Source organism: Actinoplanes sp. NPDC048967 (assembly GCF_040649415.1).
Taxonomy (GTDB): Bacteria; Actinomycetota; Actinomycetes; order Mycobacteriales; family Micromonosporaceae; genus Actinoplanes.
In genome coordinates this window covers 348370-563999 of the sequence record NZ_JBEZFL010000004.1, presented here as the reverse complement: position 1 = coordinate 563999, position 215630 = coordinate 348370, and the positions used below count along the sequence as shown (strand labels likewise).

General features: G+C 71.8%; 198 protein-coding genes, 3 pseudogenes and 1 riboswitch. Of the genes and pseudogenes, 133 read left to right on the top strand and 68 right to left on the bottom strand.

Going from position 1 to position 215630, the window contains the following annotated elements; translation table 11 throughout:
• Positions 1–89: 89 nt before the first annotated feature.
• Entirely contained in the window at positions 90–776 is a 687-nt protein-coding gene (locus tag AB0C12_RS20345; RefSeq protein WP_023561932.1) for an IclR family transcriptional regulator, read from the bottom strand.
• Positions 777–825: 49 nt separating this feature from the next.
• On the opposite strand from AB0C12_RS20345, the gene leuC reads away from it, so the two are divergent.
• From leuC to AB0C12_RS20325, 4 genes are all read left to right on the top strand, one after another.
• The gene (gene leuC / locus AB0C12_RS20340; protein ID WP_360550037.1) at positions 826–2280 is read left to right on the top strand and encodes a 3-isopropylmalate dehydratase large subunit; all 1455 of its coding nucleotides are present in this window, start codon (positions 826–828) and stop codon (positions 2278–2280) included.
• Positions 2281–2295: 15 nt separating this feature from the next.
• On the top strand, positions 2296–2883 hold the full coding sequence (leuD, locus tag AB0C12_RS20335; protein WP_212992132.1) for a 3-isopropylmalate dehydratase small subunit: 588 nt from the start codon (positions 2296–2298) through the stop codon (positions 2881–2883).
• A 177-nt stretch (positions 2884–3060) separates the two neighbouring features.
• The gene (locus AB0C12_RS20330; RefSeq protein WP_360550035.1) at positions 3061–3972 is read left to right on the top strand and encodes an HU family DNA-binding protein; all 912 of its coding nucleotides are present in this window, start codon (positions 3061–3063) and stop codon (positions 3970–3972) included.
• Between the two features lie 121 nt (positions 3973–4093).
• Positions 4094–4555: a hypothetical protein gene (locus AB0C12_RS20325; RefSeq protein WP_360550033.1), complete on the top strand. Its 462-nt coding sequence runs from the start codon at positions 4094–4096 to the stop codon at positions 4553–4555.
• On the opposite strand, the gene AB0C12_RS20320 is transcribed toward AB0C12_RS20325, so the two are convergent.
• From AB0C12_RS20320 to cofC, 4 genes are read right to left on the bottom strand one after another with little or no spacing between them, the layout of a single operon-like run.
• Positions 4512–5396, bottom strand: a complete 885-nt coding sequence (locus AB0C12_RS20320) for an NUDIX hydrolase (protein ID WP_360550031.1) — start codon at positions 5394–5396, stop codon at positions 4512–4514. The genes AB0C12_RS20325 and AB0C12_RS20320 overlap by 44 nt on opposite strands.
• A gap of 1 nt (position 5397) precedes the next feature.
• A complete protein-coding gene (locus AB0C12_RS20315; protein ID WP_360550029.1) occupies positions 5398–7638 on the bottom strand; it encodes an RNA degradosome polyphosphate kinase in 2241 nt (746 codons plus the stop codon).
• Between the two features lie 45 nt (positions 7639–7683).
• The gene (locus AB0C12_RS20310) at positions 7684–7881 is read right to left on the bottom strand and encodes a cold-shock protein (RefSeq protein ID WP_360550027.1); all 198 of its coding nucleotides are present in this window, start codon (positions 7879–7881) and stop codon (positions 7684–7686) included.
• A gap of 10 nt (positions 7882–7891) precedes the next feature.
• Entirely contained in the window at positions 7892–8563 is a 672-nt protein-coding gene (cofC, locus tag AB0C12_RS20305; protein ID WP_360550025.1) for a 2-phospho-L-lactate guanylyltransferase, read from the bottom strand.
• A 129-nt stretch (positions 8564–8692) separates the two neighbouring features.
• Here cofC and AB0C12_RS20300 point away from each other — a divergent pair, with 129 nt between their 5' ends.
• From AB0C12_RS20300 to AB0C12_RS20270, 7 genes are all read left to right on the top strand, one after another.
• Positions 8693–9475, top strand: coding sequence for a lysophospholipid acyltransferase family protein (locus AB0C12_RS20300; RefSeq protein WP_360550023.1), 783 nt, complete (start codon positions 8693–8695; stop codon positions 9473–9475).
• Entirely contained in the window at positions 9472–10467 is a 996-nt protein-coding gene (locus tag AB0C12_RS20295) for an NAD(P)H-dependent glycerol-3-phosphate dehydrogenase (RefSeq protein ID WP_360550021.1), read from the top strand. Before AB0C12_RS20300 ends, AB0C12_RS20295 begins: the two co-directional genes overlap by 4 nt.
• Positions 10464–11567, top strand: a complete 1104-nt coding sequence (locus AB0C12_RS20290; protein ID WP_360550019.1) for a cystathionine gamma-lyase — start codon at positions 10464–10466, stop codon at positions 11565–11567. The genes AB0C12_RS20295 and AB0C12_RS20290 overlap by 4 nt, the downstream gene beginning before the upstream one ends.
• A 5-nt stretch (positions 11568–11572) precedes the next feature.
• The gene (locus AB0C12_RS20285) at positions 11573–11932 is read left to right on the top strand and encodes a hypothetical protein (protein ID WP_360550017.1); all 360 of its coding nucleotides are present in this window, start codon (positions 11573–11575) and stop codon (positions 11930–11932) included.
• An 83-nt stretch (positions 11933–12015) separates the two neighbouring features.
• On the top strand, positions 12016–12372 hold the full coding sequence (locus AB0C12_RS20280) for a GntR family transcriptional regulator (RefSeq protein WP_360550015.1): 357 nt from the start codon (positions 12016–12018) through the stop codon (positions 12370–12372).
• Positions 12369–13262 carry an ABC transporter ATP-binding protein gene (locus tag AB0C12_RS20275; protein WP_360550013.1) on the top strand — a complete coding sequence of 298 codons (894 nt, stop codon included), beginning with the start codon at positions 12369–12371 and terminating at the stop codon, positions 13260–13262. Before AB0C12_RS20280 ends, AB0C12_RS20275 begins: the two co-directional genes overlap by 4 nt.
• Positions 13259–13951, top strand: coding sequence for a hypothetical protein (locus AB0C12_RS20270; RefSeq protein ID WP_360550011.1), 693 nt, complete (start codon positions 13259–13261; stop codon positions 13949–13951). The genes AB0C12_RS20275 and AB0C12_RS20270 overlap by 4 nt, the downstream gene beginning before the upstream one ends.
• Before the next feature lie 49 nt (positions 13952–14000).
• Here the strand turns inward: AB0C12_RS20270 and AB0C12_RS20265 are convergent, their stop codons facing one another.
• Positions 14001–14510: a hypothetical protein gene (locus AB0C12_RS20265; protein WP_360550009.1), complete on the bottom strand. Its 510-nt coding sequence runs from the start codon at positions 14508–14510 to the stop codon at positions 14001–14003.
• Between the two features lie 144 nt (positions 14511–14654).
• Here AB0C12_RS20265 and AB0C12_RS20260 point away from each other — a divergent pair, with 144 nt between their 5' ends.
• Complete coding sequence (locus AB0C12_RS20260; RefSeq protein WP_360550007.1) at positions 14655–15758, top strand: D-alanine--D-alanine ligase family protein; 1104 nt, start codon at positions 14655–14657, stop codon at positions 15756–15758.
• 157 nt (positions 15759–15915) lie between these two features.
• Here AB0C12_RS20260 and AB0C12_RS20255 read toward each other — a convergent pair whose 3' ends face one another.
• Both AB0C12_RS20255 and AB0C12_RS20250 read right to left on the bottom strand, forming a co-directional pair.
• Positions 15916–16557 carry a DUF3515 family protein gene (locus tag AB0C12_RS20255; protein ID WP_360550005.1) on the bottom strand — a complete coding sequence of 214 codons (642 nt, stop codon included), beginning with the start codon at positions 16555–16557 and terminating at the stop codon, positions 15916–15918.
• A 2-nt stretch (positions 16558–16559) separates the two neighbouring features.
• Positions 16560–16793 carry an Lrp/AsnC ligand binding domain-containing protein gene (locus AB0C12_RS20250; protein WP_125810437.1) on the bottom strand — a complete coding sequence of 78 codons (234 nt, stop codon included), beginning with the start codon at positions 16791–16793 and terminating at the stop codon, positions 16560–16562.
• Positions 16794–16903: 110 nt separating this feature from the next.
• Here AB0C12_RS20250 and AB0C12_RS20245 point away from each other — a divergent pair, with 110 nt between their 5' ends.
• Complete coding sequence (locus AB0C12_RS20245; RefSeq protein WP_360550003.1) at positions 16904–17842, top strand: thiamine-phosphate kinase; 939 nt, start codon at positions 16904–16906, stop codon at positions 17840–17842.
• 21 nt (positions 17843–17863) lie between these two features.
• A complete protein-coding gene (locus AB0C12_RS20240) occupies positions 17864–18379 on the top strand; it encodes a GNAT family N-acetyltransferase (RefSeq protein WP_360550002.1) in 516 nt (171 codons plus the stop codon).
• Between the two features lie 63 nt (positions 18380–18442).
• Here AB0C12_RS20240 and rpmB read toward each other — a convergent pair whose 3' ends face one another.
• Entirely contained in the window at positions 18443–18634 is a 192-nt protein-coding gene (rpmB, locus tag AB0C12_RS20235; RefSeq protein WP_023561910.1) for a 50S ribosomal protein L28, read from the bottom strand.
• A gap of 168 nt (positions 18635–18802) precedes the next feature.
• On the opposite strand from rpmB, the gene AB0C12_RS20230 reads away from it, so the two are divergent.
• Genes AB0C12_RS20230 through AB0C12_RS20220 form a run of 3 tightly spaced genes read left to right on the top strand, consistent with a single transcriptional unit; the run spans position 18803 to position 23240 of the window.
• Positions 18803–20701 (top strand): DAK2 domain-containing protein, encoded by a 1899-nt coding sequence (locus AB0C12_RS20230; protein ID WP_360550000.1) that lies wholly within the window; start codon positions 18803–18805, stop codon positions 20699–20701.
• Positions 20698–22899, top strand: a complete 2202-nt coding sequence (gene recG / locus AB0C12_RS20225; protein WP_360549998.1) for an ATP-dependent DNA helicase RecG — start codon at positions 20698–20700, stop codon at positions 22897–22899. The genes AB0C12_RS20230 and recG overlap by 4 nt, the downstream gene beginning before the upstream one ends.
• Positions 22896–23240, top strand: a complete 345-nt coding sequence (locus tag AB0C12_RS20220; protein WP_360549996.1) for a DUF952 domain-containing protein — start codon at positions 22896–22898, stop codon at positions 23238–23240. Before recG ends, AB0C12_RS20220 begins: the two co-directional genes overlap by 4 nt.
• A 187-nt stretch (positions 23241–23427) precedes the next feature.
• On the opposite strand, the gene AB0C12_RS20215 is transcribed toward AB0C12_RS20220, so the two are convergent.
• The 3 genes from AB0C12_RS20215 to AB0C12_RS20205 all read right to left on the bottom strand — a co-directional run bounded on the left by AB0C12_RS20215 (position 23428) and on the right by AB0C12_RS20205 (position 27720).
• A complete protein-coding gene (locus AB0C12_RS20215; RefSeq protein ID WP_360549994.1) occupies positions 23428–24876 on the bottom strand; it encodes a cell wall anchor protein in 1449 nt (482 codons plus the stop codon).
• Positions 24877–24956: 80 nt separating this feature from the next.
• Positions 24957–26468: a cell wall anchor protein gene (locus tag AB0C12_RS20210; RefSeq protein ID WP_360549992.1), complete on the bottom strand. Its 1512-nt coding sequence runs from the start codon at positions 26466–26468 to the stop codon at positions 24957–24959.
• Positions 26469–26808: 340 nt separating this feature from the next.
• Complete coding sequence (locus AB0C12_RS20205; RefSeq protein WP_360549990.1) at positions 26809–27720, bottom strand: LPXTG cell wall anchor domain-containing protein; 912 nt, start codon at positions 27718–27720, stop codon at positions 26809–26811.
• 352 nt (positions 27721–28072) lie between these two features.
• Between AB0C12_RS20205 and rsmD the strand changes: the two genes are divergently transcribed.
• From rsmD to mutM, 9 genes are all read left to right on the top strand, one after another.
• Positions 28073–28648 carry a 16S rRNA (guanine(966)-N(2))-methyltransferase RsmD gene (rsmD, locus tag AB0C12_RS20200; RefSeq protein ID WP_360549988.1) on the top strand — a complete coding sequence of 192 codons (576 nt, stop codon included), beginning with the start codon at positions 28073–28075 and terminating at the stop codon, positions 28646–28648.
• Complete coding sequence (gene coaD / locus AB0C12_RS20195) at positions 28645–29124, top strand: pantetheine-phosphate adenylyltransferase (RefSeq protein ID WP_212992112.1); 480 nt, start codon at positions 28645–28647, stop codon at positions 29122–29124. The genes rsmD and coaD overlap by 4 nt, the downstream gene beginning before the upstream one ends.
• A gap of 92 nt (positions 29125–29216) precedes the next feature.
• Entirely contained in the window at positions 29217–29714 is a 498-nt protein-coding gene (locus AB0C12_RS20190) for a hypothetical protein (RefSeq protein WP_212992111.1), read from the top strand.
• A 90-nt stretch (positions 29715–29804) separates the two neighbouring features.
• A complete protein-coding gene (locus tag AB0C12_RS20185) occupies positions 29805–30386 on the top strand; it encodes a DUF177 domain-containing protein (RefSeq protein WP_360550568.1) in 582 nt (193 codons plus the stop codon).
• A gap of 50 nt (positions 30387–30436) precedes the next feature.
• Positions 30437–30610, top strand: coding sequence for a 50S ribosomal protein L32 (rpmF, locus tag AB0C12_RS20180; protein ID WP_097318372.1), 174 nt, complete (start codon positions 30437–30439; stop codon positions 30608–30610).
• A 91-nt stretch (positions 30611–30701) separates the two neighbouring features.
• Positions 30702–31856 (top strand): phosphate acyltransferase PlsX, encoded by a 1155-nt coding sequence (locus AB0C12_RS20175; RefSeq protein WP_360550566.1) that lies wholly within the window; start codon positions 30702–30704, stop codon positions 31854–31856.
• Complete coding sequence (rnc, locus tag AB0C12_RS20170) at positions 31853–32785, top strand: ribonuclease III (RefSeq protein WP_360549985.1); 933 nt, start codon at positions 31853–31855, stop codon at positions 32783–32785. Before AB0C12_RS20175 ends, rnc begins: the two co-directional genes overlap by 4 nt.
• Positions 32786–32793: 8 nt before the next feature.
• Positions 32794–33966, top strand: coding sequence for a hypothetical protein (locus AB0C12_RS20165; RefSeq protein ID WP_360549983.1), 1173 nt, complete (start codon positions 32794–32796; stop codon positions 33964–33966).
• Positions 33967–33987: 21 nt separating this feature from the next.
• The gene (mutM, locus tag AB0C12_RS20160) at positions 33988–34842 is read left to right on the top strand and encodes a bifunctional DNA-formamidopyrimidine glycosylase/DNA-(apurinic or apyrimidinic site) lyase (protein ID WP_360549981.1); all 855 of its coding nucleotides are present in this window, start codon (positions 33988–33990) and stop codon (positions 34840–34842) included.
• Here mutM and AB0C12_RS20155 read toward each other — a convergent pair.
• The 4 genes from AB0C12_RS20155 to AB0C12_RS20140 all read right to left on the bottom strand — a co-directional run bounded on the left by AB0C12_RS20155 (position 34778) and on the right by AB0C12_RS20140 (position 38894).
• Positions 34778–35365: a Spherulin-4 gene (locus AB0C12_RS20155; RefSeq protein WP_360549979.1), complete on the bottom strand. Its 588-nt coding sequence runs from the start codon at positions 35363–35365 to the stop codon at positions 34778–34780. The genes mutM and AB0C12_RS20155 overlap by 65 nt on opposite strands.
• A complete protein-coding gene (locus tag AB0C12_RS20150; protein ID WP_360549977.1) occupies positions 35362–36543 on the bottom strand; it encodes a hypothetical protein in 1182 nt (393 codons plus the stop codon). Before AB0C12_RS20150 ends, AB0C12_RS20155 begins: the two co-directional genes overlap by 4 nt.
• The gene (locus AB0C12_RS20145) at positions 36540–38033 is read right to left on the bottom strand and encodes a DUF3492 domain-containing protein (protein ID WP_360549975.1); all 1494 of its coding nucleotides are present in this window, start codon (positions 38031–38033) and stop codon (positions 36540–36542) included. Before AB0C12_RS20145 ends, AB0C12_RS20150 begins: the two co-directional genes overlap by 4 nt.
• A gap of 132 nt (positions 38034–38165) precedes the next feature.
• Positions 38166–38894: a CAP domain-containing protein gene (locus AB0C12_RS20140; protein ID WP_360549973.1), complete on the bottom strand. Its 729-nt coding sequence runs from the start codon at positions 38892–38894 to the stop codon at positions 38166–38168.
• A gap of 431 nt (positions 38895–39325) precedes the next feature.
• On the opposite strand from AB0C12_RS20140, the gene AB0C12_RS20135 reads away from it, so the two are divergent.
• The 4 genes from AB0C12_RS20135 to AB0C12_RS20120 all read left to right on the top strand — a co-directional run bounded on the left by AB0C12_RS20135 (position 39326) and on the right by AB0C12_RS20120 (position 44672).
• On the top strand, positions 39326–39520 hold the full coding sequence (locus tag AB0C12_RS20135; protein WP_125804837.1) for a hypothetical protein: 195 nt from the start codon (positions 39326–39328) through the stop codon (positions 39518–39520).
• 257 nt (positions 39521–39777) lie between these two features.
• Entirely contained in the window at positions 39778–43359 is a 3582-nt protein-coding gene (gene smc, locus AB0C12_RS20130; protein WP_360549971.1) for a chromosome segregation protein SMC, read from the top strand.
• A gap of 6 nt (positions 43360–43365) precedes the next feature.
• The gene (locus AB0C12_RS20125; protein WP_360549969.1) at positions 43366–43989 is read left to right on the top strand and encodes an HAD-IA family hydrolase; all 624 of its coding nucleotides are present in this window, start codon (positions 43366–43368) and stop codon (positions 43987–43989) included.
• A gap of 44 nt (positions 43990–44033) precedes the next feature.
• Positions 44034–44672 (top strand): hypothetical protein, encoded by a 639-nt coding sequence (locus AB0C12_RS20120; RefSeq protein WP_360549968.1) that lies wholly within the window; start codon positions 44034–44036, stop codon positions 44670–44672.
• A gap of 6 nt (positions 44673–44678) precedes the next feature.
• On the opposite strand, the gene AB0C12_RS20115 is transcribed toward AB0C12_RS20120, so the two are convergent.
• Positions 44679–45134 carry a DinB family protein gene (locus AB0C12_RS20115; RefSeq protein WP_360550564.1) on the bottom strand — a complete coding sequence of 152 codons (456 nt, stop codon included), beginning with the start codon at positions 45132–45134 and terminating at the stop codon, positions 44679–44681.
• 70 nt (positions 45135–45204) lie between these two features.
• Complete coding sequence (locus AB0C12_RS20110) at positions 45205–46899, bottom strand: alkaline phosphatase D family protein (protein ID WP_360549966.1); 1695 nt, start codon at positions 46897–46899, stop codon at positions 45205–45207.
• Between the two features lie 152 nt (positions 46900–47051).
• On the opposite strand from AB0C12_RS20110, the gene ftsY reads away from it, so the two are divergent.
• The 7 genes from ftsY to AB0C12_RS20075 all read left to right on the top strand — a co-directional run bounded on the left by ftsY (position 47052) and on the right by AB0C12_RS20075 (position 57003).
• Positions 47052–48203: a signal recognition particle-docking protein FtsY gene (gene ftsY, locus AB0C12_RS20105; RefSeq protein ID WP_360549964.1), complete on the top strand. Its 1152-nt coding sequence runs from the start codon at positions 47052–47054 to the stop codon at positions 48201–48203.
• 51 nt (positions 48204–48254) lie between these two features.
• Positions 48255–49055 carry an aminoglycoside phosphotransferase family protein gene (locus tag AB0C12_RS20100; RefSeq protein WP_212992098.1) on the top strand — a complete coding sequence of 267 codons (801 nt, stop codon included), beginning with the start codon at positions 48255–48257 and terminating at the stop codon, positions 49053–49055.
• Between the two features lie 173 nt (positions 49056–49228).
• Positions 49229–50587, top strand: coding sequence for an ammonium transporter (locus AB0C12_RS20095; protein WP_360549962.1), 1359 nt, complete (start codon positions 49229–49231; stop codon positions 50585–50587).
• 33 nt (positions 50588–50620) lie between these two features.
• Positions 50621–50959 (top strand): P-II family nitrogen regulator, encoded by a 339-nt coding sequence (locus AB0C12_RS20090; protein ID WP_199752384.1) that lies wholly within the window; start codon positions 50621–50623, stop codon positions 50957–50959.
• 14 nt (positions 50960–50973) lie between these two features.
• Positions 50974–53238, top strand: a complete 2265-nt coding sequence (locus AB0C12_RS20085) for a [protein-PII] uridylyltransferase (protein ID WP_360549960.1) — start codon at positions 50974–50976, stop codon at positions 53236–53238.
• A gap of 147 nt (positions 53239–53385) precedes the next feature.
• Positions 53386–55887, top strand: a complete 2502-nt coding sequence (locus tag AB0C12_RS20080; protein WP_360549958.1) for a glycosyltransferase — start codon at positions 53386–53388, stop codon at positions 55885–55887.
• A 78-nt stretch (positions 55888–55965) separates the two neighbouring features.
• A complete protein-coding gene (locus tag AB0C12_RS20075; protein ID WP_360549956.1) occupies positions 55966–57003 on the top strand; it encodes a class I SAM-dependent methyltransferase in 1038 nt (345 codons plus the stop codon).
• Between the two features lie 77 nt (positions 57004–57080).
• On the opposite strand, the gene AB0C12_RS20070 is transcribed toward AB0C12_RS20075, so the two are convergent.
• The 4 genes from AB0C12_RS20070 to AB0C12_RS20055 all read right to left on the bottom strand — a co-directional run bounded on the left by AB0C12_RS20070 (position 57081) and on the right by AB0C12_RS20055 (position 62970).
• Positions 57081–57569, bottom strand: coding sequence for a CAP domain-containing protein (locus AB0C12_RS20070; protein WP_360549954.1), 489 nt, complete (start codon positions 57567–57569; stop codon positions 57081–57083).
• Between the two features lie 184 nt (positions 57570–57753).
• Entirely contained in the window at positions 57754–59826 is a 2073-nt protein-coding gene (locus AB0C12_RS20065; RefSeq protein WP_360549952.1) for an acyltransferase family protein, read from the bottom strand.
• Positions 59827–59831: 5 nt separating this feature from the next.
• On the bottom strand, positions 59832–61103 hold the full coding sequence (locus tag AB0C12_RS20060; protein ID WP_360549950.1) for a nucleotide sugar dehydrogenase: 1272 nt from the start codon (positions 61101–61103) through the stop codon (positions 59832–59834).
• Positions 61104–61122: 19 nt separating this feature from the next.
• Positions 61123–62970 (bottom strand): stealth family protein, encoded by a 1848-nt coding sequence (locus tag AB0C12_RS20055; RefSeq protein WP_360549948.1) that lies wholly within the window; start codon positions 62968–62970, stop codon positions 61123–61125.
• 279 nt (positions 62971–63249) lie between these two features.
• Between AB0C12_RS20055 and AB0C12_RS20050 the strand changes: the two genes are divergently transcribed.
• From AB0C12_RS20050 to AB0C12_RS20035, 4 genes are all read left to right on the top strand, one after another.
• Positions 63250–63489: a hypothetical protein gene (locus tag AB0C12_RS20050; protein WP_360549946.1), complete on the top strand. Its 240-nt coding sequence runs from the start codon at positions 63250–63252 to the stop codon at positions 63487–63489.
• A gap of 64 nt (positions 63490–63553) precedes the next feature.
• A complete protein-coding gene (gene ffh / locus AB0C12_RS20045; RefSeq protein ID WP_360549944.1) occupies positions 63554–65113 on the top strand; it encodes a signal recognition particle protein in 1560 nt (519 codons plus the stop codon).
• A 36-nt stretch (positions 65114–65149) separates the two neighbouring features.
• Positions 65150–65767, top strand: a complete 618-nt coding sequence (locus AB0C12_RS20040) for a Uma2 family endonuclease (RefSeq protein WP_360549942.1) — start codon at positions 65150–65152, stop codon at positions 65765–65767.
• A gap of 25 nt (positions 65768–65792) precedes the next feature.
• Positions 65793–66869: an amidohydrolase family protein gene (locus AB0C12_RS20035; RefSeq protein ID WP_360549940.1), complete on the top strand. Its 1077-nt coding sequence runs from the start codon at positions 65793–65795 to the stop codon at positions 66867–66869.
• On the opposite strand, the gene AB0C12_RS20030 is transcribed toward AB0C12_RS20035, so the two are convergent.
• Together AB0C12_RS20030 and AB0C12_RS20025 are read right to left on the bottom strand one after the other, a co-directional pair.
• Entirely contained in the window at positions 66859–68271 is a 1413-nt protein-coding gene (locus AB0C12_RS20030; RefSeq protein ID WP_360549938.1) for a PQQ-binding-like beta-propeller repeat protein, read from the bottom strand. The genes AB0C12_RS20035 and AB0C12_RS20030 overlap by 11 nt on opposite strands.
• Positions 68261–68779, bottom strand: a complete 519-nt coding sequence (locus AB0C12_RS20025) for a SigE family RNA polymerase sigma factor (protein ID WP_360549937.1) — start codon at positions 68777–68779, stop codon at positions 68261–68263. The genes AB0C12_RS20030 and AB0C12_RS20025 overlap by 11 nt, the downstream gene beginning before the upstream one ends.
• A 70-nt stretch (positions 68780–68849) precedes the next feature.
• Between AB0C12_RS20025 and proS the strand changes: the two genes are divergently transcribed.
• From proS to AB0C12_RS19960, 13 genes and pseudogenes are all read left to right on the top strand, one after another.
• Complete coding sequence (gene proS, locus AB0C12_RS20020; RefSeq protein ID WP_360549935.1) at positions 68850–70256, top strand: proline--tRNA ligase; 1407 nt, start codon at positions 68850–68852, stop codon at positions 70254–70256.
• 2 nt (positions 70257–70258) lie between these two features.
• The gene (locus AB0C12_RS20015) at positions 70259–70948 is read left to right on the top strand and encodes a DUF402 domain-containing protein (RefSeq protein WP_360549933.1); all 690 of its coding nucleotides are present in this window, start codon (positions 70259–70261) and stop codon (positions 70946–70948) included.
• 1218 nt (positions 70949–72166) lie between these two features.
• Positions 72167–72601 (top strand): annotated as a pseudogene (rpsP, locus tag AB0C12_RS20010) (30S ribosomal protein S16); the annotation flags it as partial.
• A gap of 106 nt (positions 72602–72707) precedes the next feature.
• On the top strand, positions 72708–72965 hold the full coding sequence (locus AB0C12_RS20005; protein ID WP_023561857.1) for an RNA-binding protein: 258 nt from the start codon (positions 72708–72710) through the stop codon (positions 72963–72965).
• 14 nt (positions 72966–72979) lie between these two features.
• Positions 72980–73546: a ribosome maturation factor RimM gene (rimM, locus tag AB0C12_RS20000; RefSeq protein WP_360550562.1), complete on the top strand. Its 567-nt coding sequence runs from the start codon at positions 72980–72982 to the stop codon at positions 73544–73546.
• Positions 73546–74310 carry a tRNA (guanosine(37)-N1)-methyltransferase TrmD gene (gene trmD, locus AB0C12_RS19995; RefSeq protein ID WP_360549931.1) on the top strand — a complete coding sequence of 255 codons (765 nt, stop codon included), beginning with the start codon at positions 73546–73548 and terminating at the stop codon, positions 74308–74310. The genes rimM and trmD overlap by 1 nt, the downstream gene beginning before the upstream one ends.
• Before the next feature lie 130 nt (positions 74311–74440).
• Positions 74441–74800, top strand: coding sequence for a 50S ribosomal protein L19 (gene rplS, locus AB0C12_RS19990; protein ID WP_360549929.1), 360 nt, complete (start codon positions 74441–74443; stop codon positions 74798–74800).
• A 202-nt stretch (positions 74801–75002) separates the two neighbouring features.
• Entirely contained in the window at positions 75003–75887 is an 885-nt protein-coding gene (gene lepB, locus AB0C12_RS19985) for a signal peptidase I (RefSeq protein ID WP_360549927.1), read from the top strand.
• Positions 75884–76537, top strand: a complete 654-nt coding sequence (gene lepB, locus AB0C12_RS19980) for a signal peptidase I (RefSeq protein ID WP_360549925.1) — start codon at positions 75884–75886, stop codon at positions 76535–76537. The genes lepB (AB0C12_RS19985) and lepB (AB0C12_RS19980) overlap by 4 nt, the downstream gene beginning before the upstream one ends.
• A 79-nt stretch (positions 76538–76616) precedes the next feature.
• Positions 76617–77063, top strand: a complete 447-nt coding sequence (locus tag AB0C12_RS19975) for an NUDIX domain-containing protein (protein ID WP_360549923.1) — start codon at positions 76617–76619, stop codon at positions 77061–77063.
• Positions 77063–77881, top strand: coding sequence for a ribonuclease HII (locus AB0C12_RS19970; RefSeq protein ID WP_360549921.1), 819 nt, complete (start codon positions 77063–77065; stop codon positions 77879–77881). Before AB0C12_RS19975 ends, AB0C12_RS19970 begins: the two co-directional genes overlap by 1 nt.
• Positions 77878–78204 carry a DUF2469 domain-containing protein gene (locus AB0C12_RS19965; protein WP_023561849.1) on the top strand — a complete coding sequence of 109 codons (327 nt, stop codon included), beginning with the start codon at positions 77878–77880 and terminating at the stop codon, positions 78202–78204. Before AB0C12_RS19970 ends, AB0C12_RS19965 begins: the two co-directional genes overlap by 4 nt.
• A 66-nt stretch (positions 78205–78270) precedes the next feature.
• Complete coding sequence (locus AB0C12_RS19960) at positions 78271–78798, top strand: M23 family metallopeptidase (protein WP_360549919.1); 528 nt, start codon at positions 78271–78273, stop codon at positions 78796–78798.
• Between the two features lie 2 nt (positions 78799–78800).
• Here AB0C12_RS19960 and AB0C12_RS19955 read toward each other — a convergent pair whose 3' ends face one another.
• A complete protein-coding gene (locus tag AB0C12_RS19955; protein WP_360549917.1) occupies positions 78801–79988 on the bottom strand; it encodes an aminotransferase class V-fold PLP-dependent enzyme in 1188 nt (395 codons plus the stop codon).
• Between the two features lie 409 nt (positions 79989–80397).
• A complete protein-coding gene (locus AB0C12_RS19950; protein WP_360550560.1) occupies positions 80398–81276 on the bottom strand; it encodes a tyrosine recombinase XerC in 879 nt (292 codons plus the stop codon).
• A gap of 83 nt (positions 81277–81359) precedes the next feature.
• On the opposite strand from AB0C12_RS19950, the gene AB0C12_RS19945 reads away from it, so the two are divergent.
• Entirely contained in the window at positions 81360–81890 is a 531-nt protein-coding gene (locus AB0C12_RS19945) for a DUF6636 domain-containing protein (protein WP_360549915.1), read from the top strand.
• 32 nt (positions 81891–81922) lie between these two features.
• Complete coding sequence (locus AB0C12_RS19940; RefSeq protein WP_360549913.1) at positions 81923–82384, top strand: pyridoxamine 5'-phosphate oxidase family protein; 462 nt, start codon at positions 81923–81925, stop codon at positions 82382–82384.
• A gap of 14 nt (positions 82385–82398) precedes the next feature.
• Here AB0C12_RS19940 and AB0C12_RS19935 read toward each other — a convergent pair whose 3' ends face one another.
• Entirely contained in the window at positions 82399–82803 is a 405-nt protein-coding gene (locus tag AB0C12_RS19935) for a winged helix-turn-helix domain-containing protein (protein ID WP_360549911.1), read from the bottom strand.
• 62 nt (positions 82804–82865) lie between these two features.
• Here AB0C12_RS19935 and AB0C12_RS19930 point away from each other — a divergent pair, with 62 nt between their 5' ends.
• Complete coding sequence (locus AB0C12_RS19930) at positions 82866–83333, top strand: GNAT family N-acetyltransferase (RefSeq protein ID WP_360549909.1); 468 nt, start codon at positions 82866–82868, stop codon at positions 83331–83333.
• 219 nt (positions 83334–83552) lie between these two features.
• Here the strand turns inward: AB0C12_RS19930 and AB0C12_RS19925 are convergent, their stop codons facing one another.
• The 4 genes from AB0C12_RS19925 to AB0C12_RS19910 are packed head-to-tail and all read right to left on the bottom strand — an operon-like array spanning position 83553 to position 87468.
• A complete protein-coding gene (locus AB0C12_RS19925) occupies positions 83553–84440 on the bottom strand; it encodes an SAM-dependent methyltransferase (protein WP_360549908.1) in 888 nt (295 codons plus the stop codon).
• A 51-nt stretch (positions 84441–84491) separates the two neighbouring features.
• Complete coding sequence (locus tag AB0C12_RS19920) at positions 84492–85103, bottom strand: GNAT family N-acetyltransferase (protein WP_360549906.1); 612 nt, start codon at positions 85101–85103, stop codon at positions 84492–84494.
• Between the two features lie 18 nt (positions 85104–85121).
• The gene (locus AB0C12_RS19915) at positions 85122–86609 is read right to left on the bottom strand and encodes an APC family permease (RefSeq protein ID WP_360549904.1); all 1488 of its coding nucleotides are present in this window, start codon (positions 86607–86609) and stop codon (positions 85122–85124) included.
• Positions 86610–86658: 49 nt separating this feature from the next.
• Positions 86659–87468 (bottom strand): GPP34 family phosphoprotein, encoded by an 810-nt coding sequence (locus AB0C12_RS19910; protein WP_360549903.1) that lies wholly within the window; start codon positions 87466–87468, stop codon positions 86659–86661.
• A 1190-nt stretch (positions 87469–88658) separates the two neighbouring features.
• Between AB0C12_RS19910 and AB0C12_RS19905 the strand changes: the two genes are divergently transcribed.
• Complete coding sequence (locus AB0C12_RS19905; RefSeq protein ID WP_360550559.1) at positions 88659–88844, top strand: DNA-binding protein; 186 nt, start codon at positions 88659–88661, stop codon at positions 88842–88844.
• Positions 88845–88853: 9 nt separating this feature from the next.
• Here the strand turns inward: AB0C12_RS19905 and dprA are convergent, their stop codons facing one another.
• The 3 genes from dprA to AB0C12_RS19890 all read right to left on the bottom strand — a co-directional run bounded on the left by dprA (position 88854) and on the right by AB0C12_RS19890 (position 92468).
• The gene (dprA, locus tag AB0C12_RS19900; RefSeq protein WP_360549901.1) at positions 88854–90056 is read right to left on the bottom strand and encodes a DNA-processing protein DprA; all 1203 of its coding nucleotides are present in this window, start codon (positions 90054–90056) and stop codon (positions 88854–88856) included.
• Between the two features lie 513 nt (positions 90057–90569).
• On the bottom strand, positions 90570–92108 hold the full coding sequence (locus tag AB0C12_RS19895; protein WP_360549899.1) for a YifB family Mg chelatase-like AAA ATPase: 1539 nt from the start codon (positions 92106–92108) through the stop codon (positions 90570–90572).
• Positions 92109–92468, bottom strand: a complete 360-nt coding sequence (locus tag AB0C12_RS19890) for a YraN family protein (RefSeq protein ID WP_360549897.1) — start codon at positions 92466–92468, stop codon at positions 92109–92111.
• A gap of 144 nt (positions 92469–92612) precedes the next feature.
• Here AB0C12_RS19890 and AB0C12_RS19885 point away from each other — a divergent pair, with 144 nt between their 5' ends.
• The 8 genes from AB0C12_RS19885 (at position 92613) to AB0C12_RS19850 (ending at position 100464) form a co-directional block, all read left to right on the top strand.
• Positions 92613–93389: a hypothetical protein gene (locus tag AB0C12_RS19885; RefSeq protein WP_360549895.1), complete on the top strand. Its 777-nt coding sequence runs from the start codon at positions 92613–92615 to the stop codon at positions 93387–93389.
• A 291-nt stretch (positions 93390–93680) separates the two neighbouring features.
• Positions 93681–94610, top strand: a complete 930-nt coding sequence (gene rpsB, locus AB0C12_RS19880; protein WP_360549893.1) for a 30S ribosomal protein S2 — start codon at positions 93681–93683, stop codon at positions 94608–94610.
• 79 nt (positions 94611–94689) lie between these two features.
• A complete protein-coding gene (gene tsf / locus AB0C12_RS19875) occupies positions 94690–95520 on the top strand; it encodes a translation elongation factor Ts (protein WP_360549892.1) in 831 nt (276 codons plus the stop codon).
• A 103-nt stretch (positions 95521–95623) separates the two neighbouring features.
• Positions 95624–96388, top strand: coding sequence for a UMP kinase (pyrH, locus tag AB0C12_RS19870; RefSeq protein WP_360549890.1), 765 nt, complete (start codon positions 95624–95626; stop codon positions 96386–96388).
• Positions 96389–96446: 58 nt separating this feature from the next.
• Entirely contained in the window at positions 96447–97004 is a 558-nt protein-coding gene (gene frr, locus AB0C12_RS19865; protein WP_360549888.1) for a ribosome recycling factor, read from the top strand.
• Positions 97004–98155 carry a phosphatidate cytidylyltransferase gene (locus AB0C12_RS19860; protein WP_360549886.1) on the top strand — a complete coding sequence of 384 codons (1152 nt, stop codon included), beginning with the start codon at positions 97004–97006 and terminating at the stop codon, positions 98153–98155. Before frr ends, AB0C12_RS19860 begins: the two co-directional genes overlap by 1 nt.
• 34 nt (positions 98156–98189) lie before the next feature.
• Positions 98190–99368: a 23S rRNA (adenine(2503)-C(2))-methyltransferase RlmN gene (gene rlmN, locus AB0C12_RS19855; protein ID WP_360549884.1), complete on the top strand. Its 1179-nt coding sequence runs from the start codon at positions 98190–98192 to the stop codon at positions 99366–99368.
• A 40-nt stretch (positions 99369–99408) separates the two neighbouring features.
• Entirely contained in the window at positions 99409–100464 is a 1056-nt protein-coding gene (locus tag AB0C12_RS19850; RefSeq protein ID WP_360549882.1) for a DivIVA domain-containing protein, read from the top strand.
• A gap of 58 nt (positions 100465–100522) precedes the next feature.
• Here AB0C12_RS19850 and AB0C12_RS19845 read toward each other — a convergent pair whose 3' ends face one another.
• On the bottom strand, positions 100523–100777 hold the full coding sequence (locus AB0C12_RS19845; RefSeq protein ID WP_360549880.1) for a DUF2631 domain-containing protein: 255 nt from the start codon (positions 100775–100777) through the stop codon (positions 100523–100525).
• 111 nt (positions 100778–100888) lie between these two features.
• Here AB0C12_RS19845 and AB0C12_RS19840 point away from each other — a divergent pair, with 111 nt between their 5' ends.
• Together AB0C12_RS19840 and AB0C12_RS19835 are read left to right on the top strand one after the other, a co-directional pair.
• The gene (locus AB0C12_RS19840; protein ID WP_360550558.1) at positions 100889–102451 is read left to right on the top strand and encodes a Rieske 2Fe-2S domain-containing protein; all 1563 of its coding nucleotides are present in this window, start codon (positions 100889–100891) and stop codon (positions 102449–102451) included.
• 107 nt (positions 102452–102558) lie between these two features.
• Positions 102559–102864, top strand: a complete 306-nt coding sequence (locus AB0C12_RS19835) for an STAS domain-containing protein (RefSeq protein WP_360549878.1) — start codon at positions 102559–102561, stop codon at positions 102862–102864.
• Here AB0C12_RS19835 and AB0C12_RS19830 read toward each other — a convergent pair.
• Together AB0C12_RS19830 and AB0C12_RS19825 are read right to left on the bottom strand one after the other, a co-directional pair.
• A complete protein-coding gene (locus AB0C12_RS19830; protein WP_360549876.1) occupies positions 102845–104440 on the bottom strand; it encodes an NAD(P)/FAD-dependent oxidoreductase in 1596 nt (531 codons plus the stop codon). The genes AB0C12_RS19835 and AB0C12_RS19830 overlap by 20 nt on opposite strands.
• Positions 104441–104451: 11 nt before the next feature.
• The gene (locus AB0C12_RS19825) at positions 104452–105120 is read right to left on the bottom strand and encodes a TetR/AcrR family transcriptional regulator (protein WP_360549874.1); all 669 of its coding nucleotides are present in this window, start codon (positions 105118–105120) and stop codon (positions 104452–104454) included.
• A 107-nt stretch (positions 105121–105227) separates the two neighbouring features.
• Between AB0C12_RS19825 and AB0C12_RS19820 the strand changes: the two genes are divergently transcribed.
• Positions 105228–107381 carry an MMPL family transporter gene (locus tag AB0C12_RS19820; protein ID WP_360549872.1) on the top strand — a complete coding sequence of 718 codons (2154 nt, stop codon included), beginning with the start codon at positions 105228–105230 and terminating at the stop codon, positions 107379–107381.
• Here the strand turns inward: AB0C12_RS19820 and AB0C12_RS19815 are convergent.
• Positions 107377–108192 (bottom strand): annotated as a pseudogene (locus AB0C12_RS19815) (YhjD/YihY/BrkB family envelope integrity protein); the annotation flags it as partial. The gene AB0C12_RS19820 and the pseudogene AB0C12_RS19815 sit on opposite strands and share 5 nt — an antisense overlap.
• Positions 108193–108256: 64 nt before the next feature.
• Here AB0C12_RS19815 and dxr point away from each other — a divergent pair.
• Genes dxr through ispG form a run of 3 tightly spaced genes read left to right on the top strand, consistent with a single transcriptional unit; the run spans position 108257 to position 111907 of the window.
• Positions 108257–109468, top strand: a complete 1212-nt coding sequence (dxr, locus tag AB0C12_RS19810; RefSeq protein WP_360549870.1) for a 1-deoxy-D-xylulose-5-phosphate reductoisomerase — start codon at positions 108257–108259, stop codon at positions 109466–109468.
• Positions 109468–110724, top strand: coding sequence for a site-2 protease family protein (locus AB0C12_RS19805; RefSeq protein WP_360549868.1), 1257 nt, complete (start codon positions 109468–109470; stop codon positions 110722–110724). Before dxr ends, AB0C12_RS19805 begins: the two co-directional genes overlap by 1 nt.
• A gap of 10 nt (positions 110725–110734) precedes the next feature.
• The gene (gene ispG, locus AB0C12_RS19800) at positions 110735–111907 is read left to right on the top strand and encodes a flavodoxin-dependent (E)-4-hydroxy-3-methylbut-2-enyl-diphosphate synthase (RefSeq protein ID WP_360549866.1); all 1173 of its coding nucleotides are present in this window, start codon (positions 110735–110737) and stop codon (positions 111905–111907) included.
• Between the two features lie 22 nt (positions 111908–111929).
• Here ispG and AB0C12_RS19795 read toward each other — a convergent pair whose 3' ends face one another.
• Positions 111930–112877: an AraC family transcriptional regulator gene (locus AB0C12_RS19795; protein ID WP_360550557.1), complete on the bottom strand. Its 948-nt coding sequence runs from the start codon at positions 112875–112877 to the stop codon at positions 111930–111932.
• A 90-nt stretch (positions 112878–112967) separates the two neighbouring features.
• On the opposite strand from AB0C12_RS19795, the gene AB0C12_RS19790 reads away from it, so the two are divergent.
• Positions 112968–113588 carry a methyltransferase domain-containing protein gene (locus tag AB0C12_RS19790; protein WP_360549864.1) on the top strand — a complete coding sequence of 207 codons (621 nt, stop codon included), beginning with the start codon at positions 112968–112970 and terminating at the stop codon, positions 113586–113588.
• Between the two features lie 240 nt (positions 113589–113828).
• On the opposite strand, the gene AB0C12_RS19785 is transcribed toward AB0C12_RS19790, so the two are convergent.
• Entirely contained in the window at positions 113829–114449 is a 621-nt protein-coding gene (locus tag AB0C12_RS19785; protein WP_360549862.1) for a PadR family transcriptional regulator, read from the bottom strand.
• A gap of 124 nt (positions 114450–114573) precedes the next feature.
• On the opposite strand from AB0C12_RS19785, the gene AB0C12_RS19780 reads away from it, so the two are divergent.
• Positions 114574–115413 carry a GNAT family N-acetyltransferase gene (locus tag AB0C12_RS19780; protein WP_360549860.1) on the top strand — a complete coding sequence of 280 codons (840 nt, stop codon included), beginning with the start codon at positions 114574–114576 and terminating at the stop codon, positions 115411–115413.
• Here the strand turns inward: AB0C12_RS19780 and AB0C12_RS19775 are convergent.
• Positions 115410–116393, bottom strand: a complete 984-nt coding sequence (locus AB0C12_RS19775) for an LLM class F420-dependent oxidoreductase (RefSeq protein ID WP_360549858.1) — start codon at positions 116391–116393, stop codon at positions 115410–115412. The two genes, AB0C12_RS19780 and AB0C12_RS19775, sit on opposite strands and share 4 nt — an antisense overlap.
• Positions 116394–116504: 111 nt before the next feature.
• On the opposite strand from AB0C12_RS19775, the gene AB0C12_RS19770 reads away from it, so the two are divergent.
• Genes AB0C12_RS19770 through AB0C12_RS19760 form a run of 3 tightly spaced genes read left to right on the top strand, consistent with a single transcriptional unit; the run spans position 116505 to position 120057 of the window.
• Complete coding sequence (locus AB0C12_RS19770; RefSeq protein ID WP_360549856.1) at positions 116505–117326, top strand: ATP-binding cassette domain-containing protein; 822 nt, start codon at positions 116505–116507, stop codon at positions 117324–117326.
• Positions 117323–119467: a YhgE/Pip domain-containing protein gene (locus AB0C12_RS19765; RefSeq protein WP_360549854.1), complete on the top strand. Its 2145-nt coding sequence runs from the start codon at positions 117323–117325 to the stop codon at positions 119465–119467. The genes AB0C12_RS19770 and AB0C12_RS19765 overlap by 4 nt, the downstream gene beginning before the upstream one ends.
• A gap of 2 nt (positions 119468–119469) precedes the next feature.
• A complete protein-coding gene (locus tag AB0C12_RS19760) occupies positions 119470–120057 on the top strand; it encodes a TetR family transcriptional regulator (protein ID WP_360550555.1) in 588 nt (195 codons plus the stop codon).
• 25 nt (positions 120058–120082) lie between these two features.
• Here AB0C12_RS19760 and AB0C12_RS19755 read toward each other — a convergent pair whose 3' ends face one another.
• The 5 genes from AB0C12_RS19755 to AB0C12_RS19735 form a co-directional block, all read right to left on the bottom strand.
• Entirely contained in the window at positions 120083–121150 is a 1068-nt protein-coding gene (locus tag AB0C12_RS19755) for an ABC transporter permease (protein WP_360549852.1), read from the bottom strand.
• Positions 121147–122040: an ATP-binding cassette domain-containing protein gene (locus AB0C12_RS19750; RefSeq protein WP_360549850.1), complete on the bottom strand. Its 894-nt coding sequence runs from the start codon at positions 122038–122040 to the stop codon at positions 121147–121149. The genes AB0C12_RS19755 and AB0C12_RS19750 overlap by 4 nt, the downstream gene beginning before the upstream one ends.
• Positions 122041–122107: 67 nt before the next feature.
• Positions 122108–122764, bottom strand: a complete 657-nt coding sequence (locus AB0C12_RS19745; RefSeq protein ID WP_360549848.1) for a response regulator transcription factor — start codon at positions 122762–122764, stop codon at positions 122108–122110.
• Complete coding sequence (locus tag AB0C12_RS19740) at positions 122761–124035, bottom strand: sensor histidine kinase (protein WP_360549846.1); 1275 nt, start codon at positions 124033–124035, stop codon at positions 122761–122763. The genes AB0C12_RS19745 and AB0C12_RS19740 overlap by 4 nt, the downstream gene beginning before the upstream one ends.
• Entirely contained in the window at positions 124032–124694 is a 663-nt protein-coding gene (locus AB0C12_RS19735) for a DUF998 domain-containing protein (RefSeq protein WP_360549844.1), read from the bottom strand. Before AB0C12_RS19735 ends, AB0C12_RS19740 begins: the two co-directional genes overlap by 4 nt.
• Before the next feature lie 67 nt (positions 124695–124761).
• Between AB0C12_RS19735 and AB0C12_RS19730 the strand changes: the two genes are divergently transcribed.
• Positions 124762–125592: an SDR family NAD(P)-dependent oxidoreductase gene (locus AB0C12_RS19730; RefSeq protein ID WP_360550553.1), complete on the top strand. Its 831-nt coding sequence runs from the start codon at positions 124762–124764 to the stop codon at positions 125590–125592.
• On the opposite strand, the gene AB0C12_RS19725 is transcribed toward AB0C12_RS19730, so the two are convergent.
• Positions 125550–125906: a MerR family transcriptional regulator gene (locus tag AB0C12_RS19725; RefSeq protein ID WP_360550551.1), complete on the bottom strand. Its 357-nt coding sequence runs from the start codon at positions 125904–125906 to the stop codon at positions 125550–125552. The genes AB0C12_RS19730 and AB0C12_RS19725 overlap by 43 nt on opposite strands.
• Before the next feature lie 690 nt (positions 125907–126596).
• On the opposite strand from AB0C12_RS19725, the gene AB0C12_RS19720 reads away from it, so the two are divergent.
• From AB0C12_RS19720 to AB0C12_RS19695, 6 genes are all read left to right on the top strand, one after another.
• The gene (locus AB0C12_RS19720) at positions 126597–128120 is read left to right on the top strand and encodes an amino acid permease (protein ID WP_360549842.1); all 1524 of its coding nucleotides are present in this window, start codon (positions 126597–126599) and stop codon (positions 128118–128120) included.
• A gap of 58 nt (positions 128121–128178) precedes the next feature.
• Positions 128179–129525, top strand: coding sequence for a glutamine synthetase family protein (locus tag AB0C12_RS19715; protein WP_360549840.1), 1347 nt, complete (start codon positions 128179–128181; stop codon positions 129523–129525).
• Complete coding sequence (locus AB0C12_RS19710) at positions 129522–130877, top strand: aldehyde dehydrogenase family protein (RefSeq protein WP_360549838.1); 1356 nt, start codon at positions 129522–129524, stop codon at positions 130875–130877. Before AB0C12_RS19715 ends, AB0C12_RS19710 begins: the two co-directional genes overlap by 4 nt.
• Before the next feature lie 10 nt (positions 130878–130887).
• Positions 130888–131652, top strand: coding sequence for a 3-oxoacyl-ACP reductase (locus AB0C12_RS19705; RefSeq protein WP_360549836.1), 765 nt, complete (start codon positions 130888–130890; stop codon positions 131650–131652).
• 241 nt (positions 131653–131893) lie between these two features.
• Positions 131894–132580, top strand: coding sequence for a gamma-glutamyl-gamma-aminobutyrate hydrolase family protein (locus tag AB0C12_RS19700; RefSeq protein ID WP_360549834.1), 687 nt, complete (start codon positions 131894–131896; stop codon positions 132578–132580).
• A 54-nt stretch (positions 132581–132634) separates the two neighbouring features.
• Positions 132635–133384, top strand: coding sequence for a gamma-glutamyl-gamma-aminobutyrate hydrolase family protein (locus AB0C12_RS19695; protein WP_360549832.1), 750 nt, complete (start codon positions 132635–132637; stop codon positions 133382–133384).
• A gap of 3 nt (positions 133385–133387) precedes the next feature.
• Here the strand turns inward: AB0C12_RS19695 and AB0C12_RS19690 are convergent, their stop codons facing one another.
• Entirely contained in the window at positions 133388–133960 is a 573-nt protein-coding gene (locus AB0C12_RS19690; RefSeq protein WP_360549830.1) for an HD domain-containing protein, read from the bottom strand.
• 93 nt (positions 133961–134053) lie between these two features.
• On the opposite strand from AB0C12_RS19690, the gene AB0C12_RS19685 reads away from it, so the two are divergent.
• Entirely contained in the window at positions 134054–137695 is a 3642-nt protein-coding gene (locus AB0C12_RS19685) for a SpoIIE family protein phosphatase (RefSeq protein WP_360549828.1), read from the top strand.
• A 22-nt stretch (positions 137696–137717) separates the two neighbouring features.
• Here the strand turns inward: AB0C12_RS19685 and AB0C12_RS19680 are convergent, their stop codons facing one another.
• A complete protein-coding gene (locus tag AB0C12_RS19680) occupies positions 137718–138041 on the bottom strand; it encodes an STAS domain-containing protein (RefSeq protein ID WP_360549826.1) in 324 nt (107 codons plus the stop codon).
• A gap of 121 nt (positions 138042–138162) precedes the next feature.
• Here AB0C12_RS19680 and map point away from each other — a divergent pair, with 121 nt between their 5' ends.
• Both map and AB0C12_RS19670 read left to right on the top strand, forming a co-directional pair.
• Positions 138163–139020 carry a type I methionyl aminopeptidase gene (map, locus tag AB0C12_RS19675; RefSeq protein ID WP_360549824.1) on the top strand — a complete coding sequence of 286 codons (858 nt, stop codon included), beginning with the start codon at positions 138163–138165 and terminating at the stop codon, positions 139018–139020.
• Entirely contained in the window at positions 139017–139709 is a 693-nt protein-coding gene (locus tag AB0C12_RS19670) for a VIT1/CCC1 transporter family protein (protein ID WP_360549822.1), read from the top strand. The genes map and AB0C12_RS19670 overlap by 4 nt, the downstream gene beginning before the upstream one ends.
• Before the next feature lie 6 nt (positions 139710–139715).
• On the opposite strand, the gene AB0C12_RS19665 is transcribed toward AB0C12_RS19670, so the two are convergent.
• The 4 genes from AB0C12_RS19665 to AB0C12_RS19650 are packed head-to-tail and all read right to left on the bottom strand — an operon-like array spanning position 139716 to position 141636.
• Complete coding sequence (locus tag AB0C12_RS19665; protein ID WP_360549820.1) at positions 139716–140426, bottom strand: nucleotidyltransferase domain-containing protein; 711 nt, start codon at positions 140424–140426, stop codon at positions 139716–139718.
• Positions 140427–140465: 39 nt separating this feature from the next.
• On the bottom strand, positions 140466–140888 hold the full coding sequence (locus AB0C12_RS19660; protein WP_360549818.1) for a ferritin-like domain-containing protein: 423 nt from the start codon (positions 140886–140888) through the stop codon (positions 140466–140468).
• Positions 140885–141166, bottom strand: a complete 282-nt coding sequence (locus tag AB0C12_RS19655; RefSeq protein WP_360549816.1) for a hypothetical protein — start codon at positions 141164–141166, stop codon at positions 140885–140887. The genes AB0C12_RS19660 and AB0C12_RS19655 overlap by 4 nt, the downstream gene beginning before the upstream one ends.
• Positions 141163–141636 (bottom strand): hypothetical protein, encoded by a 474-nt coding sequence (locus tag AB0C12_RS19650; RefSeq protein WP_360549814.1) that lies wholly within the window; start codon positions 141634–141636, stop codon positions 141163–141165. The genes AB0C12_RS19655 and AB0C12_RS19650 overlap by 4 nt, the downstream gene beginning before the upstream one ends.
• Positions 141637–141824: 188 nt before the next feature.
• Here AB0C12_RS19650 and rimP point away from each other — a divergent pair, with 188 nt between their 5' ends.
• From rimP to truB, 10 genes are all read left to right on the top strand, one after another.
• The gene (gene rimP / locus AB0C12_RS19645; protein WP_360549812.1) at positions 141825–142490 is read left to right on the top strand and encodes a ribosome maturation factor RimP; all 666 of its coding nucleotides are present in this window, start codon (positions 141825–141827) and stop codon (positions 142488–142490) included.
• Entirely contained in the window at positions 142487–143506 is a 1020-nt protein-coding gene (gene nusA / locus AB0C12_RS19640; RefSeq protein WP_360549810.1) for a transcription termination factor NusA, read from the top strand. Before rimP ends, nusA begins: the two co-directional genes overlap by 4 nt.
• Positions 143484–143843, top strand: coding sequence for a YlxR family protein (locus AB0C12_RS19635; RefSeq protein ID WP_360549808.1), 360 nt, complete (start codon positions 143484–143486; stop codon positions 143841–143843). Before nusA ends, AB0C12_RS19635 begins: the two co-directional genes overlap by 23 nt.
• 132 nt (positions 143844–143975) lie before the next feature.
• On the top strand, positions 143976–147047 hold the full coding sequence (gene infB, locus AB0C12_RS19630; RefSeq protein ID WP_360550549.1) for a translation initiation factor IF-2: 3072 nt from the start codon (positions 143976–143978) through the stop codon (positions 147045–147047).
• A gap of 60 nt (positions 147048–147107) precedes the next feature.
• Positions 147108–148133 carry an SAM-dependent methyltransferase gene (locus tag AB0C12_RS19625; protein WP_360549806.1) on the top strand — a complete coding sequence of 342 codons (1026 nt, stop codon included), beginning with the start codon at positions 147108–147110 and terminating at the stop codon, positions 148131–148133.
• 35 nt (positions 148134–148168) lie between these two features.
• Entirely contained in the window at positions 148169–148462 is a 294-nt protein-coding gene (locus tag AB0C12_RS19620; protein WP_360549804.1) for a DUF503 domain-containing protein, read from the top strand.
• Between the two features lie 170 nt (positions 148463–148632).
• Positions 148633–149103, top strand: coding sequence for a 30S ribosome-binding factor RbfA (rbfA, locus tag AB0C12_RS19615; protein ID WP_360549802.1), 471 nt, complete (start codon positions 148633–148635; stop codon positions 149101–149103).
• Complete coding sequence (locus AB0C12_RS19610; protein ID WP_360549800.1) at positions 149100–150134, top strand: bifunctional oligoribonuclease/PAP phosphatase NrnA; 1035 nt, start codon at positions 149100–149102, stop codon at positions 150132–150134. The genes rbfA and AB0C12_RS19610 overlap by 4 nt, the downstream gene beginning before the upstream one ends.
• A 441-nt stretch (positions 150135–150575) precedes the next feature.
• Entirely contained in the window at positions 150576–151895 is a 1320-nt protein-coding gene (locus tag AB0C12_RS19605) for an MATE family efflux transporter (RefSeq protein ID WP_360549798.1), read from the top strand.
• 61 nt (positions 151896–151956) lie between these two features.
• Positions 151957–152844, top strand: a complete 888-nt coding sequence (truB, locus tag AB0C12_RS19600; RefSeq protein ID WP_360549796.1) for a tRNA pseudouridine(55) synthase TruB — start codon at positions 151957–151959, stop codon at positions 152842–152844.
• Here the strand turns inward: truB and AB0C12_RS19595 are convergent.
• Together AB0C12_RS19595 and AB0C12_RS19590 are read right to left on the bottom strand one after the other, a co-directional pair.
• Positions 152841–153254 (bottom strand): response regulator, encoded by a 414-nt coding sequence (locus AB0C12_RS19595; protein ID WP_360549794.1) that lies wholly within the window; start codon positions 153252–153254, stop codon positions 152841–152843. The two genes, truB and AB0C12_RS19595, sit on opposite strands and share 4 nt — an antisense overlap.
• Positions 153251–156046, bottom strand: a complete 2796-nt coding sequence (locus tag AB0C12_RS19590) for a response regulator (protein WP_360549792.1) — start codon at positions 156044–156046, stop codon at positions 153251–153253. The genes AB0C12_RS19595 and AB0C12_RS19590 overlap by 4 nt, the downstream gene beginning before the upstream one ends.
• A gap of 80 nt (positions 156047–156126) precedes the next feature.
• On the opposite strand from AB0C12_RS19590, the gene AB0C12_RS19585 reads away from it, so the two are divergent.
• The 6 genes from AB0C12_RS19585 to dapB all read left to right on the top strand — a co-directional run bounded on the left by AB0C12_RS19585 (position 156127) and on the right by dapB (position 163111).
• Entirely contained in the window at positions 156127–157071 is a 945-nt protein-coding gene (locus tag AB0C12_RS19585; protein ID WP_360549790.1) for a bifunctional riboflavin kinase/FAD synthetase, read from the top strand.
• A 137-nt stretch (positions 157072–157208) separates the two neighbouring features.
• Positions 157209–157478: a 30S ribosomal protein S15 gene (rpsO, locus tag AB0C12_RS19580; protein WP_023561775.1), complete on the top strand. Its 270-nt coding sequence runs from the start codon at positions 157209–157211 to the stop codon at positions 157476–157478.
• Between the two features lie 194 nt (positions 157479–157672).
• Positions 157673–160009, top strand: a complete 2337-nt coding sequence (locus AB0C12_RS19575) for a polyribonucleotide nucleotidyltransferase (RefSeq protein WP_360549788.1) — start codon at positions 157673–157675, stop codon at positions 160007–160009.
• 7 nt (positions 160010–160016) lie between these two features.
• On the top strand, positions 160017–161354 hold the full coding sequence (locus tag AB0C12_RS19570) for a pitrilysin family protein (RefSeq protein ID WP_360549786.1): 1338 nt from the start codon (positions 160017–160019) through the stop codon (positions 161352–161354).
• A gap of 83 nt (positions 161355–161437) precedes the next feature.
• Positions 161438–162322 carry a phosphatase PAP2 family protein gene (locus AB0C12_RS19565; RefSeq protein ID WP_360550547.1) on the top strand — a complete coding sequence of 295 codons (885 nt, stop codon included), beginning with the start codon at positions 161438–161440 and terminating at the stop codon, positions 162320–162322.
• Positions 162323–162352: 30 nt separating this feature from the next.
• Complete coding sequence (dapB, locus tag AB0C12_RS19560) at positions 162353–163111, top strand: 4-hydroxy-tetrahydrodipicolinate reductase (RefSeq protein WP_360549785.1); 759 nt, start codon at positions 162353–162355, stop codon at positions 163109–163111.
• 81 nt (positions 163112–163192) lie between these two features.
• On the opposite strand, the gene AB0C12_RS19555 is transcribed toward dapB, so the two are convergent.
• On the bottom strand, positions 163193–165172 hold the full coding sequence (locus AB0C12_RS19555) for a glycogen debranching N-terminal domain-containing protein (protein WP_360549783.1): 1980 nt from the start codon (positions 165170–165172) through the stop codon (positions 163193–163195).
• Between the two features lie 10 nt (positions 165173–165182).
• Positions 165183–165761: a GNAT family N-acetyltransferase gene (locus AB0C12_RS19550; RefSeq protein ID WP_360549781.1), complete on the bottom strand. Its 579-nt coding sequence runs from the start codon at positions 165759–165761 to the stop codon at positions 165183–165185.
• 52 nt (positions 165762–165813) lie between these two features.
• Between AB0C12_RS19550 and AB0C12_RS19545 the strand changes: the two genes are divergently transcribed.
• The 6 genes from AB0C12_RS19545 (at position 165814) to AB0C12_RS19520 (ending at position 172053) form a co-directional block, all read left to right on the top strand.
• On the top strand, positions 165814–167046 hold the full coding sequence (locus tag AB0C12_RS19545) for a crosslink repair DNA glycosylase YcaQ family protein (protein ID WP_360549779.1): 1233 nt from the start codon (positions 165814–165816) through the stop codon (positions 167044–167046).
• Positions 167043–167606: a DUF2752 domain-containing protein gene (locus AB0C12_RS19540; RefSeq protein ID WP_360549778.1), complete on the top strand. Its 564-nt coding sequence runs from the start codon at positions 167043–167045 to the stop codon at positions 167604–167606. Before AB0C12_RS19545 ends, AB0C12_RS19540 begins: the two co-directional genes overlap by 4 nt.
• A gap of 61 nt (positions 167607–167667) precedes the next feature.
• Positions 167668–168573 (top strand): 4-hydroxy-tetrahydrodipicolinate synthase, encoded by a 906-nt coding sequence (dapA, locus tag AB0C12_RS19535; RefSeq protein WP_360549776.1) that lies wholly within the window; start codon positions 167668–167670, stop codon positions 168571–168573.
• 13 nt (positions 168574–168586) lie between these two features.
• Positions 168587–170275 carry a ribonuclease J gene (locus tag AB0C12_RS19530; RefSeq protein WP_360549774.1) on the top strand — a complete coding sequence of 563 codons (1689 nt, stop codon included), beginning with the start codon at positions 168587–168589 and terminating at the stop codon, positions 170273–170275.
• A 113-nt stretch (positions 170276–170388) separates the two neighbouring features.
• The gene (locus tag AB0C12_RS19525) at positions 170389–171693 is read left to right on the top strand and encodes a S1 family peptidase (RefSeq protein WP_360549772.1); all 1305 of its coding nucleotides are present in this window, start codon (positions 170389–170391) and stop codon (positions 171691–171693) included.
• A gap of 81 nt (positions 171694–171774) precedes the next feature.
• Positions 171775–172053: a DUF2784 domain-containing protein gene (locus tag AB0C12_RS19520; RefSeq protein WP_360549770.1), complete on the top strand. Its 279-nt coding sequence runs from the start codon at positions 171775–171777 to the stop codon at positions 172051–172053.
• Positions 172054–172113: 60 nt separating this feature from the next.
• Here AB0C12_RS19520 and AB0C12_RS19515 read toward each other — a convergent pair whose 3' ends face one another.
• A complete protein-coding gene (locus AB0C12_RS19515; protein WP_360549768.1) occupies positions 172114–172524 on the bottom strand; it encodes a YbjN domain-containing protein in 411 nt (136 codons plus the stop codon).
• Positions 172525–172611: 87 nt separating this feature from the next.
• On the opposite strand from AB0C12_RS19515, the gene AB0C12_RS19510 reads away from it, so the two are divergent.
• The 7 genes from AB0C12_RS19510 (at position 172612) to AB0C12_RS19480 (ending at position 180345) form a co-directional block, all read left to right on the top strand.
• Complete coding sequence (locus AB0C12_RS19510) at positions 172612–175152, top strand: DNA translocase FtsK 4TM domain-containing protein (protein ID WP_360549766.1); 2541 nt, start codon at positions 172612–172614, stop codon at positions 175150–175152.
• 43 nt (positions 175153–175195) lie between these two features.
• Positions 175196–176659 (top strand): 30S ribosomal protein S12 methylthiotransferase RimO, encoded by a 1464-nt coding sequence (gene rimO / locus AB0C12_RS19505; RefSeq protein ID WP_360549764.1) that lies wholly within the window; start codon positions 175196–175198, stop codon positions 176657–176659.
• Positions 176656–177249, top strand: coding sequence for a CDP-diacylglycerol--glycerol-3-phosphate 3-phosphatidyltransferase (gene pgsA / locus AB0C12_RS19500; protein ID WP_360549762.1), 594 nt, complete (start codon positions 176656–176658; stop codon positions 177247–177249). Before rimO ends, pgsA begins: the two co-directional genes overlap by 4 nt.
• 35 nt (positions 177250–177284) lie before the next feature.
• The gene (locus tag AB0C12_RS19495; protein ID WP_360549760.1) at positions 177285–177800 is read left to right on the top strand and encodes a CinA family protein; all 516 of its coding nucleotides are present in this window, start codon (positions 177285–177287) and stop codon (positions 177798–177800) included.
• 191 nt (positions 177801–177991) lie between these two features.
• Positions 177992–178471, top strand: a complete 480-nt coding sequence (locus AB0C12_RS19490) for a helix-turn-helix transcriptional regulator (RefSeq protein ID WP_360549758.1) — start codon at positions 177992–177994, stop codon at positions 178469–178471.
• 219 nt (positions 178472–178690) lie between these two features.
• Positions 178691–179557 carry a PspA/IM30 family protein gene (locus AB0C12_RS19485; RefSeq protein WP_360549756.1) on the top strand — a complete coding sequence of 289 codons (867 nt, stop codon included), beginning with the start codon at positions 178691–178693 and terminating at the stop codon, positions 179555–179557.
• Positions 179558–179583: 26 nt separating this feature from the next.
• Positions 179584–180345 carry a hypothetical protein gene (locus AB0C12_RS19480; protein WP_360549754.1) on the top strand — a complete coding sequence of 254 codons (762 nt, stop codon included), beginning with the start codon at positions 179584–179586 and terminating at the stop codon, positions 180343–180345.
• Here the strand turns inward: AB0C12_RS19480 and AB0C12_RS19475 are convergent.
• Together AB0C12_RS19475 and AB0C12_RS19470 are read right to left on the bottom strand one after the other, a co-directional pair.
• On the bottom strand, positions 180342–181142 hold the full coding sequence (locus AB0C12_RS19475; protein WP_360549752.1) for a DNA-formamidopyrimidine glycosylase family protein: 801 nt from the start codon (positions 181140–181142) through the stop codon (positions 180342–180344). The genes AB0C12_RS19480 and AB0C12_RS19475 overlap by 4 nt on opposite strands.
• Entirely contained in the window at positions 181129–183927 is a 2799-nt protein-coding gene (locus AB0C12_RS19470) for a BTAD domain-containing putative transcriptional regulator (RefSeq protein WP_360549750.1), read from the bottom strand. The genes AB0C12_RS19475 and AB0C12_RS19470 overlap by 14 nt, the downstream gene beginning before the upstream one ends.
• A 66-nt stretch (positions 183928–183993) precedes the next feature.
• Here AB0C12_RS19470 and AB0C12_RS19465 point away from each other — a divergent pair, with 66 nt between their 5' ends.
• Positions 183994–184692 (top strand): hemerythrin domain-containing protein, encoded by a 699-nt coding sequence (locus tag AB0C12_RS19465; RefSeq protein ID WP_360549748.1) that lies wholly within the window; start codon positions 183994–183996, stop codon positions 184690–184692.
• 143 nt (positions 184693–184835) lie between these two features.
• Here AB0C12_RS19465 and AB0C12_RS19460 read toward each other — a convergent pair whose 3' ends face one another.
• The gene (locus tag AB0C12_RS19460; RefSeq protein ID WP_360549746.1) at positions 184836–185621 is read right to left on the bottom strand and encodes an SAM-dependent chlorinase/fluorinase; all 786 of its coding nucleotides are present in this window, start codon (positions 185619–185621) and stop codon (positions 184836–184838) included.
• 82 nt (positions 185622–185703) lie between these two features.
• Between AB0C12_RS19460 and AB0C12_RS19455 the strand changes: the two genes are divergently transcribed.
• Positions 185704–186633: an LLM class F420-dependent oxidoreductase gene (locus tag AB0C12_RS19455; protein ID WP_360549744.1), complete on the top strand. Its 930-nt coding sequence runs from the start codon at positions 185704–185706 to the stop codon at positions 186631–186633.
• A gap of 398 nt (positions 186634–187031) precedes the next feature.
• Complete coding sequence (locus AB0C12_RS19450) at positions 187032–187565, top strand: GNAT family N-acetyltransferase (RefSeq protein WP_360549742.1); 534 nt, start codon at positions 187032–187034, stop codon at positions 187563–187565.
• A 108-nt stretch (positions 187566–187673) separates the two neighbouring features.
• On the opposite strand, the gene AB0C12_RS19445 is transcribed toward AB0C12_RS19450, so the two are convergent.
• A complete protein-coding gene (locus tag AB0C12_RS19445) occupies positions 187674–192206 on the bottom strand; it encodes an ATP-dependent helicase (protein ID WP_360549740.1) in 4533 nt (1510 codons plus the stop codon).
• Between the two features lie 270 nt (positions 192207–192476).
• On the opposite strand from AB0C12_RS19445, the gene AB0C12_RS19440 reads away from it, so the two are divergent.
• The 7 genes from AB0C12_RS19440 (at position 192477) to AB0C12_RS19410 (ending at position 200950) form a co-directional block, all read left to right on the top strand.
• Positions 192477–193331 carry a DUF4397 domain-containing protein gene (locus tag AB0C12_RS19440; RefSeq protein ID WP_360549738.1) on the top strand — a complete coding sequence of 285 codons (855 nt, stop codon included), beginning with the start codon at positions 192477–192479 and terminating at the stop codon, positions 193329–193331.
• Positions 193332–193342: 11 nt separating this feature from the next.
• Positions 193343–194071 (top strand): class F sortase, encoded by a 729-nt coding sequence (locus tag AB0C12_RS19435; RefSeq protein ID WP_360549736.1) that lies wholly within the window; start codon positions 193343–193345, stop codon positions 194069–194071.
• Between the two features lie 78 nt (positions 194072–194149).
• Positions 194150–195946: a protein kinase gene (locus AB0C12_RS19430; protein ID WP_360549734.1), complete on the top strand. Its 1797-nt coding sequence runs from the start codon at positions 194150–194152 to the stop codon at positions 195944–195946.
• A 126-nt stretch (positions 195947–196072) separates the two neighbouring features.
• Positions 196073–197584 carry a M28 family peptidase gene (locus tag AB0C12_RS19425; RefSeq protein WP_360550545.1) on the top strand — a complete coding sequence of 504 codons (1512 nt, stop codon included), beginning with the start codon at positions 196073–196075 and terminating at the stop codon, positions 197582–197584.
• 148 nt (positions 197585–197732) lie between these two features.
• On the top strand, positions 197733–199106 hold the full coding sequence (locus tag AB0C12_RS19420) for a hemolysin family protein (RefSeq protein WP_360549732.1): 1374 nt from the start codon (positions 197733–197735) through the stop codon (positions 199104–199106).
• A complete protein-coding gene (locus tag AB0C12_RS19415) occupies positions 199103–200161 on the top strand; it encodes a hemolysin family protein (protein ID WP_360549730.1) in 1059 nt (352 codons plus the stop codon). The genes AB0C12_RS19420 and AB0C12_RS19415 overlap by 4 nt, the downstream gene beginning before the upstream one ends.
• Before the next feature lie 12 nt (positions 200162–200173).
• On the top strand, positions 200174–200950 hold the full coding sequence (locus AB0C12_RS19410; protein ID WP_360549728.1) for a sporulation protein: 777 nt from the start codon (positions 200174–200176) through the stop codon (positions 200948–200950).
• Positions 200951–201145: 195 nt separating this feature from the next.
• Here the strand turns inward: AB0C12_RS19410 and leuE are convergent, their stop codons facing one another.
• The 3 genes from leuE to AB0C12_RS19395 are packed head-to-tail and all read right to left on the bottom strand — an operon-like array spanning position 201146 to position 203602.
• Positions 201146–201895, bottom strand: a complete 750-nt coding sequence (gene leuE / locus AB0C12_RS19405; protein WP_360550543.1) for a leucine efflux protein LeuE — start codon at positions 201893–201895, stop codon at positions 201146–201148.
• Positions 201896–201949: 54 nt separating this feature from the next.
• Complete coding sequence (locus AB0C12_RS19400) at positions 201950–202333, bottom strand: VOC family protein (RefSeq protein WP_360549726.1); 384 nt, start codon at positions 202331–202333, stop codon at positions 201950–201952.
• A 9-nt stretch (positions 202334–202342) separates the two neighbouring features.
• Entirely contained in the window at positions 202343–203602 is a 1260-nt protein-coding gene (locus AB0C12_RS19395) for a bifunctional pyridoxamine 5'-phosphate oxidase family protein/GNAT family N-acetyltransferase (protein WP_360549724.1), read from the bottom strand.
• A 47-nt stretch (positions 203603–203649) separates the two neighbouring features.
• Between AB0C12_RS19395 and AB0C12_RS19390 the strand changes: the two genes are divergently transcribed.
• Positions 203650–204996 (top strand): aminotransferase class I/II-fold pyridoxal phosphate-dependent enzyme, encoded by a 1347-nt coding sequence (locus tag AB0C12_RS19390; RefSeq protein ID WP_360549722.1) that lies wholly within the window; start codon positions 203650–203652, stop codon positions 204994–204996.
• Positions 204997–205079: 83 nt separating this feature from the next.
• Here the strand turns inward: AB0C12_RS19390 and AB0C12_RS19385 are convergent, their stop codons facing one another.
• Both AB0C12_RS19385 and AB0C12_RS19380 read right to left on the bottom strand, forming a co-directional pair.
• On the bottom strand, positions 205080–206075 hold the full coding sequence (locus AB0C12_RS19385; protein WP_360549720.1) for a ribonucleotide-diphosphate reductase subunit beta: 996 nt from the start codon (positions 206073–206075) through the stop codon (positions 205080–205082).
• Positions 206076–208466 carry a ribonucleoside-diphosphate reductase subunit alpha gene (locus AB0C12_RS19380; RefSeq protein WP_360549718.1) on the bottom strand — a complete coding sequence of 797 codons (2391 nt, stop codon included), beginning with the start codon at positions 208464–208466 and terminating at the stop codon, positions 206076–206078.
• 131 nt (positions 208467–208597) lie between these two features.
• Positions 208598–208810: riboswitch (cobalamin riboswitch) on the bottom strand.
• A 113-nt stretch (positions 208811–208923) separates the two neighbouring features.
• On the opposite strand from AB0C12_RS19380, the gene AB0C12_RS19375 reads away from it, so the two are divergent.
• Complete coding sequence (locus AB0C12_RS19375) at positions 208924–209586, top strand: UdgX family uracil-DNA binding protein (RefSeq protein WP_360549717.1); 663 nt, start codon at positions 208924–208926, stop codon at positions 209584–209586.
• On the opposite strand, the gene AB0C12_RS19370 is transcribed toward AB0C12_RS19375, so the two are convergent.
• Positions 209558–210259 (bottom strand): GNAT family N-acetyltransferase, encoded by a 702-nt coding sequence (locus AB0C12_RS19370; protein ID WP_360549715.1) that lies wholly within the window; start codon positions 210257–210259, stop codon positions 209558–209560. The two genes, AB0C12_RS19375 and AB0C12_RS19370, sit on opposite strands and share 29 nt — an antisense overlap.
• A 72-nt stretch (positions 210260–210331) precedes the next feature.
• Between AB0C12_RS19370 and AB0C12_RS19365 the strand changes: the two genes are divergently transcribed.
• The 5 genes and pseudogenes from AB0C12_RS19365 to AB0C12_RS19345 form a co-directional block, all read left to right on the top strand.
• Positions 210332–210532, top strand: coding sequence for a DUF3046 domain-containing protein (locus AB0C12_RS19365; protein ID WP_360549713.1), 201 nt, complete (start codon positions 210332–210334; stop codon positions 210530–210532).
• A gap of 197 nt (positions 210533–210729) precedes the next feature.
• The gene (gene recA, locus AB0C12_RS19360; protein ID WP_360549711.1) at positions 210730–211776 is read left to right on the top strand and encodes a recombinase RecA; all 1047 of its coding nucleotides are present in this window, start codon (positions 210730–210732) and stop codon (positions 211774–211776) included.
• Between the two features lie 444 nt (positions 211777–212220).
• Positions 212221–213045 carry a regulatory protein RecX gene (locus tag AB0C12_RS19355; RefSeq protein ID WP_360549709.1) on the top strand — a complete coding sequence of 275 codons (825 nt, stop codon included), beginning with the start codon at positions 212221–212223 and terminating at the stop codon, positions 213043–213045.
• Between the two features lie 622 nt (positions 213046–213667).
• Positions 213668–214324 carry a hypothetical protein gene (locus tag AB0C12_RS19350; RefSeq protein ID WP_360549707.1) on the top strand — a complete coding sequence of 219 codons (657 nt, stop codon included), beginning with the start codon at positions 213668–213670 and terminating at the stop codon, positions 214322–214324.
• Between the two features lie 880 nt (positions 214325–215204).
• Positions 215205–215630 (top strand): annotated as a pseudogene (locus AB0C12_RS19345) (hypothetical protein); the annotation flags it as partial.

The following is a 215630-nucleotide window of genomic DNA, read 5'->3' as shown; positions in this document are numbered from 1 at the left end:
CGCCTCGGCCGAACCGTCGTGGCCCGGGCCGTCGTGGCCGGGCCGCCGGCCGTCTTGCCGCCGGCCATCAGGCCTGGATCTGGTAGGGGTCAGAGGCCGCTGAGGCGTTGTCCCGCGCGGACGACCGCCATCGCGTGGCGTTCGCCGGGGCGGCGGCCGAGTCGTTCGATCGGACCGCTTATCGAGATGGACGCGATGACCCGGCCCGTCCGGTCCCGGATCGGCGCGGAGACGCTGGCCACACCGGGCTCGCGTTCCGCGACGCTCTGCGCCCAGCCGCGCCGGCGCACCTCGGCCAGCGTGCGGCCGGTGAACTTGCATCGCGGCAGCAGTGGCATGACCGCCTCCGGCGGCTCCCAGGCGAGCAGGATCTGGGCCGCGGATCCGGCCACCATCGGCAGCACCGATCCGACCGGCACCGTGTCGCGCAACCCGCTCGCGCGTTCGGCGGCGGCGACGCAGATCCGCTCGTCCGCCCGGCGCAAGTAGAGTTGGGCGCTCTCCCCGGTCGCGTCGCGCAACGCCGACAGCAGCGGCTCGGCCGCTGTCAGCAGCACGTCCGGGGCCGCGTTGGCCAGCTCGCCCAGGCGCGGCCCGGGCCGCCACCGGCCCTGGGTGTCCCGGACCAGCATCCGGTGGATCTCCAGGGCCTGGGCCAGCCGGTGCGCGGTCGCCCGGGGCAGCTTGGTCCGGTCGACTAGTTCAGCCAGGCTGGCGCCGTCGACACAGGCGGCAAGGATGACCACCGCCTTGTCGAGAACGCCGACACCGCTCATACTGTGTCCCACAAGCCGAAACATACCTCCCAGAATTTAGGATGTCCAGATGGTGGGAGTCACTCCCGAACAGGGGAAACCCAGGACCCTGGCCGAAAAGGTCTGGGACGACCATGTGGTGCGGTCCGCCGACGGTGAGCCTGATCTGCTCTACATCGACCTGCACCTGCTGCACGAGGTGACCAGCCCGCAGGCCTTCGACGGTCTGCGCCTGGCCGGGCGCAAGGTCCGCCGCACCGATCTCACGCTGGCGACCGAGGACCACAACACCCCGACGGGCTATGCCGATCCGGCCTTCAACACCCGTCGCGGCGACCTGATGACCATCCTCGACACCGTCTCGCGCACCCAGATCGAGACGCTGCGCAAGAACTGCGCCGAGTTCGGCGTACAGATCCGCTCGCTCGGCGACCAGGACCAGGGCATCGTGCACGTGATCGGCCCGCAGCTGGGGCTCACCCAGCCGGGCACCACGATCGTCTGCGGTGACTCGCACACCGCGACCCACGGCGCGTTCGGCGCGCTGGCCTTCGGCATCGGCACCAGCGAGGTCGAGCACGTGCTGGCCACCCAGACGCTGCCGCAGGCCAAGCCGAAGACGATGGCTGTCGTGGTCAGCGGCGAGCTGCGCCCGGGCGTCTCGGCCAAGGACCTGATCCTCGCGCTGATCACGCAGACCGGCACCGGCGGCGGCAACGGCCACATCGTGGAGTACCGCGGCGAGGCCATCCGCAAGCTCTCCATGGAGGGCCGGATGACCATCTGCAACATGAGCATCGAGTGGGGCGCCAAGGCCGGCATGATCGCGCCGGACGAGACCACGTTCGCGTACCTGAAGGGGCGCGAGCACGCGCCGCGGGGCGCCGACTGGGACGCCGCGGTCGAGTACTGGAAGACCCTGCCCAGCGACGAGGGCGCCGAGTACGACACCGAGATCCACATCGACGCCTCCACGATCAGCCCGTTCGTCACCTGGGGCACCAACCCGGGTCAGGGCGCGGCGCTCGACGGCGTCGTGCCGGATCCCGAGGAGTTCGTCGAGGAGTCCGACCGCAACGCCGCCCGTCGCGCCCTGGAATACATGGACCTGGCCGCCGGCACCCCGCTCAAGGACGTCGCGGTGGACGTGGTCTTCGTGGGTTCCTGTACCAACGGGCGCCTGGAGGACCTGCGGGCCGCCGCCGACGTGCTGCGCGGGCACCGGGTGGCCGACGGCGTACGGATGATGATCGTGCCCGGTTCCTTCCAGGTGCGCGCCGCCGCCGAGGCCGAGGGGCTGGACAAGGTCTTCACCGACGCGGGCGCCGAGTGGCGTTTCGCCGGGTGCTCGATGTGCCTGGGCATGAACCCGGACACCCTGAGCCCCGGTGAGCGTGCCGCCTCCACGTCCAACCGCAACTTCGAGGGCCGGCAGGGCCGCGGTGGGCGTACCCACCTGGTCTCGCCGCAGGTCGCCGCCGCCACCGCCGTGGTCGGCAAGCTGGCCGCCCCGGCCGACCTCTGAGGGGGAGCAGCAACCATGGACAAGTTCACCACCCACGCCGGCACCGTGATGCCGCTGCGCCGCTCCGATGTGGACACCGACCAGATCATCCCGGCCGTCTACCTCAAGCGGGTCACCCGGACCGGCTTCGAGGACGGGCTGTTCAGCGCCTGGCGCGACGACCCGGCCTTCGTGCTCAACAACCCCGCGCACGCGGGCGCGACGATCCTGGTGGCCGGCCCCAACTTCGGCACCGGCTCCTCCCGTCAGCACGCCGTCTGGGCACTGCGCGACTTCGGCTTCAAGGTCGTCATCGCGGCCCGTTTCGGCGACATCTTCCGCGGCAACGCCCTCAAGGAAGGTCTGCTGCCGGTCCAGCTCGACCAGAAAGCCGTCGAGGCGCTCTGGGACATGGCCGACAGCGAACCGGACAAGCGGATCACCGTGGACCTCGCCGAACGCCAGGTGCGCGTGGACGACGCCGTCTGGACCTTCCCGATCGACGATTTCAGCCGGTGGCGGCTCATGGAGGGCCTGGACGACATCGGACTGACGCTGCGCCACGAGCAGATGATTACCTCGTACGAGAAGGACCGCCCCGGCTTCAAGCCGGTGGTCGTCTGAGGTCGTTTTCCTTGCTCTTGCAGGCTTTTTTGCCCCCGCCGGGTTCCCGGCGGGGGCAAAATCGTTGCGACACAACGGTTTTTTTTCATGCAGATGTTTGTGTCTGCTGGTCAGAGGGCATACGGTGCGCGCAGAATGGCTCGCATTGGGCCAGTTCTCACGTTCGGGAGGAAACCAGTGAACAAGGCAGAGCTCGTCGAGGCGCTCGCCGCCCGACTGGGGGACCGGAAGACGGCGACAGCGGCGCTGGATGCGGTCATCAGCGAGGTGCAGAACGCCGTTACCAAGGGCGATCGCGTTGCCATTACCGGTTTCGGAGTCTTCGAGAAGCGGGCGCGCAATGCCCGTACCGCGCGCAATCCGCGCACCGGTGAACCGGTGAAGGTGAAGAAGACGTCCGTCCCCGCTTTCAAGCCCGGAACCGGATTCCGGGAGATGGTCGCGAGCGGCAAGGTGGCCAAGGCGACCACCGCGAAGAAGACCACGGCGGCAGTGAAGTCCACCGCCACCAAGGCCGCTCCGGCCAAGTCGACCGCCACGAAGACGGCGGCGGCAACCAAGACGGCGGCCGCCAAGAAGACGACCGCCGCCAAGGCCACCCCGGCCAAGACCGCCGCCAAGGCGGCCACGGCCACGAAGGCCACCGCCACCAAGGCGACGGCTGCGAAGTCGACCGCCAGCAAGGCGACGGCCACCAAGGCAACGGCGACCAAGTCGGCCGCCGCCAAGAGCACCCCGGCCAAGACCACGCCGGCCAAGACGGCGGCGACCAAGTCGGCGGCCAAGGCCACGCCGGCGCGCAAGACGGCCGCCACCAAGTCGGCGACCGCCACCAAGTCGGCTCCGGCCAAGTCGGCCACCAAGGCGACCGCCACCAAGTCGGCGACGGCCACGAAGTCGGCCGGCACCGCCAAGGCGGCACCGGCCAAGAAGGCGGCGACCAAGACGGCGCCGACCAAGGCCGCGGCCACCAAGTCGACGGCGGCCAAGAAGACGACCGCCGCCAAGAAGACGACGGCAGCCGTCCAGGCCACCCCGGCCAGCAAGGCCACGACCGCGCGTACCAGCACGGCTCGTAAGACCCGCTGATCCAAGGGGCCGTTCCGGCCCGCTCAGCGGCACGCTGAGGTACGAAGGGCGTCCACCCGTACGGTGGACGCCCTTCGCGTGTTCCGGCGCCACAGCGGCCCCGCGGCCTACGGTCCGCTCCATGGAGCGCAGACTCGTCAGCCCCCGTGGTCTCGTGAGCAGGTCACTGATCGCCGCGACCGTCTTCGCCGGCGCTGTCGTTCCCGGCTGGACCCTCGGCGACCTGGCCGAACACTGGACCGGGTGGGGGCTGCTGGACTGGCTCATCACCTGTGGCTGGTGCGGCCTGGCCGTCCTCGTGCTCGGCCCGTACGGCTCCTACCGCCGCCGCGACGTGCTGCTCGGGATGCTGCCGCTCTACGGCTGGTACGTGGCCAGCGTGCTGTCCTGGCGGGTCGCGTTGCTGCCGCTGCGCGACTGGGAGCCCCGCGCCGACGAGCTGTGGCGGGCCCGCTGGCTCACCGGCGACCAGGTCGGCTACTGGCGTACGGACCCGCTGCCGGAGGACATCGAGCGCCGCGCGCGCGTCACCGGGCGGCCTAGATCCGGCTCAGTCCCAGGAGCCGCTCGCCGGACCAGGTGAGGATCCAGCCGGTGCCCTTCGGCGTCTTGTAGGGCTCGCGGTCCTCGGTGCCGTCCAGCAACGCCAGGATCGACGGGATCACCTTGCCCTGGCTGCACACCGCCACCCGGGGGCCGTCGCGCAGCTCGGTCAGCCGGGCCGCGGCCACCTTGGCCCGGGCCGGCACGTCCTGCGCGTCGGCGGGCTCGGCGAACGCCGCGTCCACCACGATCGGCAGGCCGAGTCGTTCGGCCAGCGGCTCGAGAGTCTGCTTGCAGCGCAACGGGGTGGCCGCGAAGAGCCGGCGCGGGGCGACAAGCGACACCACCAGACCCAGCGTTTGCGCCTCGCCCCGGCCCTGCTCGTCGATCGGCCGCAACGCGTCGTTGCCGTCGAACTCGCTGCGCTTGCCGGCGTGCGCGTGCCGGACCAGCGCCGTCACGGCGGTGACCGGTGGCAGCGCGGCGACGTGCTCGACCAGCCGGCGGTCGTCGGGATAGGTCAGCTTCGCCAGCGCGTCGGCCGGCGCCAGCCACACCACGGTGTCCACCTCGGTGGGGTCCATCGGGTCGTCGGCGGCGCCCTCCGCGGCGCGCATCAGCCAGAACTCGACCGTCTTGGGCACGCCGTCGGGCAGCGTGTAGCTCACCTCGGGCAACCGCAGCTGCGGCTCCCCGTGCACGCCGGTCTCTTCCCGCACCTCGCGCACCGCCGCCGCCAGCGGGTGCTCGTCGCCGTCGAGCTTGCCCTTGGGCAGGCTCCAGTCGGCGCGGTACGGCCGGTGCACGACACAGATCTCGATGCCGTCCCCGGCCGGTCGCCAGAGGACGCCGCCGGCGGCCCGGACCGGTTCGGTCGTCAATTCAGCCCGCCTTGCCGATGACCCGGCGCAACAACGCCTCCTGCAGATGGATGTGGTGCTCCGACGGCGAGAACGTGCGGCGGTGCCAGGTGCCGTCACCGGCCAGGTCCCAGCCCTCGCTCTCGTCGCTCATGGACAACTCCAGCACATTGCGCAGATCCTCCTGCGCGGAGGGCAGGGTCACCCGGACCAGCGCCTCGACCCGGCGGTCCAGGTTGCGGTGCATGAGGTCGGCCGAGCCGATCCAGTACTCCGCGTCGTCGCCCACGCCGAACCGGAAGACCCGGGAGTGCTCCAGGAACCGGCCGACGATCGAGCGGACCCGGATGTTGTCCGACAGTCCCGGCACGCCCGGGCGCAGCGCGCACATGCCCCGGATGACCAGGTCGATGCGGACGCCGGCCTGCGAGGCGCGGTAGAGCGCGTCGCAGGTCTCCTCGTCGACCAGCGAGTTCACCTTGAACTGGACCAGCGCGTCGCCGCCCGCGCGGGCGATCTCGGCCTGCTGCTCGATCCGCTCGATCAGGCCGGCCCGGACCCCGTGCGGGGCCACCAGCAGCCGCCGGAACGCGGTCTGCCGGCTGTAGCCGGTGAGCACGTTGAACAGGTCCGTGACGTCCGCGCCGATCTCCGGGTCGGCGGTGAGCATGCCGAAGTCCTCGTAGAGCCGGGCCGTCTTCGGGTGGTAGTTGCCGGTGCCGATGTGGCAGTAGCGGCGGATCTGGTTGCCCTCCTGGCGTACCACCAGGGAGGTCTTGCAGTGCGTCTTGAGACCGACCAGGCCGTAGACCACGTGGCAGCCGGCCCGCTCCAGGGTGCGCGCCCAGGCGATGTTGGCCACCTCGTCGAAGCGGGCCTTCACCTCCACCAGCACCACCACCTGCTTGCCGGCGGCCGCGGCGTCGACCAGGGCGTCCACTATCGGCGAGTCACCGCTGGTGCGGTACAGCGTCTGCTTGATGGCCAGCACGTTGGGATCGGCGGCGGCCTGCTCGATGAAGCGCTGGACGCTGGTCGAGAACGAGTGGTACGGGTGGTGCACCAGGATGTCGCACTCGCGCAGCCGGTTGAAGACGCTGCGCGGCACCTCGCCGTCGGCCAGCTGCGGGTGGGTCGACGGGACGAACGGCCGGTCCTTGAGGTCGTCGCGGTCGCACTCGCCGAAGACCTGCCACAGCCCCGACAGGTCGAGCAGGCCGGGCACCCGCAGCACGTCCTGGCTGTCCATCTCCAGCTCGCGGGTGAGCAGGTCGAGCACGTGGTCGCTGATCGAGGCGGCCACCTCCAGCCGCACCGGCGGGCCGAACCGGCGCTGGGCCAGCTCGCGCTCGAGGGCCTGCAGCAGGTCCTCGTCGCGGTCCTCGTCGACCTCCAGCTCGGCGTTGCGGGTGACCCGGAACAGGTGCCACTCGAGGATCCGCATGCCGGAGAAGAGCTGGTCCAGGTGCGCGGCGATGAGCTCCTCGACGGGCAGGAAGCGCGCCCCGCGGCTGTCGTTCTGCACCGTGACGAAGCGCGGCACGTTGTTGGGCACCTTGATCCGGGCGAACAACTCGTTGCCGCCGCCGGCCGGATCGCGCAGGGCCACGGCGAGATTGAGCGATCGGCTGGAGATGTACGGGAACGGGTGCGCCGGGTCGACCGCGAGCGGGGTCAGCACCGGGAAGACCTGCTCGCGGAAGTACGTCCGCAGCCGCTCGCGTTCCGGCGCGTCCAGCTCGCTCCAGCTGACCAGCTCGATGCCCTCGGCCGACAGCTTGGGCCGGACCTCCTCGCCGAAGCAGGCGGCGTGCCGGGTGACCAGGTCGGCGGCCCGCTCGGTGATCATTTCGAGCTGGTGGCGCAGCGATGAACGGTCGCCGCCGCGCATCGGCAGCCCGGCCTTGAGCCGGCGCTTGAGCCCGGCCACCCGGACCATGTAGAACTCGTCCAGATTGCCGGCGAAGATGGCCAGGAACTTCGCGCGTTCGAGCAGCGGGGTGCTGGGATCCTCGGCCAGGGCGAGCACCCGGGCGTTGAAGTCGAGCCAGGACAGCTCCCGGTTGAGGAAGCGGTCCTCGGGCAGCTCGGGGAGGCCGGGATCGGTCTCGGTGGGGTCCGGCGCGGTGTCGGCGGTGGTCACAGCGGGCTCCGTCGGCTCGGTGTCGGTCTGCTCGGCGCGGGAGAGGAACCGCCCGTCGGAGCCGCGGCGGCGAGCCGCGGGGGGCACGGTCGTGTCGGGTGTCCGGGGCGGGGTGGTCATGACTCCATCATTGCCCGTCCAGGGTGAACGGGAAATGAACGAGGCTCACCTGATTCCGGGAAGTTCGACCTTGGTGACGGTGCCGTCCGGCCCGGCGGAGATCGTCAGGCGCTGCCCGAGGCGCAGCAGCCGCAACCCCGAGGCCTCGAACGCCGCGGTCGGGAAGGACAGCTCACTGCCGTCGTCCAGCAGCAGCGTGCCGCTGCGGCTCTGAGCGTCGAACGTCGCAACGGTCCCCTGCATGCCCCAGACGCTACCGGTGCGAGCGCCCGGCCACACCCGAGGTGCCGCACTCGGCGATGAGTCCGAGATCACGCAGCAGCGCGCAGGTGTGCTCACCCGCGCCGAGGGCCAGGACCGTCCGCAGGTCGTCGGCGGTGTCCACGTCCTGCCGTAGTCCGGGCCACGCCCCGAGCAGCGGCTGAGCCAGGGAGGCGGCGTGCGCCGCGGCCGAACCCACCCCGAAGTGCGGACCGAGCGCGGTGCCGGCCGCCGCGGCCAGCAGGACCGTGCCGGTGCCGGCGGCGTCGGCGACGAAGCTGCGGCCGGGCCCGGCGGCGGCGAGGGCCTCGCCCAGCTCGGCGGGGCGCAGCGCGGGCAGGTCGCCGGTGAGCACGGCCCGGTGGTGCCCGAGGCCGGCCACCACGTCGGCGCCGAAGCGCATGGCCGCGTTCAGGCCGGTCGCGGGCGGGTCCGGCACCGCCCGGGCGCCCAGGGCCGTCACCGCGGCGACCGCGGCCGGGTCGTCGGTGACGACCAGCACATCGCCCACCGCCGCGCACGCCCGGACCGCGGCGACCGTGTCCCGGACCATCGCGAGGGCCAGCTCCTCGTGCCGGGAATCGGCGACAGCGCCGCGCAGCCGGCTCTTGGCCGCGCTGAGGCTCTTGACGGGGATGACCACCGTCCAGTCCGCTCCTGACACGCCGCCAATCCTGCCACCGTCCCACTGCTGGCCCCCGGCCTGGCTACGACGAGCAGGAGCAGGCATGATTTCGTCCCAGGTGTGGGCGACGGCGGCGCGGGGGCCCGCCGCGGGGAGCAGGGAGGCACCGTGGCGGGGCGCAAGCTCGGATTCTGGCGACGGTTGGCGGTCCTGCTCGTGCTGCCCGCGATGAGCCTCTGGACGAAGCGCACCTGGACCGGCATGGAGAACCTGCCGCCCGGTGGCGGCTTCATCATCACGCCCAACCACATGTCGCAGTTCGACCCGCTGGTGGTCGCGCACTACATCTACGAGTCGGGACGGTGGCCCCGGTTCCTGGCCAAGGCCAGCATCTGGCGGGTCCCGTTCGTCGGCTTCATGCTCCGCAAGACCCAGCAGATCCCGGTCGAACGCGGCAGTGTGGAGGCGGTGAAATCCCTCGACTCGCTCATCGAGGCCCTGCACGAGGGCGGTGTCGTGGTGATCTATCCCGAGGGCACGACCACCCGCGAGCCGGACCTGTGGCCGATGCGGGGCAAGACCGGCGCGGCCCGGCTGGCGCTGGTCACCGGCGCCCCGGTGGTGCCGATGGCGACGTGGGGCGCCCAGGCGGTGCACGACGTGCGGTCCGGCCGGATCCGGGTGGGCCGGCGGGTGCCGGTGCAGGTGACCGTCGGCAAGCCGGTGGACCTGAGCCGCTGGCAGGGCGAGGCGCCCACCCGCGCGGTGCTGGAGCAGATGACCGAGGCGATCCAGCTGGCCACCCGGAACCTGCTGGCCGAGCTGCGCGATGAAGCACCACCCCCGCTGTACGAGGTGTCGCGGCGGGCCTGGCGGCCCGGCGCCGACGACGCCGGCGATCGGGGCAGGCAGAGCGAGGGGCAGGACGACATGCGGGGCGGTGGAGCATGAGGCGAGCGGCGGTGCTGGGCGCGGGCGCCTGGGGTACGGCGTTCGCGAAGATCCTCGCCGAGGCGGGGTCGGAGGTGACCATGTGGGCCCGCCGCGAGTCGGTGGCCGCGGCCATCCGGGCGGACCGGGTCAACGAGGCCTCCCTGCCCGGCGTCAAGCTGCCCGAGCGGGTCACCGCCACCAGCGACCTCGCCGCCGCACTCTCCGGTGCCGGCCTGGTCTTCCTGGCGGTCCCGTCCCAGACGCTGCGCGGCAACCTCGCCGACTGGGCCGGTCACCTGCCGGCCGACTCGACGCTGGTCTCGCTGATGAAGGGCATCGAGCTCGGCACGACCAAGCGGATGAGCCAGGTCATCGTCGAGACCGCCCGGGTCGACATGGACCGGGTGGTGGTGGTCTCCGGACCCAACCTGGCCCCCGAGATCGCCGCCGAGCAACCGGCCGCGACGGTGGTGGCCGGGACCGACCCCGCTCGCGCGCAGCTCGTGCAGCAGGCCATCGCGCTGCCGTACCTGCGGCCGTACACGAGTGACGACGTGATCGGGTGCGAGCTGGGCGGGGCGGTGAAGAACGTCATCGCGCTCGCGTACGGGATGGCCTCCGCCATGGGCATGGGTGACAACACCAAGGCCTCGCTGATCACCCGCGGGCTGGCCGAGACGGCCCGGCTCGGGGTGGCGCTCGGCGCCGACCCGATGACCTTCGCCGGGCTGGCCGGGCTCGGTGACCTGGTCGCCACCTGCTCGTCGCCGCTGTCGCGCAACCGCACCTTCGGCGAGCACCTGGGCCGGGGCGAGTCGCTGGAGGAGGCCCAGCGGGCCGCCCGGCAGACCGCCGAGGGGGTCAAGAGCTGCCTGGCCATCCGGGACCTGGCCCGGGCCCATCACGTCGAGATGCCGATCACCGAGCAGGTCGAGCGGGTGTGCCACGAGGGCGTGGACCCGCGGGTGGCCGTCAAGCTGCTCATGGGACGGGAGATGAAGCCGGAATGAGCTTCGAGGGAGACGGCACCCGGGTCGTGCACGCCGGGCTGCCCGAGCCGGTGCCGGGACAGCCTTTCCTGCCGGGCCCGGTGTTCGCGGCGCCGTACCACCTGGACCCGGTCGAGGGCCCCGGCGTCAACGGGTACGGGCGCCCGGACAATCCGACCCGCCGGGCGCTCGAGGGCGCGATCGGTGAGCTCGAGGGTGGCGCCGTGCTGGCCTTCGCGAGCGGGCAGGCGGCAATCACCGCGCTGCTGCTCTCGACCCTGCGCAGCGGCGACACGGTGGCGCTGCCCTCGGACGGCTACTTCACCGTGCGGGCGTTCGCCGAGGGCACCCTGCGCGATCTCGGCGTCAAGACGGTGCAGGTGCCGACCGCGGGGCCGTACCCGTCGTTCGAGGGTGTCCGGCTGGTGCTGCTGGAGACGCCGGCCAATCCCGGTCTGGACGTCTGTGACATCCGTACGGTCGCCGCCGCCGCGCACGCCGCGGGCGCGCTCGTGGCGGTCGACAACACCACGCCGACGCCGCTCGGCCAGCGCCCCCTGGAGCTCGGCGCCGACCTGGTGGTCGCGTCCGGCACGAAGGCCCTGACCGGGCACTCCGACGTGCTGCTGGGCTACCTGGCCACCAACGACGAGGAGCTGCTGGCCAAGGTGACCGTCTGGCGGGCGCAGACCGGCGCGGTGCCGGGCGCGTTCGACGCCTGGCTGGCCCACCGGTCGCTGGCCACCCTGGACCTGCGGCTGGCCCGGCAGAGCGAGAACGCCGTGGCGCTGGCCGAGTTCCTGGCCGGCCGCGACGACGTGCTCCAGGTGCGCTTCCCGGGGCTCGCCGGCGACCCGTCGTACGAGATCGCCCAGGCGCAGATGCGCCGCATCCCGGGCATCATCTCGTTCGATCTGGGCAGCGCCGAGCGGGTGGCGCGGTTCCTGGCCGCCTCGGAGCTGGTCTTCGCGGCGACATCGTTCGGTGGTCTGCACACGACCGCCGACCGGCGGGCGCAGTGGGGCGACGACACCGCGCCCGGCTTCGTCCGGCTCTCCTGCGGCATCGAGGACGCGCCGGATCTCGTCAGGGACCTGACGGCCGCGCTCGACGCCGCCTGAGTCCCATGTCGTGGAGCAGCTTCACCGGCGATCAGGTGGCGGCGCTGGCGCAGGGCGAGAGCTTGTTCGCCCAGCCGGGTGAGCGGGAATGTCCGGCCTGTGGCCGGCGCAGCGTCCGGGCATACGTGAACGCGCCCGAGAACGCCCGGCGCCCGACCCTGGTCAGCTACGTCTGGTGCACCGCCTGCCGCAAGTTCGTCGGCACCCGGGCGAAGCATCCGGAGGGGCTGGTCTTCTCCGACCCGCTGGCCACGCTCTCGCCCGCCGATCGGCGTGAGCTGGAGCGCAGCCTGGTCGGTTTCCTCGCGCACCTGGACGAGCTGTGGGACGCCGGGGCGTTGCCGCAGACCTTCACCACCGCCTGACCTCGATCCGACGTTGCGCTCCGGCCGTTCGGGCTCTATGGTTCGTTACATGAGTAATGAACCGCAGAAGTAGGGAGGCTGTCGTGTTCGACGACCGCAGCCCCATCTATCAGCAGATCGCCAACGGCATCAAGGACGACGTCCTGAGCGGGACCCTCAAGGAGGACGAACAGGTCATGTCCACCAACCAGTACGCGGCGTTCTACCAGATCAACCCGGCCACGGCGGCCAAGGGCTTCGCCCAGCTGGTCGACGAGGGCGTCCTCTACAAGAAGCGCGGCATCGGCATGTTCGTCAGCCCGGACGCCCGGGCCCGGCTCCGCGGTCAGCGCCGCGAGCGGTTCTTCACCGACGTCGTCGACCCGATGCTGGCCGAGGCCAGGATGCTCGGCGTCGACGTCGACGAGATCGTGGCCTACCTCAAGGAGGGTCCGCGATGATCTCCCTGCGCGAGCTCACCGTCCGCTACGGCGCCACCGTCGCCGTCGACGGCATCACCCTCGACCTGACCCCGGACAAGATCTACGGGCTGCTCGGGCGCAACGGTTCGGGCAAGACCAGCCTGCTCAGCGTGCTCGCGTCGTACCGGCGGGCCTCGGCCGGCACGGTCACCGTGGACGGGGTCGACCCCTTCGAGAACCCGGCCCTCATGCGCGGCACCGCGTTCATCCGCGACCAGCTGGACGTCACCACGCAGGACCGGGTCGACCGGGTCCTCGACTTCGCCGGCCGGCTGCGTCCGACCTGGGACGCCGGGTACGCCGAGCATCTGACCGACGTCTTCGAGCTCGACCGGCGCAAGCGCGTCTCGGCGCTGTCGCGGGGGCAGCGTTCGAGCCTCGGCGTCGTGCTCGGCCTGGCCGCCCGCGCCCCGCTGACCATCCTCGACGAGGTCTACCTGGGCATGGACGCCGCCGCCCGGACGGCCTTCTACCGCGAGCTGCTCGCCGACTACCTGGCCCACCCCCGCACGATCATCCTCTCCACCCACCTCATCGAGGAGGTCGCCGACCTGTTCGAGCAGGTGATCGTCATCGACCGGGGCCGGCTGCTCGTGCACGAGGACACCGACACCTTCAAGGCCCGCGGCGTCGCCGTCACCGGGCCGGCCGCGGTGGTCGACGCGTTCGTCTCCGGGCGCACGGTGCTCAGCGAGCGGAGCCTGGGCGGCGTCCGGCAGGCCACCCTCTACGGCGGGCTGGACCCCCGCGACGTCGAGCGGGCCGGCGCGGAGGGGCTGTCCCTGGCCCCGGTCGGGGTCCAGGACCTCTTCGTCCACCTCACCTCGGGCGCCGCGGACGGCACCCACCGATCGGAGGCCCTGCGATGACCACCAGCCGGCTCGTGGCCGCGACCCTGCTCCGCATCTACCGTCCCGTCGTGCTCTGGTTCTGGACCACGATGGCCGTCTGCGCGGTGGTCGGGATGACGGTGATCGCCCTGTCCGGCGAGCCGTCGTTCAGCCTCTGGCTGCTGATCGCCGGCACGGCCGCCAAATACTGGCTCGGCGTCGTCGGCGCCACCCTGGTCAGCCTCAACCTGCGGCAGTTCGTCGCCAACGGCATCACCCGGCGGGAGTTCCTGGCCGGTGCGGCGATCTTCGGGTTGTCGGCCGCGGTGGTCTTCGCCATCGCCGTGGTGGCCGGGCACGGCGTCGAGCAACTGCTGCTGGGCCTCGACGGGCCGCTGCCCGCGGGCTATCCGACGATGACGCCCGGGACGGCGGTGCGCGAGTTCGGGCAGATCCTGCCGTCCGCGCTGGCCTTCCTGGTCGCCGGAGCCGCGGTCACCGCGGGCTTCTATCGCTTCGGTGCCTGGGGCGGTCTCGCCCTGCTGCCGGCAGCGGTGCTCCCGCTGGCGGCGGCCGAGACCTTGTTCGGCCTCGACGCGAACCTCGGCTTCGCTGTGCGGTTCGTGCCGTACGCGGCGGCGGTGCTCATCACCTTGGCGGTGACGGCTCTCGGCGTCCTGCTCTACCAGCGGGTGCTGCGCGACGTCACCATCCGGCCCGCCGGCTGACCGGGCCCTCGACGAGCGGTCGGCCGGTCACGGGGGCGCGGCCGTCCGCTCAACCGCCGTGGTTCAGCGCGAACTCGTAGAGCCAGTCGCGCTGGGCCTCGGTGTCGGGCACCGGCAGACCCCGGGCCTGCGCCACCATCTCCAGCGCCCGTTCCGGGCCGACACCCAGCATCACCAGCGTCGCGCAGGCCAGCAGCGTCGAGCGGCCGATGCCGGCGAAACACTGCGTCACCACGAAACGGCCGGCCCGCACGTGCGCGGCCAGCCGGACGCCGAGGGCGACCACGTCACTGTCGGCCATGTCCCGCGCGCGAGGGATGCCCCGGTCCGCGATCGGAAAGGAGAGAAAGTCGATGCCCACCGCAGCGGCAGCCGCGGCTGCCTCGGTCAGGCCCAGCCGGCGGTCCTCCTCCCAGGTCAGTGCGGAGACGAAGACATCCACACCGGCCCGGGCCAGGCCGGCCATCTCGTCGGCCAGCCAGTCACCGCCGCGCGGATGCGCCATCGTCGCCAACCGCCCCGGACCGTGCCAGGCGATCACGTGCAGTGCTGGTCTCATCGACTCCCCGTCCCCGTCTGCCGTGCCAGCGCCCGCCGTCATCAGAAAGTGGTGTACGCAGAGTAGGGTCACCCCCGGCGTGCCCGCCGCCGCCCTCCCGCGCGCAGGCAGCCTAGCGATGTCCGGCAACGAGAGGCCATTTCCATGACGACCCCTCGCAAAACCCGCGTGGCGATCGTGTTCGGCGGGCGCAGCACCGAGCACGCCATCTCCTGCGTCAGCGCGGGCAGCATCCTCGGCGCCCTGGACCCCGACGAGTACGAGGTCGTCCCGGTCGGGATCACCCGTGCGGGCGCCTGGGTGCTCAGCAGCGGCGACCCGGCGGCGCTGGCCATCAGCGGCCAGACCCTGCCGGAGATCACCGCCGACTCGGGCCGGGCCGTGGTGCTGCCGGCCGACCCCACCTCGTCCGGCCTGATGGTGCTCGACCCGGCGGACGGCGTGGCCGTGCTCGCCAACGTCGACGTCGTCTTCCCGGCCCTGCACGGCGCGTACGGCGAGGACGGCACCATCCAGGGCATGCTCGAGATGGCCGGCATCCCGTACGTGGGCGCCAACGTCTTCGCCTCCGCGGCCGGCATGGACAAGGAGTTCACCAAGAAGCTCGCCGCTGCCGAGGGCATCCCGGTCGGGCCATACGCGGTCCTGCGCGCCGGCAGCTCCCTGTCCGAGGCCGACAAGGAGCGCCTGGGCCTGCCGGTCTTCGTCAAGCCGTCACGGGCCGGCTCGTCGCACGGCATCAGCAAGGTCACCGACTGGGCAGAGTTGGACGCGGCCGTCGCCAAGGCCCGTCAGATCGACCCCAAGGTGCTCGTCGAGGCCGGGATCGTGGGCCGCGAGATCGAGTGCGGCGTGCTCGAGGGTGAGGCCGGCGGGGTGCCCGAGGCGTCGCTGCTGGCCGAGATCCTCGTCTCCACCGAGGGCGGGGACTTCTACGACTTCGACGCCAAGTATCTGGGCGACGGCACGCCGTACCAGATCCCCGCGGGCCTGGAGCCGGAGGTCGCCCGCCGGGTCCAGGAGTACGCCTGCCGCACCTTCACCGCGCTGGACTGCGCCGGCCTGGGCCGGGTCGACTTCTTCGTGACCGCCGACAACGAGATCTTCCTCAACGAGATCAACACGATGCCGGGCTTCACCCCGACGTCGATGTTCCCGCTGATGTGGGCGGCCACCGGCCTGGAATACCCCAAGGTCGTCGACCGCCTGATCCGCACCGCGCTACGCCGTGGCACCGGCCTGCACTAGGACGCGGCTGCTTCGACCGGCTTCAGCAATGCCGATCCGTGGCGACTCGCTACGACAAGACCGGCCCGTCCTACCAGCCAACCGTCACGATCGCCGCCCTTCGGCAGAGGCTATGACCCTTGGGCGACACCGCTCAGGGCCTCTGCTGGAGCCCGCTCTAGACGCAGCCGCTGGGGACGCCGGCGGTGATCGACTTGTCGGTCTTCACCACGATGTCGGAGAACTCGTTGGCCCACTGGGCCGGCTGCGCGTACGGCTTCGGGACCGTGACCTGGACCGGCACCTCACGGTCCATGGTCGTGAAGACAGCGGCGTCGCCCTGCTGGGAGGCGTACCAGCAGACCTTGTTCATGTTGAGCAGTTCGGTGTCGAGCGGCACACAGCCCGTGCCGGTGTCGTCCAGCGACGCGCACATCTTCGGCTGGGCCACCCCGCAGGCCACCGTCAGCGGCGGCTCGCCATAGGCCGCGTTCTGCTCCGGGCCGGCGCTGACTTTGCGGGCGGCCAGGTCGCGCACCTTGACGGGCAACTGTGACGTCACCGCGAGGCAGACCTCGGCCGGGCGGGCGGCCAGCTCGGGCGCGGCCATCTGCACCGGGGTCGCCGGGATGACCGCCGGCTGGGTGGCCGACGGACTGGGCGCCGCGCTGCCGGTATCCGGGACGATCTTGGAGAAGATCAGCAGGCCGGCCAGCACCGCGACCGGTACGGCGATCACGGTCGCCCACAGGGCGGCGCTCCGCATCGTCCGGTCCGGTGCGGGAGGCTGGGATTCGGGGCGGGTGCGCACGTCGACCATGGTCAGAGATTTACCACGGAGCACGTCACGGTCCGGGTGATGCCCGGCACGTACTGGATTTTGCTCACAATCATCCGGCCGAGCTCGTCGACACTGTGCGCCTCGCCCAGTACCACGACGTCGTAGGGCCCCGTGACCGCGTCGACACGTACCACTCCATTGATTTTGTCGATCGCGGCGGCCACGTCACGGGCCTTTCCGACCTCCGTCTGGATGAGGATGTACGCCTGGACCACGATCAGACTCCTATCCGCCGCCGCCGGCGACCCGAACGTGAAACTACAGTACGAAACCGGTCGGCAGCGCACTTGCGGGGCAGACCGAACTCGAGAGGAACGGTGGGACGTTGAGCATCGCGGAGACGGGGGAGTTCGGGCTCATCACCCGGATCGTCGCGCGGCTCGAGACCGGCGCCGCGAGTCTGCTCGGTCCGGGCGATGACGCCGCGGTCGTCGCGGCCCCGGACAGGCGGGTCGTGGCCAGCACGGACGTCCTGGTCGAGGGCCGGCACTTCCGCCGCGACTGGTCCAGCGCGGCCGACGTCGGGCACCGCGCGGCCGCGGCCAACCTGGCTGACATCGCGGCCATGGGCGCGACCCCGACGGCCCTGCTGGTGGCCCTCTGCGTGCCGACGGACCTGCCGGTGGAATGGGCCGAGGAACTGGCCGGCGGCCTCTCCACCGAGGCGGGCCGGGTCGGCGCGGCGGTGGTCGGCGGGGACATGTCGTCCAGCCCCACCCTGACCGTCGCCGTCACCGCGCTGGGCGACCTGGAAGGCCGCGAGCCGGTCCTGCGAAGCGGAGCCCAGCCGGGGGACGTGGTCGCGCTCGCCGGTCGCACCGGGCACGCGGCGGCCGGCTACACGGTGCTCTCCCGTGGCTTCCGGACACCGAAACTGCTGGTCGAGGCGTACCGGCGTCCCGAGGTCGAGTACGCCGCCGGTCCGGCCGCGGCCCGGCTGGGAGCCACCTCGATGATCGACATCTCCGACGGGCTGTTGCAGGACCTCGGTCATGTGGCGGCGGCCAGCGTGGTCGGCATCGACATCGACCGGGCGGCCTTCGAAGTGCCCGACCAGATGCGCGACGCGGCCTCGGCGCTCGGCGTGGACCCGTACGTGTGGCTGCTCGCCGGCGGCGACGACCACGCCCTGGCGGCGACCTTCCCGGCCGGGACGCAGCTGCCGCCGGGCTGGCGCGCGGTCGGCAGCGTGCACGAAGGCACCGGCGTCACGGTCGACCGCCGGCCGTGGCAGGGCGGCACGGGCTGGGACCACTTCCGCTGACGGTGGTTAATGTTGGTCGGCGTGGACGAGATCAAGGTCCGCGCGGCCCGGTTCGACGAGCCCGCGGTGCAGCGACTGATAGCCGAGGCCATGGCCGAGCTGAGCCGGCGGTACGGCGGCTCCGGCGACGACACGCCCGTGGCAGCGACGGACTTCGCCCCGCCGGCCGGGGCGTTCTTCGTCGCCTGCACCGACGGTCCCGGCTCCGCTGCCGCGCCGGGCGCCGGATCGGCCGCCGGTTCGCCGGCCGCCGAAGTGCTGCTCGGGTGTGCCGGCTGGCGGGCGCACGGCGAGGACGCGGAGCTCAAGCGGATGTTCACGGTGCCGGCGGCCCGGGGGCGCGGGGTGGCCCGCCGAGTCCTGACGGCGATCGAGGAATCAGCCCGCGAACGAGGCTGCAAGCGAGTGATCCTGGAGACCGGCGACAAGCAGCCCGAAGCGATCGCGTTGTACCTGAAGTGCGGCTACGAGCGCATCGAGGACTTCGGCTACTACGCCGGCGAGGAGGGGGTGCTGTCCTTCGCCCGGGTCCTCTGACCTGTGGTCACGCGAAAAGCCCGCCGGGTCACCGGGACCTGGCGGGCTGTCGCACTGCTGAGGTCAGGCGCGGACGACCTTGCCGGCCTTGATGCACGAGGTGCAGACCTTGAGCTTCTTGGTGTTGCCACCACCGGCAGGGGTGCGCACCGACTGGATGTTCGGGTTCCAGCGGCGGTTGGTCCGCCGGTGCGAGTGGGACACGTTGTGGCCGAAGCCCGGTCCCTTGCCACAGACGTCGCACACGCTAGCCACGGGGTACTCCTGGGATTGAAAGCAACTGAGGGTGCCCCGGACAGCGGACATCCGGGCAACCTGGCCAGATTACCCGATGGTCGGCCGGGACAGCCAATCGCCCCTGGCCGTACCCGCGGTGAAGCCCGGCACCCGGCAATTGTCGGTGCTGGTTAGTACGCTTTTCGCGTGCTGGACTCCCTGGACGCCGCCGCGGTCCGCCGCTGGTGCGGTGGTGGGCTGGCCGCGCTCCGGGCGCATCAGCACGAGATCGACGAGCTGAACGTCTACCCGGTGCCGGACGGCGACACCGGCACCAACCTCGTGCTCACTCTCACCTCGGCCCAGCAGGCCCTGGACGACGCCCCCGACCAGCAGCCCACCGCGGGTTCGACCGCGCTGGGCGGCACCATGCGCCTGATGGCCCGGGGCGCGCTGCTGGGCGCCCGGGGCAACTCCGGCGTGATCGTGTCGCAGATCCTGCGGGGCATGGCCGACACCTTCGCCACGGCGGTGGCCGTGCGGGGCGGCGAGCTGACCCGGGCGCTGCGCACGGCGAGCGAGGCGGCCTACGCGGCGGTGGCCAAGCCGGTCGAGGGCACTGTGCTGTCGGTGGTGGCAGCGGCGGCTGAGGGAGCACGCAAGACCGCGTCGGACGATCTGGTGGCGGTGGCCCGGGCGGCGGCCCGCGCGGCGGCAGAAGCCCTGGCCCGCACGCCCCAGCAGCTCCCCGCCCTGGCCCGCGCCGGCGTGGTCGACGCCGGCGGCCGCGGGCTGGTCCTTCTCCTGGAAGCCCTCGTCGAAGCCCTGAGCAACGCCAGCGCCCCGCCGGATGTCTCGGCCTGCCCGGCTCAGGCCGATCCGGCCCGGCCGATCTCCGCAAGACCGTCCACAACCGGGCCGCCCTCTCCACCCGCGCCTGCGGCCCCGGCCGACCGATCTCCGAACCCGGGCTCGGTCCCCGCCTTGGCTTCGGGCTCGACAACCGGCCCCGGCCTGGTGGCCCCGGCCGGCCCCGGGGACCCCGCAAGGCCGCGCGGCGGCCAGGAGGACTTCGGATACGAGGTGCAGTATCTGCTGGACGCCACGCCCGAGCGCGTCGAGTCACTGCGCGGGACGCTGGGGGAGATGGGCGACTCGTTGGTGCTCGTCGGGACCGGCGACGGCGACCCGCCCACCTGGAACGTCCACGTCCACGTAGCGGTCGCCGACGTCGGCGCCGCGATCGAAGCCGGCGTCGTCGCGGGCCGGCCCCACCGCATCACCGTCACCCGCCTCGAAGACCACCGGCCCGAGCGCACCCAGCCCCTGGGCGACCAGCCCGAGCACCACAACCAAGGCGGCGATCAACTCGCAGCGAACCGGCCGGCCGGCAGCCTGCCCGAGACGGAACACGACGAGGTGGCATGGGCCCAGCGGCCCGACGCGCCGGATTCCGACGCCCGGGCCACAGTCGTCGTCGCAGCCGGGGACGGGCTCACCGCCATCTTCACCGCTGAGGGTGCCACCGTCGTCGGCCGCAATCCCTCCACCGCCGAGATGCTCGCCGCCATCGCTTCCACCGGTGCCGGCCACATCGTGCTCCTGCCCAACGACGCCAACACCCACGCCGTCGCCCGCTCCGCCGCGCAGGAAGCCGCCGCTGACGGCGTACGGGTGAGCGTCGTCCCCACCCGCTCGCCGGTGCAGGCCCTCGCCGCCCTCGCCGTCCGTGATCCGGGACGGCCGTTCGATGACGAGGTCATCGCGATGGCCGAGGCCGCCGGCGCCTGCCGGTACGGCGAGGTCTGCACCGCCAGCCGCGAAGCCCTCACCGTCGCCGGCCGCTGTCATCCCGGCGACCTGCTCGGGCTCGTCGACGGCGAGGTGCACGTCATCGGGGCCGACCTCGAAGAGGTCTGCCTGCGCCTGCTCGACCGGCTGCTCGGCGGCGGCGGCGAGCTCGTCACCCTGGTGCTCGGCGCGGACGCCCCGCCCGAGCTCGAGGAGCGGTTGCGGGCCCACGTCACCAGCCAGTGGCGCTTCGTCGAGCTGAACAGCTACGCGGGCGGCCAGCCCCGCTATCACCTGCTGGTAGGAGTGGAATGACCGACACCAAGACCGTCACCACCACCGACACCCCGTTGGAGAAGGTGCTGGGGGCCGCCAAGGCCAAGGCGCTCGCCACCCATCTCGACCTGCACACCGCCGGTGACCTGATCTACCACTTCCCGCGTCGTTACGACGAGCGGGGCGAGCACACCGACATGCGCAAGCTCGAGGTCGGCGAGCAGGTCACCCTGCTGGCCCAGGTCAAGAGCACGACGGTACGGCCGATGCGCCAGCGCCGCGGCAACATGCTGGAGATCACCATCGGGGACGGTTCCGGCGCCACGCTGACCTGCACGTTCTTCAACCAGGCGTGGCGGGAGCGGGAGCTGCGCACCGGCCGGTGGGGGCTGTTCGCCGGCAAGGTGACCGACTTCCGCGGCCAGCGCCAGCTCAACGGGCCGGCGTACCAGCTGCTCAAGGCGGATGCGACGCAGGACGAGGCGGCCGAGGAGATCGAGGAGTTCGCCGGGGCGCTGATCCCGGTCTATCCCGCCGCGGCCGCCGTGCCGACGTGGACCATCGCCCGGTACGTGCGGGAGGTGCTGGAGACCTTCCAGCCGCCGGATGATCCGTTGCCGGGTACGGTCCGCGCCAGCCGCAACCTGATCGGGATCGGTAAGGCCCTGCGGGAGATCCACCGGCCGAGCTCCGACAAGGATCTGCAACTGGCCCGGTACAGGTTGAAGTGGGACGAGGCTTTCGCCGTACAGCTGACGCTTGTGCAGCGCAAGGCGCGGGCGGCCGCCGCGCCCGGCAGGTCGCGGCCGCGCACCGGGGCCGGGTTGCTCGCCGCTTTCGACGCGGCGTTGCCCTATGAGCTGACCGAGGGGCAGGCCCGGGTCGGCGAGGAGATCGCGGCGGATCTGGCCCGCGCCCATCCGATGCACCGGTTGTTGCAGGGTGAGGTCGGTTCCGGCAAGACGCTGGTGGCGGTCCGGGCGATGCTGCAGGTCGTCGACGCGGGCGGGCAGGCCGCGCTGCTCGCCCCGACCGAGGTGCTCGCCACCCAGCACCACCGCAGCATCGGCGCGCAGCTGGGCGCACTCGGCCGGGCCGGGGAGCTCGACGGTGATCCGAACGGCACGCAGCTCACCCTGGTCACCGGTTCGCTCGGCGCCGCGGCCCGGCGGGCCGCGCTGGCCAAGGTCGCCGACGGGACGGCCGGCATCGTGGTGGGCACGCACGCCTTGCTGTACGAGGGGGTCGACTTCCACGATCTGGGCCTGGTGGTCGTGGACGAGCAGCACCGCTTCGGCGTGGAGCAACGCGACGCGCTGCGCGCCAAGGCCGCGCAGCCGCCGCACGTACTGGTGATGACGGCGACACCGATCCCGCGCACGGTCGCGATGACCGTGTACGGCGACCTGGAAACGTCGACTTTGTCGCAGTTGCCGCGTGGCCGTTCCCCGATCGCGTCGCACGTCGTGCCGCCGGAGCGTCCGGCTTTCCTGGACCGGGCCTGGCGACGGGTGCGCGAGGAGGTCCAGGCCGGCCACCAGGCGTACGTGGTGTGCCCGCGGATCGGCTCGTCGGAAGCCGAGGAGGACGAGGAGCCACCGGCTGAGGGCCAATCCGATCGGCGGCCGCCGCTGGCGGTGATGGAGGTCGCGCCGATCCTCGAGGAGGGTCCGCTGCACGGGCTGCGCCTCGGCATCCTGCACGGCAAACTGCCGGCGGAGGAGAAGGACGCGGTCATGCGCCGGTTCGCGGCCGGTGACCTGGACGTGCTGGTCGCCACCACGGTGATCGAGGTGGGCGTCGACGTCCCCAACTCCACCGTCATGATCATCATGGACGCCGACCGCTTCGGCGTCTCCCAGCTGCACCAGCTGCGCGGCCGGGTCGGCCGGGGTTCGGCCCCGGGCATCTGCCTGCTGGTGACCGAGGCAGCGGAGGGCACCCCGGCCCGCGAACGCCTGGACGCGGTCGCGTCCACGACGGACGGATTCCGGCTGGCCGAGCTGGACCTGGAACAACGCCGCGAAGGCGACGTGCTGGGCGCGTCGCAGTCCGGCAAGCACAGCCACCTGCGGCTGCTCTCCCTGCTGCGGGACAGCAAACTGATCACCGACGCCCGCGCGGAGGCCCAGCAACTCGTGGCCGAAGACCCCACGCTGGCCAAGCACCCGGCGCTGCTGGCCTCGGTCGCAGCCCTGGTGGACGAGGAACGCGCCGAGTATTTGGAGAAGGGATGATCCTGCACTTCTGTCCCCGCGCAGAGTGGGAAGCGGCGGTGCCGGCCGGCAGGTATGCGGCGGACACGCTGGAAAGCCAGGGCTTCATCCACTGCTCCACGCCGGAGCAGGTGGCGGTGCCGGCGACGGCGCTGGCCCGGGGGCGGCAGGACATCGTGCTGCTGGAGATCGACGAGAGCAGGCTGGGCCGGCCGGTGGTCTGGGAGCAGGGTGATCCGCCGGATCCGGGGGGCATGCTGTTTCCGCACGTGTACGAGCCGATCCCGGTTGCGGCGGTGGTCGGGGTGCATGAGTACCTGCCCGAGGCGGACGGCACCTTTCGGCGGCCCACCGGCTTTTAGCCGGCCCTGCCTTTCCTGCGGCCCGCCGGCCTCTGGGCCCGGCCTCTGTGCCCGGCCTTTGGGTCCGCCGGCCTCCGGGCCCGGCCTCTGGGCGTGGCCTTTGGGCCGGGCTGGGGCCGGCAACGACGAACATGGCAAGGGCGCGCCGACCGGGTGGTCGGCGCGCCCTTTCGCGTCGCGGCTCAGCTCACGGGGTGAAGGTGACGCGGCGACGCCGGGCCACCACGAAGAGCACTCCGCCGCCGATCAGCAGGACGGCCGCGCCGGCGGCGATCGTGCCGGCCGCCGCACCCGTTACCGGGAGGCCACCGTCGTCCTCGCCGTCGCCGCCTCCACTGCCGGATCCGTCGCCGTTACCGGATCCGCCGCCGTCGCCGTTACCGGGTCCGCCGCCGCCCGGGTTGCCGCCGTCGCCGCCACCGTCACCCGGGGGCGGGCAGTTATCCGGGCGCTGCCATTCGTAGGCGACGTCCTGCATGCCGTCCGCCGTCACCGTGATCGGGCCGCTGCCGGCCGGCACCCGTACCGTCTCGCCCTTGCCGGGGGCCACGGTCACCGTCGTGGTGAAGTCGCCGGCCCGGACCGTGAAGTCGACCGGGTACTTCGTCTGCTCGCCGGTGTTGCTCAGGTTCACGTCGACCGTGCCGTCGCACTGGGACACCGGCTGCACGGCCGGCTGGTGACAGCCCTTCGTGCCGCCGTTGTACCAGCCCTGCGGCCCCTTCGAGCGGCCGCCGAGGCCGTTGCTGCTGCCCAGCTTGAGGTTGTCGTAGCGCTTACCACCGTCGGTGATCTCACCGATGATGTCGTCCTCGCCACCGAAGAACAGGTCGGCCTGGGTGTTGCAGGCCGGCAGCTGCGCGGCCAGGGTGACCGTGCGCTGCTCGTTGCTGATCGTCGCCGTCTGGTGCGCGAAGACGTACTGCGGCACCGAGAACTGCGGCTTCGGCGCGAAGTAGGTCACCAGGGTCACCGGCTCGGCATTGCAGAGCTTGACGTCGTCGTCCAGCGTCACCGACGCCGTGGCCTGGCCGTCCTTGATGGCGAACTCGTGGTGGAAGCGCGCCTGGGCCTGCTCCACGCACGGCGGCTCGGGCTTCTCGCACGCGCCGAGCTGGACGGTGGCCTTGTTGTCGGCGTCCTTGGTCTTGGCCCAGACGGCCACGAACGAGACCGAGGCCTCCGCCGGGCTGTTCCGCAGCACCTGGGTGAAGATCGTCTTGCCGATGGTGCCGCTGTCCTGGCGGCGGTTGAGGAAACCGCCGTCGGCCAGGCCGGGGACCGGGGCCGGCGCGGTGGTCAGTTTGTCCACCTTGGCCATTTCGGTCCAGTTGTTGGTGATCGTCCAGGTGACGGTCCACTCGCCGGCGGCGGTGTCGCACTTGGCCGTTCCCGTGATGTCGGTCTGGGTCGTAGGCCCATCGGTCCGAGGCGGGACGGAAGCCCGGGCGGGCGCCACGGCCTGCACGGGAGCCGCCAGGGCGGGAGCCACGGCCTGGGTGCGGGCTACGGCCTGAGCGCGGTCCGCGGTCCGGGTCGGGGCGGCCTGGGTCGGGGTGGCGGCCATCAGGGTGGTGAGGCCGAGGAGGGTGCCGGCGGTGATCGCCCCGGCGCGGGGGAGCAGGTTCTTCAGCACGTCCGCTCACTTCGGGAGAGAGAAGCGGGGTGCGCCGACCCTTTCCGGCCGGCGCACCCCGGTGATGCCTTGCTGATGGATCAGGCGGTGAAGGTCACCTTGCGCCGCCGGGCGATGAAGAAGAACACGCCGCCCGCGACGAGCAGCAGGACCGCGACACCCGCGATGCCGCCGGCCACCGGGCCGGTGACGGGCAGGCCGGGCTCGTCGGTGTCGTCGCCGCCACCGTTGCCGCCGCCGCCGCCACCGGCGCCGCCGCCGTTGTCACAGTCGACCTCGCCGAGCGTCGCCTTGATCGGCTCCACGCCCAGGTCGGGGAACTCGACCGTGGCGTACGTGTCGTCGCCGCGCTTGAAGGTGATCTTCTCGGTCTTGCCGGCCGCCACGGTGACGTCCTTGACGTCGTCGCCGTACGTGACCCGCGCGGTCGCCGGCTGGACGCCCTCGGGGTTCTCGACGGTGATCGTGACGGTCTTGCAGTCGTTCTCGACGACGACGCTCGGCAGCTCGCAGTCGGCCGGCGGCGTCCAGTCGTAGACGACGTCCTTCATGTCCGGGGCCGAGACCGTGATCGAGCCGGAGCCGGCCGGGACCACGACGGTCTCGCCCTTGCCCTTGGTCACGGTGACCTTCTTGGTGAACTCGCCCGCCTTGACCGTGAACTCGATCGGGTACTTGTCGGTCAGGCCGTCGTTGCTCAGGTTGATCGCCACGGTGCCGTCACACTGCGACAGCGGCTCGACCGCGGGGGTCTGGCAGCCCTTGGAGCCGCCGTTGAACCAGCCCTGCGGGCCCTTCGAGCGGCCGCCGAGGCCGTTGCTGCTGCCCAGCTTGCGGTTGTCGTAGCGCTTACCACCGTCGGTGATCTCACCGATGATGTCGTCCTCGCCGCCGAAGAACAGGTCGACCTGGGTGTTGCACTTCGGCACGTCGACGTTCAGGTCGACCGAGCGCTTCTCGTTGGTGATCGTGCCCGTGTCGGAGTCGAACTTGTACTGCGGCACCGAGAACTGCGGCTTCGGCGCGAAGTAGGAGACCAGCGTGACCGGCTCGCCCTCGCAGAGCGTGATGCCGTCGTCGAGGGAGACGGTCGCGGTCGAGCCGTCCTCCTTGACGCCGAAGGTGTGGTGGAAGCTGGCCTTGTCCGCGGTGACGCAGGGGGCCTCGTCCTTCACGCACGGCTCGCTCAGCTTGACCGAGCCCTTCTTGACCTCGTTCTCGTAGCCGTCCTTGGACCAGCGCGACTTGAAGGCGACGGTGGCCTCCTTGGCCGCGTCGCCGGTCACCTGCTGGGTCACGACCAGCTCGCCGTCTTTGCCGTGGCTCTTGGCCGGGATGACCGTGCCGTTCTGGAGCCCCTCGACAGCAGTGGGCGTCGTGGCCAGCTCACTGACCGTGGCGTCGGCGGGCCAGTCGTTGGTGAGGGTCCAGGTGACGATCCGGGTGCCGGTAGCGGTGTCGCACTTCGCGACGCCTGTGATGCCGGTGTCGTGGGCGCTGGCGGGGGACGTGGCGACCGTGAGTCCGGTCAGGCCGAGGACGGCACCGGCGAGGACGGTCGCGGCGCGCCGGAGCGGGGAGTTCAACTTCACGCGTACTCCATGTGACGGCGGAACGAGGGGCACGACACAGGGAGACAGCGCGCCGCCGCCGGGGACAGCGGGGCTTGCGACAGCGCCTCCCCGCGCCGTCGAACCGACAGCGTTTCGTCGGTGATGCGGCCTGACGATAGCCACTGGACGGTTCCTGGGAAACAGCTCAGGACGGCTTAAGACTGTTGAGGCCCAGCCGAGACAAACGATCTACTCAGCGGCACTTCATCAATGCGGTAAGTGTTGATCAATGGGGACTTTCTGTCGCAAGTGGACAGCGAAAGGGCGCGCCGACCGTGACGGTCGACGCGCCCCTCGTGTGGAGCCACTGGCTGGTGGATCAGGCGGTGAACTTCACCTTGCGACGGCGGGCCATGAAGAACAGGCCGGCACCGACGGCCAGGAGGGCACCCGCGCCACCCGCGATGCTGCCCGCGGCGGCACCGGTCAGCGGCAGGCCGCCACCGCCACCGCTGTTGTCACAGTCCTCGGGCTGCTCGTACTCGACCGGGATGGTCTCCGAGAAGTCCTTGCCGTCGACCTTGGCCGAGATGGTCAGGTCGATCTTGAAGCCGTTGGTGGCGCTGAAGGTCTCGGTCTTCTTCTCACCCGGCTTGATCACCAGCGTGCGGGTCTCACCCTTGCTGGTCTTGAACTTCAGGGTGAACTCGATGCCGTCGGCCGGGTTGTCCAGGCCGATCGTCATCGTGTCGCAGTCGGCTTCGAAGATCGGCTCGGGCTCGCCCGGCAGGTCCGACGGGATGACCGGCGGGGTCGAGGGCTCCTCGGTCGGGGTCGACGGCTCCTCGGTGGGGGTCGACGGCTCCTCGGACGGGGTCTTCTCGCACTTGCCCTCGAAGGTGACCGTGCCGGTCTCCGACGCCTTGCCGGTGGTCCACTCGGCCTTGACGGTCAGCGAGGAGCTGCTCTCGCTGCCGGGCACGCGCTGCTTGCCGGTCAGCGGCTTGTTGTTGTCCAGGTCCTTGCCGTTGACCTTGAGGTCGGGGTTGTCGATCGTGGTGCCCGCGGGCGTGAGCGTGACCTCGGTCCACTTGTAGGTCGGAGCGTTACCGACGGCCTGGACCTTCCAGTCCACGACCCACTCGCCGGCGACCTTGTCGCAGCTGGACTCGCCCTTGACGATGTTGTGGTGGGCGCTGGCCGGGCCGGCGAGCGCGAACGCGCCGCTCAGGCCGATGAGCGCGCCGGCGGCCAGAACCGCGGTGCGGCGCAGGGGGGACTTCAGATTCACGCCTACTCCTGTACAGAGATCGAGGGGTACGGCGCGGGAAAGCAAGGGCGGCAATCGCCAGGCAATGGGTGCGGCGAGAGCCAGCGACGACGCCTCCCCGCATCGTCGAGCCGACAGCGTTTCGTCGGCGGCCGACCGACCATAGCCAAGTCGGCGAATCTGAGTAACACCGAAAGCGCAGCTAACCGGGTTGATATCTATTCGAGATCTTCGTTGAGCCGTCAGCTGTGGCATCGATGCGGTACGTGAGCACGGGACCGGTACCGATGGGTAAAAGTTCACTCCGGAGTGGCCGGTCACCGGTGGTGGCGTAGCGTCGGATCGTGCTATCTGCAGACCCTCGCGAGGCCGAATGACCAGGATCATCGCCGGTGCACACGGTGGCCGCCGGCTGGCCGCGCCGGTCGGCGCGCAGACCCGGCCCACCGCCGATCGGGTGCGGGAGGCCTACTTCAGCGCCCTCGGCACCATGACGGACCTGGCCGGCGCCCGGTTCGCCGACCTTTACGCCGGTTCGGGAGCGGTCGGCCTGGAGGCTCTGTCCCGGGGTGCGTCCTACGCACTGCTCGTCGAAGCCGACGCCAAGGCGTCGCGGGCCATCCGCGACAACATCGTCACGCTCCGCGTCGGCAGCGCCGCCCGGCTGATCACCGGCAAGGTCGGCCAGGTGCTCGCCGGCCCGCCCGAGGGCGGTCCGTTCGATGTCGTCTTCGCCGATCCCCCGTACGCGGTGAGCGACGACGAGGTGGCCGAGGTGCAGCAGGCGCTGGTCGAGCACGGCTGGCTCGCGGACGACGCCGTGGTGACCTTCGAGCGCTCCACCCGTACGGCGGTCCGGGGTGAGCCGTTGAGCTGGGTGGACGGCATCACCGAGGAGCGCAGCCGGCGCTACGGCGAGACCACTCTTTGGTACGGTCGCCGATCATGAGACGCGCGGTCTGTCCCGGGTCCTTCGATCCGGTCACCAACGGCCACCTCGACATCATCGGACGGGCCAGTCGGCTCTTCGACGAGGTCATCGTGGGCGTCCTGATCAACCACTCGAAGACCGGGCTGTTCGCCGTCGAGGAACGCATCGGCATGCTGCGGCAGGCCACGGCCGCGTACGACAACGTGCGGGTCGAGTCCTTCCACGGTCTGCTGGTCGACTTCTGCAAGGCCCAGGGCGCGGCGGTGGTCATCAAGGGCCTGCGCGCGGTCAGCGACTTCGACTACGAGTTGCAGATGGCGCAGATGAACATAGGTCTCTCCGGCGTGGAGACGTTGTTCATGCCGACCAATCCGCTGTACTCGTTCCTGTCCTCCAGTCTGGTCAAGGACGTGGTCAAGTGGGGTGGGGACGCCTCGTCCTACGTCCCGGACTTCGTCGGCGAGCGGCTCGTGACCAGACTGCGGCAAAACTGACGGCGTGCCCTTCGCGGATGCATCATCGGGTACGGCAGTAACGTGATCGCACCCACTCAGCGTGAGTGTGAGATGACAGGAGTGAGGCGCCGGTGGATCCGCTCGACCGCATCGACGAGATCATCTCCATGGTGGAGGCGGCACGCTCGGTGCCGATGTCCCGGACCAACTTCATGTTCGACCGCGGCGAGATGATCGCGCTGCTGGAAGAGCTGCGCGCTGAGCTGCCGAGCGACCTGCGCCGGGCGGTGGCGCTGCTCGAGGAACGCGACAAGATCATCGACGCGGGCAAGCGGGAAGCGGACCGGATCATCGGCGAGGGTGAGACCGAGCACGCCCGCCTGGTCTCGGTCAACGAGATCACCGTGTCGGCCGAGCACGAGGGTGCCCGGATCGTCGCGGAGGCCCGGTCCGAGGCGCAGCGGCTGCGCGAGGAGGTCGACGACTACGTCGACACCGCGCTGGCCAACTTCGAACAGTTCCTGACCAGGGCGTTGTCGTCGATAGAGCGGGGCCGCGACAAGATGCACGCGCTCCGCGAGATCGGCACCTTCCAGGGTGAGGAGAACGAGCGGCCGCTGCCGTTCTGAGCCGGCCCGGGCCCGCCGACCCGATTCGACGCTGGGCCCGCTGCTCAGGTAACCTTTCCTGTCGGCCTACCCACAGGCTGAGGAATCATGATGCCCAAGCACACGCAGAACCACCTCGATCCCAGGCAGCCGCTGGTCGTCGACACGACGAAGCTCCCGCGCCAGCCTGGGGCGACGCGCGCCCTGAAACGGGTGGTGCCGGCACCGCCGGACCTCGGTGTGGAACTGATCTCGGTGCCCACGGGTTCCGACCTCGAGCTCGATCTGAGCATGACGTCGGTCTCCGAGGGCGTCTACGTCAGCGGCAACGTCCGCGGCTCGCTCTCCGGCGAGTGCGGTCGCTGCCTCAACGACATCTCGGAGCCGTTCGACGTCCACATCGCGGAGCTGTACGCCTACGCGGACAGCACCACGGAGGAGACGACGGACGAGGGCGAGGTGGGCCGGATGCACGGCGACCTGCTCGACCTGGAGCCGGCGGTACGGGACGCGGTGGTGCTCACGCTGCCGACCAATCCGGTCTGCCGGCCGGACTGCCCGGGGTTGTGCCCGGAGTGCGGGGTGCATCTCGACGACGTCCCGGCTGACCACAGCCATGACGAGGTCGATCCCCGCTGGGCCGCCTTGCGCGACCTGCCGACGGTGGCGTCACCGCAAGACCCGAAGAACTGAAGATTCTGAACTGAGCAAGACCCCGAAGATCTGATCGAGGAGTAGGTACCGTGGCCGTCCCCAAGCGCAAGATGTCGCGCAGCAACACCCGGTCCCGCCGGGCGAACTGGAAAGCGACCGCGGTCCAGACCGTGGCGTGCCCCCAGTGCAAGTCGCCGCACCTGCCGCACACTGCGTGCGGGGTCTGCGGCACCTACAACGGCCGTCAGGTCCTCGAGGTCTGAGCACCACGGAGTGACCAGCCCGACTTCCGGGCGGGTCGCACCTGAGCGGCGAACGTCCGGTGCTCAGGCTCCGGGACAGTCCGGCCGGGTCATCCCGGCCACGACTGCACCGGAGCCGGGCACCGCGCGGATCGCCGTCGACCTCCTCGGCGGGGACCATGCTCCCGCCGTCGTGGTTGACGGCGCTCTGCGCGCCTGCCAGGCCGATCCGTCCCTCCAGCTGCTTCTCGTCGGCCCCCCTGAGGCTGCCGACGCTCTTCGGCGTGCCCTGGACCCGGCCGACCGCGACCGCGTGAGCAGCATCACCGCCCCGGCCGGCCCAGCCGACCACGAAACCACCGGCCGCAGTACCCGTCATCCCGCCGGGCAGGAAGCTGCCGGCGGCAGCGCCGGCCATGACCGCGAAGACCCGCCGCCGGCCGCTTCCGACCGCGTCCCCGCCCCGACCATCAGGCCGGACCGGGCGATCAGTCGTGCCGCCGCCCCCGACCAGGCACTCAGCCGGGTCGAATCCGGCGTCCGCACCGCCGTACTGGCCGTCGCCCAAGGTCACGCCGACGCGGTCGTCTCCGCCGGCAACACCGGCGCCACCGTCACCTCCGCCGCCCTCGGTCTCGGCCGCTGGCCCGGCGTGCGCCGTCCCGCCCTGGCCGCCGTGCTGCCCACGGTCGCCGGCCGATTGGTCCTGCTCGACGTGGGTTCCTCCGTCGACCCGGACGAACAAACTCTCGCCATGCACGCCCGGCTCGGCGCCGCGTACGCCGCCGTCGTACACGGCGTCGCCGCCCCCCGCGTCGGCCTGCTCACCATCGGCACCGAGCGTGGCAAGGGCGATCGTCTGCGCCGGGCCGCCCCCGCCGTGCTGGCCGGGCTCGATCTGCCCGCCGGCGGCCACTACACCGGGCTGGTCGAGGGCAACGACGTGGTGACCGGGACCGCCGCCGACGTGGTGGTGACCGACGGCTTCACCGGCAACGTGCTGCTCAAGGGTCTCGAGACGGCGTACGCGCTGATCCGGCCCCCCGGCACCGACGACGTACCGCCCCGGGCGGCCATCCTGCTCGGCGTCGGCGGCACAGTCGTCGTCTGTCACGGCGCCGCGAGCGCCGACGACATCGCCGCGGGCATCGCCCTCGCCGCCGACCTGCACCGGCGGGCCGCGGTGCCGGTCATCGCCGACCTGATCCAGTTCCCGGCGGGGCATCCGAGCCCCGCGGCGCACGAAGACTCCAGAGGTGGTTCATGAGCAGTAACGACAAGCGCCGGCGGCCCTCCACCGAGCCACTGGAGGAGGCGTTCGGCATCCCCATCGAACCGGGCCTGCTCGAACGCGCGCTGACCCACCGCTCGTACGCGTACGAGAACGGCGGTCTGCCGACCAACGAGCGCCTGGAGTTCCTCGGCGACTCGGTGCTGGGGGTGGTGATCACCTCGGCGCTCTTCCACAACCACCCGGACCTGCCCGAGGGTCAGCTGGCCAAGCTGCGCGCCAGCGTGGTCAACATGCACGCGCTGGCCGACGTGGCCCGTACCCTCGGCCCGCTGGGTCTGGGCCCGCACCTGCTGCTCGGCAAGGGTGAGGAGACCACCGGTGGCCGCGACAAGGCCAGCATCCTGGCCGACACGCTGGAGGCGCTGCTCGGCGCGATCTACCTGGAGCACGGCCTGAGCGTGGCCGGCGACGTGATCCACCGGCTGTTCGACCCGCTGATGGCCGAGTCGGCCGGGCGCGGCGCGGCGCTGGACTGGAAGACCAGCCTGCAGGAGCTGACCGCGGCGCTGGGCCTGGGCGTGCCGGACTACGTGATCGACGACGCCGGCCCGGACCACGCGAAGACGTTCACGGCCTGGGTGGTGGTGGCCGGCGAGCGTTACGGCGGCTCGGACGGGCGCAGCAAGAAGCAGGCCGAGCAGCGCGCCGCCGCGGCCGCCTGGCGCACCCTGACCGAGCGGACCGAGGCGCAGACCCCGCCACCCGCGGTGGCCGGCGGCGGCCACACCGAGCTGTCCGAGGCAGCGGAAAAGCCCGCGGTGGCCGGCGGCGGCCACACCGAGCTGTCCGAGGCAGCGGAAAAGCCCGATGCGGCGGGCAGCGGCCACACCGGGCTGTCCGAGACAGCGGAGAAGGCCGGCGCGGGGAGCAGCGGGCCCACCGAGCTGCCCGAGGCCTCCTAGCGGTGAGCGTGACGGTGCGGGAGCCCGGCCCGGAGGTGGCCGGCGTCGCGGAGCGGCTCTGGGAGAAGGCCGGCCGGTGGCATGGCGCCGGGATCGCGGTCGGCATCCTGGCCCTGACCCGGCTGGTGCAGCTGCTGTTCCTGGTCGTGCTGGATCACGCCACCGCGGAGCCGGCCGGGCTGCGCACCAACCTGCTGATCTGGGACGGCGGCTGGTTCCAGCGGGTCGCCGAGGGCTATCCGAGCGGCTACACGTACGGCGCCGACGGCGCGCTGCAGGGCAACGAGCTGGCGTTCTTCCCGCTCTACCCGATGCTGATCCGGTTGCTGTCCGGGCTCGGCCTCGACTCCGGCACCGCGGCGCTCACGGTGAGCTGGCTCGCCTCGGTCGGCGCGGCGGTCGCTCTGCACCTGCTCGGCACCTCGCTCTACGGCCGCCGGGCCGGCTGGGCCCTGGTCGCCATCTGCTGCAGCGCCCCCATGTCGGTGGTGCTGTCGATGGCGTATTCGGAGAGTTTGTTCCTGGCCCTGGTGGCCGGCATGTTCGTCGCCGCGCACCGCCGGGTCTGGTGGGCCGCCGGCCTGCTAGGCCTCGCCGCCGCCCTGACCCGGCCGACCGGCGCGGCCGCCGCGGTGGCCCTGGCCGTCGCCGCTGTCATCGCGGTGCGCCGTGATCCCGGCCGCAAGTGGCCACCGCTGGCCGCGGCCGCCGTGGCCCTCGCCGGGGTGCCCGCCTATCTCGGCTGGGTCGCGTGGCGGGTCGGTGACCTCGACGCCTGGTTCAAGATCCAGACCGCGGGCTGGGGCACGTCGTTCGACTTCGGGGCCAGCACGATCGACTTCCTGGGCAGCACGCTGACCGTCGGCGAGGGCTGGGTGCCGATGAGCGTCGCCCTGATCCTGCTCGCCGCCCTGGCCGCGGCCGGGGTCGCGCTGGCCGGCCGGCCGTGGCTGCCGCTGGCCGTCTACGGGCTCGTCGCGATGGTGCTGGCCTACGGGCAGGCGGGTTTCTACCACTCCAAGCCGCGCCTGCTGCTGCCCGTACTCTTGACGTTGCTGCCTTCGGTCGTCGCCGCCGCCCGCGCCCGCCCCCGGGTCGCGGTCCTCGCGATCGCCGCCTGGGCGGCGTTCGGCCTCTGGTACGGCGCCTACCTGGTCGCCGTCTGGCCGTACACGATCTGACCCCACCCCCGAAGGACTCCCGTGCCTGAGCTTCCCGAGGTCGAGACCGTCCGCCAGGGACTGGCCAAGTGGGTGACCGGCCGGCGCATCGACACCGTCGAGGTGCGCCATCCCCGGGCGATCCGCCGCCACGTGCCCGGCGACGTGCACTTCGCCGCCGTCCTCAAGGGGCGGACCGTCACCGACGTCGCCCGGCGCGGTAAATACCTGTGGCTCCCGCTGGACTCCGGCGACGCGATCATCGCGCACCTCGGCATGAGCGGGCAGCTGCTGATGCAGCCGGCCGGGGCGCAGGACGAGGTGCACCTGCGGGTCCGGGTCACCTTCGCCGACGACGGCCCGCAGCTGCGCTTCGTCGACCAGCGCACGTTCGGCGGCCTGTCGGTCTCCGAGGGCGGCGCCGAGCTGCCCGACGAGATCGCGCACATCGCCCGCGACCCGCTGGACCCGCTGTTCGACGACGAGCTGTTCGTGGCGCGGCTGCGCGGCAAGCACACCGAGATCAAGCGGGCCCTGCTGGACCAGACGCTGATCTCCGGCGTCGGCAACATCTACGCCGACGAGGCGCTGTGGCGGGCCCAGCTGCACGGTGCCCGCCCCACCGACGCGCTCACCCGCCCCGCCGTACGCCGGTTGCTCGCCCACGTCCGCGACGTGCTCAGCGAGGCGATCGTCGCGGGCGGCACCACCTTCGACGCGCTGTACGTCAACGTCAACGGGGAGAGCGGCTACTTCGACCGGTCGCTGAACGCGTACGGGCGGGAGGGACAGCCCTGCCACCGGTGCGGCTCGATCATGCGCCGCGAGCAGTTCATGAACCGCTCGTCCTACAGCTGTCCGCGTTGCCAGCCGCGCCCCCGCCTGCCGCTGCGCTGACGTAGGGGCTGGTGTCGGTGGCCAGCCCGAAGCCGGCGCCACGGCGGCCCATCAGCCGGCGGGCGGCGGTCAGCAGTGGCGTCGGCACCCCGTGCACCAGGTGACCGTCGCCGGGCCGCACCCCGTCGCCGGCCCACCCCTGGTAGGCCGACCAGGGCCCGTCGAAGGTGCAGATCCGGACGCCCAGGTCGCGGTAGAGCGGGTGGGTGGGCACGCCCGGGTTGAGCACGATCCGGTGCAGCCCGCGCCGGGCGGCGAGCCGTACGGTCAGCGCCACCGGCCCGACGCCGCCCGAGCCGGCCGGCGCCCGGTCCAGGAAGAGCCCTTCCGCGCCGTCCGCGCGCCACTCGTCCACGTCGGCGAGCACGTCGGCCAGCGAGCGCCCGCCCCAGTCCAGGTCGATGCGGCCGAGGATCCGGTGCGCCGAGCGGCGGGCGCCGGGCCGTTCCTGCACGACCCAGGTGTCCTGGTCGGGCGCCAGGTCGGGCGAGGGCTGGGCGTACGGGGGGAAAAGGGTCTTCACGACGTCCTCCGGGGGTCTGCGGCGGTGTGTGCGACGGTCAGCAGTCCGACGAGGTGGGTCGCCGCCAGGATGGCGACGACGGTGCGGAGCGGGTCCGGCGGCAGCGCCGGGACCAGCGGGGCCGCGACCGCCGCGAGCGGCGGCGCGACGGCGAGCAGGGCGGCGACGAAGGTCCGGCCCCTCGCGGCGAGCAGCAGGGTGATGGCCAGTACGCCGCTGAGCAGGATCCCGCCGGCCACCGCGAGCACTCCCTCCCGCGCGCCCACCACCCCGCCCGGCAACCGGTACGCGGCCAGCGCGAGAGCGAGCCCGGCGGCCAGCGGCGGCAGCAGTGCGGCGACGGTCACCACGGTCACGCCACCGACGTGCTCGCGGTGCTCCTCGTCGCTCTCGGCCACGTCGAGGCTGCTCTCGACCTGTCGCCGGTGCCAGCCGATCAGCGCCTCCAGGACGGGCCCGGCGGCCAGCAGCGGCAGCACGGCCGGCGACGTCGCCGCCGGTGGCCCGGCCCGCCAGAGCAGCACGGCCGAGGCCGCCTGACCCGCCCCGAGCACCGCCCGCCCGACCGCACCGCGCAGGTCGTCGCCCCGCAGCACGAGCGTGGCCGTACGCCGGAACGCGGGCCGGAATGCACGCAGGGCAGCGGCGGCGACGGCGATCGGCAGCAGCAGCGTGACCGGCACCCGGGCGGCCCAGGTGTCACCGATCGCCCCGGCGACGGCGACCGCGGCGAGCAGCCAGCACGGCAGGCTCCACCGCACGACCGCCGCCTCGTTGCGGCTCACCAGCGCCGCGGTGACCGAGGCCAGGCTGCCGAGCCCGCAGATGCCGACGGCGATCGCCCGGCCGGGCGCGGCGCCGGCCACGGAGGCCGGTGCGAGCAGCACGAACGCGCACCACAGCGCGGCGGCCGTCAGGAAGCCGAGCCCGACGAACCGCGCCCCGGCGCCCGGCCCACCGCGCCGGGCGACGACCGCGCCCGTGCCGGTGAGGATCTGCGTGACGCTCCAGCCGAGCACCAGCGTGCCGGCCGGCACCGGCCAGGGCAGGCTGCCGAGGAGGCCGGCCGCGGCGATCGCGACGCTGAGCGGTCCGAGGTAGAGGGCGCAGCGCAGCAGCAGCGTGACGCCCAGGGCCGGCGCCCGCCGTACGCCGGGTCCCAGCGCCAGGCCGGTCACCGGTCCTCACCGGCCTCGGCGAGCCAGCGCACGGTGGCCGGCCGGGCTTCGCGCGGGGCGGGCACGGCCAGCGCGAGTTCGTAGGAGGGGGCCGGCGGCGGTCCGGCCAGATCGGTGTAGAGGGCGCCGTAGACGCGGACCACCCGGTCGGCGGTGAAGCAGGCGAGCGCCCGGCGGCGGGCGGCGTCACCCAGCGCCCGGCGCCGGGCCGGGGCCCGCAGCAGGCTGATGCAGGCGTCGGCCAGGGCCGCCGGATCGTTCTCGGCGACGAGCGTGCCCGCGTCGCCGAGGGTCTCGGCGACCGGGCCCACGTCGATTCCGATCACGGCCCGGCCGGACATCATGGCCTCGATCAACCGGTACGGCGGGTCGGCCGGTCCCGGGACGTGGACGACGAGATGGCCGGTGGCGTACCGGTCGCGGGGGTCGGCGGGCAGCGGGTGGAGCCGGATCGCCCGCCCCAGCCCGGTGCGTTCGACCTGCTCGGCGCAGTGGTCCTCGTGCGCGGCGGTGACCCCGACGAGGTGCAGGACGGTCCCGGGCACGGCGGTCGCCACGATCGCGAACGCCTCCAGCAGTCCGTGCAGACCGCTGTCCGGGCCGCCGTTACCGGCCCAGACGATGGCCGGCTGGGTCCTCGCCTCGGGCGCGGACGGGAAGTCGACCGGGTCCACCCCGGCGGGCACCGGGACGAGCCGGCTGGGTTCGGCACCGTGCCCGAGCGCCCACGAGTGGTGGTAGGCGCTCAACGGGGCGATGAGGCCGGCTTCGGCGTACCCGGTGCGGGCGACCGACCGGCGGAACCGGCGCAGCACCGTGCGCACCGCGGGGGAGAGCCGCTCCTCGCCGGCCCGCGGCCGGGCCACCGGGGCCCGCGCCTCGGTCAAGAGCAGGGGCATCCCGGTCCGCCAGCGCCCGGCCAGGGCGGCCAGCAGCGGCGTCGTGCCGCCCACGCAGTGCACCAGGTCAACGGCGGGCACCGGTACGGACAACGCCCGCGCCGCGTGACGCAGCAGCGTGGCGGCGGTCCGGGCGTCACGCAGGGTGAGCCGCGGCAGCCGGTCCTCACTCGCCGACGTCCGCCCCGCGCGCCACGCGTCGAGCAGCACGTCGGTCAGCGGCACCGAGTTCAGCGGGTGGTCGGCCGACTCGGTCAGCACCGAGAGCCCGAGCAGCCCCTTGGCGAACAGGTCGTCGGCCGCCTTGGGCTCGGCCTCACTGAGCAGTCCCCGGCACAGCAGGACGGCCGCGGCGGTGGCGTTGTCGTCGCTGACCGCGCGCCGCCGGATCTCGCGGCTCAGCGGCACGGCCCGGGCGGACGCGACGTGGCGGGGCAGCGGGTACGCCGGCCCGCCGGGTGGTTCACGGTCGGTGACGGTCAGCAGGTCGAAGGTGTACCGGCCGAGGCCGTCGACGAGCGTGCGGCACCAGCCGCCGAGGGCGTCCCGGCGGAACGGGTAGCCGCCCCCGGTGAGCAGACAGATGCGCATGCGGTCAGCACCACGGGCGCGACGGGGGTGTTATCACGATGGCTGCAACGACGCAGCGGCGAAAAGTAACGGGAGCGTGTCACCTAGGCGACAGTCGGTCGCACTATTTGTCTGTTTTTCGGAGTTATTTGCTCAGGAACGTCCGAAAAGCTGGCCCCATACGGTTGTGCCGTCCACGCCCTTGACCGCACCCACCCCGAGCGCCTTGAAGTCGCAGTTCAGGATGTTGGCCCGGTGCCCGTCGCTGTTCATCCAGCTCGTCATGACGTCGGCGGCGTCGCGCTGGCCCCGGGCCACGTTCTCGCCGCCGGGGTCGTTGTAGCCCTGCGCCTTGGCCCGGGTGACGAAGTCCCGGCCGTCGTCGCTCACGTGGCTGATGTACAGGTCACCGTGGGTGCCGAGCTCCTGGACGTGCAACCGGATGGCCGCCCGCAGCTTGGTGTTGAGTTCTACCGAGCCGCAGCCGGCCCGGTCCCGCTCGACGTTGACCAGCCGGATGACCTCGGACTCCTGAGCGGCCAGCCCGGCACCGACCTTCGGGGCGCTGGTGGTCGGCCTGCGGGTCGGCGTCTTCTTGACCACCGGCTTCTTGGTGGCCGGCTTCTTCGTGGCCGTCCGGCTCGGCTTGGGTGCCGCGGTGGACGGGGTCGCCGCCGGCGACGACGGCGGGGCCGGCGGCCGTGCCACCCCGGTGCCGGGTGCCCCGCCACCGGCACCCGGCACCAGGGCGGCGACGGCAGCTTCGGGATGCTCGGCCGCGGTGCCCGAGCCGGTGAAGCTCGAGGGCAGCAGTGCGGCGCCGGCACCGACCACGGCGAGCAGGGCGGTCACGGAGAGGCCGAAGGTCACGGGCGACGGCATCGCCTGCCGGTCGCGGTGTCGCCCGGTCGGTCTCTGGTCGGCTGGCCCCTGCACGTCGTGCCTCCGTGGTCCTCGAGGGATCGAGAGGTTTCGACCCGGGTGACGGTAAGCAGCCCCACGCGGCCCGGGCAAACCGGCTAAGAAAGAAATAAGTCCTGGATAAGGCCCGCGGGGTGGCGTGATTCACTGGTCAGGCGGGTGCCACGCGGTTCACACGGCTTGACGGACTGTGGGTATCAGCGCACCATGGAGGTGTCGCCAGTCGCGCCCATCTGTGTCCAGTCGAGTCCTGGACATGGAAAATCTGCATCCACAGCACGTCCCCGGGTGCAGGAGTTTGTGCTCACGCGTGTCCGTGGGCATGAAGGTGTGCGGTACCACTGGGCGCGCGTTTGGCCGGCCTTTCCGGCAGCGCTTTACAAGGAGACGAAATGGCGAAGGCCCTCTACGGCCACGTAGGTGCGGCGCCCGACCGGCGCCTGCTCGACGAGGTCACCCGACTGCGTTCCAGGGTGCAGGCTCTGGAGTTCGAGATCACCCGCCTTCGGGCGGAGAACGATCGTCTCGCGGCCGCCGCCGCGGAGGCAGACGATCTTCTGCGGCTGACCGAGCCGGCGCTGACCTGAGCTTCACCGGGCGCCGTGACCCGGCGCCCATATCCCCTCGCACCACGTGACGCACCCCGCAAAGCGCGCCTCCACAGCACCAAGTGGCGGCGCGCATCTTTTTGCTCCTTCTGCGCCGCGCCCGTAGCGCCAATTCCGACAAACGTGTCGGCTCGGGTCGAGACCGGCACGATCCGGGACGCGCGGCGTGCACGGACATGGCGTGCGCCTGCGGGTAACCTGCTGACCAGCAGACCACCGCCGACCCCCGGAGATCCGTGCACCTCAAGAGCCTGACGGTGAAGGGTTTCAAGTCCTTCGCCTCCGCTACGACGCTGCGGCTGGAGCCGGGCATCACCTGTGTGGTGGGCCCCAACGGCTCCGGCAAGTCCAACGTCGTCGACGCCATCGCGTGGGTCCTGGGTGAGCAGGGCGCCAAGGCGCTGCGCGGCGGCAAGATGGAGGATGTCATCTTCGCCGGCACCGCCGGGCGGGCCCCGCTCGGCCGCGCCGAGGTGACTCTGACCATCGACAACGGCGACGGCGCCCTGCCCATCGACTACACCGAGGTCTCCATCACCCGCCGGATGTTCCGCTCCGGCGAGAGTGAGTACGAGATCAACGGCAGCTCCTGCCGCCTGCTCGACATCCAGGAGCTGCTCAGCGACTCCGGCATCGGCCGTGAGATGCACATCATCGTCGGCCAGGGCCGGCTCGACGCGATGCTGCACGCCAAGCCCGAGGACCGCCGCTCCTTCATCGAGGAGGCGGCCGGCGTCCTCAAGCATCGCAAGCGCAAAGAGAAGGCGATCCGCAAGCTCGACGCGATGCAGACCAACCTCAACCGGCTCAACGACCTCACCGCCGAGCTGCGCCGCCAGCTCAAGCCGCTGGGCAAGCAGGCCGAGGTGGCCCGCCGCGCGGCCGGCATCCAGGCCGACCTGCGTGACGCCCGGCTACGGCTGCTCGCCGACGACCTGCACACCCTGCGCACCACGCTGGACAAGGAGATCGCCGACGAGTCGGCGATGCGCGAGCGCCGCCAGCAGGTCGAGGAGGAGAACCGCGAGGTCCAGCGCTGGCTCGCCGACCTGGAGGCCGCGCACGCCGAGGACGCGCCACTGCTCGCCGCCGCCCAGGACACCTGGTACAAGCTGTCCGCCCTGCAGGAACGCTTCCGCTCCACCGAGCAGCTGGCCTCCGAGCGGCTGCGGCACCTCGCCGCGGCGCCGGACGACGAGCGTACGGGCCGCGACCCGGATCAGCTCGAGGCCGAGGCGGAACGGGTCCGCGAGCAGGAGGAGGAGCTGCGCGAGGCCCTCACCGAGGACCAGATGCGCCTGGCCGAGGCGGTCGAGCACCGCCAGGAGCTGGAACGGCAACTGCTGCAGGCCGAGGGTGCGCTGCGGGCCGCCGCGAAGGCGATCGCCGACCGCCGCGAGGGACTGGCCAAGCTCACCGGCAACGTGAACGCGGCCCGGGCCCGTACCGGAAGTGCCGCCGAGGAGATCGAGCGGCTCGCGGTCGCCCACAACGACGCGCTCACGCGGGCCGAGGCCGCCCAGGCCGAGGTCGACGCGGTGTCCGCGGAGTCCACCGAGGCCGATCGCGACAACGCCGAGCTCGACGAACGGCACGCCGAGGCCGTCGCCGCGCACGACCGCGCGGCCGCGGTCGTCAAGGAGCTCTCCGACGCCGAGCGGGCGGCCGAGAAGGACGCCGCCAGCTGGAAGGCCCGGGAGGAGGCGCTCGCCCTCGGCCTGCGCCGCAAGGACGGTGCCGGCGCGCTGCTCGGCAAGGCCGATCAGATCCCCGGCCTGCTCGGCAGCCTGGCCTCGATGCTCACCGTCCGGCCGGGTCACGAGGCCGCGCTGGCCGCGGCCCTGGGCATGCTGGCCGACGCGGTCGCGCTGACCGGCATCGACGAGGCCGTCGAGGCCATGCGCACCCTGAAGATCGCGGATGCCGGCCGGGCCGCGCTCGTGGTCGCCGCCCCGGCCGCGCCGGGCATGCAGGGCTCGCTCGACAGCCTGCGCCCGGCCCTGCCGGAGGGTGCCGTGTGGGCGCCCGACGTCATCGACTGCCCGGACACCATCCGCCCGGCGCTGAACAAGGCGCTGCGCGACGTCGTGCTGGTCCCCGATCTGGCTGCCGCGACCCGCCTGGTCGCGCAGAACGCCGAGCTGCGCGCGGTCACCCCCGACGGCGACGTGCTGGGAGCGCACGCGGCCGCCGGTGGTTCCGGCAAGGCCACCAGCTACATCGAGGTCCAGGCCGCCGTCGACGAGGCCCGGGCCAGGCGGGAGACCGCCGAGGAGTCCATCGGCGTCCTGAAGGGTCAGCTCACCGATGCCCGCGCCGAGGTCGCGGAGCTCAAGGAGGCCGTGGCCGTCGCGGCCGCCGCCAAGCGCGCCGCGGAGGGCGAACGCAACGCCGCCGCCCGCCGCCTCGCCGAGCTCGGTGCCGCCGCCCGTTCCGCCAAGGCCGAGTCGGAGCGCCTGGGCGCCTCCCGGCAGAAGGCCGAGGCCAACCGCGACCGCGACCTGGCCGGGCTGGCCGAGCTGGAGGAGCGGCTGCGGCTCGCCGAGGCCACCCCGATCGACGAGGAACCGTCCACCGAGGAACGCGACACCCTCTCGGCGCTGGTGCCGCAGGCCCGGCAGAACGAGATGGAGGTCCGGCTGGCCGTCCGGACCGCCGAGGAGCGCGTCTCCTCGATCGCCGGCCGGGCCGACTCCCTGCTGCGCCAGGCCACGCAGGAACGCCAGGCGCGCGAGCGCGCGGCCGCCCGCCGGGCCGCCCGGGCCCGCGGCGCGGAGATCGCCAAGGCCGTCGCCCTGGGCGCGGCTGCCGCGATGTCGCGGGTCGCGGTCTCGCTGGCCACCGCGGTGGAGGCGCGTGACGAGCTGGCCCGCGCGCGCACCGCCCGCGAAGCCGAGCTGCAGGAGGTACGCGCCAGCGCCAAGCGCCTGGTCGCCGAGCTGGAACGGCTCACCAACGAGGTGCACCGCGACGAGGTGGCCCGGGCCGAGCAGCGGCTGCGCATCGAACAGCTCGAAGCCAAGGCGGCCGAGGACTTCTCCCTCGACGTCGACACCCTGGTCGCCGAGTACGGCCCCGACCAGCTCGTCCCGCCCACCCAGGCCGAGGCCGCGCAGGCGGAGAAGGACGGCAAGGAGCTCCCCGAGCCGGTGCCGTTCCACCGGCCGACCCAGGAGAAGCGGGCCAACAAGGCCGAACGCGACCTGGCCCTGCTGGGCAAGGTCAACCCGCTGGCCCTGGAGGAGTTCGCCGCGCTGGAGGAACGCTTCAAGTTCCTCTCCGACCAGCTCGAAGACCTGAAGGCCACCCGCAAGGACCTGCTCACCGTGGTCAAGGACGTCGACGACCGGATCCTCGAGGTCTTCACGTCGGCGTTCGAGGACACCGCGCGCGAGTTCCAGGCCGTGTTCCAGGTGCTCTTCCCGGGCGGTGAGGGCCGGCTGGTGCTGACCGATCCCGAGGACATGCTGACGACCGGCGTCGAGGTCGAGGCCCGCCCGCCGGGCAAGAAGATCAAGCGGCTGTCGCTGCTGTCGGGCGGCGAGCGCTCGCTGACCGCGGTCGCCATGCTGTGCGCGATCTTCCGGGCCCGACCCAGCCCCTTCTACATCATGGACGAGGTCGAGGCGGCCCTCGACGACGTCAACCTGGGCCGGTTGATTACGCTCTTCCAGCAGCTGCGGGAGAAGAGCCAGCTGCTGATCATCACGCACCAGAAGCGCACGATGGAGGTCGCCGACGCCCTCTACGGCGTCACGATGCGTGCCGGCGTCACCCAGGTCATCAGCCAGCGGCTGAACCGAGAACCGGAGGATTGACCCCTTATGCTCCGCCAACCCGCCCAGGCCATGCTCATCGACCTGGACGGCGTACTGCGCCGCTGGGACCCCGCGGTGCCGGCGGCGGTGGAGGAGTCGTACGGGCTGGCGCCGGGCACCCTGATCGAGACGGCGATGAGCTGGGAACTGCTGCGTCCCGCGGTGGCCGGCGAGATCACGGACGCCGAGTGGATGCGCCTCGTGGCGATGCGCCTGCCGTTGCCGGAGGCGGACGCCAAGGCGGCGGTCGCGCGGTGGCAGGAGCACCGGGGCACGATCGACCAGGAAGTGCTCGACTTCGTCCGCTCGGTGCGCGCGGCCGGACGCCCGGTGGGACTGGCGACGAACGCCACCGACCTGCTCCGGGGTGACCTGGCCGGGCTCGGCCTGGCCGGGGAGTTCGACACGGTGGTCAGCTCGTGGGAGCTGAAGGTGCACAAGCCGGCGCCGGAGTTCTTCACCCAGGCCTGTGCGGCCCTGAACGTCGAACCGCCGTGGGTGCTGTTCGTTGACGACGACGACCGGGCGGTACGCGGCGCTCGCGCGGCCAAGATGCCTGCGCTGCGCTGGACCGGGCCGCAGGACCTCCCTTACCTGCGCAAGGCGCTCGCTCTGCCCGCGCCCGGCTGATCTTCTCGCGGCGACGTAGGCTGGCCGCGGCTGAGAGGATGTCGATGCGTAAGACGCTGCTAGGGGCGGTTCTCGTGCTCGCTCTGCCGGGCTGCTCCGCGGACGGCGGCACCCCGGCGGCGCCGGCCCCGGCCAGCACCGCTCCTTCCGCTCAGCCGAGCGCCAGCGCGCGCATCGGCAGCGCACCCCCACCGGCCGGCGCGCTGGACGGCAAGCGGCAGGTCTTCTTCCTGCCCCGGCTCGACGACAACGAACTGCCGGACTCGGTGCTGGCCGTGACCGCCGCCGGCCGGCTCCAGGTGACCGACGACTACGCCGACCGGGCGCTCTTCGTGCCGGTGCCCAAGAGCCGCGGCGCGAAGGAACGCCTGATCAAGACGGGCACCCTCCGAGCCGGGCGCGAGCCCTTCTGCCTGCAGGTGCGGGGCAGCGGGTCCGGCCCGCTCACCGTCGTCACCGCGGCGTGCGACGCCGGCGAGCCGAAGCAGCACTTCACCTTCGAGCCGGCCGGCCAGGACGACGAGGGCCGCACCACCTACGCCGTGCGCAACCGGGACGCCTTTCTGCAATGGCACCCGCTGGGCGCGGCCGGGCTGGTCGCCGAGAAGGCCGACGACAGCCAGATGCAGACGACCTTCTCCCTGCAGGACCAGGGCGCCGCCGCCCTGCCCAAGGGCGACTGAGCCGGCTCAGTCGCCGGTGACGCCGTCGATGCGTTCGCGGAGCAGGTCCGCGTGGCCGTTGTGGCGGGCGTACTCCTCGATCATGTGCAGGTAGACCCAGCGGAGGCTCACCAGCGGCCGCCACTCGGTCGAGAACTCGTGCTCCAGCGGCAGCTCGGCGACCGCCGCCTTGGCCGCCTCGATCTCGGCGAGGAACGTGGCATGGTCGGCCGCCGCGTCAGCCTCGTCCACGTCGTCGAAGTCGCCGTCCTCGTTGGTGTCCGAGCAGTAGATGTACGAGACCCGCTGGCCGGCCGCGTTGATCCGGAACCAGCCGCGTTCGACCTCGGCCAGGTGGCGGAGCAGGCCCAGCAGCGACAGCTTCGACGGCTCGACCGAGCGCAGCTTGAGCTGCTCGGCGGTCAGCCCGGCGCACTTGGTGAGCAGGGTCTGCCGGTGCAGGTCGAGCCAGCCCTCGAGCATGGCCCGCTCGTCGCCGGTGAAGGGTTCTTTGACGCGGTGCGCCGCGGGCGCGGTCCAGGAAGTCACAAGGTCATCCTGGACCGTGCAGGTGGACATCCGCCACCGTGAACAGGTCGCCGTCCCTGCTCGTCCCCTCGACCCGTACGTCGGCCCGGGCGCCGGAGTGCCGCAGTGTGCTCACCGCGTTGCCGAAGTACGGCCCGGCCAGCCGCCGCCAGCGCACCGACGGGCGGCGTACCCCGGCGCTGCGGGCCACCCCGCGGACGCCCTTCGCGGCCAGCCGTGACCAGCTGAACCGCATCAACGGCCGCATGACCGTCGGCACCTGGTTGTGGATCGGGGAGCACGTCAGCTGGTGCACAGGTGTCGCCACGGCCGGTCCGAGGTCGGCGCGGGCGACGTACGAGTGGTGCACGTCGCCGGACAGCACGCTGATCGAGGCCGGTGCCGCGTACGCGCCGCCGGCTCCGACCCGGTGGCCCGGGGCTTCCGGGCCGCCTTCGCCGAGGCGGCGGAACAGCTCGGTCAGCGCGTCGAACGAGCGGGTGAACGCCGCCCAGTGCTCCAGGTCGAAGGCCCGGCGGACGCGCTCGGCCAGGGCCGCGCGCCGCGCTCCGGACGAGTCCGCGAGCCGTTCGTTCCAGGCTTCCAGGTGGTGGATCGCCGGGGGCATCAGCCACGGCAGGGACGAGCCGACCACCAGGTGGTCGTAGTCGCCGTGGGCCTGGTCGACGAACCAGCCCCACTCGGCCGCGGGCAGCATCTCCCGCCGGCCCGGGGTGAGCACCCGGTTGCAGCGGTTGTCCAGCATGATCAGCCGGGTCCGGCCCACGTCCAGGGCGAAGCTCCACTGGTACGGCCGGTCGGTGTTCTCCGCCGAGGAGGGCTTGTCGACCGAGATGCCGAAGTCGTGCAGCAACGACGTCGCGTCCTCGACCGAGGTGATCTTGGCCAGCAGCGGGTCGGCGCGCAGCTCGTCCGGGCTCAGGTTGCCCAGGTGCTGGTAGACCCAGTACGAGGCCAGCCCGCTGGCGATCCGCTCGGACCACCACTGCTGCGACGACATGTCGGCGCGCCAGGACGCCGAGGTGTTCCAGTCGTCGATGATCTCGTGGTCGTCGAAGATCATCACGCACGGCACGGTGGCCAGCAGCCAGCGCACCTCCGGGTCACGCCAGGACTCCAGGTAGAGCTTCGTGTACTCGTCGAAGGAGACCACTTCGTCGGCCGGGCCGTGATGGCCGGCCGAGCGGCGCCGGCGCAGGAAGCGGCGCACCTTGGCCGAGGTCTTGTCGGCGTAGACCTGGTCGCCGAGCAGCACGATCAGGTCGGCGCGCAGCTCCGGCGAGCGGGGGTCGGTCATCAACCGCCGGGCGTACGCGTCCAGCGCGTCCGGCGGCAGCTTGCGCCCGGTGGCGTGCGGTGTCGCCTCGCGGCAGGAGCCGAAGATCATGCTGACCGGCTGACCCGCGTCCTCGGCCTCGCGGGTGACGATCACACTCGGCGGATACGGCGACTCCGGCTGCGGCCACACCTGCCGGTCGTCCAGCCACACCTGATATTCGCCGGCGGTGCCCGGGACCAGCCCTTCCACGATCACGATCGCGTAGTGGTGGCCGTAGCAGGAGAAGGTCGGCGCGGTGCCGGCGCCGCCGGTCGCGACCTCGACGCGCACCTCGGCCGGGGCGGTGGTCTCGACCCAGATCGTCGCCCGGTCGCCCACCACGCGGCGCAGCACGGGCCCGATCAGCAGATGGGCGGTCAACGGTTCACCGGGTGGCGCGACATGCTGCCATCCTCCCCGAGTGGTCCCGGCTTCCGCCAGCGTGCGTTCGGACAGCGGGAGGTCACAGGGCGTGGCGGGGGACACGGACGGGTGGCGCCACGGGCCCCGGGGACATCTGTCAGGATTTCGGAATGGAATACGTGGTCGCCTCCCTCATCCTGCTGGCGGTGCTGGTGGTCGGGGCCATCGGTCTGGTCGTGCCCCGGCGCCGCAGGCGCGAGTTGCCGCCGACCGGTGGCCCCGCCACCACCACGCTCGAGCGCCCTCCGACAGCGCCGGTGGAGGAGCCGACGCTCCCGCCGCTGCCGGACGAGCTGCCGCCGCTGGTGCAGGCACCGACGATCGAGAAGCCGGAGCCGACCGCCGGCCGCCTGGTGCGGCTGCGGGCCCGGCTCAGCCGGTCGCAGAACGTCTTCGGCAAGGGCCTGCTCAGCGTGCTCTCCCGCGATCACCTCGACGAGGACGCCTGGGAGGAGATCGAGGACAGCCTGATCTCCGCCGACGTCGGCGTCGAGGCCACCCAGGCGCTGGTCGAGCGGCTGCGGGAGCGGGTCCGGGTGCTGGGCACCCGGACCGTCGCCGAGGTACGCGAGCAGCTCGCCGAGGAGCTCACGGCCGCCCTGGAGCCGGGCATGGACCGCAGTCTGCGCACCGCCCCGCACGACGGCCGGCCGGCGGTCGTGCTGGTCGTCGGGGTCAACGGCGCCGGCAAGACCACCACCTGCGGCAAGGTGGCCCGGGTGCTGATCGCCGACGGCCGCACGGTGGTGCTCGGCGCGGCCGACACCTTCCGGGCCGCGGCCGCCGAGCAGCTCGCCACCTGGGGTGAGCGGGTCGGCGCCGAGACCGTCCGCGGCCCCGAGGGCGGCGACCCGGCCAGCGTGGCGTTCGACGCGGTCAAGCGCGGCATCGACACCGGTGTCGACACGGTGCTCATCGACACCGCCGGCCGCCTGCAGAACAAGGTCGGCCTGATGGACGAGCTGGGCAAGGTCAAGCGGGTCGTGGAGAAGCACGGGCCGGTCGACGAGACGCTGCTCATCCTGGACGCCACCACCGGGCAGAACGGTCTCGAGCAGGCCCGGGTCTTCACCGACGTGGTGGACGTCACGGGCGTGGTGCTCACCAAGCTGGACGGCACGGCCAAGGGCGGCATCGTCATCGCCGTGCAGAACAAGCTGGGAATTCCCGTCAAGCTGGTCGGTCTGGGCGAGGGCCCGGACGATCTGGCGCCGTTCGAGCCCGCTGCCTTCGTCGAGGCCCTGCTTGGCACCGACGCGTAGTCTCGGGGGCGGCAGGCCCGTACCGCGGGGCACTTCTAGGGGAGGTCGTGGGTGACGCAGGAACGCGACCTTCGCGAGATCCCGCTCCACGGCGGCAACGTCAGCACGGTGTCGAAGGTGGGCGACACGGTCCGCCGCAACGCCGGACCGTGGACCCCGGCTGTGCACTCGCTGCTCAACCATCTGCAGCGGGTGGGCTTCACCGGCTCGCCGCACGCCCTGGGGATGGACGACCGCGGCCGTGAGGTCCTGTCGTATCTCGACGGCGAGTGCGGCGAGTATCCGCTGGCCCCGCACTGGACGACCGAGGAAGCGCTGGTCACGGTGGCCACGATGCTGCGCATGTTCCACGACGCGCAGTACGGCTTCCAGCCCCCGCCCGGGGCGGTCTGGCGCTCGTTCGGCCCGCCGCCGCCGGACACCGAGGTGATCTGCCACCACGACGCCGCCCCGCACAACGTGGTCTGGCGCCCGGACGGCACGCTGGCCCTGATCGACTTCGATCTGGCCTCGCCCGGCGCCCGGATCTACGACGTCGCCTACGCGGCCTGGACCTGGGTGCCGCTGTTCAGCGACCGGGACTCCTACACGCTGGGCTGGAAGAGGCCGAACAGGCCGCGCCGGCTGCGGTTGTTCGCGGACGCGTACGGGTTGATCCCCCGCGACCGGCACCGGCTGGTCCGCACCATCCGCAAGCGGATCGTGGACCACGTGGAGGGCATCCGCCGGATGGCCGCCGCCGGTGATCCGGCGTTCGTCCGGATCGTGCACAAGGGCCACCTGCGCCGCCCGATGCGTGATCTCCGGCTGCTCGACTACGAGCGGCACACCCTGGAGTACGCCCTCCGCTGACCCTGGGCTGTGAGAGTTTCTTCACACGTACGAAACAAGCCGTCACTCGTCGGAAACCGCGCGTACACCGTGCGCGAAACAGCGGAGCGAAAGGCTTCCGCCCGAACCGGCCAGCAGGGCGACGCTGCTCTCTGGGCCGTGTGGGAGGACACCTTTATCCGAGAGGAGGCAGCGTGGAGATCAACACCGGCAATACCGCCTGGTTGCTCCTGTCGTCTGCGCTCGTTCTGCTTATGACTCCGGGCCTGGCGCTGTTCTACGGTGGCCTCAACCGGTCCAAGGGCGCCCTGAACATGATGATGATGAGCTTCTCGAGCATCGGGCTCATCTCCGTCCTGTGGGTCCTTTACGGCTTCACCCTCGCTTTCGGCACCAACGACAGTTCCGGCACCAACCACGTCATCGGCAGCTTCAGCCAGTACTTCGGCACCGGCACCAGCTGGATCGGCGAGGAGTGGATGGTCGCGGGGGCCGGCACCGGCATCCCGACCTACGCCTTCATGGTCTTCCAGATGATGTTCGCCGTCATCACCGTCGCCCTGATCAGCGGCGCGGTCTCGGACCGCCTCAAGTTCGGCGGCTGGGTGCTGTTCGCCCTCGGCTGGTTCACCCTGGTCTACGTCCCGGTCGCGCACTGGGTCTGGGGCGGCGGTTGGATCGGCGTCAACCTCGGCGCCCTCGACTTCGCCGGTGGCACCGCGGTGCACATCAACGCCGGCGCCGCGGCGCTCGGCCTGATCCTGGTCCTCGGCAAGCGCGTCGGCTGGCCCCGCGAGGTCATGAAGCCGCACAACGTGCCGTTCGTCGCGCTCGGCGCCGGCCTGCTCTGGTTCGGCTGGTTCGGCTTCAACGCCGGCTCGGAGCTGACCGTCGACAGCGTCACCGCGGTCGCCTTCGTCAACACCCAGGTCGCCACGGCGGCCGCCCTGCTGGGCTGGATCGTCGTGGAGTGGCTCCGCGACGGCAAGCCGACGCTGGTCGGTGCCTCCTCCGGCGCGGTGGCCGGCCTGGTCGCCATCACCCCCGCCTGTGGCTTCATCGCCCCGCTGCCCGCCGCCGTGCTCGGCATCATCGCCGGTGCCGTCTGCGCCCTGGCGGTCGGCCTGAAGTACAAGCTCGGCTACGACGACTCGCTCGACGTGGTCGGCGTGCACTTCGTCGGTGGCTGGATCGGTTCGCTGGGCATCGGCTTCTTCGCCACCAGCCAGGTCAACGCCGTGGCTGCCCGCGAGAGCCTGTTCTACGGCGGCGGCGTCGACCAGCTGTGGCGCCAGTTCGTCGGCAGCCTCGCCGTCACGGTCTACTCGCTCGTGATCGCGGTCGTGATCGCCCTGATCCTCAAGGCGGTCAAGCTGCTCCGGGTCGACAGCGACACCGAGGTCTCCGGTATCGACGTCGGCGAGCACGCGGAGAGCGCGTACGACTTCTCGCCCACCACGGGCTCGGGCGGCGCCTTCGCGATGGCCGGGATCACGCCGGCGGCGGGTAACACTGACGGGAAGCCTTCCGTCAGCGAAAAGGTTGCCGGTTAATTTCACCCCATGGCTGCGATGGAGGGACTGAGCATGAAGCTGGTGACCGCGGTCATCAAGCCGTACCAGCTCGACGCGGTGAAGGAGGCTCTGCACGCGCTCGGCGTGGCGGGTCTGACCGTGAGCGAGGTACAGGGGTACGGACGGCAGAAGGGCCACACCGAGGTGTACCGGGGTGCCGAGTACACGGTGGAGTTCCTGCCCAAGATCAAGGTTGAGGTGCTGACCGACGAGATCGACGTGGAGAAGGTCGTCGACGCGGTGGTCACCTCGGCCCGGACCGGCAAGATCGGTGACGGCAAGGTCTGGGTGACGTCCGTCGAGGACGTCGTCCGGGTCCGCACCGGCGAGCGCGGCCTCGACGCGCTCTGATCATCGACAACTCCATGTCCTCCGTGTCCAGCGAGCCGTCGGCGCCACCTCAGGTGCCGTCCGGCGGCTCGCCGGACACCCTTCGTGAACACATCGGCGCCGCCGCCCGGGCCGACCGGGCCGCGGCGCTCGATGCGTGGCTGGTCTCGATGTTCCCGGCCCACCTGCCCGGCGTCAGCCTGGTCGCCGTGGGTGGTCTGGGCCGCCGGGACTGCGCCCCGTACAGCGACCTCGACCTGGTGCTGCTGCACAACGGGACGGCCGGCATCGACCGGATCGCCTCGGCCCTCTGGTATCCGATCTGGGACGCGCGGCTGGGCCTGGACCACTCCGTGCGCACCCTGCCCGAGGCGCTCTCCGTCGCCCACGACGACGTCAAAGTCTCGCTCGGCCTGCTGGACGCCCGGCACATCGCCGGTGATGCCGCCCTCTCCGCCGAGCTGATCGCCGCCACCTCGGACCAGTGGCGGCGCACCGCCGTACGCCTGCTGCCGCAGCTCAGAGAGCTCACCGCCGGCCGCTGGGCGACCCACGGTGAGCTGGCCTTCCTGCTCGAAGGTGACCTCAAGGAAGCCGCCGGCGGCCTGCGTGACCTGACCATCCTGCGCGGCATCGGCCGGGCCGGTGTCGCCGACACCATGCGGCCCGCCGTCCGCGCCGCCAACCTGCGGCTGCTCGACACCCGCGACGCCCTGCACCTCGCCGTCGGCCGCCGGGTGGACCGGTTGGTCGCCCAGGAACGGGCCGCGGTCGCCGAACTGCTCGAGGTCGACGACGGGGACGCCCTGCTGCGCCGGGTGGCCGGCGACGCCCGGACCATCGCGCACGCCCTGGACGACGCCTGGCGCGCCGCCGATCGGCTGCGCAACGGCCGCCGCCGGGGCGCCCCGGCCGGTGCGACCGCACGCCGCCCGGTGGCTCGGGACGTGGTGGAGCAGGACGGCGAGCTCGTGCTCGCCCGTACGGCGATCGGCCCGGTGCCCGATCCCAGCCTGTCGTTGCGGGTCGCCGCCGCGGCCGCGACCGTGCGGCTGCCCATCGCCCGGGCGACCTGCGAATGGCTCGCCGCCTTCTGCCCGCCGCTGCCGACGCCGTGGCCGCCCGCGGCCCGCGCCGCGCTGGTCTCGCTGCTCGGTTCCGGCCCGGGGTTGCTGCCGACCTGGGAGGCCTGCGACCGGTACGGCCTGATCGACGCCTGGCTGCCGGAGTGGGCCCGGCTGCGCAGCCTCCCGCAGCACCACCCGATCCACCGCTTCACCCTGGACCGGCACCTGGTCCAGGCGGCGTACGAGGCCACCGCCTACACCCGCGAGGTGGACCGCCCCGACCTGCTGCTGATCGGTGCCTTCCTGCACGACGTCGGCAAGGGCCGGCCGGGCGACCACAGTGTCGTCGGGGCCCCGATCGCCGCCGAGATCGCCACCCGGATCGGGCTGCCGCCGGCGGACGTCGCCACGGTGGAGAAGCTGGTCCGGCTGCACCTGCTGCTGCCCGACGCCGCCACCCGCCGGGATCTCAGCGACCCGGTCACCATCACCACCGTCGCGGAGGCGGTCGGCGACCCGGCCACTCTGGACCTGCTGCACGCCCTGGCCCGGGCCGACTCGCACGCCACCGGACCGGCCGCCTGGTCGGACTGGAAGGGCCGGCTGATCGCCGAGCTGGTCCGCCGGGTGCACACCGCGCTGGACACGGGGGCGCTGCCCGGGCCGCCCGAGCCGGACGCGGAGCTGCTCGTGGGTGAGCTGCCCGCCGTACACCTGGACGGCGATGTGGTCGCGGTGGCCGCGGCCGACCGCCGGGGCCTGCTCGGCTCGGTGGCCGCGTGCCTGGCCATGCACCGCCTCGACGTGATCGGGGCCGACGCCAGCACGGTGGACGGCCGGGCGATCGTCGAGTTCCGCACCCAGCCGCGCTACGGCTCCCCGGCGGATCCGGTGGCGCTCGCCGCCGACCTGCGCCGGGTCGCCGCCGGGGACGTGTCGGTGACTCAGCGGCTGCGGGCCCGGGCGATGTCGGCCCGCGGTGGCGCGGCTCCCCGGGTGGTCTGGCATCGCGCGGCGGCCACCGACGCGGTCGTCCTGGAGCTGCGCGCGGCTGACTCCGCGGGCCTGCTCTTCCGAGTCGCCAGTGCGCTCGACGAGGCCGGCGCCGAGGTGCGCGCGGCCCGCATCTCCACCCTGGGCAGCGACGTGGTGGACGCGTTCTACCTGGTCGGCGCCTGGGCCGAGGCTGCTGAGCGCGAACGCGTGGAGGCCGCCGTCCTGGCGGCCGTCTGACCAAGCCGTCACCTCGATCGGCTTGCCGACGTTGCGCCTGGCATCCAGGGCGTATGTGCCGCCGCGGTCTGAGGCCGTCACCTCGATCGGCTTGCCGACGTTGCGCCTAGCGACATCCAGGGCGTACGTGAAGAGGTCTGTTGCCGCATGGGGGAGACACCCGGTCTGCTCGACGACTACCTGCGAGTCGCCCGCTACCACGTCCGGATGGCTGTCCCGCCGACCGCGGTCCGGATCCGTTCGCTCGGTGCGCGGCAGCTGCTCGCCCGCTCCGGGCTCGGTGAGTCCGACGCGTCCTACGCCGACCTGCTCGCCGCGGCCCGGGCCGGGGACGCCCGCTGGCTCAAGCAGCGCCGGCGCGTGGTCAAGCCCGCCGTCCTGGCCGGACTGGCGCAGACCCTGGCCCAGCAGGACATGCTGCCGGAGGACCGCACCGACGCCCTGGCCCTGTACGAGCTGATCCGCACCGCGCTGGGCGCCGACGCGCTGCCGGCCGCGCACCAGGGCCTGCACGTCCAGCTCGCCCTGGCCTGGCAGGGGGCGAACCGGGCCCGGCCGTTGCTCGCGGCGTACCGGCGGATCACCGACAGCGTGCGCGCGGATCTCGAACTGGACCTGGCCAATCCGTTCGCCGGCACCGGACCGGTGATCGGCTGGCTGACCGCCTTCCGCAAGCTGCTGCCGGAGCCGCCGCTGGCGTTGGAGCACAAGGCCGGGGTGCCGCCGTTCGACCGGCTGACCGTGGCCACCTCGGTCGCCGGCATCGACGAGCCGCAGCGGATCTCGGTCATCGTCACCGCGTTCCACCCCGACGAGGGCCTGATCACGGCCGTCCGCTCGATCCTGGACCAGTCCTGGCGCAACGTCGAGGTGATCATCGTCGATGACGCCTCGCCGCCGGAGTACGACGCCGTGCTGGCCCGGGCGGTCGCGCTGGGCGGGCGGATCCGGCTGGTCAAGCAGCCGGAGAACAGGGGCACCTACGCGGCCCGCAACGCCGGCCTGGACGCCGCCGAGGGCGAGTTCGTGGCGTTCCAGGACTCCGACGACTGGTCCCATCCGCGCCGGCTGGAGTTGCAGGTCAGGCCGCTGCTGGAGGACCGCCGGCTGGTCGCCACCACCTCCGACGGCCTCGGCGTCTCCGAGGAGCTGCTGGTCACCCGGCCCGGGGTACGCCGCAGCCGGTTCAACCCGTCGTCGTTGCTGTTCCGCCGCGGCCAGGTGATGGACCGGCTGGGCTACTTCGATCCGGTGCGCAAGGCCGCCGACTCCGAGTACATCGGGCGGATGGTGGCGGTCTTCGGCGCGGCCGCCGTACGGCACCTCGACTCGCGGCCACTCGCGTTGATCCGGCTGGCGCTGGGTTCGCTGTCGCGGGCGGAGATCCGGCCGTACTGGATGCACCCGGCGCGGACCGCGTACATGTCGGCGTACCAGCGCTGGCACTCGCGGATCGCGGCCCGGGCCACCGATCCGCTGCGCCCGCGCGACGGCAGCCGCCGGCCCTTCGCCGCCCCCGACCATCTGCGGCTGGCCCGCGGTGAGGCCGCCGGCCGGCCCGAGTACGACGTCGTGCTGGTCGCCGACTGGCGTTTCCTGCAGGGCGCGCAGCAGTCGGGCCTGCAGGAGATCCGGGCGCTGATCGCGCGCGGCCTGCGGGTCGCCGTGATGCAGATCGAGTCGCTGCGCCCGCCGGCCCGGCGCCGCTGGCCGCTCTGCGCGCCGCTGCAGCAACTGGTCAACGACGGCCGGGTGGACCAGCTGCTGCCCGGTGACGAGAACCGCGCCGAGCTGATCATCGTGCGGCACGCCGCGGTGCTGCAGTTCCCGCCCGACGACCCGTGCCTGCTGCGCGGCCGGCAGGTGCTGATCGTCGCCGACGAGGCACCCGGACGGCTGGCCGACGCCGACCGCCGGTACGTGCCCGCCGACTGCTCCCGGGCCGCGCTGCGGATGTTCGGCACCGAGCCGCTCTGGTGCCCGCAGGACCCGCAGGTACGGGCCGTGCTGCGCAGCGAGACCGTCGAGCTGACGCCGTACGACCTGCCGGCCGTGGTGGACGGGGAGCGGTGGTCGGCCGGGCGGGACGGGGCCGGAAAGTGGCCGGCCGTGGTCGGCACCGACCTCAGTGACGAGGGGGTCTGGCCCGGGGACGTGCGGGCGGCGCTGACCGTCTACGACGAGGTCGGCGAGTGGGACGTGCGGTTGCGGCTGCCGGACTGGCCGCGTACCGGATATCACCCCGGCGGCCCGCGGTCCCGGCTGGTCTACGACGCCGGCGACCTGGACCTGCGGACCTTCGTCCATCAGCTCGACTTCTATCTGCACTTCCCGAGCGCGGACCGGGTCGAGACGTTCTCCCGGCCGGCCCTGGAGGCGGCGGCCCTGGGCTGCGTCGTGGTGATGCCCGAACGGCACGCGGCCGTGTTCGGCGACGCCGCCGTCTACTGCGGACCGGACCAGGTCGAGGCGACGATCCAGCGGTACCGCGCCGACCGGGAGCTCTACGCCGAGCAGAGCCGCCGCGCCCGGGCCGTCGTGGCCAAGGCGCACGACCCGCAGCTCTTCGTCGACCGCATCGCGGGAATCGTCACCGCGCCGCACCCGGTTGCCCCGGCCCAACGCGGCGCGTTGATGGCCCGACCGTAACGGCGGTGTCGCCGCGGGCGTTAGGCGATCGTGTTGACCCGCGCCGGGCCCGGCGCGCATGACTCTGGAGGTCCTTCGATGAGCAGCCTGGTCCGGTTCGGCGGTCGGCTGGCGGTGCGGCTGCGCAGCCTGACACGCCCCCAGGCAGTGGTCCTCATGGTGATCCTGGCGCTCTGCGCCGGGGTCTGGTGGTCGGCCGGGTCGGGCCATCAGGGTCTCGCGCTGTCGCTGGTGGCCGGTCTGCTGCTGGCCGTCCTGCTCGGGATCCTGCACCTGTCCCGCTGGATCGGCGGGGTCTACCGGGCCAACCAGAACGCGCACCGCGAGCTGCGCACGGTCGTGGAGCAGTTGCAGCGGCGGGTCGTCGCGACGGTGGAGAAGGAACGGCTCACCGCCGGCGACCGCCACCAGGAGCTGACCCGGACCGTCACCCGCGGCCTGCGGCAGAGCGGGCACGGCACCGACCTGCTGCTGCGCGCGCAGAGCCGGGAGATCGAGGCGCTGGTCCAGCTCTTCCAGCAGTTCACCCCGCGGGCGCCGATGCCGTCCTCCGGTGACTTCGCACTCAACCCGACCGACCTGCTGGAACTGCTGCACCTGGTCCGGCTGCGCCGGCCCCGGCTGGTGGTCGAGCTGGGCAGCGGCACCTCGTCGGTGTGGCTGGCCTACGCCCTGGAACAGTACGGCGGCAAGCTCGTCTCCCTCGACCACGACCCCGACTACGCCCGGCAGACCCGCACGATGCTCGCCGCGCACAGCCTCAACGCCGTCGCCGAGGTCCGCGAGGCCCCGCTGCGGGAGCTCACGGTCAACGGCAAGACCTACCAGTGGTACGACGCGGGCAAACTGACCGACCTCACCGGCATCGACCTGTTGCTGGTCGACGGCCCGCCCGCGGCCACCGGCCCGGACGCGCGCTACCCGGCGCTGTCGGTGCTCGCCGGGCGGCTCGCGGGTACGGCCACCGTGGTGCTGGACGACGCCAACCGCGAGGACGAGCGCGACGCCGTACGGCGGTGGACCGAGGAAGTGCCGGGGCTGACCGAGGAGCGGGTGCTGCTCGGGCGGCATGCGGTGCTGGCGTACTCGCGTACCGGGGCACCCGTCACTGTCTGAAGATGGGACCGGCCGGCATGCGGGGGCATGCCGGCCGGTCTTTTCGGGGGGTGGGTGAGGCCTGGGCGGCGCCGCGGTCAGCGGCTGCCGAAGTCCTGGGTGTAGTACGGCGTGCCGTTGGCGGAGTACACGACGCCGACGGCGAACGTCTTGGCGCCACAGTCGAGCAGGTTGCGGCGGTGACCCGGGCTCTTCATCCACGCGTTGACGACCTCGGCGGCGCTGCGGTAGCCCCACGCGATGTTCTCGCTGCGGGCGGCGGTGTAGCCGGCGGCCTTGGCCCGGGCGACGAACGTGGAGCTCGCCGAGCCGGTGTGGCTGAACTTGCCGGTCGTGGCCATGTACTTGCTGTGGCCGCGGGCCGCCCACAGCAGCTCCGCGTTGACCCGCAGGCCCTTGCAGCCGGCCTTGACCCGCTCCTTGTTCGACAGGCTGACGACCTGGGTCTGCAGCGTGGTGAAGGAGACGGTGGCGGCCTCGGCCGGGGTGGCGATCGCGACCATGCCGAGCAGTGCGGCGGGGATCATCGCGAGGGTGGCGAGGCGACGGACCAGGGTCTTCTGCACGGGTCAACCTTTCGAGGAACACCGCCTGGACGTCTTGTTCGCCAGGTACGCCATTCCCTTCGGAAGTCCCGCAGGGTTGGCTGATGCCTCTTCAGGTGCCTTGGTGTGAGTGCTCAGTTGCCGCCCAGTTGCCTGCCGTACCGCGGTTGCGGGCGCGGCGCCGGCCGGTTGCGGAACGGGAGCCTTATCGCCGCAACGCCTCCGCGAGCAGCGGTACGAGCAACCGGCTGTACGCCGTGGTGATGTGGTGCTGGTCCTTGTAGACCAGCAGGTTGCCCACGATGACCGGACACGTCGTCGCGGTGCAGAACCACGGCAGCGGGTCGATGACCGTCGCGCCCTCGGCCCGGGCCACTCCGGCCACCAGCGCCCGGCGCTTGCGGAACTGGACCGCGTCGGCCCGGCTGCGGGCGCACGCCGCGGGATCGTCCAGATGCGCCGACAGGCAGTCGGGCACGTTGCGGGCCTGCCACGGGGTGTCGTTGACGTAGTACACCTCGGTACCCGGGCCCTTGACCGCGTCGAGCGAACGCCGCCACGCGGCCGACCAGGCGTCGTCCAGCGAGCCGGTCACGTCCAGCAACGGGGCGTTGGGCAGGGTCGAGGCCATGATCACCTTCGCCGGGCGCAGCGACCGGATGTGGCGCCAGGCCGCCCGGCGCCACTGCACGCATTCGGTGAAGCGTCGCTTGAGTGCGTCCTCGTAGATGACCACGTCCGCGGCTGAGCAGGCGCTCTTGGTGACCACGACGAGCTTCCAGTGCCGCTGCCGGGCGATCGCCTCCAGCGCCGGGAACCAGTGGCCGGCGTGCGAGTCGCCGAACAGCACGACCGTGGTGGGCGAGGACAGGTCACCGTAGGCGCACGGGGTCTTCACCTCGGGGTCCGCGAACGCCGGGGAGCACTTGTCCGCGTACAGGCGAGGTTTGTCCTTGGCCGCGGCGGCCAGCGCCGGGGTGAGGTTGGCCGGCACCGCCGGCATCCCGGCGGCCAGGGCCAGGTTCTGCTGGAGCTTGGCCACGCCGGTCAGGGGCGGCGCCCGGTAACCCGTACCGCCGGTGCTGCCCACCAGCACGGTGATCAGCACACACAGTCCGGCAGCGGACAGCGAGACGACCGCGCCGGCGGTCAGGCCACGCCACGGCCGGTCGCGCAGGGCGGCGAGGTGCCGCACCGGGTTCTCCACCAGCGCGTACGTCAGCGCGGCCAGCACCAGGGCGCCGAGGGCGACCAGGACGTTCTCCGCGGCGGTGAGCTGGCGGCCGAGGGCGAACGGGGCGATGAGCAGCACCGGCCAGTGCCACAGGTACCAGGAGTAGGACAGCCGGCCGATGACCTGGAGCACCGGGGCGCCGAGCGGGCCGGCCGGGCGGGCGCAACCACCGGCGATGACGGCCGCGGTGCCGAGCACGGGCAGCAGGGCGGCGTACCCGGGGAACGGCGTCGCCGCGGTGAAACTCAGTGCCGCGACCACCACGGCGCCCAGCCCGCTGCCGATCAGCAGCTTCGCGGGCAGCGGCGGAAGCCGCCGCAGCCGGTCGGCCCCGACCGCGAGCAGCGCGCCGGCGCCGAGCTCCCAGGCCCGGGTGTGCGCCCCGAAGTACGCCCACCCGGCGTTGTGCTGCGTCTGCCAGATCGACACCGCCAGCGAACCGGCGGTCAGCACGGCCAGCACCGTGGTCAGCCCGCGTCCGCCGCGGCGCACCACGAGGAGCAGCAGCAGCGGCCAGACCAGGTAGAACTGCTCCTCCACGGCGAGCGACCAGAAGTGCTGCAACGGCGACGGGGCCGACTCCGCACTCAGGTAGTCGGTGCCGATCGCGGCCAGCCGCCAGTTCATCGCATAGATCGAGGTGTGCAGCGCGTCCGAGACGATCTCCGACAACCGCAGCGGCGGCAGCCACAGCGCCGACGCGGCCACCGTCGCGACGACCACCACGGTCGAGGCCGGCAGCAGCCGCAGCGCCCGCCGGGCGTAGAACCGCGGGATCGAGATCCGGCCGGTGCGCTGCGCCTCGCGCAGCAGCAGCCCGGTGATCAGGAAGCCGGAGATGACGAAGAAGACGTCGACGCCGACGTAACCGCCGCTGATGAACGGCAGACCACAGTGGTACGCGACCACGAGCAGCACCGCGACCGCCCGCAGTCCCTCGATGTCCCGCCGGTGCCGGGCCGGTTCCGGGGCCGGCGTGACACCCGGCCCGGAGCCGGTGGGCCGGTGCCGCCGGGGCGCGGGGGTGACCGGCGCGGTGCTCATCTCGGTCACAGTCGGTGCGCCTCCGCGCCGTGGGTCACGCCCCGGGTGTCGAAGAACCGCTTGGCGATGCCGGCCAGGTGGTCGGCGTCGTACTCGCGGTGGTGCTGCACGAGGATCACCAGGTCAGCCGCCGCGGCGGCGCCCTCCAGGTCGTCCGTGCGGGGCACCTCCACGTCGCCGACGCCCCACCGCGGCACGTGCGGGTCGTGGTAGCTGAGCTTCGCGCCGAGCGCCGCGAGCTGCCGGGCCAGCGGGGTGGCGGGCGACTCGCGCTGGTCGGCGATGTTCGCCTTGTACGTGACCCCGAGCAGCAGCACCCGCGCCCCGTGCACCGCCTGCCCGTCCGCGTTGAGCAAGTTCTGCGCCCGCCGGGCCACGTACGCCGGCATCGTCGCGTTGATCTCCTGGGCCAGCTCCACGAACCGGAACGGGTAACCCAGCTTGCTGCGCACGTTGTGACTCAGGTAGTTCGGGTCGATCGGGATGCAGTGCCCGCCGACGCCCGGCCCGGGATAGAACGCCTGGAAGCCGAACGGTTTGGTCGACGCGGCGTGGATGACGTCCCACAGGTCGATGTCCAGCTCGTGGCAGAACCGCGCCATCTCGTTGACCAGCGCGATGTTGACGTGCCGGTACGTGTTCTCCAGCAGCTTGGCCGTCTCGGCCTCACGGGTGCCCCGGGTGCGCACCACCGTGTCGATGAACCGCCCGTAGAACTGCGCCACCCGCTCGGTGCAGCCGGCGGTGTAGCCACCGACCACCTTGGGGGTGTTGCGCGGGCCGAACCGCTCGTTGCCCGGGTCGATGCGCTCGGGCGAGAACGCGAGGTGGAAGTCGCGCCCGGCGACCAGGCCGGAGAGCCGTTCCAGCAGGGGCCGGACCACGTCGTCGGTGGTGCCCGGGTAGGTGGTGGACTCCAGCACCACCAGCATGCCCGGGCGCAGGTTGCGCCCGATGGCCTCGGTCGCGCCGGTGACCGCGCGCAGGTCCGGCCCGTCGCCGTCGGACAGTGGCGTCGGCACGCAGATCACGGCGACGTCCGCGGTGGCGATCAGGCTCTCGTCCACAGTGGTCCGGAAGCCGCCGGCGAGCATCTCGGCCACGTCCGCCTCGGACAGGTCGTCGACGTGCGAGCGGCCCGCGCCGAGGGCGTCGACCACCGCCGCGTTGACGTCGAAACCGAGCACGGACAGGCCGGACCGGATGGCCTGCTGCGCCAGCGGCAGGCCGACGTAACCGAGACCGAGGATGACGGCGTCGTACCTCACGGGATGCATCTCCTTGATCGAGCGCCGGTCAGGCGACGGGCGTGTTGGTGGAGCTCTGTTCTCCGGTGCCGCGGTTGCGGTCGTGCTGCGCGGGCAGCGGGCCGGGGACGGCCGTGGCGGCCCGGCCGAGCTGGCGGCCCGGCAGTGCGGGCGGGGCCGGCGGCGCGGTGGTCGCGGACCGCGGCGAGGTCAGCTCGTACGGCGAGACGAACGGCAGGTACGCGGGCAGGAAGTCGGCCAGCATCGCCTCCTGGTCGGCCGCCACGGCCGGGTCGGAGTCGATGTCGTTGAGGCAGAACGCGTCCAGGTTGCGGTGCCGCAGCAGGTCGGCCAGCTTGAACGGGGTCACCGGCGCGGCCAGGTCGGTGTAGCGGAACCGGATCGTGCCCGGCACCGCCCGCCCGGTGAGGTAGGCGTAGTACTGCTGCAGCGACGACAGCAGTGAGATGTCGTCCGGGTGCCGGAACTGGTGGTTGGCGGTGGCCTCGACGTACTCGGCGAAGCGCTCCTCGATCTCGGCGATGACGCTGCGCCGCGACGGGTGCGGGGTGTGCTTCATCTTGCGGGTCAGCACCCGGCCGAAGGCGGCGCGGATCAGCTCCCGGTTGTTCTTGCCGGCCGAGTCGGCCGGTGGATCGGTCGGGCTGCGCGGCGCCGCGTCGACCAGCGCGGTGGAGGGGAAGAAGCGGGTCAGCCCGCCGGGCGTGAAGAACAGCTCGGGCCCGACCGGCCGGCCCAGGAACACGTCGTCGTTGAGGTAGAGGAAGTGCTCGCTGAGCCCGGGGATGCGGTGCAGCCGGGACTCGATGGCCTGCGAGTTGAACGTCGGCAGGGTGCCGGTCTCGCCGAAGATCTCCTTGTGGCTGACCACGGTGATCCGCGGATGGGTGGTGTCCAGCCAGGCCGGTACCTGATCGTCGGTGACCAGGAAGACGTGCCGGATCCAGGGGGCGAAGCAGTGCAGGGCGCGCAGCGAGTAGCGCAACTCGTCGCGGGAGGCGTACCGGGAGTCGTTGTTGGCGAGCTTGCTGGCTCCCTGCAGCCAGGTGTTGGTGGCCAGCGCGGCGGCCTTGCGGGACTGCCAGGCCGGGTCGCCGCCGTCGACCCAGGTGTAGACGGCGTCGATCGGGAAGCTGATCCGGTCCAGGCTCGGCGTCGTGAAGATCTCCCGGGTCCGGTAGCGGGCGGGATCGTCGGGTGCGCTGAACGCGCCGAAGGCGGGCTCGCCGGCGCGGACCACCGGCTCGTCGGCCGGGATCACGTCGGCGATCGGATTGGCCCGCGGCCCGGACAGCACGCCGTCCTGCTGGCGCCAGAACTCGATGTCGCAGCCCACGTCGAGGCCGAGCAGCAGGCTGCCGCCCGGATCGGTGACCGGCCAGCACACCCGCAGGATCTCCGCGGTGCGCCGGGCCCGGCGGCCCTGGTGCCCGCGCGGCCGCACGACCTGCAGGATCCCGGTGCCGGCCCCGGTGAGTTCCTCCAGCGTGCGGACCACCAGGGCCCGGTGCTGCACCGGTACGGCCACAGCGGTGTGCAGCAGCGCGCGGGTGGGCACCCGGAACCAGTCGACGCCGGCCGCTTCCAGGGCGGCGATGACGCGGTCCAGGTTCTGCCGCCGTACCTCGGCCGGGCTGGCCGCCGGGTCCCGGCGTGCGGTGACCCAGCCGCGGCCGGCCCGGACCCGCATCGTCGGGGCGTCCGTCGCGGTCCGCATCAGCGGCAGCCGGGGCGGCGCGGACAGGTGCACGATCCGGCGGGCCATTCCGAGGCGCTGCTCGGGCGCGACGTGGGGCAGGACCCGGTGCTGGACCGTGCTGAGGATGCGCACCCGGACTCCCCAGGGCGCCAGTCGCAGGATCCGCCGCAGGGGCACGCCGTAGTCCTTCCGCCGGATGTTCGTCGGGGCCGATCGATCAGCCGCCCGGTTCCTCGTGCCTCAACGGCCCGATTCATCAGAAGGTTGCGGTCGATGTCGGCTTTTCGGACATCTGTGCTATGTCAGAAGTTGCGCCTGTTACCTGCGGTATACGTGATTTATGCAGGTGGCGGGGCCGAACGCCGCCCGGCCACCCCTACGGGTCCGCCCCGATGCGCCCGCTTGCGTGGGCGAGGCATGGTGGACAACGGGTGGGTATCACTTCGGGAGGCTGAGATGGGCAAAGCAATCGCGTACCTGGTGGCGACGATCGCCGGCGTCATCGTGGTGGGCTGGATCGCGATCCAGCTGCTGCAGGTGCTGGTCGGTGCGCTGGCCTACCTGATCGTCGGCGCGGTCGTGGTCGGCGGCGGGGTCTACCTGTACGGCCGGGCGAAGCGCTCGCTGGCCCCGGGCACCCGCAACCAGCGGCGGATCGAGGCGGCGGCGAAGACGTACCGGATGCGCAACCGGTGAGCGTGCGAGCGGGCGGCTAGGCTTGCGGTCATCTCCTCACCTCTGACCAACGGGAAGTTGCGCCGTGTTTGACACCTTGAGCGACCGCCTCTCCGGGATCTTCACCAAGCTCCGCGGCAAGGGCAAGCTCACCGACGCCGACATCGACGCCACCGCGCGCGAGATCCGTCTCGCGCTGCTCGAGGCGGACGTCGCGCTGCCGGTGGTCAAGTCGTTCATCGCCAATCTGAAGGAGCGGGCCCGCGGCGCCGAGGTGTCCCAGGCGCTCAACCCGGCCCAGCAGATCATCAAGATCGTCCACGAGGAGCTCATCACCGTCCTCGGCGGCGAGGGCCGGCGCCTGCAGTTCGCCAAGCAGCCGCCCACGGTGATCATGCTGGCCGGTCTGCAGGGCTCCGGTAAGACCACGCTGGCCGGCAAGCTGTCCCGCTGGCTCAAGGGGCAGAACCACCAGGTCCTGCTGGTCGCGGCCGACCTGCAGCGCCCCAACGCGGTCAACCAGCTCCAGGTCCTCGGCGGCCGGGCCGGCGTCGACGTCTACGCCCCCGAGCCCGGCAACGGCGTCGGCAACCCGGTCCAGGTGGCCAAGGACTCGATCGAGCACGCCAAGCGGACGGCGAAGGACATCGTCATCGTCGACACCGCCGGCCGCCTCGGCATCGACACCGAGATGATGCAGCAGGCCCGCGACATCCGCGACGCCGTCGACCCGGACGAGGTCATCTTCGTCATCGACGCGATGGTCGGCCAGGACGCGGTCACCACGGCCGAGGCGTTCCGCGACGGCGTGGGCATCACCGGCGTGGTCCTCTCCAAGCTCGACGGCGACGCCCGCGGTGGCGCCGCGCTGTCGGTGCGGCACGTCACCGGCGAGCCGATCCTGTTCGCGTCCACGGGCGAGAAGCTCGAGGACTTCGACGTCTTCCACCCCGACCGGATGGCCAGCCGCATCCTCGGCATGGGCGACGTGCTGACCCTCATCGAGCAGGCCGAGCAGGCCTTCGACGAGGATCAGAAGGAGAAGATGACCTCCAAGCTGCTCGGTGGCGAGCAGTTCACCCTGGAGGACTTCCTCGACCAGCTGATCGCGGTGCGCCGGATGGGCCCGATCGCCAACGTGCTGGCCATGATGCCCGGCATGGGGCAGATGAAGGACCAGATCGCCGAGCTCGACGACAGCCACTTCGACCGGGTCACGGCGATCATCCGCTCGATGACCCCGGGCGAGCGCACCAACCCGAAGATCATCAACGGCTCCCGCCGCGTCCGCATCGCCAACGGCTCCGGCGTGACCGTGATGGACGTCAATCAGCTGCTCAACCGCTTCACCGACGCGCAGAAGATGATGAAGCAGATGGGCGGCATGATGGGGCTACCGGGCGGCGGGCGCCGCAAGGCCACCAAGAGCCCGAAGAACAAGCGCAAGGGCACCAAGGGTGGCAACCGGCCGCGCGTGGGTGGCGGGATGCCGGGCGGCTTCCCGGGCGGAATGCCGCAGCTGCCGCCGGGGCTGGACCCGAACGCCCTGGGTGGTGGGCAGGGGCTGCCGCCGGGCTTCAAGCTCCCGAAGATCGACTTCAACAAGCTCAACAACCCCAAGAAGCCCGGCGACGACAAGCGCTGATATTGACCCGCGAAAACTAGGCATGGAGCTAGTAGCATGATCGGTGATCCCTTTGAGGAGGAGCCGATGACCGCTGCGCTGCACCTGCCGGAGAAGCAGGACTGGACCGTCGACGACCTGGTCAGCCTTCCCGAGGATCTCCGTTATGAGTTGATCGACGGAAGGCTGATCTTGCCGTCCCCTACCGGCGTCCATCAGATCATCGGTGTCGAGGTGGTGCTGGCGCTGCGCCCCGGCTGTCCTCGCGGATACGCCCCGGTTCCCGACCTCTCTCTCAAGATCAATAACCGCAACGAACCCCGTCCGGACGTCGTGGTCATCAGCCTCGACCACATCGGCCGCAGCCCGGCGCCGGTGGAGGGGGCCATCCTCGCCATCGAGATCATCTCGCCGGACTCGCATTTCCGCGACATGTATGCCAAGGCCAAGGTCTACGCGGCCGCCGGCGTCGAGAATTACTGGGTCCTCGACCCATTGTTCGAGGACGGGATCGTGCTTTCCCAGTTCCGGCCGGGTCCCAACGGTGAATACGAGATGGTCGGGAGCACCAGAGGCGTCTTCAGCACCGACGTGCCGTTCCCGGTGACCATCGATCTGCCGGCACTCACCGCCCAGAGTCAGGAAATGCTGGACCATGCCCGCGCGGAGCATTGAGATTCCCATCGGGTAGGACATACGCATGGCGTTGCATGTGCGTGGGGTTCTGTTGCCCGATGACGAGGTCCGCGATCTCTGGCTGGTGGGGGACCGCATCACCCTCGAGCCCGTCGCCGGCGCCGAGACCATCAGCGACGGTGGCTACGTCGTTCCCGGCCTGGTCGACGCGCACTGTCACCTCGGCATCCAGTACGGCGCCAAGCCCATCGAGAGCCTCGACCAGGCCCGCGAGCTCGCCCATACCGACCGCGACGCCGGCGTGCTCGCGTTGCGCGACGCCGGTTCGCCGTACCCGTATCCGGAGCTCGACGACGAGCCCGGCATCCCGCGGCTGGTCCGCGCCGGCCGGCACGTCGCGCCCACCCGGCGCTATCTGCGCGACATCGGCGTCGAGGTCGACGCCGCCGACGTGGTCGCGACCGTCACCGCCCAGGCCGAGGCCGGCACCGGCTGGGTCAAGCTGGTCGGCGACTGGATCGACCGGTCCGTCGGCGACCTCGCCCCGTCGTGGGACCCCGCCACCATGGCCGCCGCCGTCGAGGCCGCTCACGCCGCCGGCGTCCGGGCCGCCGTGCACACGTTCTCCGAGGAGGGCGTGGCCCAGATGGTCCGGGCCGGCGTCGACTCGGTCGAGCACGGCACCGGTCTGTCGCTGGAGCTGATCGACGAGATGGCCCGCCGTGGCACCGCCCTGGTTCCCACGATGATCAACATTCGGACCTTCGGTGGCATCGCCGACCAGGCCCGGGCCAAGTTCCCCTCCTACGCCGACCACATGCTCGCCCTGCGCGACGGCTTCCCCGAGGTGGTGGCGTCCGCGCACGAGGCCGGCGTGCCGATCTACGTGGGCACCGACGCGGGCGGCAGCATCCGGCACGGCCTCGCCGCCGAGGAGATGCTGCTGCTGCACGAGGCCGGCATCCCCGCCGCTGACGTGCTGGCCGCCGCTTCCTGGCGGGCCCGCGCCTGGCTCGGCTTCCCCGGCCTGGTCGAGGGTGGCCTGGCCGACCTGGTCGTCTACGAGGCAGACCCCCGCCGGGACCTGCGGGTGGTCCGCGCCCCGAGCCGGATCGTGCTGCGCGGCGCGGTCATCCGCTGAGGTCCCAGAGCCGCAGGCTGGTGCCGACCGGGCAGGCCAACCGGTCCGGTGTCCAGGCGCACGCGTCGGACGCCGGCGGCACCTCACCCAGCACCGTCACTTTCCCGTCCGGGAGCGTGACCTTGGCGGCAGGACCGGCCACCAAGCTCGGCAGCAACATCAGCGTGTCGGTGTCGAGCCAGGTCACCGAGCCGGCCGGGGTCGAGAAGACCCGCTTGCCGTCGCGGTCGTGGACGATCCGTTCCCCGTCGGCGCCGCCGACCAGCGTGTAGCCGTGCACGGTGGAGACCGACGTGCCGTTCTTCGCCCCGGGCACCTGCCACAGCTCCCGGCCGGTCGCCGCCTCCAGCACGGAGACCGTGCCCGTGCCGTTGCGGTCCTGGTCGCTCACGCAGACCCGCTGCTCACCGCACATCTGGAGCATGTCCAGCTGGTGCCCGGGACCGCGGGTGAACACCACCCGCGAACCGCCGGCATCGCTGCGCAGGTCCGTCGCGCGTACCCGGTAGCCGTTCCGCTCGCAGCACTCGTGCTCGTCGTTGTAGAGCCACCCGTCGTACGCGAAGTAGCTGCGGGGATCGGCGTCGGGCGGCGCGGCTGTGACCGTACGTTGCAGCTCACCGGTCGTGATGTCCCGGACCTGGACCTTGCCCGCCCGGGTGACCTGCACCAGCCGGTCGTCGGTGAAGAAGAACGGCCGGCCCAGCAGCATGTCCTCGTTGCGGTCCAGATAGGTGCCCACGGTGTGCACCGGCCGGTCGGCCGGGGCCGGCAGCTGCCAGCGGCGCGCCCCGGTCGCCCAGTCGAAGGCCTCCGTGCGGCCGCTCGCCGACGTCCGGACCAGCACCGACTCGTGCCGGACCACGTCATCCCGGGCGTCGATGGGCAGCTGCCAGCGCGGCCGGCCGTCGGCAGGATCGAAGATGTGCATCGTGGTGGCGGATCCGCGGCGCAGGGTGACCACCAGCGCCCGCGGCACCACGTTGACGGCCTGCAGTTCGTCGGTGCGACTGCCCAGCGGCCGGGCCGGCCAGGCGACCGCGCCGGTGCGCAGGTCCACGGCGTTCATGCTGATCTGGCCGTTCAGGGTCTGCCAGGCGGTGTAGAGCCGGCCGTCGGTGCCCGCCGCGGTCGCGGCCCGGGCCTGGTCTCCGAACTCGACCGGCGCACCGACCGTGGGCAGCGTGCGCTTCGACGTCACCGGCGCGGACTGCCGGTCGTGCCGCACCAGGACAACGCTCACGCCGGCGGCGATCAGGCACACCGCGGCGGCCGCGGCGACCATGGCCCGGTTCCGGGTGCGCTGCCGCCCGCGGTGCCGGGCCTGCTCCGCCGGGACCAGCGGGATGCCGTCCGCGTGCCGACCGAGGGTGGCGAACATGTCGTCGAGATCAACGGGCATGGTCGGCTCCTTTCCGTGCTGGTGCTGCGGGGTTCAGGTCACCGAGCGTCGCGGCCAGACCGGCCCGGCCCCGCGACAGCCAGGACTTCACCGTGCCGGTGGACGCCCCGGTCTCGGCGGCGATCTCGCCGACGGACCGGTCGAGCAGGTAGTACAGGGTCAGCGCCCGGCGATGCGCCGCCGGCAGCTTCCGCATCGCGCGGACCAGCAGGACCGTGTCCTCCGACGGCGGTGCCGCGGATACGGGCGGGGGATCGGCCGCGGCCGCGGACCGCCGTACGCCCAGCCGGCGCCACCGGTCCGCGGAGAGCCGGCTGACGACCAGGCGCAACCACGCCTCGGGCTCCTCGTAGCCGGACAACCGCCGCCACCGCTGCCACGCCCGGGCGTACGCCTCCTGCACCAGGTCCTGCGCCTCGGCCGGGTCGCCGGTGAGCCCGTAGGCGTAGCGGACCAGCCTGCGGGACGTGTCCCGGTAGAACGCGTCGAAGTCGTCGGTCATCTCCACCGCCCCTCGCAGAAGGACACGGGACGGCCGCCCGGTCGGTTGCGCACGGGTCTCGCTAGGATGCTGCCTCATGGCTCGCGTGCTCACTCCCCGTGCGGAGGACTTCCCCCGCTGGTACCAGGACCTCATCGCCAAGGCGCAACTCGCCGACAACGGCCCGGTGCGCGGGACGATGGTGATCCGGCCGGCCGGCTACGCCATCTGGGAGCACATGCAGGCGGACATGGACCGCCGGATCAAGGAAGCGGGCGTGCAGAACGCGTACTTCCCGCTGTTCATCCCGGAGAGCTACCTGCGCCGCGAAGCCAACCACGTCGAGGGCTTCTCGCCCGAACTGGCCGTGGTCACCCACGCCGGCGGCAAGGAGCTCGCCGAGCCGCTGGTCGTCCGGCCGACCAGCGAGACCGTCATCGGCGAGTTCATGGCCAAGTGGGTCGACTCCTACCGGGACCTGCCGCTGCTGCTCAACCAGTGGGCCAACGTCGTGCGCTGGGAGCTGCGCCCGCGCACGTTCCTGCGCACCACCGAGTTCCTCTGGCAGGAGGGCCACACCGCGCACGCGACCGAGCAGGACGCCCGCGAGCACGCGCGGGAGATCCACAAGAACGTGTACGAGGACTTCATGGTCACCATGCTGGCCATCCCGGTCGTACCCGGCCGCAAGACCAAGGGCGAGCGGTTCGCCGGCGCGACCAACACCATGACCGTCGAGGCCATGATGGGCGACATGAAGGCCCTGCAGATGGGCACGTCGCACGAGCTCGGGCAGAACTTCGCCAAGGCCTTCGACATCACCTACTCGTCGGCGGCCGGCAAGGTCGAGCACGCCTGGACCACGTCCTGGGGCACCTCCACCCGGATGATGGGCGGCCTGATCATGGTGCACGGCGACGACAACGGCCTGCGGCTGCCGCCGCGGATCGCGCCGATCCAGGCCCAGGTCATGGTGGTCAAGGCCGGCGAAGGCGTCCTGGAAGCGGCGACCAGGCTGACCGAGGAGCTCAAGGCGGCCGGCGTACGCGTCAAGCTCGACGCCCGGGCCGACATCCCGTTCGGCCGCCGGGCCGTCGACGCCGAGCTCCAGGGCATTCCGGTACGCATCGAGGTCGGACCCCGCGACCTGGGCGCGGGCAACGCCGTGGTGGCCCGCCGCATCGACGGCACCAAGACGCCGGTGGCCCTGGCGTCGGTCGCCCCGACCGTCGTCGCCGCCCTCGAGACCGACCAGCAGCGCATGTACGACGACGCGCTGGCGTTCCGCGAGGCGAACACGGTCGAGGTGAAGACGCTGGGCGACGCGATCGAAGCGGCCCAGACCGGCTGGGCGCGAGTGCCGTGGTCGGCGATCGGCACCGACGGCGAGGCCGAGGCGAACGGCAAGGCGGTGACCGTGCGCTGCCTGTTCCGCGAGGACGGCTCGATGCCCGACTCCGACGACGAGCCCGACCTGATCGCGATCCTGGCCCGGTCGTACTGACCGTGCCCGCCCGTTCCACGCCCGCCCGTTTCGCCCCCGGCCGTTTCACGCCCGGCCGCGAGGTTCTCTACCGCAACATCGACGGGTCGCGGCTGGCCTCCGTACGCCCATGCCGCGTGGTCTCCGACGACGACCGCGGGCTGCTGCTCTGGCTGGCCCGCGGCTCGGCGGTGGTGATCGAGGTGGCGGAGGACGGGCGAGGCATCCGCGACATGCCGTTCGCCGAATGGACCGGCCTGCGCACCAAAATCGTCGCCGACACCTGGCAGGGCGCGGGCCTGCTCAAATTCATCCCCCCGGACGCCGACCACTCGATCTGGCTCTTCCGCGACGACGCCGGCACCTTCACCGGCTGGTACGTGAACCTGGAAGAACGAGCAATCCGCTGGGACGACGGCGACGTGGCGGGCGTGGACGTGATCGACCAGGACCTGGACGTGGTGGTGGCCCCGGACCGCACCTGGAAGTGGAAGGACGAGGACGAGTTCACCGAGCGCCTCGCCTTCCCGGACCACTACTGGGTCCGCGACGCCGCTCTGGTCCGCGCCGAAGGCCTTCGCGTGATCAAAGCCATCGAGGCGGGTGACTTCCCCTTCGACGGAACCTGGACCACCTACCAGCCGGATCCCTCCTGGCCCGTCCCTCCTTCTTTGCCTTCTGGTTGGGATCGGGCCGCCGCGCCTCGGCCCTGATCTGCTTCTGCTGGTTGCATGGTGGGGCTTGGGGGCGAGGATGGCCCACGCAGCCCGTCAAGCTTGATATCTGCGTGGACCATCCCCGCCCCCAAGCCCGTGCCACTCACCCACCTGCCACCCCGCCAGCTCCCAGCCAACAAACCACGACCCCGAATCCGTGAGCCGCAAGCTCGTGAAGCGGTGGCCTGCGACCTTTGCGAGTCGGCGCCCTGCGGCCGTGCGATCGACGGTGCTGCGGCCGTGCGGGCGGCGGTGCTGCGGCCGTGCGAGGCGGCGGCCTTCGACCTCATGGCCTCGCGAATCCGCGCTCCGCGCCCATCGGTGACCTGCCGGCTTGCGAGCGCGGTAGCCCTCGGCCAGCCGAACCCGGCCGCGCTGCATGCCCGCCGAGTTGCAGGCTCGTGAAGCTGCCAGCTGTCAAGCCGTGGGGCCGCCGAGTTGCTGGTCCGCGACGTTGCTGAGCCGGCACTGAGCCGCCCAGAGGTTGGCCCGCCGAGCTGCTGGTCCGCGAAGCCGGCGGGCCGCGCCGGTGAGTCGTTGAGCTGCGAGCCCGGCTGGGTCGCCGAGCTGCGCGACTGGCCAGATCATCGGGGCTGTTCGTGTGAGACGTAACTGTGGAGCCGCTTCAAATCGGTGCCTCGACGTTTCCCCTGCGGTGCGAGGCTGGGGCAAATGACGCAGGAGGCGCGATAAAGGTCGAGCCTGCCGGACGAGCGGGGGTACCGGTCCCGACGGCATCCGCCCGGCTTCTCGGAGGTCTGCCGTCCGGCGGCTCCCGATATCGCCCAACGGTGACATGGTCGGCGAAACCATGCGGGATATCCCTCAGCGGAACCACGACGGGCTTTGGGGGCGGGAGGGTCCACGCAGACATCAAGCCTGACGGGCTGCGTGGACCATCCCCGCCCCCAAAGCCCCACCACGCACCCACAAGAAACCGAATGAAACCATGCAACCACCCGGCAATCGGCGGGAGCGACGGTCAGAGCCATGCAACCAGGCACGACATCCAAAGCCGAAGGCCCCGATTGAGCCCAGCCGAAGCTCTCTGGCAGAATGGACGGGTCCGGCGTGCGTAGAGGTGCCCTCTAACTCCTCCACGCGCCGCCAGTCCTCGAGGCATCGGTCCCATATCCCCACGTGGGTTCCGTTCTCTCACCCACGTACCGGCTCCCAGGCGGGCCGGTCGTCATCGCAACAGGAGCGAACAAGACCGTGGCCGTAAAGATCCGGCTCCTGCGGATGGGCAAGATCCGCAACCCGCAGTACCGCATCGTCGTCGCCGACTCGCGCACCAAGCGTGACGGCCGCGCCATCGAGTACGTCGGTATCTACCAGCCCAAGGAAGACCCCTCGATCATCGAGGTCAAGTCGGAGCGGGTGCAGTACTGGCTCTCGGTCGGCGCGCAGCCGAGCGAGGCCGTGCAGCGTCTGCTCGAGAAGACCGGCGACTGGCAGCAGTTCAAGGGCCTGCCGGCCCCGCCGCCGCTGCTGGTGAAGGCCGAGAAGGTCAGCCGCCTGGCGACCTACGAGGCCGAGGCCAAGGCTGCCGCCGGTGTCGCCGAGACTCCGGCTGGCAAGCCGGCCAAGAAGGCCCGCGCGACCGAGAAGGCGGCCGACAAGTCCGCTGACAAGGCTGCCGACAAGACCCCGGCCGCGCCGGAGGTTGCCGAGACGCGGCCGAGCGACACCAAGGCTGTCGACCCGGCCGAGCCGAACCGTGAGGCTGTCGCCGCGGACGCGAAGGACCCGGCCGGTGCCGGCGCCGACGCGAACTGACGGGGCGCTCCGGCCTGCGCTGGAGCACCTCGTCAAGGGCATCGTCGACAACCCGGACGACGTTCGGGTCCGGCTGGTCGACTCGCGCCGCGGTAAGCGGCTCGAGGTGCGCGTGCACCCTGAGGACCTGGGTACGGTCATCGGGCGGGGCGGGCGTACGGCCAAGGCGCTGCGTCAGGTCATCGGTTCGATCGGTGGGCGCGGCATCCGCGTCGACATCGTCGACGCGTACTGAGCTGCTGCCTGATGTTGCTGGTCGTCGGTCAGATCGGGAAGCCCCATGGGATCCGTGGGGAAGTGCTGGTGACGGTGCGGACCGATGATCCAGAGGCGAGATTCGCCGCCGGGTCGGCGTTCACCACGGAGGTCCCTCGGGATCGCCGGGTGAGTGCCGGCCCGGCGGCTGCCGCTGTTCCGGGGGTGCCTTATCAGGTGCCCGCGAAGCTTGTCCTCGAGGCGATGCGCTGGCATCAGGGCAAGGGCATCGCCCAGTTCGAGGGCGTTCTCGACCGCAACACCGCTGAGGCTCTGCGTGGCGTGTTGTTGCAGGTCGACAGCTCGGAAATCACCGAGCCGGACGATCCGGACGAGTTCAACGATCATCAGCTCGCCGGCCTGTCCGTGGAGTCGGTCGACGGCACTGTGCTGGGCACGGTCGACCGGATCGACCACGCGCCTGCTTCGGATCTCATCGTCCTGAAGAGGGCTGCCGGTGGTACGGCGCTCATCCCGTTCGTCAGCCAGATGGTGCCGACGGTCGATCTGGCCGGCGGTCGGATCGTCGTCGACCTGCCCGAGGGTCTGCTCGACCTCTGATGCGCGTTGATGTCGTTTCCATCTTCCCCGAGTATTTCGCTCCGCTGGAGCTGTCGCTGATCGGCAAGGCCCGCGGCGCCGGCATCCTCGAGCTGGCCGTGCATGATCTGCGCACCTGGACCTCGGACGTGCATCGCACGGTGGACGACTCCCCGTACGGCGGTGGCCCCGGCATGGTCATGCGCCCGGAGCCGTGGGCGGCCGCGCTGGATGCGGTGGCCGGCCCTTCGTCCGTGCTGGTCGTGCCGTCGCCGGTGGGTAAGCCGTTCACCCAGGCGGACGCGCACGAGCTTGCCGCACTGGACCACCTGATTTTCGCCTGCGGCCGGTACGAGGGCATCGACCAGCGTGTCCTCGACGACGCGGCGGCGCGGATGCCGGTTCGTGAGGTCTCGCTCGGCGACTATGTGCTCTTCGGTGGTGAGGTCGCGGTCATCGTGATCATGGAGGCGATCACCCGGCTGCTGCCCGGGGTGCTGGGCAACGCGGAGTCGCTGACCGAGGAGTCGCACGCGGCCGGCCTCCTGGAGGCGCCGGTCTACACCAAGCCGGCCGTCTGGCGGGACCGGGCGGTGCCCGAGGTGCTCCGGTCCGGTGATCATGGCCGGATCGCGCGCTGGCGGCGTACCGAATCGTTGCTGCGCACCGCGGCCCGGCGGCCGGACATGCTGGCCGCCTATCCGGTTGATCTCCTGGACGCCAAGGACCGGGCCGCCCTGGACGAGGCCGGATTTCAGATCCCGCCCCCGGGTGTGGCAAAGTAGTGAGGTTGCCGTTCGCGCCCCACGCCGTGGCCGGCCGGACGAGGACCCCCTGCACCGATGTCAGCGGGTCAGAATCACCCAATCGCGCATCGAACTCCCGGTGCGCTTTGAGTACGACGAGGATGCAGCGATGAACACGCTGGACCAGCTCGACGCCCAGTCGCGGCGCACGGACATCCCCGACTTCCGGGCCGGTGACACCGTCAAGGTGCACGTCCGGGTCGTCGAGGGCAACCGTTCCCGCGTCCAGATCTTCCAGGGCGTCGTGATCAGCCGCCAGGGCGGTGGGCTGCGCGAGACCTTCAAGGTCCGGAAGATCAGCTTCGGCGTCGGCGTCGAGCGGACCTACCCGGTCAACAGCCCGCAGCTCGACCGCATCGAGGTCGTGACCCGCGGTGACGTGCGTCGCGCCAAGCTCTACTACCTGCGTGAGCTCCGGGGCAAGAAGGCCAAGATCAAGGAGCTGCGCGAGAAGCAGACGGTCAGCTGAACCCCCTACCGGTCCGGGCCGTATTCACTCGGACTGACGTTTACTGCGCGGGCGCACTACGCTTGCGTCAGTGACGGATGGGAACTCAGCAGGACCATTCGCACTACCGCCCGTCATGTCCCCACCGTGGGAACTCGGGCGGTAGTGCTGTATCCGGGGCGGTTCGACCGGACGGCGGCAGGAGATGCGTAGCGTGGAACCGATGCAGGGGTATCGACCCTCCTCCTCCGGACGTCGCCGCGGGCGGGTGATCCGGCGCAAGGAGATGCCTCTCTGGCAGGAGTTGCCGCTGCTGCTGGTGGTGGCCTTCTGCCTGGCCGTGCTGATCCGCACCTTCCTGGTGCAGGCCTTCTACATCCCGTCCGGCTCGATGGAGAACACCCTCGCGATCAAAGACCGCGTCCTGGTCAACAAAGTCGTCTACGACATGCGTGACCCGCTGCGCGGCGAGATCGTGGTCTTCCGCGGCACCGACAACTGGGCGCCCGAGCAGCCGGCCGAGCCGATCAGCAACACCTTCGGCGCCAAGCTGGGCCGCACCATCGGCGACCTCGTCGGGGTCAGCCGTCCGGGCGAACGCGACTTCATCAAACGGGTGATCGGCCTGCCCGGCGACAAGATCGCCTGCTGTGACGACCAGGGCCGGATCACCGTCAACGGTGAGCCGATCGACGAGCCGTACATCTTCGAGAACTCGCCGCTGGACGCGCCGCCGAATCCGCGGCAGTGCACCAGCCGCCGGTTCGCCGAGGTGACCGTCCCCGCGGGTGAGATGTTCGTCATGGGCGACCACCGCCTGGTGTCGCAGGACGCGCGCTGCCAAGGGCCGGTACCCATCGACAACATCATCGGCCGGGCCTTCGTGGTGGTGTGGCCCACCAGCCACTTCACCAGCCTTTCCGTGCCGGACAACTGGAAGTCGTACGCGGCGGCCCACCCGATCGCGGCCGCCCCGACCGGTGAATCTCCCCGGCATGCTCCCGATCCCGCCACTGCTGCCGTTATGCTGCCGTTCCTCTTAAGTGTCGGCGTATCCGCGCGTTCCGGACTGTGGTTGCGGCCTCGGGGACGTAGGCTCCGATCGTGATTGACGAGCACACCGAGTCCTCGAAGCGCAGCGGTTCGTTCTGGCGCGAGCTACCGATCTTGCTGGGAGTGGCGATCCTCGTCGCCGTCCTGGTGCGCTTCTTCGTGCTGCAGACCTTCTACATCCCGTCGCCGTCGATGGAGCACACGCTCAACGTCTGGGACAGGGTGCTGGTCAACAAGCTTGTCTACGACTTCCGTGAGCCGCGCCGGGGCGAGATCGTGGTCTTCAAGGCCCCGACCGACTGGCAGAGCGGCACCGAGGGCGAGGACTTCATCAAGCGCATCATCGGTGTCAGCGGCGACCACGTGGTCTGCTGCGACGACCAGGAACGCCTGATGATCAACGGCCACTCGCTGGACGAGCCGTTCATCTACACCGACGCGGACGGCCAGCAGGACCCGGCGGCGGACGAGAAGTTCGACATCACCGTGCCGGCCGGCCGGCTGTGGGTCATGGGTGACCACCGCTCGGCGTCCGGCGACTCCCTGGAGCACTGGGAGCAGACCAAGGACATCCAGGCCGCCACGATCCGGACCGACTCGATCGTCGGCCGGGCGTTCACGATCTTCTGGCCGGTGTCCCGGGCGACCTGGCTCTCCGTGCCCAAGGAGTTCGACGACGTCCCGGACGCGGCGCCGGCCAACTGACGCGGCGCCGGGCAATTGGCCCGGCGCCGGGCCACTGACCCGGCGTCAAGATCGACCATCGGCGCAATAGGCTGGGGGCGTGACGTTCATCGACCGCCGGGCCGCCCGGGTGCTTCTCATCGATGCTGCGGAGCGCGTACTGCTGCTGCACGGCGGTGACCCGGCACGCGCGGACCAGCACTGGTGGTTCACACCCGGCGGTGGGCTGAACGAGGGCGAGACGCCCGCTCTGGGCGCGGCCCGCGAGCTGCTGGAGGAGACCGGCCTGCGGGCCGATCCCGCCGAGCTGGGCGAGCCGGTGCACCACGAGACCACCGAGTTCAGTTACGACAACCGGCAGTACCGCCAGGACCAGGACTTCTTCCTGCTGCGGATCGACTCGTGGCAGGTCGACACCACCGGCTTCGACCCCGAGGAGCAGCGCACGATCACCGCGCACCGCTGGTGGTCCGTGGCCGAGCTCGACACCTCGACCGAGCAGATCTTCCCGATCGGGCTCGCCGACCTGCTGCGTAAGGTCCTCTGATGCTGAGTCCGCCCCGGACGGTGGTCCGCCGCGAAGGCGGCCTCTACGCCCTTGAGCGGGCGCTGCAGCGCCGTGGCTTCCGGCACGTCGCCGGGGCCGACGAGGCCGGCCGGGGCGCCTGTGCGGGCCCGCTGGTCGCGGCCGCGGCGATCCTGCCCGAGGGCAAGCGCGGCGAGATCGACGAACTGGCCGACTCCAAGCTGCTCACCGCGGCCGCCCGCGAACGCGTCTACGACGAGGTGGTCACGCGGGCGCTGGCCTGGTCGGTGGTGATCGTCCCGCCGGCCGAGGTGGACGGCCGCGGCCTGCACGTCTGCAACCTGGCCGCGATGCGCCGCGCGCTCGCGTCGCTGACCACCCGCCCCGAGTACGTCCTGACCGACGGTTTCCCGGTCGACGGGCTGGGGGCACCGGGCCTCGCGGTCTGGAAAGGCGACCGGGTGGCGGCCTGTGTGGCGGCGGCCAGTGTGCTCGCCAAGGTCACCCGGGACCGGCTGATGGTGGAGCTGGACGGCAGGTTCCCGGACTACGGCTTCGCGGTGCACAAGGGCTACATCACCGATGAGCACAGCGCGGCACTGACCAGGCACGGCCCTTGCGCGGAGCACCGCTTCTCGTACGTGAACGTGGCGGCCGTCTCCGGGCGCGGCAACCGGCCCCCTCGGGCCCGCCGCCCCGCGGTTCTGCCCCCGGTCAACGCCGAGCCGCTGATGCTCTGGCCAGCAGTGGAGGGTACCGTCGGCGTGGCGTCGGGCGAGCAGCCTCGGCCGCCGGTGCCGGTGGGGGAAGATGAGGCCATGGAGGGCGAGAAGCGATGAGCGCAGAGGATCTCGAGAAGTACGAGACCGAGATGGAGCTGCAGCTCTACCGGGAGTACCGCGACATCGTCCGACAGTTCTCGTACGTGGTGGAGACGGAACGCCGGTTCTACCTGGCGAACCAGGTGGACCTGCACGTCCGCAACTCCGACGGCGAGGTCTACTTCGAGGTCGAGATGCACGACGCGTGGGTCTGGGACATGTACCGGCCGGCCCGCTTCGTCAAGAACGTCCGCGTGATGACCTTCAAGGACGTCAACGTGGAGGAGCTGGAGAAGCCGGACATCTCCCTGCCGGACGAGGCCGGTTTCGGCGGGAGCTGACCGGGCGGCCGCGGTTGTCCACAGGGCGGGTCGCGGCCCATGCCGGACAAGAGCACCATGCCTGGCATGGTGCTCTTGCTTACGGCCCTCATGGTCCTGTCCGGTCTCCCGGCGGCTCCCGAGAGACCCGCTCCGGCTTCCATGCTCGGCCCGGGCACGGCGGCGGTCGACCGATGGCGCGTCGGTGCGGAGTTCGGCTGGCCGGTCGATGCTGCGCGGGTCGCGCGGCGGTTCGACCCGCCGCCGCAGCCGTGGCTGGCCGGTCATCGCGGCACGGATCTGGCTGCCGCACCCGGCGCTGTGGTCCGGGCCGCCGGTACGGGGACGGTCGTGTTCGCCGGCCAGGTGGCGGGACGTGGGGTCGTCAGCGTCGCCCATGCGGGCGGACTGCGCACCACCTACGAGCCGGTTGTCGTCGAGGCGCGCAGACCCGGTGACATGGTCGCGGCGGGGGAGAGGCTCGGCACGCTGGCGCCCGGCCATCCGGGCTGTCCCGAGGCGGCGTGTCTGCACTGGGGACTGCGCCGGGGCGCGGACTACCTGGACCCGCTGACGCTGCTCGGTCTCGGGCGCGTCCGGCTGCTGCCGCTGTGATGTCAGCGCAGGGACGCCAGCAGGGGTGGCAGGCGTTCCGCCAGGTTCTCGTACTCCTCCGGCCGGTTGTACACCTGGGCGCTCAGCCGCAGCCAGCCGCGGCCGCCCCACGCGTTCACCGCGACCTCCGTCGCCAGCTTGTCGGCGATCTGCTGGCGCAGGGCGTGCGCCTCCGGCTGCGTCGTGGCGATCCCCGACGGCAGCGGCAGGATCCGCATGGCCGCCTCGGCCGCGCCGGGGTCGGGCAGGTCGGAGGGCGCCAGGCCGAGACTCGCCCCGACCAGCCGCTGACCGTACGCCGCGAGCGCCGCGTTGTGCCGCCGCACCGCCTCGACGCCCAGGGTGCGCAGGGTGAAGAGCCCGGCCGGCGCGGCCAGCCAGGGCGAATAGTCCATGGTGCCCTGCGACTCGACCGACAGCGGGAAGCCGGAGTCGTGCTCCCAGGACACGACGAGCGGCTCGATCCGCCGGCGCCAGCCCGGGGCGACGGCGAGCAGAGCGGTGCCCCGCGGAGCGAAGGCCCACTTGTGCAGGTTGCCCACCCAGAAGTCGGCGCCGAGCCGGTCGACCCGGACGGGCAGCATGCCGGGCACGTGCGCGGCGTCGACCAGCACCGGGATCTCGTGCTCCCGGGCGGCAGCGGCGATCGCGCGCACCGGCAGCACCTTCGCGGTCGGCGAGGTGAGCTGGTCGATGATCAGCAGCTTGGTCTTGCCGGGCCGCAACGCCCCCCGGATCCGCGACACCACCTCGGCGTCGGAGGCATCCAGCGGCAACGCGACGGTCCGCGCACTGGCCCCGTCCCGCCGGCACTGCCGCCGCACCGCGATCGCGTTGGCGCCGTAGCCGTGGTCGGTGAGCAGCACCTCGTCACCGGAGGTCAGCCGGATCGACTGCAGCACCAGCGAGACGGCGGCGGTGGCGTTCGGCACCAGAGCGCTGCCGTCCGGGTCGGCGCCGAGAAAGTCGGCCAGATGCCGTCGGGTATGGACGATCCGGTCGGTCAGCCCCGGCGCAGCGAAGAACGACATCGGATTGCGCTCGACCTCGTCCCGCAGCCGCTGCTGGGCGCGCTGCACCCCGATCGGGACGGCACCGAAGGAGCCGTGGTTGAGATAGGCGGTGGCCGGGTCGAGCGAGAAGAGGAGCCGCGCTCCCGGGATGGGCGGGGGCGGGTCTCCGACGCTCACGCCCTGATCGTACGTGGTGCCGGCGGGTCCGTCGCGGTCGTTACCCAGACGGGCCGACGCTTGGTCGTGGCGCGCGTGCGGTCAGCCCGCGGCGGGTCGTGGGTGTGCTTGCGCTTGTTTCAGGGCTGGGGTTAGTTTGCGGCGGGTCGTGGGTGTGCTTGCGCTTGTTGTCGGGCTGGGGTTAGTCCGCGGCGGGTCGTGGGTGTGCCTGTGCTTGTTGCCGGGCTGGGGTCAGTCCGCGGCGGGTCGTGGGCGCGCCTGCGCTTGTTGCCCGGCCGCGGCCAGCCCGCGGGCTGGCCGCCGGGTCGCGGGCCTGTGGCGGTCGTCGGGCTGCGGGCCTGTGGCGGTCGCCGGGTTGCGGCCCGCCCGCGGCCGCCGGGCGGGGCGACGGGTCGGCCGGCGGCCGGGGTCAGGCTCGGGGGTGGGCTTGTTTGAAGGCGGCGCGGAGGCGTTCGGTGGAGACGTGGGTGTAGATCTGGGTGCTCGACAGTGAGGAGTGGCCGAGGAGGTCCTGGACCGCGCGTAGGTCTGCGCCTCCGTCCAGCAGGTGGGTGGCCGCTGAGTGCCGCAGGTCGTGCGGGCTGGTGTGGGGCAGGCCCGCGGCCTGGGCGGCTGCCGCCACGATCCGGCGGACCACTGTCTGCTGGAGCCGGCCGCCGCGTGCGCCCAGGAAGAGGGCGTCGCCGCTACCGAGACGGGCCAGGGCCGGGCGGCCGTTACGCAGCCAGTCGTCGAGGGCCTTCTCGGCCGGGATGCCGTACGGGACCATGCGTTCCTTGGCGCCCTTGCCGAAGACCCGGATCACCCGGCGCCCCTCGTCGATGTCAGCCGTGTCGAGGCCGCAGAGCTCGCTGACCCGTACGCCGGTCGCGTAGAGCAGTTCCAGGACCGCTCGGTCGCGTACCGCATGGGGGTCGGCCGTGGTGACGACCAGGTCCGCCGCCTGGTCGGCGCGCAACACCGACGGCAGGTCGCGGTGGGCCCGCGGGCTGGCCAGCTGCGCGCCGGCGTCGGCCGGGCAGAGCCCGGACCGGTGCGCCCAGGCGGTGAAGGTCCGGGCCGCGGCGGCCCGGCGAGCCTGGGAGGTACGCGCGGCGCCGTCGGTCATCCGCTGCGCGAGCCAGCCCCGCAGCACCGTGATGTCCAGATCGGCCGGGGCGGCACAGCCGGCAGCCGCCGCATGGTCGAGCAGCGATACGACATCCCCGACATATGCCCGCACAGTGTGCGCGGAGCGGTTGTCGACGCGGGCCAGGTGCACGGCGAAGTCGTCGACCGCGGCGCGCATCGCGGGCGGCAGCGATTCGTGTACGTCGCGGGTGCTCACTGTTCTTGCTCCACGCCCTTATCATTCCGCCTTTGGGAGGTGACGTGTCAGCAGCGCGCGGATGGGCCGGACTGGTCGGGGTGATCACGCTGATGGTGGCCCTGACGGCATGTTCGGCGTCGCCGGATCCGGTGGGGCCGCGACCGACCACCCAGGTGTTGGCCACCAACGCGGCACTGGGTGACGCGCCGCCGCCCGGAGCCGCGTCGCCGTCCCCGCAGCCGCCGGAGAAGGTCAGCGAGGCGAACTTCGTGTCGCCGTCCGGGAACATCGGCTGCTACCTCGACAAGTCGGGGGCCCGCTGCGACATCGTCCGCAAGAACTGGCAGCCACCGCCGGCGCCGGCTGACTGCGACCTCGACTGGGGTTCGGGCGTCTCCGTGCATCAGGCGGAAGAGGCGACTTTCACGTGTGCCGGTGACACTGTGCTGGGTGGGAAAGAGATGCTCGCCTACGGCAAGTCGCTGCGGGCCGGGGACTTCCTGTGCAGCAGTGACAGCAAGGCGATGCGCTGCGAGAACACCGAGTCCGGTCACGGCTTCACGATCGCGATCGAGCAGTACAACCTGTTCTGAGTTTTGTCAGACCCGGCTCATAGGGTCGGTGCATGGCGAGGTGGCAGGAGATCGAAGACGAGTTCGCCGAGTTCGCGGCGAAGGTGCGGGCGCGGTTCGACGCCGGGACGAACAAGACGATCGCGACGTTGCGGCGGGACGGTGCGCCGCGGATCAGTGCGACGGAGCTGAAGTTCGACAACGGCGAAGTGACGTTCGGCATGATGGGCGGCTCGATGAAGCTGCTCGACGTCCGGCGCGATCCCCGGATAGCGGTGCACAGCCCGACCCTGGAGCCGCCGGTGGACGCACCGGATCAGTGGCCCGGCGACGCGAAGCTGGCCGGTCAGGCGGTGGAGATGCCGGCGCCGGGGGAGGAGCCGGTGCCGGGGGCGGGCTACTTCCGCGTCGACGTGACGGAGGTGTCCCTCACATATCTCGGGGTGCCCGCGGATCACCTGGTCATCGAGTCGTGGGACGCGGCCCACGGATACCGCCGCCGGACCCGGAAGTAGGGGCTGCGCCGGGCTCAAGGACGGGTCAGCTGGACCCGGTCTGCCGGGTGCACGGTCGTGGTGCCGTCGGGTGCCGTGATCACCAGGACCGGGACGCCTTCGGCGAGGCGGTAGGCGCGGCGCTCCGCGTCGGTCGGCATGCGGGCGCCGGCTTTCTCGCCGCGGCGCAAGGTGATGAGCTCGGTCGGTTCCGGGACGCGGACGAATGTCCCTCGTGGCCGGTCGACGGTGACCAGGCCTTCGGTGCGGAGCTGGCCGATCGCTTGGCGCACGGTGGTGCGGCTGATGCCGTGCTCCTGGGCCAGACGCAGTTCGCTGGGCAGCGGCTCGCCGGGCGCGAGCGCGCCCGACTGGATCTGGTCGCGCAGGAGATCGGCGAGCTGGCGGAAAACCGCGCGGTCAGCCGAGGGGTCGATCATGACATTCACGGTACGTCATTGTATTGACATACAGACGGTGAGCTGCGGTGAGGATGGGCGGAATGGTGGAGATCAGCCTCCTGGGCGAAGAGGATCACAGCGAATGGGAGGCTCTGACCCGGCGCTACAACGAGCACTTCGGCACTGAGATCAGTGATGCCCACTACGACCGGACCTGGCGCCGGCTGGTCGACCGCGATGAGATCCGCGGGGCCACTGCCCGGATTGACGGGGCAATGGTGGGGCTGGCTCACTACTACTTCCACACCAGCCTTTGGGGAGCTGGTCGGTGTTATCTGGCCGATCTGTTCGTGGCTCCGGGGGCTCGGCGGCAGGGCGTCGCGACGGCCATCCTGCACTGGGTGGCGCGAGACGCGGAGAAACACGACGCCCCGCGTCTGTACTGGAACACCACGTTGGACAATCGTGATGGCCGGGCGTTGTACGACACCTTGGCGGACTACAGCGGCTTCATCGTTTACAACTACCGACGTGATCAGGAAACGGGTTCGGCTCGGCGCGGCGAGTAGCCCGAGAAGCGTGGACAGCAGATGCCCGAACCGGGTCCGTTGTCGCGCCCGCGCTCGCCGTGCCCCTTCCTTCGCCTGCTGCCGCTCTGGTTGCCGCGCAGCTCCCGCTGCCGCGCCGCTCCCGAGAGACCGGTCAGTCGCGAAGTGTCTGGCCGACCGCTTTGGTGCATCGCGGGCCATCCCGCGGCGGTGGCATGTCGGCGGGGCATGGGGTGACGATCACGGCAGGCGTCCGATCGCGGCATATGCGACTGCCTGGTTCGGGGCGGCCTGCGGCTTCGGGTCGCGTCCCGGGAGCCACTCGACGGTCGACACCACGCCCGGCTCGACCAGCTCCAATCCGCTGAGGAACGCTACGACCTCCGGGCGAGTGCGTGCCTTGAACGGTCCGTGCTCCATGCTCGCCGCCAGCTCGGCGAGATGCGCGGCTGTCCCGTAATCGAGCGGATCGTAGGTGACATGGGTCAGAGCCACGTACGAGCCGGGGGCCAGGGCGGCTTTGAGCTGGTCGACGGCCGCGTACGCCTGCTGGTCGTCGACGATGAAGTGCAGCACGGCCAGGAGCAGCACCGCGATCGGCTGGTTGAAGTCGAGCACCTCGCGGGTGGTCTCGTGGTTCAGGACCGTACCGATGTCGGTCAGGTCGCCGTCCAGGAACTGGATCGTGCCCTCCGGCGTGCCGATGAGCAGCGCGCGGGAGTGGGAGCCGACCAGCTCGTCGCAGTCGACGTACAGGATGCGGCTGCTGGGGTCGACGGCCTGGGCGACCTCGTGCACGTTCGGTTCCTGCGGCAACCCGCATCCGATGTCGAGGAACTGCCGCACCCCCCGCTCGGCGAGGTAGGCGACCTGGCGCTCCATGCACCGGCGAAGTTCCTTGGCGGCCAGGCGGATGCTGGGCAGGGCCTTCTGCAACTTCGCGGCGGAGTCACGATCGGCCCGGAAGTTGTCCTTGCCGCCCTGCAGGTCGTTGTAGCGGCGGGCCGGCGACGGGCGGGATATGTCGATCGGATTCTCGCCGTAGGCGGCGACGTGACGTTCGAGGTCACGTCGCCGCTCCGCCGTCAGGGCGTCGGGGTCGCGGGCGTCGGGTGAGGGTTTCGTCATGGCGATAGGGGTCCTTGATCGAACGTGGGTTTCGGTCCGGGGCTGGGGTCGTCAGCCGTTCTGCACGGGCCTCCACATGCGGTACAGCACGGTGTCGCCCGTGACCGCGATGGTGGGCGGGTTCATGTCCTGGTAGCCGTGCCGCCGGTACAGGGCCCGGTTCTGCAGGCCGGTGGCCTCCAGGTAGGCCGGGATGCCGTCGGTGTCGAGCCGGCTGTGGGTGTGATCCATCAGCCGGCTGCCCAGCCCTTGGCTCCACCGGTCGGGGCGTACGGCGAGGAACAGCAGGTGCCAGTGCGGGTCGGTGGGGTGGTGGGCTTCCATCTGCAGATCGAGGTGCTGGAACCGGGGCAGGTGCTCACCGGCGAGATCGGCGAGGTGTTTCTCGTAGCCCTCGGGCTCGTGCACCTCGTGGGTGCGGTCGAACCAGACGGCGGCGGCGCCGGCATCTGTGCTCACGACCACCTGTCCCGCGCCGTTGATGGCGTGGGCGATGTACAGCCGGTACCAGTCCCGGGTGATCGTCCGGCGGCGGGACGGGTCGGGGACGAGATAGTGGATGACCTTCAGGTGATCGAACGCGTCGGCGACGATGTCGGCCACGGTGTCGGTGTCGTCCGGGCCGGCGAGGCGCAGCGTCGGGGTGGCGTCGGTGCTGGTCATACGGGTGAGCCCTTTCGATCAGAGGATGGCGGACAGACCGGAGGTGGAGGCGGTGGCGCTGCGGGCACCGCGACCGATGCCTTCGTAGACGTCGGGTCGGGTGCGCCGGAGGATCAGTCCCCAGGTGGTGCCGGCGGCGAAGATCAGCAACAGGGCGATGGGCACGATGCGGGCGGGGCCGGTTCCTGGGGTGACGCCGTAGAGGCCGGCGAGGTTGTCGATGGCGAGGTATGCCACGGCCAGCAGGATGGCGGTGGCGAGCAGGGGTGCGATGCGGCGTTGCCACAGGTTTTCGCCGTGTGTGTTGCCGGTGAAGAAGCCGATGACGGCGATGCTGGTCAGGGTGTAGAGCAGCAGGATGCCCAGGCCGCCGGTGGTGGAGCCCCAGTAGAACAACTGCACGAGGGGATCCCAGCCGGCGATCGCGTAGAGGATCAGCACACCGAGGGCGAGGGTGGTCTGGGCGAGGGAGGCGTTGCGGGGCGCGCCTTTGATGGTGGTGCGGCCGAACAGCCGGGGCAGGACGCCTTCGCGGCCGAGGGCGAAGGTGTAGCGGGCGATGGCGTTGTGGAAGGCCAGTAGTGCGGCGATCAGGCCGGTGCCGAGCAGGATCTTCCCGACGGTGACTGCGGCGTGGCCGAGCATGACGGTGGCTTCGTTGAAGAACAGGTCGGCGCCTTCGGCGGTGGCCCGGTCGATGGGCTTCGGTCCGGCGGCGGAGATCTGCACCCAGGAGGCGAGGGCGTAGGCGGCGCCGATGACGGCGATGGTGACGTAGGTGGCGGTCGGGATGGTGCGTCGGGGGTCCTTGCTCTCCTCGATGTAGACCACCGATTGTTCGACGCCGGCGAACGAGGTCGCGCCGAGCACGATCAGCACGCCGAGGCTGGGCCCGGACAGGTCGCTGATGTTCATCGCGGCGCCGGAGAACGTGAAGCCGGAGGTGAGCATGATGGCCAGGCTGTAGAGCACGACCAGGACGGTTTCGGCGATGACGAGGAAGACCAGGACGTAGCCGGAGAGTTTGACCTCGTTGGCGCCGAGGAGGGCGACCAGGGCCCAGGCGAGGACGGCGGGGATGAACCAGTGCACGTCGAAGCCGAGCCAGTCGCTGAGCAGCGGTGCGCCGATGGCGGCGCCGAACGCGCCGTAGCAGCACAGTTGAAAGCTGGTGTAGGTGGCCAGGGCGAACCAGGCGGTGCCGACGCCGAACGGGCGGCCGATGCCGTGGGCGACGTAGGCGTAGAACGCGCCGGCGTTGGGGATGTGCCGGGCCATGGCGAGGTAGCCGACGGCGTAGATCATCAGGATCGCGGCGACGGCGATGATCGCGATCGGGAAACCGAGCAGGCCGGTCGCCGCCAACGCGAGGGGCACGACCAGGGTGATGACGGTCAGCGGGGCCACGCTGGAGGCGATGGCCGAGCCGATCGCGAACGGGCCGAGCCGGTTGCGCGCGAGCGCGTACGAGATGCCGGTCTGGACGACAGAGGGAGGTGCGGACACCGGGGTTCCTCCTGCAAAAGGGTTGAGGGGTAGGGAATGCATCGGGTGGTCAGCGCATCGCGGCCTCGCCGATCGCGGCGTCCGCCGCGTGCAGCAGCTCTCGCAACATCGCTTTGACGCCGGACCCGACCGGGTCGGTCAGGCCGGTCTGGATCTGCTGGGTGAGCAAAGACCGCTCGTACGGCGACAGCGTGGCCAGCGCGTGGTGGTGCAGCCCGGTCGCCAGGAACAGACCCGCGAGAATGACGTCGGCCCAGGGCAGGGTTCGGCCGGTCTGCACGGCGTGGGTGATCGTGTTCGCCGGTGTCCCGGAGGCGTACGAGTCGAAGGGCACGTATCGCACCGTGGTGCCGCCGAAGAGCCGGCGGTGCTCCTCGCGCTGAACCAGCCCGGTGCGGGACAGCCGGTCGAGAACTCGAGCCTCCGCGCGGCTGTCGTAGGCCAGGTACGAGATCCACGCGTTGAGCGGGTGACCGGGCCGGCGGTGCCGCGTCTCCTGCTGCACCGGCGGTGGCCAGGCGCCGCGCTCCCAGGCCCGTGGACCCCACTGCTCCTCGTGCGCTGTCGCCCGTACCTGGGCCGGAACGGGCGGGGCAGGCCAGGTCTGCTCTTCGGCCTGCATCGTGACCAGCACCGGGCGCAGCGCGGGATCGCTCGGCAGGGCGGCCGTCGCGTCCTGGGTGCGGAACAGTTCGCCCTCGCGCAGCTCCAGAAACCCGCCGTGGACGAGTTCGGCGAGCAACCCGGTGGCCAGCCCGACCCCGAGCGGCCAGTCCCCGATCAAGCGAGCGCCTTTGACGCCGTCGTGCGCGGCGAGCCACAGGTCGTCGGTGAGCCGCGTCGGCTCCGCTGACGGCATGACGATGTTCCTTCCTCCGTGAGGGTTCGCGGTAGCGGGGTCGTGACCGGTGCCGGCTGCGACGGCTCCCGGCCGAGTGCTCAGCGGGTGACACCGGCGCGTATCCGCCGGGTGTCCTCGCCTGGGTCGAGGTCCGGTTCCGGTCGCCACCACGTCGGGGACACGAGCCCGGGGTCGACCAGCACCAGCCCGTCGAACAACCCGCCGATCTGCGCGGCGGGGTGGGGAGGCGGTGGCTTGGTGACACCCGGGCTCGCGGCGACGGCGCGGATCGCTCTGGTCGGCTGTCACCGCTGACATGCGTGTGGGCCGCGTAGCTGCCGGGCGCGGGCGCGTCGACATTCGCCCCGCGCGCCGCTTGGGCGATCTCGTGTTTGGCGTCGTGGTGCGCGGGGCGTGCCGCTTGGGCGATCTCGTGTTTGGCGTCGTGGTGCGCGGGGCGTGCCGCTTGGGCGATCTCGTGTTTGGCGTCCTGGTGCGCCGGGCGCGCCGCCTGGGCGATCTTGTGTTTGGCGTCCTGGTGCGCCAGCGCGCGGCGGATGAACTTGCGAGCCACGTCGTGCCCGGTCGGTGTGCCTGCTGGCCGGCTTGTCTGGTGGTGCCGGGCACTCGCGACGTTCGGCGGGCTGATGTCTCCGGTGTCACCGCCCGGCGGCGGGTCGGTGACCGGTGCACTTCGGCCGTCCCGGGCCGGAGGGAACGGTAGTCGCGGTGCGGGGACCAGGCGGTCCACGCACGGGGCTCGGAGTCCGCACGAGCACCGTCGCCACCACGACTGCCAGAGGCGTCTGTGGGACGGCTCGTGCGGGACCGGGTCAAGACGCCGCCTGCGACGAATGCTCATCCGGCCGCCTTTCCGGGGACCGCTTGTCGGGAATGGTCATCCGGCTACTGGCTTCCGAGGCCGCGCCCATACGGAATGGCCGGGAACCCGCGTAAGGGCAGGGATCCGCGCAGGACCGGGGAGTCGCGCAGGGCCGGGAATCCGCGTAAGGGCAGGGATCCGCACAGGACCGGGAACCCGCGCAGGGCCGGGGAGTCGTGCGACCGGGCACCCGGGGACCGGTCGGCGTGGGGAGTCATGCGGCCAACCTAGTTGACCAGCGACTAGCTGTCGTTTGCGAAGTTGACCCATGACTAATAGTCATACGTCTACGGTCGATCATGTGGGAAGCAAGCCGATTCGATTGATGGGCGCGCACGAGATCCGCCTTCGCCTGGGTGGGGTCAGTCGTCAGCGCGCGTACCAGATCACCAGCAGGGCGGACTTTCCCGCGCCTGTCGCTGATCTGGCCCAGGGCAAGGTCTGGGCGACCGAGGACGTCGAGGCCTGGATGAAGGCGCACCGGCGGGACGTCGACGACGTCGAGGCCTGACGCCGCCGTCTACACCGGACCCGGCGGCGCTCGCCTGGTCGGGCGGGCCAGTGCCACGCCGTCGCTCCGGCGTACCACCAGGCCGGCCATCTCCAGCAGCGAGAGCCGGCGCAGCACCGTGCGTACGCCCAGCCCTGCTCTTGCCGCCAGCTCCTCCGGGCCGACCGTTCCGCGGCGGGGGATCGCCTCCAGCACCAGCGCGGAGTCCTCGTCCAGGTCGTCCCGGACGTGATCCCGGCCCCGCGGTATCTCTGCCAGGTATTCGCCGATCCGGCCGACCTCTTCGAGCACCTGAGCCGTACCGGTCACGACCACCGTCTCGGGATGCCGGCGCAGCAGCTCATGACAGCCCACCGACATCGCTGACGTCACCGGGCCCGGTACGACCATGGCCCGCCGGCCCAGTGCGACCGTCCTGCTCAACGTCTGCACCGCGCCGCTGCGGGCGGCCGCCTCGACGATGACCGTTCCCGCTGTCGCCGCCGCGATGACCCGGTTGCGGATCAGGAACCGGTGGCGCAGCGGGTCCGAGCCCGGCGGCCACTCGCTCATCAGCAGACCGCTTTCGGCGATCTGCTCGAACATGGCGGAGTTCCCCACCGGGTACGGCCGGTCGACCCCGCACGCCAGCACGGCAACCGTCAGCCCGCCCGCCGTCAGCGCTGCCCGGTGCGCCGCCGCGTCGATGCCGAACGCGCCGCCGGACACCACCGACCAGCCGTGTTCCGCCAGCCCGTACGCGAGCTCGTTGGTCACGTGGAGGCCGTAGCTGGTCGCCGCGCGGGCGCCCACCACCGCGACCGATCGAGCGAACGCCTCATCGAGCCGCCGGCCGCCCCGGACCCACAGGCACAGCGGCGGGCGGACGTCCCGGTTGATCCGGTCGCCGCCGTCGAGTTCGAGGGTGCTGAGCGTGTCCACTCCGGCCGGCCACTCCGGATCGGCCGGGACCACCACGCGGGCGCCGAGCCGGTCTGCGCGACGTAGCGCTGCCTCGGCCAGCCGGCGCGGGTCGCCGGCGCTCGACCGGGAGATGACCGCGGCGCGCAATGTCGCCTCCGGGACGTCCCCGTCCAGCAGCCGGTTGAGGGTGGCCTCGGCGCCGCCCGCCTGTACGAGCTGCCACACGGCCCGGTTGCCGGGCTCGGCGAGCCAGGTGAGGGCGACCCGCGCCATCCGGTCGGCGTCGTCACCGGGCCGCGACCCGCTCATGCCGCCCTCCCGCCGTCGTCATCCCCGGACGGGATCTGTGAGGTGAGCGTCAGCCAGGGACGGCGTCGGCGGCGGTGCCGTCCGCCGAGCGGCCATCTGATCACGGCACCCGAGCGGCCATCCGGCCACAGCGGGACAACCGGCGCCAGCTCCGCACCCACCGCAGCCGGCTCCGGCGCCGCACCAGACTCCACAAAAACCCGTGGCAAGGCCGACGCCGCGGATTGCAAGACATCCCGAGGCGAGGACGGCGGAGCGGTTTGCCGGGCATCCCGAAGCGACGATGGCGGAGCGGTTTGCCGGGGGTCGCGCGGCGAGGTTGGCGGAGCGGTTTGCCGGGCATCCCGAAGCGCGGATGGCGGAGCGGTTTGCCGGGCATCCCGAAGCGCGGATGACGGAGCGGCTTGCCGGGCGTCGCGCGGCGAGGGTGGTGCAGGGGTTTGCCGGGCATCCCAAAGCGAGGATGACGGCGGGGCTTGCCGGGCATCCCGTGGCAGGGGCGGCAGCTGCTGGTCAGGTCTGGTCTCTTCGGTCATGGGCCTCTCCCATTCGTAGTTGTGCCGCCTCGTGCACGTCCGAGCCCGTCGGCCGGTCCCGCCCGTCCAGATCCGCGATCGACCACGCCAATCGCAAGATCCGGTCGAATCCCCGCGCCGACAGTGACCCTCGGTCCAGTCCCGCCCGCAACGCCGCCGTGTCCCGGGCCGCCAGTCGCCATGGCGGCCGTCGCAGGTGCGATCCCGGCACCTCCGCGTTCACCCGCCACCCCGCCTCCGACCACCGCTCAGCCGCCGCCGCCCGCGCTTCGGCCACCCGCGCGGCCACCAGGGCGGACGACTCGGCGGGCCCAGTGGTCGTCATCAGCTGGGCGGCGCTCAGCGGCTGGATCCGGATCTGGATGTCGATCCGGTCCAGCAGGGGACCGGACAGCTTGGCCAGGTACCGGCGGCGGGCCGTCGCCGGGCACACGCAGAACTGGTCTCCCGCCGGGTTCGCGCACGGGCACGGGTTCGCCGCCAGCACCACCTGGACCCGGGCCGGATATTCGGTGCTGCCCCGGGCCCGGGCCAGCCGCACCCGCCCGCTCTCCAGTGGCTGCCGCAGCGCCTGCAACGTCGCGTTGGCGAACTCCGGTGCCTCGTCCAGGAACAGGACCCCGCGGTGCGCCAGGGACAGCGCGCCCGGGCGGGCCAGCCCCGACCCTCCGCCGACCAGCGCCGCCAGGCTCGCGCTGTGGTGGGGCGCCTGGAACGGGGGACGGCGTACCAGGCCGCCGTCCGGTGGGAGCACGCCCGCGATCGACTGCAGTGCCGTCACTTCCAGGGCCGACGTGTCGTCCAGCTCGGGCAGCAGTGACGGCAGGCGCTCGGCCAGCATGGTCTTTCCCGCGCCGGGCGGGCCGATCAACGCGAGGTGGTGCCCGCCGGCCGCCGCCACCTCGAGCGCGTATCGACCCAGCTCCTGACCGGCCACGTCGGCCAGGTCCGGTCCGCCGGAGGCCTGCGGTGGCTGCGCGGGCGGCGGCTCCAGCAGGCGGTCCTCGCCCCGGACGTACGCGACCAGCCGGTGCAGCGAGTCGACCCCACGAACCGTCATCCCGGGCACCACGGTCGCCTCGCGGGCGTTGCCCAGCGGCACGATCACCCGGCTGATCCCGGCCCGCGCGGCCGCCGCCACCATCGGCAGCACCCCGCGGATCGGCCGTACCGCGCCGTCCAGGCCGAGCTCGCCCAGCACCACCACGCCCTCCAGCGCCGCCGGCGGCAGCTCGCCCGCCCCGGCCAGCAGCGCGCACGCGATCGCGACGTCGAACGCGCTGCCGTGCTTGGGCACTGTGGCCGGCAGCAGGTTCACCGTGATGCGTCTGTTGGGCCAGCTCTGACCCGAGTTCACCACCGCGGCCCGCACCCGGTCGCGGGCCTCGTGCAGCGCTGTGTCCGGCAGGCCGGTGAGGACCACCGCCGGCAGGCCGGGCGACAGGTCCGCCTCGACCTCGACGAGGTGGCCCTCGACGCCGACGAGGCCGACGCAGAGCACCCGTGCGTAGCTCACCTAGAACGCCGCTCGGACGTGCTCGACCACGGTCGCTCCGCGCGGCTGGGGGAGCACCGCCACGACGTCGAAGCGGACCTCTCTGGGGTGCACTCCCGTCTCCCCGAGCCAGCGGGCCGCCAACCGGCGCAGGCGGCGGACCTTGGCCGGGCGGATCGCCTCGGCCGGTGTGCCGAAGGCGGCGCCGCGGCGGGTCTTGACCTCGCAGAAGACGACGTCGTCGCCGTCGCGCAGGATCAGGTCCACCTCGCCCTCGGCGCAGCGCCAGTTGCGGGCGAGCACCACCAGGCCCTGATCGCGCAGGTGCCGCTCGGCCAGGCGCTCGCCGTACGCGCCGACCGCCCTTCTCTCCGTTGTCATGGCGGCGACCGTCGCGCATCCGAGGGGCTCGTGCCTGACCGGTTGTGGACAGAGCGCGATTGTGGATAACCGCAGCGTCATCGTCGGCATCTGATAAGTCCCAGCGGTGGCATCCCGACCCCGCGTCACCTACGGTGCGAAATCGTGGAAGGACATCGCCGGTACGCCGAAGAGCCGGAACCCAGCTGGTACACCGGGCAGCGGGCAACCGAGGTCCCGAGCCCGTACGCAGCTCAGGCGCCCGAGACGAACCCGTACGACTCGGCTGTGCACGAGCGCCCCAGTGGCGCGTTCCGGTTGCCGGACCAGCGCTCCGCCGACCCGTACTCGGCGCCACCGGCCGGTTATGCGTCACCCGATCCGGTGACGACCTCCGGCAGCCACGCGTTGTCGTCCGCCGATTCCGGCTCGATCCGGATCCCGGTGCGCGGGCCCGAGTATCCGGCGGTCCGGCCGAGCAGCGGTGCCACCTCGCTCGCCGACGCCCCGGCCGTCTCCACGGTCACCACGACCACCACGTACGGCGCCACGCCCGAGCCCCCGCCGCCGGCGGCGTCCCCCTACAACGAACCGACCAGCATGGTTCCCATGACGGGCGGCGGTGTCCGGCCCGGCGCCCCCGACCCGGTGTACCGCTCCCGCCGTCCGGTTTCGGCCATCGTGTTCGCCGGCGTCACGGTCGTCCTGTTGATCCCGGCGCTGCTGCTGTTGATCCGGGCCGCATTCGTCGACGACGCGACCGCCCGGGGCGTCGTGCCCGCGGTCCTGCTGACCCTCGGGCTCCCGTTGACCGGCTTCGGGTTGTACTCGCTGGCCGGTGGCGGCCGGACGGGTGCCCGGGACGCCTGGCTGCGGCCGCCGCTCGCGTACCTCCCGATCGGTCTGGTCCTGCTGCTGGCTGCCGCGCTCGCCGTCGCTTAATCCGACAAAAGCCCCGGAATTCGGGCGGCGTCCGCCCGGAAGCGGGCCGCGTCGCCCACGGCGTATGCTTGTCCACGGCGACCGCCCTGTGCGGTCGACTTCGCGCGCCTTCTGCACGAGCCACGATTGATCACTCACCGGCTGCACCTTCCGGCGAGGGGTCATGAGCCGTCAGCGACGGTCCTCCCTGGTCCCGAATTCCTTTCGGGCCCGCCTGGGCCGGCGACCGGGCGCCAGGACGCACACCGCCGGTGAGCGTGACAACCAGGGAATAGCAGGGAGCAATTCACCATGGCCGTCGTGACCATGCGTCAGCTGCTGGAGAGCGGTGTCCACTTCGGGCACCAGACCCGGCGCTGGAATCCGAAGATGAAGCGATTCATCATGACGGAGCGCAACGGCATCTACATCATCGACCTGCGCCAGACCCTCGACTACATCGAGAAGGCCTACGCGTACGTCCGGGACACCGTTGCCGAGGGTGGCCACATCCTCTTCGTCGGCACCAAGAAGCAGGCCCAGGAGGCGATCGCGGAGCACGCGACCCGCGTGGGCCAGCCGTACGTCAACCACCGCTGGCTCGGTGGCATGCTGACCAACTTCCAGACGGTGTACAAGCGGCTCCAGCGCATGAAGGAGCTCGAGGCGATCGGTGACCTCACCGGCACCGCCGCCGGCTACACCAAGAAGGAGACCCTTCAGCTGTTCCGTGAGCAGACCAAGCTCACCAAGACCCTCGGTGGTCTGCGGGACATGACGAAGGTGCCGTCGGCGATCTGGGTCGTCGACACCAAGAAGGAGCACATCGCCGTCGACGAGGCCCGCAAGCTGGGCATCCCGGTCATCGCGGTGCTGGACACCAACTGCGACCCGGACGAGGTCGACTTCCCGATCCCGGGCAACGACGACGCGATCCGCTCGGCCGAGCTGCTGACCAAGGTCATCGCCGCTGCCGTCGCGGACGGTCTGATCAAGCGCTCCGGCCGCAACCGCGGCAACGCCGACGACAAGCCCGAGCCGGGCACCGTCGCCGCCGGTGAGCCGCTGCCCGAGTGGGAGCGCGACCTCTACGAGGGCGCCGACAAGAAGGCCGCTGACACCGAGACCGCCGCTGCGCCGGCCGCCGGCGAGGCTGCCCCCGCCGTTGCCGGCAACGACGCCACCCCGGCCGTCGACGCCGTACCGGACGCCCCTCAGAAGGTCGCCGCCACCGCGGAGTAACAAACTTCAAGGAAGCCGGCCGCCGCCCCGCGGCGGCCGGCCCCGGAAGATCCCGGACCTCAAGCATCGAGAGAGAGTCATGGCCAACTACACCGCCGCGGACGTGAAGAAGCTCCGCGACCTCACCGGCGCCGGCATGATGGACTGCAAGAAGGCGCTCGACGAGTCGGACGGTGACTTCGACCAGGCCGTCGAGTTCCTGCGCATCAAGGGTGCCAAGGACGTCGGCAAGCGGGCCGGCCGCACCGCCGCCAACGGCATCGTGGCGCACTCCGGCAAGGCGCTGCTCGAGCTCAACTGCGAGACCGACTTCGTCGCCAAGACCCCCGACTTCGTCGCACTGGGTCAGACCCTGGTCGAGCACGGCGAGCAGGCCAAGCTGGCCGACGCCGCCGCGCTGCTGGCCTCCACGCTGGCCGACGGCCGCGCCGTGGCCGACGTGATCCAGGACTTCTCGGCCAAGATCGGCGAGAAGATCGTGCTCAACCGCTTCGCCATCCTCGACGGCAACGTCGCGGTCTACCTGCACCGCAAGGCGCAGGACCTGCCGCCGCAGGTCGGCGTGCTGGTCGAGTTCACCGGCAAGACCGACGAGGCCGGCGCCGACGACGCCCGCGCGGTCGGCATGCAGATCGCGGCCATGCGGCCGAAGTTCCTCACCCGTGAGGAAGTTCCCGCCGAGACCGTCGAGACCGAGCGTCGCGTCGCCGAGCAGACCGCGCGCGAGGAGGGCAAGCCCGAGCAGGCGCTGCCCAAGATCGTCGAGGGCCGGGTGAACTCGTTCTTCAAGGACTTCGTCCTGCTGGAGCAGCCGTCGGTCACCGACAACAAGAAGACCGTCAAGCAGGTCACGGCCGATTCCGGGATCGAAGTCACCCGCTTCGTCCGGTTCGAGGTCGGCCAGGAGTAATCCAGGCACCAGCGCACTGCGCGGGAGGCCGGGACGCGAGACAAGGGCCCGGCCTCCCCGTCACATAGGGTCTCGGAGTCAGCGAAGGAAAGGGCGGACCGGCATGACGATGGTGACCGAGCAGGCTGTCGTGATGGACGAGGTCACGGCGCCCCGGGCCGAGCGGCCCCGGCGGGTCGTGCTGAAGCTCTCCGGCGAGGTCTTCGGCGGCGGCGCGGTGGGTGTCGACCCCGACGTCGTGCAGGGCATCGCCCGCCAGATCGCCACGGCCACCCGCCGCGGCGTGCAGATCGCGGTCGTCGTCGGTGGCGGCAACTTCTTCCGCGGCGCCGAGCTGCAGAAGCGCGGCATGGACCGCAACCGGGCCGACTACATGGGCATGCTCGGCACGGTCATGAACTGCCTGGCCCTGCAGGACTTCCTCGAGAAGGAGGGCATCGAGACGCGGGTGCAGACCGCGATCACGATGGCCCAGGTCGCCGAGCCGTACATCCCGCTGCGCGCCATCCGGCACCTCGAGAAGGGCCGCGTCGTCATCTTCGGCGCCGGCGCCGGCATGCCGTACTTCTCCACGGACACGGTCACCGCCCAGCGCGCGCTGGAGATCCACGCCGACCTCGTGCTGATGAGCAAGAACGGCGTCGACGGGGTCTACACCGCCGACCCGCGGACCGACCCGGACGCCCGCAAGATCGACCACATCACCTTCGCCAGCGTGCTCCAGCAGGGCCTGCGCGTCGCCGACCAGGCCGCGTTCAGCCTCTGCGAGGAGAACGGCCTGCCGATGCTGGTCTTCGGCGCCCAGGGCGACGACACCATCGTCCGCGCCGTCAGCGGTGAGAAGATCGGCACCCTGATCACCACGTGATCCCGCGCTTACCCCACACTTTCGCAACGACCACGAGGAACAAGGAGGCGACGGAGCGGTGATCGACGAGACCCTCTTCGAGGCCGAAGAAAAGATGGAGAGCGCGGTCGAGCACGCCAAGGAGGAGTTCGCCGCGATCCGTACGGGCCGGGCCACGCCGGCGATGTTCTCCAAGATCGTCGTCGACTACTACGGCGCCCTGACCCCGATCACCCAGATGGCCTCGGTCGGCGTGCCGGAGCCGCGCATGGTGATCGTCAAGCCGTACGACGCGTCCCAGCTGGGCCCGATCGAGCGCGCGATCCGCGACTCGGACCTGGGGGTCAACCCCAACAACGAGGGTACGCAGCTGCGGATCAACCTGCCCCAGATGACCGAGGAACGCCGCCGCGAGATGATCAAGGTGGCGCGCACCAAGGCCGAGGAGGGGCGCGTGGCGATCCGCAACGTGCGCCGCAAGGCCAAGGAGCAGCTCGACCGCCTGGTCAAGGACGGCGAGGCCGGCGAGGACGACGGCCGCCGCGCCGAGAAGGAGCTCGACGACGTCACGCACCGCTATGTCGCGGTGGTCGACGAGCTGGTCAAGAACAAGGAAGCAGAGCTGCTCGAGGTCTGATGTCGTACCTCGAGCCCCGCGGTGGGCAGACCCCTTCCGGTGGCCGGGCGTCCGGGCAACCCGACGTCCCGGCCCCGTACGGCCTCGACGTGCCCGCCGAGGAGCCCGACCCGTACGCGGCGCACCGCCGCCAGGCCGCTCAGGAGGCGGCCGAGACCGGCCCGGTGTGGAACGCCTTCACACCCGGCCCCGAGCCGGTCGCCCCGCACTGGGATCCGCCGGTGGCCGCCACCTCGACGTCCCAGGCCGAGTGGGAGCTGACCGCGACCGAAGCGGAGGGATCCCGTGGACCGGGCCGGCGCCGGGCCGGGCGTGCCGGCAAGCCGCCGGTGAAGCCGGCCGGCCGCGCGGGCCGCAACCTGCCCGCCGCCATCGCGGTCGGGGTCAGCATGATCCTGGTCGTCCTGGCCTCCCTGTTCGTCTGGAAGCCGGCCTTCCTCGGGGTCATCGCGCTGGCCGCCGGCCTGGGCATCTGGGAAATGGTCCGGGCGCTCAAGGTCACCGGCGCCCGGCCGCCGCTGATCCCGCTGGTCACCGGCGGCGTGCTGATGACCGGCCTGGCCTGGTACGGCAGCACGGACGCGCTGATCCTGGGTCTGGCGGTCACCGTCCTGGCCACGCTGCTGTGGCGGCTGGCCGACGGCACCGAGGGTCTCGGCCGGGACTTCGCCGCCACGGCCCTGATCGCCGTCTACGTGCCGTTCCTGCTCAGCTTCGGGGTGCTGCTGGCCAAGCCCGACGACGGCGACTACCGGGTGCTCATCACCCTGCTCGCGGTGGTGCTGTCGGACACCGGCGGTTACGCGGCCGGCGTCTTCTTCGGCAAGCGCCCGATGGCCCCCACGATCAGCCCCAAGAAGTCCTGGGAGGGCTTCGCCGGCTCGGTGGTCGCGTCGGCTGTCGGGAGCTCCGCGCTGGCGTACTTCCTGCTCGACGTCCCCTTCTACTGGGGTCTGCTGTTCGGTGCCGTGCTCTCGGTGGTCGCCGTGCTGGGCGATCTGGCGGAGTCGATGCTCAAGCGCGACATCGGCATCAAGGACATGAGCAACCTGCTGCCGGGTCACGGCGGCCTGATGGACCGGCTCGACTCGATCCTCTTCGCGGTGCCGACGGCTTTCCTGCTGCTCTGGCTCATCGCGCCGCCGGGGTAGGCATGTGCGCCCGACGTGGGAGACTGGATACGCCATGACGATTCTTCCGGTCATCCCGACCAGCCCCGACACCCCCGACGCGGTGGTCACCCGCCGTCGCCCCGCGATGCCGCCGCGCCACCTCGCCGACCTTGACCTGGCCGGCCGTCGCGCCGCCGTCGCCGAGCTCGGCGAGCCCGCGTTCCGTGCCCAGCAGCTCTCCACCCACTACTTCGGGCGGCTGGTGCGTGACCCGGCCGCGATGACCGACCTGCCCGCCGCGTCGCGCGCCAAGCTCACCGAAGACCTGCTGCCCACGCTGCTCACCCCGCAGCGCGAGCTGGCCTGTGACGACGGCGCCACCCGCAAGACGCTGTGGAAGCTGCACGACAACGCCATGGTCGAGAGCGTCCTGATGGGCTATCCCGACCGGATCACCGCGTGCGTGTCCAGCCAGGCCGGTTGCGGCATGGCCTGCCCGTTCTGCGCCACCGGCCAGGCCGGCCTGACCCGCAACCTCTCCGTCGCGGAGATCGTCGACCAGGTCGTCTATCTCGCCGGCGTCGCCGCCTCCGGCGCGGTCACCGGGTCGCCGCCGCGGCTGTCCCGGGTCGTGTTCATGGGCATGGGTGAGCCGCTGGCCAACTACCCGCGGGTGATCGAGGCCGTGCGCCGGCTGGTGGCTCCGGCCCCGGAGGGCCTGGGTCTCTCACAACGGCACATCACCGTCTCCACCGTGGGCCTCGTGCCCGCAATGCGCCGGTTCATCGCCGAAGGGTTGTCCGTGACTCTTGCGCTGTCCCTGCACGCCCCCGATGATGATCTGCGCGATGAGCTTGTGCCCGTCAACCAGCGTTGGAAGGTGGCCGAGGTGCTCGATGCCGCGTTCGACTACGCGGCGCAGACCGGTCGTCGGATCTCCATCGAATACGCCCTGATCAGGGACGTAAACGATCAACCCTGGCGTGCCGACCTGCTTGGCCGGCTCCTGCACGGCAAGCTGGCGCATGTGAATCTCATCCCGCTCAACCCGACGCCGGGCAGCAAGTGGGACGCCAGCCCCAAGCCGGTCGAGCGGGAGTTCGTCCGCCGGCTGCGCGACGCGGGCGTGGCGACCACGGTCCGAGACACCCGGGGGCGGGAGATCGACGGTGCATGCGGCCAATTGGCCGCAAGTGAGCTGACGGTGGTGGACGCTGGGGGCGCCGTCGCCGACGCGGAGGTGGCACGATGACGGGGCTCAGTTCCCTGCGGACGCTGATTTGGGAGACGTTGTGACGAGTCAGGGACAGCGCTTCCGGCGGCGCGCGCTGCGCCGCGGCTACAAGGTCGACGAGGTCGACGCTTTCCTGGACCGGGTCGAGGCGACCCTGGCCGGTGAGCAGTCCGGCGCGCCCGTCGGTGCCCAGGAGGTGCACGACGTCGTCTTCCGCGTGCGCTTCGGCGGCTACGACGAGTGGCAGGTGGACCTGCACCTGGACCGGGTGGAGCGGCAGCTCGCCGAGTTCGAGGACCGCGGCGGGCGTTCCGCCGACCCGCGGATGGCCCCGGAGCGGATGCAGCCGGAGCCGATGCGCGGCGGCATGCCGGGCGACCGGATGAGCCAGGCGCTGGGCCGGTCCGCGCCGCCCACCGAGCGCCTGCCCGCACCGGTGCGCGACGACCGTCAGTACGCCCGCGAGGACCAGTTCGCCCGCGAGGACCAGTACGCCCGCGAGAGCCAGTTCGCCCGCGAGGACCCGTACGGCCGCGAGGACCGCATGCAGCCGCAGCAGCTCCCGCAGCGCCCCCAGATGCCCGCTCCGGACCCGTACGGCCGCTACGAGGAGCCCGGGTACGGTCAGCCGCAGCAACAGCAGCGGCCCCCGGCTCCGGCCGGCTACGACACGGGCAGCTACGACGGCTTCGAGCCGGGCCGGCACGGCAAGACCGACATGACGGCCGAGATCCGCATGCCCGACCGGGACCGGGGCGGCTTCGGCGGCCCGTCGCCGATGAGCGCGCCCCCGATGAGCGGCCCGCCCATGGGTGGTCCGCCGATGGGGGGTCCCCCGATGGGTGGCGGCCCCGGCGGCAGCCCCGAGCTCTACCGGGTGGACCAGCTGCGCCGCACGTTCCAGCCGCGCCGGTTCGGCAGCGGTTACGACCCGGTGCAGGTGGACCGGCTGTTCGAGAGCATCCTGCAGGCCATGACCGGCCGCGGCCCGATGCCCGTCCCCGAGAACGAGCTCGACACGCTGCAGTTCGGGCTGGTTCCGGGTGGCTACTTCGAGGCCGAGGTCGACGCGGCCCTGCGCGAGGTCAAGGACATCCTGCTGCGCCACCGCTGAGCACGCACGGCAAAGGCCCGCTCCCCCGACCGGGGACGCGGGCCTTGCTGTGTGCGGGTTACTGGTCGTTCGGCCGCAGGCCGTTGCGGCGCAGCACGATGTCGATGACCACGATGGCGATCAGCCCGACCGCGGTGCCGATGATCCAGATGTTCTCGGTGTTGCCCTCGTGGTTGCCCCACAGGTAGAGCAGCAGGACGGCGGCCGCGCCGATCGCGCCGCGCTGAGCGCCCTTGCGATTGCCCGGCTTGAGCTGGTCGGGCGCGTAAACCGGCTCGTTCTCGGCTGCCACTGTCGGTTCCTCCTCAGGCACGGACACATCTGCCGTCCAGTCTGACACGGGGCCGATGCGGGCATCCGGGCAACCCGGCGGTACCTTCGATGCCGTCGGACATGGGTGAACCGAGGGAGCTGAACGGTGCGGATCACGGGCACTGGCCACGCGAGCATGCGGATCGACACGGCCGCGGGCAGCATTCTGTGCGACCCGTGGGTCAACCCGGCGTATTTCGCGTCGTGGTTCCCGTTCCCGGACAACTCTCAGCTGGACTGGGAGAGTCTCGGCGACGTCGACTACCTGTACGTCTCGCACCTGCACCGCGACCACTTCGACGCCGAGCACCTGAAGCGCTTCATCAGCAAGAAGGCCACGGTCCTGCTGCCGGAGTATCCGACCAGCCAGCTCGAGGACGAGCTGCGTGAGCTGGGCTTCACCAGCTTCTTCAAGACCAGGAGCAACGAGGTCCACGAGCTCGACGGCGGCCTCAAGGTCATGATCCAGGCGCTGATCAGCCCCACCGACGGCCCGATCGGCGACTCGTCGCTGTGGATCGAGCACGACGGCGTCCGGGTGCTCAACCAGAACGACGCCCGCCCGACGGACCTGTCCACGTTCGCCGAGCTGGGCCACGTGCACGCGCACATGCTGCAGTTCTCCGGCGCGATCTGGTATCCGATGGTCTACGAGCTGCCGCAGGCGGCCAAGACGGCGTTCGGCAAGCAGAAGCGTGACCGGCAGTTCGACCGCACCTGGCGCTACATCGACGACCTGAAGGCCGACCACGTCTTCCCGATCGCCGGACCGCCGTGCTTCCTGGACGACGAGCTGTGGCAGTTCAACGACATCCACGGTGACGAAGGCAACATCTTCCCGGACCAGTCGGTCTTCATGAGCGAGTACGCCAAGGTCGGCGGGACCAACGGTGTCGTGCTGCTGCCGGGCAGCGTGTCCGAGCTCACCACCGGATCGATCGCCACCACGCACCCCACCGACGTCGACGAGTTCTTCGCCAACAAGAAGGCCCACCTCGAGGAGATGCGCGAGCGCAAGGCGCCGATCATCGCCGCGGAGAAGGCGTCCTGGCGGCACCCCGAGATCGACGTGCTGGGCGAGCTCAAGAAGCGCATCGAGCCGCTGCTGGAGGAGTCGATCTACCTGGCCAAGGGGGTCGGCGGCCCGGTCCGCTTCGACCTGCTGGCCTACGACGGCGAGTCGGTCGAGTCGATCGTGGTCGACTTCCCGGGCAAGCAGGTCCGGCCGTACGCCGACGAGAAGGTCCGCTACCGCTTCAAGACCCAGCGGGAGCTGATCGAGCACCTGATCTTCATCGACGAGGGCGACTGGGTGAACTCGCTGTTCCTCTCCTGCCGCTTCTCGGCCGCCCGGATCGGCCAGTACAACGAGTTCGTCTACGCGTTCTTCAAGTGCCTGTCCGAGGAGCGCCTGCAGTACGCCGAGGGCTGGTACGACGAGCACGAGAAGTCGGTCGACGCCGAGGACACCGAGCTGGGCGGCTGGACGGTGCAGCGCCGCTGCCCGCACCTGAAGGCCGACCTGAGCCGCTTCGGCATCGTCGACGGCAACGTGCTGACCTGCCAGTTGCACGGCTGGAAGTTCGACCTGCCGACGGGCAAGTGCCTCACCAGCGTCGGCCACAAGATCCGCGCCGAGAAGACGGCGGCCGAGCCGGCCCCGCGAGCGGAGTAACGCCGGGCCGTCCCGGAGCGCTCTTATCTCTGGCATTGATCGTCAGAGCGCTCCGGGAGGGACCCATGGACGACATCTGGGCTTACCGTGTCAGCCGGCAGGGCGAAATGTCCCTCGTCATCCTGTCCGGCGAGGTCGACATGAGCGCCGAGGACGAGCTGGCCGAGATCCTGCTGGCCGAAGTGGCGCTACCCGGCATCTCCTGCGTGCAGATCGATCTCGACGCGGTGGAGTTCCTGGACTCGTCGGCGATCAACGTCCTGGTCCGGGTCTTCAACGCCGCCCACGAGGCGGGCCGGGAGCTCCATCTCGTCCGGGCCCACCAGACGCCGCTGAAGGTGCTGGAGATGACCGGGCTCATGCCGCTGCTCGCCCCCGGCGGCGGTGGGACGGTCAGCGACCCAGGTCGGTGAGGATGCGCTTGGCGGCGTTGTGACCGGCGGCGCCGATCACACTGCCGGCCGGGTGCGCGCCCGCTGAGCCGGCGTAGAGGCCGTCCAGCCCGGTGGCGTACGGCATGCGCTCGTCGAAGGCCACCGTGTTGTCGACGTGGTGGATGTGCCCGCCGGTGATGCCGAAGTGCCGCTCGATGCCCGGCGGGGTCAGCGGCATCGTGTCCGCCACCAGCTCCGACGTGCCCGGTGCGTAGCGGTCGACGATGGCCAGCAGGCGCTCGACGTAGCCGGGCAGCTCCGCGTCCCACGAGGACGACGCCGGCTCGTACGGCACCGACTGCACGAACAGGGCCGAGGAGTGGTGGCCCGCCTCGTCCTGCAGTGACGGGTCGACGGTCGTGTGCAGGTACCACTCGATGGTCGGTTCCGCCGGCAGTCGCCCGGCCTGCACGTCCGCCCACATCGCGCGCAGCGCGGCCATCGGCGAGTCCGTCTCGGCCAGGCCGGCCAGGCCGGCCGAGCCCGGCAGCAGGTGGATCGTCGAGCCGAACGGCGACGCCGCGTCCTCGGGCAGGCAGGAGAAGCGCGGCAGCCCGCTGAGCGCGAGGTTGACCTTCAGGGTCGTGCCGGGGCGGCGGACCGCCGCCATCCGGTCGGTCAGGGCGGCGGGCAGCGCCCCCTCCGGGACCAGGCTCATCAACCTGTACGGGTCACAGGAGCCCAGCACCACCCGGGACGAGATCGCCCGCCCGTCGGCCAGGACCACGCCCGTGGCGGCGCCCTGGGAGACCGTGACCTCCGTGACCGGGGTGCTCGTGAAGATGGACGCACCGGCGGCGCGGGCGGCGTCGGCGAACGTGCGCGAGACCGTGCCCATCCCGCCCGCCGCGATCATCCACGTGCCGTCCGAGCCCGGCAGCCGGCACATGTTGTGCACCAGGAAGTTGTGGCCGGTGCCCGGGTCGTCGGGGCCGGCGTTCAGCCCGGACAGGCCGTCGGTCACCGCGTACATGCTCATCAGCAGTTCGCTCTTGAAGCCGAACCGGGACAGGTAGTCGGCCACCGAGCCGCGGACCAGGTCGATGAACGTGCTCTGCAGCTGGGGGCGGATGTGCCGGTCGGCGACCTCCTCGACCGTGCCGGGCTCGCGCAGCCAGGCCGGCGCCAGGTCGGCCCGCAGGGCCGCGATCTCCACCTGCATCGCCTCGTCGGCGGCCACGTCGCGGGGCGAGAAGAACCGCTGCATCTGCGCCCGGGTCGCCTCGCGGTCCGTGCCGAACAACAGGTACGGCGAACCGGGGCCGCCCGGGGTGGGCAGGAAGTAGTGCGGGTCGCGGCGCAGTACCGGGATGTCCACGTCGAGCGTGCGCAGCAACTCCGGCGGCATCAGCCCGAGCAGGTAAGAGCCGGTGGACTGGCCCAGGCCGGGCACCCGCGGGAACGGCCGCTCGGTGCGGGTGGCCCCGCCGAGCACGTCGGCGGCCTCGAGCACCACGACGTCCAGTCCGGCGCGGGCCAGCAGCACGGCGGAGACCAGGCCGTTGTGGCCGGCTCCGATGATCACCACGTCCGCGCGTTCGGGCAGAGAGCTCATGGCAGCGGAGCCTAGCGCGCCAATCGGCTGACGGTCCGGGCCAATTCGACCTCGAAAAGCGGCTCCACGTCCGTCATGGCCCACCTGAGGTGGCCGAAAACCTCCATCGCGACGATGCCGTACAAGCGGGTCCAGGCGGCCACGAAGAGGTAGATCACGGGCAGCGGGAAACGGTCACCGAAGGTGTCCAGGTACGGCTTGAACAACTCGCGCAACGCCGGGTCGGGCAGGTCGGGCGCCTCGCCGCCGAACGGGTGCCGGGCGTAGTGCTCACCCAGCACCGTGAAGAACGTCTCGCCGAACCGGGCCCCGGCGTCGTTGATCGGGCTGCCGAACATCAGCGCGAACTCGGCCGGCCGGTCCAGGGACCAGCGGCGGAAGGCCCGGGCCATGTGCCCGACGCGGACCAGTGGCTCCTCGTCGCTGTGGGCCAGGGCGGCGTCGGCGACCGCGGCGCGGAGGTCCTCGAACAGATCGGTGACGATGGCCAGAATCAGGGCATCAAGGCTGGCGAAGTACCGGTACAGGGCGGGGGCGGTCATGCCGAGGTCGCGGGCGATGGCGCGCAGCGAGATGGCGGCCGGGCCACCGGCGACGAGCAGACGGCGGGCGGCGTGCTTGATCTCGGTGACGGTCTCCGCGCGCAGCCGTTCGCGGCGGCCGGGCGTGGTCGTCGTCATGGGACGCTCCGTTGACGAGGATGAACGGTGTTTGCGAGGGTAAACGGCGTTCACGAAAATGGCCAAGATCTGAAGCGACTCTAACGGGCCGTGCGGGAGGCAGACACATGTTCGGCTGGTGGGGCAGGGCCGTCGTCCGGCTGCGCTGGTGGGTCATCGCCGCCGCGTTCGCGCTGGTGGTGGTGGGTGCGACCTGGGGCGCCGGCGTCTTCGGCTCGCTCACCGGCGGTGGTTACGACGACCCGAACAGTCAGTCGAACAGGGCAGCCGCGGGCATCGCCGCGCAGCTCGGTCAGCGCGATCCCGACCTGCTCGTGCTCTGGTCCAGCCCCACCGGCACCGTCACCGACCCGGCCTTCCGGACGGCGGTGAGCGAGGCGGTCGGGAGGATCCGGGCCGAAGCGGACGTGGCCCAGGTCGCCGCGTACACCGACGAGAACGCGCCACCGGCTCTGGTCAGCACCGACCGGCGATCCACCTACGCGGCGGTCTACCTGCGGGCCACCGACGAGGACGGCCAGGCCGACGCGTACCACCGGATCGAGCCGGCCTTCGCCGCGCCCGGCCTGACCACGCAGGTCGGCGGGGTGGTGGCCTTCACCGACCAGGCCAACACCCAGACCAGGCAGGACATCACCCGGGCCGAGATCTTCTCGTTGCCGATCCTGTTCGTCCTGCTCGTCGTGATCTTCCGAGGGTTGATCGCGGCGCTGTCCCCGCTGGTCATCGGCGGTATCGCGATCCTCGGTGCGTTCGTCGCGGTGCGGCTGCTGACCTATTTGACCGACATCTCGGTCTTCGCGATCAACGTCATCACGCTGCTCGGGCTGGGCATGGCGGTGGACTATTCGCTGTTCGTGGTGAGCCGTTTCCGCGAGGAGCTGGCGAACGGGCAGGACGTCGGGGCCGCCATCCGGACGACTGTGGCGACTGCCGGCCGTACCGTCGCGGTCTCGGGCCTCACGATCGTGCTGGCGCTCTCCAGCTTGCTGATCTTTCCGCAGCCCTTCCTGGGCGGTCTGGCCATCGGCGGCATGGCCGCCGTGCTGATCGCGATGCTCGCCGCGCTGACCGTGCTGCCCGCGGCGCTGGTCCTGCTCGGGCACCGCATCGACAAGTTGCGCATCCCGCTGCCGCGCAGCTCCCACCCGGGCGCCGGCTGGGCCCGCATCGCGCACAGCGTGATGCGCCGCCCGGTGCTGTACGTCGTCGGCGTGCTGGTCGTGCTGACCGCCTTCGCGGCACCGTTCCTGCGGGTGGAGTTCGGCGGCTTCGACGAGCGCGTGCTGCCGCCCGGCACCTCCGCCCGCGTCGTCGGCGAACGGCTCGACAGTGGCTTCCCGGGCGGCGGCGAGGACCCGATCACCGTACTGGTGAGCGGAGCACCCGCCACCGAGCTGGCCGGGCGGATCGCCGCGCTGCCCGACGTCACCGCCGCCACCGTCACCGCCGAGCGCGGCGCCTCGTCGCTGATCACCGTGACCTACCCGGGTGAGCTGCCCCGCGCCGAGTCCCGCGAGATCGTCTCGGGGATCCGGGAGCTGCCCGCGCCCGCCGGCGCCGAGGTGCTCGTCGGCGGCCGGCCGGCGATCGACCTCGACCTGCTGGAGAGCCTCGCCGCCGGCCTGCCGTGGATGGCCCTGATCATGGCGGTGGCCACGATGCTGCTGCTCTTCCTGGCCTTCGGCTCGGTGCTGCTGCCGATCAAGGCGGTGCTGATGAACCTGGTCTCGATCGGCGCGTCCTTCGGCGTGGTGGTCTGGATCTTCCAGGACGGCCACCTCGAGGGGCTGCTGCGCTTCGAGTCCACCGGCTACATCGAGCCCAGCAACATGATCCTGGTGCTGGCCGTGCTCTTCGGGCTGGCCACCGACTACGAGGTCTTCCTGCTCTCCCGGGTGCGCGAGGAGTGGGACGCGAGCGGCGACAACACCGCGGCCGTCGCCTCCGGCCTGCAGCACACCGGCGGCATCATCACGGCCGCCGCGGTGCTGCTGATCACCGTGGTGGCCGGCTTCGCCACCGGCGGGGTGACCGTCATCAAGACCATCGGCATCGGCATGATCGTGGCCATCATCGTGGACGCGACGCTGGTCCGGGCGCTGCTGGTCCCGGCGACGATGCGGCTGCTGGGCCGCTGGAACTGGTGGGCACCGGGTCCGCTGAGCCGCTTCTACGGCCGCTTCGGGATCCACGAGACCCCGGCGCCGCCGAACCCGCCGGCTGCGCCGGAGCCGGATCGGCGGCCCGCACCCGTCTAGCCCGCTGGAAGGCGCTGGCGCTCTGGGTGGCGGCGAAGCCGGCCAGCAGGATGACGTGGAAGAGGTAGAGCCACAGCCCGACGGCGACCACGCCGCCGATCTCGGTGAAGCCGCCGAACGGCACGCCCAGGTCCAGCGGCAGCGAGCAGAAGAGCACGAAGCCGTGCAGGAAGCCCGAGAGGTTGGCCGCGGTGAAGGAGCCGACCAGCGTCGTGGCCAGCCACTCCGGCCGGCCCGGGGCCACCCCGCGGTAGACCCAGATCACCACCGGGGTCAGGACCAGCCAGGCGGCGAAGAAGGACAGGACCACGCCGGCGACCGCGTACCAGCCGCCGCGGACCCAGAGACCGCTGGTCACCGGCAGGGCCAGGAACAGCGCCAGCAGCAGGGCTGGGGAGGCGGCCAGCAGCGGCAGCCACAGGATCCGGCCCCGCCAGCCGACCAGGGCCTCGCCCGGCTCGCGCAGGGACACGAACGCGCGGCGCAGGCCCTCGCCGTACAGGGTGGCGGGCAGCAGGCTGGCCACGGCGAGCATCGGTGTCAGGTGCAGACCGGCCTCGATCAGTGCGGCGAGCGCACGGGGCGCCCCGATGGCATCGGGCAGCGCGTCGATCGTGTGCCCGGTGAGCCGGCGGACCCGGTCGGCCCCGGCGATCAGACCGGTGATCCAGATCGCCAGCAGCGCCACCGGCACCACGGCGATCCCGGCGTAGAAGGTCACGGCAGCCGAGTACAGGGCGAGGTCACGCCCACGGAGCAGCCGGAACGGCGCCGACAGTTTTCGGCGTACGTCCGCCACCCGGGATCTCATGGTTCACCCATACCCAGTGCGGCGCTACGATCCACCCGCCGGCGCCTGGACCCGGCAGGGGAAGATGAACCTCATGCGTGAGTTGGTACTGCTCGGCTCGACCGGATCCATCGGCACCCAGGCCATCGACATCGTCCGGCGCAACCCGGACCGGTTCCGGGTGGTCGCGCTCGGCGCCGGCGGTGGCAACGTCGAGGTGCTCGCCGCGCAGGCCCTGGAGCTCGCCGTCGACGTGGTGGGCGTGGCCCGATCCAGCGTCGTGCAGGACCTCCAGCTCGCCTTCTACGCCGAGGCCCAGAAGCGCGGCTGGGCCACCGGCGACTTCAAACTGCCGAAGATCGTCGCCGGGCCGGACGCGATGACCGAGCTGGCCCAGTGGCCCTGTGACGTGGTGCTCAACGGGGTCGTGGGCAGTCTCGGGCTGCCGCCGACGCTGGCCGCGCTGCGCTGTGGCCGTACCCTCGCGCTCGCCAACAAGGAGTCGCTCGTCGCCGGCGGCCCGCTGGTCAAGGCCGCGGTGACGCGGCCGGGGCAGATCGTGCCGGTCGATTCCGAGCACTCCGCGCTGGCCCAGTGCCTGCGCGGCGGGTCGGCCGGCGAGGTCCGGCGGCTGATCCTGACCGCCAGCGGGGGTGCGTTCCGGGACCGCCGGCGCACGGAGCTGACGAACGTCACACCGGAGGAAGCGCTCAAGCATCCGACGTGGGACATGGGACCGGTCGTGACGATCAACTCCGCGACCATGGTCAACAAGGGCCTCGAGGTGATCGAGGCGCACGAGCTGTTCGACGTGCCGTACGACGCCATCGAGGTGATGGTGCACCCGCAGTCGGTGCTGCACTCGCTGGTCGAGTTCGGCGACGGCTCCACGCTGGCCCAGGCCAGCCCGCCGGACATGCGGCTGCCGATCGCGCTCGCGCTGGCCTGGCCGGAACGGGTGCCCGGCGCCGCGGCGGCCGTCGACTGGACGCTGGCGCACAACTGGGAGCTGCGCCCGCTGGACGACGAGGCGTTCCCGGCCGTTCGGCTGGCCAAGGCGGCCGGTACGGCGGGCCGGTGCCGGCCGGCCATCTTCAACGCCGCCAACGAGGAGTGTGTGGCCGCGTTCGTGTCCGGTCGGCTACCTTTTCTGGGCATCGTCGACACCCTCGAGGCGGTGCTCGCGGCGGCACCCGATTTCGACGAGCCGGGTACCGTCGAGGACGTGCTGACCGCGGAGGCCTGGGCGCGTGCCCAGGCCCAGCGGATGATCGCTACGGCGGCTGAAGGAGCCTGATGCTGTACTGGTTGGGGACGGCAGCCTTCGCGCTGGCTATCTTGATCTCGGTGAGCCTGCACGAGCTGGGCCACATGATCACGGCGAAGCGCTACGGGATGAAGGTCACCCAGTACTTCGTCGGCTTCGGCCCGACCATCTTCTCGTTCCGCCGCGGCGAGACGGAGTACGGCCTCAAGGCCATCCCGCTCGGCGGCTTCTGCAAGATCGTCGGGATGACGCCGCAGGACGACGACGTCTCGGAGCAGGACCAGCCGCGGGCCATGTGGCGCTTCCCGGTGTGGAAGCGCACCGTCGTCATGTCGGCGGGCTCCCTCACCCACTTCGCCCTCGCGATCGTCGCCGCCTGGTGCGCCGCCGTCTTCGTCGGCCTGCCCAACCCCGACGTGCCGCAGACCGTCCAGCAGCAGGTCGCCCTGCCGGCCCAGATCACGGTGGCCGACTGCGTGCCGATCGTGCTCAGCGCGAACGAGTGCAAGGTCGGCGCGGGCACCGATGTCGCGGGTCCGGCCGCCGCCGCCGGGCTCAGGACCGGCGACGTCATCACCAAGGTCGGCAACACCCCGATCACCAGCTATGGCCAGCTCACGGACGCCATCCGCAGCAGCAAGCCGGGACCGACGGTCTTCGAGTACACCCGCGACGGCCAGCCCGGTAAGACCACGGTCACCATGATCGCCGCGCAGCGTCCGCCGCTGGACGACCCCGAGGGCAAGGTCACCGAGGTCTCGGTGGTCGGCATCGGCCAGAGCATCAACATCCCCGGCACGGTCACCTACGGCCCGCTCGACGCCGTCCCGGCCAGCCTGCGCTACGACTGGAGCCTGGTCGAGGGCTCGTTCGTGGCGATGAAACGGATCCCGGAGAAGATCCCGGCGCTGTGGAACTCGATCACCGGCGACGAGCGCGACCCGAACACCCCGATCAGCGTCATCGGCGCCAGCCGGCTGGGCGGCGAGGCGATCGAGCGCGGCGTGCCCGAGATCTTCCTGCTGATCTTCATCTCGCTGAACGTCTTCATCGGCATCTTCAACCTGCTGCCGCTGCTGCCCCTGGACGGTGGCCACATCGCCATCGCCTGGTACGAGCGGGCCCGCTCGTGGGTCTACGGCAAGCTGCACAAGCCCGATCCCGGCCGCGTCGACTACTTCAAGCTGATGCCGCTGACCTATGCCGTCATCCTGATCGGTGGGGCGTTCACGCTGCTCACCGCCACGGCCGACGTGATCAACCCGATTACCATCTTCTCTAAGTGAGAGTGCGCACATGACCGCTGTCAGTCTCGGTATGCCGGCCGTACCGCCGCCGCCGCTGGCCCCCCGCCGGCAGAGTCGCCAGATCATGGTCGGCAACGTGCCGGTCGGCGGGGGCGCGCCGGTGAGCGTGCAGTCGATGACGACCACGCTGACCGCCGACATCAACGCGACCCTGCAGCAGATCGCCGAGCTCACCGCCTCGGGCTGTCAGATCGTCCGGGTCGCCGTGCCGTCGCAGGACGACGTCGAGGCGCTGCCCGCCATCGCCAAGAAGTCGCAGATCCCGGTCATCGCCGACATCCACTTCCAGCCGCGGTACGTCTTCGCCGCGATCGACGCGGGCTGCGCGGCGGTCCGGGTCAACCCCGGCAACATCCGCCAGTTCGACGACAAGGTCAAGGAGATCGCCAAGGCCGCGGGCGACGCCCGGGTGCCGATCCGGATCGGCGTGAACGCGGGCTCGCTGGACAAGCGGATCATGCAGAAGTACGGCAAGGCCACCGCCGAGGCGCTGGTCGAGTCGGCGCTGTGGGAGTGCTCGCTGTTCGAGGAGCACGGCTTCCGCGACATCAAGATCTCGGTCAAGCACAACGACCCGGTGGTGATGATCCGCGCGTACCGCCAGCTCGCCGAGCAGTGCGACTACCCGCTGCACCTCGGCGTCACCGAGGCCGGCCCGGCGTTCCAGGGCACGATCAAGAGCGCCGTGGCGTTCGGCGCGCTGCTGGCCGAGGGCATCGGCGACACCATCCGGGTGTCGCTGTCGGCCCCGCCGGTCGAGGAAATCAAGGTCGGCCAGGGCATCCTGGAGGCGCTGGGCCTGCGCGAACGCGGCCTGGAGATCGTCTCCTGCCCGTCCTGCGGCCGGGCCCAGGTGGACGTCTACACGCTGGCCGAGCAGGTGACCGCGGCGCTCGAAGGCTTCCCGGTGCCGCTGCGGGTGGCGGTCATGGGCTGCGTCGTGAACGGCCCGGGCGAGGCCCGCGAGGCCGACCTCGGGGTGGCGTCGGGCAACGGCAAGGGCCAGATCTTCGTCCGGGGCCAGGTCATCAAGACGGTCCCGGAATCGATCATCGTGGAGACGCTGGTCGAGGAGGCCCTGCGGCTGGCCGACCAGATGGGCGCCGAGCTCCCGGACGAGCTCCGCGAGCTGCTGCCCGGCCCCACCGTCACCGTCCACTGAGCACGCCGTCGCCCGGCCCGGCTCAGCGTGGGCCGGGCCGGTCGGCGTGCCGCCACTGCGCCGGCGTCACCTGGTGCTCGGCGCGGAACCGCTTGATGAAGTAACTGACATCGGGATACCCGACCCGGTGGCTGATCGCCGCCACCGTCAGGTCGGTCCCGCTCAGCAACACCCGGGCCTGCTGCATCCGCCGCTGCGTGATCCACTGCTGCACCGTGCGGCCGGTCTTGCGGCGTACCACCGTGGTGAGATGGCCGGTGGTCAGGGCCAGCTCGGCGGCGACATCGGTCAGCGAGATGGGCTCGTGGAAACGCCGCTCGATGACCTCGAAGACGGCCGCGAGCAGGGGTTCGTCGGACGAACGGAGCTGACCGGCGACGTCGGTGGACAACCGGGACGCGGCCACCAGCATCAACGTCAGGTGAGCCAGCGCGGCTTCCTGGTAGCCGTCGCGCCGGGCCCGCAGCTCGGCTTCGAGCACGGCGAAACGGGACATCCAGCCGTCCCGTTCGGCGGCGGCGACCGGGAGGCGCTGCGCGCGGTCGATCCCGCGGGCGAACGGGAACAGCAGTGGGTGCGACCGCCACGATGAGTAGGCGCCGGGCGTACCGGGACGGATCACGTCGGCGGGAAACCAGACCACCCAGCCGTCGGTGGCGACCTCCGCGTGCGGGCCGGTGAAGGCGACAACCTGCCCGGGGGCGACGAAGAACAGGTCGCCGTCGGTCACCGGCCACTTCCGTTCGTCGATCACGATCGTCCCGGCGGCCCGGTGCGCGTAGAAGAGCACCAGGAAGTCGTGGGTGTGCGCACCCGCGGGAGGGTTGCCGGCCGCCGGATTCTCGGGGAGACGGGTGATCGCGATCGGGGCGACGCCGGGAACGTGGCCGAAGGCGATGACCGGAACGCCCTGACCGGTCGCCCCGACCTGCCGGGCCTGGCCCCGGATAGGCACCGAAGATCGTCGCATCCCGGCCACGGATCGCCCGTTGTCCCTTCCCTCGTCCCGCATGAAGCTGAGAGTACGACCTAACTTCGTCGGACTCGACAGGAGCGCGACATGACCGACCAGCACTATCTGCCCGCCATGGGCAGACACTGGCTGCTGCCCCTCTACGACCCGTTCACCCGGCTGGCCCGGGTCGGTCGCGTCCACGGACAACTGCTCGACCGCGCGGACCTCCGGCCCGGCCAGCGGGTGCTGGAGATCGGCTGCGGCACCGGCAATCTGCTGACGGCCCTGGGACGGCGGGTGCCCGGCATCGAGGCCGTGGGCATCGACCCGGACCCGGCCGCCCTGCGCCGCGCCCGGCGCAAGGCAGCCCGGCGCAAACTGCCGATCCGGTACGAGCGAGCGTTCGCCGGCAACCTGCCCCTGCCCGACGCCGGCTTCGACCGCGTCCTGTCCTCGTTCATGCTGCACCACCTCGACGAGGAGGAACGCGGGCGGGCACTGGGCGAAGTCCGGCGCGTCCTGCGCCCGGGCGGCGAGTTCCACGTGATCGACATCGACGCCACGCCGTCCGGCACCGGCAGAATGCACCGTCATCCACTGGTGGCGGCCGGCGTCCCCGAACGCGTGCTGGCCGCGATGGAAGAGGCAGGCCTGACGGGCGTCGCCCAGAACGGCCGGGACAAAGCCCGCTTCGGCGCCTACGCCTTCTACCGCGCCGAGAAATAGGGCGGCAGCGAACCGGCCGGCCGTCTTGGCCGTCTTGGCCGGGAGCCGGAGCCGGCCCGTCGCGCCCGGGCGGGTGCCCGGGTGACCACCGCTCTCAGCCCGGCGGCGGGTGATCAGCCGGAGGTTCGCCTGGCTCGCCTGTGTGCGGGTGGACGACGGTGTTGCGGTTGCGGACTGTTGCTCGCCGTAGCTGGATAAAAAAGGGCGCATCCCCAGAAAGCAGGGATGCGCCCCGGCTGCTCACTCGTCGGCGAGGATCGCGTAGAGCTTGCGCTTGGTTTCGTTGAGGACTTCGAGGGCCTTGTCGCGCTGTTCCTGGGTGCCGTTGAAGCCCACCTGGCGCAGCGCGTCCATGATGCCGACCGCCGCGTCGCGGAAGTCCTGGACCTGCGACATGGTGTCGTTGCTGAACTGGGCCCACGGCGGGTTCTCCGCCGCGACGGTGGCCTCTTCGCGGCCCGCGTCCGTCAGGGTGAAGCGCTTGCGGCCGCCGGTTGCCTCGGCCTCGATGAGGCCTTCGTCCTCCAGCAGCTGCAGGGTCGGGTAGACCGAGCCGGGGCTCGGGCGCCAGATGCCGCCGGTGCGGCTCTCCAGCTCCTGGATCATCTCGTAGCCGTGCATGGGCCGTTCGAGCAGCAGCGCCAGCAGGGCCGGTCGCACGTTGGGCCGGCTGCCGCGGCCGCCGCGGCGATGGCCGCGTCCGCCTGGCCCGCCGGGGCCGAAGCCGCCGAATCCTGGCCCGCCGAAGCCCGGACCGCCCTGGCCGAACGGGAATCCGGGCGGGAAGCCGAAGCCGCGCATGAGGCCCTCGCGCAGGCTGCCGGGGTGGCCGTGTCCCTCGTGCATGTGGTGGTGTCGCATGACCTTCTCCGATCTGTTGTCGATAGTTAGACGATATATCGGCAACATGTCAGACGCAAGGGTTTCTCCGATCGGAGGGGGCGGCGCGGGTGTATCCGGCCTGCCATCTGGCAATCTGGTAGCTGTGTTGACGGTGCCCATCCGCCAGCTCGGCGAGTCCGAGCGGGCGACGGTCGAGCGGATCCTCGACCAAGACCCGTACGCCGGCGCGCAGATCGCCGAGCGTGTGGCTGCGCATGGGCTCAACTGGTGGCGCTCGGACGGCCGGATCTACGGGTACGGCACGGGCCGCCGCATCGAATCGCTCTGCTGGTCCGGGGCTCACCTCGTGCCGGTGTGCACGACGCCGGCCGCGGTGGCCGCCTACGCCGACCTGCTCGGCGCCGAGCCGCGCATCTGCTCGTCGATCATCGGGCGGGCCGACGCCGTCCTGGACCTGTGGGAGCGCCTCGGCGGGCACTGGGGTCCGGCCCGTGACGTGCGGCCGCATCAGCCGCTGCTGGTCGCCGACCGGGAGGCGCCGATCGCCCCCGACCCCGAGGTGCGCCTGGTGCAGCCGGGCGAGGTGGATCAGCTCTTCCCGGCCGCGGTGGCGATGTACACCGAGGAGGTCGGCGTCTCGCCGCTGGTCGACGACGGCGGGCGCGGCTACAAGCGGCGGATCTCCGAGCTGGTGCGCTCGAAGCGGGCCTACGCGCGGTTCGTCGGCGACCGGGTCGTGTTCAAGGCCGAGCTGGCCATCGTCACCCGGCGCACCACGCAGGTGCAGGGAGTCTGGGTCGACCCGGAGTTCCGGGGGCACGGCATGGCCGCGGGAGCCATGGCGGCGGTGCTGCGGGACGCGCTGCGCCGGGTGGCACCCACCGTGAGCCTGTACGTCAACGACTACAACGCGCCCGCCCGCCGGGTCTACGCGCGCTGCGGCTTCGTGCCGAACGGCAGCTTCGCCACCGTCCTCTTCTAAGGCCGGCCCAGCCCGCCGATGAGCTCACCCAGAGCCGCGGCGCCGCCCTGCTGCAGTTCCGGCGTCGGCACCAGGGCCATCACCGGGACGTCGACGCCGGCCGCCGCGTAACGGGCCACGTGCTCACGGCACTGCGCCGGTGAGCCGTGCACGATCAGCTCGTCCACCACGTCGTCCGGGATCGCCGCCAGCGCGCCCTTGCGGTCGCCGGCCGCCCACGCCGTCCACATCGGAGCCAGAACGGGCTCGCGGCCGAGCCAGCGGTGGAACTCCGCGTACGCCGGGACGGTCAGGTAGGCCGCGATCATCCGGCGGCCGACCGTACGGGCGTAGGCCGCGTCCTCGGTCGGGCACACGAAGATGCGCGCCACCACGTCGAAGTCCGGCCGGTCGGACTTGGCCTCGGCCAGCGCCCGGGGCACGTCGGTGGCCGCCAGCCAGTTCAGGATCACGCCGTCGGCGGCCGACGCGGCCAGCCGGAGCATGCCGGGACGCAGGGCGGCGAGCAGCACCGCCGGCGGGGTCGCGGGCGGGCGTTCGAGGCGGAAACGGCGGACCCGGAAGGTCTCGAACTCGCGGTCGACCATCTCGCCGGCCAGCGCCGCGCGCAGGAACTCCAGCATGTCCCGGCTGCGGGCGAACGCCTTGGTGAAGTCGGCCGCGTTCCAGTCGCCGACGACGACCGGGGACGACGCGCCGATGCCGAGCTGGAACCGGCCCGGCGCGGCCTCGGCCAATGCGGCGGCGGTCATCGCGAGCAGGGCCGGGCCACGGGTGAAGACCGGGGTGATCGCCGTCCCGAGCCGGGCCCGCGGCTGCCAGGCGGCGGCCAGGGTCAGCGGGGTGAAGGCGTCGGTGCCGGCCACCTCGGACGACCAGAGGTCGGTGAAACCCGCGTCGGCCAGGGCCGCGAACACCGCGGCGTGCTCGGCCAGCGGTACCCCGCCCAGCGGTACGGTCATTCCCCATCGCGTCGGCATGTCCCGATCCTGCCCTGTGATCGAGGTGAGGTCCACCACTGCCACTTCCATCGACGGGCATCACGGGTAACTATTTGTACTGACCAGTCAGTTCGAAAAGTGGGTGCCGTGATGCCGGTTCTGACCGCCACCGGGGCGGGCGTACGCCACCGCCGCCGGTGGCTCTTCCAAGACCTCGACGTGAGCGTCGAGCCGGGAGAGATCGTGGCGGTCGTCGGCCCGCCGGGCAGCGGGCGCACGACAGTGCTGCTCGCGCTGTCGCACCGCTTCAAGCTCACGGCCGGCCGGGTCACCGGGGCGGCCGCGCTGGGCTGGGTGCCCGACGTGACGTCGCCCGAGCCGGTGCTCACGGTGATCGAGCACGTCCGGGAGCGGTTGCTGCTGATCGGCCGACCCCCGCGGGAGGCCGGGCAGGTGCCCCTGCTCGGCCTTGATCCGCAGCTGAAGGGGTACGAGCTGAGCCCGTTCCAGCGGCAGCTGCTCGGAATTGTGCTGGCTCGGCTGGAACGGCCCCGGGTGATCGCGCTGGATGCGGTGGATGAAGGGCTGGACGCGGGCGAGACGCGGGAGTTGTGGGCGCGGCTGGAGTCGCTCGCGGAGGACGGCGTGGCCGTGCTGGTGACGGCACGCGAGGTCGACCCGGGCCGGGTGTCCACAGTGGTACGGCTTGGGGCGGTGCAGGCGCCGGCCGTCGTTGATGACGCCGCCTGGCAGTCGCCGGCGGAGGTACGCGAAGCGGATCAAGGCACGGGGACCGAGACCGAAGCAGCGCTTGATCTTGAGGCGCCGGCTCAGGTGGAGGTGGCCGCAGAAGCCGATTCGGCGGCCGGGACAGAGGCGGAAGACCAAGCGGAGACGCGGGCCGACGGCGACCCGGTGGCGGGGGAGAACGACCCCCAGCCTGAGGGCGACGCGCAGGAGGAGAAGTCATGACCGGGTTGTCCAGCGTCCGGCTCGCCGGCTTCGAGCTGCGCCGCTTCCTGCGCGGCCGTCTCCCCGCGGCCGCCCTCGTAGTCCTCTGCGTGGTCCCTCTCCTCTACGGCGCCCTCTACCTCTACGCCTTCTGGGACCCCTACGGCCGGCTCAGCCACATCCCCGCCGCCCTGGTCGTCGAGGACGTCACCGCCACCGCCAGTGACGGCACCAAGGTCCACGCCGGGCAGGATCTCGCCGACGAGCTGATCAAGCGTGAGGTCTTCGACTGGCATGTCACCGACGAGCGCGGCGCCGAGGCCGGGCTCGCGGACGGCAGCTACCAGCTCGCCCTGCGTATCCCGCGGGACTTCTCCCAGGACCTGACCACCGGCCCGGATCCGGACGCCACCCCGGCGTCCTCCCGGCTCGTGGTCATCAACGACGACGCCACCAACTACCTCTCCGGCGTCTTCTCCCGGACCGCGTTCCAGGAGGTCCAGGCCGCCGCCGCCCAGCGGGCCCAGGCCGGCTACTTCGACAAGATGCTGATCGGCTTCACCGACGCCAAGAAGGAGTCCGAGCGGGCCGCCGACGGCGCCGCGAAGCTGGCGGACGGGGTGCGCGACGCGAGCAGCGGCGCCGACCGGCTGGCCGGCGGCCTCACCGACGCCGACCGGGGCGCCGGGCAGCTGTCCAACGGCCTCGGCAGTGCCGCGCAGGGCGCCGACGACCTCGCCGACGGCCTGGCCACGTTGCGGGCCGGGGCGGCCCAGCTCGCCACCGGTACGCAGCAGGCGGCGGCCGGCGGCCGGCAGCTCGCGACCGCGGTCGACACCGCCGCCGACAAGGTCGAGCCGTTGCTGCGGCAGAACGCCAAGCTGATCGCCGACGCCGCCGACCAGGTGGCCGACGGCGCCGACCTGCTCGCCCGCAACGTCGACGAGCTGGACGACGCAGCCGGGGACGCCGTGCAGCGGGCCCGGGATCTGCAGAAGTACATCAACGCGCTGCCCGAGGACACCCCGCAGCCGGCCGAGATGAAGGACCTCGCGCGGCAGCTGGTCACCGCGGCCGAGCGGGTGCAGTCCACGGTCCACTCCGCCGACCTGGACGCGCTGAGCGCCCGGCTGCACGAGGTGGCCGCGACCGCCCGTCAGGTCGCCGACGCCGCGCCGCACTTGGCCGACGATGTCGCCACCGCCCGCGACAGCGTCGACCGGCTGGCCGCCGGCCTCGGCGAGCTCGCCGCCGGGGCCCAGCGGCTCAACAGCGGTGCCGCCGATGCCGCGGCCGGTGCCGACGACCTGCGCGGGGGGATCTTCCGGCTGGCGTCCGGCGCGCGTGAGCTGGACGGCGGCCTCGACTCGCTGACGGCCGGCGGCCATCAGCTCGCCTCCGGCCTCGGTGACCTGCGCAGCGGTACCGCCAAGCTGGCGTCCGGGCTGGCCGGCGGGGCGGAGCAACTGCCGGGGTACGGCGACGACCCGTCCGGGCGCGCGGACGTGCTCAGCGACCCGGTCGCCCTGAACCGTACGGTGCGCCACCCGGCTGCCACGTACGGCGTGGGTTTCGCCCCGTACTTCCTGGCCCTGGCGCTCTGGGTGGGTGCCATGATCACTTACATGGTGCTCCGCCCGCTGAACCGCCGGTACGTGGTGTCCGGGTCGCCCGCGTACCGGGTGGCGCTGGCCGGGCTGTTGCCGGCGGTGGCGATCGGGCTGACCCAGGCGTCGCTGCTGTTCGCGGTGGTGGTCTTCGGCCTCGGCCTCAACCCGGTGAACCCGCTGCTCACCCTGGGCCTGCTGATGCTCACCGCGACCGCCTTCGCGGCGATCATGCAGGTGCTCGGGGCCGCGCTCGGCCCGGCCGGCCGGATCGCCGCGCTGGCCCTGCTGATGCTCCAGCTGACGTCGTCCGGTGGCACCTACCCGGTGCAGACCTCGCCGGACTTCTTCCAGGCCGTGCACCCGCTCCTGCCGATGACCTACGTCGTGGACGCCCTGCGCCACGCGATCGACGGCGGCCCGGCCGGTACGGTGGTCACCGGCGCACTGGCGCTGCTCGGCTACGGGCTCACGGCGCTGGCCCTGACCGTGGCGGTGGCCCACCGGTCGCGGCGGCTGACCCCGTCCGACCTGCATCCGGAGCTGGTGATCTGACAATCGTGGACGGACGGACCCGCAGGCGCGAGGACACCCGGCAGCGCCTGTTCGAGGCGGCGGTGGAGCTCATCGCCGAGCAGGGCTTCTCGGCGACCACGGTCGACGACATCGCACTGCGGGCCAAGGTCGCCAAGGGCACCGTCTACTACAACTTCGCCTCCAAGACGGCTCTTTTCGAGGAGCTGCTGCGGCACGGGATCGGGCTGCTCACCGACGAGTTCCGGGCGGCGGTCGCCGGCCGGCCACCCCGGGAGGCGGTCGACGCGCTGATCCGGGCCCAGCTGGAGTACATCCGCCGGTACCGGGCCTTCGCTCAGCTGCTGCTCTCGGAGATGTGGCGCACCAACCGGGAGTGGCAGCAGACGCTGGTGCTGCTGCGGGAGCAGGCGATCGGGGTGATCGCCGAGACCGTCCAGGCCGGGGTCGACTCCGGGGATCTGCCCGAAGACCTCGACGTGCGGGTGGCCTCGTCGGCGCTGTTCGGGGTGGGGCTGGTCGTGGCGGTCGACTGGCTGGTGTTCCAGCCGGAACGGTCCATCGAGGACGTCGAGCAGTCGCTGCTGGCCATCGTGCGCCGGGTCGCTTGAGCAGCCCGGCGCACGAGACGAGGCGTCAGCCGACGGTGGAGCGACTGCGCCAGGCGGTCGCGAAGGACGTCCGCCCGTTGGTGCGCAGCAGCGAACCCTCGTAGACGCGGGCGCCGACGGCGAGGAACACCACCGTGGAGACCGCCAGCACGAGCAGGGACACCACCGGCTCCCAGCCCGCCGCGTCCCCGGTGAACAGGCGCACCGGCATCGCGATCGGCGCGGAGAACGGGATGTAGGACAGGGCCGTCATCGCCGCGGCGTTCTCCCGGAGGAACAGCACCGCGAAGAACGGGCCCATGACCGCGAGCTGCAAGGGTGCCGAGGCGCCGTTGATGTCCTCCTGCCGCGCCGCCAGGGCGCCCACCCCGGCCCACAGGGTGGCCAGCATGACGAAGCCGATCAGGAAGAACGGCAGGAACCAGGCGATCGTCGGCCCGACCAGGGCGGTCACGTCCGCGTCCACCCCGGCGACCTGCATCCCGACCAGCGCGACCACCGCGATCAGGGCGATCTGCCCGAACGCCAGCAACGTCATCGCCGCCACCTTGCCGGCCAGCAGCGCCCGTACCGGCACGCTGGCCACGAGGATCTCGACGATCCGGGTCTGCTTCTCCTCGGTCACGCTCATCGCGATCTGCAAGCCGAAGGTGAACGAGGTCATGAAGAACAGGAAGGCCAGGGCGAACGGCACGACGAAGGCCAGGAACGGGTCGGTGGCGTCCGGGTCGAGCAACCGCACCGGCGGCGCGGTGCTGAGCGCCTCGACCACCTCGCTCGGGGCTTCTTCCAGGGCGAGCACGGTCGGGCCGGCGACCACGGCCGCCTCCACGTCGCCGTCGCGCACGAGCCGTTCCGCCTCGGCGTCGGTGGTGACCGTCCGCACCTCCAGGCCGGCCCGTTGCAGCGCCGTGGCCACCGTACGGTCGGTCGTGGCGACCTCGGCCGGTCCGCCGTCGAGCAGCCCCGGCAGCACGGTGCTGGCGATGGCGATCAGCAGGAAGAAGGCCGTACTGATCAGGAAGGTCTTGTCCCGGAGCTTGACCCGGATCTCGCGGGCGGCGACGAGCCGGGCGGCGGCAAGGGTGGTCACTGGTTCACCTCTCGGAAGATCTCGGCGAGCGACGGCGTGACGGGACCGAAGGACCGGACCGGGCCCCGGCCCAGCGCGGCCCGCAGCACCTCCTGGTCGTCGGCGCCGGGGGCGAGATCGAAGACCGCGCGGGCGCCGTCCAGGTCGATCAGCGTCACTCCCGGGTGGTCGCGCAGCCAGCCGGCGTCGGTGTCGACCTCGACGGCGAAGCGGGGGAGCGCATAGCCGGCCCGCAGCTCGGCCCGGCTGCCCGAGGCCCGGATCCGGCCGCCCGCGATGATCACCAGGTCGTCGCAGAGCCGCTCGACCACGTCGAGCTGGTGGCTGGAGAAGAGCACCGGGGCGCCCGCGGCCGCCCGCTCACGCAGCACGCCGACGACCACGTCGACGGCCAGCGGGTCGAGCCCGGAGAACGGCTCGTCCAGCACCAGCACCTCGGGGTCGTGCACCAGCGCGGCGGCGATCTGCACCCGCTGCTGGTTGCCGAGCGACAGCTTCTCCACCTGCTCGCCGGCGCGGTCGCTCAGCCCGAGGCGCTCCAGCAGGGCGACGGTGTTGCGGCGGGCCGCCTCGGCGCTCAGCCCGTGCAGCCGGCCCAGGTAGACGATCTGGTCACTGATGGTCATCTTCGGATAGAGGCCACGTTCCTCCGGCATGTAGCCGAAGCGGTGCCGCAGCTCCCGGGTGAGCGGGACGCCCTGCCAGGTCACCTCGCCGGCGTCCGCCGCGAGCACGCCGAGCATGATCCGCATCGTCGTGGTCTTGCCGGCGCCGTTCGCGCCGACGAAGCCGGTCATCCGCCCGGCCTCCACAGTGAACGAGACGTCCTCGAGCACCCGCCGGTCCCCGAAGCTGCGACTGACGGCCTCGACTTTCAGCACGTTGGTCATGGTCACCACGCTAGGCGGCGGACGGCGTCCGCGAGTCCGGCCCGAGGATGATCACCGGGGTCCTCCGCTAGGAGGACCCCGGCCGGACCACGCCCAGCTCGTACGCGAGCACGACCGCCTGCGTCCGGTCCCGCGCCCCGATCTTCATGAGCACCCGGCTCACGTGCGTCTTGACGGTGGTCTCGCCCAACCGCAGCCGCCCGGCGATCTCGGCGTTGGTGGCCCCACCGGCCATCAGCACCAGCACCTCGTGCTCACGCGGGGTCAGCTCGGCCAGCCGGGTCCCGGCGCCGGGCTGCCGCAGGGCCGGGTTGGCGAAGGTCTCGATGACCCGCCGGGTGATCGCGGGCGCCAGCAACGCATCCCCGGCCGCCAGCACCCGGATCGCCTCGGTCAGCGCCTCCGGGGTGCCGTTCTTGAGCAGGAAGCCGCTGGCCCCGGCCTGGAGGGCGGCGAACAGGTAGTCGTCGCGGTCGAACGTGGTGAGGATCAGCACCGACGGGCCGTCGTGGGCGGTGACCCGCCGGGTGGCCTCCAGCCCGTCCATGCCGGGCATCTCGACGTCCATCAGGATCACGTCGGGTCGCAGCCGGCCGGCCAGGGCGACCGCCTGGTTGCCGTCGGCGGCCTCCCCGACCACCTCGATGTCGTCCTCGCTCTCCAGGATGGCCCGGAAACCGGTCCGCACCAGCTGGTGGTCGTCGGCCAGCAGCACCCGGATCATCGCTGCTCCCCGGCGGTGGTCAGGGCCCGGGACAGGGGCAGCCGCGCGCGGACGCGGTAACCGCCGCCGGAGCGCGGTCCGTTCTCCAGCACGCCGTCGTGCACCGCGACGCGTTCCCGCATGCCGATCAGGCCGAGCCCGCCGGCCGGCGCGCGGACGGCGCCGCGGCCGTCGTCGGCCACGTCGACCTCCAGCTCGCCGGCCAGATACCGGATCCGGATGTCCAGGGTGGACGCGTGGGCGTGCTTCAGGGTGTTCGTCACGGCCTCCTGGATGATCCGGTACGCCGCCTGTGACACGGAACCGGGCAGCGGCACCGGGTCGCCGTACACGTTGCAGGTCGCGGTGAGGCCCGCCTCCCGGGCGCGGGCCACCAGCTCGTCGACCCGTTCCAGGGTGGCCTCGGCCGGCGGCTGCTCGCCGGCGCCGCCGGTGTCGCGCAGCGCGCCCAGCATGCGCCGCAGCTCGTCCACGGCGGTCCGGGCGCTGTCCTCGACAGCGGTCAGGGCGGTCCGGGCCCGCTCGGGATCCTTGTCCAGCATCCGGCGGCAGGCCGAGGCCTGGATGCCCATCACCGACACGTGGTGGGCGACCACGTCGTGCAGCTCGCGGGCGATCCGGACCCGCTCGCCGATGACCGCCCGCTCACCGGCCACCGCCTGCGCCGTCCGCAGCTCGGTCGTCCGCCGTTCGAGCTGCCACTGCCGCCGGGCCGCCTCGCCCAGGGCGTACGCGAAGCCGAAGAACGCCACGTTGATGATGGCGCTGTTGAGCAGGGCCGCCAGCAACGGCGGCAGCTCGCCGGAGGCGCCGGGCGGTCCGTCCGCGAAGACCTCGTCGTGGGCCAGGAACCAGGCGACGGCCAGCCAGCTGAACATCGCGGCGATGATCACCAGGCGCAGCCGGCGGCTCCGGCGCCGGTTGCGGCCCCAGGCGCCGAGGGTGTAGATCGCGGCGAAGAGGGCCCCGGAGGCCAGCTGCTGCTCCTGCGAACCGCGGATCTGAGCCGCGATGAAGAAGATCGCGACCAGCACCGCGACGACGTCGGGATGGCTGCGTCGCCAGATCAGCGGCAGCGTCACCACCAGCGACCAGCCGAGCTGCTCGGTCACCGAGGGTGCCGAGCTGGAGGCGAACAGGCCGACACTGCGGGCCAGGAAGACGTTGAGCACCGCGACCGTGGCCAGGGCCAGGGCGATGCCGAGGTCGATGCGGCGCTGGCGGGGAGTCGGTCCGGGCCGCGGCCCGTCGTCGACGGTCGGGGACGTCATTGACCGACGATCGCACGGCTACCGGGTCTGGTCTCCGGGCGGGTACGGCGGACCGCCGCAGCCACGATCGACGTGCCGACCAGCCAGCTCACCGCCACCACCAGCGCGGCCCGTTCGAGAGTGGCGCTCACCGGCCCGCGCCCGGACAGCAACATGGTCAGCCCGAGGACGGCCCCGAGCGGCACGATGATCGCGACAGCGATGGTGGACAGGCGGCGCAGCACCGGCCCGAAGGGTGCCGACAGGGCCACCAGCGCCATGGCCCCGGCCAGCAGCACCATGCCGATGACACTGGCCGCGGTGTGGCTGACGTCGGCCACGGTCGTCGGCTCGTACGGCGGGAGCGGGCAGCCGCTGGTGCACGGCACCACGCCCGACGTGCCGGCCAGCAGCGCCGCGAGGCCGAGCAGTGTCGCCACCGGCCGTGAGTCGCGTCCCAGGACCCGGCCCAGCAGCGCCACCCCCACGGCCAGCCCGACGAGCCCGCAGCGGTACGCGATCGCCAGCGGCATGCCGGTCGTGCCCGCCTCGCTGACGTAGCCCTCGGTCCAGGGGCCGGGCGCGGCGACCAGCCCGGCGAGCATGGTGAGCGCGCCGGCCAGGACTGCCACGCCGGCCAGGGCAGCGACCCGGTCGTGGCGGTACCCGAGCGCAACCATGATCTCCACCGTAGCCCGGCCGCGCGCCCGGCCTGATCCAATGGTGGGTGTGGGAGAGCGGCGCACGATCGTGGTCACCGGCGGTAGCTCCGGCATCGGCCTGGCCGCGGCGGCCGCGTTCGCCCGCGGTGGCGACGAGGTGGTGCTTCTCGGCCGCGATCCCACCCGGCTGCGGCGCGCGGTCGAGGTGGTGCGGGAGGCCGGCGGGCGCACGCCGGCGGCGTACCGGGCCGACTTCGCGGTGCTGGCCGAGGTGCGGGCGGCCGGTGCCGCGCTGGCAGCGGCCCACGAACGGGTCGACGTGCTGGTCAACAACGCCGGGCAGCTCGCGCCGGCCCGGCGGCTGACCGCCGACGGGTTCGACCCGTGCGTCCAGATCAACCACTTCGGCGGCTTCCTGCTCGCCCACCTGCTGCTGGACCGGCTGCGGGCGGCGGCGCCCGCGCGGATCGTCACGACCGGCTCCGCGGCCGAGGCGTGGGGCACGCTGGACGTGCGGCGTCCCGGGCGGCGTCAGCTCAGCCGGTGGACCGCGTACGGCGCCAGCAAACAGGCCAACCTGCTCTTCACGATCGAGGCAGCTCGCCGCTGGGGCCCGTACGGGATCGTGCCGACCTGTTTCTTCCCCGGCCTGATCCGCAGCCGCTTCGGCCGGCAGAGTCCGCTCTTCTCGCTCGGCAAGCTGGTCTTCCGCAGCCCGGAGCAGGGCGCGGACACGCTGCTGTGGCTGGCCGACGATCCGGCCGCCGCGGTGCCGGGCGGCTACTTCGCGTGGCGTCGGCCGTTCGGCGCCACCGGGCGTTCCGTCGATCCGGCCCGGGCGCGGGAGCTCTGGGAGGCCAGCCTGGCCGCCGTTCACGGTGCGGAGGGGGAGCGATCGCCACGCGGTGAGCCGTAGTAGTGCGTGGTCGCGATGTCCGGGCGGGTCGGCGTGGGCAGGTCCGCGTCGTCCTCGGCGGTCAGCGTGCCGCCCAGCTCGACGATGCGCCGGTGCGCCGCCGTGAGCCGGTCCTCCAGCGTCACGATCCGGCAGGCCGCGCTGAGCAACATGCCCTCGTCCAGCAGCTGCCGGACCCGGACCGCGAGCTGCAACTGGTGCCGCGAGTAGCGGCGGTGGCCGCCCAGCGAGCGTTCCGGCTCGATCAGGCCGGCGGTGCCCAGGCTGCGCAGGAAGGCCGGTGTCACGCCGATCATGTCGGCGGCCCGGCCCATGGTGTACGCCGGGAAGTCGGCGTCGTCGAAGGCGGTGCTCACGGTGCCTTCCGTGCTGGCCTGGAGTGGGCGGGTCCGGACACAGTCCAAGGCCCCGGCGGGTTACCGGGGCCTTGGCTGTTCAATTCTGTGGCCGACCGTCGTCGGCGAGGCCCATCTGCTTGCGTGCCGCTAGCGGATGGCCTGAGTGATGGGCATCGGCTGCGATCACCTCTTGTCGGGTCGGGGACTTAGCGAGTTCGCGTTGCTGCGGTATCTCGTCCTCCTTACCAACTCAGAGTCATTGCCAGTTGCGTGCCGGCTGTGCGTGGCCGACTCCTGTGATGTTAGGCCGGTCACAAGCATATTTCTAGTCTCGCCGCTGTAGATTTTTCGGGCGAAAGGGGCGGCGACGCGGGACGGGCGCGTGGCACAGCGCGATGCTGTGTCGAGAGAGAGGTGACCGCGTCCCGCGCCGCCGCTGTGGGGAGCCGGAGGCTGCCCCGGGTCTTCGCGAAGCCTGCCGAGGGCTCGCGCGCCGCGTGGCGCCGTCAGGGAAGTTGCCCTGACATGTCTACGAGTGTGCGGGTTGCTTCCGGCGCCCGGCAACGCAATTAACGCCGTTCATTGACGGGCGTAACACCGGGGGGAGATCATCACCGAACAGCGGTGGCCCAGGTCACATCTGCCCCTCGGATCCAGGGAGTCGTTATGAGCGTTGAGCCTCCCAGCACCGACGAAGAACGCCTCGCCCAGCTCGGCTACCAGCAGGAACTGCACCGCCGACTGTCCGGCTTCTCGAACTTCGCGGTCTCCTTCTCGATCATCTCCATTCTGGCCGGCGCGATCACCTCGTACGGGATCGCCATGAACGCCGGTGGCCCGCTGGCCATCACGCTCGGCTGGGTCTTCGTCGGCGTCATGGTCACCTTCGTGGCGCTGGCGATGGCCGAGGTCTGCTCGGCCTATCCCACCGCCGGTGCCCTCTACTGGTGGGCCGCCGCGCTCGCCAAACGCAACAAGGCCGCGTGGGCCTGGTTCATCGGCTGGTTCAACTTCCTCGGCGAGGTGGCCGTCACCGCGGCGATCGACTTCGGCGCGGCCATCACCACGTCGGCCTTCCTCAGCCTGACCTTCGACATGGAGGTCACCAAGGGCCGCACGTTCCTGATCTTCCTGGTCCTGATCGTCGCGCACGGTCTGCTCAACACCTTCGGGGTCAGCCTGGTCCGGCTGCTCTCCGACGTCAGCGCCTGGTGGCACCTGGTCGGCGTCGCGGTGATCGTGGTGGTCCTCGCCGTCGTGCCGGACCAGCACAAGCCGATCTCCGAGGTGTTCTTCGAGGTCAGGAACGAGACGGGCTTCACGTTCCAGGGTGCCGCGATATACGCCGTGCTGATCGGTCTGCTGATGGCGCAGTACACGTACACCGGTTATGACGCCTCGGCGCACGTGGCCGAGGAGACCCATGACGCCGCCCGGGCCGCGCCGCGCGGCATCGTGCTCTCGGTCGTGGTCTCGGTGATCGCCGGTTTCCTGCTGCTGACCGCCATCACCTGGTCGATCCAGGACTACGACGCGCAGCGCACCACCGAGCTCGGGCTGCCACCCGCGCAGATCTTCATCGACGCGGCCGGGCACAACCTGGGCACGTTCCTGCTGTTCATCTGCATGATCGCCCAGTGGTTCTGCGGCATGGCGTCGGTGACGGCCAACTCCCGGATGTCGTATGCGTTCGCCCGGGACGGCGCGCTGCCCGGTTCCCGGCTGTGGAAGAAGGTCAATCCCCGCACCGGTACGCCGACCAACTCCATCTGGCTCTGCGTCACCCTGTCCACCCTGCTGGTGCTGCCGTCGCTGTGGAACACCACCGCGTACGCGGCCGCGACCTCGATCGCCGTCATCGGGCTCTACATCGCCTACGTCGGCCCGGTGCTGTTGCGCCGGCGCAACCCGGACTTCCGCAACGGGCCGTGGCACCTCGGCCGGTGGAGCGCGGTCGTCGGTTGGATCGCCATCGTCTGGGTCGTGGTCATCTGCGTGCTGTTCATCCTGCCGGTGGCCGGTCCGATCAGCGCGGCGAACTTCAACTACACGATCGTCGCGGTTGTCGTCGTCCTCGGCGGGGCAACCGTGTGGTGGTTCGCCAGTGCCCGCAAGTGGTTCACGGGCCCGAAGCAGAACCTGATCGAGAAGGCCGCGCACGGAGAGCAGACCATGCCGGCCGGGGAGTGATCTGCTAGAGGCGGGGCCGGGCAGCCGCCCGGCCCCCACACCCTTCGAAGGGAACCGGATGGACCTCGAAGACCTCGACGTCGCCGTCGCGAACGGCAGCATCGACACCGTCCTGCTCGCGCTGACTGACATGCAGGGACGGCTCCAGGGCAAACGGCTGCACGGCCGGTTCTTCATGGACGAGGTCGCCTCCGGGGCGAGCGAGGGCTGCAACTATCTGCTCGCGGTCGACGTCGACATGAACACCGTCGACGGCTACGAGATGTCGTCGTGGAACAGCGGCTACGGCGACTTCGTCATGCGTCCCGACTTCAGCACGCTGCGGCCCGTACCGTGGCTGCCCGGCACGGCCATGGTCCTCGCCGACCTGGAGACCACCGAGGGCGGGCCGGTCTATGCCTCGCCCCGGCAGATCCTGCGCCGCCAGCTCGACCGGCTCGCCGGGCACGGCCTGACCGCGTTCGCCGGCACCGAGCTGGAGTTCGTGCTCTACAAGGACACCTACGAGCAGGCGTTCAGCAAGGGCTACCGCGACCTGACCCCGGCGAACCAGTACAACGTGGATTATTCGCTGCTCGGCACCGCCCGGGTCGAACCGCTGCTGCGCCGCATCCGCAACGAGATGTACGGCGCCGGCCTGATCCCGGAGAGCGCCAAGGGCGAGTGCAACCTCGGCCAGCACGAGATCGCGTTCCGCTACGCCGACGCGCTGACCTGCGCCGACAACCATGTGATCTACAAGAACGGGGCCAAGGAGATCGCCGCCCAGGAGGGCCTGGCGCTGACCTTCATGGCCAAGCCGAACGAGCGTGAGGGCAACTCCTGCCACATCCACTTCTCGCTGCGCGGCGAGGACGGCCGGTCGGCGATGCTCGGCGACGGCCCGGCCCATCTGAGCGTGACCGGGCAGCGGGTACTGGCCGGCCTGCTCGCCACCATGCGTGAGTTCAGCCTGCTCTTCGCGCCGAACATCAACTCCTACAAGCGCTACCAGCCCGGCTCGTTCGCGCCGACCGCCCTGCGCTGGGGTGTCGACAACCGCACCTGCTCGCTGCGGATGGCGGGACACGGGCAGGGCATGCGCGTGGAGAACCGGGTGCCCGGCGGGGACGTGAACCCGTACCTGGCCATCGCGGCGCTGATCGCGGGCGCGCTGCACGGGCTGGAGAACGAGCTCGAGCTGGAGGACGAGTTCCGGGGCAACGCCTACGAGGACGCCACCGCGCCCCGGGTGCCCACGCACCTGCGCGAGGCGGTGGACCTGTGGGAGCTCAGTCCGGTGGCGCAGACCGCATTCGGGCCCGAGGTGGTCGCGCACTACGCCAACATGGGCAAGATTGAGCTGGCGGCGTTCGATGCCGCCGTCACCGACTGGGAACTTCGTAGGGGATTCGAGCGCCTGTGACAGATGTGATCAACCCGGCTACGGGGGCTGTGCTCACCTCCGTACCGTCGCTCGGTCCGGCCGAGACCGACGCCGCGATCGAGCGGGCCCACCAGGCTTTCGGATCTTGGCGTCAGGTGGCGCCCGGGGACCGGGCGCGGCTGCTGCGGCGCTTCGCCGCGCTCGTCGACGACCACCTCGAGGAGCTGGCGGCGCTGGAGGTCGGCAACGCCGGGCACACGATCGGCAACGCCCGCTGGGAGGCCGGCAACGTCCGGGACGTCCTCAACTACTACGCGGGAGCGCCGGAGCGCCTGTCCGGCCGGCAGATCCCGGTGGCCGGCGGGCTCGACGTGACGTTCCACGAGCCGCTCGGCGTGGTCGGCATCATCGTGCCGTGGAACTTCCCGATGCCGATCGCCGGCTGGGGTTTCGCCCCGGCGCTGGCGGCCGGCAACACGGTTGTGCTCAAGCCGGCCGAGCTGACCCCGCTGACCGCCATCCGGCTCGGTGAGCTCGCGCTGGCGGCCGGTCTGCCGGAGGGGGTGTTCACCGTGCTGCCGGGCCGGGGCAGTGTGGTCGGGCAGCGCTTCGTCACCCATCCGGCGGTCCGCAAGGTCTGCTTCACCGGCTCCACCGGGGTCGGGAAGTCGATCATGGCGGGCTGCGCCGACCAGGTGAAACGGGTGACCCTCGAGCTCGGCGGCAAGAGCGCCAACATCGTCTTCGCCGACGCCGACCTGGAACGCGCCGCCGCGGCGGCCCCCGGCGGGGTCTTCGACAACGCCGGCCAGGACTGCTGCTCCCGGTCCCGGCTGCTGGTCCAGGAGTCGGTGTACGACCGGTTCCTGGCCCTGCTGGAACCGGCGGTCAAGGCGTTCCGGGTCCAGGACCCGGCCCTGGAGACCGCCGAGATGGGCCCGCTGATCTCCGCCGGGCACCGGGACAAGGTGGCGTCGTACACCGCGGACGCCGACGTCGCGTTCGCCGGAGAGGCACCCGCCGGAGCCGGCTGGTGGTTCCCGCCGACCGTGCTGCTCGCCCACTCCACCGGCGACCCGCACTGGCGCGAGGAGGTCTTCGGGCCGGTGCTGTCGGTGCTGCCCTTCCGCGACGAGGAGGAAGCGGTCCGGCTGGCCAACGACACCGAGTACGGCCTCTCCGGTTCGATCTGGACCCGCGACCTGGGCCGGGCGCTGCGGGTCTCGCGCGGGGTCGAGACCGGCAACCTGAGCGTCAACTCGCACTCGTCGGTGCGCTACTGGACGCCGTTCGGCGGGATGAAGCAGTCCGGCCTGGGCCGGGAGCTCGGTCCCGACGCGCTGCTGTCGTTCACCGACGTCAAGAACGTGTTCATCTCGACGGAAGCCTGAGAGGTCAGCTGTGGAGCGTTTGCAGGATCGGGTCGCCGTCATCACCGGGGCCGGCAGCGGTATCGGGCTGGCCACCGCCCGGCGGTTCGCGGCCGAGGGGGCCAAGGTCGTCTGCGTCGACATCTCGACGGACGCCGGCAAGGCCGCCGCCGACGAGGTGGGCGGCGAGTTCGTCGCTTGTGACGTCACCGACGAGGAGGCGGTCAAGGCGCTGTTCGACGGGGTGGCCGAACGGTACGGCCGGGTCGACATCGCGTTCAACAACGCCGGGATCTCACCGCCCGACGACGACTCGATCCTGGTCACCGGCCTGGACGCGTGGGAGCGGGTGCTGCGGGTGAACACCACCAGCGTGTTCTTCTGCTGCAAGTACGCGATCCCGCACATGCAGCGCCAGGGCAAGGGGTCGATCATCAACACCGCGTCGTTCGTGGCGCTGCTGGGCGCGGCGACCTCGCAGATCGCGTACACCGCGAGCAAGGGCGGGGTGCTGGCGATGACCCGCGAGCTGGGCGTGCAGTTCGCCCGCGAGGGCATCCGGATCAACGCCCTGTGTCCCGGACCGGTCGCGACGCCGCTGCTCATGGACCTTTTCGCGAAAGATCCGGAGCGGGCCGCGCGCCGGCTGGTGCACGTCCCGATGGGCCGCTTCGCCGAGCCGGCCGAGATCGCCGCCGCGGTCGCGTTCCTGGCCAGCGACGACGCGTCGTTCATGACCGCGTCCCAGTTCGTCGTCGACGGTGGCATCACCGGTGCGTACGTAACTCCGCTGTAGCGGTTTAGCACCGCCGGGCAGCGGAGAGAAGACAAGTACGTCCAGTTCACGCCGGACGCAGGGGTCGAATCTCCGCCCGCGCACGCTGCGATCGCTGCACGGGTGGTTCGAAGGGCCCGGGCGCGGCGCCGACTCACGGAGTCGGCGCCGCTCACTAATCTCGCGGCGCTCGTCCGGTACGGCGAGCGGATCACCCACTCGGTCGACGTCATCCGAACAGGACGTGGATACCGTGGTCAAGATGCGACCCGTCATCGGCATCACCACCTATGTGGAGCCCGCCACCTGGGGTGTCTGGCACAACCTGCCCACCACGCTGGTGCCGCACGACTACGTCGCCGCGGTCACCGGGGCCGGGGGCCGGGCGGTGCTGCTGCCGCCCGACGAGCTCGACACCGACGTGCTGCGCATCCTGGACGGGCTGGTGCTCAGCGGCGGCGCCGACCTCGGCCCGGAGCTGTACGGCGCCGAGGCCGCCCCGCAGACGGTCACCCGGCCCGAGCGCGACGCCGCCGAGATGCTGCTCGCCCGCGCGGCCCTCACCCGGGACCTGCCGGTGCTCGGGGTCTGCCGGGGCATGCAGCTGCTCACCGTCGCCGCCGGCGGCACCCTGCACCAGCACCTGCCCGAGGTGCTCGGGCACGACCGGCACCGCCCGGCCCCCGGCGTCTACGGCGAGCACGAGGCCGGCTTCACCCCCGGCAGCCGGATCGCCGGGCTGATGGGCGACGACACCCGGGTGCACTGCTTCCACCACCAGGGCGTCGACGACCCGGGCACGCTGTCGGTCACCGGCCGGGCCGAGGACGGGACCGTCGAGGCGGTGGAGGACCCGGCGCACAGGTTTGTGCTGGGCGTGCAGTGGCACCCCGAGGTGACCAGGGACAAACGGCTGTTCGGGGCCCTGGTCGCGGCGGCGGCGGCCTAAGACATCCCGCGCACCCGCCGATACGCAGGTTCTACGGACGGAGGATCGCACCCCATGCGCAGGCCCTTGATCGGACTGACCGCGTACGCGGAACAGGTCCAGTACGGCAGCAACGAACAGGTCGTCGGCATGCTGCCGATGTCCTACGTCCGAGCGGTCCACGCCACCGGGGGACGGGCGGTCCTGATCACTCCCGACGACCCCGGCACCGACGTGCTGGAGTCGCTCGACGGCATCGTCTTCGCCGGTGGCGGCGACATCGACCCGGCCAACTGGGGTGCCGAGCCGCACCCGGCCACCGACTCCGACCCGGTCCGCGACGCCTCCGAGCTGCTCCTCATGCGGGCCGCCCTCGACGCCGACCTGCCCGTGCTCGGCGTCTGCCGGGGCCTGCAGGTGATGGCCGTGGCCACCGGCGGTTCCCTGCACCAGCACCTGCCCGACCTGGTCGGCCACGACCGGCACCGGGCCGCGGCGGGCACTGATCCGCTGGCGGTGGACTCGTCGGCGTTCGGCCGGCACGACGTGGTGCTCAGCTCCGGCTCGGCGGCGCGCTCACTGCTCGGCGCCCGGCTCACCGTCAACTCGTTCCACCACCAGGCGATCGACGACCCGGGCAGCTTCACGGTGGTCGGCCGGTGCCCCGACGACCGGGTCATCGAGATCGTCGAGGATCCCGACCGGTCGTTCGCGCTGGGCGTGCAGTGGCACCCCGAGCGCACCGGTGACCTGCGGGTCTTCGCCGCGCTGGTGGCGGCCGCGGCGAGCGCTTCCGGGCTGGGCCGGACGGCACTGGCCGCCTGAGGCTCAGACCGCGACCGGATGCGCCGCCTGGAACGCCAGGCGCTCGTCCGCCCCGGCGGCCAGGCCCTGCAGCAGGTCGTCCAGCACCAGGAACGCCTCCCAGGGCGCACCGCCCAGGTGAGCGACCACCCGATCCTCCAGCCCGGTGACCCGGGCGCCCTTCCACACCTTGTCCGCCAGGCTGACCAGCAGGTCGTCCAGCGTCATCCCGGGCGCGTCCCAGCTGCCGTGATTGCCGGCGAAACGGGCCAGGTGCGCGGGCACGCCGTAGCGCAACAGCAGGTCCCGGCCGGCCTCCTCGTGCCGGCGGCCGGGCGCGGAGAGCTCGGCCACGTGCACCACCTTGCCGATGTCGTGGGTCGCCGCGCCGAAGAGCACCGCGGTGGTGTCGAACTCGAGATCCGGCCGGCGTCGCCCGAGCACGTCGGTCAGCGACCAGGCGACGTCGTGCACGGCCCGCAGATGCGCACCGAGCCGCGGCGGCGCGTCCAGCGCCCGCAGCAGCTCAGCGGCCGGACCGGGCAGCGGCCGCAGGGTCGATTCGGTCAACGCGCGATGCAGGGCAGCCGACGTCACGCGGGCAAGGGTAGGCCCTGGCCACGGCTGAAAGCGGTCGCCGTCGGTGTTACGGTGCAGCCCAGTCAGCCGAAGACATCCGCGGGAGGACGCATGGGGGCCAGCGCGGACGAGGCTCTGCCGCAGCGGTTGCGGACGGCGTTCGAGCGCGGTGGTGAGATGGGCCGGCGGATGCTCGAGCTCGACTGGGCGGCCACCCCGCTCGGCGCACCGGCCGGCTGGCCCACGGAGCTGGCCGACGTCGTCGCCACGATGCTCGCCTCCAAGGCCCAGATGGTGATCTTCTGGGGTGCCGACCACTGCGCGCTCTACAACGACGCGTACATCCCGACGATGGGCAGCAAGCACCCCGGGCATCTGGGCCGGCCGGGCCGGGAGATGTGGCCCGAGACCTGGGCGGTGCTCCAGGAGCTCTTCACCGGGGTGAAGGAACGGGACGAGTCGTTCTGGGCCGCCGACTACCTGTTCATGATCGAGCGGTTCGGCTTCCTCGAGGAGACCTACTTCGACATCTCGTACGACCCGATCCGCTCGGCCGACGGGGCCGTCGGCGGGGTCTTCTGCATCGTCAGCGACACCACCCGGCGGGTGCTGGCCGACCGTCGCGTCCGTACCCTCAGCGCCCTCGGCTCCCGGCTGGCCGACTCGCCGGACCAGGCCGTGCTCGGCACCCAGGTCGCGCAGGTCCTCGGCGAGAACGCCGCCGACGTGCCGTTCGCCGTCCTCTACCTGGACGACCCGGCCGGCGGCGGCGAGCCGGCCGTGGCCGGGGTGTGCGGGCTCGAGCCGACCGCCTGCCGGCCGCTCGATCCGGGGGTCCGCGAGGTCGTCGCGGCCGTCATGCGGTCCGACCACGAGCAGACCATCGCCGCGACGGACGTGGCCCATCCGCCGCCCTCGTCGGCCGCCGACCGGGCCCTGGTGCTGCCCATCGGTGCCGGCACCAGCAGTGCCGGGGCGCTGGTGGTGGGGGTCAGCCGGTTCCTGGCGCTGGACCGCGGCTACCGCGACTTCCTCGAGCTCGCCACGGCCCAGATCTCCCGGGCGGTGGCCAACGTGCGGGCCTACCAGCAGGAACGGCGCCGGGCGGCCGAGCTGGCCGCGCTCGACACCGCCAAGACCAACTTCTTCTCGAACGTGAGCCACGAGTTCCGTACCCCGTTGACCTTGATCCTCGGTCCGCTGGAGGAGCTGCTCGGCGACGACGGGCTTGGCGACGACCTGCGCGAGCGGCTCGCGCCGATGCAGCGCAACGGCCTGCGGTTGCTGAAACTGGTCAACACGGTGCTGGACTTCTCCCGGCTGGAGTCCGGCCGGCTGCGCGCCGCCTACCGGCCGACCGATCTGGCCGACTACACCGCCCGGCTCGCCAGCACCTTCCGCTCGGCGGCCGAGCGGGCCGGGCTGCGGCTCGACATCCAGTGCCCGCCGCTGCCGGCGCCCGTCCACGTGGACCGCGAGATGTGGGAGAAGATCGTCTTCAACCTGCTCTCCAACGCGGTGAAGTACACGCCCACCGGCGGGATCATCGTGCGGATCCGGGAACGCGACCGGGCCGCGGTGCTGGAGGTGACCGACACCGGCGTCGGCGTGTCCGAGCAGGAGCAGACGCTGCTCTTCGACCGCTTTCACCGGGTCACCGGCGCCTGGGCGCGCAGCCATGAGGGCACCGGCATCGGCCTGGCCCTGGTCCGTGAGCTGGCCGAGCTGCACGGCGGCACGGCGACCGCGCGCAGCGAGCCCGGCGTGGGCAGCACGTTCTCGGTGACCGTCCCGCTCGGCACGGCGCACCTGCCCGCCGACCGGATCATCGACGAGAGGCCGGCCGACCTGCCCGAGGAGCAGTCCCGGCTCTACGTCGAGGAAGCGCACTGGTGGATGGGCGACACCGCGCCGGCCCCGGTCGCGCCGGGCGAGGTGCAGGACGGCCGGCGAGGCCGGGTGCTGCTCGCCGACGACAACGCCGACCTGCGCGACCACGTGTCCCGGCTGCTGCGGCCGTCCTTCGACGTCACCAGCGTGTCGGACGGCCTGGAGGCCCTGGAGCTGGCCCGCACCGAGCAGTTCGACCTCGTCCTGACCGACATGATGATGCCCCGGATGGACGGCTTCGGCCTGATCCGGGCGCTGCGCGCGGACGAGCGCACCCGGGACGTGCCGATCGTGGTCCTCTCCGCCCGCGCCGGTGAGGAGGCCTCGGTCGAGGGCCTGGCCGCAGGGGCCGACGACTACCTGGTCAAGCCGTTCTCGGTACGCGACCTGACCGCCCGGGTCCGGTCCAACCTGGAGCTCGGCCAGACCCGCCGGCAGATCATCAGCCGGCTGCGGGGCCTGGTCGACGCGGCCGCGGCGGTCAACGCGGTCAGCACCACCGCCGAGGTGCTCGCCGTCGCCGCCCGGCACGTCCAGGCGATGACGTCGGCCGGCCGGGTCGTGCTGACCGCCCCGGGCGCCCGGGCCGAGGTGGACGGCGGCGCCGGCGGCTCGGCTGCCCCGGATGTCGTGCTGCCGTTGCCGGACACCTCCGGCGTGCCCCTCGGCGAGCTGAGCGTCTGGTCCGGACCGGACGGTCCACCCGAGCCGGTGCTGCTCACCCAGCTGGCCCGCCTGGTCGGACTGCGGCTGGGCAACGCCCGCCTCTACGAGGCCGAGCACCGCATCGCCAGCACGCTGCAGCACAGCCTGCTGCCGCAGTCACTGCCCCGGGTGCCCGGCGCCATCGTGGCGAGCCGCTACCTGCCGGGCAGCACCGAGGCCGAGGTCGGCGGCGACTGGTACGACGTCATCCTCGCCCCGGACAATCAGCTCTTCCTGGTCATCGGGGACGTGGTCGGCAAGGGGGTGCAGGCCGCGGCGGGGATGGGGCAGCTGCGCAACGCGTTGCGGGCGTACATCCTGGAGGGCTTCGACTGCGGTGAGGCGCTGACCCGGCTGAACCGGCTGGTCGACAACCTGGGCCGGCGCCAGTTCGCCACCGTGGTCTGTGTCCGCTTCGACACCCGCAACCGGGAGCTGCACTACTCGTCGGCCGGGCACCCGTCCCCGATGCTCGCCGCGCCGGGGGAGAAGGGCGACCTGCTCTACTCCAGCGCGCTCGGGCCGCCGATCGGTGCGCTCAAGGACGTGACGTACCCGACGCTGACCGCGGCCCTCGAGTCCGGTCACCGGCTGCTGCTCTACACCGACGGCCTGGTCGAGGACCGCCGGGTGGGCATCGACCGCGGCCTGGCCGAGGTCAGCGCGGAGCTCGCCGAGCCGGCCGAGCACGTCGAGGACCTGCTGGACCGGCTGCTGACCAAGGCGGCCCGGCAGACCCGCCGCGACGACATCGCGCTGCTCGCGCTGGAGGCCACCGAGCCGCGCAAGTTCGAGCTGCGGCTGCCCGCCGACCCGACCCGGCTGAGTGTGCTGCGCCGGCGGCTCGAGGACTTCCTGACGGCCCACGCCGTGCCGGACAACGACGTCTTCGACCTGACCGTGGCGATCTCCGAGGCCGCCGCGAACGCGATCGAACATCCCGTCGAGCCGGCCGAGCCGGTGATCACCGTCGAGGTGTCGGTGGACGAGGGGTCGGTGCTGGCGACCGTCCGCGACACCGGGAACTGGCGGCCGGCCGGTGACGCCGGCTTCCGCGGGCGCGGCCTGGCGCTGATCGGTGCGCTGTCGGAGCTGTCGGTGGCCAGGACCGGCTCCGGCACCGCGGTGACGTTGCGGCGGGCGCTGAGCCCGTCCTGAGCGGCCAGGCGGCCGCCGGGGCTCAGCCGGGCTCGCCCTGGACCAGCCAGGGCTGGCTGCTCAGGCCGGAGATGTCGAGGACCCGGCGCACCGGGGCCGACGGGATCACCTCGAAGCCTTCCGGGAAGCGCTCCGCGAGCCGGATCAGCGCGTGGATGGCGGCCGAGTCGAAGAACGTCACGGCCCGCAGGTCCAGGGTCGCGCTACGGACACCGTCACCGGTGGCTGCCCGGTACATCGCGTCGGCGGTGGACATGTCCACCTCGCCGCGTACCACCACGGTGGCGCGGTCGCCCGCCACCGAGGAACTGGCCGAGAAGTCCGTCCCGGCGCCGTCTTGATCCACGCTGACACGATTACACAGGCGCCCGGGAGCGGCAACAATGGGCCGGTAAGGGTCAACCGAGCTGTCATCTACCGTCACGGTCCCGCGGGGTGCGCGTCGGGCGCGGCGATAAGCTGGGTCGATGAGCGTTCGTGCCCCTCTCGTTCCGGGAAAGCTCTCCCCCTGGCGGGCGGTGCCGCCGCAGATCACCCGTCCTGAATACGTCGGCAAGAAGCGCCCGAAAGAGTGGCGCGGGTCGCACGTGCAGACTCCCGAGACCATCGACAAGATGCGGGTCGCCGGGCGGATCGCCGCGCAGGCCACCCAGCTCGCCGGCGAGCACTGCAAGCCGGGCGTCAGCACCGACGAGATCGACCGGGTGGTGCACGAGTTCCTGATCGACAACGGGGCGTACCCGTCGACGCTGGGCTACAAGGGCTTCCCGAAGTCCTGCTGCACCTCCCTCAACGAGGTCATCTGCCACGGCATCCCGGACACGACCGTGCTGGCCGACGGTGACATCGTCAACGTCGACGTGACCGCGTACCTCGACGGTGTGCACGGTGACACCGACGCGACGTTCTGCGTCGGCGAGGTCAGCGACGAGGCCCGGTTGCTGGTCGAGCGCACCCACGAGGCGATGATGCGCGGCATCCGCGCCGTCGCCCCGGGCCGGCCGATCAACGCGATCGGCCGGGTGATCGAGGCGTACGCCCGCCGCTTCGGCTACGGCGTGGTGCGCGACTTCACCGGCCACGGCATCGGCGAGACGTTCCACAGCGGGCTCTACATCCCGCACTACGACAACCCGCGGCTCGACACGGTGATGGAGCCCGGCATGACCTTCACCATCGAGCCGATGATCACCCTGGGCACCCACGAGTACGAGATGTGGGACGACGGCTGGACGGTCGTGACCAAGGACCGCAGGTGGACCGCCCAGTTCGAGCACACGCTGGTGGTGACCGAGGACGGGTACGAGATCCTGACGCTGCCGTGACGCTCCCCGAGCACCACGCGGACGTCTCGGGCGGCTGGCTGCGCGCGGCCACCTTCGGCGCGATGGACGGCCTGGTCACCAACATCGCCCTGATCGCCGGGGTCGGCGGGGGCGGGGTCAGCCGGCACACCCTGATTCTCACCGGGGTGGCCGGCCTGGTCGCCGGGGCCATCTCCATGGGTCTGGGCGAGTTCACCAGCGTCCGCACCCAGAACGACCAGGTCGCCGCCGAGCTGGCCAAGGAGCTGCGCGAGCTGCGGCTCAACCCCGAGGGGGAGGCCGACGAGCTGGTCGCCATGTGGTCCGCGCGCGGCCTGCCCGTCCCGCTCGCGCGTCAGGTGGCCGACGTGCTCAAGGCCCATCCGGAGCAGGCGCTGCGGGTGCACGCCCAGGAGGAGCTCGGCGTCGTCCCGGACGAGCTGCCCAGCCCGTGGACGGCGGCGGTGTCCTCGTTCGTGTGCTTCGCGATCGGGGCGGTCGTGCCGCTGCTGACCTATCTGCTGGGCTTCGACAGCCTGCTCGCGGCGCTCGTCGTCGGCGGTGCCGGGCTGTTCGTGGCCGGCGCGGTCATCGCCCGCTTCACCGCCCGCCCGTGGTGGCGCAGCGGCCTCTGGCAGCTCCTGCTCGGCGCGGCGGCGGCCGGCGCGACCTACCTCATCGGCACGCTGATCGGCGTCGGCGTCGCCTGACCGGCGTCACTCGAAGAGGGCGCTCAGCGGGCCGTCGACCGGGCGGCCCCGGGCGGTGAGGTCGTCGGCCTGCGTCTTCAGCACCGAGGCCAGCTCGGTCATGTCCGCTCCGGCCAGGCCGGTGCGCTTCACCGCGTCGGCCCGGTTGCGGAAGTAGGTGCGGCTGAGCAGGCCGGTGACCATCGCGGCGTGCAGCCTCGCCTCGGCCAGCAGGACCAGGGCGGCGTCGGTCTCGTACCACTCGGCCAGCCGGACCGCGCGGGCGTGCGCGGCCGAGGCCACACACCAGTTGCGCCGGGCCAGCCCGCTGAACTCGCCCGGCCGGGTCTCGGCGAGCTTGCCCAGATGGGCGTCGCGCTGGCCGGCGAACCAGCCGCCGGGATCGAAGAGATCCCGGGTGCTCAGGTAGCGGTCGGCCTCCAGCGGCCAGCGCGGGGTCAGCTCCCGGGCCCGGCGCAACCCGTCGTCGGCGGTGCCGACACTGAGATCGACCAGGATGCCGTCGACCCGGCGCAGGGCGGCGCGGGGTCCGGCGTTCGGACGGTACGTGACCACGTGCAGGTTGAGATCGCTGCTGTCGGTGTCGTCGCCGTGCGCCAGGGAACCGTGCACACCGATCGCCCGCACCTCGGCCGACCAGCGCCGCAGGATCACGTCACGGAGCCGGGTGGCCAGGTGCCAGCGCGGATTGGCCAGGTCGTACTCGTCCAGCGACACTGCGTCATTGTCGGGCATGGACCCGCGGCGGGAAAGTCCTCAGGCGCGCCCGGGCCAGGCCATCGTCACCGGGGTCACCTCGCCCAGCCGGCGCCAGCGGGTCGCCCGGACCGCCGCGTCGACCAGCGCGTTCAGCCCGGTGGCCCGATCGGCCCCGGTGGTCACCGGCAACACCGCCCGCCAGGCCTGCGCGACGCCGTCCTCGACCTGGATGGCCAGCTTCAGCGCACTGGCCCGGTCGGTGACGTCGAACGGCAGGTCGTAGCCCGCCGGCGCCGGGGCGGTGCTCGCCTGCAACGCCGACAACCGGCTGACCAGCACGTCCCGGCGACCGCGGTGGATCGCCTCGGCGGCGCGGGCCTCGGCGCGGTCGCCCTCACCGGTCAGCTTCACCCCGAGGACCCCGTACGCGTAGATCGCCGCCTCCTCCGCGGCCAGCGCGGCCGCCAGTTGGGCGCTCATGCCGGCCCCTTCGCAGCGACAGCCGCCTCCGCGGCGACCATTCCCTCCGCGGCGACCATTCCCTCCGCGGCGATCGCTCCCTGCGAGGCGATCGCTCCCTGCGCGGCGATCGCTTTCTGTGCGGCGGCCATTCCCTGCGCGGCGATCGCTTTCTGCGCGGCGGCCATTCCCTGCGCGGCGATCGCTTTCTGCGCGGCGGCCATTCCCTGCGCGGCGGCCATTCCCCGCGCGGCGACCGTGCCCCCCGCGGCGGCCGTCGCTGGGTGCGACGCGCTCATCGCAGGGCCTCCGCGTGGGCGGCCCGGGCGGCGGCGATCGAGCCGGCCAGCCCGGCCCGGTCGGCCGGGGCCGTGCGGCAGGCCGCGGCCGCGGTCTTCTGCGCGGCCTGCTCCGCCTTGCGCAACGCCGCCACCGAGTCGGCCGCGTCGCCGCTCGGCGCGCTGGACGCGGGCGCTCCCGACGGGACCGCCCGGCCGATGACGCGGGACAGCTCGGCCGCGTGCGTGCGGTGGTCGGCGGCGAGCGGAGTCAGCCTCTTGGCGAGGCCGGGCTGGGCCAGCACGGCCCGGTCGTAAGCCGCCGCCAGGGCCAGGGCCTCGTCGAGCACGGGCTGCAGGGCGTCCGGCGCCGGAGCGGGCTCTGGATCATCGGAGAAGAGCCCGCAGCCGCCCAGTGCCGTCGCGCTCAGCGCCCCACCGGCAGCCGCGCCGATCAGGTGACGTCTTTTCACCCGGTCAGTCAACACCATCCGCACCAGGCGTCGCTGACCTGCACCGGGCGCCGAATCGGAGCGGCGGCGGCCGGCCCGCGCCGCCGGCGCGTTACGCTCTGCGTCAGCCGCCGGGGATTTTCAGCCCCGGTGGCATGCCGGTGTTGCCGGCGAACGGCGCACGGAGCGTTTGCCGCGCGCCGCATTCGAGCAGAAGGGTTGGGCCGATGACGCAGCGTGGTCGCGGCGGCGCCCGGCCGGCGAACCGCCGCTCCGGCGGGGGCCGGAGCCGAGAGGCCGCCGAGGAGACGCGTCAGCCCGCTGCTCCGCGCATCGACCTGGTGGCCGCCAAGGCCCGGGTGCGCGCGGTGATCGAGCCGGTCGTGGTCGCCGCGGGGTTCGACCTTGAGGACGTCAACCTCTCCCGCGCGGGCCGCCGGCACGTTCTCCGGGTCCTGGTCGACGCCGACGGGGGCATCAGCCTCGACGATGTCGCGGTCGTCTCCCGGGAGATCTCCCAGGCGCTCGACACGGCCGAGGAGAACCAGGGCGAGGTCCTGGCGGGTGAATACCAGCTCGAGGTCGGCTCGCCCGGCGTGGACCGGCCGCTGACTCTGCCCCGGCACTGGCGGCGCAACGTCAGCCGGCTGGTCGCCGTAACCGTCGCGGGCCGGTCGCTGACCGGCCGGATCACGGCGGCCGACGAGACCGGCGTCGTGCTCGACGTCGACGGCAAGAGCACGGAGATCCCGTACGCCGATCTGGGGCCGGGCAAGGTCCAGATCGAGTTCAAGCGGCTGGACGAAGCCGTCTTCCCCGACGAGCCCGACGAGGGCGACGAGGACGAGGACGATGAAGATGACGACGAGGATGGGGAGGGCGAGGACAAGTGAACATCGACCTCGCGGCGCTGCGCGCCCTGGAGCGCGAGCGGGAGATCCCGTTCGAGACGATCCTCGCGGCGATCGAGACGGCACTGCTGACCGCGTACCGGCACACCGACGGGGCCGAGAGCCACGCCCGGGTGCAGATCGACCGCAAGAACGGCGCGGCCCAGGTCTTCGCCCAGGAGCTGGACGCCGACGGCACCCTGGTCCGGGAGTGGGACGACACCCCGCACGACTTCGGCCGGATCGCCGCGATGACCGCCAAGCAGGTCATTCTGCAGCGGCTGCGCGAGGCCACCGACGAGGTGCACTTCGGCGAGTACGCGGGCCGCGACGGTGACCTGGTCACCGGCATCGTGCAGGCCGACGCGGCGCGCGCCGAGAAGGGCATCGTCATCGTCGACCTGGGCAAGCTCGAGGCGGTCCTGCCGCAGGCCGAGCAGGTGCCGGGGGAGACGTACGAGCACGGCTCGCGGATCCGCTGCGTCGTGGTGCACGTGGCCAAGGGCTTCCGGGGACCGCAGATCACCCTGTCGCGCACCCACCCGGCGCTGGTCAAGAAGCTGTTCGCGCTCGAGGTGCCGGAGATCGCCGACGGCACGGTGGAGATCGCCGCCATCGCGCGTGAGGCAGGTCACCGTTCGAAGATCGCGGTGCACTCGCGGGTGGCCGGGGTCAACGCCAAGGGCGCCTGCATCGGCCCGATGGGTCAGCGGGTCCGGGCGGTGATGAGCGAGCTGCACGGCGAGAAGATCGACATCATCGACTACTCGGACGACCCGGCGCAGTTCGTCGGCAACGCGCTTTCCCCGGCCAAGGCCCTGCGGGTCGAGGTGGTCGACGCGGCCACCCGCACCGCCCGGGTCACCGTGCCCGACTTCCAGCTGTCGCTGGCGATCGGCCGTGAGGGGCAGAACGCCCGGCTGGCCGCCCGGCTGACCGGCTGGCGCATCGACATCCGTCCGGACAACGAGCAGCCGGATCCGGCCTCCGAGCGCGATGCCGCCGAGACCGGGAGCTGACCGGATACCCGAGCACGAGGCACGCGGGGTAGACTTTCGGGTGGCCGGTCCGACACGCACCTGTGTTGGCTGTCGCTCACGCGTGCCGGCCTCCGATTTACTGCGGTTCGTCGCGGTCGGAGCAGGAGGTCACCTCCGGCTCCAGCCCGATCCGGGCCGCCGGCTGCCGGGCCGGGGAGCACATGTGCATCCTGATCCGGCCTGCTTCGCGCAGGCGGAGCGGCGTCGCGCTTTCGGGCGTGCGCTGCGACTCACCGGTGTTGCTGACACCGGATTGCTTGCCGAGCACATCCGAGCGGTCACCGTGCCGTCCGGAACCACCGATGATGTGGCGTAGGTGCCCCATCCATGTCCAGCAAGGTAGGACGACCCAGATGAGCACACGATGAAGTCCCTGAAATGACCAGGCTTCTAGTGCACGAGTGAGGTCGGCGGGCGCTGCTCGTACGACCTCGAGATGAGGAGTGCAGTGCCAGGCAAGGCCCGCGTTCACGAGCTCGCCAAAGAGCTCGGGGTCGACAGCAAGACCGTTCTCGCCAAGCTCAAGGAGATGGGCGAGTTCGTCAAATCCGCATCCAGCACGGTCGAGGCCCCGGTGGCCCGGCGACTTCGTGGTGCCCTCGACGCCCCGGGCGGTGCTGCTCCGGCGGCGCCCGCGCCCACCGCGTCGAACGCCCCGAGTGCGCCCAGCGCCCCCCGGGCCAACCCATCGGCCATGCGGCCGCAGCCGCCGCGCCGGCCCTCTGCGCCGACGACCGGAGCGCCCACCGGCGCCCCCACGTCCTCGGCGCCGTCGCCCGGCTCGATGGTGCGGCCCAAGCCGCCGGTTCCCGGCCGTCCGGGCCCGGTGCCCGGTCCGGTCGCCAAGCCGGCGAGTGCCCACGACATCGAGGTGGCGGCCGCCGAGGCCCGCGCCTCGGCGCTGAAGGCCGAGCAGGAGGCCGCCGTCAAGGCTGCCCAGGCGGCCCGCACGCGGGACGCCGAGCGCCGGGCGCAGCAGCCTCCGGCCGACGGCACCACCCGTCCGCGGCCCCCGGGCCCCGGCACGGTGCCGCCGCGTCCCGGCTCTCCCGCCGCAACGCGTCCCGGAGCCCCGGGCGCGCCCACTACCGGTCGTCCCGGCCCGGGCGGCTCGCCGCGCCCGCCGGCCCGCGGTCCCGGTAACAACCCGTTCGGCGTCTCCGGTGGCGCCCAGCGGCCGACCCCGTCGGCGATGCCCCGGCCCAACCAGCCGGGCATGCCCCCGCGGCCGAGCCCGGCCTCGATGCCGCCGCGGCCCAGTCCCGCGTCCATGCCCTCGCAGCGTCCCGCCGGTCCCGGCGGCGGTCGTGGCGGTCCCGGCGGTGGCGCCGGCCGTCCCGGCGGTCCCGGTGGCGGTCGTGGCGGCCCGGGTGGCGGCGCCGGTGGCGGTTTCCGCCCCGGTGGCGGTGCCGGAGCCGGTGGCGGCGGTTACCGCGGCGGTGGTGCCGGTGCCGGTGGCGGCGGTGGCTACCGCGGTGGCCCCGGTGGCGGCGGTGCTGGTGCCGGTGGCGGTTTCCGCCCCGGTGGCGGCGGTCCCGTCGGCGGTGCCCCGGGTCGTCCCGGTGGTGGCGGTCGCGGTCGTGGCGGCGGTGCCGCGGGTGCCTTCGGGCGTCCCGGTGGCCGGCCCACGCGTGGCCGCAAGTCGAAGAAGCAGCGGCGTCAGGAGTTCGACAACCTGTCGGCTCCGCAGATGTCGTCGGGTGCGCCCCGCGGCTCGGGCCAGGAGGTCCGGCTCTCGCGTGGTGCGTCGCTCTCCGACTTCGCCGACAAGATCAACGCCAACCCGGGCTCGCTGGTCCAGGAGATGTTCAACCTGGGCGAGATGGTGACGGCGACGCAGTCGTGCTCCGACGACACGTTGCTGCTGCTGGGCGAGCACCTGGGCTTCGACGTGCAGATCGTCAGCCCCGAGGACGAGGACCGCGAGCTGCTGTCGCGGTTCAACATCGACCTCGACGCCGAGATCGCCGAGGACCGCCTCGTCACCCGGCCGCCGGTCGTGACCGTCATGGGTCACGTCGACCACGGCAAGACGAAGCTGCTCGACGCGATCCGCAAGACCAACGTGGTCGCCGGTGAGGCGGGTGGCATCACCCAGCACATCGGTGCCTACCAGGTCGTCGTCCCGCACCAGGGTGAAGAGCGCGCGATCACCTTCATCGACACCCCGGGCCACGAGGCGTTCACCGCCATGCGTGCCCGTGGTGCCCAGGTGACCGACATCGTGATCCTGGTGGTCGCGGCCGACGACGGCGTCATGCCGCAGACGGTCGAGGCGTTGAACCACGCCAAGGCGGCCGAGGTGCCGATCGTGGTCGCGGTCAACAAGGTCGACAAGCCGGACGCCAACCCGGACAAGGTCCGCCAGCAGCTGACGGACTACGGCCTGCTCGCCGAGGAGTACGGCGGCGACACGATGTTCGTCAACGTGGCCGCCAAGCCGGGTCTCGGCATCGACGACCTGCTCGAGGCCGTCCTGCTGACCGCCGACGCGTCGCTGGAGCTCACCGCTCCGATCGACGGGCCGGCGCAGGGTGTCGCGGTGGAAGCCCACCTCGACAAGGGCCGCGGCGCTGTCGCGACCGTCCTGGTGCAGCGGGGCACGCTGCGGGCCGGCGACTCGATCGTGGCCGGTGGTGCGCACGGTCGCGTCCGGGCCATGCTCGACGAGAACGGCCAGCAGGTCACCGAGGCGGGTCCGGCCCGGCCGGTGCTCGTCCTGGGTCTGACCTCGGTGCCCGGCGCGGGCGACACGTTCCTCGCCGCCGAGGACGACCGCACGGTCCGGCAGATCGCCGAGCAGCGGCAGGCCCGCCGTCGTGCGGCGAGCTTCGCGAACTCGAAGGGCAAGGCGACGCTCGAGACGCTCATGGAGCAGCTCAAGGAGGGCGAGAAGACCTCGCTCACCCTGGTGCTCAAGGGCGACGGCTCGGGTTCCGTCGAGGCTCTCGAGGACGCGCTGTTCAAGATCGAGATTCCGGACGAGGTGCAGCTCAAGGTCATCCACCGCGGCGTCGGTGCGATCACCGAGAGCGACGTCAACCTGGCGTCGGCGTCCTCGGACCAGACCGCCACGATCATCGGTTTCAATGTCCGGGCCAGCAACAAGGTCAAGGAGATGGCCGACCGCGCCGGCGTGGAGATCCGCTACTACAGCGTGATCTACCAGGCCATCGAGGAGATCGAGGCAGCGCTCAAGGGCCTGCTCAAGCCGGAGTACGAGGAGGTCGAGCAGGGCACGGCGGAGATCCGCGAGGTGTTCCGCTCGTCCAAGATCGGTCTCATCGCCGGCTGTATGGTCCGCTCGGGCCTCATCCGCCGCAACGCCAAGGCGCGCATCCTGCGCGAGGGCACCGTGGTGGCGGACAACGTCACGATCAGCTCGCTGAAGCGGTTCAAGGACGACGCCACCGAGGTCCGCGAGGGCTTCGAGTGTGGTCTGACCCTGAACGGTTTCGGGTCGCCGCAGCCCGGCGACGTGATCGAGACCTTCGAGATGCGTGAGAAGCCGCGGGCGTAAGGCCCTCGGTTGACGGCCCCCGGCGCGAAAGCGCCGGGGGCCGTTGTCTTTACTACTGGAATGTCTCGCTACGCCCTCCTCCTCGCGCCCTCCGCCAACCGCGTCTACGCCGACCAGGCCGGTCGACTCTCGCGGGCGGAGCTGGCCGCGTTCCGGCCCGTGCTCTCCTCGGAGGTGGCGGAGGTCGACGCCACCCGGATCGGTGGCGTGGAGTACCTGACGTTCACCGCCGACCTGCAGCCCCGGGACATCGCGTTCCTGTCGAACATGTCGGCGGCCTACGCCCTGTTCGAGCGGGCCGGTGACGACCTGCTGCGGCCGCTGGAGCTGACCCCGCTGGCCCGCTACGACAGCGACCTGATCACCATCCCCAAGTACGCCGGCAAGACCAACGAGCAGTTCACCAAGCTGCTGCTCAACCTGACCCTGCTGGCCTCCGCCTCGCGCCGCCAGATGCTCGACGGTCACGTGGTCGTCGGTGACTTCCTGGCCGGCCGCGGCACCACGCTCAACCAGGCGCTGATGTACGGCTACGACGCCATCGGCGTGGAGCTCGACGGCAAGGACGTCGAGGCGTACAAGCTGTTCCTGCAGACCTGGCTCAAGCGCAAGCGCCTCAAGCACACCGCCGAGCTCAACCCGGTCCGCCGGCAGGGCCGCAAGGCCGCCCGCCGGATGGAGATCACCATGGCGGCCAGCAAGGAGGACCACAAGGCCGGCGCGGTGCAGAAGGTGGTCATGCTCAACGCGGACACCACCCAGCTCGACGGCCTGCTCCGGGCCAACTGCGTGGACGTGCTGGTCGTCGACCTGCCGTACGGCGTCGCGCACGGCAGCTACGAGGACGAGGGCGGCATGTCCCGGCGCCCGCTGGACCTGCTGGAGCGGGCCGTGCCGCAGTGGGTGCACCTGCTGCGTCCCGGCGGGGCCATCGGGCTGTCCTGGAACACCAAGGTGGCCCGGCGGGAGCTGGCCGAGGACATCCTGGTCGCCAACGGGCTGGCGCTGGTGCCGTACGAGGACCTGAGCCACCGGGTCGACCAGGGCATCGAGCGTGACGTGGTGGTGGCCCGGAAATCCAGCTGAACGGCACCGGGGTACCCGGGTACTCTCGCTCGCTGATGTATATCGAGACCGCACTCTTCGACCTGCTGCTGCCCGGCGACTCCCGTTCGCTCAAGCAGAAGCGTTCCTACGTCCGCCCGATCATCGCGATGCTGCGCAAGTACGAGGTCAGCGTGGCCGAGGTCGGCGACCACGACCTGCACGGCCGGGCCCAGATCGGGGTCGCCGTGGTTGCCGCCGAGCCGTCCCAGGCGCGCGCGGTGATCGACACGTGCGAGCACCAGATGGCCGGCCGGCCCGAGATCGAGCTGCTGTCGGTCCGGCGCCGGCTGCACGGTGACGACGACTGAGCCCACCCGCGGCGGAAGACCCAGGCAAGTTCGTCACCTGAGCGGTCCCGCTGGTGACCCCCGCGGGCGACGCACCGACGCGGCGTTCGGGCCCCAGCGGTCATGGGTAGGCTTCAGGCGTTGGGCGGGGCGGTTTCGTCCCGCAGGCACGGTTGTCGGAGGTGGGCGATATGTCGGACCCGGCCAAGACGCGTCGGCACGCGGAGCGCATCCGCGAGCTGGTGGCATCGCTGGTGCGAGAGATCAAGGATCCCCGTCTCGGCATGGTGACGGTCACGGACGCCCGGATCACGGGTGATCTCCGCGACGCCCACGTCTACTACACCGTGCTCGGGGACCAGACCGAGCAGGCCGCGACCGCGGCGGCGCTGGACAGCGCCAAGGGCATGCTGCGCACCCGCGTCGGTCACGCCCTCGGCCTGCGGCACTCGCCGAGCCTCACGTTCGTGCTGGACAACGTCCAGGACAACGTCAAGGAGATCGACGAGCTGCTGGCCGCGGCCCGGCACCGCGACGCCGAGGTGCAGCGGCTGGCCGCCGGCAAGCAGTACGCCGGCGACCCGGACCCGTACAAGGCCGACGAGGACGAGGAAGACGGGGACGCCGACGAGCGGGTCGGTGCCCGCGAGGACCAGGGGTGACCGAGGCGGTCACCGTCTCGGAGGGTGCGCCCGCCGCGGCCGAGTTCTCGGCCGCGGTGGCGGCGATCCGTGAGCTGGCGCCGACCGGCCGGGTGCTGCTGATCTGTCACGTCAACCCGGACGGCGACGCGCTGGGCAGCATGCTCGGCTTCGGCCTGGGGCTGCGCCGGCTCGGCGTGCCCCGGCTGCAGGCCACCTTCCCCGGCACGTTCGAGGTCCCCGACCCGTTCGCCGCGCTGCCCGGCCTCGACCTGCTGGTCAGCGAGGAGCAGGCGGAGCCGGAGCCCGATCTGGTGATCGTCTTCGACGTGGCCGCGGTGTCCCGGCTCGGGGCCCTGGCCGACCGGCTGCCCCGCGCCCGCGCCACCGTGGCCCTGGACCACCACGCGTCCAACACCGGCTTCGCGGGAGTCAACCTGGTCGACGCGGGTGCCGCCGCCACCTCGGTGGTCGCCGAGGAGCTGCTGCGCCGCCTCGACGTGCCGCTGGACGCCGAGATCGCCGAATGCCTGTACGTGGCCCTGGCCACCGACACCGGCTCGTTCCGCTTCGACATGACCACGCCGCGGGTGCACGAGATGGCCGCCCGGCTGATCGCCACCGGCCTGCGCCCGGGCGAGATCTCCCGCCGGGTGTTCGACAGTCGCCCGTTCGGCGCGATGAAGCTCTCCGCCGACGTGCTCAGCCGCGCGCAGCTCGATCCCACGGCGGCGGACGGGCACGGCATGGTGTGGACGTACGCGACCCTCGAGGACCTCGAGCGGCACGGGCAGCGGCCGTACGTGCTGGACGCGCTGATCGATCCGGTCCGGTGTGTGGCCGAGGTGGACGTGTCCGTGGTGGTCAAGCAGCTCGCCGAGCGCGAGTGGGCGGTGTCGCTGCGCAGCAAGGGCGCGGTCGACGTCAGCGCCGTCGCGGTGGCGCTGGGCGGCGGCGGGCACCGGCTGGCCGCGGGGTTCACCGGCTACGGCACCCCGGGGGACGTTGTCACCGCGGTCCGCGACGAGCTGGGCAAGCACCTCATTCCGTAGCGTCTGCTCGACCAGGGCCGGCCTTCGGGCCGGCCTTTTGTCGTTGATCCGCTTCCCGAAGTGCGGGACACACCGCGCAACCCGCGAGACTGAACGATAGTTTGAGTTAACGGTGATTTGGTTTCTGCACGGGCGCTACCACCGACCGCCGCAGCAGCCTCGAGCCACCCGGGTCCACCATCCCGGGCTGTGTCGCCCCGCCACCCGTCCGGCGATCCCGGACCGGCCCCTCGCGACACGCCGCTCGATCGATCAGTGGGTGCCGTGCACCCGTTCCGCCGTGGAAGGACCACGAACATGGCTGCCATGCCCAAGCCCAAGCCCCAGTCCGACGACGCTCGCGAGCAGGCCCGCCGCGCGCTGCAGACGTCGATGGACACCCGCCAGTAAGCAGTCCGGCGCATTGCGCCCCTTACGGCACGGCGGGCATCATGACTGTCCATGAGCCCGCTCGCCGCCGCCGACCCCGGCACCCTCAACCGGCGTATCGCCGCCCTGGCCCTGCCGGCCCTGGTCGTGCTGGCCGCCGAGCCGCTGTACGTGCTGGTGGACACCGCCGTGGTGGGCCACCTGGGCCGGGTCCCGCTCGCGGCGGTCGCTGTCGGCGGCACCGTGATGTCGGTCGCCGTCTGGTTCGGGACGCTGATGGCGTACGGCACGACCGGCCGCGCCGCCCGCCGCTTCGGCGCGGGTGACCGCACCGCCGCCGTCGCCGAAGGCGTCCAGGCTTCCTGGCTCGCCCTGGCCACCGGCGCCCTCCTGGTCCTGCTGGCCCAGCTCTTCGCCACGTCGGTCACCCGGGCCCTGGCCGCCGACCCGGCCGCCGCCGAGGCCGCCGCGCAGTGGCTGCGCATCGCGGCCCTCGGCATCCCCGGCCTTCTCCTCGCGGCAGCCGGCAACGGCTGGATGCGCGGGGTGCAGGACACCCGCCGCCCGCTGTACTTCGTCCTCGGCGCCAACGTGCTCTCCGCCGTGCTGTGCCCGCTGCTCGTCTACCCGGCCGGCTGGGGACTGATCGGCTCAGCGGTCGCCAACGTGGTGGCCCAGTCGCTGACCGGCGGACTCTTCCTCTGGGCGATCATCCGCGAACGCGCACCGCTGCGGCCCAGCCCGGCGGTCATCGTCCGGCAGCTGGTGCTCGGCCGCGACCTGCTGATCCGCGGCGCCGCGTTCCAGGCCTGCTGGTTGTCGGCGACCGCCGTGGCGGCCCGGTTCGGCGTGGCGGCCGTCGGCGCCCACCAGATCGGCCTGCAACTCTGGTTCTTCTGCGCCCTGGCCCTGGACGCGGTGGCGATCGCCGCCCAGTCCCTGGTCGGCGCGGCGCTGGGTGCGGGCGACGGAAGCGCGGCCCGGGAGGTCGCCCGGCGGGTCACCGCGGTGGGCGCGGTGGCCGGGGTGGGCTTCGCGGCCCTGGCCGCGGCGGGCGCCGGCGTGGTGCCCGGCTGGTTCACCGGCGACCAGGCGGTCCACGAGCAGGCGGCGATCGTGTGGCCCTGGTTCGTGGGCATGCTGCCGTTCGCCGGCGTGGTCTACGCCCTGGACGGCGTCCTGATCGGCGCGGGCGACGTCGGCTACCTGCGCACGATGACGCTGGCGGCGGCCCTGGTCGGCTTCCTACCGGCCATCTGGCTGGCGTACGCGCTGGACTGGGGGCTGTCGGGAGTATGGTTCGGGCTGGCCCTGTTCACGCTGATCCGGCTGGTGTTCCTGCTGGTCCGCCGGCGGGGAGCCGGCTGGGCGGTGCTCGGCGCCACCCGCTGACGGCGCCGGCAACCTCACCCCGGCCTGACCCGCGACCAGGGCGGTCTGGTTGGGTGGAGTTGTGAACGTGGACGGGCTGATCGTTGTGGACAAGCCGGCCGGGATGACCTCCCACGACGTGGTCGCCCGGATCAGGAGGCTGGCCCGGACCCGGCGGGTGGGGCACGGCGGCACCCTCGACCCGATGGCCACCGGCGTGCTGATCATCGGGGTCAACCGGGCCACCCGGCTGCTCACGTACGTCATCGGCGCCGGCAAGAGCTACACCGCCACCATCCGCCTCGGGCAGACCACGATCACCGACGACGCCGAGGGTGATGTCACCGCCACCGTCTCCACCGCCGGGGTCACCGAGGCGGCGATCCGGGCCGGGCTCGCCGCGCAGACCGGTGAGATCGAGCAGGTGCCCAGCGCGGTCAGTGCCATCAAGGTCAACGGGCAGCGGGCGTACAAGCGGGTCCGTGACGGCGAGGAGGTCGAGCTGGCCGCCCGCAAGGTCACCGTCTCCCGGCTCGAGGTGCTCGCCGTACGGCGCCCCGACGAGGGTGACTTCGTCGACGTGGACATCGACGTCACGTGTTCCAGCGGCACCTACATCCGGGCCATCGCGCGGGACCTCGGCCGTGCCCTCGAAGTCGGCGGGCATCTGACCGCGCTGCGCCGCACCGCCGTCGGTGATCTCACGCTCGCGTCCGCCGCCACCCTCGCCGACCTGGAGGAACGCGCGCCCGACGTGATCTCGCTGCCGCTGGCCGAGGCGGCCCGGCGGGCCTTCCCGCAGCGGGAGGCCGACGCCGAGGAGACCCGGGTGCTCAGCCACGGCGGCCCGCTGCCGCCGGTCGGCATCGAGGGACCGTACGCGGTCTTCAACACCGCCGGCGACGTGCTCGCCATCGTCTCCGAGCGCGACGGCAAAGCGCGCGCCGAGATCGTGCTGGCCCCGGCCTAGCTGTCGCGCCGGGAGAGGTGCTCGGCCACCGTCGCGACGAGATCCGCTGCCGCGTACGGCTTGTCCAGGAAACCGTCGCAGCCCGCCCGCAGCGCCGCTTCCCGGTCCTGGGGGAGCACGCTCGCGGTCACCGCGACGACGGTCGGCCGGGGGCGGCCCGCGGCGATCGTGCCCGCCGCCAGTTCGCTTGCCAGGGTGAGGCCGCTGCCGTCGGGCAGGTTCATGTCGAGCAGGATCAGGTCGATGTCCTCGGCGCCGAGCCGGGTACGCGCACCCGCCAGCGTCGACGCGTCCAGCACCTCGGCGTCGCGGACGGCGGTGATCTGGGCGCGGGCCAGCACCGCCTTGACCAGGGTCCGGTTCAGCTCCTCGTCCTCGACCAGCAGGATCCGGGGGTTCTCGGCCGTCACGGAATCTCCTTCCTGTCCTTCGCGGCAGTGCCGGATCCGTCCCTCGCGACGGTGCCGGATCCGTCCTTCGCGGCGGTCCGGAGCCCGTCCTTCGCGGCAGTGCCGGATCCGTCCCTCGCGGCAATGCCGGATTCGTCTCTCGCGGCGGGTCCGGGGCCCTCCTTCGTGGCGGTGCCGGATCCGCCGAGCAGCGGGGCCAGGGCTTCCCAGCCGGCGCCGCCGGCCATCGCGGTCGCCACCACGCCGCCGGCCATCGCCGTGGCCACCAGTGGGGCCGCGTCGCCGGGCTCCCGCAGCTGGCCCGCCGCGGCGGTGAGGCCCAGCACCGGGGTGTGCCGGGTGGCCGGGTCCTGCTCGATCGCGGCCAGCATGCTGAACCCGTCCACCTCCGGCGACTGCATGTCGCAGACGATCAGGTCGAAGTGGCTCTCCCGGCTCAGCGCCAGGCCGTCGCGCCCGTCGGCGCAGGCCACCACGTCGGCGCCGCCGGCGCGCAGGCCGTCCTCGATCGCCTTGCGGACCTCGTCGTCGTGGTCGACGACCAGCACCCGCGGCACCGGCCGGTGCGCGATCTTGCGGGCCAGCGCGCCGAGCAGGGCCGCCTGGTCGACCGGCTTGACGAAGTAGTCGTCGGCGCCCAGGGCCAGCCCGGCCTGCCGTTCGTCGATGATGGTGGCGAAGAAGACCGGGATCTCGGCGAGCCGCGGGTCGGCCTTGAGCCGGCGGATGACCTCGAAGCCGTCGATGCCGGGCAGGGCCACGTCGAGCACGATCGCGTCGGGCGGGTGGGCGCCGGCCGCGGTCAGGCCCGCCTCACCGGTGCCGGCCACCTCGACGTGGTAACCCGCGCCGACGAGCTGGGTGCTGAGCAGCTCCGCCGACTGCGGGTCGTCCTCGATCAGGAGCACCCGGGCCCCGGCGTCCGGGCCCTGGTCGAGCTGCAGGACCGGTGCGGCCGGCAGGCGTACGGTGAAGGCACTGCCCTGCCCCGGCGTGGAGATCAGGCTGATCTCGCCGTCGTGCGCCTCGACCAGCCGCTTGGTCAGTGCGAGCCCCAGGCCGGTGCCCGCCCGCTGCCGGTCCGGGTCGCCGACCTGCTGGAACTCCTCGAAGACGCGGTCCCGGTCGTCCTCGGCGATGCCCACCCCGGTGTCCGCGACGGTCACCTCGACGAGGTCGCCGGTCTGGGCGACCGTGACGGAGATCGCGCCGTCGTCCGGGGTGAACTTGATCGCGTTGGACAGCAGGTTCTCCACGATCTGCCGGAACCGGACCCGGTCCACCAGCGCGGTGGCCTCCGGCAGCGTCGTGGTGACGGTGAGGTTCTTGGCCGACAGCAGCGGGGCCAGGCCGGTCAGCAGCTCGCCCACCGCGGTGTCGACCCGCAGCGGGGCCAGCCGCAGGTCCAGCCGGCCCGCCTCGACCTTGGCCAGGTCCAGGATGTCGTTGATCAGGCCGAGCAGGTGGCGTCCGCTGGTGTGGATGTGGTCCACCCAGTCGGCGGGCACCCGGCGCCGGTCGCCGTCGGGCTCCTCGAGCCGCATCAGGTCGCTGAAGCCGATGATCGCGTTCAGCGGGGTCCGCAGCTCGTGGCTCATGTTGGCCAGGAACGAGCTCTTCGCCTGGCTGGCCCGGGTCAGCGCCTCGACGGAGGTGCTGAGCTCGGCGGCCAGCCGGCGGTGGGCCGCGGTGACCGCCTGGCGTTCGGCCAGCACGCCCGCCTGGCCGCCGAGCGCCGCCAGCAGCCTCAGGTCGTCGTCGCTGAACAGGCTGCGGTGGCGGTTGAACAGCAGCACCGCCCCCTCGGCGTCCGGCGGCACCGGCATGCTCAGCACGGTCACGAAGTCGTCGCCGAGGTCGTCGCCGAAGTGGGCGACCAGGGTCGCGTCGCTGTCGCGCAGCCGGGCCGGCTGGCCGGCCCGGATCAGCGCGGTGATGTCGGCGAAGCCCAGGCCGTCCGGCGCGGCCGTCGGGGGACCCGCGTACGCGGCCGGAGCGAGCATGCCGTCGGCCCGTGGCATCAGGACGGCCACCGCGTCGACGCCGGTCTGCGCCCGCATGATGTCGGCGTAGATCTGCCAGACCTGCTCGGCGGACTCGGCGGGCGCGCGCAGCAGCCGCTCGGTGACCGATTGGGCGGCCGTGGCGGAGAAGGACCGGCGCAGCCAGTGCGGCGGCACGAAGGCGATCAGGTAGCCGAACCCGCAGACCAGTGCCAGGACCCGGTTGGCGGTGTCGAACACCGGGCTGGTGCCGGGCACCGCGGCGATGCCGATCAGCACGATCATCAGCCCGAAGGCGGCGGTCGCGCCGGCCGCGATCATCAGCCGGGCCCGGTTCGCGCCGGTCCGGGTACGGGCCTTGCCGAACAGCAGCGCCGCCGCGATGAGCTCGGTGATCAGGAACGACGTGACCGCGGTGAACAACTCGGCCGGGCGCAGCGGTCGCGGCGCGAACGCCAGCCAGGCGGCGACCACGGCCTGCACGATCAGAACGGTCCGCTGGAGCCAGACCGGCACCGACCGCAGCCGGACGGCCAGCCGGACGGTGAGGTACGGCTGGGCCAGCAGCGCGGTCAGCGAGACGGCGTTGACCCACAGCGGCAGGGCCTCACCGTTGATCCGGCGGGCGATGTCGACGCAGAACAGCACCGTGCAGGGTGCGAACACCAGCGTGACGTCGCGCTGCAACGGGTCGCGCCGGTGCAGGTAGCCGACCAGGGCGCGCAGGAAGAGAACGGCGAAGGTGAACTCCGCCGCTAGCAGGATGAGGGGGCTCCAGTCAGCGCGCATATCAGGACTAACTGTAGCGTTTCAGGCAGTCGTGGAGACCGATACGCTTACCCCCGGGCACTCCAGGAAGGTAAGTGGAAATGCAGCGGTGGCGCGGGTACGAGGCCGTACCGGGCGGGTTCGGCCGATCGGTGGTGACCATCGGCGTCTTCGACGGCGTGCACCGCGGCCATCAGGCGATCATCGGGCACACCGTGAAGCGCGCCCGGGATCTCGGCCTGCAGTCGGTGGTCGTGACCTTCGACCCGCACCCCGCCGAGGTGGTCCGCCCCGGCTCGCACCCGGCCGTGCTCACCGAGCCGGTGCGCAAGGCCGAGCTGATCGAGCAGCTCGGCGTCGACGCCCTCTGCGTGGTGCCCTTCACCCCGGCGTTCTCCCAGCTCAGCGCCGAGGCCTTCGTGCACGACGTGCTGGTCGACGCGCTGCACGCCGCGGTCGTGGTGGAGGGGGACAACTTCCGTTTCGGCCACAAGGCGGCCGGGGATCTGGCCATGCTCACCCGGCTCGGGCGCACCTTCGGCTTCACGGTCGAGGAGGCGCCGCTGGTCGCGGAGCAGGATCTGGTCTTCTCGTCCACGTACATCCGCAGTTGTGTCGACGCCGGGGACGTCTCGGCCGCGGCCGCCGCGCTCGGCCGCCCGCACCGCCTGGCCGGCGTGGTCGTCCGCGGGGACCAGCGCGGACGGGAGCTGGGCTTCCCGACCGCCAACCTGATGTGTCACCGCTATGCGGCCATCCCGGCCGACGGGGTCTACGCCGCCTGGCTCATCCGCGGCGGCAAGCACGGCGGTCCGCAGCCGGCCTCGGTCTCGGTCGGCACCAACCCCACCTTCTCCGGCCGCGAGCGCCGGGTCGAGGCCTACGTGCTGGACTTCGCCGGCGACCTGTACGGCGAGCGGGTCAGCCTCGACTTCGTCGCCCACCTGCGCGAACAGCGGGTCTACACCGGCATCGAGCCGCTCGTCGCGCAGATCCGCGAGGACGTCGAGGAGACCCGGCGGCTGCTCGCCCGGCCACAGATCTGAGCGGCTGATAAGCTTTCCGTGACGTCGGCTATTCCGACGACCGGACTCGCCTGCCTGCCCGACGCCGCGGGCCGCGAGCCCGCCCCGAGCAGGGGCGGGACACCGTATGAAATCGGCAACACAGAATCACGGAGAACATGGCGCTCGACCAAGAGACCAAGACCAAGATCATGACCGAGTACGCGACCCTCGAGGGCGACACCGGGTCGCCCGAGGTGCAGGTCGCGATGCTCACCAAGCGGATCGCCGACCTGACCGAGCACCTCAAGGTGCACAAGCACGACCACCACAGCCGTCGTGGTCTGCTGCTGCTGGTCGGCCGTCGCCGCCGCCTGCTGAACTACGTCCAGAAGAAGGACATCGCGCGCTACCGGACGCTGATCGAGCGTCTCGGCCTGCGCCGCTGATTCGACGGGGGGAGTGGCCGCCTGGCTGCTCCCCCCGAAGCTTTACCCACGGACCCGCGCGGCACCAGGCCACCGGCCCCGGTCCTCGGTAGTGGTTCCCGAGCACAACCTCTCGGGCACTTCGATCGAAGACCGGCCAGCCTCTTCCGCGCTGTGTGAACCGCCGGGTCCTCGACGAAGGAGTACCGCACCACATGACAGAGCAGAAAGCTCTCGGCACCGAGACTCGCACCGCCGTCATCGACAACGGGTCGTTCGGCACCCGCGAGATCACTTTCTCCACCGGCCGGCTGGCCCGCCAGGCCGCCGGTTCGGTCATCGTCCAGCTGGGCGAGACCACCGTGCTCTCCGCGACCACGGCCGGCAAGCAGCCGAAGGAGCACTTCGACTTCTTCCCGCTGACGGTCGACGTCGAGGAGCGCATGTACGCCGTGGGCCGCATCCCCGGCTCGTTCTTCCGGCGTGAGGGCCGTCCCAGCGAGGACGCCATCCTCACCTGCCGCCTGATCGACCGGCCGCTGCGCCCGTCGTTCACCAAGGGCCTGCGCAACGAGGTCCAGGTCGTCGAGACCGTCCTCGCGCTCGACCCGCAGCACCCGTACGACGTCGTCGCCATGAACGGCGCCTCGATGTCGACCAAGCTGTCCGGCCTGCCCTTCAGCGGCCCGGTCGGCTCCACCCGGGTCGCGCACATCGACGGCCAGTGGGTCAACTTCCCCACGCTGGAGGAGCTGGCCCGGGCCACCTTCGACATGATCGTCGCCGGCCGGACGCTGCCGGACGGTGAGGTCGCGATCATGATGGTCGAGGCCGAGGCCACCCCGCAGGCGCTGAGCCTGATCGCCGCGGGCGCGCCGAAGCCGACCGAGGAGGTGGTGGCGAGCGGTCTGGAGGCCGCCAAGCCGGCCATCCGCGAGCTGTGCCGCGCGCAGAGCGAGCTGGCCGAGGTCGCCGCCAAGCCGGTGCTGGAGTACCCGGTCTTCCTGGACTACCAGGACGACGTGTACACCGCCGTCTCGGACGCCGCCAAGGGTGAGCTCGCCGAGGCGCTGAAGATCGCCGGCAAGGCCGACCGCGAGGAAGCCCTCGACCGGGTCAAGGCCAGGACGGTCGAGCTCGTCGGCCCGCAGTTCGAGGGTCGCGAGAAGGAGATCAGCGCGGCGTTCCGCTCGGTCACCAAGTCCGAGGTGCGCAACCGCGTGCTCCGCGAGCAGGTCCGCATGGACGGCCGCGGCCCGCGGGACATCCGCCCGCTGACCGCCGAGGTCGGCGTGCTGCCGCGCGTGCACGGCTCGGCGCTCTTCGAGCGGGGTGAGACCCAGATCCTGGGCGTCACCACGCTGAACATGCTGCGGCTGGAGCAGTCCCTGGACACGCTGTCCCCGGACAAGTCCAAGCGCTACATGCACAACTACAACTTCCCGCCGTACTCGACCGGTGAGACCGGCCGGGTCGGCTCGCCGAAGCGGCGCGAGATCGGCCACGGCGCGCTGGCCGAGCGGGCCCTGGTGCCGGTGCTGCCGACGCGCGAGGAGTTCCCGTACGCGATCCGCCAGGTCTCCGAGGCCCTGGGCTCGAACGGCTCGACCTCGATGGGTTCGGTCTGCGCCTCGACGCTGGCCCTGCTCAGCGCCGGTGTGCCGCTGAAGGCGCCGGTCGCCGGCATCGCCATGGGCCTCATCTCCGACGAGGTCGACGGCAAGACGGAGTACGTCACGCTGACCGACATCCTGGGCGCCGAGGACGCGTTCGGCGACATGGACTTCAAGGTCGCCGGCACCCCGGAGTTCGTCACCGCGCTGCAGCTCGACACCAAGCTCGACGGCATCCCGTCGGACGTGCTGGCCGCCGCTCTGCAGCAGGCCCACGACGCCCGCACCACGATCCTCGGCGTCATGGACCAGGCCATCAACAGCCCGGCCGAGATGAGCGAGTACGCCCCGCGGGTCACCAGCGTCAAGATCCCGGTCGACAAGATCGGCATGGTCATCGGCCCGAAGGGCCAGACGATCAACGCGATCCAGGACGAGACCGGCGCGGACATCTCGATCGAGGACGACGGCACGATCTACGTCGGCGCGACCAACGGCCCGGCGGCCGAGGCCGCGGTGGAGCGGATCAACGCCATCGCCAACCCGACGATGCCCAAGGCCGGGGACAAGTTCCTCGGCACGGTGGTCAAGACGGCCGCGTTCGGCGCGTTCATCTCGCTGCTGCCCGGCCGCGACGGCCTGCTGCACATCTCCAAGGTGGGCGACGGCAAGCGGGTCGACAAGGTCGAGGACTTCCTCAACGTCGGCGACAAGGTCGAGGTCTCGATCGCGGACATCGACAACCGCGGCAAGATCTACCTGGACAAGGTCCGTCCCGAGGGTGCCGAGGCGCCCGCGGACGCGCCCGCCGCCGCCGGTGGCGAGGGCTCCGAGGGTGGCGGCCGCCCGCCGCGCGAGCGCGAGGACCGCGGTCCCCGTGGCGAGGGTGGCGGCGAGCCCCGTCGCCGTCGTCAGCGTCCCAGCGGCGACCGCAACTGATCCACGCATGACAGACAGCAACCGCGGGCCGGCCGAAAGGCCGGCCCGCGTTGTAACCCGGACCCTGCAGGACGGTGTCAAGCGCACCGTCCTGCCCTCTGGTCTGCGCATCATCACCGAGGCGATCCCGACCACCCGCAGCGCCGCGCTCGGCGTCTGGGTCGGGGTCGGCTCCCGTGACGAGACCCCGGCGATGTCGGGTGCCTCGCACTTCCTCGAGCACCTGCTGTTCAAGGGCACCGAGAAGCGCACCGCGCTGGAGATCTCCGCGGAGATCGAGGCGGTCGGCGGCGAGACCAACGCCTTCACCACGAAGGAGTACACCTGCTACTACGCGCGGGTGCTGGACGCCGACCTGCCGCTGGCCGTGGACGTGCTCTGTGACGCGGTCGCGGGCTCGATCCTCGACCCGGCGGACGTGGAGACCGAGCGGGGCGTGATCCTCGAGGAGATCGCCATGCACGACGACGAGCCCGGCGACGAGGTGCACGACGTCTTCACCGAGGCGATCTTCGGCGCCGACACGCCGCTGGGCCGGCTGATCTCGGGCACCGAGCAGACCATCTCGCCGATGACCCGCGCCCAGATCAACCGCTTCTACCGGGCCAGGTACAAGGCGCCGCAGATCGTGATCACCGCGGCGGGCAACCTCGAGCACGCCAAGGTGGTCAAGCTGGTCCGGGCCGCCCTGGCCGGCAGCCCGCTCGACGGCGACATCGCCGAGCCCGCGCCCAAGCGTGGCTCGTCCGGGGCCGCCCGCGCGCGCAAGCCGGTCACCCTGGTCCGGCACCGCGACACCGAGCAGGCGCACATCGTGCTCGGCTGCGCCGCCATCAACCGGGCCGACGAGCGCCGGTTCGCGCTCGGCGTGCTCAACAACGTGCTCGGTGGCGGTATGTCGAGCCGGCTCTTCCAGGAGATCCGGGAGAAGCGCGGGCTGGCCTACTCGGTCTACTCGTACGGCAGCCAGTACGCCGACGCCGGCCTCTTCGCGGTCTACGCCGGCTGCGCCCCGGGCAAGGCCGAGGAGGTGCTCTCGCTGATCCGCGCGGAGCTCGCCACGGTCGCGGCCGAGGGCATCAGCGCCGGCGAGCTGGCCCGGGGCAAGGGCATGGTCAAGGGCTCCTACGTGCTCGGCCTGGAGGACACCGGATCGCGGATGAGCCGGCTGGCCAAGTCGGAGCTGCTGCACGGCGACCTGATGGCCGTCGACGAGATGCTGGTCCGGGTCGACGCCGTCACCCTCGACGAGGTCAACGAGCTGGCCGCCGAGCTGCTGTCGAAGCCGATGTCGCTGGCCGTCGTCGGACCCTTCGACGAGAACGCGTTTTCGAACGCCCGCTAACCTGGGACGCCGTGACCATCCTCAGCCCTCCGCCCGTACAAGAAGAAGCGTCGCCGGACCGGCGCCGACGCCGGATCATCGGCATGCTGATCTGGGCGGTCCTGTTCGCGGTCGGCACGTACTTCATCGGCGTGCCGACCAGCGACCCGCTGATCGCCTTCGGCTGGCTGTGGCTGGCCACCATCGCGTGGCGCAGTGACCTGCCGTGGCGTCAGCACCTGCTGTTCCTGCGGGACTGGCTGCCCATCGCGCTGCTGCTGGTGGTCTACAACATCTCCCGCGGGTACGCCGACGACCTGTTCCACCCGCACGTCACCGAGCTGATCGACGCGGACAAAGCGATGTTCGGCTGGCTCACCGGCGGCCAGGTCCCGACCACCTGGCTGCAGCAGCACCTCTACCAGCCCGGCGTGGTGCAGTGGTGGGAGGTCGTGGTCACCCTCATCTACGTCTCGCACTTCCTGACCGTGCCGACGGTCGCGGTGATCCTCTGGGTGCGGTCCCGGGCGCAGTGGGCCCGCTTCGTCCGCCGCTGGTTCACCCTCTGTGTCTTCGGCCTGATCACGTACTTCGTCTATCCGGCGGCGCCGCCCTGGTGGGCCTACAAAGAGGGCTACCTGCCCGAGCACGTCGAACGGATCTCCACGAACGGGTGGGATGCGATCGGCCTGCACGGTGCCGGCAACACCCTGAACGCGTTGCAGGTGGAGGCGTCCAACCCGGTGGCCGCGATGCCGTCGCTGCACACCGCCTGGGCCATGATGGCCGTCGCCTTCTTCCTGCCGGTGGTGCGCCGGCGCTGGTGGCCGCTGCTGCTCGCGTACCCGCTGGCGATGACGTTCACCCTGGTCTACACCGGCGAGCACTACGTCATCGACGTGCTGGTCGGCTGGGCCTACGTCGCCGGCGTGTTCCTGGTCGTGGGGCTGGCCGAGCGCTGGTGGCGCAACCGGCACCCGACTGGATGACAAGTCGGCGACCGGTGTTGAATTGACCGGGTGACAGACGAGCAGCAACCGATCCGCGTCGGCGTACTCGGTGCCCGGGGCCGCATGGGCCTGGAAGTGTGCAAGGCGGTCGACGCCGCCGACGACCTCGAGCTGGTGGCGATGGTCGACCAGGGCGACTGGCTGTTCAACGCCGCGGACGCCGGCGCCCAGGTGCTCGTCGACTTCACCACTCCCGACGTGGTCATGGACAACCTGCACTGGGCCGTGGACCAGGGCATCAGCATGGTCGTCGGCACCACCGGCTTCACCGAGCAGCGCCTGGACCGGGTGCGGTCCTGGCTGTCGCACAAGCCCGAGGTCGGTGTGCTGATCGCACCCAACTTCGGCATCGGCGCGGTGCTGATGATGCAGTTCGCGGCCCGCGCGGCCCGCTACTTCGAGTCCGCCGAGATCATCGAGCAGCACCACCCGCGCAAGCTGGACGCCCCGAGCGGCACGGCCACCCACACGGCCAAGCTGATCGCGGCGGCCCGGGCCGAGGCCGGCCTGGGCGCGATGCCGGACGCGACCAAGGAAGAGGTGTCCGGCGCCCGCGGTGCGGACATCGACGGCGTGCGGGTGCACGCGGTGCGGGCGGCGGGCCTGGTCGCCCACCAGGAGGTCCTTTTCGGTACGCACGGCGAGACGCTGACGATCAGGCACGACAGCCTGGACCGCGCCTCCTTCATGCCGGGGGTGCTGCTGGGGATCCGCTCGATCGTGACCCGCCCGGGCCTGACGATCGGTCTCGACCCGCTCCTCGACTGACCACCGTGGTCCCGTCGCCGGCCGCAGAGGACCGGCGTCGCGCCGGTCCGGCGAGGGCGGACAACCTCGCCGGGGCCCGGGTCAGTCGAGCGTGAGGCCGGCGGGCAGGCCGCTGACGGTCGCCGCGCCGGTGGCGTCGACCCGGACGTCGACCGGCGTGCCGGCGATGCTCAGGCCGTGCACCTCGACCGTCCCGAAGGGTGCACCGGCCAGCGGCCGGAGGCGCACCTTTCCGCCGGGCACGTCCGGCTCCAGCCCGATCACGGCCTGCGTCATCAGCATCGCCGCGGCCGCCGACCACGCCTGGGGCCGGCAAGCCGCCGGGTACGGCATCGGCCGGCTCAGCGCCGCGCGGGCGTCCCCGGCGTGCAGCTCGGGCAGCCGGTAACCGAACGCCTCCGCCGCGGTCAGCAGCCCGTCGATCAGCACGGTCGCCTCGGCACCGAACCCGGCCCGGGCCAACCCGGCCGCCACGATCGCGGTGTCGTGCGCCCACACCGAGCCGCAGTGGTACGACAGTGGCGCGTACCCGCCGTCCAGGGCGGACATCGTGCGCAGCCCGTACGCTCCGGACATCGCCTCGCCGCCCAGGGCCGTCGCCACCGCCCGTTCCTCGGCCGCGTCGAGCAGGCCGGTGCCCAGCAGGTGGCCGATGTTGCTGGTCAGCGAGTCGACCGGGCGCCCGTCGCGGTCCAGCGCCAGCGCCGGGTAGCCGGCGTCGAGCCAGAACGCCGCCCGGAAGCGCTCGGCCAGCGTGGCCGCGTACTGCCGCCATCGGTCGCCGCCGGGCCGGCCGAACGCGTCCAGCAGCGCCGCGCCGTCCAGCGCCGCCCGGTGGGCGTAACCCTGGACCTCGGCCAGGGCGATGGGCGGCTCGGCCGGCCGGCCGTCGTGGAAGCGCACCGCGTCCCCGGAGTCCTTCCAGCCCTGGTTGGCCAGGCCGTGCCCGGTGCTGTCGCGGTACGCCAGGAAGTCGTCGCCGTGCCCGGCCAGCCAGCTCAGCGCCGCCTCCAGGTGCGGCAGCAGCTCGCCGACCTGCGCCTCCGGCAGCCCCCAGCGCCAGGCGTCGTGCAGCAGGCTGATCCACAGCGGCGTGGCGTCGATGGTGCCGTAGTAGGCGGCCGGCAGCCGCAGGCCGTCCGCCAGCACGAACTCCTGCCGCCGCAGCTCGTGCAGGATCTTGCCGGGTGCCTCGGCCGCGGCCGCGTCGATCCGGGTGCCCTGCCGGCGGGCCAGCACGCGGAGAGTTCCGGCGGCGGGGCCGGTGCCCACCGGGAGCAGCATCCGGGCCGCCCAGATGCTGTCCCGGCCGAACAGCGTCAGGAACCACGGCACCCCGGCGGCGAGGTAGACGTCAGCACCGTCGGCGAGCCGCAGGCCGTGCAGATCGTCGAGCGAGCGGGCCACCAGCCGGCCCAGGCGCCGGTCGTCGGAACGGACCCGGGCCGGGCTCCAGTCGCGGGAGCGGGTGGGGGCGTGCACCGCGGCGGACGGGTCGTCCACCCGTACGGTGAAGGTCAGGTCCGCGTCCGTGCCCGGCGCGAGCGTGACCGCCCAGCGCAGCCGCCCGCGGTCGTCGATCTCGGCCCGCTCCGCACCGGCCGTGACGGTGATGCCGTCCCGGGCCCAGGTCAGGCCGTCGCCGGGGGGCACCGGCGTTGTCGCTTCGCCGGACCTGACGACCTCGATGGGCGCGAGATCGACCGCCAGCTCGACAGTGACGATCGTGCTGAGCGGCACCGCCGCGGCGGAGGTCAGCCGGATCCGCTCGGCAATGCGGCCCGGAGTGACGGTGCGCGTCCGGTCGATGCGCACCCGGGGGTCGAGCCGGCGGGCCAGCGCGACGAAGTGGGTCGTGCCGGCCCCCTGGTCGGCGTGGCCGATCGGCTCGGGCTCGCGGCCGTCGACCAGCAGCACCGCCGCGGACAGCACACGAACGTCCGCGTGGAACACGCCCTGCACCCCGGCCGCGCGGATCTGCCCGTCCGGCCCGGCCAGCACCATGGTCGGCGCCGCCACGCTGGTGACGAGCTCGTGCAGGAGCGGCTGGAGTCGCGGCATGCCGGCCCGGTCAGGAAGCCTCGGGCGGCTGCGGGTCGACGGCGACGTGCAGCCGCAGCTGGGGGACCAGCATGTCGTCCACGTCCAGCGCGCGGCCGGCGCCGTCGGGCTCCCAGCCGGTGGAGACGAGGAACTTCTTCATCGCCTCGTCCGCGTCGTAGGCCCAGGCCACGGCCGCCTTGAACGCGTCCTCCCGCCACAGGTCGACGGTGGCCGCGAGCAGCCGGCTGCCGTGCCCGCGGCGGCCCCAGCGGGGCTCGACCAGCAGGTCGGTGATCGCCGCCACGTCGTCGGGCAGCGGTGGCTCCTCGGGGACGAGTGCCTGCTCGTCGGCCGGTCCGGAAGCCGCGAAGCCCACCACGTGCGATGCCGCCTCGCCCTGCTCGACCGCGATCAGCACCCGGTGCCGCGGCGAGGGCGGGGCCTCGATCGCCTCGGCCCAGCCCCGGGCCAGGTAGGCCTCGTCCAGGTTGGCCAGGACGTGCGCCGGGAACATCCGCCGGTATGCGGTCCGCCAGGTCGTCAACTGGATGCGGGCGATCTCGCCGGCGTCGGTGGGACGGGCGGGACGGACGAAGCCGAGTGCCATGCCGGCAGCCTACAGACGGCTTTGTCGTACCCCTCGGCTAGCGTCCTGGTCTGTGGCCGTACCCGAATCTCTCTCCGTCGCCCAGGCCCGGCGCATCACGCTCGCCGCGCAGGGTTTCGCCGACCCCCGGCCCGGCGGCGCCACCGACATGCGGCACCTGCGCCGGGTGCTGCGCCGCCTGCACCTGATCCAGATGGACTCGGTCAACGTCCTGCAGCGGGCCCACTTCATGCCGCTCTACAGCCGCCTCGGGCCCTACCCGACGGCGCTGCTCGACCGGGCCGCCTACCGCAGGCCCCGGCTGCTGTTCGAGTTCTGGGGGCACGAGGCGTCGCTGATCGACGTCGAGCTCCAGCCGCTGTTCCGCTGGCGCATGGCCCGCGCGCAGGACTACGCCTGGGGCAACATGCGGCGCATCGTGGCCGAGCAGCCCGAGCTGGTCGCCTGGGTGCTCGACGAGGTCCGGCAGCGCGGCCCGCTGACCGCCGCCGAGATCGAGCACGACGCGCCGCGCACCAAGGAGCACTGGGGCTGGAACTGGTCGGTCGTCAAGCAGGCCCTCGAGTGGCTGTTCTACAGCGGCGAGGTCACCGCCGCCGAGCGCACCACCTCCTTCGCCCGGCGTTACGACCTGCCCGAGCGGGTCCTGCCCCGGCACGTGCTGGAGGCGCCGACCCCGTCGCCGGCGGATGCGTTCCGGGCCCTGGTCGAGCTCTCCGCCCGCACCCTGGGTGTGGCCGCCGAGCCGGAGCTGCGCGACTACTTCCGGCTGCCGGTGGCCGGCTTCAAGCAGGCCCTGGCCGAGCTGATCGAGGACAAGGTGCTGCTCCCGGTCTCGGTGCGCGGCTGGAAGGGCCCGGCCTACCTGCACCACGAGGCCCGGCTGCCGCGCCGGGTGCGAGCGGCGACGCTGGTCAGCCCGTTCGACCCGCTGATCTGGGAGCGCGGGCGCACCGAGCGGCTCTTCGACCTCAACTACCGCATCGAGATCTACGTCCCCGCCGCCCAGCGGCTGTACGGCTACTACGTGCTGCCGTTCCTGCTCGGCGAGGAGTTCGCCGCCCGCCTCGACCTCAAGGCCGACCGCAAGAGCGGTGTGCTGCAGATCCCGGCCGCCTGGATCGAGCCCGCCGCCGACCAGGAGGAGACCGCCGCCGCGCTGGTGCCCGAGCTGCACCGCCTGGCCGGCTGGCTGGGCCTGCACACAGTCGCGGCACCCCAGCGCGGAGACCTGGCCGGCCCGCTCACGGCCGCGCTGAAGCTTGCCTCCGCGGGTGTACCGTGACGCCCATGAGCAGTGCGACCGACCCCGTCGCAGTCCACCCGCAGATCGACGGGCCGGTGCACGGTCCGTACCCGCCGCCGCACTTCGCGCCGGCCCCGTTCGAGCCGGCCCGGCCCGACCGGGTCACGCGGTTCGTGCAGCGCAAGTGGCGCGAGTCGCCGATCTGGGTCGCCCCGGCCGCGATGCTGGTCTGCATGGCCGGCGCGGTGGGCTACACCCTGGCCACCCACCCCACCGAGGCGAACGCCGGTGCGGCCCCGAGCTGCCTGCTCAAATACACCACCGGCTTCATCTGCCCGGGTTGCGGCGGCACCCGTGCGGCCTGGTATCTGCTGCACGGCGACATCCCGGCGGCGGCCCGGCACCACGCGTTGTTCGTCTTCGTCGTCCCGTTCCTGCTCTACATGTACGTCGCCTGGGCCGGCCGCCGGCTCTTCGGCTGGCAGCTCCCGCAGCTCAACCTCGGCCCGGGCGTGATCGGTGGCTTCATCGCCGTCTGGGGTGTCTGGAGCGTCCTGCGCAACCTGCCCTGGGCGCCGTTCACCGCCTTCTACGTCTGAGGCCGCGGCCGGGCCCACCGGCGACGGGGTGACGCCTCCGGCCGTCCGATAAGTTGTCGGTATGACGCACGACCACCCGCGGCCCTTCGGCCGGCTGCTCTCGGCCATGGTGACCCCGTTCACGGCGGACGGCTCGCTCGATGTCGACGGCGCGGCCAGGCTGGCCACGTGGCTGGTGGACGAGCAGGGACACGACGCCCTGGTGATCAGCGGCACCGGTGGTGAGTCACCGACGACCACCGACGCCGAGAAGGAGATCCTGCTGCGCGTCGTCGTCGAGGCGGTGGGCGACCGGGCCCGGATCGTGGCGGGCGTCGGCACCAACAACACGGCCCACACGGTCGAGCTGGCCCGGGCCGCGGAGAAGGCGGGCGCGCACGGCCTGCTGGTCGTCACGCCGTACTACAACAAGCCCCCGCAGGCCGGTCTGATCAGGCATTTCACCACCGTCGCGGACGCTGTCGGCCTGCCGGTGATGCTCTACGACATCCCGCACCGCTCCGGTGTGCCGATCGCCACCGAGACGCTGGTCCGGCTGGCCGAGCACCCCACCATCGTGGCCGTCAAGGACGCCAAGGGCGACCTGGCCGGCAGCGCCGACGTGCTGCGCCGCACCGACCTCGCCTACTACTCCGGCGAGGACGCCGCCATCCTGCCGCTGCTGTCGATCGGCGCGGTCGGCGTGGTCGGCACCTCCACGCACTTCATCGGCCCGCAGACCAAGGCCATGATCGAGGCGTACGAGCGCGGCGACACCGCCGGGGCGCTGGCGCTGCACCGGCAGCTGCTGCCGCTGTTCACCGGCATTTTCCGGACCCAGGGCACCATCCTCGTCAAGGCCGGCCTGCGCGCCCTCGGGCTGCCCGCCGGACCCGTGCGCTCACCGCTGGTCGACGCCACCGAGGCCGAAACGAACCAACTGCTCGAGGACGCCGCCGCGGCGGGACTGCACCTCGGCACCAATTAGAGAGGCCTCGCACTTGAGCCAGGCACACGTCGAGCTGGAACCACCACCGCCGCTGCCGGAGGGCGCCCTGCGCGTCATCCCGCTGGGCGGTCTCGGGGCCATCGGCCGCAACATGACGGTCTACGAGTACGACGGCAAGCTGCTGGTCGTCGACTGCGGAGTGCTCTTCCCGGACGTCGAGCAACCCGGCGTCGACCTGATCCTGCCCGACTTCGACCCGATCCGGGACCGGCTGGAGGACGTCCAGGCGATCGTGCTGACCCACGGGCACGAGGACCACATCGGCGCGGTGCCGTACCTGCTGGCCCTCAAGCCGGACATCCCGCTGGTCGGCTCCGAGTTCACCCTGGCGCTGGTCGAGGCCAAGCTGGCCGAGCGGCGGCTGGACCCGTACACGCTGACCGTGCGGGAGGGGCAGACCGAGCGGCTGGGCCCGTTCGAGTGCGAGTTCTTCGCGGTCAACCACTCGATCCCGGACGCGCTGGCGGTGGCCGTACGCACGCCGGCCGGCCTGGTCCTGCACACCGGCGACTTCAAGATGGACCAGGTCCCGCTGGACGGGCGGATCACCGACCTGGCCGGGTTCGCCCGGCTCGGCGCCGAAGGTGTCGACCTGCTGCTGTCCGACTCGACCAACGCCGAGGTCCCCGGCTTCGTCACCCCGGAACGCGACATCGGCCCGGTGCTCGGCGCGCTCTTCGCCAAGGCCCGCGGCCGGATCATCGTGGCCAGCTTCGCCTCCCACGTGCACCGCGTGCAGCAGGTGATGGACGCCGCCTACGAATACGAGCGCAAGGTCGCCCTGATCGGCCGCTCGATGGTCCGCAACATGGGCATCGCCCGGGACCTGGGCCTGCTGCGCATCCCGGACGGCCTGCTGGTCAGCCTGGACGAGGCGGCCCAGATGCCGCACGACGAGATCGTGTTCATGTCCACCGGTTCGCAGGGTGAGCCGATGAGCGCGCTGGGCCGGATGTCCACCGGCGACCACCGGCACATCACCATCGAGTCCGGCGACACCGTCGTGCTGGCCAGCTCGCTGGTGCCGGGCAACGAGACCTCGGTCTACCGGGTGATCAACCAGCTGGCCCGGGCCGGCGCCACGGTCGTGCACAAGGACACCGCCAAGGTGCACGTCTCCGGGCACGCCCCGGCCGGCGAGCTGCTCTACCTGCTCAACGTCGTACGCCCGAGCAACCTGATGCCCGTGCACGGCGAGTGGCGGCACCTGCGCGCCCACGCCCAGCTCGGCATCGAGTCCGGGGTCGCCCCGGACCGGGTCGTGCTCTGCGAGGACGGCGACGTGGTCGACCTGGTCGAGGGGCACGCCCGGCACGTGGGCCGGGTCAAGAACCGCTACGTGTACGTCGACGGCCTCGCCGTGGGCGACGTCAGCGAGTCGCTGCTGACCGAGCGGCGCATCCTCGGCGACGGCGGCTTCATCTCGGCCACCGTGGTGATCGACTCGGTGACCGGCAAGGTGGTCGGCGAGCCGAGCATCTCGGCCAAGGGCTTCTCCGAGGACCCGCAGGCCTTCAACCCGGTCATCCCGCTGCTGACCGCCGCCCTGCACCGCTCGGCGGAGGACGGCATCACCGACACCCACCAGCTCCAGCAGGTGGTCCGGCGCACCGTCGGACGCTGGGTGAACGACGCCTACCGGCGCCGGCCGATGATCGTGCCGACCGTCGTGGAAGTGTGATCGACAGCCATAGTTTTCTGTGAATACCGGATTTATTGATCCGGCCGCGACCCCCTTGCGTATCTGAGGGCACGGTGCCGCCCCCACGGCACTCGATGCGAGGGGAGTTACGGATGCAGCGGAGAACGGTCGTCGCGCTTGCGGCGACGGTGACGGCAGCGGGAGCGGCGGTGGCGTTCACGCTGCCGTCCATGGCGGGCACGAACGCCAACCGCCGCCCTGCGTCTCAGTCGACCGGCGGAGTGGCCCCACAGCTGCTCGCCGCGATGCAACGGGACCTCGGTGTGAGCGCCGACCAGGCCGCGGCCCGGGTGAAGCGGGCCGCGTGGGCCAGCGGGGTGGCGGCGCAGTTGCGCAGCGCCTCCGGCGACTCGTACGCGGGCTCCTGGCTCGGCAAGGACGGCACGACGCTGAACATCGCCATCACCGACGCCGGCCTGGCCGACGAGGTGCGCGCGGCCGGAGCCACCCCGAAGCTCGTCGAGCGCAGCGTGGCCCAGCTGGACCGGGCCAAGAAGGCGCTGGACGCCGAGGCCACCAAGGCCGACCGGGACCTGCCCGGCTGGTACGTCGACGTCGCGGCGAACAAGGTCGTGATCCAGGCGCTGCCCGGGGACACCGAGCACGCCGAGGAGCTGGCCGAGGACGCCGGCCTCCCCGGCGAGGCGGTGAAGGTGGTCGTCACCAAGGCCGCCCCGAAGCCGCTGGCCGACGTCATCGGCGCCGAGCCGTACTTCGTCAACATCGGCGGCGGCCAGGCCCGCTGCTCGATCGGCTTCGCGGTCGAGGGCGGGTTCGTCACCGCCGGGCACTGCGGCGCCGAGGGCACCCAGACCACCGACCGGCAGAACCTGGACCAGGGCGAGGTCGTGGCGTCGGTCTTCCCCGGCACCGCGGACATGGGCGTGGTGCAGACCAACGCGAACGTGACGCTGCAGCCGTTCGTCAACGACTTCGACGGCAACGCGCTGCCGGTCGGCGGCAGCACCGAGGCACCCGTCGGCGCCGCGGTCTGCCGGTCCGGTTCCACCACCGGCACGTTCTGCGGCACCATCCTGGCCAAGAACCAGACGGTCAACTACCCGGAGGGCGCGGTCACCGGCCTGACCCGGACGGATGTCTGCGCCGAGGGCGGTGACTCCGGCGGCCCGTGGCTCTCGGGTGACCAGGCCCAGGGCGTGACCTCCGGCGGCTCGGGCGACTGCACGGTCGGCGGCGAGACGTTCTTCCAGCCGATCACCGAGATCCTCGAGGTGAACAACCTCACCCTGCTCACCACCGGCGGCGCCGGTGGCGGCACGGACGCGGGCGCTCCGGCCGCCGAGGGGACCACGGCTCCGCCGGTCGAGTCGGCCGAGGCGCCGGCCGGCAACAACGGCAACGGCAACGGCCACCACCGCCGGGGTCACCGCAACTGACGCACCACCCGTAGACGTGCTGCCCGCGCAGGCCATCCTCCGTCCTGTGCGGGCAGCGCTGCGTCGCCTACCGTTGGCGGCGTGGGCTACCGGATCCTGATCGCCGCGGCCGTGGGCGCGCACTTCGCGTTCCTGGCCTTCGGCATCTTCGGCGGCTTTCTGGCCTGGCGCTGGCGCCGGCTCATCTGGCTGCAGATCGTCAGCGCCGCCTGGCTCCTGATCATCGTGGTCGCGCGGCTGTCCTGCCCGCTGACCTGGCTCGAGGACCGCGGCCGGGCCGGCGCGGGGCTGCCGCTGCGCGCGGGCGGCTTCCTGGACAACCACGTGGCGGGCGTCTTCTACCCGCACGGCTACGAGTAGGCGGCGCGGATCACGGTCGCCGCGATCATCCTCACCTCGTGGATCGGCTTCGCGGTGCGCTCAAAGCTCCGCGACCGCGTCGGCTAGCTCACAGCCGGTCGCGATCCCGCAGATCATCACCTGGTCGAGCTGCTCCGGGGTGACGCCGCGCTCCCAGTCGCCGACGACCTCACCGACCACCCGCACCGCGCCGTCGTCGGCCGTGTGCACGTACGCCTTGGGCCAGAGCCGGTCGTGGTTCCAGGCGTTGCAGAAGGCGTACAGGCGGGGGACGTCGTCGGTGCTGAAGACCGTCCGGGTCAGCGTGCGGACCTGCAGGACCTCCTCGTCCTTGCCGAGCCGGAAGAAGTAGATCAGGCAGCCCTGCCAGTTGCCGCCGATGTCACCGTCGTCGTCGACGAAGTGGGCGAACGCGCGGGCGTGCAGCGCGTCGATGATCATGTCGTGGCTGAGCGGTTGCGGCGCGGACATGCTGTTGATCCTAAACGGGGGAAAAAGCGAAACCCGGTCACGGTGCGGCGCGCGTACTCGCGAGAGTGATCCCGTTACGGTAGGGCCATGGCGGGCCGTACTCCTCCGGCGAGCCGGGGCCGCGCCGCGTCCACCACGCGCGGTGCCGCGACGTCGCGCGCCCGGCAACCAGCAGCCCGCAAGACACCCGCACGTAAGGCCCCGGCCAAGAAGGCAGTGCCGCGCGCCCGGGCCAGGAGCGCCACCCGGGCCCGGCCCGGAGTCGGATCGGTGCTCGCGACCGGGGTCGGCCGCGGCGTCGGGGCCCTCTGGATGGGCGTCGCGCACAGTGTCGGCTGGGTCGCCCGCGGCGTCGGCCGGCAGGCCGCGACCGCCAAGGAGATCGATCCCGAGCACCGCCGTGACGGTGCCGGCCTGCTCATGCTCGGCCTGGCCATCCTGGTCGGGGTAGCGGTCTGGGCGGGTTCCGCCGGCCCGGTCGGCGCCCGGCTCAACGACGCCATGCGGCTGTTCTTCGGCGGCCTGGCGGTGCTCCTGCCACTGCTGCTGCTCTACGGCGCGGTCCGCTTCATGCGCAAACCCGCCGACCCCGAGCACCGCGGCCGGTCCGTCGTCGGCTGGAGCGCGCTGGTCGTCTCCACCGCCAGCCTGCTGCACGTGGCCCAGCGCCCGGCCGACGACCTCGAGATGACCAGTTCCGGCGGGCTCATCGGCTACGGCGTCGGCTCCCTGCTGGAGAACGCGGTGACGGCCTGGGTGGCCGTACCCCTGCTCGTGCTGTTGTTGATCTTCGGTCTGCTGGTCATCACCGCGACCCCGATCAACAAGATCCCCGAGCGGCTGATGCTGCTCACCGACGTGCTGCTGGGCCGCTCGTCGGCCCGGGCCCCGCTGCCCGACCCTGATCTGCCGGACCTCGACGAGCCCGGTGACGAGGAGCCCAAGCGGCGCGCCCCGGCCCGCCGCCGGCAGGGCTCGCTGGCCGACATCGGGCTCGCCCCGGACCCCGACGACCTCGACGTGGACGACGACCCGATCGTGCACGACACCGTCCTGGTGCCCCGCGGCAAGAAGGTGCCGGCCAGCCGCAAGGCGCCCGAGCCGCCCGAGCACTCGCCGCTGCCCACCCGCGCCGAGCAGCTGGACATCTCGGCCGTCGAGGGCGACTACCGGCTGCCCCCGCCGAACCTGCTGGGCAAGGGGGTGGCGCCGAAGTCCCGCAGCAAGGCCAACGACGAGATCATGACCGCGCTGACCGGGGTCTTCGACCAGTTCAACCTGGACGCGCAGGTCACCGGCTTCACCCGGGGCCCGACGGTCACCCGTTACGAGGTCGAGGTCGGCCCCGGCGTCAAGGTCGAGCGGATCACCCAGCTCTCCCGCAACATCGCCTACGCGGTCAAGTCGCCCGACGTGCGCATCCTGAGCCCGATCCCGGGCAAGAGCGCGGTCGGCGTGGAGATCCCCAACACCGACCCGGAGAACGTCTCGCTCGGTGACGTGCTGCGCTCGCACGCGGCCACCGCCGACCACCACCCGATGCTGGTGGCGCTGGGCAAGGACATCGAGGGCCGCTTCGTGGTGGCCAACCTGGCCAAGATGCCGCACATCCTGATCGCGGGCGCGACCGGCGCGGGCAAGAGCTCCTGCCTCAACTCGCTGCTGGTCTCGATCCTGACCCGGGCCACCCCGGACGAGGTGCGGCTGCTGCTGGTCGACCCCAAGCGGGTCGAGATGACCGCCTACGAGGGCATCCCGCACCTGGTCACGCCGATCGTCACCAACGCCAAGAAGGCCGCCGACGCCCTGGAATGGGTCGTCCGCGAGATGGACATGCGCTACGACGACCTCGCCGCCAACGGGGTACGCCACATCGACGACTTCAACCGCAAGGTCCGCAGCGGCGAGATCACAGCACCGCCGGGCGTCGACCGGGTGATGAAGCCGTACCCGTACCTGCTGGTGATCGTCGACGAGCTGGCCGACCTGATGATGGTCGCGCCGCGCGACGTCGAGGACTCGGTGGTCCGGATCACCCAGCTGGCCCGGGCCGCCGGCATCCACCTGGTGCTGGCCACCCAGCGTCCGTCGGTCGACGTGGTCACCGGCCTGATCAAGGCCAACGTCCCGTCCCGGCTGGCCTTCGCCACCAGCTCGCTGGCCGACTCCCGGGTCATCCTCGACCAGCCCGGCGCGGAGAAGCTGCTGGGCCGTGGTGACGGCCTGTTCCTGCCGATGGGTGCGTCCAAGCCCGCCCGCTTCCAGGGCGCCTGGGTCGACGAGAAGGAGATCGCCGACGTCGTCAAGTTCTGCAAGGACCAGCGCGAGCCGGAGTTCCGCCCGGACGTGACGGCGCCGCCGGAGAGCAAGAAGAAGCAGATCGACGAGGAGGTCGGCGACGACCTCGAGGTGCTGATCCAGGCGATCGAGCTGGTGGTCACCTCGCAGTTCGGCTCGACCTCGATGCTGCAGCGCAAGCTGCGGGTCGGCTTCGCCAAGGCGGGCCGGCTGATGGACCTGATGGAGACCCGGGGCATCGTGGGCCCGTCCGAGGGTTCCAAGGCCCGCGAGGTGCTGATCAAGCCCGATGAGCTGGAAGAGACCCTCGCCACCCTCAGGGTCGACTAGACAGCCGAAGGCAGGACAACCGGCGCCCGGTAGCCTTGTCGGAGTGTCGGTAACCCCTGCCCCCCGCCGTGTCGCCCTGCTCACCCTGGGCTGTGCCCGTAACGAGGTCGACTCCGAGGAGTTGGCCGCCCGTCTCGACGCCGGTGGCTGGCAGGTCAGCACGGACGCCGACGGCGCCGACGTGGTCCTGGTCAACACCTGTGGCTTCGTCGAGAAGGCCAAGCAGGACTCCATCGAGACCCTGCTCGCGGCGGCCGACACCGGCGCCAAGGTGGTCGCCGCCGGCTGCATGGCCGAGCGGTACGGCAAGGAGCTCGCCGAGAGCCTCCCCGAGGCGCAGGCCGTGCTCGGCTTCGACGACTACACCGACATCGCCGCCCGGCTCGACGGCGTGCTCGCCGGTGAGCGCTTCGACGCGCACACCCCACGGGACCGCCGGGAGCTGCTGCCGCTGACCCCGGTCGCCCGGCAGGCGGCCAAGGTCGTCGTCCCCGGGCACGCCACCGTCGACGAGCACACCCCCGCCCACCTGCGCCAGGTGCTGCGCCGCCGGCTCGACAACGGTCCGGTCGCGAGCCTCAAGCTGGCCAGTGGCTGTGACCGGCGCTGCTCGTTCTGCGCCATCCCGGCCTTCCGGGGTGCGTTCGTCTCCCGTGATCCGCAGGAGCTGCTGGCCGAGGCCGAGTGGCTGGCCGGCACCGGCGTGCGCGAGCTGGTCCTGGTGAGTGAGAACAGCACCTCGTACGGCAAGGACCTCGGCGACCCGCGTGCCCTGGAGAAGCTGTTGCCGCAGCTCGCCGCCGTACCGGGGATCGTCCGGGTCCGGGCCAGCTACCTGCAGCCCGCCGAGACCCGTCCCGGCCTGGTCGAGACCATCGCCACCACGCCCGGCGTCGCCGCGTACTACGACCTGTCCTTCCAGCACTCCAGCGAGCCGGTGCTGCGCCGGATGCGCCGGTTCGGCTCCACCGACCGGTTCCTGGAGCTGCTCGCCGCGGCCCGCACGCTGGCCCCCGAGGCCGGCGCGCGCAGCAACTTCATCGTCGGCTTCCCCGGCGAGACCCGGGAGGACGTGGACGAACTGGTCCGGTTCCTGACCGAGGCCCGGCTGGACGCCATCGGCGTCTTCGACTACAGCGACGAGGACGGCACCGAGGCCGTCGGCCTGTCCGGCAAGGTGGACGAGGACGAGATCAAGCTCCGGTACGCCGAGATCAGCGAACTGGCCGACGAGCTGTGCGCCCAGCGGGCCGAGGACCGGCTCGGCTCGGTCGTCGAGGTGCTGGTCGACACGATCACCGACGGCGAGGTCGAGGGCCGCGCCGAGCACCAGGCGCCCGAGGTCGACGGGTCCACCCTGCTGGTCGCCGGCGAGCAGGGGGTCGACCTGGCCGCGCTGCGCCCCGGCGACTTCGTCCGGGCCCGGGTCACCGGCACCGAGGGCGTCGACCTGGTGGCCGTACCCGTCGAAATGATCTCCGCGGCACCGGCAGCGGCAGCGTCGTGACCGACGAGCCGGTGCCGGTGGCCGCACCGCGGCCGGTTTCGCTCTACAACCCGGCCAACGTGCTGACGGCCGCCCGCATCGTGCTCGTCCCCGTGTTCGTCGCGTTCGTCATCGTGTCCGAGATGACGGAGTCCGGCTGGCGGATCCTGGCCTGCCTGACCTTCTGTGTGGCGTCCGCCACGGATTTCGCGGACGGCTGGATCGCCCGGCGCTACGAGCTGGTGACGTCCTTCGGCAAGGTGGCCGATCCGATCGCCGACAAGGCGCTGACCGGCAGTGCGCTGGTGCTGCTGTCGGCGTACGACCGGTTGTCGTGGTGGGTGACGGGCCTGATCCTGGTCCGGGAGTGGGGCGTCACAGCGCTGCGGTTCTGGGTGATCCGGTACGGCGTCATCCCGGCCAGCCGCGGCGGCAAGCTCAAGACCGCGCTGCAGATCGCCGCGATCGCGTGGTTCCTGTGGCCTGTTCCGGAGCCGTTCGATCTCATCGGCACGGTGCTGATGGTCGCCGCGCTGATCGTGACCGTGGTGACAGGGGTGGATTACGTATTGCAGGCGTTGCGCCTGCGCCGGCGGGCCGAGCGGGTCTGAGGACGCGCCCCGCCCACGCTTGGCAGAATCGGGACATGAGCGAAGGCAGGATCGATGATCCCGGGGTGGCCGCCGCCGCGGTGGTGCACGCCCTGGTCGACCGGCACCAGACGCTGTCGGTCGCGGAGTCGCTGACCGGTGGCCTGCTCGCCGCCACGATCGTCGAGATCGCCGGGGTCAGCGCGGTGTTCAAGGGCGGCATGGTGGTCTACGCCACCGAGCTGAAGCACACCCTGGCCGGCGTGCCCCGGCAGCTGCTGGACGAGCGCGGGCCGGTCGATCCGGACGTCGCCCTGGCCCTCGCCGAGGGTGTGCGGGAGCGTTGCGGTTCGGACTGGGGCCTGGCCACGACCGGGGTCGCCGGGCCGGAGCCGCAGGACGGCAAGCCGGTCGGGATGGTCTTCGTCGCGGCGGCCGGACCGGGCGGAGCCACTGTCCAGGAGCTGAACCTGCCGGGTTCCCGGCAGGACGTCCGCGTCGCGAGTGTGACGTCCGCCCTGTCGCTGCTCGTCGCCCAGCTGCGCGGCTCGACCGCGGGAATCGCGGGCTGACCAGTCGCGTTGTCTCGATCGGGTGAGTGGGTGAAAGCCGCCCGCCGCCCGTCTCAGCAGCCCCGCGGGCACCCGCGCGTTCCCGCCCGTCCCGCATTTCGGCGGGGCGGGATGTCGGTGTAGCCGGTAGCGGGTACGGTTGCGGGAAGCCTCCGGCGGTTGCCGGCGGCCCCGCCGCAGGAGGAGGTGCCATGGTCCTGCTACGCCGGGTTATCGGTGACGCACTTCGGGCGCGCAGGCAGGGTCAGCATCGCACGCTGCGTGAGGTGTCGACCGCCGCCAACGTCAGCCTGGGGTATCTCTCCGAGATCGAACGTGGCCAGAAGGAAGCGTCCAGCGAGCTGCTCGCCGCGATCTGCGAGGCACTGGGTGCGCGCCTGTCCGAGGTCCTGGGTGAAGTGAGCGGCACGCTCGCGCTCGCCGAGGGGATGGACGGTGTTCTCGCCCCGCTCGAGCCCACCACCGTCGAGACCAGTGGTGCGGGCGCCAACCCCGTTCCGCTCACCGGCTCCCCGATCAAGGCGGCTCCGGTCAAGAAGAGCGAGGCCCCGGCCGTGCGCCAGGTGACCTCCGACGGGACCGTCTCCGTCTCCGTCCGGAGTGAGTCTCCGCTCAAGGCGACCCTGCACGCGACCCGCAAGCGCGGGCGCGACATCGTCTACGCAGCCTGATCCTCAGCACCGCCCCTACGCGTTCCGGCGTCGCCGGAACGCGTATCGGCGCGTAGCCTCGATGTCGGGGGAACCCTCGTCCGACCCTGAGATCCCCCGTAGGTCACGTGACGCCGGTGGCGTGGAGCTGACACGATGGACTTCGCGCCATCGTGAAGACCCCTCGGTCCCGCGTCGGTGGCGCGTCCGACTGAGCGACATTGAGGGGATACCGCGGATATGGCGAACCCGTTCGTCAAGGGCTGGCGCTACATGATGGCGCTCTTCGGCGCCAAGATCGATGAGTACGCCGACCCCAAGGTGCAGATCCAGCAGGCCATCGAGGATGCCCAGCGCCAGCACCAGGCGCTCGTCCAGCAGGCTGCCGCCGTGATCGGCAACCAGCGGCAGCTGGAGATGAAGCTGTCCCGGCAGATGTCCGAGGTCGAGAAGCTGCAGGGCATGGCCCGCCAGGCCCTGGTGCTGGCCGACCGGGCCCGGGCCGGTGGTGACGAGGCCGAGGCGCAGAAGTACGAGTCGACCGCGCAGACGCTCGCCACCCAGCTGGTCTCCGGCGAGCAGTCGATGGAAGACCTGAAGACGCTGCACGACCAGGCGCTGTCGGCGGCCGGCCAGGCCCGCAAGGCGGTGGAGAACAACGCGATGGTGCTCCAGCAGCGCATCGCCGAGCGCTCCCGCCTGCTCAGCCAGCTCGAGCAGGCCAAGATGCAGGAGACGGTGGCCAAGTCGCTGGAGTCGATGTCGTCGCTCTCCGCGCCGGGCAACACCCCGTCCCTGGACGAGGTCCGCGACAAGATCGAGCAGCGGTACGCCAACGCGATGGGCCGGGCCGAACTGGCGTCGAACTCCGTCGAGGGCCGCATGCTCGAGGTGCAGAAGTCGAGCCTCGACATGGCCGGCACCTCGCGGCTGGAGCAGATCCGGGCCAGCATGGCCGGCGAGCAGCTCGGCGGCACCGCGGGCAAGCCGGCTGTGGAGGCGGGCAACAACGCCGCCCCGGCAGCCGACCCGGCCAGCGTGGCCCGGCTCGACGAGATCAGGGCAAGCATGAACGCCAAGCGTGGGGACACCTCGGCCACGGGCTGAGCACCCCACCCGGGGAGGAGTGAACGGTGGACGAGCGGAGCAGGTACTTCCGGCAGCTCAGAAAGCTGCGGGGGTCCGCCCGGCGCTGGAGCGTCATCGGCGGAGGGCTGACCGCTGCCGCTGCCGTGCTCACCCCGTACGCGGGCATCGGGCTCGCCGACGCGGCCTGGGCCGCGTCGGCGGGTGCGTCCGTGGCGCTGGCCTGGTGGCGCTGGAGTGACCACCGGGCGCTGGCCGCGATCCCGGCGCCGCCGCCCGCCCCGCCGGCCATCCCCGGCCAGCGGCTGGTGGCGGCCGTCGAGCGGTTCCCGGCGGGCCGGCAGGTGCTGCAGGAGGTCCGCCGGCACAAGGAGCGTTACGCGCTGCGCGGTTCGGCCGTCGCCCAGGCCTGGGACAGGCTGGACCGGGCGGCCATGACGCTGACCGGGCTGGCCGGCCGGCTGACCGGACCCGGCGAGGCCGCGATGCTGGAGGCCGCGGTGGCCGAGCAGTGGCTGCGAGACCTGGGCCAGCGGGTGGCCAGCGTCGAACGGGCGATCCCGCTCAGCCCGCCGGATCAGCGCCCCGGGATCGAGCAGGCCCACGAGAGCCTGGCCAAGCAGTTCACCGAGGGCGTGGCCGCGTACGAGCGGCTGGTCGCGGCCGCGGCGAGCTATGTCGCCGAGGAGGGCCACCCGGCCTCCACCCAGCACCCGGCGCTCGGCGGCCTGATCGAGGCGACCGACCGCCTGCGCGGCATCGCCGAGGGGCTGTCCGAGCTGCGGCGGCCCGCCACCCCCGCGGCCTAGGACCCGGGCGGGGCCGGCTTCGGCTGGCAGCGCGGGCACCAGTAGGTGATCCGTTCCTCCTGGTCCTCTTTCTGGATCGCCGACCCGCAGCGCCGGCAGGGCTGCGCCCGCCGACCGTAGACGTAGCTGGTCTGCCCCCGGCGCAGGGAACCGGTGGTGGTCTGCGTCCAGCGTCCGCGGTTGGAGGCCACCAGCTTCTGCGCCATCTTCACCGTGCCGGCCAGGTCCGCCACCGCGGAGACCGGCGTCCACGGCCACAGCCCGCGCAGGAAGAGCGTCTCGGCCTTGTAGAGGTTGCCGACGCCGGCGAGGTTGCGCTGGTCCAGCAGCGCCTCACCGATCGGGACGTCCGGCTTCGCCGCGATCCGGCGGACCGCCTCGTCCGGGTCCCAGTCGGTGCCGAGCAGGTCCGGTCCCAGGTGGCCGAGCAGCTTCTCCTCCTCGGCCGTGGGCAGCAGCGCCACCTCGTGCAGGTGGTAGCCGACCGCCACCGAGCGTTTCGTCCGCAGCACCACGCGGATCAGGTGTGCCGGGCGGCCGGTCCAGCGCTCACCCGGCGCGTACGCCCGCCAGGCGCCCTCCATCCGCAGGTGCGAGTGCAGGGTCATGGCCCGTTCGCCGCTCGTCAGCCGCAGCAGCAGGTGTTTGCCCCGGCTCGCCGACTCGGCCACCGTCCAGCCGGTCAGGTCGGTCGTCGCGAGCTGCGGCACCCGGAAGTCCGAGCCGGTGAGCACGTCGCCCTGCAGCGCGCGTTCGAGGACTCGCGCCGTGTTCCATACGGTGTCACCTTCGGGCATGGCTCTGCTCCTGCCCAGCCGACAGCATCGCAATCATCGCGGCCGGTTCCAGCGTGGCGCCACCGGCGTCGGCGGCGGCCCGGGTCACCGGATCGAGGGCCTGATCGAGGGCGTTGTTCAGGGCGGCCGAGGTCGTCGGGTCGGTGGCTTCGGGCCGTAGTCCGCGGCGGGCGCCCTGGTGGCGTACGGCGGCCAGCAGCGTCGCACCCAGCTCGGGCCGGCCGCTCAGCGTGAGGGCGTACGCGCCGGTGTGCAGGCAGGAGAGGACGTTGCCGACGTCGTCCTCCTCCCGGAACCGGCCCAGGGCGGCGCCGAGCTCGCGCAGCGCCGCGGCCGGATCGGGATCGGCCGGGGCCAGCCAGGCCCGGGCCAGCAGCAGCTCGCTCATCGCGGCGATCCAGTTCTGCCGCAGCTCACTGGCGTGCGCGGCCGCGTCCTGGAGCACCCGGCGGCTCTCCAGCAGCTCGCCCAGCCCGGTCAGGGCCCCGCCGAGCGCCATTTCACCGGCCGGCGCGGCCCACCGCTCGCCGATCCGCACACTGACCGCGATCGACTCCCGGGCCCGGACCGCGGCGGTGTCGTAGTCGCCGCGCGCCGACCACAGCAGCGACTCGTAGTAGCGCAGCTGACTGACCAGGCGCCACCCGTCCTGGCTGTCCGGCTCCGCGAGGAGAGCTTTCGCCTGCCACAGGCACTCGGCGGCGCCGTCGACGTCCCCGCCGATGAACCGCAGGGTCCCGCAGGTGGCCAGCGCGAGTGCCCGGTCGAGAGCGGGCGCGTCCGGCGCTCCGGCCAGGGCCGTGGTCAGCAGCCGCAGCCCTTCGGCCACGTGCCCGCCCCGGAACCAGAACCACTCCAGCAGCCCCGCCGTCCGCAGCGCCGCTGCCGGGTCCGCGACGAGGTCGTGGGCCAGCGCGGCGCGCAGGTTGGGTACCTCCCGGTTGAGCACCCGGATGGCGTGCGCCGAGCGTTCCCCGCGCAGCTCGGGCGCGGTCCGCTCGACCAGCGCGCGGACCCAGGCGGCCTGCGCGGCCCGGCTCGCCGCCGGCTCGGGGTCGTGCTCCTGGCAGTACGCCCGGATGATGCCCAGCAGCCGGTAGCGGGTCGGCGTCACGGTCGTGTCGGCGCTCACCACCGAGCGGGTGACCAGCGAGGACAGCGCTTCCAGATCGGAGCCGACCGCCGCGGCGGCCTCCACGGTGAAGCCGCCCGCGAACGGCCACAGCCGCAGCAGCAGCGCCCGGTCGGCGGCCGGCAGCAGGTCGACACTCCAGGCCACGGCCGCCTCCAGCGTGGCGTGCGGGGCCAGGGCGCCGCGCGGCACCCGGCCCAGGGCGGGGAACCGCTCACCGAGCAACGACACCAGCTCGCCGAGACCCAGCACCCGGGCCCGGGCGGCGGCCAGCTCCAGCGCCAGCGGGATCCCGTCCAGCACCTCCGCCAGCCGCGCCAGCTGGGTCTCGTCGTCAGCGTCCGGATGCCAACCCGGGCGTACCGCGCCGATCCGGTCGACCAGCAGCGCCACGGCGTCGTCCGACGGCAGGGGCGCGACCGGCAGCAGCCGTTCGCCGTCGACACCGAGCGGTTCCCGGCTCGTCGCCAGGATCCGCAGCTGCGGGCAGCGGGCCAGCAGCTCGACGACCAGGTCGGCGACGGCGGCGACAAGATGCTCGCAGTTGTCGAGGATGAGCAGCGCGGACCGGCCGCTCAGGGCGGAGCTCAGGCCGGCCGGGCCGGGCTCGGCGGGCTGGTGCACACCGGCGGCTGCGGCGATCGTGGAGACGAGCACGTCGGGTTCCGTGACGTCGGCCAGCCGGGCCAGCCACGGGCCGTCGCCGTCCGGGCGGGTGGCGGCGTACTCCACCGCCAGCCGGGTCTTGCCCGCGCCGCCCGGACCGACGAGGGACAGCAGGCGAGTGGCCGGCATGGTGGCTTCGAGCGCGGCCAGCTCCCCTTCCCGGCCGACGAAAGCGGACAGCGGCCGGGTCACCGCCGGGGCCTTGATGACCGGGCGTGGTGCCGGGCCGGGCCGGGCGGGGAGCAGCAGGCCGGGATCCTGGGCCAGCAGGCGCCGTTCCAGGGACTGCAGGGCCGGCCCGGGATCCACCCCGAGGTCGTCGGCGAGCAGGGCGCGGACCCTGCGCAGGGCTGACAGCGCCTCGGCCTGGCGGGCGCTGCGGTAGAGACCGAGGATGAGCAGTTCCCAGCGGCGTTCCCGGTAAGGCTCCGCGCGTACGGCTGGGGTCAGCTCGGCCACCGCGCCCGGTGCGTCGCCCACGGCCAGGCGCGCCGCCAGCCTTTCCTCGACCGCGACCAGGCGCAGCTCGCCCAGCCGGACCCGGGCGGCCTCGACCTCGACGGCCCCGTCCAGATCCGCGAACGCCTCCCCGCGCCAGAGCCGCAGGGCCGCGTCGAAGGCGCGGACGGCCTCGGCCGGCCGCTGCTCGTCCAGCAGCTCCCGCCCGCGGGCAACGCCCGCCTCGAACGCCGCCACATCCGTCTCCGCGCCGGTCAGCCGGTATCCGTCGCCGACCCGCTGCAGCGCCTCCCGATGCTCGGCGCCCAGCGCCCGTCGCAACCGCGACACGTACGCCTGCAGCGACACCTCCGGGCTGGCCGGCGGATCATCACCCCACACCGCCGCCGTCAGCGCGTCCCCGCCCACCGGCCGGCCACCGGCCGCGATGAGCGCGGTGACGAGCCGGCGCGGCAACGGACCGCCCAGATCGAGGACGACGCGGCCCGCACCGAGCTCGGTCGGCCCGAGAACGCGGCAGCTCAGCACGGCTGGAGCATACAAACGCAGGCCGCTTGCAGGCAGTCTGCAAGCCGACCCGCGCATCCTGAGCCCATGACCACCACTGAGCCCGTCCGCGGCGGAAAACCCAGGCCACCTCGCGCCGGTACCCGCGTCGACACCTGGGAGATGGTGCTCGTGCACCGGGTGTTCCGGCGCGAGTTCCGCATCCTGCCCGCCCTGATCCGCGCGGTGCCGCCCGGCGACACCGCCCGCGCCGAGACCATCGGCTCGCACCTGGCCAACGTGGCCGGGGCGCTGCACCACCACCACGAGGCCGAGGACGAACTGCTCTGGCCGGTCATGCTCGACCGCGTCGGGCTGCGCGCCGACCTGGTGCACCGGATGGAGGCGCAGCACGAACGCCTGGCCGGCCTGCTCACCCGCATCGACGACCTGACCGCCCGCTGGCGTGCGCGGGCCGCCGCCGACGTCCGCGACGAACTCGCGGACGTGCTGGCCCAGGCGTCCGGCGCCCTCGACGAACACCTGGGCGACGAGGAACGCGAGCTGCTCCCGCTGGTGTCGGAGCACGTGACCCCGGCCGAATGGCACGCACTCAACGAGCGGGGCCGCGAAGCGATCCCGAAGAACAAACTGGCGCTGGTCTTCGTCGGCGCGATCCTCGAGGAGGCGAGCCCGCGGGAGCGGAAGATGTTCCTCGCGCAGCTGCCCGGGCCGGCCCGGCTGCTGTGGCGAATCGTCGGGCCGCGCACCTACGCGAAATCACGGGACAGCATCCGCCGCGGCTGACATGGCCGGGTGCCGCTGAGCTTCTCCGGCACGATCGCCGACGGGCTGCCGGAAAACGGCTCGACCCGGCCTGTCCGACCCGGCCTGTCCGACCCGGCTCGGCCCGGCCCGGCCCGGTCAGCGTTCGGCTCGGCCCGGCTCGGTCAGCGTTCGGCGACGCGGACTATGTCGCCGGGGCGGACCGAGAGGAGGACCACTGCGCGGCCGCCGTTGACCGCTATGGCCACGCGGCCGGCCGAGTCCTCGTACACGATCATCTCGCCCTGCTGGGCGTCGGCGAAGGTCTGGGCGCGCCGGGCCTTGACCCCGCCGATCACCAGGTCCGGGCTCAGCCCGGACAGCGTCGCGCCGCCGGCCGCGAGCTGCACGTTGCCGAAGCGGTCGACGGTGAGCACCTCGGCCTCGAGCCAGCCGTCGCCGACCGCCACGACCGGGTCGGGCAGCCGCACCAGGGTCTCCGGGGCGACGGCCGGCCCGGCGTCGCTCAGCGGCGCACCGAGCGCGAGCCGCGCCGCGGCCGGGGAGAACACGTCACGGCCGTGGAACGTGCGCGAGACGTCGCCGAGCAGCCAGTCTTTGTTGGTGAGCTCGAACACGTCGTCGATGCCCCCCAGCGCCTCGGCCGCCCAGATCAGCAGCCCGTTGTCCGGACCGACCAGGACGCCGCCGGGGGTGCCGATCGTGATGCCGCGCCGCTCCGAGCCGACCCCGGGGTCGACCACGGCGACGTGCACCGACGGCGGCAGGTGCGGTGCCGTCTGGGCCAGCACCGCGGCGCCACGCGCCACGTCAGCGGGTGGCACGTGGTGGGTGATGTCGTTGACTCGCACATCGGGAGCGATGCGCGCGATCACCCCGCGGCACGCGGCGGCGAAACCGTCGAACGTGCCGTAGTCGGTGGTGAGGCTGATCCATCCATAGCCGCCCATGGTGGTTCACGTTACTGCCCCGGCACACTCCGTGCGTGGCGGCTGGCCGGGCGCGTCGCGGCACTTCTGGCACTGTTGATCTATGCGTCTTGTCATCTTCACCGAACCCCAGCAGGGTGCCTCCCACGACGACCTGCGGCGGGTGGCCCAGCTTGCGGAGCAGACCGGCTACGACGGCTTCTTCCGCTCCGACCACTATGTCGCGATGGGCAGGGACGGCCTGCCCGGCCCGACCGATGCCTGGCTGACCTTGGCCGCACTGGCGGTGCAGACGTCCCGGATCCGGCTCGGCACGCTGGTCACCTCGGCGACGTTCCGGCTGCCGGGCCCGCTGGCGATCGGCGTGGCCCAGGTCGACGCGATGAGCGGCGGCCGGGTGGAGCTGGGCCTGGGCGGCGGCTGGTTCGAGCAGGAACACACCGCGTACGGCATCCCGTTCCCGCCGGTGGGCGAGCGTTTCGACCGCCTCGAGGAGCAACTCGAGATTGTCGAGGGCCTGTGGACGACCCCGGTGGGCGAGCAGTACACCTTCGCGGGAAAGCACTACCAGGTGACGAACTCGCCGGCCCTGCCCAAACCGGTCCAGTCACCCCGCCCGCCGATCATCGTGGGCGGCGCCGGCAAGAAGCGCACCCCGGCCCTGGCGGCCCGGTACGCCGACGAGTTCAACGCCCCGTTCGCGAAGGTGGCGGACCTGCCGGCGATGTTCGACCGGGTCCGGGCGGCGAGCGAACAGCTCGGCCGGGCTCAGCCGCCGGCGCTGTCGGCAGCGGCGGTGCTCTGCGTGGGCCGCGACGAGGCGGAAGTGAAGCGCCGAGCGGCGGCGATCGGCCGCGACGTGGACGAGATGCGGGGGAACGGCGGGGTGGTGGGCACGCCGGACCAGGCGGTGGAGATCCTCGGCCGGTACGCGGAGACGGGCGCGTCCCGGATGTACCTGCAGGTGCTGGACCTGAGCGACCTCGACCACATCGAACTGGTCGCGGCCGCAGTGGCACCGCAGCTGCCCTGACGTCAGTCCGGGCCGGTGATTCCAGGCGTCGTGATTGCGGGCGCCGAGGTCACCGGCCCGATCCCGGTCAACGCACCGCCTGCTGTCCTGCGCGGCGGCTCAGGTGCGGCGGTCGGCCCGGGCCCGATGCGTGGCGTCTTATGCGGTGGCGCGGTGCCACGGTCCGCCGGCGGACCACCGCCCGGGGTCTTGGCGGCGGATCAGTGTGGCCGGTTGGCTCGGGGCCGCGGCCCGCCCCCCTCGTCGCCCATGTTGCGGTCCTTGAACGGCCCGCGGCTGGAGTCGGTGGTGGCCGGGATGGGCGGCTGCGGGGTCGTTGCGGTGGTTTGGCCCTGGTGGGGACGGTCTTGGTGGTGGCGGGGATGAGGTGTCCAGGCTCGGGGCCTAAAGTCTGTTGCGTGGAGATTGTCACCGCGCGACTGGCTTTGCGTCGGCCCGGGCCGGCCGACCTCGAAACGATCTTCGCGATCCACCGCGACCCCGAGGCCAGCCGGCACAACCCTTCGGACCTGCTCGCCACGCTGGCCCAGGCCGAACACCTCTACAGCCGGTGGGACGACCATTGGCGCCGGCACAGCTTCGGCTACTGGGTTGTCGAGGAACGCGAGTCCCGCAAGATTCTCGGCTTTGCGGGTCTCAAGGTGGTCCGCTTCCGCGAGATCGAAGTCCTGAACCTCTTCTACCGCCTCGACCCGGCGGCCTGGGGCAACGGCGTGGCGACCGAAGCAGCGACAGCCGTGGTGGAGTGGGCCGGCCGCCACCTTCCGGAGTGGCCGATCCTCGCCCGGGTCCGCCCGGACAATGTCGCCTCCCAGAAGGTCGCCCAGCGCGCGGGCCTCACCCGCGCAGAGCACCTGGACGATCTGGGTGAGGACGGCCTGGACTGGCTCTTCATCACCCGATGGCCGGCGGAGGAGAACCGCCGGCCCTGACCGCCCGTCCCGGGCGCTGACACTGAACCGGCCGTCGGGCTGATACCGAACTGTCCGGCGTCCCGGTGCCGGCGGCGGCCCGCATCCGCAGGACGCCCGCGGACCCGGTCAGCCGCGCAGCCGCAGCCCCCGAGGCGTCGCCCGGAAACCCGCCCCGGTCAACGCGTCCCGCAACGGTGACGAATGCACCGACTCCCCGTCCGCCCGCTCCACCGACATCGGCCCCAGCGCCCCGGACCGCACCGATCCCGCCAGCGCCTGCCCAGCCGCCGTCAACGCCTCCGTGTCGTCCAGGTAGGACAGCAGCGTCCGGCCGCCGCGTTCGACGTACAGGATCAGGTCGCCGCCGACCAGGACCACCAGGGCGCCTGCCTTGCGGCCCGCCCGGTGGCCTGTCGCCGGTGTCGTCTCGCCGTTGCCGCTGTCCACCACTCGTTCCGGCCACGGCAGCGCCGCCCCGTACGGGTTGGCCGGGTCGGTCGCCGCCAGCACCACCGCGGTCGCGCCCGTGCGTTTGGCCAGCTCGGCGGGCTCGGCCAGGGCGCGCAGCCGGTCCACCGCGCCCGGCACCGCGAACTGTGCCGCCCCCAGGCCTTCCACGAAGTAGCCGCGGCGGGCCGCGCCCCGCTCCTCCAGCGCGGCCAGCACCGGATACACCGCCGCGAAGCCGCCGGTCACGCCCTCGGCCATCACGGCGCCGCGGGTCACCACGCCGTGTCGTTCGAGCAGGAGGTCGGCCAGGGCGGCCGCGCGGCGGGTCGGGTCGAGGTCGCGTTCCGGCAGGCGGGACCAGCGGCCCACCATCATCAGCGGTCCGGATCGGGCCGGCATCGCCGGGCGGCCGGGACGGCGGAAGCGGGTGCGGGCGGGCGCTGCCTTCGCGCGGTGGGCGCCGCTGCTGCCGAGCAGGGCGCGCACGGGCGCCAGCGTGTCGTTGGTCAGGTGACCGGCCCAGACCAGGTCCCAGACCGTTTCGGCCAGGGCGGTGTCGTCGGTGGCGCCGATCCTGTCGGACAGGCTGCGGAAGAACAGCGCCTGGCCGTCCGCCAGTGCGTCCAGGACCGACTGGTGTTGCGGGGTCAGCGCGAACTCGTCGTCCGGCGGGGGCAGCAGCAGCGGGGCACTGTCGGCGTACGCGAGGGTCACCCAGCCGTCGCCGCCCGGGATGGAGCCCGAGCCGGCCCACAGCACCTCGCCGCTGGCGCACAGCTCGTCGAGCTGGGGCGGGGCGTAGTCGGCGACCCGGGCCGGCAGGATCAGGCGTTCCCAGGCCGAGGCCGGTGCGGCCACGCCTTGCAGCTGCTCGATGGTGGCCGCCAGGGCGTCGACGCCGCGGGAGTTGCCGCCGATCTGGTGCCAGCGCGGCAGGAACGCGGCCAGCACCCGCGGTGGCACCGGCTCGATCTCGCGGCGCAGCGCGGCCAGGGAGCGGCGTCGCAGCAGCCGCAGCACCTCCGCGTCGCACCACTCGGTGCCGGCGCCGCCGGGGGAGAACTCGCCGGAGACGACCCGGCCGGTGGCGCTGAGCCGCTTGAGGGCCTGCTCGACGACGAAGACGCCGAGGCCGAACCTGGCGGCGCAAGTGGCCGCCGCGAACGGGCCGTGGGTGCGGGCGTACCGGGCGACGAGGTCGCCGAGCGGGTCGGCCACCGGCTCGAGGTAGGCCTCCGCTACGCCGACCGGCAGGGCCACGCCGAGCGCGTCGCGGTAGCGGCCGGCGTCCTCGACGCCGATCCAGCGTTCCTCGCTCGCGATGCGGACCTGGATCGCGCGCCGGCTCGCCTGCAGGGTCGTCAGCCAGTCGAGCTCGACACCGCGGGCGGTGAGATCCGCGGCGGACAGGTCGCCGAGCAGGCGCAGCAGCTCGGCCGCGTCCTCGGCGTCGCGCGGGCTGCGGGCGGCGGTGAGCCACTGCAGCTGGGCCTCGCTCTCGGTCACCACGGTGGGGTCGAGGAGCTCCCGCAGGTCGACGCGGCCGAGCAGCTCACCCAGCAGAGTCGAGTCCAGAGCCAGGGCGGCGGCGCGCCGCTCGGCCAGCGGTGCGTCGCCCTCGTAGAGGAACGCGCCCACGTACCCGAAGAGCAGGGAGCGGGCGAACGGCGACGGCCGTGGGGTCTCGGCCTCGACCAGCCGGACCTTGCGTCCCGCGATCTCGCGCATCAGCCCGACCAGCCCGGGCACGTCGAAGACGTCCTGCAGGCACTCGCGGGCGGCTTCCAGGGTGACCGGGAAGTCGGCGAACTCGCGGGCCACGTCGAGCAGCTGGGCCGAGCGCTGGCGCTGCTGCCAGAGCGGCTGGCGGCGGCGCGGGTCGCGGCGGGGCAGCAGCAGCGACCGGGCGGCGCACTCGCGGAACCGGGAGGCGAACAGCGCGGACGTGCCGACCGACTCCTCGACGAGCTGGGAGATCTCCTCCGGGTCGAAGGCGACCAGGTCGGCGCCGGGCGGCTCCTCGGCGGTGTCCGGCAGGCGGATGACGATGCCGTCGTCGGAGGGCATGACCTGGCCGTCGACGCCGTAGCGCTCGGAGAGCCGGCGGGCGATGGCCAGCGCCCAGGGCGCGTTGACCCGGGCGCCCAGGACACAGTGCACGGTCATGCGCCAGTCGCCCAGCTCGTCGCGGAAACGCTCGACCACGATGGTCCGGTCGTCGGGCAGATTGCGGGTGGACTCGCGCTGCTCACGCAGGTAGGCCATCAGGTTGCCGGCCGCCCACTCGTCGAGCCCGGAATCGCGCAGCGAGGCGATCGCCTTGGTGTCCTCCGCGCGGGTCAGGGTGCGCAGCCGGGCGCCGATGGCCCGGCCCAGCTCGATCGGGCGGCCGAGCGCGTCGCCCTTCCAGAACGGCATCCGGGCCGGCGCGCCCGGCGCGGGGGAGACCAGCACCCGGTCGGGCGTGATGTCCTCGATGCGCCAGGAGGTCGAGCCGAGCAGGAAGACGTCGCCCACCCGGGACTCGTAGACCATCTCCTCGTCGAGCTCGCCCACCCGGGACGCTTTCTCCGAGCCGGCCAGAAAGACGCCGAACATGCCGCGGTCGGGGATCGTGCCGCCACTGGTGACGGCGAGCCGCTGGGCCCCGGGGCGCCCGGTGAGCTCGTCGGTGGTGCGGTCCCAGACCAGGCGGGGCCGCAGCTCGGCGAACGCGGTGGACGGATAGCGCCCGGAGAGCATGTCGAGCACGGCGTGCAGGGCGGAGTCGGGCAGCTCCGCGTACGGCGCGGCCCGGCGCACCAGCGCGGCCAGCTCGTCGACCTGCCAGGCGTCCAGCGCGACCATGGCCACGATCTGCTGGGCCAGCACGTCCAGCGGGTTACGGGGATAGCGCAGCTCCTCGATCGCGCCCTCACCCATCCGCTCGGCGACGACCGCGCAGCTGAGCAGGTCACCGCGATGCTTGGGGAAGACGACCCCGCGCGAGACGGCCCCGACCTGGTGCCCGGCCCGGCCGATGCGCTGCAGCCCGGCGGCGACCGACGGCGGCGCCTCGATCTGCACCACCAGGTCGACCGCGCCCATGTCGATGCCGAGCTCCAGGCTGGAGGTGGCGACCACGGCCGGGAGCCGGCCGGACTTGAGCGCCTCCTCGATCTGCTTGCGCTCCTCGCGGGAGACGCTGCCGTGGTGGGCGCGGGCGATGACCGGTGCCGCTCCTGCGGCTATCGGGGACTGGGCCATCAGCGCGGCGGGCGCGCGGTCCGCCTGCTCGACCACGGCCTCGGCGGCCAGCTCGTTGATCCGGGCGCACAGGCGCTCGGCGCCGCGCCGCGAATTGGTAAACACGATCGTGGAGCGGTGCTGCTGGATCAGCTCCAGCACGCGTTCCTCGACGGCGGGCCAGATGGACGGCGTGCGCCGGGACGCGCCGGGGTCGTCCGCGTCGACCTCGGGCACCTCGTCGAGGCGGGTCATGTCCTCCACCGGGACCGTCACCGAGACCTCGATGGTCTTGCTGCTGCGCGGCTGGACGATCTCGACGGCGCCGGCTCCGCCCAGGAACCGCGCTGTCTCGTCGATCGGGCGCACGGTCGCGGACAGCCCGACCCGCTGGGCCGGGCGGCCCAGCATGGCGTCGAGGCGTTCGAGCGAGAGGGCCAGGTGGGCGCCGCGCTTGGTGGCCGCGACCGCGTGCACCTCGTCGATGATCACCGTCTCGACGCCCTTGAGCGACTCCCGGGCGGCCGAGGTGAGCAGCAGGAACAACGACTCCGGCGTGGTGATCAGGATGTCCGGCGGCGTACGCGCGAAGGCCCGCCGCTCGTCAGCCGGGGTGTCCCCGGTGCGCATGCCGACGGTGATGTCCGGTGGCGGCAGCCCGAGCCGTCCGGACGCCTGCCGGATGCCGGTCAGCGGGGCCCGCAGGTTGCGCTCGACGTCGACGGCCAGCGCCTTGAGCGGGCTGACGTAGAGCACCCGGCAGCGGTGCTTGGGCTCGGCCGGGACGGGCTCGTGGGCCAGCCGGTCGAGCGACCAGAGGAAGGCGGCCAGCGTCTTGCCCGAGCCGGTCGGCGCGACCACCAGCGCGTTGCGGCCGGCGCCGATGGATCGCCACGCGCCGGCCTGGGCGGCCGTGGGCGCGGCGAAGGCGGCCCGGAACCACTCCCTGGTGGCGAGGCCGAACTGCTCGAGGACGTCTGGCACATGTCCATGGTGCCCCCGGGGTCTGACAGAAATCGGCGACCGCGGAAAACATCCATCCGGGTGACGGCTCCGAACCAGTAGCGGATGGCCCTAACAAGATGGGCATCAATCAGACGTTGGAGCACAGGATGGGCACTCAACCGGCGCTCGCGCGCGACCGGAAGGACCATGGTGCGGACTGGTGACGTGCGGCACATTGATGAACGCAGAGCGTACGCATCGATGGCCGCCACCGACGATGCCGCAGAGGCTTCACGAACAGGAGGCACCGTGACCCATCGCGTTTCCGCCTTACGGCGCCTCGGTAGCGCGGCGGCCGCCGTTGCCGCGCTGGCGACCATCACCCTTTCCGCGACCCCGGCCCGGGCAGCCAGTGACGGTTACGTCCGGCTCGCCCACCTTTCGCCCGACACCCCGGCCGTGGACGTCTATCTGAAGTCCGACTCGGGCACGGTCAAGGACCAGAAGTTCGACGGCGTCGCGTACGGCGCCATGTCCGACTACCTGCGCCTGCCCACCGGCACGTATTCGGTGGCGATGCGCAAGGCCGGTGCCGCCGCGAGCACCCCGCCGGTGCTGACCACGCAGGTCACGGTGGACGACGGCGCGGCGTACACGGTGGCCGGGGTGGGTCGTTACGCCGATCTCGGTCTGCGGGTGCTCAAGGACGACCTGAAGCTGCCGGGGGCCGGGGAGTCCAAGATCCGGATCATCCAGGCCTCGGTGCGCGCGCCGGTCCTCGACGTCGGCGGGGCCAACGGCAAGACCATCGCCGACGGTGTCCAGTTCGCCACCACGACGGCTTATCGCCAGGTCAACCCGGGCAAGTGGACGGTCCGGGTCAAGCCGACCGGCGGTGGCACGACCAGTGACCTTCCGTGCACGCTCGGTGCCGGCAACGTCTACTCGCTGCTGGTGCTCGACGACAAGAAGGGCGGCCTGAAGCCGGAGCTGCACATCGACGCCGCGCGCCAGGGTGGCGTTCCCCAGGGCGGGGTGGCCACGGGCGAGGGCGGCACGCAGCCGCAGTCCCCGATGCCGATGGCCCTGCTGTTCGCCGGGGTCGCAGCGGTGGCGTCAGGTGGTCTGCTCGTCGGGCTCAGGCGCCGCTCCCGCTCTGCTTGAAGGCGTACCGGATGAGAGTCGTGACGCCGGAGCCCGAGGCCGGTCCCGCAGCCGGGGCCGGCCGGGCCGCGGCCCCGGACAAGCCGGAGGTACGCCGTAAAGCGCGCGTCCTGCTGCCCCTGGCGGTATCGGTGCTGGTGGCGTTCGTGGTGGCCACCGGCTACCTGATGCTCCGCGAGCCGACCGGCCCCGACAAGCTGGGCCGCTGGGCCGGCAGCCCGAGCGCCGCCGCGGTGCCCGTGCAGCCGTCCGAGGACATGGAGGGTGCGCCGAATCCGTTCCGTACCGTGCCCTCGGATCTCAGTGGCCCGCCGACCCGCCTGCGGGTCAAGGCCATCGGGGTGGACACGTCGCTGGAGACGCTGAAGCTGGGCGCGAACGGTGAGTTGCAGCCGCCGAAGACCAACGAGCACGCCGGCTGGTACGCGGACGGCACAGCCCCGGGCGACGTGGGCCCGGCCGTCCTGGCCGGTCACGTCGACTCGAAACAGGGTCCGGCCGTCTTCTACCGGCTGCGCGAGATCACCACGGGCGACAAGATCGAAGTCACCCGCGGCGACCGTACGGTCACGTTCACGGTGACTGCCACGGCCTGGTATCCGAAGAAGGCGTTCCCGACGGAAGAGGTCTACGGGCCGACCCCGGACCGGCAGCTGCGACTGATCACCTGTGGTGGGGTCTTCGACCGGACCTTGCGGTCGTACACGGACAACCTGGTGATCTACGCGGTGGCCGGGTGATCAGGATTCCGCAGGTCAGCCGCCGGTGACTATCCTGGTCGAAGAAGCTACGGATGGGGGCTGATGGCGGTCAGGCGCATGCTCATCGCCGGTCGGTACAGGCTCCTCGAGCCGGTCGGCTCCGGCGGTATGGGCCGGGTCTGGCTGGCCCGCGACGAGATGCTCGACCGGGACGTCGCCGTCAAGGAGTTCGTCCCGCCGGAGTGGATGACCGACGAGGAGCAGGCCCGGCTGCGCACCCGCACCCTGCGCGAGGCCCGCAGCGCCGCCCGGCTCAACCACCCGCACGTGGTGCGCATCTACGACGTCGTGCACGCCGACGATCTGCCCTGGATCGTGATGGAGTACGTCCCGTCCCGCTCGCTGCACCAGGTCATCGGCGAGGACGGTCCGTTCGCGCCGGCCGAGGCCGCCCGGATCGGCCTGGACGTGCTCGAGGCGATCACCGCCGCGCACCGGGCCGGTGTGCTGCACCGCGACGTGAAGCCGCACAACGTGCTGATCGGCCACGACGGCCGGGTCGTGCTCACCGACTTCGGTCTGGCCACCTTCGTCGACGACGGCTCGGTCACCGGCCCCGGCATGGTGGTCGGTTCCCCGCAGTACGTCTCCCCGGAGCGTGCCCGTGACGGGGCGTCCACCGTGGAGTCCGACCTCTGGTCCTTCGGCGCGACCCTGTACGCCGCCGTCGAGGGACGGTCCCCGTTCGCCCGCGACAGTGCCATGGCGACGCTGATGGCGCTGGCCACGGACGAGGCTGATCCGCCGGTGCGGGCCGGGCCGCTGGCTCCCGTGCTGACCGGGCTGCTGCGCCGCGAGCCGGTGGAACGGCTCACCGGCGCCGAGGTGGCCGAACGGCTGCGCCTAATCGTGGCGGAGGCCGGTCTGCTTCCCGCGCCGTCGAGGACGTCCGGGACGACGTTCGGCCGTGCGGTCGTACCCGGCCCCAGAAAGGCCCCCGATGATCAGCCCGGCCCGGACGCCCGCCCGCGGCCGCAGCCTGAGCCCGTCGAGGCGAAAGCCGAGCCGGCCGGCGGCGGTCTCGGTGCCGCCCTGGCCGCGGCCCTGCCCGGTGTCGTCCATCCGCCCGGACCGGTCGCTGAGCAGGGGGAGCACCCGAGCGAGCCGGTCATCCCGGCCCAGCGCCCGGCCCCGGCCGAGGTCGCGCCGCCGAGGTCACGCCGCCGGCTCCTCGTCGCGGGTGTCGTGCTGGCCGTGCTCGCCGGTGGCGGTGTCGCCGCCGGGCTGACGCTGCGCGGTGACGACGACCGGGCCCAGCCGGAGGCGATCGGGCCCACCCCCGGCGTCGTCACGTCCTCGGGCAGCGGCGGCAGTTCGGGTGGCTTCAGCCCGGTGAACTGCGCCAGCCCGGCACCGCCCGGACTGCCCCGCACGCCGGTCGCGGGGGCGGAGAAGCTGCGCGACGGCTGGGCGTTGTATCCGGGCTGGTCGTATTTCAGTGACGCCGGCTTCCACATCGCGGTCCCGGACGGCTGGACCTATCAGACCATCGGCACGACCATCTGTTTCCGCGACCCGAGCAATCTCAGGATCCTCAGCATCGACCCCGACCGCAGCCCGCAGGGTGACCCGGTGCAGGCGTGCCGCAAGGAAGTGACCCGGCTGCGGACCGCCGGTGACCTGCGCAACTACACCCAGCTGCGGATCGACCGGGTGCCCGGCCTGGCCCGGGCGGCGGACTGGGAATACACCTACGACGGGCGCGACGGTGACCGGATGCACGCGATGACCCGGTGGCGCGCGGCCAACGACGGCCGGGCGTACGCGATCGGCCTGATGACCCTGGATCTGGACTGGCCCGGCAATTTCGAGAAGTGGGGCATGATCCAGAGCACCTTCTTCACGGACAGCTGAGATATGGCTCATTCGATATGAGTGCATAGAACTGCGTCTCTGCGATGCTCGGCGTGGCCGTCGCCACACCCTGGGCGACGGCGCCCCCCTGAGCCCCGCGGAGGACACCCCGTGAGAGCAGTTCCAATGATCGGCGCGTCGGCCTTGCTCGCCGCCCTCTTCGCCGCCCCCGTCCAGGCCGCTCCCGTCGCCGCGGCCGCTGTGGCACCGCCCGACATCGCCGTCGCGAACGTCAAGGCGCACCTCACCCAGCTCCAGTCGATCGCCACGGCGAACGGCGGCAACCGCGCGCACGGCCGGCCCGGCTACCTGGCCTCGGTCACCTACGTGAAGGGTCTGCTGGACGCGGCCGGCTTCACCACGCAGCAGCAGTCGTTCACCTACAACGGCGCGACCGGCTACAACCTCATCGCGGACTGGCCCGGCGGCGACACCTCCGACACCCTCATGGTCGGCGCGCACCTGGACAGCGTCACGGCCGGCCCCGGCATCAACGACAACGGCTCCGGCTCGGCCGCCAACCTCGAGGTCGCGCTGGCCGTCGCCCGGACCGGCTTCCAGCCCGCCCGGCACCTGCGCTTCGGCTGGTGGGGTGCCGAGGAACTGGGCCTGCGCGGCTCCACCGCGTACGTGAACTCGCTGAGCTCGGCGCAGAAGGCGGCCATCGGCGGTTACCTGAACTTCGACATGGTGGGCTCGCCGAACCCGGGCTACTTCCTCTACGACGGCGACAACTCCGACGGCACCGGCTCGGGCCCCGGCCCCGCGGGCTCCGCCGAGATCGAGGACACGCTGGAGGCGTACTACGCGTCGATCGGGGTGCCGACCCGCGGCACCGACTTCGACGGGCGCAGCGACTACGGCCCGTTCATCGCGGCGGGCATCCCCGCCGGCGGCATCTTCACCGGGGCGGAGGGCCGCAAGACCGCGGCCCAGGTCACCCTGTGGGGCGGTACGACCGGCGCCTTCGACCCCTGCTACCACGCCTCCTGTGACACCACCGCGAACATCAACGACACGGCGCTGAACCGCAACTCCGACGCGATCGCGGCCACGGTGTGGGCGCTGGCCGACGGCGGCGGCACCGAGCCTCCGACCGGCGAGACGGTTTACTCGGACACGTTCGAGACCGCCACCGGCTGGACCACCAACGCCGGAGCCACCGACACCGCGACCGCCGGCGCCTTCGAACGCGGTGACCCGGCCGCCACCAGCTCGGGCGTGGCCACCCAGCTGGGCACCACGGTCAGCGGCACCAACGACCTGGTCACCGGGGCGGCCGCCGGGGCCAGCGCCGGTGCCAACGACGTCGACGGCGGCATCACGACGATCCGGTCGCCGGCGATCACGCTGCCCACCGGCACGCTGAACCTGTCGTTCTCCTGGTACCTCGCGCACCTGAACAACGCGACCAGCGGCGACTACTTCCGGGTCCGGGTCATCTCCGGCAGCACCACGACCACGGTCTTCACCCAGGCCGGGGCGGCCAGCAACCGCGCTGCCGCGTGGCAGGCCGCGACGGTCAACCTCTCCGCGTACGCCGGGCAGTCGATCCGGCTGCAAGTGGAGGCGGCCGACACCGGCACGGCGAGCCTGGTGGAGGCGGCTGTGGACAACGTCACCATCACCCGCGCCTGACGGACCGGGGGCGGGCGGGGGTGCGGCTGCGGCCGTACCCCCGCTCGGGGTTCTCACAGCGGACTTGCAGCCGCCGCTGCTATCTTTTCCGGATGATCGGCAGTATGCAGCCGGGCTCGGCCCGGCTTCTCGTCTTTCCGGCCCGGCCATGTTGATCCTGGTCGGATTCCTGCTAGTCATCCTGGTGACGGCCGTGACCGGCTACTTCGTCGCCCAGGAGTTCGGGTATGTCGCGGTCGACCGCAGCCGCCTCCGCCAGGAGGCCGAGCAGGGCGACAAGGCCGCGGAACGCGCGCTCAAAGTCACCGAACGGCTCTCCTTCGTGCTGTCCGGCGCGCAGCTCGGCATCACCGTCACCGCCCTGATCGTCGGCTACGTCGCCGAGCCGTTCCTCGGTGAGGGCTTCGCCGACCTGCTCGGCGTGGCCGGGGTGCCCACCGCGGTGAGCCTGCCGATCTCGATCGTGCTGGCTCTGCTCATCGCCACCATCGTGCAGATGGTCCTGGGCGAGCTCGCTCCCAAGAACTTCGCGATCGCCCGGGCCGAGACCCTGGCCAAGGCGCTCAGCCGCTCGACGCTGATCTACCTGGCCGTCTTCGGACCGATCATCAAGCTCTTCGACAAGGCCGCGGCCCGGCTGCTGCGCCGGGTCGGCATCGAGCCGATCGAGGAGCTGCCCGAGGGCGCCACGGAGGAGGACCTCGAGCACATCATCGCGGAGTCCCGCGCCGAGGGACACCTCGATCCCGAGCTCTCGGCGCTGCTCGACCGCGGCCTCGACTTCCGCCGCCGGGTCGCGTCCGAGGTGATGATCCCCCGGGTGGACGTGCACACGGTCCGCGGCAGCGACCCGGCCTCCCAGGTGGTGAAGCTGCTGGACACCGGCCGGTCCCGGTTCCCGGTCCGCGCCGGCACCGGCGTCGACGAGATCGTCGGAGTGGTCGGCATCGCGGACGTCCTGAGCGTGCCCGCCGCCGACCGCGCCACGGTCCCGGTCGAGTCGCTGGCCGTGCCGCCGCTCTTCGTGCCGGCCTCGTTGCGCCTGCCCGCGGTGCTGGACCGGCTGCGCGGCGACCACCGCCAGCTCGCCTGCGTGGTCGACGAGTACGGCGGCTTCGCCGGCATCATCACCCTCGAGGACATCGCCGAGGAGCTGGTCGGTCCGATCCGCGACGAGGACGACCTGCCCGAGCCCGCCCCGGCCCGCCAGCAGGACGGCTCGTGGATCGTCCCGGCCCGCTGGCGCATCGACGAGGTCATCGACGCGACCGGCGTGGAGCTGCCGGAGAGCGACGAATACGACACGGTGTCCGGCCTGGTGATGTCCGAGCTCGGCCGGGTGCCCCAGGTCGGTGACGCGGTGTCGCTCGCCTCCGGCACAGCGCTCGCGGTGCTCTCGGTGGACCGGCACGTGCCTGACGCCGTACGCCTGTCGGCCCCGGCCGGGCCTGCCGCCGTCTCCGCCACCGCTCTCGCCACCGCTCCTGACACCGCTCTCGACGCCGAGGAGGATCCCCGATGAGCACGACCTGGGCTGTGATCTGCTCGGTGCTGCTGCTCGCCGGGAACGCGTTCTTCGTCGCCGCCGAGTTCGCTCTCGTGGCCAGCAAGCGCTACCGCCTGGAACACTCCGCCGCGGGAGGCAGCCGGGCCGCCCGCGCCGCCCTGGACGGCAGCCGCGAGCTGTCCCTGATGCTCGCCGCCGCCCAGCTCGGCATCACGCTGTGCTCGCTGGGGCTGGGCGCGCTGGCCGAGCCGGCCATCGAGCACCTGGTCCACCCGCTGCTGCACGGCATCGGTCTGCCCGACATGCCCAGCGGCATCATCGCGTTCCTGCTGGCGCTGGTCGTCGTCACGTTCCTGCACCTGGTGGTCGGCGAGATGATGCCGAAGTCCTGGGCGATCACCGACCCGGAACGCTCGGCGACCCTGCTGGCGCTGCCGTTCCGCGGCTTCGTCCGGATGGTCCGCCCGGCCCTGGTGGCGCTGAACGCCCTGGCCAACGCGGCGCTGCGCCCGTTCGGGGTGCACCCGCAGGACCAGCTGGCCCAGGCGCACGGCCCGCAGGAGATGCACATCCTGCTGGAACGCTCCCGCGCGGAAGGCCTGATCGGCGCGGAGCAGACCGAGCTGCTGACGAGCATGCTGAAGCTGCAGGACACCAAGGTCGCCGACGTGATGACCCCGGACGCCCAGCTGGTGACGATCCCGCCGGACGCCTCGGCCCTGGACATCGAGGCGTCGTCGCTGCGCTGCGGCCGGTCCCGGCTGGTGGTGGTCTCCCCGGCGGGCGAGGCGCTGGGCGTGGTGCACGTCCGCGACGCGATCCGGGTCACCACCCCCGGCGGGACGGCGACGGCGGCCGAGCTGATGGACCCGCCGTTCACGCTGGAAGCGGCGGTCACGGTGACGGACGCGGTGACCCGGATGCGGGCGGCCCGGGCCCAGTTCGCGCTGGTGACCCGCCGAGGCCAGGGCCGGGTCGGCTTCGTCGCCCTGGAGGACCTGCTGGAGCAGGTCATCGGCGAATTCGACGACGAGACGGACCCGGTGCCGGTGGGCCGGCGCATGCGCTGAGAGGATGGCCGGATGGTCTTCGCGAGAGTGCTGCGGGCGTTCGGGGTAGGCGGACCGAGCGTCGACACGGTCCTGACCGACCCGGCCACCCACCCCGGCGGCACCCTGCACGGCGAGGTCAGAGTGGCCGGCGGTGAATACGACGTGCTGATCGACAACATCGTGCTGGCCCTGGTGACCCGCGCGGAAGCCGAAGACGGCGAAGCCCTGCTGGAATTCCACCGCGCCTCGGTGGCGGGGAACTTCACGCTGCGGGCGGGGGTGCGCGAGGACATCCCGTTCACGCTGACGGTGCCGTGGGAGACGCCGGTGACGCACCTGGCCGGCAAGCCGCTGGCCGGGATGACGATGGGCGTGCGGACCGAGCTGTCGGTGGCGAAATCGGTGGACCAGGGAGACCTGGACGGGGTGGAGATCCATCCGCTGCCGGCCCAGGAAAAGATTTTGGCGGCCTTCGACCGCCTGGGCTTCCGGCTGCGGCACGCGGACGTGGAGCGGGGCGGAATCTATGGGGTACGGCAGGAGCTGCCGTTCTACCAGGAAATCGAGTACGCGGCGCCGGCGGAGTACGCGAAGTCGATGGACGAGGTGGAAGTGACCTTCGTGGCGGACTCGGCGGGGATCGAGGTGATCCTGGAGTTCGACAAGCGTGGGGGGTTGTTGCGGGAGGGGCGGGATACGTACGCCCGGTACCGGGTCTCGCATGACGAGGTGTCCGGGGTGGATTGGGTATCGGTGGTGCAGGGGTGGGTGCACGAGGTGGTTGGTAAGGGGTCTTTGCCGGGGTGAGGTTGGCTTCTTGTCAGCCCTTGTTCCGTCCGCCTGTTTGCTGCCTTGCCAGTTACACGACAGCTGTTCCCGTTGCCGCCTGCCGCCGTCGCCCATTGAGCGCTACCTGGTGACGGTTACCTTCTCGCCGTTGGCCGCAACCGACCCACTGCCGTTTCCGCTGACCGTTGCCTCCTCGGCTGTTGCCGTTCGTGATCAGCCGGTGGTGGCGGTGGCCAGCTTGATCCCGAAGCCGACGAACACAGCGCCGACCCCGGTCGCTACGGCCGCGGACAGCCGCTGACGACGCCGGAACTGACCGGCCAGGAACCGCCCGCCAAAGATCAGCCCGGTGAGATAGAGCGCGCTGAACACCTGCAGCACCGCCCCGAGGATCAGGAACGACAGCGCGGGATGGGCATACCCCGGCTCGACGAACTGGATGAAGAACGAGACCACGAACAGGATCGCCTTCGGATTGAGCAGGCTGACGACCAGCGCCCGCCGGAACGGCCGCTGCATCCCCGCACTGAGCCCGGTAGGCGTCGCCTGAACCGCGGTCCGCGCTGCGCCCCCGGCCGCGCCCGCCTCGGCACTCTGCTGAGCAACCGCTGCCGAATCGCTGCGACCCCGCCACTTCTGCCAGGCCCCACGGATGATGCCGAAGCCCACCCACGCGAGGTAGGCCGCACCCGCGTACTTGATCACCATGAACGCCGGCGGATACGTCCGAAGCAGCGAAGCAACGCCGGCAGCCGCCAGCGCCATGAGCACCGCGTCGCCGACGAACACCCCGGCGGCAGCCCGATATCCCGCTCGCACCCCGCGCTGCGCGCCGACCGTCAGCACGAAGATGGAGTTGGGCCCAGGCAGCAACACGATCGCGACCGTGCCCAGCACGTACGTCCAGAAGTCAGTGATCCCCAGCACGCCTCCATCCTCAGCGCCCCGACGAGGCGCCGGCAGTACCCGTAAAGCTAGATCCTTGTGGCCTTCCCCACGCGGTGGAAGTCCCGCTCCTCAAACCGGGTCCACCCGCCGTCGCAGCAGACAGAACTCGTTGCCCTCGGGATCGGCGAGCACGTGCCAGCTCTCGTCCCCCGTCTGGCCCACGTCGGCCGGCCGGGCACCGATCGCGAGCAGCCGCTCCAACTCCGCGTCCTGGTCGCGATCGGTCGCATTGACGTCGATGTGCAGGCGCAGCTGACCGGTCTTCGGCTTCGTGGTCCTGTTGAAGACGATGGTCGGTTGCGGCCCGCCGAAGCCTCCATCGGCCGGCCCGATCTCGATGTCGCCGTTGGCGTCACGCTCCAGCTCGACATAGCCGAGCACCTCACACCAGAACCGAGCGAGCAGGTCAGGATCGAGCGCGTCCAGCACCAGCTCGGTTACGCGGCATGCCATCCCGACACCCTAATGAAGCTCAGCCGGTGAATCGCTGGTCTCCAGGCGAGCCCGGAGGCGCTTCGCGGCCGCGGGCCATTCCTCCACCGTCATCGCGAACAGCACCGTGTCCCGCCACGTCCCGTCCGGGCGCAACCGGTGCCGCCGGATCATCCCGTCCCGCGTCGCGCCCAGCCGAGTGATCGCCTGCTGCGATCTCTCGTTGCGAATGTCGGTGTACCAGAACACCCGCTCCGCGCCGAGCACCTCGAAGGCCCGTTCCATCAGCAGCAGCTTCGCCTCCGTGTTCACCCCGGTGCGCCACCACCGACGGCCGAGGACGGTGTGGCCGATGCCGACTGCCTGCCGTTCCGGGTCGATGTCGTGATAGCTCGTCATGCCCATCACCTCGCCGGTCCGCGGGTCGACCTGCGCCCACGACACCCTTTTGCCTTCCCACTGCTCGCGGGCGGCGACAGCGATGAGCTCGGCCATCTCTGCGCTGCTCCGCGGCCGCTCGCTCGGCAGGTGTTGCCACACCTCGTCATCGCTGATCGCCGCCAGCAAGCCGTCCGCGTGACCGGGGGCCAGCGGCTCCAACGCGACATGTCGACCGCGCATCGGCGCCGCGAGGTGCCACGGCGAGGCCGGCCCCGGCAGGTACGCGGGCGGCGGACCGCTGACTCCGGCGTCCGGCTCCGGCGGGCCGGCGACTCGCCGGAGGGGCAGCACGCCGGCCCAGTGCGGCAGCGACAGATCCTCCGGGTCGTCCACGACGCCACCGGTGCGCGCTCGCACGGACACTTCGACGAGAGGTAGCGCCAGCACGGTGGTCGTCGCCAGCTCACGTGCCGTCGGCGGCCTGCTCGCCGCGCTGCGGCCGTGGCCTATCCGCTCCACCAGCGCGTCCATTGCCGCGCGCTTCTCCGACATGTCAGTGACCGGCCTGGCGTTGCCGTGCACCACGACCGATCGGTAGTTCGCGCTGTGGTGGAACTGGGAGCGCGCATAGACGATGCCGTCGAGCAGCGTCACCGACACGGCAACCGGCACGCCGTCGCCTCGTGCCTGCAAGCCCAGCCGGCCGCCCGTGGAAGCGTGCAGATACAACGTGTCCTCGACGCGGACGTGCAGCGTGGGCAGCACCCGTGGCTCACCCTCGACCACGAAGGCGACGGAACAGTCGTACGCCTCGTCCAGGATGGCGTGGGCCTTCTCGCGTTCGTAGTGCATCCGGTCGCGATTGCGGGTGGCCGTGGTCCGATCGGTGGGCTGATAGAGGTCGGTCACGGAAACCCTCCTTGCCAACGGGCCTGTACTAGTACAGAATCTGTCTTGTGTCAGCACAGTATCAGGTCACCGGATCCAGCGCCGCCTCGATTTCCGCGAGCATCGAGGCGGGGGTCCGCCTCGGCGACTGGGCCTGGGGTGATCGCCTCCCGCCCATCCGGGTTCTCGCCGACAGCCTGCATGTCAGCCCGGCCACCGTGTCCAAGGCCTACCAGGAGCTGCGCCAGCGCGGCATCGTCGAGTCCGTGGGTCGCCAGGGCACCCGCATCCGGGCCCGGCCGGCTGTGGCCAGCCCGCGCTCCGCGCTGCGGCTGCCGGTGCCGGCGGGCGCGCTCGACCTGTCGGCCGGCGACCCCGACACCCGGCTGCTGCCGTCCCTGGGCCGGCACCTGCGCTCAGTGTCCGATGAGGTCGGTCCACCCATGGGGTACGCGGCAGCCGGCGCGATGCCCGAGCTCATCGACGCGGCCCGGCCCCGCCTCGCCGCTGACGGAGTGCCGGTCGACGATGCCGCCATCACTGTCACCAACGGCACTCTCGACGCCATCGAGCGACTGCTGACAGCGCATCTGCGCCCGGGTGACCCGGTCGCCGTCGAGGATCCCGGCTGGGCCAATCTGCTCGACCTCCTGGGCGCGCTGGGCCTGACCGCAGTGCCGGTCGCGGTCGACGACGAGGGCCCGCTGCCTGACCGGCTCGCTGCCGCGTTGAAAGGAGGGGCGCGCGCCGTCGTGATCACGGCTCGCGCGCAGAATCCCACCGGCGCCGCGGTCACCGCCGGCCGTGCGACAGAGCTGCGTGCGGTCCTGAGCAGCAACCCCGAAGTGCTCCTGATCGAGGATGACCACGCCGCCGAGCTGGCCGGCGTGCCCTTGCACTGCCTCGGCGGAGCGACGCAGTCGTGGGCCTTCGTCCGATCGGCCTCGAAGCCCTACGGACCCGATCTGCGCATCGCCGTCATGGCCGGGGACGAGGCGACCATCGCGCGCGTGGTCGGCCGCATGCGTATCGGAGCCGGCTGGGTGTCCACAGTGCTGCAAAGACTGCTGCTGAGACTATGGCACGACGAGGAGACCGAGGCCCGGATCGCCGCGGCGGGTGCGGACTACGACCGTCGCCGCCGTGCACTGCGCGAGGCGCTGGCGGTGCGCGGAGTGCGGGCGCGGGGTGCCACCGGCATCAACGTCTGGGTCAACGTCGAGGACGAGACCCGCATGGTGACAACCCTGCGCGACGCGGGCTATGCGGTCGCCCCGGGTTCCCTGTTCCGCATGGAGGCACCGCCGGGCGTCCGGATGACGGTCAGCCCGATCGACGACGACGCCATCGAAGCCCTGGCCGACCAGGTCGCCGCCGCAGCCCATCCGGCCGCTGTGCCCACCGCCTCACGATGACTGCCTGCTTCGGGCTCGGTCGGCGGGAACGCGCCGGCACTGCCGTCCGCAATACAGCGAACGACAGTGCACGGCGCCGGCGATCAGAAGTCGTCGTCGAAGCTCACGGACCCGCTGATGCCGACCTGATAGGCCGACACCCGGCGCTCGAAGAAGTTCGAGAGCTCCTGCACGTCCTGCAGTTCCATGAAGGCGAACGGGTTCTGCGAACCGTAGGCCGGGGCGATGCCGAGCTGCGCCAGCCGACGGTCCGCCACGTGCTGGAGGTATTCGCGCATATCGGCCGGCGACATGCCGGAGACGCCCTGCTCCAGCAGGTCCGCCGCAAACTGCACCTCACACTCGACGGCTTCCGCCAGCATGTCGCGAACCTGTTGCTCCATCTTCTCGTCGAAGAGATCCGGTTCCTCCGCGCGCACCTGCTCGACCACGTCGAAGGCGAAGGCCATGTGCATCGACTCGTCGCGGAAGACCCAGTTCGTACCCGAGGCGAGGCCGTGCAGCAGCCCGCGCGACCGCAGGTAGTAGACGTAGGCGAAAGCGCCGTAGAAGAACAGGCCCTCGATGCACGCGGCGAAGCAGATGACGTTGAGCAGGAACGCCCGCCGGTCGTCCTTGGTCCGCAGCTCCCGCAGTTCGAAGACCGAGTCGATCCACCGGAAGCAGAATTCGGCCTTGCGGGCGATCGACGGGATGTTCTCCACCGCGTCGAAGGCCGCGGCCCGCTCCGCGTCGTCGGGCACGTAGGTGTCCAGCAGGTTCAGATAGAACTGGACGTGCACGGCCTCCTCGAAGAGCTGCCGCGACAGATAGAGCCGTCCCTCCGGGGAGTTGACGTGCTGGTAGAGATTCAGCACCAGGTTGTTGGCGACGATCGTGTCGCCCGTGGCGAAGAAGGCGACCAGGCGGCTGACCAGGTGCTGCTCCGCGGGCGACAGCTTGGCCAGATCGGCGAGGTCGGAGTGCAGGTCGACCTCCTCGACGGTCCAGGTGTTCTTGATCGCGTCCTTGAAACGGTCGAAGAAGTGCGGGTACTTCATCGGCCGCAGGGTCAGGTCCATTCCGGGATCCAGCAACATCTACTGACACGCCTCACACGACTCGGGGTTCTCCAGGGAGCAGGCCACTGCCTCGTCATCGCCGACCGGCGCCGGTATGGTCGGCGCGACGGCCACGGTCGCCTGCTGGATGCGCGTCGCCGGCCGCGAACGCAGGTAGTAGGTGGTCTTCAAGCCGGCCTTCCACGCGTAGAGATACATCGACGAGACTTTGCCGATGGTCGGCGCGCTCATGAAGAGGTTCAGCGACTGCGACTGGTCCACGTAGGGCGCCCGGGCCGCGGCCACATCGATGAGCGCCTTCTGCGGCAGTTCCCATGCCGTGCGAAAGAGCTCCCGGACGTCGGCAGGCAGCGCGGAGATGCCCTGCACCGAGCCCTCGGCGCGCTTGATCTGCTCGCGGACGGCTGCGGTCCAGAGGCTGCGCGCCTTCAGTTCCCGTACCAGATAGGTGTTGATCTGCAGAAACTCGCCGCTCAGCGTCTCACGCTTGAAGAGGTTGCTGACCTGCGGCTCGATGCACTCGTAACAGCCGGCGATGGAGGCGATCGTCGCCGTCGGCGCGATCGCGATCAGCAGCGAGTTCCGCAGCCCGCTGGTCGCGATCCGCTGCCGCACCGCCGCCCACCGGGCGGTCTGCGTCGGCGTCACTCGCCAGAGATCCGGTTGCAGGTCGCCGCCGGCCGCTCTGGTCTGCGGGTACGCCGGGTGTGCGCCCCACCGTTCAGCAAGTTCGGCCGAGCTCTCCAGCGCGGTCAGGTAGATCTCCTCGGCGACCCGCGTGCTCAGCTCCCGCGCCGCAGCAGAGTCGAAGGGCAGCCTCAGCGCGAAGAACGCGTCCTGCAGGCCCATCAGCCCGAGCCCGACCGGACGCCACCGCGGGTTGCTGGTCGCGGCCTCGGTGCTCGGGTAGTAGTTGATGTCGATGACGCGGTCCAGGAAGACGACCGCCGTCCGCACCGTCGCCCGCAGCTTCTCCCAGTCCACGTCGTCGCCGTTCAGATGCCCGGCGAGGTTGACCGAGCCCAGATTGCAGACGGCCGTCTCGTCGTCCGAGCTGACTTCCAGGATCTCCGTGCACAGATTCGACAAGTGAATGGTGTTGCCCGGCACGCCGGTCTGATTGCTCAGCCGGTTCGACGGATCCTTGAAGGTCATCCAGCCGTTGCCGGTCTGTGCCAGGGTGCGCATCATCCGGCCGTACAGATCGCGTGCCTTGACCTGACGGACGACAGACCCGGCGGCCTCGGCGGCCCGATAGGCCGCGTCAAAATCGGCACCCCAGAGATCAGGCAGCGACGGTACGGCCGACGGGTCGATCAGCGACCACATCTCGTCCGCCTCGACCCGGCGCATGAACTCGTCGGGGATCCAGTTGGCCAGGTTCAGGTTGTGCGTCCGGCGGGCGTCCTCGCCGGTGTTGTCACGCAGCTCGAGGAATTCCTCGATATCCGGGTGCCACGGCTCGAGATAGACACAGGCTGCGCCCCTGCGCCGGCCGCCCTGATTGACGGCGGCCACACTGGCGTCGAGCGTGCGCAGGAACGGCACGATGCCGTTGGACTGCCCGTTCGTGCCGCGGATCAGCGCGCCGCGCCCGCGGATTCGCGACCACGAGATGCCGATGCCGCCGGCGAACTTCGACAGTCGCGCCACCTGCTGATACCGCTCGTAGATCGAGTCCAGCTCGTCCTTCGGCGAGTCGACCAGGAAGCACGACGACATCTGAGTGTGCCGGGTGCCGGAGTTGAAGAGCGTCGGCGAGCTCGGCAGGTAGGCCAGCGACGACATCAGCCGGTAGAACGCGATCGCCTCACCGGCGTTGGTCGACAGGCCGCAGGCGACCCGCAGCAGCCAGTACTGCGGCGTCTCCACGACCAGCCGCGACTGCGGATGACGCAGCAGGTAGCGGTCGGCGACGGTCCGCAACCCGAAGTACTCGAAACGCAGATCGCCGGCCGGGTCCACGGCATCGTCGAGCTTGCGGGCGTTCCTGGCCACGAAAGCAGCCGTCGCGTCCCCGATCAGCCCCTCCGCGTGGCCGTGCGCGATGGCCTGGCTGAAGCTGGCGACGCCCTGCCCGCGCACCTCCTTGTCGATGAAGGCCGCCAGCAACCGGGCCGCCAGTCGCGAGTATTGCGGCTCCTCGCCGATCAGCTCCGCGGCCGTCTGGATCGACAGCTTGTCCAGCTCCGCGGTGGTCGCGCCGTCGTAGAGCCCGCTGATGGTCTTGGTCGCCACCCGCAGCGGATCCACCTCGTTCAGGTCGGCGACCCAGCGCTCGACCGCCCGCACGATCTTGTTGACGTCGACCGACTCGGTCTCACCATTGCGCTTGCGCACCTGCATCGCGTGCCGGCGTTGCTCCGGCACGGCCGGATCGTACGCAGTCTTGTCCTGCGTGACCGTCATGAACTCTCTCTCCTCGCGAGCCCGTTGGCGGAACGGTCTTCGGGCGCGCAGGAGGACGCCGGTGGACGCGGCTGTGCGCGTACACCTGAAGTGGCGTCGGCCGTCCCACGCGGCCTCGGACCGCCGCACGCGAAAGCGTGCGGCGCGCTGGCAGGTCTTCGGACTCGCGGGCCTGACCGTTGCCGGTCGCCTAGTGGCCGTCGCTTCCCGGGCCCGGGCCCAGTGCTTGATGACGGCGGTCGTTCCCGCTCACCGCTGCGGGGGCAGTCCCGGTTTCTCACCGGGTTCCCTCTTGCCTCGCGCCGTCCTGGAGGGACGGGCGAACCAGCTGCGAGCAACACCATATCTAGGTGCGACAGCCGATGTACAACACCACATGTCGTGTCGGCGTGTCGGATCTTGCTCGATCAGGTGAGCCTGTGCGCGTGGACCGGACGCGACGGGGTAGAACGGGTGCATGGCTACGACGCAAGCCCCGCCCGGTGCGCAGGAATTCATCCCCGCCGACGCGAAGAGCCTCGACGAGCTCAAAGCGGCGGCGCCCGGCTGCCGCGGATGCGAACTCTACGAGGACGCCACCCAGGTGGTCTTCGGCCGCGGCGCGGAACATGCGCGGCTGGTTCTGGTGGGGGAGCAGCCCGGCGACATCGAGGACCAGCAGGGCCTGCCCTTCGTGGGGCCGGCCGGCCGCCTGCTTCGCGACGCGGTGGGCGACGCGGGCATCGATCCGTCGATCATCTATCTGACCAACACCGTGAAGCACTTCCGCTTCGAGCTGCGGGGCAAGCGGCGCATCCACCAGACTCCGGGCCCGGCGCACATCACGGCCTGCCGGCCGTGGCTGGTCGCCGAGTTCTCGCAGCTGAAGCCCGATCTGGTGGTGGCGCTCGGGGCCACCGCGGCCAAGGCCCTGTTCGGACCGTCGTTCCGGGTCACCAGGTCACGCGGCGAATTGCTGCCCTGGCCGGCGTCGGCGCAGCGCCCACAGGACTTCCCGGTCGCCGAGTCGCGGGCGCTGGCCACGATCCACCCGTCCGCGGTGCTGCGGGCCGACGACCGGGACGCCGCCTACAACGGCCTGGTCGACGACCTCAAGGTCGCGGCGACAGTCCTGGGCTGACCGGTACGCGCAACGACACGTTCACGTTGTCCTTGCGCCGCACGAAGCCGATCGCTGTGAACAGGTGGTCGGCGGCAGTGTTGGCCGCCATGGTGTGCAAGAACGGTCGGTCACCGCGCTCATAGATCTCGGCTGCGACCGCGAGCACCAGCCGGGCCGCCAGGCCGCGACCGCGATAGCCGGGATCGGTGCAGACCGCGCTGATCTCACTCCAGCCCGGCGGCCTGATCCGCTCGCCGGCCATCGCCACCAGAGCACCCCCGTGTCGGATGCCGAGGTAAGTGCCCAGCTCGATCGTGCGCGGCCGGAACGGCCCCGGTCCGGTCCGGCGCACAAGATCGATCATCTCGGGGACGTCGGTCGCGGTCAGAACGACGGCCTCCGGATCCGGTACGGCCCGCACGGTTGCATCCACCAGTTGCCGCGTGGCGCTGGTGCCCCGGACCTCCCAGCCCAGGTCGTGTGGCGGATTCGCCGTGATCGACAGCTCGGTGCCGGGACCGGCCAGCATCGCCAGGTCGTGCCAGCAGCGAGGATCGGCGGGGTCCTCGAGAGCGAAGAACGGCGCCACGTCGGGGTGGTAGCGAGCGGCCCGGCCGACGATGCCGGCGAACCGCGCGTGCGGGCCGGTGAGGGCGGCCCAGCTCGGCCGGTCGAGAACGTCCACAGTCACCAGCACATAGTGATGTGTGTCTCAGCGTGCCGTCGAGCAGGGCCGGCAAGACGCCGCGGGTAGGCTTTTCCCGTGCGGTTGACAGACTTCTGGGGGCGCCTCGAACAGGCCTTCGGCCCCGCTTATGCGCGGAGTCTCGCCGCGGATCAGAGTTTTGCGGCACTCGACGGGCGCACCATTAACGAATCCATAGCTCAGGGTGTGGAGACGGTTACTATCTGGCGTGCGGTGGTTTCCGCGTACCCCGATCGGGTGCCTGCCAGGCTGCGCTGACCCCTTTTTCGTACGCTTGTTCTGGCGTGTCGCTCGTATTCGTACACCTGTTCGGCTATTGTCCTCAGCGGCGCGGTCATCCACAGGGCACGGCCGGGCACCGGTTTTTGTCAGACCCTAGGTCTAGCGTGACTCGCGTGGTGAACAGAAGCTCTTCGGCGAAGACGCCCGGAAAGTCGAATACAGGGGTGGCGGACATGGTGGCAGGACCTGATCGGGACAAGGCGCTAGACCTTGCTCTCGCGCAGATCGACAAGCAGTTCGGCAAGGGTTCGGTGATGCGCCTCGGGGAACGACCCGTCATCCAGATGGCCGTCATCCCCACCGGCTCCATCGCCCTCGACATCGCGCTCGGCGTCGGCGGCCTGCCGCGCGGCCGGGTCATCGAGGTCTACGGACCGGAGTCCAGCGGTAAGACGACGGTGGCCCTGCACGCGGTGGCCAACGCCCAGCGCAACGGCGGCATCGCGGCGTTCATCGACGCGGAGCACGCGCTCGACCCGGAGTACGCCCGCGCTCTCGGTGTCGACACCGACGCACTGCTGGTGTCGCAGCCCGACACGGGTGAGCAGGCGCTCGAGATCGCGGACATGCTGATCCGCTCCGGCGCGCTCGACATCATCGTCATCGACTCGGTGGCCGCGCTCGTGCCGCGCGCCGAGATCGAGGGCGAGATGGGCGACAGCCACGTGGGTCTGCAGGCCCGCCTGATGAGCCAGGCGCTCCGCAAGATCACCGGTATCCTCAACAACTCGGGCACGACCGCGATCTTCATCAACCAGCTCCGCGAGAAGATCGGCGTCATGTTCGGCTCGCCCGAGACCACGACCGGTGGCCGGGCCCTGAAGTTCTACTCGTCGGTGCGCCTCGACGTGCGCCGCATCGAGAGCCTCAAGGACGGCACGGACGTGGTGGGCAACCGCACCCGCGTCAAGGTCGTGAAGAACAAGGTCGCCGCGCCGTTCAAGCAGGCCGAGTTCGACATCATGTACGGCAAGGGCATCTCCCGCGAGGGCTCGCTGATCGACGTCGGCGTCGAGCAGAGCATCGTGCGCAAGTCCGGCGCCTGGTACACGTACGACGGTGACCAGCTGGGCCAGGGCAAGGAAAAGGCGCGCGAGTTCTTGAAGGAGAACCCGGACGTCGCGGCCGAGATCGAGAAGAAGATCCTGGAGAAACTCGGCGTGGGCCAGACCACCGGCGACGCCGCCGGCGGCCCGGAGCTGCCCCCGGTCGACTTCTGACCGATCGAACGCCGCCGCCACGGTTCGCCGAACCCGGCCCGCAAGGGCCGGGTTCACCCCGCAATCCGAACGCCAGTAGGCCGATCGTCGGCGTGGCCGGTGGGCCGGATGCAGGCGTGGCCGGTGGGTCGATCGTCGGCGTGGCCGGTGGGCCGGATGCAGGCGTGGCCGGTGGGCCGGATGCAGGCGTGGCCGGTGGGTCGATCGCCGGAGCGGCCGGCAGACGGGGTGCGGGTGGTCTACTTGACGCTGGCGGACCCCGGCGCAGGCATGACCGGTCGGCTGGCCGGCGAGGTCGCTGAGGGGTGCGGCATGCGGCAGGGGGTTGCGGCATGTCGACGTCCTAACTTGCTGCCGCGTCCGATGTCAGGGCGAGTTTCTGGCCGCGTGTCGTCGTCTACGCGCGAGCCGGATACCAAGTTTGTGGCGGAGCGGAGCTGAGGCATGGCCGGTCGACGTGGGGCAAGGTCCGGGCGCGGTTGGGACGCGATTCCGCCTCGGCCCGCGCAGGACGATTCGCCCGGCGGTGAGCCCGGTTCTGAGGACCCGGAACGCGGCTCACCCGGGAGCCGCCGCCGCTCGTCGGGTGGTTCTTCGTCCGGCGCTTTCGGCTCGTCCGGGAGCCGTGCGTTCGGCAGCGGTAATCGCTCCGCATCCGGCGGCGGGCGTTCCGGAAGTGGTGGCGGTGGCCGTGCCGGGAAGGACGGTTCCGAGCGTCCTCCTGAGCCTCCGCGGAGCGAGTCCGAGGTGGCCCGCGACATCTGCCTCCGGCAGCTCGCCGTGCGGCCGCGCACGCGGGCCGAGCTGGCGAAGACGCTGGCCCGCAAGGAGATCTCCGAGGAGGTGATCGCCGAGGTCCTCGACCGCTACGACGAGGTCGGGATCATCGACGACGCCGCGTTCGCGCGGATGTGGGTGTCGACCCGGCACCAGGGCCGCGGACTGGCCCGCCGGGCGCTGGCCAACGAGCTGCGCCAGCACGGAGTCGAGTCCGAAGTGGCCACCGAAGCCCTGGAAACGCTGGACGACGAGGCCGAGGCGACCACAGCGCGCGCCCTGGTCGACCGCAAGCTGCGTTCGGCTCGGGGTACGCCTGATCAGGTGTTCCGCCGGCTCGTGGGCATGCTGGCCCGCAAAGGTTACCCGGCCGGCGTGGCCATCCAGGCGGTCAAGGAAGCACTCGCCGCGCGCGACGAGGAAGCCGCTGAATTCGCCGACCAGATCGACGCGGACGCGCTCGCTGACGAAGCCACCGACACTCTGTCCTGAGTCCGGGTGCCTCCTTACCTAAGCCCGCCCAATTGTTATCGCGATGAGACCACCCGGGACTTCTCGGCTAGCGGTGAAGTGCTGCGCTTAACGCAAGCAATAAGGGATCGGCCACCTGTGCGCCACGAAGTAATCGCGTAGTCACCGTGTGCTGTTGACTCGATGCGTTCTCGTAATCGCCAGATTGTCGTGCTCTTCAGGCTTCGCTGGTGATTGAGTCAGGCGCTGGAGGAGTCAAGCGCGCCAAGATTTCGGCTGGTCAAGCACGTGACCAGCATCGACGTGTCCATTCGCCGTACCGGTCAAGCGGCCCGCGTATGGCGACCGATCACATTGGTGGCGCTTGCCCGATGCGCATGGTGGCCGGCGGATTGGGGCAGTCCTCACGGCGCTCAAGGGAATGCCCGAACGGCGGGGTGTCCGACTTCTGCCATATTGTCAACCGTGGATAGAAGTCGGGCCATGATCGCCGGTAAGTTACAGCCCGGACTACGGGGACCAGTGTCCATTGCGGATGGCGGTCCTCCACAGTACGGGGAGGAAAATGAAGACGAATCGACTCGCGCGCCATCGCGGCGTGCGTGCTGCGGCTCGACTGGGCGTCATCATCGGCGCCGTTGGTGTGGCTGCCCTCGCGGGCGCCAACGCTGCCAATGCCTCGACCATCACGGACTCCATGCGGGGCGTCGTCGTGCTCACCGAGCCGGCCGCCGCGGGGGACGATGACAAGGCCACCAAGGCGGAAGAGGACCCGCCGGGCGGCGGCGGTGGCGGCGAAGAGCCGGGCGGCGAGCCCGGTGGCGAGGACCCGGGTGGCGAGCCCGGCGGTGAGGACCCGGGTGGCGAGGACCCGGGCGGCGAGGACCCGGGCGGTGAGGACCCGGGTGGCGAGGACCCGGGTGGCGAAGATCCGGGTGGCGAAGATCCGGGTGGCGAGGACCCGGGTGGCGAAGATCCGGGCGGTGAAGATCCCGGTGGCGAGCAGCCTGGTGGCGGCGGCTCCGGTCCTACCGACCCGACCACTCCGCCCGACTCCGGCACTGGTGGCGGCTCGGGCTCCGACGACGACGAGTCCGACGGCGGCTCCGGCAACGGTGGCAACAACGGCGACTCCAACACCGCGGGCGGCGGAGGCGGCTCCAACTCCGGCGGCGGCGGCCTCCCGGTGACCGGCATCAACGTCATCGGCATCGCGGGTCTCGGCGCCGCGATCGCCGCCGGCGGTGTCGGCCTCGTCCTCGTGACGCGGCGCCGGCGCCCCGAAGGCGCGGACGCCTGATCCCAGCCGGCATCCGAGTGCCCGGTCCTGACCGGCCGGGCACTCGCGGCCCTTCGTCGATGTGTCGCTGATCGAGAAGGCCGGCGATCCGGCACAGGCCGGGCACTTGCTGCAGGTTCTTGAGGGTGTCGCGCTAGTTGGCGAGGCCTGGGCTGGACCGGCGATTGGCGGTCCGGCACTTGCTGCAGCTTCGTGAAGGTGTCGCGCTAGTTGGCGAGGCCTGGGCTGGACCGGCGATTGGCGGCCCGGCACTTGCTGCAGCTTCGTGAGGGTGTCGCGCTAGTCGGCGAGGCCTGAGCCGGACCAGCGATTGACGGTCCGGCACTTGCTGCAGCTTCGTGAAGGTGTCGCGCTGGTCGCAGGACCGCCACGGTCCCGGGCAGATGCACGACGATGGACCCGCAGCCCCGCCAGGCTGCGGGTCCATCGTCGTAGATGGATCTTCCGGGGCGTCGACGACAGCCGCGGACTGGTAATCTGCTGCGTCGTGACAGACGACTCCCACCCTGCTCGGCGCGGTGGCGGCCCGCTTCGCGAGGACGCTGACGCGACGGCCCAGGTCGTCCAGCACTCCGGCCCCGCCGACTCCGCGCAGCCATTCGTTCCAGGGTCGCCCGCCGACGCGGAAATCCCTGCTCAGCCTGTCGGTCCGGTGCACCAGCACAGTCCGGCGCAGGCGCACCAGCCCACCCCGCCGCCGACCTATCCGCAAAGCACCCACCCCGCCGGGGACCAGACTCCGATCGCTCACCCGGTCGCTCCGAGCACCTCCGGGGGAGCCGCGATACCCGCGCCTGCAAATGGGGTTACAAGCGGCGCATCGCCCATCCAGGGCAGCAGCGCGGGAGCCTATGGTCCATTTCACGGCGGCACCGAGCCGGTGAGCGGTGCCTACGGCCAGCAGGGTTTCGGAGCGGATCCCGTCGTCGGAGACCCGAGGGCCAACCCGGCCGCCGTCAGTAACTCGGCCTTCGAAGCGGGAACGCCACCCTTCGCCGCGACGCCGAGCGCCGCAGGCGAAGACCAGCCATACGGCGCCGCGCCCACCTCAGGCGCGGCCTCGGACCAGACCTACAGCGCGATGCCGACCTCGGCGGCCGACCCAACGTCCGGCCAAGACCAGACCCACGGCACCGCGCCGATCTCAAGAGCCACCCCGACCTCGGGTGCCGGCCCGGCCTATGGCGCGGCGTCGATCGCGGGAGCGACTCCGACCTCGGGTGCCGGCCCGGCCTATGGCGCGGCGTCGATCGCGGGAGCGACTCCGACCTCGGGTGCCGGCCCGGCCTATGGCGCGGCGTCGATC

Coding starts and splice junctions, on each gene's coding strand:
- AB0C12_RS20345 (WP_023561932.1), bottom strand. CDS start 776: ATGAGCGGTGTCGGCGTTCTCGACAAGGCGGTGGTCATCCTTGCCGCC.
- leuC (WP_360550037.1), top strand. CDS start 826: ATGGTGGGAGTCACTCCCGAACAGGGGAAACCCAGGACCCTGGCCGAA.
- leuD (WP_212992132.1), top strand. CDS start 2,296: ATGGACAAGTTCACCACCCACGCCGGCACCGTGATGCCGCTGCGCCGC.
- AB0C12_RS20325 (WP_360550033.1), top strand. CDS start 4,094: ATGGAGCGCAGACTCGTCAGCCCCCGTGGTCTCGTGAGCAGGTCACTG.
- AB0C12_RS20315 (WP_360550029.1), bottom strand. CDS start 7,638: ATGACCACCCCGCCCCGGACACCCGACACGACCGTGCCCCCCGCGGCT.
- AB0C12_RS20310 (WP_360550027.1), bottom strand. CDS start 7,881: ATGCAGGGGACCGTTGCGACGTTCGACGCTCAGAGCCGCAGCGGCACG.
- AB0C12_RS20295 (WP_360550021.1), top strand. CDS start 9,472: ATGAGGCGAGCGGCGGTGCTGGGCGCGGGCGCCTGGGGTACGGCGTTC.
- AB0C12_RS20290 (WP_360550019.1), top strand. CDS start 10,464: ATGAGCTTCGAGGGAGACGGCACCCGGGTCGTGCACGCCGGGCTGCCC.
- AB0C12_RS20285 (WP_360550017.1), top strand. CDS start 11,573: ATGTCGTGGAGCAGCTTCACCGGCGATCAGGTGGCGGCGCTGGCGCAG.
- AB0C12_RS20275 (WP_360550013.1), top strand. CDS start 12,369: ATGATCTCCCTGCGCGAGCTCACCGTCCGCTACGGCGCCACCGTCGCC.
- AB0C12_RS20270 (WP_360550011.1), top strand. CDS start 13,259: ATGACCACCAGCCGGCTCGTGGCCGCGACCCTGCTCCGCATCTACCGT.
- AB0C12_RS20265 (WP_360550009.1), bottom strand. CDS start 14,510: ATGAGACCAGCACTGCACGTGATCGCCTGGCACGGTCCGGGGCGGTTG.
- AB0C12_RS20260 (WP_360550007.1), top strand. CDS start 14,655: ATGACGACCCCTCGCAAAACCCGCGTGGCGATCGTGTTCGGCGGGCGC.
- AB0C12_RS20255 (WP_360550005.1), bottom strand. CDS start 16,557: ATGGTCGACGTGCGCACCCGCCCCGAATCCCAGCCTCCCGCACCGGAC.
- recG (WP_360549998.1), top strand. CDS start 20,698: ATGACCGACACCAAGACCGTCACCACCACCGACACCCCGTTGGAGAAG.
- AB0C12_RS20220 (WP_360549996.1), top strand. CDS start 22,896: ATGATCCTGCACTTCTGTCCCCGCGCAGAGTGGGAAGCGGCGGTGCCG.
- rsmD (WP_360549988.1), top strand. CDS start 28,073: ATGACCAGGATCATCGCCGGTGCACACGGTGGCCGCCGGCTGGCCGCG.
- coaD (WP_212992112.1), top strand. CDS start 28,645: ATGAGACGCGCGGTCTGTCCCGGGTCCTTCGATCCGGTCACCAACGGC.
- AB0C12_RS20185 (WP_360550568.1), top strand. CDS start 29,805: ATGCCCAAGCACACGCAGAACCACCTCGATCCCAGGCAGCCGCTGGTC.
- rnc (WP_360549985.1), top strand. CDS start 31,853: ATGAGCAGTAACGACAAGCGCCGGCGGCCCTCCACCGAGCCACTGGAG.
- AB0C12_RS20145 (WP_360549975.1), bottom strand. CDS start 38,033: ATGCGCATCTGTCTGCTCACCGGGGGCGGCTACCCGTTCCGCCGGGAC.
- AB0C12_RS20140 (WP_360549973.1), bottom strand. CDS start 38,894: ATGCCGTCGCCCGTGACCTTCGGCCTCTCCGTGACCGCCCTGCTCGCC.
- AB0C12_RS20135 (WP_125804837.1), top strand. CDS start 39,326: ATGGCGAAGGCCCTCTACGGCCACGTAGGTGCGGCGCCCGACCGGCGC.
- AB0C12_RS20125 (WP_360549969.1), top strand. CDS start 43,366: ATGCTCCGCCAACCCGCCCAGGCCATGCTCATCGACCTGGACGGCGTA.
- AB0C12_RS20120 (WP_360549968.1), top strand. CDS start 44,034: ATGCGTAAGACGCTGCTAGGGGCGGTTCTCGTGCTCGCTCTGCCGGGC.
- AB0C12_RS20115 (WP_360550564.1), bottom strand. CDS start 45,134: ATGCTCGAGGGCTGGCTCGACCTGCACCGGCAGACCCTGCTCACCAAG.
- ftsY (WP_360549964.1), top strand. CDS start 47,052: ATGGAATACGTGGTCGCCTCCCTCATCCTGCTGGCGGTGCTGGTGGTC.
- AB0C12_RS20090 (WP_199752384.1), top strand. CDS start 50,621: ATGAAGCTGGTGACCGCGGTCATCAAGCCGTACCAGCTCGACGCGGTG.
- AB0C12_RS20085 (WP_360549960.1), top strand. CDS start 50,974: ATGTCCTCCGTGTCCAGCGAGCCGTCGGCGCCACCTCAGGTGCCGTCC.
- AB0C12_RS20080 (WP_360549958.1), top strand. CDS start 53,386: ATGGGGGAGACACCCGGTCTGCTCGACGACTACCTGCGAGTCGCCCGC.
- AB0C12_RS20075 (WP_360549956.1), top strand. CDS start 55,966: ATGAGCAGCCTGGTCCGGTTCGGCGGTCGGCTGGCGGTGCGGCTGCGC.
- AB0C12_RS20065 (WP_360549952.1), bottom strand. CDS start 59,826: ATGAGCACCGCGCCGGTCACCCCCGCGCCCCGGCGGCACCGGCCCACC.
- AB0C12_RS20060 (WP_360549950.1), bottom strand. CDS start 61,103: ATGCATCCCGTGAGGTACGACGCCGTCATCCTCGGTCTCGGTTACGTC.
- AB0C12_RS20050 (WP_360549946.1), top strand. CDS start 63,250: ATGGGCAAAGCAATCGCGTACCTGGTGGCGACGATCGCCGGCGTCATC.
- AB0C12_RS20040 (WP_360549942.1), top strand. CDS start 65,150: ATGATCGGTGATCCCTTTGAGGAGGAGCCGATGACCGCTGCGCTGCAC.
- AB0C12_RS20035 (WP_360549940.1), top strand. CDS start 65,793: ATGGCGTTGCATGTGCGTGGGGTTCTGTTGCCCGATGACGAGGTCCGC.
- AB0C12_RS20030 (WP_360549938.1), bottom strand. CDS start 68,271: ATGCCCGTTGATCTCGACGACATGTTCGCCACCCTCGGTCGGCACGCG.
- proS (WP_360549935.1), top strand. CDS start 68,850: ATGGCTCGCGTGCTCACTCCCCGTGCGGAGGACTTCCCCCGCTGGTAC.
- trmD (WP_360549931.1), top strand. CDS start 73,546: ATGCGCGTTGATGTCGTTTCCATCTTCCCCGAGTATTTCGCTCCGCTG.
- rplS (WP_360549929.1), top strand. CDS start 74,441: ATGAACACGCTGGACCAGCTCGACGCCCAGTCGCGGCGCACGGACATC.
- lepB (WP_360549927.1), top strand. CDS start 75,003: ATGCAGGGGTATCGACCCTCCTCCTCCGGACGTCGCCGCGGGCGGGTG.
- AB0C12_RS19970 (WP_360549921.1), top strand. CDS start 77,063: ATGCTGAGTCCGCCCCGGACGGTGGTCCGCCGCGAAGGCGGCCTCTAC.
- AB0C12_RS19965 (WP_023561849.1), top strand. CDS start 77,878: ATGAGCGCAGAGGATCTCGAGAAGTACGAGACCGAGATGGAGCTGCAG.
- AB0C12_RS19960 (WP_360549919.1), top strand. CDS start 78,271: ATGGTGCTCTTGCTTACGGCCCTCATGGTCCTGTCCGGTCTCCCGGCG.
- AB0C12_RS19950 (WP_360550560.1), bottom strand. CDS start 81,276: ATGCGCGCCGCGGTCGACGACTTCGCCGTGCACCTGGCCCGCGTCGAC.
- AB0C12_RS19940 (WP_360549913.1), top strand. CDS start 81,923: ATGGCGAGGTGGCAGGAGATCGAAGACGAGTTCGCCGAGTTCGCGGCG.
- AB0C12_RS19935 (WP_360549911.1), bottom strand. CDS start 82,803: ATGATCGACCCCTCGGCTGACCGCGCGGTTTTCCGCCAGCTCGCCGAT.
- AB0C12_RS19930 (WP_360549909.1), top strand. CDS start 82,866: ATGGTGGAGATCAGCCTCCTGGGCGAAGAGGATCACAGCGAATGGGAG.
- AB0C12_RS19925 (WP_360549908.1), bottom strand. CDS start 84,440: ATGACGAAACCCTCACCCGACGCCCGCGACCCCGACGCCCTGACGGCG.
- AB0C12_RS19920 (WP_360549906.1), bottom strand. CDS start 85,103: ATGACCAGCACCGACGCCACCCCGACGCTGCGCCTCGCCGGCCCGGAC.
- AB0C12_RS19910 (WP_360549903.1), bottom strand. CDS start 87,468: ATGCCGTCAGCGGAGCCGACGCGGCTCACCGACGACCTGTGGCTCGCC.
- AB0C12_RS19905 (WP_360550559.1), top strand. CDS start 88,659: ATGGGCGCGCACGAGATCCGCCTTCGCCTGGGTGGGGTCAGTCGTCAG.
- dprA (WP_360549901.1), bottom strand. CDS start 90,056: ATGAGCGGGTCGCGGCCCGGTGACGACGCCGACCGGATGGCGCGGGTC.
- AB0C12_RS19890 (WP_360549897.1), bottom strand. CDS start 92,468: ATGACAACGGAGAGAAGGGCGGTCGGCGCGTACGGCGAGCGCCTGGCC.
- rpsB (WP_360549893.1), top strand. CDS start 93,681: ATGGCCGTCGTGACCATGCGTCAGCTGCTGGAGAGCGGTGTCCACTTC.
- tsf (WP_360549892.1), top strand. CDS start 94,690: ATGGCCAACTACACCGCCGCGGACGTGAAGAAGCTCCGCGACCTCACC.
- pyrH (WP_360549890.1), top strand. CDS start 95,624: ATGACGATGGTGACCGAGCAGGCTGTCGTGATGGACGAGGTCACGGCG.
- AB0C12_RS19860 (WP_360549886.1), top strand. CDS start 97,004: ATGTCGTACCTCGAGCCCCGCGGTGGGCAGACCCCTTCCGGTGGCCGG.
- rlmN (WP_360549884.1), top strand. CDS start 98,190: ATGACGATTCTTCCGGTCATCCCGACCAGCCCCGACACCCCCGACGCG.
- AB0C12_RS19835 (WP_360549878.1), top strand. CDS start 102,559: ATGTCCCTCGTCATCCTGTCCGGCGAGGTCGACATGAGCGCCGAGGAC.
- AB0C12_RS19830 (WP_360549876.1), bottom strand. CDS start 104,440: ATGAGCTCTCTGCCCGAACGCGCGGACGTGGTGATCATCGGAGCCGGC.
- AB0C12_RS19825 (WP_360549874.1), bottom strand. CDS start 105,120: ATGACGACGACCACGCCCGGCCGCCGCGAACGGCTGCGCGCGGAGACC.
- AB0C12_RS19820 (WP_360549872.1), top strand. CDS start 105,228: ATGTTCGGCTGGTGGGGCAGGGCCGTCGTCCGGCTGCGCTGGTGGGTC.
- dxr (WP_360549870.1), top strand. CDS start 108,257: ATGAACCTCATGCGTGAGTTGGTACTGCTCGGCTCGACCGGATCCATC.
- AB0C12_RS19805 (WP_360549868.1), top strand. CDS start 109,468: ATGCTGTACTGGTTGGGGACGGCAGCCTTCGCGCTGGCTATCTTGATC.
- ispG (WP_360549866.1), top strand. CDS start 110,735: ATGACCGCTGTCAGTCTCGGTATGCCGGCCGTACCGCCGCCGCCGCTG.
- AB0C12_RS19795 (WP_360550557.1), bottom strand. CDS start 112,877: ATGCGACGATCTTCGGTGCCTATCCGGGGCCAGGCCCGGCAGGTCGGG.
- AB0C12_RS19790 (WP_360549864.1), top strand. CDS start 112,968: ATGACCGACCAGCACTATCTGCCCGCCATGGGCAGACACTGGCTGCTG.
- AB0C12_RS19785 (WP_360549862.1), bottom strand. CDS start 114,449: ATGCGACACCACCACATGCACGAGGGACACGGCCACCCCGGCAGCCTG.
- AB0C12_RS19775 (WP_360549858.1), bottom strand. CDS start 116,393: ATGCCGACGCGATGGGGAATGACCGTACCGCTGGGCGGGGTACCGCTG.
- AB0C12_RS19770 (WP_360549856.1), top strand. CDS start 116,505: ATGCCGGTTCTGACCGCCACCGGGGCGGGCGTACGCCACCGCCGCCGG.
- AB0C12_RS19765 (WP_360549854.1), top strand. CDS start 117,323: ATGACCGGGTTGTCCAGCGTCCGGCTCGCCGGCTTCGAGCTGCGCCGC.
- AB0C12_RS19750 (WP_360549850.1), bottom strand. CDS start 122,040: ATGACCAACGTGCTGAAAGTCGAGGCCGTCAGTCGCAGCTTCGGGGAC.
- AB0C12_RS19745 (WP_360549848.1), bottom strand. CDS start 122,764: ATGATCCGGGTGCTGCTGGCCGACGACCACCAGCTGGTGCGGACCGGT.
- AB0C12_RS19740 (WP_360549846.1), bottom strand. CDS start 124,035: ATGACGTCCCCGACCGTCGACGACGGGCCGCGGCCCGGACCGACTCCC.
- AB0C12_RS19735 (WP_360549844.1), bottom strand. CDS start 124,694: ATGGTTGCGCTCGGGTACCGCCACGACCGGGTCGCTGCCCTGGCCGGC.
- AB0C12_RS19725 (WP_360550551.1), bottom strand. CDS start 125,906: ATGGGCCGGGCCGCCGACATGATCGGCGTGACACCGGCCTTCCTGCGC.
- AB0C12_RS19720 (WP_360549842.1), top strand. CDS start 126,597: ATGAGCGTTGAGCCTCCCAGCACCGACGAAGAACGCCTCGCCCAGCTC.
- AB0C12_RS19715 (WP_360549840.1), top strand. CDS start 128,179: ATGGACCTCGAAGACCTCGACGTCGCCGTCGCGAACGGCAGCATCGAC.
- AB0C12_RS19700 (WP_360549834.1), top strand. CDS start 131,894: ATGCGACCCGTCATCGGCATCACCACCTATGTGGAGCCCGCCACCTGG.
- AB0C12_RS19695 (WP_360549832.1), top strand. CDS start 132,635: ATGCGCAGGCCCTTGATCGGACTGACCGCGTACGCGGAACAGGTCCAG.
- AB0C12_RS19685 (WP_360549828.1), top strand. CDS start 134,054: ATGGGGGCCAGCGCGGACGAGGCTCTGCCGCAGCGGTTGCGGACGGCG.
- map (WP_360549824.1), top strand. CDS start 138,163: ATGAGCGTTCGTGCCCCTCTCGTTCCGGGAAAGCTCTCCCCCTGGCGG.
- AB0C12_RS19660 (WP_360549818.1), bottom strand. CDS start 140,888: ATGAGCGCCCAACTGGCGGCCGCGCTGGCCGCGGAGGAGGCGGCGATC.
- AB0C12_RS19655 (WP_360549816.1), bottom strand. CDS start 141,166: ATGAGCGCGTCGCACCCAGCGACGGCCGCCGCGGGGGGCACGGTCGCC.
- AB0C12_RS19650 (WP_360549814.1), bottom strand. CDS start 141,636: ATGGTGTTGACTGACCGGGTGAAAAGACGTCACCTGATCGGCGCGGCT.
- rimP (WP_360549812.1), top strand. CDS start 141,825: ATGACGCAGCGTGGTCGCGGCGGCGCCCGGCCGGCGAACCGCCGCTCC.
- AB0C12_RS19635 (WP_360549808.1), top strand. CDS start 143,484: ATGCCGCCGAGACCGGGAGCTGACCGGATACCCGAGCACGAGGCACGC.
- AB0C12_RS19625 (WP_360549806.1), top strand. CDS start 147,108: ATGTCTCGCTACGCCCTCCTCCTCGCGCCCTCCGCCAACCGCGTCTAC.
- AB0C12_RS19620 (WP_360549804.1), top strand. CDS start 148,169: ATGTATATCGAGACCGCACTCTTCGACCTGCTGCTGCCCGGCGACTCC.
- rbfA (WP_360549802.1), top strand. CDS start 148,633: ATGTCGGACCCGGCCAAGACGCGTCGGCACGCGGAGCGCATCCGCGAG.
- AB0C12_RS19605 (WP_360549798.1), top strand. CDS start 150,576: ATGAGCCCGCTCGCCGCCGCCGACCCCGGCACCCTCAACCGGCGTATC.
- AB0C12_RS19590 (WP_360549792.1), bottom strand. CDS start 156,046: ATGCGCGCTGACTGGAGCCCCCTCATCCTGCTAGCGGCGGAGTTCACC.
- AB0C12_RS19585 (WP_360549790.1), top strand. CDS start 156,127: ATGCAGCGGTGGCGCGGGTACGAGGCCGTACCGGGCGGGTTCGGCCGA.
- rpsO (WP_023561775.1), top strand. CDS start 157,209: ATGGCGCTCGACCAAGAGACCAAGACCAAGATCATGACCGAGTACGCG.
- AB0C12_RS19575 (WP_360549788.1), top strand. CDS start 157,673: ATGACAGAGCAGAAAGCTCTCGGCACCGAGACTCGCACCGCCGTCATC.
- AB0C12_RS19570 (WP_360549786.1), top strand. CDS start 160,017: ATGACAGACAGCAACCGCGGGCCGGCCGAAAGGCCGGCCCGCGTTGTA.
- AB0C12_RS19565 (WP_360550547.1), top strand. CDS start 161,438: ATGCTGATCTGGGCGGTCCTGTTCGCGGTCGGCACGTACTTCATCGGC.
- AB0C12_RS19555 (WP_360549783.1), bottom strand. CDS start 165,172: ATGCCGCGACTCCAGCCGCTCCTGCACGAGCTCGTCACCAGCGTGGCG.
- AB0C12_RS19550 (WP_360549781.1), bottom strand. CDS start 165,761: ATGGCACTCGGCTTCGTCCGTCCCGCCCGTCCCACCGACGCCGGCGAG.
- dapA (WP_360549776.1), top strand. CDS start 167,668: ATGACGCACGACCACCCGCGGCCCTTCGGCCGGCTGCTCTCGGCCATG.
- AB0C12_RS19525 (WP_360549772.1), top strand. CDS start 170,389: ATGCAGCGGAGAACGGTCGTCGCGCTTGCGGCGACGGTGACGGCAGCG.
- AB0C12_RS19515 (WP_360549768.1), bottom strand. CDS start 172,524: ATGTCCGCGCCGCAACCGCTCAGCCACGACATGATCATCGACGCGCTG.
- AB0C12_RS19510 (WP_360549766.1), top strand. CDS start 172,612: ATGGCGGGCCGTACTCCTCCGGCGAGCCGGGGCCGCGCCGCGTCCACC.
- AB0C12_RS19495 (WP_360549760.1), top strand. CDS start 177,285: ATGAGCGAAGGCAGGATCGATGATCCCGGGGTGGCCGCCGCCGCGGTG.
- AB0C12_RS19490 (WP_360549758.1), top strand. CDS start 177,992: ATGGTCCTGCTACGCCGGGTTATCGGTGACGCACTTCGGGCGCGCAGG.
- AB0C12_RS19485 (WP_360549756.1), top strand. CDS start 178,691: ATGGCGAACCCGTTCGTCAAGGGCTGGCGCTACATGATGGCGCTCTTC.
- AB0C12_RS19475 (WP_360549752.1), bottom strand. CDS start 181,142: ATGCCCGAAGGTGACACCGTATGGAACACGGCGCGAGTCCTCGAACGC.
- AB0C12_RS19465 (WP_360549748.1), top strand. CDS start 183,994: ATGACCACCACTGAGCCCGTCCGCGGCGGAAAACCCAGGCCACCTCGC.
- AB0C12_RS19460 (WP_360549746.1), bottom strand. CDS start 185,621: ATGGGCGGCTATGGATGGATCAGCCTCACCACCGACTACGGCACGTTC.
- AB0C12_RS19455 (WP_360549744.1), top strand. CDS start 185,704: ATGCGTCTTGTCATCTTCACCGAACCCCAGCAGGGTGCCTCCCACGAC.
- AB0C12_RS19435 (WP_360549736.1), top strand. CDS start 193,343: ATGAGAGTCGTGACGCCGGAGCCCGAGGCCGGTCCCGCAGCCGGGGCC.
- AB0C12_RS19430 (WP_360549734.1), top strand. CDS start 194,150: ATGCTCATCGCCGGTCGGTACAGGCTCCTCGAGCCGGTCGGCTCCGGC.
- AB0C12_RS19425 (WP_360550545.1), top strand. CDS start 196,073: ATGATCGGCGCGTCGGCCTTGCTCGCCGCCCTCTTCGCCGCCCCCGTC.
- AB0C12_RS19420 (WP_360549732.1), top strand. CDS start 197,733: ATGTTGATCCTGGTCGGATTCCTGCTAGTCATCCTGGTGACGGCCGTG.
- AB0C12_RS19415 (WP_360549730.1), top strand. CDS start 199,103: ATGAGCACGACCTGGGCTGTGATCTGCTCGGTGCTGCTGCTCGCCGGG.
- AB0C12_RS19410 (WP_360549728.1), top strand. CDS start 200,174: ATGGTCTTCGCGAGAGTGCTGCGGGCGTTCGGGGTAGGCGGACCGAGC.
- AB0C12_RS19400 (WP_360549726.1), bottom strand. CDS start 202,333: ATGGCATGCCGCGTAACCGAGCTGGTGCTGGACGCGCTCGATCCTGAC.
- AB0C12_RS19385 (WP_360549720.1), bottom strand. CDS start 206,075: ATGTTGCTGGATCCCGGAATGGACCTGACCCTGCGGCCGATGAAGTAC.
- AB0C12_RS19380 (WP_360549718.1), bottom strand. CDS start 208,466: ATGACGGTCACGCAGGACAAGACTGCGTACGATCCGGCCGTGCCGGAG.
- AB0C12_RS19375 (WP_360549717.1), top strand. CDS start 208,924: ATGGCTACGACGCAAGCCCCGCCCGGTGCGCAGGAATTCATCCCCGCC.
- recA (WP_360549711.1), top strand. CDS start 210,730: ATGGTGGCAGGACCTGATCGGGACAAGGCGCTAGACCTTGCTCTCGCG.
- AB0C12_RS19355 (WP_360549709.1), top strand. CDS start 212,221: ATGGCCGGTCGACGTGGGGCAAGGTCCGGGCGCGGTTGGGACGCGATT.